The 230686-nt window shown below is 59.5% G+C and carries 198 protein-coding genes, 10 tRNA genes and 1 other RNA gene (1 of these 209 cut by a window edge); 84 read left to right on the plus strand and 125 right to left on the minus strand.

The genetic code is table 11. The features are described from left to right. A protein-coding gene (locus AB4P92_RS05080) for a terminase small subunit (protein WP_395598594.1) crosses the window boundary here: on the minus strand, positions 1-231 show its start. 417 nt of this gene lie to the left of the window's left edge; the window shows 231 of its 648 coding nt (coding positions 1-231); its start codon is at positions 229-231; its stop codon lies off the left edge, out of view. Between the two features lie 104 nt (positions 232-335). On the opposite strand from AB4P92_RS05080, the gene AB4P92_RS05085 reads away from it, so the two are divergent. Then, entirely contained in the window at positions 336-614 is a 279-nt protein-coding gene (locus AB4P92_RS05085; protein ID WP_395598593.1) for a hypothetical protein, read from the plus strand. Positions 615-655: 41 nt separating this feature from the next. Here AB4P92_RS05085 and AB4P92_RS05090 read toward each other — a convergent pair whose 3' ends face one another. From AB4P92_RS05090 to AB4P92_RS05175, 18 genes are all read right to left on the minus strand, one after another. Then, on the minus strand, positions 656-793 hold the full coding sequence (locus AB4P92_RS05090) for a hypothetical protein (RefSeq protein ID WP_016773998.1): 138 nt from the start codon (positions 791-793) through the stop codon (positions 656-658). 4 nt (positions 794-797) lie between these two features. After that, positions 798-1184: a hypothetical protein gene (locus AB4P92_RS05095; protein ID WP_395598592.1), complete on the minus strand. Its 387-nt coding sequence runs from the start codon at positions 1182-1184 to the stop codon at positions 798-800. After that, positions 1181-1504 (minus strand): phage holin, lambda family, encoded by a 324-nt coding sequence (locus AB4P92_RS05100; RefSeq protein WP_122597479.1) that lies wholly within the window; start codon positions 1502-1504, stop codon positions 1181-1183. The genes AB4P92_RS05095 and AB4P92_RS05100 overlap by 4 nt, the downstream gene beginning before the upstream one ends. Before the next feature lie 325 nt (positions 1505-1829). After that, on the minus strand, positions 1830-1994 hold the full coding sequence (locus AB4P92_RS05105; RefSeq protein ID WP_395598591.1) for a hypothetical protein: 165 nt from the start codon (positions 1992-1994) through the stop codon (positions 1830-1832). Positions 1995-2128: 134 nt separating this feature from the next. Then, positions 2129-2806: a hypothetical protein gene (locus AB4P92_RS05110; protein WP_395598590.1), complete on the minus strand. Its 678-nt coding sequence runs from the start codon at positions 2804-2806 to the stop codon at positions 2129-2131. Next, complete coding sequence (locus AB4P92_RS05115) at positions 2803-3417, minus strand: recombination protein NinG (protein WP_395598589.1); 615 nt, start codon at positions 3415-3417, stop codon at positions 2803-2805. Before AB4P92_RS05115 ends, AB4P92_RS05110 begins: the two co-directional genes overlap by 4 nt. Beyond that, a complete protein-coding gene (locus tag AB4P92_RS05120; RefSeq protein WP_395598588.1) occupies positions 3408-3995 on the minus strand; it encodes a hypothetical protein in 588 nt (195 codons plus the stop codon). Before AB4P92_RS05120 ends, AB4P92_RS05115 begins: the two co-directional genes overlap by 10 nt. Continuing rightward, entirely contained in the window at positions 3988-4392 is a 405-nt protein-coding gene (locus AB4P92_RS05125) for a recombination protein NinB (RefSeq protein ID WP_395598587.1), read from the minus strand. The genes AB4P92_RS05120 and AB4P92_RS05125 overlap by 8 nt, the downstream gene beginning before the upstream one ends. After that, positions 4389-4931, minus strand: coding sequence for a hypothetical protein (locus AB4P92_RS05130; RefSeq protein ID WP_395599031.1), 543 nt, complete (start codon positions 4929-4931; stop codon positions 4389-4391). The genes AB4P92_RS05125 and AB4P92_RS05130 overlap by 4 nt, the downstream gene beginning before the upstream one ends. After that, entirely contained in the window at positions 4928-5374 is a 447-nt protein-coding gene (locus AB4P92_RS05135; protein WP_395599032.1) for a hypothetical protein, read from the minus strand. Before AB4P92_RS05135 ends, AB4P92_RS05130 begins: the two co-directional genes overlap by 4 nt. Next, positions 5371-5625: a hypothetical protein gene (locus tag AB4P92_RS05140; protein ID WP_395599033.1), complete on the minus strand. Its 255-nt coding sequence runs from the start codon at positions 5623-5625 to the stop codon at positions 5371-5373. The genes AB4P92_RS05135 and AB4P92_RS05140 overlap by 4 nt, the downstream gene beginning before the upstream one ends. After that, positions 5622-5810, minus strand: a complete 189-nt coding sequence (locus tag AB4P92_RS05145; RefSeq protein ID WP_395599034.1) for a DUF1382 family protein — start codon at positions 5808-5810, stop codon at positions 5622-5624. The genes AB4P92_RS05140 and AB4P92_RS05145 overlap by 4 nt, the downstream gene beginning before the upstream one ends. Next, the gene (locus AB4P92_RS05150; protein WP_395599035.1) at positions 5810-6622 is read right to left on the minus strand and encodes an ATP-binding protein; all 813 of its coding nucleotides are present in this window, start codon (positions 6620-6622) and stop codon (positions 5810-5812) included. Before AB4P92_RS05150 ends, AB4P92_RS05145 begins: the two co-directional genes overlap by 1 nt. Then, positions 6612-7403, minus strand: coding sequence for a helix-turn-helix domain-containing protein (locus tag AB4P92_RS05155; protein ID WP_395599036.1), 792 nt, complete (start codon positions 7401-7403; stop codon positions 6612-6614). Before AB4P92_RS05155 ends, AB4P92_RS05150 begins: the two co-directional genes overlap by 11 nt. Beyond that, positions 7400-8203, minus strand: coding sequence for a phage antirepressor protein (locus AB4P92_RS05160; protein WP_395599037.1), 804 nt, complete (start codon positions 8201-8203; stop codon positions 7400-7402). The genes AB4P92_RS05155 and AB4P92_RS05160 overlap by 4 nt, the downstream gene beginning before the upstream one ends. 82 nt (positions 8204-8285) lie before the next feature. Next, entirely contained in the window at positions 8286-8498 is a 213-nt protein-coding gene (locus AB4P92_RS05165; RefSeq protein ID WP_395599038.1) for a hypothetical protein, read from the minus strand. A 19-nt stretch (positions 8499-8517) separates the two neighbouring features. Continuing rightward, positions 8518-8718 carry a hypothetical protein gene (locus AB4P92_RS05170; protein WP_039012569.1) on the minus strand — a complete coding sequence of 67 codons (201 nt, stop codon included), beginning with the start codon at positions 8716-8718 and terminating at the stop codon, positions 8518-8520. Positions 8719-8748: 30 nt separating this feature from the next. After that, entirely contained in the window at positions 8749-8958 is a 210-nt protein-coding gene (locus AB4P92_RS05175; RefSeq protein ID WP_395599039.1) for a transcriptional regulator, read from the minus strand. An 87-nt stretch (positions 8959-9045) separates the two neighbouring features. Between AB4P92_RS05175 and AB4P92_RS05180 the strand changes: the two genes are divergently transcribed. The 19 genes from AB4P92_RS05180 (at position 9046) to AB4P92_RS05270 (ending at position 19102) form a co-directional block, all read left to right on the plus strand. Beyond that, positions 9046-9717, plus strand: a complete 672-nt coding sequence (locus AB4P92_RS05180) for a LexA family transcriptional regulator (RefSeq protein ID WP_221729854.1) — start codon at positions 9046-9048, stop codon at positions 9715-9717. Between the two features lie 41 nt (positions 9718-9758). Then, positions 9759-9986, plus strand: a complete 228-nt coding sequence (locus AB4P92_RS05185) for a hypothetical protein (RefSeq protein ID WP_395599040.1) — start codon at positions 9759-9761, stop codon at positions 9984-9986. Positions 9987-10035: 49 nt separating this feature from the next. Beyond that, positions 10036-10236, plus strand: a complete 201-nt coding sequence (locus AB4P92_RS05190) for a hypothetical protein (RefSeq protein WP_395599041.1) — start codon at positions 10036-10038, stop codon at positions 10234-10236. Between the two features lie 33 nt (positions 10237-10269). Further along, complete coding sequence (locus tag AB4P92_RS05195; RefSeq protein WP_395599042.1) at positions 10270-10476, plus strand: hypothetical protein; 207 nt, start codon at positions 10270-10272, stop codon at positions 10474-10476. Then, entirely contained in the window at positions 10467-10694 is a 228-nt protein-coding gene (locus tag AB4P92_RS05200) for a hypothetical protein (RefSeq protein WP_395599043.1), read from the plus strand. The genes AB4P92_RS05195 and AB4P92_RS05200 overlap by 10 nt, the downstream gene beginning before the upstream one ends. A 46-nt stretch (positions 10695-10740) precedes the next feature. After that, positions 10741-11241 carry a hypothetical protein gene (locus AB4P92_RS05205; RefSeq protein ID WP_395599044.1) on the plus strand — a complete coding sequence of 167 codons (501 nt, stop codon included), beginning with the start codon at positions 10741-10743 and terminating at the stop codon, positions 11239-11241. After that, entirely contained in the window at positions 11238-12008 is a 771-nt protein-coding gene (locus AB4P92_RS05210) for a DUF1828 domain-containing protein (RefSeq protein ID WP_395599045.1), read from the plus strand. The genes AB4P92_RS05205 and AB4P92_RS05210 overlap by 4 nt, the downstream gene beginning before the upstream one ends. Before the next feature lie 131 nt (positions 12009-12139). After that, a complete protein-coding gene (locus AB4P92_RS05215; RefSeq protein WP_221729685.1) occupies positions 12140-12388 on the plus strand; it encodes a DUF1654 domain-containing protein in 249 nt (82 codons plus the stop codon). A 441-nt stretch (positions 12389-12829) separates the two neighbouring features. Then, on the plus strand, positions 12830-13027 hold the full coding sequence (locus tag AB4P92_RS05220) for a hypothetical protein (RefSeq protein WP_125926727.1): 198 nt from the start codon (positions 12830-12832) through the stop codon (positions 13025-13027). Positions 13028-13859: 832 nt separating this feature from the next. Beyond that, positions 13860-14111 carry a hypothetical protein gene (locus tag AB4P92_RS05225; protein ID WP_115148365.1) on the plus strand — a complete coding sequence of 84 codons (252 nt, stop codon included), beginning with the start codon at positions 13860-13862 and terminating at the stop codon, positions 14109-14111. 21 nt (positions 14112-14132) lie between these two features. Then, positions 14133-14411: a hypothetical protein gene (locus AB4P92_RS05230; protein WP_115148366.1), complete on the plus strand. Its 279-nt coding sequence runs from the start codon at positions 14133-14135 to the stop codon at positions 14409-14411. Then, on the plus strand, positions 14408-14836 hold the full coding sequence (locus AB4P92_RS05235) for a hypothetical protein (protein ID WP_395599046.1): 429 nt from the start codon (positions 14408-14410) through the stop codon (positions 14834-14836). The genes AB4P92_RS05230 and AB4P92_RS05235 overlap by 4 nt, the downstream gene beginning before the upstream one ends. Next, on the plus strand, positions 14833-15048 hold the full coding sequence (locus AB4P92_RS05240) for a hypothetical protein (protein ID WP_395598578.1): 216 nt from the start codon (positions 14833-14835) through the stop codon (positions 15046-15048). The genes AB4P92_RS05235 and AB4P92_RS05240 overlap by 4 nt, the downstream gene beginning before the upstream one ends. Further along, the gene (locus AB4P92_RS05245) at positions 15045-15215 is read left to right on the plus strand and encodes a hypothetical protein (protein ID WP_179294971.1); all 171 of its coding nucleotides are present in this window, start codon (positions 15045-15047) and stop codon (positions 15213-15215) included. The genes AB4P92_RS05240 and AB4P92_RS05245 overlap by 4 nt, the downstream gene beginning before the upstream one ends. Positions 15216-15505: 290 nt before the next feature. Continuing rightward, positions 15506-16312: a phage recombination protein Bet gene (gene bet, locus AB4P92_RS05250; protein ID WP_395598577.1), complete on the plus strand. Its 807-nt coding sequence runs from the start codon at positions 15506-15508 to the stop codon at positions 16310-16312. Next, on the plus strand, positions 16309-17931 hold the full coding sequence (locus AB4P92_RS05255) for a YqaJ viral recombinase family protein (protein WP_395599047.1): 1623 nt from the start codon (positions 16309-16311) through the stop codon (positions 17929-17931). Before bet ends, AB4P92_RS05255 begins: the two co-directional genes overlap by 4 nt. Next, positions 17928-18170, plus strand: coding sequence for a hypothetical protein (locus AB4P92_RS05260; RefSeq protein WP_395598575.1), 243 nt, complete (start codon positions 17928-17930; stop codon positions 18168-18170). The genes AB4P92_RS05255 and AB4P92_RS05260 overlap by 4 nt, the downstream gene beginning before the upstream one ends. Beyond that, complete coding sequence (locus AB4P92_RS05265) at positions 18167-18631, plus strand: hypothetical protein (protein ID WP_395598574.1); 465 nt, start codon at positions 18167-18169, stop codon at positions 18629-18631. The genes AB4P92_RS05260 and AB4P92_RS05265 overlap by 4 nt, the downstream gene beginning before the upstream one ends. 75 nt (positions 18632-18706) lie before the next feature. Next, positions 18707-19102, plus strand: a complete 396-nt coding sequence (locus AB4P92_RS05270; protein ID WP_395599048.1) for a hypothetical protein — start codon at positions 18707-18709, stop codon at positions 19100-19102. Here AB4P92_RS05270 and AB4P92_RS05275 read toward each other — a convergent pair. Beyond that, the gene (locus AB4P92_RS05275) at positions 19089-19580 is read right to left on the minus strand and encodes a hypothetical protein (protein WP_395599049.1); all 492 of its coding nucleotides are present in this window, start codon (positions 19578-19580) and stop codon (positions 19089-19091) included. The genes AB4P92_RS05270 and AB4P92_RS05275 overlap by 14 nt on opposite strands. Before the next feature lie 83 nt (positions 19581-19663). On the opposite strand from AB4P92_RS05275, the gene AB4P92_RS05280 reads away from it, so the two are divergent. Beyond that, positions 19664-20440: a hypothetical protein gene (locus AB4P92_RS05280; RefSeq protein ID WP_395599050.1), complete on the plus strand. Its 777-nt coding sequence runs from the start codon at positions 19664-19666 to the stop codon at positions 20438-20440. Here the strand turns inward: AB4P92_RS05280 and AB4P92_RS05285 are convergent. Both AB4P92_RS05285 and AB4P92_RS05290 read right to left on the minus strand, forming a co-directional pair. Then, on the minus strand, positions 20429-21106 hold the full coding sequence (locus AB4P92_RS05285; protein WP_395599051.1) for a hypothetical protein: 678 nt from the start codon (positions 21104-21106) through the stop codon (positions 20429-20431). The two genes, AB4P92_RS05280 and AB4P92_RS05285, sit on opposite strands and share 12 nt — an antisense overlap. Positions 21107-21167: 61 nt before the next feature. Continuing rightward, positions 21168-21401 carry a hypothetical protein gene (locus AB4P92_RS05290; protein ID WP_395599052.1) on the minus strand — a complete coding sequence of 78 codons (234 nt, stop codon included), beginning with the start codon at positions 21399-21401 and terminating at the stop codon, positions 21168-21170. Between the two features lie 70 nt (positions 21402-21471). Between AB4P92_RS05290 and AB4P92_RS05295 the strand changes: the two genes are divergently transcribed. Genes AB4P92_RS05295 through AB4P92_RS05305 form a run of 3 tightly spaced genes read left to right on the plus strand, consistent with a single transcriptional unit; the run spans position 21472 to position 23251 of the window. Further along, positions 21472-22113, plus strand: a complete 642-nt coding sequence (locus tag AB4P92_RS05295) for a hypothetical protein (RefSeq protein ID WP_395599053.1) — start codon at positions 21472-21474, stop codon at positions 22111-22113. Beyond that, positions 22110-22667 carry a hypothetical protein gene (locus AB4P92_RS05300; RefSeq protein ID WP_395599054.1) on the plus strand — a complete coding sequence of 186 codons (558 nt, stop codon included), beginning with the start codon at positions 22110-22112 and terminating at the stop codon, positions 22665-22667. Before AB4P92_RS05295 ends, AB4P92_RS05300 begins: the two co-directional genes overlap by 4 nt. Positions 22668-22681: 14 nt before the next feature. After that, on the plus strand, positions 22682-23251 hold the full coding sequence (locus AB4P92_RS05305; protein ID WP_395598568.1) for a hypothetical protein: 570 nt from the start codon (positions 22682-22684) through the stop codon (positions 23249-23251). Positions 23252-23341: 90 nt separating this feature from the next. Here the strand turns inward: AB4P92_RS05305 and AB4P92_RS05310 are convergent, their stop codons facing one another. Next, entirely contained in the window at positions 23342-23638 is a 297-nt protein-coding gene (locus AB4P92_RS05310) for a hypothetical protein (protein WP_395598567.1), read from the minus strand. Positions 23639-23805: 167 nt separating this feature from the next. Between AB4P92_RS05310 and AB4P92_RS05315 the strand changes: the two genes are divergently transcribed. From AB4P92_RS05315 to AB4P92_RS05335, 5 genes are all read left to right on the plus strand, one after another. Next, positions 23806-24117: a hypothetical protein gene (locus AB4P92_RS05315; RefSeq protein WP_395598566.1), complete on the plus strand. Its 312-nt coding sequence runs from the start codon at positions 23806-23808 to the stop codon at positions 24115-24117. A 78-nt stretch (positions 24118-24195) separates the two neighbouring features. Beyond that, a complete protein-coding gene (locus AB4P92_RS05320; RefSeq protein WP_395599055.1) occupies positions 24196-24630 on the plus strand; it encodes a hypothetical protein in 435 nt (144 codons plus the stop codon). 58 nt (positions 24631-24688) lie between these two features. After that, a complete protein-coding gene (locus AB4P92_RS05325; protein ID WP_395599056.1) occupies positions 24689-24925 on the plus strand; it encodes a hypothetical protein in 237 nt (78 codons plus the stop codon). Between the two features lie 43 nt (positions 24926-24968). Then, positions 24969-25370 (plus strand): hypothetical protein, encoded by a 402-nt coding sequence (locus AB4P92_RS05330; protein ID WP_395599057.1) that lies wholly within the window; start codon positions 24969-24971, stop codon positions 25368-25370. Next, on the plus strand, positions 25256-26437 hold the full coding sequence (locus AB4P92_RS05335; protein ID WP_395599655.1) for a tyrosine-type recombinase/integrase: 1182 nt from the start codon (positions 25256-25258) through the stop codon (positions 26435-26437). The genes AB4P92_RS05330 and AB4P92_RS05335 overlap by 115 nt, the downstream gene beginning before the upstream one ends. 69 nt (positions 26438-26506) lie before the next feature. On the opposite strand, the gene AB4P92_RS05340 is transcribed toward AB4P92_RS05335, so the two are convergent. The 9 genes from AB4P92_RS05340 to thrS form a co-directional block, all read right to left on the minus strand. Next, positions 26507-26583: transfer RNA gene (locus tag AB4P92_RS05340), tRNA-Pro, on the minus strand. Between the two features lie 89 nt (positions 26584-26672). Beyond that, positions 26673-27029 carry a MerR family transcriptional regulator gene (locus AB4P92_RS05345; protein ID WP_003179985.1) on the minus strand — a complete coding sequence of 119 codons (357 nt, stop codon included), beginning with the start codon at positions 27027-27029 and terminating at the stop codon, positions 26673-26675. Further along, positions 27010-27312 carry an integration host factor subunit alpha gene (gene ihfA / locus AB4P92_RS05350; RefSeq protein WP_002553164.1) on the minus strand — a complete coding sequence of 101 codons (303 nt, stop codon included), beginning with the start codon at positions 27310-27312 and terminating at the stop codon, positions 27010-27012. The genes AB4P92_RS05345 and ihfA overlap by 20 nt, the downstream gene beginning before the upstream one ends. Before the next feature lie 3 nt (positions 27313-27315). Then, complete coding sequence (pheT, locus tag AB4P92_RS05355) at positions 27316-29694, minus strand: phenylalanine--tRNA ligase subunit beta (protein WP_395599058.1); 2379 nt, start codon at positions 29692-29694, stop codon at positions 27316-27318. A gap of 26 nt (positions 29695-29720) precedes the next feature. Continuing rightward, on the minus strand, positions 29721-30737 hold the full coding sequence (gene pheS / locus AB4P92_RS05360) for a phenylalanine--tRNA ligase subunit alpha (RefSeq protein ID WP_003226365.1): 1017 nt from the start codon (positions 30735-30737) through the stop codon (positions 29721-29723). A 109-nt stretch (positions 30738-30846) separates the two neighbouring features. After that, positions 30847-31203 carry a 50S ribosomal protein L20 gene (rplT, locus tag AB4P92_RS05365; RefSeq protein WP_042558693.1) on the minus strand — a complete coding sequence of 119 codons (357 nt, stop codon included), beginning with the start codon at positions 31201-31203 and terminating at the stop codon, positions 30847-30849. Positions 31204-31231: 28 nt separating this feature from the next. Next, positions 31232-31426 (minus strand): 50S ribosomal protein L35, encoded by a 195-nt coding sequence (gene rpmI / locus AB4P92_RS05370; protein ID WP_002553160.1) that lies wholly within the window; start codon positions 31424-31426, stop codon positions 31232-31234. Between the two features lie 59 nt (positions 31427-31485). Next, positions 31486-32037: a translation initiation factor IF-3 gene (gene infC, locus AB4P92_RS05375; RefSeq protein ID WP_176469887.1), complete on the minus strand. Its 552-nt coding sequence runs from the start codon at positions 32035-32037 to the stop codon at positions 31486-31488. Next, positions 32037-33959, minus strand: a complete 1923-nt coding sequence (gene thrS, locus AB4P92_RS05380) for a threonine--tRNA ligase (protein WP_042558692.1) — start codon at positions 33957-33959, stop codon at positions 32037-32039. Before thrS ends, infC begins: the two co-directional genes overlap by 1 nt. A gap of 370 nt (positions 33960-34329) precedes the next feature. Here thrS and AB4P92_RS05385 point away from each other — a divergent pair, with 370 nt between their 5' ends. Both AB4P92_RS05385 and AB4P92_RS05390 read left to right on the plus strand, forming a co-directional pair. After that, entirely contained in the window at positions 34330-34632 is a 303-nt protein-coding gene (locus tag AB4P92_RS05385) for a hypothetical protein (RefSeq protein WP_042558691.1), read from the plus strand. Positions 34633-34919: 287 nt separating this feature from the next. Further along, positions 34920-35132, plus strand: a complete 213-nt coding sequence (locus tag AB4P92_RS05390; protein ID WP_003179963.1) for a cold-shock protein — start codon at positions 34920-34922, stop codon at positions 35130-35132. 72 nt (positions 35133-35204) lie between these two features. Here the strand turns inward: AB4P92_RS05390 and AB4P92_RS05395 are convergent, their stop codons facing one another. Together AB4P92_RS05395 and AB4P92_RS05400 are read right to left on the minus strand one after the other, a co-directional pair. Next, on the minus strand, positions 35205-35522 hold the full coding sequence (locus tag AB4P92_RS05395) for an I78 family peptidase inhibitor (RefSeq protein ID WP_042558690.1): 318 nt from the start codon (positions 35520-35522) through the stop codon (positions 35205-35207). Positions 35523-35687: 165 nt separating this feature from the next. Beyond that, a complete protein-coding gene (locus AB4P92_RS05400; RefSeq protein ID WP_395599656.1) occupies positions 35688-35993 on the minus strand; it encodes a hypothetical protein in 306 nt (101 codons plus the stop codon). A gap of 132 nt (positions 35994-36125) precedes the next feature. Between AB4P92_RS05400 and AB4P92_RS05405 the strand changes: the two genes are divergently transcribed. Beyond that, entirely contained in the window at positions 36126-36332 is a 207-nt protein-coding gene (locus tag AB4P92_RS05405) for a hypothetical protein (protein ID WP_042558689.1), read from the plus strand. A gap of 30 nt (positions 36333-36362) precedes the next feature. On the opposite strand, the gene AB4P92_RS05410 is transcribed toward AB4P92_RS05405, so the two are convergent. The 8 genes from AB4P92_RS05410 to AB4P92_RS05445 form a co-directional block, all read right to left on the minus strand. After that, positions 36363-37391, minus strand: a complete 1029-nt coding sequence (locus AB4P92_RS05410; protein WP_047300470.1) for a nucleoside hydrolase — start codon at positions 37389-37391, stop codon at positions 36363-36365. A gap of 31 nt (positions 37392-37422) precedes the next feature. Beyond that, positions 37423-37827 carry a D-ribose pyranase gene (gene rbsD, locus AB4P92_RS05415; RefSeq protein ID WP_042558687.1) on the minus strand — a complete coding sequence of 135 codons (405 nt, stop codon included), beginning with the start codon at positions 37825-37827 and terminating at the stop codon, positions 37423-37425. After that, entirely contained in the window at positions 37824-38741 is a 918-nt protein-coding gene (gene rbsK / locus AB4P92_RS05420; RefSeq protein ID WP_395599059.1) for a ribokinase, read from the minus strand. Before rbsK ends, rbsD begins: the two co-directional genes overlap by 4 nt. Before the next feature lie 24 nt (positions 38742-38765). Next, positions 38766-39785, minus strand: coding sequence for a LacI family DNA-binding transcriptional regulator (locus tag AB4P92_RS05425; RefSeq protein WP_042558685.1), 1020 nt, complete (start codon positions 39783-39785; stop codon positions 38766-38768). Between the two features lie 3 nt (positions 39786-39788). Continuing rightward, a complete protein-coding gene (locus tag AB4P92_RS05430; protein WP_042558684.1) occupies positions 39789-40766 on the minus strand; it encodes an ABC transporter permease in 978 nt (325 codons plus the stop codon). Then, entirely contained in the window at positions 40763-42316 is a 1554-nt protein-coding gene (locus AB4P92_RS05435) for a sugar ABC transporter ATP-binding protein (protein WP_042558683.1), read from the minus strand. The genes AB4P92_RS05430 and AB4P92_RS05435 overlap by 4 nt, the downstream gene beginning before the upstream one ends. 55 nt (positions 42317-42371) lie before the next feature. Then, complete coding sequence (locus AB4P92_RS05440) at positions 42372-43328, minus strand: sugar ABC transporter substrate-binding protein (RefSeq protein WP_042558682.1); 957 nt, start codon at positions 43326-43328, stop codon at positions 42372-42374. Between the two features lie 191 nt (positions 43329-43519). Next, positions 43520-43969: a hypothetical protein gene (locus AB4P92_RS05445; RefSeq protein ID WP_395599060.1), complete on the minus strand. Its 450-nt coding sequence runs from the start codon at positions 43967-43969 to the stop codon at positions 43520-43522. A gap of 348 nt (positions 43970-44317) precedes the next feature. On the opposite strand from AB4P92_RS05445, the gene AB4P92_RS05450 reads away from it, so the two are divergent. From AB4P92_RS05450 to AB4P92_RS05460, 3 genes are all read left to right on the plus strand, one after another. Next, positions 44318-45406: an asparaginase gene (locus tag AB4P92_RS05450; RefSeq protein WP_047300467.1), complete on the plus strand. Its 1089-nt coding sequence runs from the start codon at positions 44318-44320 to the stop codon at positions 45404-45406. Positions 45407-45605: 199 nt separating this feature from the next. Continuing rightward, positions 45606-45875 carry a DUF1654 domain-containing protein gene (locus AB4P92_RS05455; protein ID WP_395599657.1) on the plus strand — a complete coding sequence of 90 codons (270 nt, stop codon included), beginning with the start codon at positions 45606-45608 and terminating at the stop codon, positions 45873-45875. A gap of 4 nt (positions 45876-45879) precedes the next feature. Continuing rightward, positions 45880-46569, plus strand: a complete 690-nt coding sequence (locus AB4P92_RS05460; protein WP_042558679.1) for an endonuclease — start codon at positions 45880-45882, stop codon at positions 46567-46569. Between the two features lie 51 nt (positions 46570-46620). On the opposite strand, the gene AB4P92_RS05465 is transcribed toward AB4P92_RS05460, so the two are convergent. Both AB4P92_RS05465 and AB4P92_RS05470 read right to left on the minus strand, forming a co-directional pair. Then, positions 46621-47532 (minus strand): siderophore-interacting protein, encoded by a 912-nt coding sequence (locus tag AB4P92_RS05465; RefSeq protein WP_395599061.1) that lies wholly within the window; start codon positions 47530-47532, stop codon positions 46621-46623. Positions 47533-47617: 85 nt separating this feature from the next. Then, on the minus strand, positions 47618-47986 hold the full coding sequence (locus AB4P92_RS05470; RefSeq protein WP_042558677.1) for an SPOR domain-containing protein: 369 nt from the start codon (positions 47984-47986) through the stop codon (positions 47618-47620). Positions 47987-48236: 250 nt separating this feature from the next. Between AB4P92_RS05470 and csrA the strand changes: the two genes are divergently transcribed. After that, the gene (gene csrA, locus AB4P92_RS05475) at positions 48237-48431 is read left to right on the plus strand and encodes a carbon storage regulator CsrA (RefSeq protein ID WP_003179932.1); all 195 of its coding nucleotides are present in this window, start codon (positions 48237-48239) and stop codon (positions 48429-48431) included. Between the two features lie 222 nt (positions 48432-48653). Here csrA and AB4P92_RS05480 read toward each other — a convergent pair whose 3' ends face one another. Both AB4P92_RS05480 and AB4P92_RS05485 read right to left on the minus strand, forming a co-directional pair. Continuing rightward, complete coding sequence (locus AB4P92_RS05480) at positions 48654-49109, minus strand: DUF2214 family protein (RefSeq protein ID WP_261737069.1); 456 nt, start codon at positions 49107-49109, stop codon at positions 48654-48656. 537 nt (positions 49110-49646) lie between these two features. Then, positions 49647-49723 (minus strand) — tRNA-Val (locus AB4P92_RS05485). A 182-nt stretch (positions 49724-49905) separates the two neighbouring features. On the opposite strand from AB4P92_RS05485, the gene AB4P92_RS05490 reads away from it, so the two are divergent. Beyond that, complete coding sequence (locus tag AB4P92_RS05490; RefSeq protein WP_200614680.1) at positions 49906-51189, plus strand: FAD-binding oxidoreductase; 1284 nt, start codon at positions 49906-49908, stop codon at positions 51187-51189. 82 nt (positions 51190-51271) lie between these two features. On the opposite strand, the gene AB4P92_RS05495 is transcribed toward AB4P92_RS05490, so the two are convergent. The 23 genes from AB4P92_RS05495 to leuC form a co-directional block, all read right to left on the minus strand. Continuing rightward, entirely contained in the window at positions 51272-52243 is a 972-nt protein-coding gene (locus tag AB4P92_RS05495; RefSeq protein ID WP_047300463.1) for an XdhC family protein, read from the minus strand. Between the two features lies 1 nt (position 52244). Continuing rightward, positions 52245-53480 carry a c-type cytochrome gene (locus AB4P92_RS05500; protein ID WP_395599062.1) on the minus strand — a complete coding sequence of 412 codons (1236 nt, stop codon included), beginning with the start codon at positions 53478-53480 and terminating at the stop codon, positions 52245-52247. Positions 53481-53482: 2 nt separating this feature from the next. After that, the gene (locus tag AB4P92_RS05505; protein WP_042558620.1) at positions 53483-54022 is read right to left on the minus strand and encodes a (2Fe-2S)-binding protein; all 540 of its coding nucleotides are present in this window, start codon (positions 54020-54022) and stop codon (positions 53483-53485) included. Continuing rightward, on the minus strand, positions 54015-56846 hold the full coding sequence (locus AB4P92_RS05510) for a xanthine dehydrogenase family protein molybdopterin-binding subunit (protein ID WP_395599063.1): 2832 nt from the start codon (positions 56844-56846) through the stop codon (positions 54015-54017). The genes AB4P92_RS05505 and AB4P92_RS05510 overlap by 8 nt, the downstream gene beginning before the upstream one ends. Before the next feature lie 490 nt (positions 56847-57336). After that, positions 57337-57413, minus strand: a tRNA-Asp gene (locus tag AB4P92_RS05515). 94 nt (positions 57414-57507) lie between these two features. After that, positions 57508-57584 (minus strand) — tRNA-Asp (locus AB4P92_RS05520). A 55-nt stretch (positions 57585-57639) separates the two neighbouring features. Next, positions 57640-57715, minus strand: a tRNA-Val gene (locus tag AB4P92_RS05525). Positions 57716-57898: 183 nt separating this feature from the next. Further along, positions 57899-58675, minus strand: coding sequence for an SDR family oxidoreductase (locus AB4P92_RS05530; RefSeq protein WP_200614673.1), 777 nt, complete (start codon positions 58673-58675; stop codon positions 57899-57901). Then, positions 58672-59883: an O-succinylhomoserine sulfhydrylase gene (locus tag AB4P92_RS05535; RefSeq protein WP_395599064.1), complete on the minus strand. Its 1212-nt coding sequence runs from the start codon at positions 59881-59883 to the stop codon at positions 58672-58674. Before AB4P92_RS05535 ends, AB4P92_RS05530 begins: the two co-directional genes overlap by 4 nt. Positions 59884-59963: 80 nt before the next feature. Further along, entirely contained in the window at positions 59964-61469 is a 1506-nt protein-coding gene (purF, locus tag AB4P92_RS05540) for an amidophosphoribosyltransferase (RefSeq protein WP_042558616.1), read from the minus strand. A 41-nt stretch (positions 61470-61510) separates the two neighbouring features. Next, complete coding sequence (locus AB4P92_RS05545) at positions 61511-62071, minus strand: CvpA family protein (RefSeq protein WP_042558615.1); 561 nt, start codon at positions 62069-62071, stop codon at positions 61511-61513. A 98-nt stretch (positions 62072-62169) separates the two neighbouring features. Beyond that, the gene (locus AB4P92_RS05550) at positions 62170-62820 is read right to left on the minus strand and encodes an SPOR domain-containing protein (protein ID WP_047300458.1); all 651 of its coding nucleotides are present in this window, start codon (positions 62818-62820) and stop codon (positions 62170-62172) included. Beyond that, positions 62804-64111, minus strand: coding sequence for a bifunctional tetrahydrofolate synthase/dihydrofolate synthase (folC, locus tag AB4P92_RS05555; protein WP_395599065.1), 1308 nt, complete (start codon positions 64109-64111; stop codon positions 62804-62806). The genes AB4P92_RS05550 and folC overlap by 17 nt, the downstream gene beginning before the upstream one ends. Further along, on the minus strand, positions 64108-65028 hold the full coding sequence (gene accD, locus AB4P92_RS05560) for an acetyl-CoA carboxylase, carboxyltransferase subunit beta (RefSeq protein ID WP_042558612.1): 921 nt from the start codon (positions 65026-65028) through the stop codon (positions 64108-64110). Before accD ends, folC begins: the two co-directional genes overlap by 4 nt. A 200-nt stretch (positions 65029-65228) precedes the next feature. After that, a complete protein-coding gene (locus AB4P92_RS05565) occupies positions 65229-65849 on the minus strand; it encodes a phosphoribosylanthranilate isomerase (protein ID WP_042558611.1) in 621 nt (206 codons plus the stop codon). Positions 65850-65914: 65 nt separating this feature from the next. Then, a complete protein-coding gene (gene truA, locus AB4P92_RS05570; RefSeq protein ID WP_042558610.1) occupies positions 65915-66739 on the minus strand; it encodes a tRNA pseudouridine(38-40) synthase TruA in 825 nt (274 codons plus the stop codon). 226 nt (positions 66740-66965) lie between these two features. Next, on the minus strand, positions 66966-69617 hold the full coding sequence (locus AB4P92_RS05575; protein WP_395599066.1) for a FimV/HubP family polar landmark protein: 2652 nt from the start codon (positions 69615-69617) through the stop codon (positions 66966-66968). A gap of 209 nt (positions 69618-69826) precedes the next feature. Further along, positions 69827-70837: an aspartate-semialdehyde dehydrogenase gene (locus AB4P92_RS05580; protein WP_042558608.1), complete on the minus strand. Its 1011-nt coding sequence runs from the start codon at positions 70835-70837 to the stop codon at positions 69827-69829. Positions 70838-71085: 248 nt separating this feature from the next. Beyond that, positions 71086-72198, minus strand: coding sequence for an aspartate-semialdehyde dehydrogenase (gene asd, locus AB4P92_RS05585; RefSeq protein ID WP_042558607.1), 1113 nt, complete (start codon positions 72196-72198; stop codon positions 71086-71088). Positions 72199-72264: 66 nt separating this feature from the next. After that, positions 72265-73347, minus strand: coding sequence for a 3-isopropylmalate dehydrogenase (gene leuB / locus AB4P92_RS05590; RefSeq protein WP_042558606.1), 1083 nt, complete (start codon positions 73345-73347; stop codon positions 72265-72267). Positions 73348-73410: 63 nt separating this feature from the next. Further along, complete coding sequence (locus tag AB4P92_RS05595; RefSeq protein ID WP_261737075.1) at positions 73411-74184, minus strand: class I SAM-dependent methyltransferase; 774 nt, start codon at positions 74182-74184, stop codon at positions 73411-73413. A 146-nt stretch (positions 74185-74330) separates the two neighbouring features. Further along, positions 74331-74975 (minus strand): 3-isopropylmalate dehydratase small subunit, encoded by a 645-nt coding sequence (gene leuD, locus AB4P92_RS05600; protein WP_042558604.1) that lies wholly within the window; start codon positions 74973-74975, stop codon positions 74331-74333. A 10-nt stretch (positions 74976-74985) separates the two neighbouring features. Continuing rightward, positions 74986-76404, minus strand: coding sequence for a 3-isopropylmalate dehydratase large subunit (gene leuC / locus AB4P92_RS05605; RefSeq protein WP_200614656.1), 1419 nt, complete (start codon positions 76402-76404; stop codon positions 74986-74988). Positions 76405-76552: 148 nt separating this feature from the next. Between leuC and AB4P92_RS05610 the strand changes: the two genes are divergently transcribed. From AB4P92_RS05610 to AB4P92_RS05620, 3 genes are all read left to right on the plus strand, one after another. Next, on the plus strand, positions 76553-77443 hold the full coding sequence (locus tag AB4P92_RS05610; protein WP_047300450.1) for a LysR family transcriptional regulator: 891 nt from the start codon (positions 76553-76555) through the stop codon (positions 77441-77443). Between the two features lie 69 nt (positions 77444-77512). Further along, positions 77513-80791, plus strand: a complete 3279-nt coding sequence (locus tag AB4P92_RS05615) for a PAS domain S-box protein (RefSeq protein ID WP_395599067.1) — start codon at positions 77513-77515, stop codon at positions 80789-80791. A gap of 86 nt (positions 80792-80877) precedes the next feature. Further along, positions 80878-82569 carry a molecular chaperone HscC gene (locus tag AB4P92_RS05620; protein ID WP_115147580.1) on the plus strand — a complete coding sequence of 564 codons (1692 nt, stop codon included), beginning with the start codon at positions 80878-80880 and terminating at the stop codon, positions 82567-82569. Here AB4P92_RS05620 and AB4P92_RS05625 read toward each other — a convergent pair. The 13 genes from AB4P92_RS05625 to uvrB form a co-directional block, all read right to left on the minus strand. Next, a complete protein-coding gene (locus AB4P92_RS05625) occupies positions 82566-85271 on the minus strand; it encodes a DUF805 domain-containing protein (RefSeq protein ID WP_395599068.1) in 2706 nt (901 codons plus the stop codon). The genes AB4P92_RS05620 and AB4P92_RS05625 overlap by 4 nt on opposite strands. Further along, the gene (locus AB4P92_RS05630) at positions 85268-85963 is read right to left on the minus strand and encodes a DUF1266 domain-containing protein (RefSeq protein ID WP_042558598.1); all 696 of its coding nucleotides are present in this window, start codon (positions 85961-85963) and stop codon (positions 85268-85270) included. The genes AB4P92_RS05625 and AB4P92_RS05630 overlap by 4 nt, the downstream gene beginning before the upstream one ends. A 182-nt stretch (positions 85964-86145) precedes the next feature. Beyond that, positions 86146-86592, minus strand: coding sequence for an Hsp20 family protein (locus tag AB4P92_RS05635; protein WP_042558597.1), 447 nt, complete (start codon positions 86590-86592; stop codon positions 86146-86148). 121 nt (positions 86593-86713) lie between these two features. Beyond that, positions 86714-87673 (minus strand): tRNA-dihydrouridine synthase, encoded by a 960-nt coding sequence (locus tag AB4P92_RS05640; protein WP_042558596.1) that lies wholly within the window; start codon positions 87671-87673, stop codon positions 86714-86716. 79 nt (positions 87674-87752) lie between these two features. Beyond that, a complete protein-coding gene (locus tag AB4P92_RS05645) occupies positions 87753-88196 on the minus strand; it encodes a thioesterase family protein (protein WP_115147582.1) in 444 nt (147 codons plus the stop codon). 47 nt (positions 88197-88243) lie between these two features. Next, the gene (locus tag AB4P92_RS05650; RefSeq protein ID WP_042558594.1) at positions 88244-89077 is read right to left on the minus strand and encodes an alpha/beta fold hydrolase; all 834 of its coding nucleotides are present in this window, start codon (positions 89075-89077) and stop codon (positions 88244-88246) included. A 30-nt stretch (positions 89078-89107) separates the two neighbouring features. Continuing rightward, entirely contained in the window at positions 89108-89647 is a 540-nt protein-coding gene (locus AB4P92_RS05655; protein ID WP_395599069.1) for a TetR/AcrR family transcriptional regulator, read from the minus strand. Between the two features lie 181 nt (positions 89648-89828). Further along, positions 89829-89904, minus strand: a tRNA-Glu gene (locus AB4P92_RS05660). A gap of 81 nt (positions 89905-89985) precedes the next feature. Continuing rightward, positions 89986-90061, minus strand: a tRNA-Ala gene (locus AB4P92_RS05665). A gap of 53 nt (positions 90062-90114) precedes the next feature. Continuing rightward, positions 90115-90190: transfer RNA gene (locus tag AB4P92_RS05670), tRNA-Glu, on the minus strand. A gap of 79 nt (positions 90191-90269) precedes the next feature. Then, positions 90270-90345 (minus strand) — tRNA-Ala (locus AB4P92_RS05675). 249 nt (positions 90346-90594) lie between these two features. After that, positions 90595-92076, minus strand: a complete 1482-nt coding sequence (gene gltX, locus AB4P92_RS05680) for a glutamate--tRNA ligase (protein WP_042558592.1) — start codon at positions 92074-92076, stop codon at positions 90595-90597. A gap of 152 nt (positions 92077-92228) precedes the next feature. After that, the gene (gene uvrB, locus AB4P92_RS05685) at positions 92229-94244 is read right to left on the minus strand and encodes an excinuclease ABC subunit UvrB (RefSeq protein WP_115147583.1); all 2016 of its coding nucleotides are present in this window, start codon (positions 94242-94244) and stop codon (positions 92229-92231) included. Positions 94245-94580: 336 nt separating this feature from the next. Between uvrB and AB4P92_RS05690 the strand changes: the two genes are divergently transcribed. Further along, complete coding sequence (locus AB4P92_RS05690; protein ID WP_042558590.1) at positions 94581-95777, plus strand: amino acid aminotransferase; 1197 nt, start codon at positions 94581-94583, stop codon at positions 95775-95777. A gap of 221 nt (positions 95778-95998) precedes the next feature. Then, entirely contained in the window at positions 95999-96199 is a 201-nt protein-coding gene (locus tag AB4P92_RS05695; RefSeq protein ID WP_047300443.1) for a hypothetical protein, read from the plus strand. On the opposite strand, the gene AB4P92_RS05700 is transcribed toward AB4P92_RS05695, so the two are convergent. After that, positions 96196-96426 (minus strand): hypothetical protein, encoded by a 231-nt coding sequence (locus AB4P92_RS05700; RefSeq protein ID WP_042558588.1) that lies wholly within the window; start codon positions 96424-96426, stop codon positions 96196-96198. The genes AB4P92_RS05695 and AB4P92_RS05700 overlap by 4 nt on opposite strands. 219 nt (positions 96427-96645) lie before the next feature. Here AB4P92_RS05700 and AB4P92_RS05705 point away from each other — a divergent pair. Further along, a tRNA-Asn gene (locus tag AB4P92_RS05705) sits at positions 96646-96721 on the plus strand. Between the two features lie 205 nt (positions 96722-96926). Here AB4P92_RS05705 and AB4P92_RS05710 read toward each other — a convergent pair. Then, the gene (locus AB4P92_RS05710) at positions 96927-98453 is read right to left on the minus strand and encodes a nucleobase:cation symporter-2 family protein (protein ID WP_042558587.1); all 1527 of its coding nucleotides are present in this window, start codon (positions 98451-98453) and stop codon (positions 96927-96929) included. Between the two features lie 255 nt (positions 98454-98708). On the opposite strand from AB4P92_RS05710, the gene AB4P92_RS05715 reads away from it, so the two are divergent. Together AB4P92_RS05715 and AB4P92_RS05720 are read left to right on the plus strand one after the other, a co-directional pair. Continuing rightward, the gene (locus tag AB4P92_RS05715) at positions 98709-98993 is read left to right on the plus strand and encodes a BrnT family toxin (RefSeq protein WP_395599070.1); all 285 of its coding nucleotides are present in this window, start codon (positions 98709-98711) and stop codon (positions 98991-98993) included. A 3-nt stretch (positions 98994-98996) separates the two neighbouring features. Next, complete coding sequence (locus tag AB4P92_RS05720) at positions 98997-99332, plus strand: BrnA antitoxin family protein (protein WP_042558586.1); 336 nt, start codon at positions 98997-98999, stop codon at positions 99330-99332. Positions 99333-99335: 3 nt separating this feature from the next. Here AB4P92_RS05720 and AB4P92_RS05725 read toward each other — a convergent pair whose 3' ends face one another. The 4 genes from AB4P92_RS05725 to AB4P92_RS05740 all read right to left on the minus strand — a co-directional run bounded on the left by AB4P92_RS05725 (position 99336) and on the right by AB4P92_RS05740 (position 103665). Then, a complete protein-coding gene (locus AB4P92_RS05725) occupies positions 99336-100163 on the minus strand; it encodes an arylamine N-acetyltransferase (RefSeq protein ID WP_395599071.1) in 828 nt (275 codons plus the stop codon). 100 nt (positions 100164-100263) lie between these two features. Then, a complete protein-coding gene (gene xth / locus AB4P92_RS05730) occupies positions 100264-101058 on the minus strand; it encodes an exodeoxyribonuclease III (RefSeq protein ID WP_395599072.1) in 795 nt (264 codons plus the stop codon). Positions 101059-101163: 105 nt separating this feature from the next. Next, positions 101164-102606, minus strand: a complete 1443-nt coding sequence (locus AB4P92_RS05735) for a mechanosensitive ion channel domain-containing protein (RefSeq protein WP_395599073.1) — start codon at positions 102604-102606, stop codon at positions 101164-101166. A 192-nt stretch (positions 102607-102798) separates the two neighbouring features. Further along, positions 102799-103665, minus strand: coding sequence for a pirin family protein (locus AB4P92_RS05740; protein ID WP_047300438.1), 867 nt, complete (start codon positions 103663-103665; stop codon positions 102799-102801). A gap of 367 nt (positions 103666-104032) precedes the next feature. Between AB4P92_RS05740 and dkgB the strand changes: the two genes are divergently transcribed. Beyond that, positions 104033-104836 carry a 2,5-didehydrogluconate reductase DkgB gene (gene dkgB / locus AB4P92_RS05745; RefSeq protein ID WP_042558581.1) on the plus strand — a complete coding sequence of 268 codons (804 nt, stop codon included), beginning with the start codon at positions 104033-104035 and terminating at the stop codon, positions 104834-104836. A gap of 17 nt (positions 104837-104853) precedes the next feature. Here the strand turns inward: dkgB and AB4P92_RS05750 are convergent, their stop codons facing one another. The 9 genes from AB4P92_RS05750 to AB4P92_RS05790 all read right to left on the minus strand — a co-directional run bounded on the left by AB4P92_RS05750 (position 104854) and on the right by AB4P92_RS05790 (position 117375). After that, positions 104854-108072 (minus strand): transporter substrate-binding domain-containing protein, encoded by a 3219-nt coding sequence (locus AB4P92_RS05750; RefSeq protein ID WP_395599074.1) that lies wholly within the window; start codon positions 108070-108072, stop codon positions 104854-104856. Between the two features lie 10 nt (positions 108073-108082). Further along, a complete protein-coding gene (locus AB4P92_RS05755; RefSeq protein WP_395599075.1) occupies positions 108083-108709 on the minus strand; it encodes a response regulator in 627 nt (208 codons plus the stop codon). A 135-nt stretch (positions 108710-108844) separates the two neighbouring features. Further along, positions 108845-109267 (minus strand): chemotaxis protein CheY, encoded by a 423-nt coding sequence (locus AB4P92_RS05760; RefSeq protein ID WP_395599076.1) that lies wholly within the window; start codon positions 109265-109267, stop codon positions 108845-108847. An 85-nt stretch (positions 109268-109352) separates the two neighbouring features. Next, a complete protein-coding gene (locus tag AB4P92_RS05765) occupies positions 109353-110561 on the minus strand; it encodes an EAL domain-containing protein (RefSeq protein WP_261737088.1) in 1209 nt (402 codons plus the stop codon). Between the two features lie 94 nt (positions 110562-110655). Beyond that, positions 110656-111045: a hypothetical protein gene (locus tag AB4P92_RS05770; protein ID WP_395599077.1), complete on the minus strand. Its 390-nt coding sequence runs from the start codon at positions 111043-111045 to the stop codon at positions 110656-110658. 186 nt (positions 111046-111231) lie between these two features. Then, positions 111232-111948, minus strand: coding sequence for an MgtC/SapB family protein (locus AB4P92_RS05775; RefSeq protein WP_042558576.1), 717 nt, complete (start codon positions 111946-111948; stop codon positions 111232-111234). 54 nt (positions 111949-112002) lie between these two features. Continuing rightward, the gene (gene mgtA, locus AB4P92_RS05780) at positions 112003-114702 is read right to left on the minus strand and encodes a magnesium-translocating P-type ATPase (protein WP_395599078.1); all 2700 of its coding nucleotides are present in this window, start codon (positions 114700-114702) and stop codon (positions 112003-112005) included. Between the two features lie 723 nt (positions 114703-115425). Continuing rightward, positions 115426-116760, minus strand: a complete 1335-nt coding sequence (locus AB4P92_RS05785) for a lysine N(6)-hydroxylase/L-ornithine N(5)-oxygenase family protein (RefSeq protein ID WP_261735628.1) — start codon at positions 116758-116760, stop codon at positions 115426-115428. Between the two features lie 132 nt (positions 116761-116892). Further along, positions 116893-117375, minus strand: coding sequence for a sigma-70 family RNA polymerase sigma factor (locus tag AB4P92_RS05790; RefSeq protein WP_315903197.1), 483 nt, complete (start codon positions 117373-117375; stop codon positions 116893-116895). A gap of 319 nt (positions 117376-117694) precedes the next feature. On the opposite strand from AB4P92_RS05790, the gene AB4P92_RS05795 reads away from it, so the two are divergent. Genes AB4P92_RS05795 through AB4P92_RS05805 form a run of 3 tightly spaced genes read left to right on the plus strand, consistent with a single transcriptional unit; the run spans position 117695 to position 122243 of the window. After that, positions 117695-118867, plus strand: a complete 1173-nt coding sequence (locus AB4P92_RS05795) for an efflux RND transporter periplasmic adaptor subunit (RefSeq protein WP_395599079.1) — start codon at positions 117695-117697, stop codon at positions 118865-118867. Next, entirely contained in the window at positions 118868-120841 is a 1974-nt protein-coding gene (locus AB4P92_RS05800; RefSeq protein WP_395599080.1) for a MacB family efflux pump subunit, read from the plus strand. It begins immediately after the preceding gene. A gap of 7 nt (positions 120842-120848) precedes the next feature. Next, on the plus strand, positions 120849-122243 hold the full coding sequence (locus tag AB4P92_RS05805; RefSeq protein WP_395599081.1) for an efflux transporter outer membrane subunit: 1395 nt from the start codon (positions 120849-120851) through the stop codon (positions 122241-122243). A 123-nt stretch (positions 122244-122366) separates the two neighbouring features. Here the strand turns inward: AB4P92_RS05805 and AB4P92_RS05810 are convergent, their stop codons facing one another. Then, positions 122367-123986 (minus strand): PvdJ/PvdD/PvdP-like protein, encoded by a 1620-nt coding sequence (locus tag AB4P92_RS05810; RefSeq protein WP_395599082.1) that lies wholly within the window; start codon positions 123984-123986, stop codon positions 122367-122369. Positions 123987-124182: 196 nt separating this feature from the next. Between AB4P92_RS05810 and pvdM the strand changes: the two genes are divergently transcribed. The 5 genes from pvdM (at position 124183) to AB4P92_RS05835 (ending at position 133875) form a co-directional block, all read left to right on the plus strand. Further along, positions 124183-125553, plus strand: coding sequence for a pyoverdine-tailoring dipeptidase-like protein PvdM (pvdM, locus tag AB4P92_RS05815; RefSeq protein ID WP_395599083.1), 1371 nt, complete (start codon positions 124183-124185; stop codon positions 125551-125553). Continuing rightward, complete coding sequence (locus tag AB4P92_RS05820) at positions 125550-126830, plus strand: aminotransferase class V-fold PLP-dependent enzyme (RefSeq protein ID WP_395599084.1); 1281 nt, start codon at positions 125550-125552, stop codon at positions 126828-126830. The genes pvdM and AB4P92_RS05820 overlap by 4 nt, the downstream gene beginning before the upstream one ends. 33 nt (positions 126831-126863) lie before the next feature. Next, positions 126864-127772 (plus strand): formylglycine-generating enzyme family protein, encoded by a 909-nt coding sequence (locus AB4P92_RS05825; RefSeq protein ID WP_395599085.1) that lies wholly within the window; start codon positions 126864-126866, stop codon positions 127770-127772. 151 nt (positions 127773-127923) lie between these two features. Continuing rightward, a complete protein-coding gene (locus AB4P92_RS05830) occupies positions 127924-129585 on the plus strand; it encodes a cyclic peptide export ABC transporter (RefSeq protein WP_150596861.1) in 1662 nt (553 codons plus the stop codon). A 126-nt stretch (positions 129586-129711) separates the two neighbouring features. Continuing rightward, complete coding sequence (locus AB4P92_RS05835) at positions 129712-133875, plus strand: amino acid adenylation domain-containing protein (protein WP_395599658.1); 4164 nt, start codon at positions 129712-129714, stop codon at positions 133873-133875. A 170-nt stretch (positions 133876-134045) separates the two neighbouring features. Here the strand turns inward: AB4P92_RS05835 and AB4P92_RS05840 are convergent, their stop codons facing one another. From AB4P92_RS05840 to AB4P92_RS05860, 5 genes are all read right to left on the minus strand, one after another. Next, entirely contained in the window at positions 134046-136535 is a 2490-nt protein-coding gene (locus tag AB4P92_RS05840) for a TonB-dependent siderophore receptor (RefSeq protein ID WP_395599086.1), read from the minus strand. A gap of 338 nt (positions 136536-136873) precedes the next feature. Then, positions 136874-140104: an amino acid adenylation domain-containing protein gene (locus AB4P92_RS05845; RefSeq protein ID WP_395599087.1), complete on the minus strand. Its 3231-nt coding sequence runs from the start codon at positions 140102-140104 to the stop codon at positions 136874-136876. Further along, positions 140101-153618 carry a non-ribosomal peptide synthase/polyketide synthase gene (locus AB4P92_RS05850; RefSeq protein WP_395599088.1) on the minus strand — a complete coding sequence of 4506 codons (13518 nt, stop codon included), beginning with the start codon at positions 153616-153618 and terminating at the stop codon, positions 140101-140103. The genes AB4P92_RS05845 and AB4P92_RS05850 overlap by 4 nt, the downstream gene beginning before the upstream one ends. After that, entirely contained in the window at positions 153618-166031 is a 12414-nt protein-coding gene (locus AB4P92_RS05855; protein WP_395599089.1) for a non-ribosomal peptide synthase/polyketide synthase, read from the minus strand. Before AB4P92_RS05855 ends, AB4P92_RS05850 begins: the two co-directional genes overlap by 1 nt. 243 nt (positions 166032-166274) lie before the next feature. Beyond that, positions 166275-167012: a thioesterase II family protein gene (locus AB4P92_RS05860; protein WP_395599090.1), complete on the minus strand. Its 738-nt coding sequence runs from the start codon at positions 167010-167012 to the stop codon at positions 166275-166277. 129 nt (positions 167013-167141) lie between these two features. Between AB4P92_RS05860 and AB4P92_RS05865 the strand changes: the two genes are divergently transcribed. Further along, positions 167142-168275, plus strand: a complete 1134-nt coding sequence (locus AB4P92_RS05865) for a cupin-like domain-containing protein (RefSeq protein ID WP_395599091.1) — start codon at positions 167142-167144, stop codon at positions 168273-168275. Positions 168276-168321: 46 nt separating this feature from the next. On the opposite strand, the gene AB4P92_RS05870 is transcribed toward AB4P92_RS05865, so the two are convergent. Next, positions 168322-169494, minus strand: coding sequence for an MFS transporter (locus tag AB4P92_RS05870; RefSeq protein WP_261735641.1), 1173 nt, complete (start codon positions 169492-169494; stop codon positions 168322-168324). 242 nt (positions 169495-169736) lie between these two features. Here AB4P92_RS05870 and AB4P92_RS05875 point away from each other — a divergent pair, with 242 nt between their 5' ends. The 3 genes from AB4P92_RS05875 (at position 169737) to AB4P92_RS05885 (ending at position 172999) form a co-directional block, all read left to right on the plus strand. Then, entirely contained in the window at positions 169737-170537 is an 801-nt protein-coding gene (locus AB4P92_RS05875; RefSeq protein WP_261735642.1) for a glucose 1-dehydrogenase, read from the plus strand. Next, the gene (locus AB4P92_RS05880; protein ID WP_261735643.1) at positions 170530-172356 is read left to right on the plus strand and encodes a glycoside hydrolase family 15 protein; all 1827 of its coding nucleotides are present in this window, start codon (positions 170530-170532) and stop codon (positions 172354-172356) included. Before AB4P92_RS05875 ends, AB4P92_RS05880 begins: the two co-directional genes overlap by 8 nt. Before the next feature lie 253 nt (positions 172357-172609). Next, positions 172610-172999, plus strand: a complete 390-nt coding sequence (locus AB4P92_RS05885; RefSeq protein ID WP_261735644.1) for a hypothetical protein — start codon at positions 172610-172612, stop codon at positions 172997-172999. Positions 173000-173044: 45 nt separating this feature from the next. Here AB4P92_RS05885 and AB4P92_RS05890 read toward each other — a convergent pair whose 3' ends face one another. Further along, complete coding sequence (locus tag AB4P92_RS05890; RefSeq protein ID WP_395599092.1) at positions 173045-174034, minus strand: GlxA family transcriptional regulator; 990 nt, start codon at positions 174032-174034, stop codon at positions 173045-173047. Between the two features lie 89 nt (positions 174035-174123). Here AB4P92_RS05890 and inhA point away from each other — a divergent pair, with 89 nt between their 5' ends. From inhA to AB4P92_RS05905, 3 genes are all read left to right on the plus strand, one after another. Further along, a complete protein-coding gene (gene inhA, locus AB4P92_RS05895) occupies positions 174124-174810 on the plus strand; it encodes an isonitrile hydratase (protein ID WP_395599093.1) in 687 nt (228 codons plus the stop codon). A gap of 245 nt (positions 174811-175055) precedes the next feature. Beyond that, on the plus strand, positions 175056-175847 hold the full coding sequence (locus tag AB4P92_RS05900; protein WP_395599094.1) for a type II CAAX prenyl endopeptidase Rce1 family protein: 792 nt from the start codon (positions 175056-175058) through the stop codon (positions 175845-175847). 101 nt (positions 175848-175948) lie between these two features. After that, positions 175949-177514, plus strand: coding sequence for a PAS domain-containing methyl-accepting chemotaxis protein (locus tag AB4P92_RS05905; RefSeq protein WP_210622389.1), 1566 nt, complete (start codon positions 175949-175951; stop codon positions 177512-177514). A 273-nt stretch (positions 177515-177787) separates the two neighbouring features. On the opposite strand, the gene AB4P92_RS05910 is transcribed toward AB4P92_RS05905, so the two are convergent. The 3 genes from AB4P92_RS05910 to AB4P92_RS05920 form a co-directional block, all read right to left on the minus strand. Then, positions 177788-178153 (minus strand): DUF6124 family protein, encoded by a 366-nt coding sequence (locus tag AB4P92_RS05910; RefSeq protein WP_395599095.1) that lies wholly within the window; start codon positions 178151-178153, stop codon positions 177788-177790. Positions 178154-178832: 679 nt separating this feature from the next. Beyond that, positions 178833-179198: a DUF6124 family protein gene (locus AB4P92_RS05915; RefSeq protein WP_042558548.1), complete on the minus strand. Its 366-nt coding sequence runs from the start codon at positions 179196-179198 to the stop codon at positions 178833-178835. Between the two features lie 1528 nt (positions 179199-180726). Beyond that, positions 180727-181404: an alpha/beta family hydrolase gene (locus AB4P92_RS05920; RefSeq protein ID WP_395599096.1), complete on the minus strand. Its 678-nt coding sequence runs from the start codon at positions 181402-181404 to the stop codon at positions 180727-180729. 94 nt (positions 181405-181498) lie between these two features. Between AB4P92_RS05920 and ccoN (AB4P92_RS05925) the strand changes: the two genes are divergently transcribed. From ccoN (AB4P92_RS05925) to ccoP (AB4P92_RS05960), 8 genes are all read left to right on the plus strand, one after another. Further along, the gene (gene ccoN, locus AB4P92_RS05925; RefSeq protein ID WP_273877101.1) at positions 181499-182923 is read left to right on the plus strand and encodes a cytochrome-c oxidase, cbb3-type subunit I; all 1425 of its coding nucleotides are present in this window, start codon (positions 181499-181501) and stop codon (positions 182921-182923) included. Between the two features lie 10 nt (positions 182924-182933). Further along, positions 182934-183542, plus strand: a complete 609-nt coding sequence (gene ccoO / locus AB4P92_RS05930) for a cytochrome-c oxidase, cbb3-type subunit II (RefSeq protein ID WP_042558545.1) — start codon at positions 182934-182936, stop codon at positions 183540-183542. A 3-nt stretch (positions 183543-183545) separates the two neighbouring features. Beyond that, positions 183546-183743 (plus strand): cbb3-type cytochrome c oxidase subunit 3, encoded by a 198-nt coding sequence (locus tag AB4P92_RS05935; RefSeq protein ID WP_042558544.1) that lies wholly within the window; start codon positions 183546-183548, stop codon positions 183741-183743. Then, a complete protein-coding gene (gene ccoP / locus AB4P92_RS05940) occupies positions 183740-184690 on the plus strand; it encodes a cytochrome-c oxidase, cbb3-type subunit III (protein WP_042558543.1) in 951 nt (316 codons plus the stop codon). Before AB4P92_RS05935 ends, ccoP (AB4P92_RS05940) begins: the two co-directional genes overlap by 4 nt. Positions 184691-185173: 483 nt before the next feature. Beyond that, entirely contained in the window at positions 185174-186616 is a 1443-nt protein-coding gene (gene ccoN, locus AB4P92_RS05945; protein ID WP_395599097.1) for a cytochrome-c oxidase, cbb3-type subunit I, read from the plus strand. Continuing rightward, entirely contained in the window at positions 186616-187224 is a 609-nt protein-coding gene (gene ccoO, locus AB4P92_RS05950; RefSeq protein WP_042558541.1) for a cytochrome-c oxidase, cbb3-type subunit II, read from the plus strand. The genes ccoN (AB4P92_RS05945) and ccoO (AB4P92_RS05950) overlap by 1 nt, the downstream gene beginning before the upstream one ends. Before the next feature lie 5 nt (positions 187225-187229). Then, entirely contained in the window at positions 187230-187415 is a 186-nt protein-coding gene (locus AB4P92_RS05955; RefSeq protein ID WP_003175465.1) for a CcoQ/FixQ family Cbb3-type cytochrome c oxidase assembly chaperone, read from the plus strand. Beyond that, entirely contained in the window at positions 187412-188395 is a 984-nt protein-coding gene (gene ccoP, locus AB4P92_RS05960) for a cytochrome-c oxidase, cbb3-type subunit III (protein ID WP_042558540.1), read from the plus strand. The genes AB4P92_RS05955 and ccoP (AB4P92_RS05960) overlap by 4 nt, the downstream gene beginning before the upstream one ends. A 73-nt stretch (positions 188396-188468) precedes the next feature. On the opposite strand, the gene AB4P92_RS05965 is transcribed toward ccoP (AB4P92_RS05960), so the two are convergent. After that, complete coding sequence (locus tag AB4P92_RS05965; RefSeq protein ID WP_395599098.1) at positions 188469-188759, minus strand: hypothetical protein; 291 nt, start codon at positions 188757-188759, stop codon at positions 188469-188471. A gap of 66 nt (positions 188760-188825) precedes the next feature. Between AB4P92_RS05965 and ccoG the strand changes: the two genes are divergently transcribed. From ccoG to hemN, 6 genes are all read left to right on the plus strand, one after another. Further along, positions 188826-190241 (plus strand): cytochrome c oxidase accessory protein CcoG, encoded by a 1416-nt coding sequence (ccoG, locus tag AB4P92_RS05970; protein ID WP_395599099.1) that lies wholly within the window; start codon positions 188826-188828, stop codon positions 190239-190241. Positions 190242-190252: 11 nt separating this feature from the next. After that, positions 190253-190792: a FixH family protein gene (locus AB4P92_RS05975; RefSeq protein ID WP_042558537.1), complete on the plus strand. Its 540-nt coding sequence runs from the start codon at positions 190253-190255 to the stop codon at positions 190790-190792. Positions 190793-190921: 129 nt separating this feature from the next. Beyond that, complete coding sequence (locus tag AB4P92_RS05980) at positions 190922-193372, plus strand: heavy metal translocating P-type ATPase (protein ID WP_395599100.1); 2451 nt, start codon at positions 190922-190924, stop codon at positions 193370-193372. 22 nt (positions 193373-193394) lie between these two features. Continuing rightward, entirely contained in the window at positions 193395-193607 is a 213-nt protein-coding gene (gene ccoS, locus AB4P92_RS05985; protein WP_042558535.1) for a cbb3-type cytochrome oxidase assembly protein CcoS, read from the plus strand. Continuing rightward, positions 193600-194283, plus strand: a complete 684-nt coding sequence (locus tag AB4P92_RS05990) for a sulfite exporter TauE/SafE family protein (RefSeq protein ID WP_039770036.1) — start codon at positions 193600-193602, stop codon at positions 194281-194283. Before ccoS ends, AB4P92_RS05990 begins: the two co-directional genes overlap by 8 nt. Positions 194284-194480: 197 nt before the next feature. After that, positions 194481-195863 (plus strand): oxygen-independent coproporphyrinogen III oxidase, encoded by a 1383-nt coding sequence (hemN, locus tag AB4P92_RS05995; RefSeq protein ID WP_042558533.1) that lies wholly within the window; start codon positions 194481-194483, stop codon positions 195861-195863. Here hemN and AB4P92_RS06000 read toward each other — a convergent pair. Beyond that, positions 195860-196342, minus strand: a complete 483-nt coding sequence (locus AB4P92_RS06000) for a hypothetical protein (RefSeq protein WP_042558532.1) — start codon at positions 196340-196342, stop codon at positions 195860-195862. The two genes, hemN and AB4P92_RS06000, sit on opposite strands and share 4 nt — an antisense overlap. 154 nt (positions 196343-196496) lie before the next feature. Between AB4P92_RS06000 and fnr the strand changes: the two genes are divergently transcribed. Both fnr and AB4P92_RS06010 read left to right on the plus strand, forming a co-directional pair. Beyond that, positions 196497-197231, plus strand: coding sequence for a fumarate/nitrate reduction transcriptional regulator Fnr (fnr, locus tag AB4P92_RS06005; RefSeq protein ID WP_042558531.1), 735 nt, complete (start codon positions 196497-196499; stop codon positions 197229-197231). A 78-nt stretch (positions 197232-197309) separates the two neighbouring features. Continuing rightward, positions 197310-197858 (plus strand): adenine phosphoribosyltransferase, encoded by a 549-nt coding sequence (locus tag AB4P92_RS06010; protein WP_028621413.1) that lies wholly within the window; start codon positions 197310-197312, stop codon positions 197856-197858. A gap of 134 nt (positions 197859-197992) precedes the next feature. Here the strand turns inward: AB4P92_RS06010 and AB4P92_RS06015 are convergent, their stop codons facing one another. The 5 genes from AB4P92_RS06015 to dnaX all read right to left on the minus strand — a co-directional run bounded on the left by AB4P92_RS06015 (position 197993) and on the right by dnaX (position 203917). Next, the gene (locus AB4P92_RS06015; RefSeq protein WP_042558530.1) at positions 197993-199141 is read right to left on the minus strand and encodes an acyl-CoA dehydrogenase family protein; all 1149 of its coding nucleotides are present in this window, start codon (positions 199139-199141) and stop codon (positions 197993-197995) included. 280 nt (positions 199142-199421) lie between these two features. Further along, complete coding sequence (recR, locus tag AB4P92_RS06020) at positions 199422-200024, minus strand: recombination mediator RecR (RefSeq protein ID WP_042558529.1); 603 nt, start codon at positions 200022-200024, stop codon at positions 199422-199424. 66 nt (positions 200025-200090) lie between these two features. After that, positions 200091-201125: an NADP-dependent oxidoreductase gene (locus AB4P92_RS06025; RefSeq protein WP_047300411.1), complete on the minus strand. Its 1035-nt coding sequence runs from the start codon at positions 201123-201125 to the stop codon at positions 200091-200093. A gap of 291 nt (positions 201126-201416) precedes the next feature. Beyond that, positions 201417-201755, minus strand: a complete 339-nt coding sequence (locus AB4P92_RS06030) for a YbaB/EbfC family nucleoid-associated protein (RefSeq protein WP_042558527.1) — start codon at positions 201753-201755, stop codon at positions 201417-201419. Between the two features lie 68 nt (positions 201756-201823). Next, the gene (dnaX, locus tag AB4P92_RS06035) at positions 201824-203917 is read right to left on the minus strand and encodes a DNA polymerase III subunit gamma/tau (protein WP_395599101.1); all 2094 of its coding nucleotides are present in this window, start codon (positions 203915-203917) and stop codon (positions 201824-201826) included. Positions 203918-204062: 145 nt separating this feature from the next. Here dnaX and AB4P92_RS06040 point away from each other — a divergent pair, with 145 nt between their 5' ends. Next, positions 204063-204812, plus strand: coding sequence for a substrate-binding periplasmic protein (locus tag AB4P92_RS06040; protein ID WP_395599102.1), 750 nt, complete (start codon positions 204063-204065; stop codon positions 204810-204812). Positions 204813-205021: 209 nt separating this feature from the next. On the opposite strand, the gene ffs is transcribed toward AB4P92_RS06040, so the two are convergent. From ffs to AB4P92_RS06070, 6 genes are all read right to left on the minus strand, one after another. Then, positions 205022-205118: signal recognition particle sRNA small type (ffs, locus tag AB4P92_RS06045), an RNA gene on the minus strand. Positions 205119-205306: 188 nt separating this feature from the next. After that, on the minus strand, positions 205307-206473 hold the full coding sequence (locus tag AB4P92_RS06050) for a putative zinc-binding metallopeptidase (RefSeq protein ID WP_395599103.1): 1167 nt from the start codon (positions 206471-206473) through the stop codon (positions 205307-205309). 174 nt (positions 206474-206647) lie between these two features. Beyond that, positions 206648-209005 (minus strand): NAD-dependent DNA ligase LigA, encoded by a 2358-nt coding sequence (ligA, locus tag AB4P92_RS06055; protein WP_395599104.1) that lies wholly within the window; start codon positions 209003-209005, stop codon positions 206648-206650. A 164-nt stretch (positions 209006-209169) separates the two neighbouring features. Next, positions 209170-210030, minus strand: coding sequence for a cell division protein ZipA (zipA, locus tag AB4P92_RS06060; protein WP_042558522.1), 861 nt, complete (start codon positions 210028-210030; stop codon positions 209170-209172). A gap of 259 nt (positions 210031-210289) precedes the next feature. Then, entirely contained in the window at positions 210290-213778 is a 3489-nt protein-coding gene (smc, locus tag AB4P92_RS06065; RefSeq protein ID WP_395599105.1) for a chromosome segregation protein SMC, read from the minus strand. Positions 213779-213780: 2 nt separating this feature from the next. Beyond that, positions 213781-214440, minus strand: a complete 660-nt coding sequence (locus tag AB4P92_RS06070; protein WP_042558520.1) for a GntR family transcriptional regulator — start codon at positions 214438-214440, stop codon at positions 213781-213783. 267 nt (positions 214441-214707) lie between these two features. Between AB4P92_RS06070 and xdhA the strand changes: the two genes are divergently transcribed. The 4 genes from xdhA (at position 214708) to guaD (ending at position 220865) form a co-directional block, all read left to right on the plus strand. Further along, positions 214708-216162 (plus strand): xanthine dehydrogenase small subunit, encoded by a 1455-nt coding sequence (xdhA, locus tag AB4P92_RS06075; RefSeq protein ID WP_395599106.1) that lies wholly within the window; start codon positions 214708-214710, stop codon positions 216160-216162. Continuing rightward, positions 216155-218554 carry a xanthine dehydrogenase molybdopterin binding subunit gene (xdhB, locus tag AB4P92_RS06080; protein WP_261735658.1) on the plus strand — a complete coding sequence of 800 codons (2400 nt, stop codon included), beginning with the start codon at positions 216155-216157 and terminating at the stop codon, positions 218552-218554. The genes xdhA and xdhB overlap by 8 nt, the downstream gene beginning before the upstream one ends. Positions 218555-218689: 135 nt before the next feature. Then, positions 218690-219547 carry a xanthine dehydrogenase accessory protein XdhC gene (xdhC, locus tag AB4P92_RS06085; RefSeq protein ID WP_395599107.1) on the plus strand — a complete coding sequence of 286 codons (858 nt, stop codon included), beginning with the start codon at positions 218690-218692 and terminating at the stop codon, positions 219545-219547. 13 nt (positions 219548-219560) lie between these two features. Further along, a complete protein-coding gene (guaD, locus tag AB4P92_RS06090) occupies positions 219561-220865 on the plus strand; it encodes a guanine deaminase (RefSeq protein ID WP_042558516.1) in 1305 nt (434 codons plus the stop codon). 181 nt (positions 220866-221046) lie between these two features. On the opposite strand, the gene AB4P92_RS06095 is transcribed toward guaD, so the two are convergent. Next, positions 221047-221811: a GntR family transcriptional regulator gene (locus AB4P92_RS06095; RefSeq protein ID WP_042558515.1), complete on the minus strand. Its 765-nt coding sequence runs from the start codon at positions 221809-221811 to the stop codon at positions 221047-221049. A 357-nt stretch (positions 221812-222168) separates the two neighbouring features. Here AB4P92_RS06095 and AB4P92_RS06100 point away from each other — a divergent pair, with 357 nt between their 5' ends. Next, positions 222169-223359, plus strand: a complete 1191-nt coding sequence (locus AB4P92_RS06100) for a benzoate/H(+) symporter BenE family transporter (RefSeq protein WP_042558514.1) — start codon at positions 222169-222171, stop codon at positions 223357-223359. 128 nt (positions 223360-223487) lie between these two features. Here AB4P92_RS06100 and AB4P92_RS06105 read toward each other — a convergent pair whose 3' ends face one another. Beyond that, entirely contained in the window at positions 223488-223832 is a 345-nt protein-coding gene (locus tag AB4P92_RS06105; protein WP_042558513.1) for a YggL family protein, read from the minus strand. A gap of 234 nt (positions 223833-224066) precedes the next feature. Between AB4P92_RS06105 and dacB the strand changes: the two genes are divergently transcribed. Beyond that, complete coding sequence (gene dacB, locus AB4P92_RS06110; protein WP_395599108.1) at positions 224067-225527, plus strand: D-alanyl-D-alanine carboxypeptidase/D-alanyl-D-alanine-endopeptidase; 1461 nt, start codon at positions 224067-224069, stop codon at positions 225525-225527. Positions 225528-225666: 139 nt separating this feature from the next. Here dacB and AB4P92_RS06115 read toward each other — a convergent pair whose 3' ends face one another. Together AB4P92_RS06115 and rlmKL are read right to left on the minus strand one after the other, a co-directional pair. Then, the gene (locus AB4P92_RS06115) at positions 225667-228051 is read right to left on the minus strand and encodes a diguanylate cyclase (RefSeq protein WP_395599109.1); all 2385 of its coding nucleotides are present in this window, start codon (positions 228049-228051) and stop codon (positions 225667-225669) included. Positions 228052-228196: 145 nt separating this feature from the next. Next, positions 228197-230467 carry a bifunctional 23S rRNA (guanine(2069)-N(7))-methyltransferase RlmK/23S rRNA (guanine(2445)-N(2))-methyltransferase RlmL gene (gene rlmKL / locus AB4P92_RS06120; protein WP_395599110.1) on the minus strand — a complete coding sequence of 757 codons (2271 nt, stop codon included), beginning with the start codon at positions 230465-230467 and terminating at the stop codon, positions 228197-228199. Between the last annotated feature and the right edge of the window lie 219 nt (positions 230468-230686).

A 230686-nucleotide genomic window follows, 5' to 3' on the forward strand; every position in this document is an offset into this window, starting at 1 on the left:
GCCAATCTTGGCCAGTTCTTTAAGAACCATGTCCTGGGTGATCTCTACCCGGCTCGACCGCGCTTTCATCCCCTTTTCAATTGCTAACTGGATGTCAGGTTTTGTCAGGTTCTCGTTGCTGATGGATCTGGCTGTCCTTGCGCTGTATCCCGCACGAATAGCGGCTTGCGTGGCATTCAGGTCTATCAGGTACTCGTCGACGAAGCGCTGCTGTTTTGCTGTCAGCGCCATAGGGATTCCTTGAGACTGTGGTGCCTCGCTTGGGCAGTGCTTGAAATGTTTAGGGTTCGTCGGTTATTCCTAGCAATCGGAATCACTGAACGGCGGAGACATTAATGAGCAACCTCGACATAACCGACTCAGACCGCAACTACATGAATGAGATGCGAATGCTCGGCAAGGATCAGGATGGCAACGAAGTTATGGTCGGACTTACCCGAGAGGAAACGTTGCGAGTGCTCGAGCACAATCGTCGATTCTTGGCCAACGATCGTGACAGGAACAAGGACGTTCGCGCCGACTACCTTAAGCTGCACGAAAAGCATGAGCGCGTGCGCATGCAAATTCTCTCAGCGGAAAACGAGGCGAGGAACTTGAAGGGGCCTATGCACTAGTGTCGCGACACAATTTGCACTCTCGCGAAACGTGTCGCGACCTACTTGCTCTGACTGCGCTTGATCTGCGCGTCCACCTGGTCAGCGCAGGTGTCGAGCAGGTTGATGGCTTGGTTCTTCAGCTCCCAGAGCTGGCCGTTGTCGGCGAGGTCTTCATCAGCTACCCGCTCGCATGGCACCAGCTCAGGGGGCTCGACTCTTACTGCCGCTGTCTTTGTTACCACCGCCGGCTTTCCCGCGCAGGCCGTCAGGAAGAGGCTGAGCAGCCCAATCACGAACAGGCTTGCTGTTGCGCTTGAGTTCTTCAAAGTTCTTCTCCGCCTTTTTGGCTTTGGCCTGGCTGGCCTGTAACCGCTTGCTCAGGTCTTTCTGGTAATCGGCATTGCGCTGGGCTTCAGCGCGCAGCGTGGTGATCGTGGCCTGGCTTTCGAGGTTGGCGTCGACCGCCTTCTTCTTCTCGCTGGCTTCGAACGCCACCTCACCGCGAAGGGCGATGACGCGCGACTGCTGAATCCCAACGAGGAGCAGGCCGACCAAGGCAATGATGATTGCAGCAGCGAAGGCCTTCATGCGGCATCCGCCTTGCGACCGAGGAAACGGGTCACCAGCTCGCGAATGGCTGTCACGCCGAGGAACCCAATAGTCCCTCCAGCAGCAACCGACAGACTGGGCGGCCAGGTCATCCACTCGATCACGCTGGACGCAACGAGGCTCAGCGATCCACAGATCAGCGATTCGAAAAGGATCCGACGCTTACTGGTTTCCTTCGCGTCGTACATCACGCGAAGCAACGATACGGTGATGGCCATGATTGCGCCCTGCCAGAGCGGATTGCTCAACGCCAGCCAGATCTTGGCCCAGGTGTCTGGCTTATCAGGCATGGTAGGCATCCGAGTTGCCTCCCCCATGGGGAGATTGATAAATCCGGCGTCCGCTGCACTCCCAGCTCGGAGCAATGGGTGTGGGGAGCCGAAAACGAAAAGTCCCTGCAAATGCAGAGGCCCTGAATAGGTGCTCTCGTCTTTCCGAGCTGTCTGCCAAAGCCTTTCTCAACGTCGACGCCCCTTTGCATCGATCTCGCTGATCCAGTCTCGCGCCACCCCGAAAGCAAGTTTGAGGTCAGGGTGCACGGGCTGCCGGCGTTGATCCGTGCGTCGCACTATCCGGCTATAGACGTCCAGGCCTTCCCGAAGGCTGTCCTGGCTACAGGTAAAACTACAGATTCTTTTTGCGGATGCGCCAACCCATGGCGACACCGGGGTGCAGATACTCGCCGGTGCGCGGATGGCGCGAGAAGTCGCTCTCGCCAACTTGGCGTGCGACCGCCTCCCAAGCCTTTCTGGCGCGCTCCAGCAGATTGCTTTTGGCTTTCAGCTTCATGCGCATCTCCAGAAGGTTGATTTCGAGGCAATAAAAAACCCGGCGCAGTGGCCGGGCTTCGAAGTGGTCGTGCGCTGGAGGTAAGTTGCGCAGTGTGGGAAAAGTACATCAAATTCCCCACCATGGCAACACCTTTATGCCGCATCCTCTGATTTTTCTGCGTGAATAACCTGCCACACTGGCTGTTGTGCCTGAAAATCCACTTCCTCGATAGCCTTTCTCAGGAAATTCCAGATGTCGAGCCAATCGCGATCCCAGTGCTTGGGCTGAATAGCGATCCCGTACAGCTTCATCATGGCGTCAGACACTCGCGCCGGCCCCCACGCGTCACCACCGTTCGCCTCGGCCTTGTAGGACTGAAGCGCGCAGGTGATCAGGCAATGAACCTTCGCCGCCTTGGCATCGGTGAGCGCACTGAAGTCGGTATCCGACCAGATCAGCTTCTCGGCGTTGAGCATGTGAACGACCGTCATGCATGGGTGGTAGAGGTAGTGCCCCAACTGCTGCACCTGGAACGGCAATGACTCGATCGCCTTCTGAACCTTCCCCATGGTCACCAGGTGGGCAGCTCGATGTGTCGACCGACCAATTGGCGAACGGCGTGTTTCGGCAATGTGGATCTTCTGGCGCACAGCCATGATGCGCTCTTCCTTGTCCTCTCCCTGAGCGGCGAAGATGATCTCTCGCAGCGCGGCCTTCTCCTTCCGGACGACGGTTGCAGATTTTGCCCGGTCAGCCGCTGCTGCACTGATTGAGGCATTCGACTCATGTTGTGCGTCTGTCCACGCTTGACGTGCGTTGATCAATTTCATGCTGCCTGCCCCTTTTTCAGTTCTCGGGTCTTGGCCCGGTATTCGGCCTTGATGGTTTTGATTTCTTCAACGGTGTACTTGCGGGGCTCATGAGGCCCTTCGAGCCATGCCACGGTTTCGGCGCCGATGCGCTGCACCAACCGGATGCGGTACTCGACCGCGTTACCGGATAGGTTGCGGTTGCACTTCACGCACTGGCGGTGGATGTTCAGCGGCTCGAAACGCAGCTCAGGACAGGCACCGACAGATCGGTAGTGGCCAGCGTCCCAGCGGCTGCCCGTCATCAGGTCGTTGTCGTTCGGCATGGAGTCGCAGCTGATGCACGGAAGGTGCGCATCACGCAGGCGGACGTACTCGTTCACGGCCGCCTGGGCTTCTCGCAGGTGGTCAGCCCTGGTCTTCAGCTTTTCCTTGCGCACCTGGATCTCGCGGCGCCCAACCTGGGCCAACGCCTTGCCAGCCTTCGCCTGATTGACCTCCTTTATCGCCAGACCGCACTTGTAGCCACATACCGCCTGCCCGAGTCGCTGCGGAACGAATGAGTCCCCGCACGCTGGGTTCTTGCACTTCTTCGGCTTGGGCGCCTTCGATTCCTTGATGGCTACGCGCATGGTTGTTGCTCCATGGTTTCCAGTCCTTGAGCGCGATCACTGTCGATACCGTCCGCCCGCTTCAGCAGCGCATCGACAACCCGCACATCTACTCCAAGGGACGACTCGTAACTTGCGACCGCATTGCGTATTTCCTGGGCTTTTGCTTCCTGCCAAGCTGCATGAGCCTGTAATGGATCATCGAAATACCCTAGGTAGCGACGAACTCCGTTAATGCGAATTTTGGATGCGAATTTTCTGTCCCGGATGTTCCAGCTGACGCCAACCGGCCACGCTCCGCGCGCGCCGATACATGACGTGAGGATGGTGTTGATTCTCGCAGGCACAAAACAGCAGGCTTCTCTCGAATAGGCTTTGTTTCCAGCGATGATGATGTCCTTATCAAGCTGGTAGCTGTTTCCGTCGCCGTCGCGCATGTGGAAGCCGGGCTGCACATTTGCCCAGTCCGCAAAATCAGCAAGATCCTCAAAATCGCATGTAGATGATTTGTAGGTCGGCCATTTTTTAGACCGATCACCATCGGACTTACACCGTCGATTGATGTCCTTCCAAATTGTACGAATCCGTTTATCAATCATATCGGCCGCCCCATTTGTCGGACTCAGTCCAGCGCACGCCATGCTCGGCGCCGAACGCCCCCATCAGCTCGAACAAATCGCTGAACCACTTCTGGGACTGCTTTCGGGTCGAAACGCCCAGCACGACGTAGCCGCCATCAATCCCTGGCACGACGTCTTGCTTCTGGAGCGCGGAACTGAAGACGTGCTTCCAGTCCTCATCGGAGAGCTTTTTGCCGTACCACTCGACCTGGCTGGACACGTCTTTGAGCATCGCCCACATCTTCCGATTGCAGACTTCAGGGCGCTTCTCGTCCTTGATCACCACCGTCTTCGGCTTGGTGAAGTCGGATGCGTGAAGGAAGCCCATCAGCCGGTTGACGTCGCGCTGGTCGCGGATTGCGAACTCGGTGCTCATGACTGCGCCCCTTTGCTCATGGCGGCGAGCAAGTCGCGTATATCAGCCGCTTCGTTGTCCATATTCGACTCAGCCTTCCACATGGCGACCTCGGCGGCTTTCAGAGCATTGCGCAGCGCCTCGTTCTCAGCCTTGAGCCCCTGTACTACCTGCTCATAGGCTTCGTAGCCGGTTTTGAGGCCGGCGTTCGCGGCCTTGAGATGGTCGCGCTCGATTCGAAATTCCCGAGCCCTTCGGAATTGCTTGTCGTACTCGGCCTGAATCCGGTCAATTTCTGCCATGTCAGAATCAACACCGGCCTTGAGCCGCTCGTTCTCGGCGATCAGGGCCAGGACTGCGGCGGGATTCGCGGCGAGCACCAGATCCGCGTAATCCTTGTTCTGCGCCATGAACTCGGGGAATGACCGGTTCTGATGCACGTCAAAGACGATCCCGTTGTCGTTCCGGATGTACAACGCGCCGTGGCTGCGCATGAAGCGAAGCGGCTGATGCTGCTGGCACGCCTCGGCAATCGCTTTTAAATCGCGAGAGTCATTCATTCGGCGAACTCCTTGAGCAATTGACGTGCGCCCATGACGGCACCCTTGTCGCCGGATGTGCGGCTAATGTCCTGGAGCCACCCCAGCATTCGGGTGTTCTGTGCTTTCAGGTCGATGACCATGCCGAGCAACTCATCGCCGTCCGCGTCCATGTCGGACTTGAGCGCTTGGCCAATCGCGCCAAGGTCGCAAACGGCCGCCAGAAGCATCCGCTTGTGTGACTCGAGGTCTTTGATCAGCTCAAGGACTACGGCAGGATTGGCGGTAGCGATGAATTTCAGTGCGGCGTAATACGCCTCATCTTCCACGTCATGCCCTGCATCAGCATCCAGCAGATGCCGGGTGTAGCCATCATCCTTGAAGTAAAGGGAATCGTTTTCCGCAATCCATGGGCCGGCGGGCGCAGCCTCAGCCACCCGTTTCAGTTCTTCGTTCTGGCTCATGGTTTTCTCCCTGCGCAATCGTTACACCCTGGGCGGCAGATCCACTCAGGCTGTGGATCACCCTCAAAACGTTCGACATGCTCAACGGTGTCACCGCGCTTGATGTACTCAGCTACGCACTTGGCGGTGTCCTTCTTTTCCATGGCGTCATCCCAGCACGCGGCGGAGACCTTTCCACATGCTCGGCGGGCGAGATACATGAAACCCAGCGACTTGCGCTCGGCAGTCTTCACCTCTACGAAATCGTTCATGCCCGCTTCTCCTGCGCTTCCGCGATCAATGCCATGCGCTCCAGCCGTTCAGCGGCCTGGCCGGCAAGGTTCACGGCGTCCGCCTCGTCCACCACCGGCATGCACACGAAGTTGATCCCGTGCTTGACCAGGGTGTTGGCTACCTCAAGGGCTTGGCGTAGCTGTACTGGGGATGCTCGTTTCATCAAAACCCCTCCTTTCCGCGCTGTGATTCCCACTCGAACGGGATCACGATCACGCCGCCCTCTCTGAGGCGATCTGCGCAACGATCACCGATCGCGTTAGCCAGGGCCTTCGCGTCCAGGTTGGAAACGATGACGGTGGGGCGCAGCTCCTCGTACCGGCCATTGATGATTGCGAACAGGGTGGTCAGCTCGAAGTCGCTTGGCTTTTCCTTGCTCACCCCGATCTCGTCCAAGATCAGCAGTGATGGGCTGATGAGGCTCGACAGGATCTGGCTTTCGCTTTTCTCGCTGGTGTTGTCGTAGGTGGCGCGGATGGCCTGGAGCACGGAGCCGACCGTGCGGTACACGGCTGTCGCGGTGGTGGTCGCCATGATTTCGTTGGCGATCGCCACGGACAGATGGGTTTTCCCGGTACCGGGCTTGCCCAGCAGCAACAGGCACCGACCGCTCTCGGCGATGTCCACGAACTCGGCGGCGTACCGGCGGCAGGTATTCAGGGCCTTGCGCTGTTCGGCGGTCTTCGCGACGTACTGGTCGAAGGTCTTGCCGGCGAAACGCTTGGGGATCAGCGCCGAACCAAGCTTCTCGGCCATGCGGATGCGCAGCGCGGTTGATTCCTGGAGCTGACGGCGGGTTTCTTCTTCCTCGGCGCGGATGCGGCTGCATTCCGGGCAACCAGAGCGAAGATCCCGACCCAGGACCGAATAGACCTTTTGCTCGTACTCCCCGTGGGTTTCGCAGGTGGCTGGTTGGATGCGAGTCCCTGGCGGGTAGGCAGGCGCCTGGATGGCGACGACGTTTTCAGAAGCCATAGCTGCCATCCTCCCGCTTGATCAGGTCGGCGGTGTAGTCGCGGTCAGCGAAGCCGGTGTGACGGGATGCTGGGAACTGGTGGACGTTGCTGGTGGATTTCTCAGGGAATATGCCGGTCCATCCATTGGAGATCGAGATTGACAGCACTTGATCCGGCGAGTCGTGCCCCTCCAGCGCCTTGGCTTGCTGCTCACAGCTCTTGGCGGTCAGTGGCTTGCGGATTTCCTTGCGGTGCTGGCACCAGTCGGCCCAGGCCTTTTCGGATACGTTGGCTGGCTTGGCAGTCATTGGATCGAACTTTCCAGCCTTCACGGGAGCGCCAGCGACAGGCCCTTTCGGGTCATTGGTGGTTAATTGATGGTTATATGATGGATTGGGTGCAGCTGGTGCACCTCGTTCGGTCGCCATTTGCACCCCGTTGTGTTGTGAGCTGCACCCCGTTGCGTCTTCATTTGCACCCCGTCGAGAGCCGGGTGCAGGAGATGCACCCCGTTCTACGCACAGGTCGTAGACGACAGGTCGGCGGTCGTGACGGTCGATATAGGCCGCTGCAATAATCTGGTTGCCGAGGCGAATCGCCCCGATCTCCAGCAGGTGGTCCAGCTTGTAACGGACGGTACGGAGCGAGAGGCCGGTGTCAGCACTCAAGCTATTGGCAGAAGGAAAGGCGCCCTTCCCGTTCTTGTCGGCATAATTGGCCAGGCACAGCAGGACATGGCGAGCCGTAGCGTCGACAATGTCGTTCTGCTCGAGCGCCCAACTCATGGATTGAACGCTCACGCAGCACCTCTCAGAGCTTTGTCATGGGTGAACAGGCCGTCCCAGGTCTTCTTCATGGGTAGCTCGCCGGCCAGGTACAGGTCGTACAGCCTGGCGGCGCCCTTCTTCAGCAGAACGGACGTGTAGGAAATGAAGGCGTCTTTACCGTGCGGGGTGACTTCGTGCTGGTGCTCGGTCATGTACTTGTCGCGGGCGTAGGACGCCACACGGAAGCGCAGACCGGATTTGCTCTCGTTGTAGAGCCAGTTGCGACCTTCGAGGAACTTGCCCACCTGCATGACGTTGACCCCATTGAGGCCCTTGCAGAATTGGGTGTGCGTCATCCCTTCCTTGAACAGGTTCTCCATGGAATGGATTTTGGTGGCTTGGGCTTCGACCTGGATCGAAAGCTGGAGACGTTGCTGCTCGGCCTCGAACGCGATCTGAATGAGATCCATGCGGGACAGCTCGCGCGGTTGAGACAGAGCATTGATCTTGGCGACGACCGAGCGGCGAACTGCTTTCGATTCCCGCATCGAGATCAGAAGGCACTGATCCTTGGTCAGCATCAACGCCTCAGAGGCTGGTCCACGCTGATTCCTTACTACGAAAGTTTCGTAGTATTCGCCGTCCAGCTCGTCGCGGCACCGCGCGGTGAAATCATTGCGGCGAACTTCGCTTTCGCCGAATTCCTTGCGCGCCGCGTTTACCAGGTCGAGCAAGTCGAAGCTGCTCATTTTTTCACGCGACACGTTTTCACCGTTGCCAAATTGTGTCGCGACACTGGCCGGGGTATTGATCGTTTGGATTGATTGGTGCATGATTTGCTCCACAAGCGTTTTAAGAGAGCCAGGCCACGAACCTGGCTTTTTTTCGTCTCGGATTTGACAGAGGCCCTCTCGGTTACCCTGAAGAGTCCCTGCTGGAGGCCCTCATTGGGGTCACCAGATGAAGCACCTGTGCTTTCCTTCGTCCCACTACCGATAGCGCGCCGCTGGCAACCGCAGCCTCGAACATTTCGTTCATGGCCTGGTTGAAGCTCCAGCCGTTGGCGCGCATCAATTCCTCCACCCTCTTCCGCGTCTGCGGAGGCAGCCTTTCAAGCTCTACGGTCATTTGGCCCTCCAAAGGGGCTTCAGCCCGCGATATCTTCTTGTTTGTCCTGCATGAGTTCTTCGATCACGCCGTTGGCGACGGCCCACTCGATGATTTCGTAGAGGTAGGTCGCGTGCTGCATGCGGGTTTTTGTGGCGGCTTTGCGCAGAATCCGATCAAGCACCGGTTCGAATCGAACCTTCACCGGAATGGCGCGCTTTTGATTGGGGTCCATGTACATGCTTCGATGCTCCTGGCTGATGAATTGGTTTTAGGCTGCGGATTTGCGAGGCTGCGAGGCGCAAAGCTGGCGAGCAGTGATTGCTCCGCTGGTGAGCTCTTCAGCCAGGAATGCTTTGTTAGCGCCCATAACGTGGGTGCCGTTGAACCAGTAAGAGACGGCGGCCTGGGATACACCGAGTGCTGCGGCCGTTTTTGCTTGCCCGCCAAAGAACTCGACGAGCTTTTCAATGGGGGTCATAGCTAGAACTCCTGATAAGCGTGCTTATATCCTAAGCATAAGGACGCTTATTTGCAAGCCGATAAGGGAACTTATAAATTGCTGGTCATGACGACACTTGCCGAAAGAATGAAACTTGCCCGTGCGCACGCGAAAATCACCCAGAAAAAGCTGGCTGAAATAGCGGGCGTTGAGCAGCCAGCCATCTCTCAAATGGAGAGTGGGAAGACGCTGAAGTCAGCGCATTTGGTCCCCATAGCCAAGGCTTGCGGGGTTAGTGTGGAATGGCTCGCCAGTGGTACTGGCGGCATGACCGAGGAAACATCCGGCTTTGACGCCAACGTCGAGATGGCTCTTCAGCCTACCCGGTCGTTCATGTATCCCGAGATAAGCTGGGTTCAAGCAGGAAGCGCCAGGGAGGCGGTTGAAATGGTCAACGTATCTCTATGCCCTCAGCATTCCTCAGACGTTTGGGCTGGCGAGGATGCGTTCTGGCTCCGAGTGTCGGGCAATTCGATGACCTCGAATTCCGGCAATTCCTTCCCGGAAGGCTTCTTGATCCTGGTGGCTCCCGACATAGAGGCGCGCCAAGGTCAATTCGTTGTGGCTCGCATGATCGATTCAAATGAAGCGACGTTTAAGCAGCTCGTCCGTGACGCTGGAGAGCTATATCTGAAGCCGCTGAACCCCTCCTACCCAACAAAGCCAGTGGACGACACATGGGAGATCGTTGGCACCGTTGTCGATGGCAAGATGCCGAAGTCAGTTTTCATGATGTAGGTCTGGATTTCCGGCGCGACCGATATCTGCAGGAGTCAACCATGCCCCTCACCAAACCCAACCAACAGCTAAGCCGCGAACTCAAGGATCTAGGGCTTGACCTTGAGCAGGCCGCAAGTGAAGTGCTCAACATCACCAAGGACTGTCGGGACGTGGATGCGATAGCGGCTCTGAAGCTGATTGCGAAGATGTATGAGCATGCGGATCGGGTGGCGGCGCTGGCGGATGAGGTGAAGGTAGGGCAAATAACGCGAGCCAAGCCCGAGTAGGTATGACAGAAACTTGTAAAAACGGAGCTCCATGGTTCCAAGGATAGGTATGACGAACACGATGATATTTTTTGCGCTGGCCGTGCTTGCTGGCTGCAGCGCTCACAAGCCAGAACCCCCTCTGCTCCCGCAGGGCAACATGCCGATGACGGAGCAGGAGTACCAAGAAGCTCAGCTTTTGCTCCTTAAGAAGCAGGAACTGCCGCCTGATGAGTATCTGAGGCGGAGAAATCAGATTTTGGCGCGCTAGGAACTGCGTAGCGACAATTGACAGGAGGTTGCAATGGGTCACTCGGTGAAATTCCAGGCCGAAGTCGTGGTCGAGAATTTGGCGATCCAGGCGGAGAAGATGCTTGAGCAAGCATCAATTCTCAGGGCTGCGGGACAGTCAGATATAGCTGACCAAATTATGGCGCAGCGCAAGCGATTGCTCGAGGCCATTGCCGGCTTGCGAAGCGCGTTTAGCTTGGAACTCTCGACATGCCGCTAACCAAGCCGGAGAAAAACCTAAAGCGCAACCTAAATGGGATTGCCATGAGCCTTGAGGATATCTGCGTCGACCTTCGGCGCCTAGCATGCCAGCTCAGTGATGATGAATCGCTGGAGGTGACGAGCTGGATTGGCAGGCTCAGTGATGACGTGGGCCGGCTCAAGGCGTATGCGGGCGAGGTGAAGGCGGGAAGGATCGTTCGGGGGAAGGCTGAGTAGGTGGGGCGATGGGGATTTATAAAGCGTATACGGGAGGGATTCCAATTTGACACTTAGCGATGATTTGATTCAGCAGCTTTTGGTTGAGCCCAAGGTGGTCATCACGCCAAACGCAAGAAGCAAGATTCAGAAAAAATCTGAGCGCTTCAACTATCAAGTGGACGCCGTCGATGGCGCGCGGTCATTTGAGATGTACACAAGACAGAACCTAATGGACGGCAATGCTTATTCTTGCGGCCTTATCTATCATCCGCCGAGCGGAGAAAAGGTCACTTTAATACGCTACAACGGTAGCAATCACGTCCATGCGAACCCTCTGGAGGGTGGCGGGTTAATTGTGCACAAGTGCCACATTCATAGAGCGACTCAGCGCTATATGGAACTTGGTGATAAGGCCGAAAAATTCGCCGAGACAACTGATCGGTATTACGATCTCAGTGGCGCTATCAGGTGTATGCTCAACGATTGCAACATATCCGGACTCGACTACCATGACCCATATGACGGTAGTGACGACCCGGACGCCCAACTGAGTCTCGCGCTATGAACGATTTGGCCTCGATCAAAGAAACCTTATGTGCTGCATTCTGTGACGATGTTGCAGTGGCTGCTCGCGGGGATATTTTGACCGTTTCCTTGCCAATGAGCGCTCGGGATGGCGACTCCTTCACTACATATCTGAGCAGAACAACTGCTGGCTGGCGGATATCCGACGCCGCCAACACGATGATGAGGCTCAGCTACGAAAATGACCTATCCAAGCTTTTAACCGGCCCCAGGCTTAAGCTTTTCGAGACGATTCTTTCTGAGAGCGCGCTTCAGGAGGATGACGGGGAAATATTTCTAGAGGTTGCGGCAGACGGCTTGGTAAGGGGTTTATTCCAGCTTTCCCAGGGCCTCAGTCGCATTGAGGATATCGCGCTCTGGTCGCGCAATCGCATCGAATCGACGTTCTATCATGACCTCAAGCAGGCTATTACCTCCATCGTGCCTCCAGGCGCACTGGTTGAGGCTTACGAACCAGATGTATCTGGCGGGGAAGACTATGCCATTGACTATCAGATTCGAACCCAAGGACGCCCCATTTACCTTTTTGGAGTAAATGGCAAGGACAAGGCTCGCCTGACGACGATCACGCTGCTCCATTTGAAGCAGGTCGGCAATAAATTCGACTCCATAATCGTGTGCAGTGATATTGAGGAGCTCCCAAAAAAGGACCGCTCAAGGCTGATGGCTGCGGCGAACGATATCGTGCCAAATATCACCGACATCGACGCTCTTCGAGAAAAAGTACAGCACCGCATGACGCAATAACGCCCGGCCCGGCCCAGCGCCGGGCTTTTTATTGCCCGCAATCTCAAAGAGCACATCTGTACTCTTTTCGGCTTGCCCTATTCGGCCTGATAAAATACTGTATATCCATACACCTATGGAGCAGTAATCTGATGGCGAAAGCAAAGACAGCACCGAAAGCACCAACCACCTACGAGCTACTGGGCATGCGCATCCAGGCAGCCATCAATACACCGAAGGCCCAGCTGGCTAAGTCGGTCCTGCTCGAACCCTCGCCGAGTGACGACCCGGCTGACTGGGATCGCATCCTGGACGAGATCGCTGAAAACGAGAACGTAACCATCGCCCATCGCGACGACGGCCTTATTCAGCTGTTGTGGACTGTCACCAAAGAAGACTGACTCCAAGATCCCCTATGCCCGCCACTGTGCGGGCTTTTTTGTGCCTGCGTTAAAAAATATAAGCATGCTTATTGACTAGCTTGATAAGGAGGCTTATATTTCACCCATCGCAGCGACACACAGCCACTGCGAAGGGCCTCAACAGACCCGCCGCTCTTTAACAACCAGCGCCATGAACGACTACCCGGCCATTCCGGTTAGGTCACTCCCGGCTCCATCGGTGGGAGGTCAGTAAACCGATGAACAAAACCGCACTTGCCTCTACCGGCGACCGGCGATCCGACAGGCCCGAAAGCCTGCCAACGCGCAGCCCACTGCGACGGCGGACGAGGTGTTGACCGAACTGAGTGAATGACCTGGTAAGCGGGTGCGGAGAAAAACAGATTTCACTGGCTGGCCTTGGCGACAGGGCCAGACGGGAAATCAACTGAGGACAAGACGATGAACAAGGTAATCCACATCACGCTGCGCGGAGAGCTGCAGGTCTTCGCTGATGCCGACCTGAACGCCTGCATCCGAGAGGCGAACAGGCTCAACGCTGAGCGTGGACTCACCAGTGGCGTGCGCGTTGTTGAGTGCGAAGACGGCCATCGAATGACGGCGGCTGATTGCAAGGCTGCTGCCCGATCCTCTCTATGAGAGCGCATCGGGGTGTGATCTACAGCGGAGCAAGGCACCTGACTCGTAATCAGACCAGCCACTGAGCACCGTCGACAAAGCGCGGCGGCAGGCAAAGCCAGAGGTGACGACCTCGCGTAGATCACACCCCGATGCGGAAGCGGCGTGGAAAGATGGGTTCGATGCTGAGCCTCGCAGACACGCTATACACGGCATGACTCGATGGGGATCGCTCCTTGGGGATTGGAACCAAGGTGGGTAAGTGCACACCTTCTTGTATTGGTGGAAACAGGCCCCTGGATTCGGACGTACTGCAGCCTTGCCGAGCAATCGGGCGATACCGAACGCGCTGCGGCCATTACACAGAGCGTGAACGTTCCAGAGCCGGGGTAGCGTCCGGCCTTCTGCATCACTCGGCGAATAGCTCAACCCGCATTGCGCAGGGTCAGCGCCAACCCAGTATTGGCGAGCTACCTTGATCTGGCACAAGCGCCGTGACAGCCGGGAAAGACCGGCATCCCATTCCATAGGTGGCCACTGCCTGCCCAGTGAGCGAGCGATAGGAGATACCGACATGAAGCGCTAACCAGCCGTTGCCGAGCAACAGCCTACCCGGCCGCTACAGTGTCGGGCGCTTGGGCCGACGAGAGAATATCGGTTCCGGAGAGCGCGCCTTGTCAGCGCCCCGCAGCGGGTATAGCCCACGGATCTGCTGGTGACATCAGCGCCGGACAAGTAACCGGCATCCCTCCCCGACACCACCCGAATGCACTCACCTCCGCGCCCAACGGCAACCAGCGGAGCGGATGAGTGCATTGCGAGTTTTGTTGGATCAACCACAGAGGCATCAATTATGCGCCCCGTAATGACGCGAATCGGCAATCCCCACACAGGCTTTAAAGGCACTGGCGAAGCGCTTTTCCATCACTGGGGCGTTGAGACAGTTGAAGCGGAAACTGGGTTTGGAAATTTCACGGTAGCGGTCGTTGAGTTCCCTGACGGTCGCGTCGACACCTTTCTCCCTTCGAACATTCTGTTCATTGATGGCGAAGATCAGGCGCAGGCGGTTATCGACGCATTTAACGGCGATCCGAAAGCCGCCTAACCACAAACACTGGAGGTCGTCATGCACAACTGCACCGACACACAAGCAGTTTGCCGAGGTTGCGGGCTGAAGCTGCGCGGCTCGCCATCGTGGAAAGGCGGCCTCGCCTATCACCCCGAGCCGAAAGGTGAAGTCCACCGCTGCCATTACGGCGGCTGGGTTTGCTCGCGCCGCTGCGACATCCGTGCCTGCGTCGAGCTTGAAGGGACCATGCCGGGGTGCGGATCGGTAAACGGCTATGCGCGCCTGTCGCCGTACGCCAAAGAGAGCATTGAGCGCCATTGGCCGGAGGTCGCATGAACGCAGCACTGAAACTCTGTCAGGCCATGTACGACGCGCAGTTGCCTCCCGCGGTGAGCAAACCGGACGATCAGCGCGAATGGCTGGAAAGCGCCGCTGAACAGCTGGTGTGCGGCTCGGATGTGGAATGGAAGCGTCGGTTTGGCCCGGCGCAGAAAGTGACCTCAGCGCAGTATGCCGAACACCTGCAACTACACCTGAATCAGCGCCAGATCGACGGGCTGGATGATCGCGATTCGTTCGCCAACCTGGTGCTGGCTGTCGTGGTCGGCAGTCCGGCCGAGGCGCTGACACACGCCAAGCGCCTGCTAGGCACCGAAAGCCCGGTCACGGAGTTGGAAACGATCGCAACCGACCTCCTCCGTCCGCACGCCGCCGAAGCAGTGGCAGCTGAGCGCGAGGCTGTCGAGGACGACAAGTTATGAGCAATCAGGTAGCACTGGCCCGGCTGGGCTTTGAGATCGCCAAGATGAAGAAGACCTGCACTCCGGTGCCGGATCGCACCTTCGTCATGGGCATGATCGAAATGGCGGAGTTCGCCGAGATCATCGACACCCGCACCGCCAACCGTTATCGGGATGCGCTGGACGCCAAGTTCGTCGAGCGCAACGCGCATCTGAAAGGAGTTTCGGTATGACCACTGCACCGGTTAAAACGCTTCTTGATGAGCAACTGGAGGAGATTGAACGCAGCCTCGCGGTTATCGGTGCGGGCATCCCCCGCGAACTTCCTGTTTCGGCGCTCCCTCCTCCGCTGGTAGCTGCCATCAAACAAGGCCGCATCGCCGTGAGGGCTCGACCATGAATCTCGTCTACTGGATTCTCGTTGCGGTTCTGGTAGCCGGTGCAGGAGCCTATGGCGTCGTTCGCGATGGCCAGGGTACGTGCCAGGTGCCGAGATCCACCACCTACAACGTGTTCCGATGACCAGTCTTCAGCGGGCACGCCGCGTGCTGATTCGGCGCGGTTCGTTTCGAGTCCTCTCGATTTACACCTTCCTGATGCTGCTCAGCGCACTCGCCGACCGCATCACTCAATAAACCAAGCATTCAATCGCTGCGCTGGGCGCGGCAAGGAACTCCCGTGAGCGCAGTAATGAAGCAGGAAGACCAATTGCCTGCGATGTCTGAGGCGGCACTTGTTGAGGTGCTGAGCAACAGCCTCTACCCAGGCGCAGAAAAGAACTCGGTGGTGATGGTGTTGGCTTACTGCCAGGCCGCGCATCTGGACCCAATGCTGAAGCCTGTGCACATCGTGCCGATCTGGAACACCAAAGCGAAAAAGATGCAGGACACGGTAATGCCCGGCATTGGTCTTTATCGCATCCAGGCCGCGCGCACTGGGCAGTACGCAGGTATCAGCGATCCTGAATACGGACCGCCAATTACCGCAAAGCTGGGCGGCGTGGACGTCACCTATCCAGAGTGGTGCCGGGTGACCGTCAAACGCCAAATGTCGAACGGCCTCGTTGCCGAGTTCACCGCGAACGAGCGCTGGCTTGAGAACTACGCAACGGCCGGCAAGGACACGATTGCCCCAAACACCATGTGGAAGCGCCGCGCCTTCGCCCAGCTCGCCAAGTGCGCTGAGGCTCAGGCACTGCGCAAGGCTTTCCCTGAGGTCGGATCAGCGCCAACGGCCGACGAGATGGAAGGCAAAACATTCGAAGAGGCGCCGCGCGACGTGAGTCCGCAGCGGCAGCAAGAACCTGAGCCCGAGGCTCTTCCGCCCTACTCCGATGATCTCCTGAAAGAGAACATCGCCAAATGGCAGCCACTGGTTGATGCCAACCGAACCAGCCCAGAACACCTGATCGCGACCATCAGCAGCAAATACATGCTGAGCCCGGCCCAGATCGAAAAAATCCAGAACCTCAAAGCCATCGACGGAGACGCAGCATGAAAATTCACAACGTAGCTCAAGGCTCCGCCGAGTGGCACGCATTGCGCGCTCAGCACTTCACCGCCTCAGAGGCGCCCGCAATGATGGGCGCTTCGAAGTACCAGACCCGCACCGACCTGCTGACCATGAAGAAAACCGGAATTGCGCCGGAGGTCAATCAGGCGCAGCAGTACATCTTCGACAGAGGCCATGCAACTGAAGCGCTTGCCCGGCCACTGGTTGAAGTGATGATCGGCGAGGAGCTTTATCCAGTCGTAGGTACCGAAGGCAATCTGCTCGCCTCCATGGACGGCGCGACGATGCTGGGCGAGACCCTCTTCGAGCACAAGCTTTGGAACGAATCATTGGTCGCCCAGGTGAAGGCCGGCGAGCTGGATCCGCATTACTACTGGCAGCTTGAGCAGCAACTGCTGGTGAGCGGCGCCGAGCGCGTGATTTTCGTTTGCTCCGACGGCACTGCCGAAAACTTCGTGCACATGGAATACCGACCTGTCGCCGGCCGCGCCGCGCAGCTGGTCGAAGGCTGGAAACAGTTCGAGGCCGACCTGGCCAACTTCGAAATGGCAGAGGCTCCGTCGATTATCGTCGGCAAGGCCCCGGACGAGCTGCCAGCGCTACGCATCGAACTCACCGGTATGGTTACCGCGAGCAACCTCAAGGTGTTCGAGGATTCGGCTCTCGCTGTCATCGACTCTGTGAAAACCACCCTGCAGACCGACCAAGACTTTGCCGACGCCAAGAAGGCGGTCAAGTGGTGCGGTGATGTCGAAGAAGCGGTTGCGGTAGCGAAGAAACAAGCGCTCTCCCAAACCCAAAGCATTGACGAGCTTTTCTCGTCTCTTGATCGAATCAGCGCACATGCTCGCGAGACGCGTTTGAAAGTCGACAAGCTCGTTAAGGCTCAAGAGCTGCTGGTGAAGACCAGCATCAAGCAGAAGGCTGAGCAGGCGTTAGCGGATCACGTCGCGGCCATCAATAAAACACTGGGCCGGGTGACGCTGCCAGCGGTTGCTTCCGACTTCGCCGGCGCGATGAAGAACAAACGCACCATTGCCAGTCTGCAGGATGCCGTCGATACCGAGCTGGCTCGAGCAAAAATCGCCGCGAGCCAGTCAGCAGATGCCATTCGCTTGAATTTGACCAGCTTGGCCGAGCTCGCGCCTGACCATGCATTCTTGTTCAACGATATTCAACAACTCGTCCTCAAGGCCAACGATGACCTGGTCGCGCTGATCAAGGTGCGCATCTCTGAGCACCAGAAGGCTGAGGAGCAAAAAGCCGAAGCCCAGCGCGAGCAGATCCGTCAGGAGGAGCTGAAGCGAATCGAAGACGAGGCGAAAGCCAAGGCGCCGGTCGAACAGGTTCCAATTGCCAGCCCGGCACCAGTGAAAGCTGCGGCGCCGGTTCAGTCAGCCTCGAAACCATCGACTTCAACCGCGGCGCCGCTGAACCTGCAGGCCGAAGTGTTTGATCTGGAAGAGCTGATCAAAGCGGTTGCTTACGGCCAAGCGCCAATCTCGGTGCTGACCGTGAACTGGGAAAACCTCGACGCGCTGGTCGCCGATCAGGGCAACAAATTCAGCATGGCCGGCGTGAGGCTGATAAAGGTGGCAGCATGATCAGTCTCAACCTCAACGCAGTTCGGGCAAAACAGACTGAGTCGGATCGGATCGCCGCTGCGATGGCGGACTTCTGGGTGCGCCCCGGCAGCAACTATCAGGAGCTGCCAACCGCCCGAATGAAGCCAAAGCCGCCCCGCTCGAAGAAAATAGACCCTGAAACGGTCCTCAAGCGGCGCCCGAAGCCGATATCGGCCGCTGACCGCAGGGCTCTGCGCAAAATGGCGGACTCGATATGAAGTCGAAACGCAAACCCAACAACGGTTTCGCCCGGGCTGAACGCAGCTGCCGGGCGCTGCTGCGTACCAACCACGTCGCGGTCGTGAACATCGACCCCAGCGGCAGCCAGATCATGGCGAACTGGAAGAGCTGCCGGCAGATCCGCAGTCTGGCGATCGCCAATGCGATCTTCGATTTCTCGTATCGCTGGACGATCTACATCGCCGCCATGTGTCGAGACGAGCGCGGCGCCGAGTACATCAAGTCGGTGGAGATCTCGCCCGAGGGCATCTACAAGGTCGAGCACCTCACCGATGCGATTGAGCATTACTACCTGGAGCTGCGCAACAGCGCGAACCCTACCCATCTGGTCGCATCAGGCTGGATCGCCATTCCCGACGAGATATCGATGGACGAAGCCCAAGCTGCGAAGCTGTTCTACGCCGCCGGCGCCTGGCATCAGGTGAAGGTCGCAGCGTGAGACGTTTTCGCACCCAACAACGCAAACGACAAACCTGGCTGGACTTGCCGGCCAGCGGAATAGAAGAGGTAGGCCATGGCCGAAGAACAGCAGCTCCCGATGGAAGAGCCGCAGCCGACAGCGGAAGCCATCAAGCAGCGCAGGAAGCGCGAGAAGGCAGCAGCCAAGGACGCTGCATTGGGCGTCGAGAAGTTTACGGTTGAGGTGGCCGGAGTGTTCAAGCCCGACCTCAAGCGGGTCATGAAGGCCCACGGCATCAACAACCAGCAGGAGGTTTACCAGCTGCTGCTGATGAACCTAATCGCCGGCGACTTCGATACCCAGGCCAAGATGCTTTGCTGTGTCACGACACCTTTTGTTGTTACTGAAAAGGTGTCTCGACTCATTCGGGCTGCTGGCTTGAAACGGATTTCCGAAGATCCAGGTGAACCTGAGGATCAGATAATTGATCCTTGGGTCAGCGCATCATGACGTGCACTTCGTAACCTTTTCCGGTCGGCCAATCCTCCCGCACTACTTCTACTACGCCGCTCCCTACCTTCGCAGACCCATGCTCGCCGCGCTTGATCAGTGTCACAACGGAATCAGGCAGGCCTGCACCCAGTGCTCGCTCCGACAGTTTTTTTGAGGCGGCGATAAGCGCTGCGGTTGCTTTACTGGGTTGGCGAGGCTGGTTGTAGTTCAGGACCAACTTCACTTCCATCACATACTGGCTAACCCCGGTGACGTAATAGGCTAGGTTGTTCGCCAGATCATTGCTTGTTCCGATGTTCTTGTAATCACTCGCGCATCCAGCGGAGCCATCGCCGTAGTCGTCGACCCATTTTCGCCCTTTGAGTCCGGCGTCAGAAAGCAATGAACAAACTTTTGCAGGCACGGGATCGAGGATTTCCGCCGCCGCCGAATTTGCCAGAGTCACGGCAGCTATAAGTAACAGCAATTTTTTCAAAGGCTTCTCCCTGACCGGCTCCATGCCGGGCCGAACACAAATACCCCACTTCTAAGAATCACGCCAGCCGGCGAGGATCCCCTATGTCCGCACAACTACCAAGAATCGTTTGCCAGTTCAGTTGCGGCGCCGCCTCGGCGGTGGCTACCAGGCTGGCGCTGGCGCAATACGGCGCGACGCACGACGTGCAGATCATCAATGCGTTTCTGGCAAACGAGCATGAAGACAACCGGCGGTTCTTGCTGGACTGCCAGAAGTGGTTCGGTCAGGAAGTCGTGCAGCTGCGCGACGAAAAGTACGGCGCAGACATCATTCAAGTTTTCCGGCGCGAGCGTTTCATGAAGGGCCGCACCGGTGCTCCCTGCACCAAGTTACTGAAACGCCGTCTGCTAGATGCATGGAAACAACCGGGCGACATCATGGTGTTCGGCTACACCGCCGAAGAGGTTGACCGCCTGGATGACTTCCGGGATCGAAACCCTGATCGTCCTGTTATTGCCCCGCTGATTGATGCGGGTCTCGGTAAGGATGATTGCAAGGCGATGATCCTGCGCGCCGGGATAGAGCTACCCTATATGTACCTTAAGGGATATGACAACGCTAACTGCATCGGCTGCGTAAAGGGTGGCGAGGGCTATTACCGGGCGATTCGCGAGGACTTCCCTGAGCAGTTCGAAGAGCTTTGCAAGGTTCAAGACGAGCTTGGCCCAGGCAGCTACCTGCACCGTAACCGCAAAACGAACGAGCGGTTTTCGTTGCGCGACCTTGGCGATGGCCCTGTACGTCGCAACGAAAAACTTCCAGCCTGCTCTTTCTTTTGTGAGATTGCAGAATCGGAACTAAATCAGTCATTCGTCTAAACTATCGACCTCCTCACCATTACCATACTTTTCCTCGCCAGTTGGCATTGGAGCACCTCTATTAGAAGCCTTATGGCAAATTCGGCTGGCGACTATCAGCAAATCTCTAGCCTCGTCGATAGATGTGGCAATCTGCCCATGCCAGAACACCTTCTGCATCATCGGAACGTTCTCCCATCCAACTGAATTTATTCTATCCACCAAAACATCGATACTTTCAATACAGCTCAGAGCTCTCGCTATTCGATGAGCACAGTTCTGTTCCAGACATGCCATTCGCACAAGACTCTCATGCGCGATGCTGCTTGCTAGCCGACCAAGAAAAACTAATTTCTCTAGCAAGTCCACTTTGACGTCATGATTTTCCTTAAATAAAAACGTGGCCTGAATCGAGTCTAGTTCTCTAACAAGAGATTGGAGAAGCGGAGAGACCCGGGCGGCCTCCAATTCCGCTATTACAACATCAGATTTAATCATCCGATTTTCTGTTTTGTGAGAAATCAACATTGCAACGGCAACAGCGCCCACAGTTCCAACAGCTGAAAAAAAGCTCAGCATTAATGTAAGAAATTGGCTATCTAGTGCCTTATCAAAAATCTGGAAGAAAATTCCACCGGCAACAAATAGACCAAAGCAACCGCCAAAAACGACTCTGTCGATTTTCATAAATAACTCATCTATTTTCGCCGAACTATACCCGCGAGATATCCCTATGCCCACAGAAAACCTACAGGGCTGCGCCAGCAATCAGCGTTGACCCGACCTCACGCCCAGCAACTTGCGCCAGGCCACGGTCGACATAGGTTCGGTCACCCGCAACAACCGGCACCACCACTTCACCACCACGCTTTATCTCGACGTTGATACGCCAGGTCTCCCGGCCCTCATCGTCCTTGTCGCATTCCATGTAGTTCCAAACCTGAAAGCCTTCGATCTCATCGTAAATATCGTGCTTGGTCATGGTCCAGCCCATTTATAGGAAGGGGCCATCGTAGCACCACACCCCGGGCATGGCCCGGCAAGGACTCCCCATGCCTACAGAAAACAAAATCGCCGCACCGCTCATGGTCGAACGCTCGACAGTCACAAAGCTGGTCATCACCGGCGCGTCGCGGCTGGACCCGATCACCGTCTTCCTCGAGGACTTCGGCCGGCGCGACTGCCCGACCGAATCCGATCCGAACTACCAGACAGCCCAGGGCAAGATCACCATCAACTGCTGGGACAACAGTTGGAATGCGTACTGGGGTGGTATGGGCCCGCGCACCGTCGCCGAGTTCGTCACGAACTGCGGTTGGGACTATGTGCTGAATTGCCTGGATCGCGGGATCAGCCCCGCCGTGTTCAGCGGAGACGCGCTGCACGCCCTGGCCCAGAAGTGCATCGTCCAGCGCCGCCGGCAACAGACCGGGCGTCATGACTGGGAGCTGGGCGAGCTGAGCAAGGATGAGGCGCGCGAGCTTTGGCACGACATCGACTCATTGCGCAGTATCGAGAGCCCGAACGAATGCTGGCACCAGAGCAGATTGTTGACCGAGCTGTTCGGTGAGGAATGGCACTACCCGCTCGACGGCAAGGCTGTTGAAGAAAACCACAAGTTCACGTACCTGCGCCGCGTTGTTGAAGCGGTGCAGCATGCGCTACGCCAGGAACAAAAGCAGGAGGCAGCATGATCAATCTCTTCTGGCGAATCATCGCCAAGCTCTTGGCCCGCCCGGCCATTGCCGACTGGCTCATTGCCCGCGCCAAGCTCACCCCGTACCAGCACATCATGTCCGCCGACGGCACCGAGATGTACATGGGCCGCTGGTGGCTGTTCAACCCGTACAGCAGGGAGACGCATAAGCCGGCGCTATGGTGGTGCCCGTGGTCGTTCCGCATTCACCACATCATGCGTCCGGATGAAGATCGGGATCTGCACGATCACCCTTGGAACGCCCGGACGATCATCCTGCGCGGTTGTTACACGGAGCAGCGCCTGCTCAATCACGACGACCCGGCGCTGCTCGGACTAAATGTCCCGGCCAGCGCCCAAGCCACCGAATACATCGACCGCCAACCGGGTGACACCGCGCAACTGCTGCACGGCGAATACCACCGGATCGACAAGGTTTTCCACGAAGGCGTCGTCACCCTCTTCATCACCAGCAAGTGGCGCGGTGACTGGGGATTCCTCGTAAACGGCGTGAAGGTGCCTTGGCGCACCTACACCAATTCGGATAACTGACGGGAGCGCGCTGCATGAGCAGTCAATGGAAACTGGTGCCGGTTGAACCTACGCAATCGATTCTTGATGCGATGACGACCGAGCGGAAGAAAGGAAATGGGGTCTTGCAGATGTGGTTCGAGGCCATGGCCGCTGCTCCCGCGCCGCCGATTCCAGCCGACAGCGTCGACTTCGGGATCGATGAACGATCTGTTCGCGTTTCGCAGGAGGCTTACTCAATCTTCCTGGCGCGTGAAGCGGCGGGCCGGGAAAAGATCGAGGCCCTGCAGCAGCGCCTGAACGCAGCGGATCAGCGGATTGATGAGCTGTCGCAAGACAAGACCCGACTCGATGCACTCGAATCGAACTGCTGGGATGTTCGCTTCGACAGCAGCCCCAACGGTGATGCCGGCGACAGCAGCATCAACATCGAGATAGTCGGCCACTGGATGGATAAGCCGACTGAGCGTGTGATCGGTGAGGACTACAGCGAGAACCTTCGCGCCGCCATTGACCAGGCTATGACAGCTCTGGCTTACCCACCGGCCCGACCAGAGTACCCGGAGCTGGATGAAATGCTCGAGCGCGAACATCAGATCCAGTAGGAGAACATCTGTACTCCACACGAAAAATCTTCACTGCCCCCAGAAAATCCTGATTCCAGCCCCTCCCCCTCACTTTTCATTAACTCAAAGTCAGCCGCTACACGATCGAAGAGTACTCGCCCCTACGTCAGTCGCCAGCTTCCGAGCCCGACCTACGCCCCAAGCCATAACTCTTGTCATTGATTCTCGAGGGTGAGAATCGTCAGCCTCTTCATACAGCGCCATGCCATCGGCAGCGTAAATCCCGATGAACATCTCAGTGGTTCCGGCGCGCGAAAGCCTGACTTGCACGTCAATGTAAGTCCCATCACGGAGGATTTCATCGTGAGTTCTGCTGTGCAGCGCAGGATCTGCCCACTTCCAAAATACATCGCCTCGAAGCCTCATAAGTTCTCCCGCCCGCTTCTTGTGAATGTAAACAAACTCCCAAAATTAGACCCATTCGAACGAAGTTCAACTGTGCCGAAAAGGAATCGGACAACTGGTTTGAACAGCTGTACGAATTCAAATTTGATGTACAACTTTTCGCCGCTATAGCGGCAAAGGACGAAGTCATGACCCCTGAAAACCAAAACCCTATGTTCGAACTGGATGGCTCTCAACCTGCGCGTCCAGATCTGCGCTGCTTCAGCGTCGGCGATAACGATTGGGTTGCTGCTACCAGCGAAGAGGAAGCCCGCCGCCTCCTGGCAGAAATGAACGGTGATGACCCTGCCGAATACGCAGATTGGGATGTCGAGCTGACCAGCGAAACCATGCTTGATCGGCAGTGGACCGATGAAGACCCGCCGCACGCCGAATGCGGCTGTCTACGCGATTGGCTGGCTGAAGCAACTGAGCCCACCTACCTGATGGGTACGGAGTGACGCCATGATGCTAAAAGCCGCAGCCATGAGCGCCTGCCTCTGGGGCGCTCTCTACCTCTCTGTTGCAGCGGTGTACTCATGAACGAACAGATGCGTGAAGAGTTTGAGGCGTGGGTGCTGAGTGAATATCCCAACCAGCGCATGAGCAAGTTTGCTGATGGCGAGTACCACAGCACCACGATTCAGCACTGTTGGCTGTCATGGCAGGCGGCGCGCGCCACCCGAGAGATTCCGGCTTGCGACGCCGCCCTGGACCCGGTCGCCCTAGCGCTGATGCAAGACCTCGCATCGCACAAGCGCATGCTTCTGGCGGCCGTTTGCGACCTTGGCGCGATTGGCGAAGCGCTCAAGTCCGACATGGACGCCGACGGCGATGAGTTGCTTGGCATGGTCATCGACCTGAAAGCACAAAACACCCGGATGCTGGGGTGGCTCCAAGACATTAGCCGTACCTCCGGCGACAAAGGGGCGGTCATGGGTGCGCGCCAGCTGCTCAAGGAGTTCGGCCAATGATCATCCCAGTCTATGCCCTCGCCTACATGGCCTGGCTCATCTACTCGGGGCCACGGCGATGAGCGACTACATCTACGACGTACGCCAAGTCGCGCGCGATTCGGACCGATCCCTGATCTGCCGCTGCCCGCACTGCCAAGAGATCATTGGCATCGAAGGTGATGACCTCGAAGACGTACAAGGCGAGCAGTTTAAATGCCGCTGCAGCGGCTGGCTCCAAATCGATTACGACGCTATTCGCGTTCACCCGGACAAATTGGCGCCCAACAAAGGCGTTCCTGACGAAAACGAATAACCCATCACCACCTTCTGCCGCCACGCGCGGCATGGAGACAGCTATGTCAAATCGAAGCGCGGCCCAGGTCGCGCCCATCCTCCCGCGCTTCATTCGCGCCGGCGAGGCATACGGCTATCTCGGCATGTGCCGGGACGAATTCAACAAGACGGTCCGGCCCAACGTTCGGGAATTCCCGATCGGGAAACAGGGCGTCGGCTTCGACCGGATCGAGCTGGACCAGTGGGCAGACGCCTATGTCGAGTCCATGGCAATTGAAAAAGCGGCCAATCAGGACAACAATCAGCCCCGCAGTGGGCGCCAAGGAGTCAATAAATGGCGCGAAAAACAATCTCCGGCCTCTACGAGAGGAACGGGATTTGGCACATCGACAAAGTCGTCCGAGGTCAGCGACTTCAAGAAAGCACTGGATCAAGCGAGAGGGAAGAAGCCGAGCAGTACTTGATCCACCGCCTGGAAAAGCTCAGGCAGGAGAAAGTCTACGGAGTGCGCCAGGTTCGCACCTGGCGCGAGGCAGCGACTCGGTTCTTGGTGGAATTCAAGGATCAGGCATCTATCAGCTTGTCCGCATCGCACATTGAACAGCTGGACCCGTATATCGGTGATCTGCCGATCACTCATATAGACGACGGGACCTTGGCTGCATTTAAGCGAGACCGGCAGCAACCTACAACGACAAATAGCGGGAAGGTGAAGCCAGGCGTATCGAACCGGACGGTAAACATCGCCTTGCAGCGTGTCGTTCGGATCTTGAACCTGTGCCACAGGAAGTGGCGAGATGCAGAGAAGCGGCCGTGGCTGGATAGCGTGCCGATGATCTCGATGCTGGAGGAAAGGAAGTCGAGCAGAAAGCCCTACCCAATGTCGTGGGCAGAGCAGTCGACGCTGTTCTCTGAGATCCCCGATCACCTATTGAGGATGTCGCTTTACAAGGTGAATACAGGTTCGCGGGAACAGGAAGTTTGCAAGCTGCAATGGGATTGGGAGATTCGAGTTCCGGAGCTGGAAGCGAGTGTGTTCCTGATTCCCGCTGACTTCGGCGGGAGGAATGAAAAGTCCGGCGTGAAGAATGGTGACGAGAGGCTGGTGGTGCTGAACAAGGTGGCGATGTCGGTCATCGACGGACAGCGCGGTCTGCATCCGACCTACGTCTTCCCGTACGGGCAGACGGACGAGCGCGGACCAACCGCGATGCACCGGATGAATGACACAGCGTGGAAGAAGGCCAGGGTGAGAGCGGCGGCGAAATGGGAAGCGGAACACAAATCACCGGCTCACCCCGGATTCAGATCGATCAGAGTTCACGACCTTAAGCACACCTTTGGCAGAAGGCTTCGTGCGGCGGGCGTGACACTGGAAGATCGGAAGGCGCTCTTGGGGCACAAGAATGGTAGCGTTACGAGCCACTATTCTACAGCAGAGCTAGAGCAGCTGATTACAGAGGCGAACAAAGTGTCAGCTACCGATTCTCGCGGACCGGCATTGACCATCCTGAGGAGGAAAACTGCATGAACCCCCGCAAAAGTCCCTACGCATGAAAAAGGCCAATGCGCGAACATTGGCCTAAGTCATTGAAAAATATGGTCGGGACGGAGTGATTCGAACACTCGACCCCTAGCACCCCATGCTAGTGCGCTACCGGACTGCGCTACGCCCCGACTGGTTCTGCATCTCGTTCTTCACCTCGAAGAACGCTCAGGAATATATCGCAAGCATTTGAAAACTGGAAGTATTCAAACGCAGCTTTTTATTTCTTGAGTACCACCAGCACATCTTCGAGTTCGGCGATCATCTGGCGGATCATTTGCTTGTATTGGGTGGTGTCATCTTTGGCTTCATCGCCGGACAGACGCAAGCGTGCGCCGCCAATGGTGAACCCCTGATCGTAAAGGAGCGCGCGGATCTGCCGGATCATCAGCACGTCTTGTCGCTGATAATACCGGCGGTTTCCGCGGCGTTTGACGGGGTTGAGCTGAGGAAACTCCTGCTCCCAGTAGCGCAGCACGTGTGGCTTTACGGCACACAGCTCGCTGACTTCACCGATGGTGAAGTAGCGTTTGCCCGGGATGACGGGTAGTTCGTCGTTATGACTTGGTTCCAGCATAAGCCTCAACTCGGGCCTTCAACTTCTGCCCTGGACGAAAGGTGACCACACGGCGAGCCGTGATCGGGATTTCTTCCCCCGTTTTCGGGTTGCGGCCAGGCCGCTGGCGTTTGTCCCGAAGGTCGAAATTGCCGAAACCGGACAATTTGACCTGCTCGTTGTCTTCAAGAGCGTGCCTGATTTCCTCGAAAAACAGTTCCACCAATTCCTTGGCTTCCCGCTTGTTCAGGCCCAGCTCTTCATATAGACGTTCCGCCATCTCAGCTTTCGTCAAAGCCCCCATACGTCACTTCCTTAACGTGGCGTTCAACCTTTGTTCGAGCGAGGTGAGGATATTTTGCGTCGTCGAATTCACCTCATCGTCATTAAGAGTGCGCGATGGATGCTGCCAGGTCAAGCCAACTGCAAGGCTTTTTCTATCAGGATCAATACCTTTACCCTGATATACGTCAAACAGCCTGAGATCTGTGAGCCATTCGCCTGCATTTTCACGGATTACGTCCAGTACAGCCGAGGCTGCAACGTCTTTGTGCGCGATCAGTGCAAGGTCACGACGCACTTCAGGAAAGCGCGACAACTCGTGGAACTTCGGCATTTTACCGAGTGCCACTTCAGCCAGAACCAGTTCGAAAACGAAGACCGGACGGTCCAGACCCAGCGCTTTCGACAATTCCGGGTGGATGGCGCCGATGAAACCGACTTCACGCCCTTCCCGTTCAATGCGCGCGGTTTGACCCGGGTGCAGCGCCGGGTGTTTGCCCGGAGCGAAAGTGAACGAATCCAGTGCACCGGCGAAGCCCAGCACTGCTTCCACGTCAGCCTTGACGTCGAAGAAGTCGATGGTGTCGCGACCTTGCGCCCAGCCTTCCGGCAGACGGCTACCGCAGACAACACCGGACAGCATCGGCTCTTGCTTCAGACCTTCGAGCTGACCGACGAAGCGCAGGCCGCTTTCGAACAGCCGCACGCGATCTTGCTGGCGGTTCAGGTTGTGCTGCAGGGCCTTGACCAGACCTGGCCACAACGAAGAACGCATGGCAGCCATGTCGTTGGAGATCGGATTGGCCAGCAACAGCGGCTCGACGCCCGGGTTGAACAGTTCGAACTGCCTTGGATCGATGAAGCTGTAAGTGATTGCTTCCTGATAACCACGTGCGACCAGCAAGCGGCGCAGTTCCGGCAGATCGCTACGCGCTTCAGCCTTGGCTTGTGGCGCCAGACGCGCTTGCGGGTAACGAACCGGCAAACGGTTGTAACCGTACAGACGGGCCAGCTCTTCGATGAGATCAACTTCCAGGCTGATGTCGAAGCGATGGCTTGGCACTTCTACGCGCCACTGCCCTGCTCCATCAGCAGTAATGTTCAGCCCCAAGCCGCTGAGCAGACGTTCGACCTGTGCCGAATCCATTTCCATGCCGAGCATCTGGGTGATGCGCTGCGCACGCAAGGTGATCGGCGCGATCGACGGCAGATGCTGGTCGCTGACGGTCTCGATGATCGGGCCGGCTTCACCGCCAGTGATTTCCAGCAGCAGGCCAGTGGCACGCTCCATGGCTTCACGGGCCAGCTGCCAGTCGACGCCACGCTCGTAGCGATGCGACGCGTCGGTGTGCAGGCCGTATGAACGAGCCTTGCCAGCGACGGCGATCTGATCAAAGAACGCGGATTCAAGGAATACATCGCGAGTGGTCGAAGAGACACCGCTGTGTTCGCCACCCATCACACCGGCAATTGCCAGAGCACGCGTGTGGTCGGCGATCACCAGCGTATCGCTACGCAGGCTGACTTCCTGACCATCGAGCAGCACCAGCTTCTCGCCCTCTTCGGCCATGCGCACGCGGATGCCGCCATTGATCTCGGCGAGATCGAATGCGTGCAGCGGCTGGCCCAGCTCAAGCATTACGTAGTTGGTGATATCGACGGCGGCGTCGATGCTGCGCACGTCAGCGCGACGCAGACGTTCAACCATCCACAGCGGCGTTGGCTTGGACAGATCGACGTTACGAATCACACGCCCCAGATAACGCGGGCATGCGGCCGGCGCCAGCACTTCTACCGAACGCACTTCGTCGTGCACGGCAGGAACAGCAAGCACCGCTGGACGGGTGACCGGAGCGGCATACAGCGCGCCAACTTCACGGGCCAGACCAGCCAGGGACAGGCAGTCGCCACGGTTCGGGGTCAGATCGACCTCGATGCTGGCGTCTTCCAGATCCAGATACACACGGAAATCTTCACCCACCGGGGCATCAGCCGGCAGTTCCATCAGGCCGTCGTTGCCTTCACCGACTTGCAATTCGGCTTGCGAGCACAGCATGCCGTTGGACTCGACGCCACGCAGCTTGGCCTTCTTGATCTTGAAGTCGCCCGGCAGCTCGGCACCAATCATGGCGAACGGAATCTTCAGGCCCGGGCGCACGTTTGGCGCACCGCAAACAACCTGAAAGGTTTCCGCGCCGTTGCTGACCTGGCAAACGCGCAATTTGTCGGCATCAGGGTGTTGCTCGGTGCTCAACACCTCGCCCACGACCACGCCACTGAATACGCCGGCGGCCGGCGTAACGCTATCGACCTCAAGACCGGCCATCGACAGACGAGCAACCAGCTCGTCACGATCTACCTGCGGGCTAACCCAGCCACGCAGCCATTGTTCACTGAATTTCATCCTGCTCTCCTAAGAATTCGTTACGACTAGCGAAATTGCGCGAGGAACCGCAAGTCGTTGTCGAAGAACAGACGCAAGTCGTTCACGCCGTAACGGAGCATGGCCAGACGCTCGACGCCCATGCCGAAGGCAAAGCCGGAGAACTCTTCCGGGTCGATGCCGGACATACGCAACACGTTCGGATGAACCATGCCGCAGCCCATCACTTCCAGCCAGCCAGTCTGCTTGCAGACACGGCAGCCTTTACCGCTGCACATCACGCATTCCATGTCGACTTCAGCGGATGGCTCGGTGAACGGGAAGTACGAAGGACGGAAACGTACGGCCAGCTCTTTCTCGAAAAACACCCTCAGGAATTCTTCGATGGTGCCTTTGAGATCGGCAAAATTGATGTCGCGATCGACCAGCAGGCCTTCGACCTGGTGGAACATCGGCGAGTGGGTGATATCGGAGTCGCTACGGTACACACGGCCTGGGCAGACAATGCGGATCGGCGGCTGCTTCGATTCCATGGTGCGGACCTGTACCGGCGAGGTATGAGTGCGCAGCAACATGTTGGCGTTGAAATAGAAGGTGTCATGCATCGACCGGGCCGGGTGATGGCCTGGGATGTTGAGCGCTTCAAAGTTGTGGTAATCGTCTTCGACCTCAGGGCCTTCGGCAATGCCGTAGCCGATGCGAGTGAAGAACTGTTCAACACGTTCCAGAGTCCGGGTAACGGGATGCAGACCACCAGAGGTCTGGCCTCGGCCCGGCAGCGTCACGTCAATGGACTCGGCAGACAGCTTGGCAGCCAGTTCGGCTTCTTCAAACAGGGCCATGCGCGCATTGAGAACGCCTGTAACACGCTCCTTGGCAACGTTGATCAGGGCGCCGACTTGCGGACGCTCTTCTGCCGGCAAATTCCCCAGGGTCTTCATCACCTGAGTCAATTCACCCTTTTTGCCAAGGTATTGAACCCGGATTTGCTCCAGGGCATTGATATCTTCAGCGCTTTGCACAGCCTCTAGTGCTTGAGAGACCAGCGCATCCAGGTTTTCCATGTACAGACTCCAGATACAAAATAGGGGAAGAGCTTGAAGGCTCTTCCCCTATTTAAGACGTTTACCACCTGGCCCCACGAAAGTGAGGCCGGGTGATTGTCGGGGGTACTTAAGCCAAGGTGGCTTTAGCTTTCTCGACAATCGCAGCAAACACCGCTTTTTCGTTCACTGCCAGATCAGCCAGAACCTTACGGTCGATCTCGATGGACGCTTTTTTCAGGCCAGCGATGAAACGGCTGTAGGACAGACCGTTAACACGAGCACCAGCATTGATACGAGCGATCCACAGAGCGCGGAACTGACGTTTTTTCTGACGACGGTCACGGTAGGCGTATTGGCCAGCCTTGATAACCGCTTGCTTGGCAACACGGAATACGCGCGAACGTGCACCGTAGTAGCCTTTAGCAAGTTTCAGAATTTTCTTGTGGCGCTTACGCGCCATGACGCCACGCTTTACACGAGCCATGAGTTACTTCCTCTATTCTTGACTAAAATTAACGAAGGCGCAGCATGCGCTCGACTTTTGCGACGTCCGACGGATGCAGCAAGCTGCTACCGCGCAGTTGACGCTTACGCTTGGTCGACATTTTAGTCAGGATGTGGCTCTTGAAAGCGTGCTTGTGCTTGATACCGTTAGCAGTTTTCAGAAACCGCTTAGCAGCACCACTTTTAGTTTTCATCTTTGGCATGTTCGGTACTCCGCATTCAGTTGATAAACATAATCAGAAGGCCTGCCGTGCCCTATTGATTACTTCTTCTTTTTCGGGGCGATGACCATGATCAGTTGGCGTCCTTCCATCTTAGGATGCTGTTCGACCGAACCGTACTCGAGCAAGTCACCTTCAACTCGCTTGAGGAGTTCCATCCCCAGCTCCTGGTGGGCCATCTCACGGCCGCGGAATCGCAAGGATACCTTGGCCCTGTCCCCATCACTCAGGAAACGTACCAGGTTGCGCAGTTTTACCTGGTAATCCCCTTCCTCCGTCCCTGGACGAAACTTGATTTCTTTAACCTGAATCTGCTTCTGGTTTTTCTTGGCTGCGGCAACCTGCTTCTTCTTCTCGAAGATCGATTTGCCGTAGTCCATCAGTTTGCAAACAGGGGGTACTGCATCGGCGGAAATTTCCACCAAATCCAGTTTGGCCTCTTCAGCCTTAAGAAGCGCGTCTTCAATTGACACAATCCCAAGCTGTTCACCTTCAGCCCCAATTAACCGAACCTCGCGTGCCGAGATATTCTCGTTGATCGGGGCTTTCGGTGCAGCTCGTTTATCTTGTCTCATTTCACGCTTAATAGTAATTACTCCGAATCTGGGCGACCACGCCGGGAAACCGCTTGCGCGAGAAACTCAGCGAACTGGGCGACGGGCATCGAGCCCAGGTCAGCACCTTCACGAGTACGCACAGCGACAGTCTGCATCTCGACTTCCCGATCCCCAATAACCAAGAGATAGGGAACCTTGAGCAAAGTATGCTCACGGATTTTAAAGCCGATCTTTTCATTTCTCAAGTCAGACTTGGCACGAAAACCGCTTTCGTTGAGAGTTTTTTCAACCTCGGCGGCAAAATCGGCCTGTTTGTCAGTGATGTTCATGATCACTGCCTGGGTCGGAGCCAGCCACGCAGGGAATGCACCCTCGTAGTGCTCGATCAGGATTCCGACGAATCTTTCGAAGGATCCAAGGATCGCCCGGTGCAACATTACCGGGTGCTTGCGACTGTTGTCTTCGGAGACGTATTCGGCTCCCAGACGGATAGGCAGGTTAAAATCGAGCTGCAGAGTACCACACTGCCAGACACGGCCAAGGCAATCTTTGAGCGAGAACTCGATCTTCGGACCGTAGAACGCGCCCTCACCCGGCTGCAGATCGTACGCAAGACCCGCACTGTCAAGGGCTGCGGCCAATGCGGCTTCTGCGCGATCCCACAATTCGTCGGAGCCAACGCGTTTTTCCGGACGAGTGGACAGCTTCATTTCGACATCGGTGAAGCCGAAGTCGCGATAAACGTCCATGGTCAGCTTGATAAACGCAGCAGACTCGGCCTGCATTTGCTCTTCGGTGCAGAAGATGTGGGCATCGTCCTGAGTAAACGCACGCACACGCATGATGCCGTGCAGCGCACCCGATGGCTCGTTACGGTGGCAAGCACCGAATTCGGCCAGACGCATCGGCAGTTCGCGGTAGCTTTTCAGGCCTTGATTGAACACCTGCACGTGGCACGGGCAGTTCATCGGCTTGATGGCGTAGTCACGGTTTTCCGACTGAGTGGTGAACATGTTGTCGGCGTAGTTGGCCCAATGCCCGGATTTCTCCCACAGGCTGCGGTCAACGACTTGTGGCGTCTTGATCTCAAGATAGCCGTTGTCACGCTGCACCTTGCGCATGTACTGCTCGAGCACCTGGTACAGAGTCCAGCCGTTCGGGTGCCAGAACACCATGCCCGGGGACTCTTCCTGAGTGTGGAAAAGGCCCAAGCGCTTGCCGATCTTGCGGTGATCGCGCTTTTCGGCTTCCTCGATACGCTGGATGTAGGCTGCCAACTGCTTCTTGTCAGCCCAAGCAGTGCCGTAAACGCGCTGCAATTGCTCGTTTTTGGCATCGCCGCGCCAGTAAGCGCCGGACAGCTTGGTCAGTTTGAAGGACTTCAGAAAACGTGTGTTCGGCACGTGAGGGCCGCGACACATGTCGACGTATTCTTCGTGATAGTACAAACCCATGGCCTGCTCGTTCGGCATGTCTTCGACCAGGCGCAGCTTGTAGTCTTCGCCCCGAGCCTTGAACACTTCGATCACTTCAGCGCGCGGAGTGACTTTCTTGATGACGTCGTAATCTTTTTCGATCAACTGCTGCATGCGCTGCTCGATGGCAGCCATGTCGTCCGGAGTAAAAGGACGTTCGAAGGCGATGTCGTAATAGAAGCCTTCGTCAATAACCGGGCCGATGACCATTTTAGCCGTCGGATACAGCTGCTTGACCGCATGACCTACCAGGTGGGCGCAAGAGTGGCGAATGATCTCCAGCCCCTCTTCATCCTTTGGCGTGATGATTTGCAGCGTCGAATCGCTGTCGATGATGTCACTGGCGTCGACCAGTTGGCCATTGACCTTGCCGGCCACAGTGGCCTTGGCCAGACCAGCACCAATGGATGCGGCGACCTCGGCTACGGAAACCGGGTGATCGAATGAACGTTGACTGCCGTCGGGAAGAGTAATAGTTGGCATGGCGCCTCCTCTCCTAGTGGTGACCCCTACCAAAGGTCACGTGGGTTGGGATGAGCCAGTACAAGATCCGATCCAGGCCATTCAATGACGAACGCCTGCCTTACAGCGGCAGGAGCCTTGCGGCCAACCGGAAACCGAACCAGAGTGACTGGGATTCAAATCGGGATTTTCGTACGCTGCCGCTGCCGGGACTAGAGGTCATCCGGAGCCTGCAAACGCCCGAGTCGGGCATGCTAGCACAGATGAACGGTCGCCGATGTACTCTCGCCTTGCCGTGAGGCAAATCGTCCGTTTTATGCCAGAGTGCTGAACTTGATTGGCCATTCAGCCATCAGATAACAAGACATTGACCCACAAGGAGCATCCTCACATGCGTCTGAATACCCTGTTCGCGGTAGTCGCCCCTATTGTTCTGCTGCTGCCGTTGAGCGCTCACGCAGACTGGCCAAAGGGTGAACGTGATAAATACATGGCGCAATGCTCGCAGGCCGCAACGCCTCAGATCGGCGCTGCAGCGGCGAAGGCTCACTGCGCGTGCGGCGCTGATGCAATCAAGTCTTATCCCGCTAGCGACATTCAGGCTTTGATGGACAACAAGGCAACGCCTGAATTGCAACAGAAAGCACTGGGCCAGATTGCCAAATGCAAGGCCAACACCCCGGCGAAAAAGTGACAAAAAATTCATTTTGAGCAGGCTGAAACCTGAGAAATGGCTCTGGTTTTGAGCTTTTCTGACCGATTTATGCAGGTTTTACAGGTTTTTTTATAGTCTTTACTTTCGACTAAAAGCCTTTAAATCCGGGGCTTTGAGCCGAAACAGGCAGTAAAGAAAACGCGACTGGTAGGCAAACAGCACGTCCGGGGGGTTACAAAGCGAACATTTCGACTATGATATCCCGGTGTGCCCAGTTGGCCTGAGCAGCACAGTACTGAAAAATATATGTTTCTTGGAGATACACCATGTCTAATCGCCAAACCGGCACCGTTAAGTGGTTCAACGATGAAAAAGGCTTCGGCTTCATCACTCCTCAAGGTGGCGGTGACGACCTGTTCGTACACTTCAAAGCTATCGAAAGCGACGGTTTCAAAAGCCTGAAAGAAGGCCAGACCGTTTCCTTCGTGGCTGAGAAAGGCCAAAAGGGTATGCAAGCTGCACAGGTTCGCCCAGAGTAATTTCTCGGCGCACTAAAAAAACCCCGTCCATGTGACGGGGTTTTTTATGCCTGAAACAAAAGCTGCCGGCTATCAGCCGCAGTTGACGCGATTAACCACGAGACTGTTGTCGGTATTCAGGTTCAAGCGATCAGAGCGGTATTCCAGAGTGATCATGTCGTCTGGCTTGAGGAAGCGGGCGTTTTGCGCACCAGCCTTTGCACGAGCCTGCTCCAACAGGGCGGGCGAAGCTTTCTTGCCAATGGCGAACTCCGCTGCCGTTGCTTCACAGCGGCTATGGCCGGCTTCGGTCGCCACAGGATCCTTTGCCGACTCGCTGGAGGTTGTGCTGCAACCGGCCAACATGGCAACGGCCATTAGTGCACCCAGTGATGCGAACTTCAAAGGCATGAAGCCTCCTTGTTTTCAAATAGTTAGCTGAGATCGTGCGACCGCCGATCCGGCGTTTGGTTTCATGACAAATGCCATCACCCGGCCACACAATCGGAAAAACGCCGAGTGTGCCTGAGCGGCGCGGGCCACTCATCAATCAATCGTGACTGAATATTAACGAGCTCAGTAAACGTCGATGTAGTCATATGGCGGATTCGGCCAGTTGTCCTTGAGCGCGTTGAAAATCTGCATAACCCACACCTCGTCACTGGCCGCGACATTGCCAACGTAACCCGACCCCTTGGCCCAGGTTTCCAGGCGAAACAACAAGCCATCGATGTCCTGCCCGCCCGACACACCAGAAGAGATGTAAGCCATACCGCCCTTGGTCACTCGCAACTGCGTGTGTTCATCATCGCTGGCCGATGCCAGCAATCGACGCACAGCATCAAGCGTAAGGCCGTCAGGGGTATTCAAATCGATCTGCACAGCACTGTCCTTGGATTCGCCGGAAAAGACCAAGTGTCGCATAGCACTCCACTCATGCCTAAGTCGCAGTGCCAAATGTCCGACAAAATGGTTAACTCGGCACACAGACTTCCCGACTTTTCGAGCCTCATCATGACCAGTGTAAGCATCGACGCCGACATCAAAGCCAAATGGGCAGACGGACACAGCTCCTACAGCCCGGGGTCCACTGAAGAGTTGGCGCTTATTGGTATCGATCTATTGGTCAAAGAGCTGGGCACCGAAGCGGCCCAGCAATTCATCAAGCAGATTTTCGAACGGTACCCGATCGAACAGACCGAGCACGCGCTGGGGGGATAAACCCGCAGGCTGGCACCTGCGGGCGGGGTATTACTTCAGGCGTTTCAGGCGTTCGGTCAGCAGATCGAAGAACCCTTGAGCGTCGCCATTTTCCACCCAGAATGCATTCTTCGGAGCCTTGAGACCGTCATACCAATCGACGACGGTCTGACCGAAAGTCGGCCCCTCACGACTATCAACCACGACGTTTACCGAGCGACCGGTGAACAGTTCTGGCTTGAGCAGATAAGCCACGACAGTAGCGTCATGCACCGGGCCACCCGGAATGCCGTAATGCTCCATATCCCCCTTGATGTACTCGTTGAGGATATCGCCGACAATTTTGCTCGCGTTGTTGTTGAGCGCAGCAATCTGCTTCAAGCGCGCATCGCTGGTAAGAATCTTGTGGGTGACGTCCAGTGGCAGATAGGTCAGCTTCACACCGCTCTTGAGTACCACTTCAGCAGCTTGCGGATCGGCAAACAGGTTGAATTCCGCCACCGGGGTAATGTTGCCGCCGTTGAAGTGCGCGCCACCCATGATCACCACTTCCTTGATGCCCTGCACAATCTCGGGCTCCTGGATCAACGCCAGCGCAAGGTTGGTTTGCGGGCCAAGCATGGCGATGGTGATGCTGTGTGGCTTGGCCTGTTTGAGGGTATCGATCAGGTAATTGACCGCACTGCCTTCAGCCAGACCTTTTTTCGGTTCGTGCACAGTGACACCCGACAGGCCTTCCTTGCCATGGATGTTCTCGGCGTAGATCGGCGTGCGCATCAGCGGCTTCGGCGCGCCGGCGTAGACGGGTACATCCTCGCGCCCCGCCCATTCGCGAGCCAGGCGTGCGTTACGCGAAGTCTTGTCGAGGCGCACGTTGCCGGCCACGGTGGTCAGCGCACGGATGTTCAGCTCGTCTGGCGAGGCCAGCGCGAACAGCAAGGCGACCACGTCGTCGGCACCCGGATCGGTGTCGATAATCAGGTCGATTTTTTCCGCCGCGTGAGCGCCGGTTGCAGATATCAGGGACAAAAGCAGCAGACTCCGGAGCAGTTGGTGCATTTTTTGAGCATAGCGTTGCATGGCGCATTCCTTGTGCATGTGAAATCGAAAGTTAGAACGTTACACCAGCCACCAGAACGATGTTGCAGTACGGCTGACATTCGCCTGTACGAACAATCGCCCGTGCCTGTCGGCTAAGAACCTTGAATTGCTCATGACTGAGCAGATCGCGACGACCCAGTGCACCTTCTTCATTCAACTCGTCCAGCGCAGTCAACGCAGTCGGTTGCTTGTCGAAGATTTCCTTGGCCAGCGCATGGCTTTCTACCTGCATCTCGCTCAGCACGACTTTCAGGGTGCTGACAAAGTCCGGAACACCATGGGTCAGCGCCAGGTCGATCAGCTCGACACCCGGCGGCACCGGCAAGCCGGCATCACCAATCACCACCATGTCGCCATGGCCCAGAGATGCGATCAGTCGCGACAGCGCGACGTTCAGCAAAGGAGTCTTTTTCATGCGGGTTTAAAGGCCTGTACGTCGGACATGGTTGGAATGGAAGGCTGCGCGCCAGCGCGAGTAACCGAAAGAGCGGCGGCAATCTGCCCATAGCGGATCGCTTCGGCCTCGGACTTGCCAGCGGCCAGGGCAGCGGCAAAACCACCGACGAAGGTGTCCCCCGCTGCCGTGGTATCGACCGCCTTCACTTTCGGCGCCGGGAAATGCTCGAAACCTTTGCCGTTGGCGAACAACGAGCCCTCAGCACCAAGGGTGATAATGACCTTTCCTGCGCCCATCGCGGTCAGGTGACTTGCCGCGCTTTCTGCAGTTTCCAGCGAATCAACCGGCAATCCGCTCAAGGCAGCGGCTTCACTTTCGTTGGGAATCAGGTAATCGATGGCTGCGAACCAGTCTGCCGGCAATGGACGGCTGGCAGGGGCAGGATTGAGGATAACGGTCTTGCCCAGCACACGCGCACGCTTGAGCGCATGGCCCACGGTTGCATCCGGAATCTCAAGCTGGCAGATGATAACGTCGGCGGCCTGCAACACGGCATCGAAGCGGTCGATCACCGCCGGCGTCATGGCGCCGTTGGCACCGGCGACAATCACGATCGCGTTCTGACTGTTGTCATCGACCACGATCAGCGCCACGCCACTGGAGTCCTCGACAACGCTGACCGCCTGACAGTCAATCTGCTCGGCCAGCAACGCTTCGCGCAACTGCACGCCATAGTCATCGCTGCCTACACAGCCGACCATCGCCACTTGCGCACCAAGGCGCGCGGCAGCCACGGCCTGGTTGGCGCCCTTGCCACCAGAGACGGTGGCAAAGGAATGTCCGATCAGCGTTTCACCGCCACGGGGCAGCCGTGGCGCACGGGTGACCAGATCCATGTTCAGGCTGCCTATTACCACTACATTTGCTGGCATACATCACTACTCGTCAATTCGGTTTCAGCGGTACTCGGTGAACACGCCGGACAGCGGCGCAGTCGATTCGCGCAAGACAATACTCGGGGTCACGATCCGTTGATCAGTGACCAGGCCTGGGGTAGCAATCCTTCGCAGCAGTACTTCAGCCGCCATCTCGCCCAGCTGCAGGATCGACTGGCCGACGGTGGTCAGGGCCGGATACACATAGCGGCTCATCTGGATATCGTCGAAGCCGATCACCGACAGCTCGCTCGGCACTCGCACCTTGCGTTCAGCCGCCGCTCGCAGCACCCCGATGCCAATCATGTCGTTCCCGGCAAAAATCGCGCTCGGCGGGTCGCTCGCAAGCAGCGTCGTCGCTGCGTTGTAACCGCCGGTGCTTGTGAAATCGCTCTCGAGCATGCGCGCTGGCGACACTTCGATGCCCGCCTCTTTCAGCGCACGGCAAAAACCGGCCTGACGCATTTGCGCCACGCTGGTGCTCGCAGGGCCGCCAATGGTCGCGATATCGCGGTGGCCAAGCTCCAACAGATGACGGGTGGCGAGGTAAGCGCCGTACTCATGATCGATGCGCACCAGATCGGCATCCACGCCATCCAGTCCACGGTCGACAATCACCATTGGCGTCTTTACCCCGGCCAGCCCCTGCGCCAGACCACTGTCACCGCCGGCCGACGCGACGATCAAGCCGTCGACACGCTTTTCCAGCAGGACACGCAAGTAGCTGCGCTGCTTTTGCGGGTTGTCATCTGAGTTGCAGAGGATCACGCAGTAGCCATTACGCTCGCAGTAATCCTCGATGCCCCGCGCCAACTCGGCGAAGTACGGGTTGAGACTGTTGGGCACCAGCAAGCCAATGGTTGCAGTGGTTTTGGCCTTCAGCGAGCGCGCCACCGCGCTCGGCACGTAATCGAGGCTTTTGATGGCCGCCTCGACTTTCAACCGGACCTCCTTACTGACCGGTCGTGTGTTGTTCACCACGTGAGACACGGTCGTGTAGGAAATCCCCGCGAGCGCCGCCACATCCTTGATTGTCGCCATGTTTCAAGCCCGCCGACTGGCGCGTTGGCTGCGATAGGTATCGAGCACGACCGCGATCACAATCACCGCACCGGTGATGATGCGCTTGGTCGGTTCGCTGGCACCGATCTGCGCCAGACCGGCCGCCAGTACGGAAATGATCAGGACGCCGAAGAAAGTGCTGATGACCGAACCGCGCCCACCCATCAGGCTGGTGCCGCCGATCACCACCGCGGCAATCACTTGCAACTCCAGACCGGAGCCCGCATTCGGGTCCGCTGCTTCCAGTCGAGAAATCTGGAACAGCGCGGCAACACCGGCCAGCAGGCCCATCAGGCTGAACACCAGAATTTTGTAAGGTTTTGGATTGATCCCCGCCAGCCGCACCGCTTCCTCGTTGGTACCGATACCGATCAGGTAACGACCGAACACCGTGCGCGTCAAAACCGCCTGCGCAATAAAAATCACCAGCAAAGCAATGATAAACGACGGTGAAATACCGAAAGCAATCGGGTTCGACAACCAGGCGAACGAATCCCCAATATAAGCCGTGCGCGAGCCGGTCATCTGGTAAGCCAGACCACGGGCCATTTCCAGTACACCGAGAGAAACGATGAACGAAGGAATGCGCCAGGCCACGGTAATCGAACCCGTGACGGTGCCCGCCAATGCCGCGACCGCCATACCGAGCAACGCCGCCGGCAACACGCTCCAACCCCAACCGAGCATGGCCACGCTGACCGTTGATGCCGCGAGCGCCAGCACCGAGCCCACCGACAGATCGATACCGCCAATGATCAACACGAAGGTCATGCCGACGGCCAGCACCATCAGGTCGGGAATCTGGTTGGCCAACGTACTGAAAGTGTTATAGGACAGAAAGTGGCTGCTCAAGACCGAGAACAGCGCAATCATCGCCAGCAGTGCACCGGCCAGCCCCAGATAGGTGCCCAGTCCGTAAAAGTTGCCACTACGCTTGCTGGCAGGAGATGCAGTTTTCATGGGAGATCCCTAGGCGCCGCTTCGTTGAGCAACGCATCACGTTTTTGGTAGCCGGCGAACGCGGCAGCAAGCAAATCATCCTGGGTCCAGCTGTCGCGCTCAAAGGTGTCGATCAGACGCCCCGCCGACAACACACCGATCCGGTCGCAGATCAGCATTAATTCACGCAGGTCACTGGATACCACCACCAGCGCTTTGCCCTGGCGCGTCAGCTCACCGAGCAAGGCATAGATGTCGAACTTGGCACCGACGTCGATGCCACGAGTCGGTTCATCGAACAACAGCACCGAACAATCACGCTCCAGCCAGCGACCGATCACGACCTTTTGCTGGTTACCACCGGACAGTTCCGAAACCAACTGTGTCGGGCTTGAGCTGCGGATGCGCATCGCGTCGATTTGTCGTTGCGCCAGTGAGATTTCGTCGCCGTTGTTGACGAAACCGCCACTGGAAATTTCCGGCATGTTGCCCAAGGCAATGTTGGCGCTGATCGATTGGCTCAGCAGCAAGCCTTCGCCTTTGCGATCTTCGGTGATCAACGCAATGCCATTGCGCACGGCATCGACCGGCGAACGTACGCTCACCACTCGCGCTGGCGAGCCCAGTGCAATCGTGCCGCTGTCAGCGACGTCGGCCCCAAAAATCAGCCGCAGCAGTTCGGTGCGCCCTGCTCCGATCAGACCGGAAATCCCGTAGATCTCCCCGGCACGCACTTCGAACGAGACGTCGCGCACCTTGTCGGAACGAGTCAGACCTGTGACCGTCAACGCCGGGGCACCGATGTTGCGCGGGCCCATGTCGATGTGTTCGCCCAGTTCGCGCCCGACCATCAGCGTGACCAGTTGCTCGCTGTTGTAATTGGCCATTGGCTCGACGCACACCAGGTTGCCATCACGCAGCACAGCAATGCGTTGCGCCACGCGGGCCAACTCTTCGAGGCGATGGGATATGTAGATGATCGAGACGCCGCGCGCCTGTAGGCGAGTGATCTGCTCGAAAAGCATTTCGACTTCACGCGCCGTGAGCATCGCGGTCGGCTCGTCGAGAATCAGCACATGGCAATCGCCGATCAGGTTGCGGGCGATTTCGACCATCTGCTGATGCCCGATGCCCAATTCGCCGACCAGGGTGTCCGGATCGATCGCATCAAGCCCAACCTGCGCCATGGCTTCGATGGCTGCCTTACGCAATTGCTTGCGGCTGATCCAGCCGCCGTTGCTCGGCAGGTTGTCGAGAAACAGGTTTTCCGCCACCGACAATGTCGGCAAAAGATTGAGTTCTTGCATGACCATGCGCACGCCAAGATCTTCAGCCTGGGTACGGCTGCCCGGGCGATAGTCCTTGCCCTGGAACTGCATCTGGCCAGTGGTCGGGGTAACCAGACCACCAATGATCTTCGACAGGGTGCTTTTACCGGCGCCATTCTCGCCGGTCAGCGCCAGTACTTCACCGCGCATCAGCGTCAAATCGATGCCCGTGAGCACCGGTTGCGCATAGGTCTTACCGATACCGCTGACCGAGAGGACAGCGTTCGGAGCGGAAACTGACATAAAAATCTCCATGCGCTCACCCGGTCGGGCGAGCGCCGTTGTATCGCCAGAGGACTTACTTGGTGACCAGTTCGACCGGCGTTTCAATCACGCCATTGGTACCGCTGTCGACCTTCTCGCCTTTGATGATTTTCAGCGCGGTCTCGATACCGAACACCGCTTGTTTGGCGGCATACTGATCCGCAGTCGCCAGTACACGACCGTCCTTCAACATTGGCTTGATGGCATTGATGTTGTCGTAGCCGACAACCTGCACCTTGCCTGCCTTGCCCGCAGCACGCACGGCGGAAACGGCACCGACGGCCATGCTGTCATTACCAGCCAGCAACGCTTTGACATCCGGGTACTCACTGAGAATCGACGCGGCAACCTTGTTGCCTTTATCGATCTCCCAGTCACCGGACTGCAGGGAAACCACCTTGATCTGCGCCGCCTCCATCGCATCCTTGAAGCCAGCGGTACGCTGCTGAGCATTGGTCGTCGTGGACACGCCTTCAATGATGCCCACTTCGTCACCGGCCTTCAGCTGTTTGGCCAGATATTCGCCTACCAGACGTGCACCTTTGCGGTTGTCCGGGCCTACGAATGGCACGCTGATGTTTTTGCTTTTGACAATTTGCGGATCGAGCTGGTTGTCGATGTTGATCACGGTAATACCGGCATCGACGGCTTTCTTGATCACCGGCACCATGGCCTTGGAGTCAGAAGGCGCGATGACCAGGGCATTGACCTTGGCCAGAATCATTTGCTCGACGATGCGCGTCTGGCCTGCGGTGTCGGTCTCGTCCTTGATGCCATTGGAGATCAGGTCGAAATCGGCGGAGTGTTCTTTTTGGTAGGCTTTGGCGCCATCTTCCATGGTCAGGAAGAATTCGTTGGCCAGGGATTTCATGACCAGTGCGACTTTGGGTTTTTCCGGGGATTCGGCGAACGCCGAAGAGACGGGTAATGCAGCGGCTGTGGCAGCCAGCATAGCGACAGCAAGAAGACGTCCAGCAAATGGCAGCTTCATGGGTTCACTCCGATCTTATGATTATTTTGAGCAACGTTTGCGCTGGCGTAAGCTACGCCTTCTTCGAGCAAAGTATCAAGCGAGACGCGCAAACGTTTGCGTAGATCGAACTATGCGAATACCCCCGACGTTTGTCAACAATCAGAAATCGTCATTTTTGTAGGGCGACTCTTCTGACCGCCCCGCGATGCTTATGCGGTGGTATTGACCAGACCACCACTGCCGGAGCCCTTGGCCATCTCCTTGAACAATGCATTCATGGCTTCTGTTAACGCGTTTTGGGTGTCAGCGACCTGCCCCTGCATGGACATGACCACTTGCGCCTTGACTTCGGGTGTTGGATAGCTCGCCGTCTGTGCCGCAGCCAATTTCTGCTTCAGGTCCTGGAGTTGCCTCTGCAATTCCTGAATCCGCCTCCGCAGCAGTTTGCCCGCGATACTCAGGCTATCGTCGTTCTCGGCAGCCTTGCTTTCTTCCTGTGCGGGACCACCGGTTCTGACCTGATTGCTCTCTTCTTTCTCGACGCCCAGCGCCTCGGCAGAAGCGTCCGCTTCCGCTTTACTAATTGCATTGATCGTCGCAGCGGTTTTGCCGCCGATGGTGACAGCAGCGGGATTTGATAAACCAATCGTCAGTGACATGAGAACTCCCTAAATTTTAGTTTCCCTGAACACGCATCGGCCAACGCAAAGGTTTCTTTAGCACCTATTCCAGATACGGCAACCCGATTCGTTCGACAGAAGCCGTAGCCCTTTTCGGAGAGCCGAACATAAAGGCCCGCATTGTTCGGAAACCCGGATACCCGATGCGAGGCGCTCTTTCTAAAATCACAAAATACTGATGTAAATCATCAGGTTAAACATTTCTCTAACGCAAAGTACGGCTGGTACAGATCCTGCTCCCTACACCGCACCCCGGCATCCAGATCGGCTCGGGGCGCATCTAGATGAACTTGCATCAGCACCGTCTCACTACTAGAGAGAAAAATAATGAAATCTGCTTTCAACACCTTCGTCCCGGGCGCTTTGGCCCTCCTCCTGCTCCTGCCGACTGCTCTTCAGGCAAAAGAAGTCGAAACCCAGACCAAACTCGCCAACGTTGTGGTCCTCGCCACCGGCGGCACTATTGCCGGGGCTGGCGCCAGCGCCGCCAACAGCGCCACTTACCAGGCGGCCAAAGTCGGCGTCGAGCAACTGATTGCCGGCATTCCTGAATTGAGCAAACTGGCCAATGTGCGTGGCGAACAAGTCATGCAGATCGCCTCGGAAAGCATCACTAACGACAACTTGCTGCAATTGGGACGTCGCGTCGCCGAGCTGGCTGACAGCAAAGATGTCGACGGCATCGTCATCACCCACGGCACCGATACGCTGGAAGAAACCGCTTACTTTCTTAACCTGGTAGAGAAGACAGACAAGCCGATTATCGTCGTCGGCTCGATGCGTCCGGGTACCGCCATGTCCGCTGATGGCATGCTCAACCTGTACAACGCCGTCGCGGTGGCCAGCAGCAAAGAAGCTCGCGGCAAAGGCGTACTGGTGACCATGAACGATGAAATCCAGTCCGGTCGTGACGTGAGCAAAACGATCAACATCAAGACCGAGGCCTTTAAAAGTGCCTGGGGCCCAATGGGCATGGTCGTTGAAGGCAAATCCTACTGGTTCCGCTTGCCAGCCAAGCGTCACACCATGGATTCCGAGTTCGACATCAAAAACATCAAGAGCCTGCCTGACGTAGAAATCGCCTATTCCTACGGCAATGTGAGCGATACCGCCTACAAGGCACTCGCCCAATCCGGCGCCAAAGCCATCATCCACGCTGGCACTGGTAACGGCTCGGTGTCCTCGCGCGTAGTCCCTTCATTGCAAGCCCTGCGCAAAGATGGCGTGCAGATCATCCGTTCGTCCCACGTCAACGCTGGCGGCTTCGTTCTGCGCAATGCCGAACAACCTGACGACAAGTACGACTGGGTCGTCGCTCACGACCTGAACCCGCAAAAAGCCCGCATCCTGGCGATGGTCGCACTGACCAAAACCAATGACAGCAAAGAGCTGCAACGGATGTTCTGGGAATACTGATTGACCTTCGCCCGATCAACTCTTGATGGGGCAATTTTCTCACCACTCGCCTGATTGGCGGGTGGTGCGTCGCCTACGACCCCGCATGCATCTTCCCCACAAAAAATTCGACTCGCCCTACACCAAAATCGGAAAAGCGCTGTCAGAGGATTTTCTTGAATTTTAAGCAGTTGCGAAAATGCTTACAGTTAAATACTGTATGCACGTACAGCTTAATAAGGATAACCTCGTGGCCACCTCCCCTGATGCTCCTGACGCTTATGAACGCATGGGTATGCGCGTTCAAAAAATCATCAATTCCCCCGCCGCACAGAAAGCCAAAGCCGCACTGATCTTCCGCCTGCCGGACGAGCCGATGGATGACTGGGAGCGCCTGCTCGAGGAAATCGACGAGAACGACAACGTCACCCTCGCCTACCGCGACGATGGCGGCGTGCAGATTTTTTGGGTTGTGCCGAAGGAAGATTGATTCAATGATTGTCCGCTGTTTTGCTTTGTTCTTGCTGTTCATCGCCATGGGCGCCCAGGCGGGCGCACCTCGCACATTTTCCGAAGCCAAGAAGGTCGCCTGGAAGTTGTACGCACCGCAGTCCACCGAGTTCTATTGCGGCTGCAAATACACCGGCAACCGGGTTGATTTGAAAGCCTGTGGTTACGTACCGCGCAAAAATGCCAAGCGCGCGTCACGTATCGAATGGGAGCATATTGTGCCCGCCTGGCAGTTTGGCCATCAGCGCCAATGCTGGCAGGAAGGCGGACGCAAGAACTGCACACGCTACGACCCGATCTACCAGAAGGCCGAAGCCGACCTGCATAACCTGGTACCGAGCATTGGCGAGGTGAATGGCGATCGCAGCAATTTCAGCTATGGCTGGCTGCCAGTGCAATCCGGTCAGTACGGCTCTTGCCTGACCCAGGTCGACTTCAAGGCCAAGAAGGTCATGCCCCGCCCTTCAATTCGCGGCATGATTGCCCGCACTTATTTCTACATGAGCAAGCAATACGGCTTGCGTCTGTCGAAACAGGATCGGCAGTTATATGAGGCGTGGGACAAGACCTACCCGGTGCAAGACTGGGAACGCCAGCGCAATCAGAGCGTGGCGTGCGTGATGGGGCGCGGCAACGAATTTGTCGGCCCGGTGAGCATGAAAGCCTGCAGCTGATGGAAGCACAAAAAAGGCCTCGAACGTTATGTTCGAGGCCTTTTTTTGTGGCTAGCCGCCAGGCTTGTTGTGGCGCCAATATCCCATCAGGTTGAGCGATTCACGAGGGATCCCGCAGTCCTTGACAAGGTATTTGCGCAAACTCATGACGGCCGCACTTTCGCCAGCGACCCAGCCGTAAAATCCTTCTTGCGCCGTATTGGCGATTTCCCAAAGAATATCTTTATCAACATCGACCTCAGCGAGTTCGATGGCCTGGCTCGCTGACGAAGCATGAATGGGCAAGGTCGCCTGCCGCACCGCCTCAACCATCAACATCCCGGCGACTGTCGCATCTGCCTGCTCACGGATCAGCCATTGAACTGTAAGCCCCGGCCAGTCAGGCACTGAAAGCATGTCTTGTGCACTGTCGACTTCGAAGAAAGCTTGCGTCTGGGGTGGATCGGCAAGGGCAGCCAACTCATCAAGAATGCCCATGGCTGCCGGCAACGCCGTCGAGTCAGCAACCAGCAATACTTGCTTGAGAGCCTGCGGCGGCCGCCATTCGAACCCTCCGGCCTCCTTCGCAGAGAAACGGTTGTCAGGCGCAAGGATTTGCATCGACTCGCCCGACTGCGCTCGCAACGCCCAGCGCGAAGCAGGCCCCGTCTCACCGTGCAAAACGAAATCAATGTCGACCTCACCTTGCTCGGTACGCAGATGACGAATCGTGTAAGTACGCATCGCCGGACGGCGGCTCGCCAACATCGAACGGAAACGCGCGTACCAACCTTCCTCCTGCGCAAGATTTGCAGGAGAACCATCTGCGGCAGGGAAAAAAAGTTTGACCCGCTGATCGGGCGCCCAGGTGGCCATGCTGGCAATTTCAGGACCGGCAAAGGTGATCCGCATCAAGTGCGGGCTCAACCGGATTTTACGCTGCAGCACAGCACTGAAGAGCTTGTAGGGATTGGCGGAGGCCATGCGGAGCTCCTTCAAGAAATCGTAAGTGACTCGTATAAGACGAATCGCATCCGACACCCTTTAAGCTGCTCCGCTGAAAACAATGTTACGGCTGGATCGGATGTTCGATCACCACCGATTCGATATTCCGTTTTTTGGCCTTTGCCAATGCCGCATCGACCTGCACCTGCCGAGCTTCGGCTTCAGCCTTGGAGTTGAAAGGACCAATCAGAATTCGCACTTTGCCGCTGCTGTCCTTGATTACCGTCGGAACAAACGCATGCTCGATCAGCCAGCCGCTCAGATCACTGACAGCCTGAGGCGTTTCGCCGCGCACCTCGAGATCCCACTGTGGAGCAGAGGCGACCGCAGGAGCAGTCGCGACCGCCGTTTTCGGCTTTTGCGCGTCTACACTCTTGCCTTCACCACATCCTGCCAATGCCAGTGCCGCGACTATCCAGACCAATTTGCGCACAACGGTTTCCTCGGAAATCTCAAAGCGGCGATCTTACCATTCATAAATACTTCGCGAGCCCCGCAAAATGGGCACGAAACAACGAGATTGATGATTGCAGCCTCTGTATAGTTACGCCCTGGGAATTAATGCCGCATCTGCGCGTCAGAAAGAGGCACCCAAACTGTGAGACTTCGCACTAATCTATACGTACCACCGACCTCTGCACTGTCTGAATCAGGTGCCCTACAAAGCAATCAAGGAGAAGACCATGCTGATACTCACCCGCAAAGTCGGTGAAAGCATAAACATTGGTGATGACATCACCATCACCATCCTGGGCGTTAGCGGCCAGCAAGTACGAATTGGCATCAACGCTCCGAAGAACGTTGCGGTGCACCGTGAAGAGATCTACCAGCGCATTCAGGCTGGCCTGACCGCTCCGGACAAACCACAGACACCCTGAGCCGCATCGCAGTCAGTAGCCAGTTCGTTTGCCCAGCACAATGACTGGCTAGAGATATACGCGCCGTATTGCCACCCGCTCCCCACTCTGTTGGGCACGGCGCCTGACACACCAATCCCCTTCCGCTTCATTCTCCCTACCCCCTGTTACCGCTCGATCTTACCGGCCATTCCAAAGGCTGGCTGTCGGACGATTCCGATAGAGCGCAGGGAATTCGCCCTGCTAAGCGAATGTCACGCCACGCGCCATGCCAGTGGCGGCAACCACCATCAGCATCAGCAACAACGCTTCGACATGACTGATTCGCGCGTACAACTTTGCACGCCCGGTATCGAGTGCCGCACCGCGCGCTGACGCGATGCGCCATTTGACCAACGTGATCATCGGCGCGAGCTCCATCAGCAGAATGAGCACGAACAGTGTCATCTTCAGATGGAACAATGGCTGATGAAGGTAATAGTCAGTGCCCTTCTCATACCCGCCAAAGGCACGCATCCCGCCCGTCACCAACAGAATCAACGCAGAGATGCCCCACAGATTATCGGCGAGCAACACGCGCCTGACCTCCCCCGTGCCGGACGCCAAGCGACTGAACGCCGCTCCACGCGTCAGCACTGCCCAAAAGCCCAAGGCAAAAGCCAGTAAATGAATAGCCGCTAGAAACCACTGAGCCAGCACAGACACACTCCTTTATAAAAGAGTTGAAAATCGGCCAGTCAGTAGTAGTTCAAAAAGTGGGGACTTGCCCGGACCACATCGCCGGTGTGCAGCTGAGGAACGCGATAGAGAAGTGCTGCAAAAGCCAAATCGCAGGCAAAAAAAATCCCAAGCAGCTGATGGAAGCTTGGGATTAAAAATGCATAAACCGTGGTGGTGAACGCGGAGCGGATATTACTGATTAATCGCTTCAGCGACAATATTTTTTCGATAACCGGTCGGTTAAAAAAGCTCGTAACTCATTCAATATCCACACTATTTTTATGGAATGAGAATTTGACGCGGAGGAATGGCTGTCGTTATGCACCTGCTCTGAAGCCGTCTCATCAATGTGGAAAGAGAAGGTAATCATGAGGAAGGGAAGCGCACGTCGAGGTGATTGCCGAATTGATGTTCTGAAGCGAGGATTTCGCAAGAGGTCTGCAAACCCCCAGATAACAAAAAAGGGCCCACCTTTCGGTGAGCCCTTCTAGACCGCCCAGCAGAGCGGATTTTGTTTGGTAGGCGCGATTGGACTCGAACCAACGACCCCCACCATGTCAAGGTGGTGCTCTAACCAACTGAGCTACGTGCCTGCTGTGAGGCGGCATTCTACGGAATTCCGGAGGGGTGTCAACACCTTTTTTTCACCTAACCCTATGAATATGCAAAATATTTAATTTTCGCTCAGCAACGGAGATTTTCAGTGGCTGGCGGAGGTTTTTCAACTCGGGTAGGATCGGCGCACTCGTAAAATATATTAAACAGAGGCTGCAGGATGGCGAACACCCTTTACCCAGAGTCTTATTACGCTGCGTCGGCCAATGCCGTACCGGCTCGTCCGGCCTTGCAGGATGATGTGGAGACGGATGTCTGTGTGATTGGTGCCGGGTATACCGGATTGTCCTCCGCCCTGTTTCTGCTGGAGAGCGGTTTTCGCGTGACCGTGCTGGAAGCAGCCAAGGTCGGTTTCGGCGCATCGGGACGCAACGGCGGCCAGATTGTTAACAGCTATAGCCGCGACATCGATGTGATCGAACGCACCGTTGGCCCGAAGCAAGCGCAGCTGCTCGGCCACATGGCCTTCGAAGGCAGCCGGATCATTCGCGAGCGCGTCGCCAAGTACAACATACAGTGCGATCTGAAGGACGGCGGCGTGTTCGCGGCGCTGTCGGCCAAGCAGATGGGCCACCTGGAGTCGCAAAAGCGTCTGTGGGAACGCTTCGGCCATACGCAGCTTGAATTGCTTGATCAACGTCGTATTCGTGAGGTCGTGGCCTGCGATCAGTACGTCGGCGGCATGCTCGACATGAGTGGCGGCCACATTCACCCGCTAAACCTGGCGCTAGGCGAAGCCGCGGCAGTCGAATCGCTTGGCGGCGCTATCTATGAGCAATCGCCCGCTGTGCGTATCGAGCGCGGCGCCAATCCAGTGGTTCATACACCGCAGGGCAAGGTCAGGGCCAAGTTCATCATCGTCGCCGGTAACGCCTACCTCGGCAATCTGGTGCCGGAACTGGCGGCCAAATCGATGCCGTGCGGCACTCAGGTGATCACCACTGAACCGTTGGGCGATGAACTGGCGAAAAGCCTGCTGCCACAGGATTACTGTGTCGAAGACTGCAATTACCTTCTCGACTACTACCGCCTGACGGGCGACAAGCGCCTGATTTTCGGCGGCGGCGTGGTGTATGGCGCACGGGATCCGGCAAACATCGAAGCGATCATCCGCCCGAAAATGCTCAAGGCTTTCCCGCAGCTCAAGGACGTGAAGATTGATTACGCCTGGACCGGAAACTTCCTGCTGACCCTGTCGCGCCTGCCGCAGGTTGGACGCCTGGGCGACAACATCTATTACTCGCAGGGTTGCAGTGGTCATGGTGTGACGTACACGCATCTGGCCGGCAAAGTGTTGGCCGAGGCGTTGCGTGGTCAGGCGGAGCGTTTTGATGCGTTTGCTGATCTGCCGCACTATCCGTTCCCGGGCGGGCAACTGCTGCGCACGCCGTTTGCGGCGCTGGGGGCTTGGTATTACGGGTTGCGCGACAAATACGGTTTCTGATCAAACGCCCCGCTTCATTCTTCAGAAGCAACTGTGGCGAGGGAGCACGCTCTCTCGCCACAATTACATCTGCCACTCAGTATCAGAGCTGATCCCGAGCAATCCCACTGCGTATGCGCAAGATATCCGCCAGCACCGCCAACGCAATTTCCGCCGGCGTCTTGCTGCCAAGGTTAAGGCCGATCGGTGCATGTATCCGCGCCAACTCGCCCTCCCCCAGCCCGCCAATCCGACGCAAACGCTCGAAGCGTTTCTGCGAAGTCTGCAGCGAGCCCATCACGCCAATGTAGAACGCTTCGGTGCGCACCGCTTCCATCATCGCCAGATCGTCGATGCGCGGGTCATGGGTCAGCGCCACGACCGCGGTATCTCGATGGCAACCACCATCGGCAATGAACACCGACGGCAGTTGCCGACGAATCTCCACGCCACTGAGCACCACACCTTCGAGCACTTCATCGCGCGGATCGCAGAGGATCACTTCGAAACCGAGGCCGACCGCAAACTCGGCGCACGCCTGCGCCACGCTGGAATATCCGGCGAGCAACAGACGCTGCGCCGCACCGATGCGGATCCGCACCCGATCAATCTCCCGCTCGATACGCGCACCCTGCTCGCGATCAGCGAACAGACTGCGCGCACCGCTAGCCAGATCGACCTCGCGAATCAATCGACGCTGACCGAGCAGCGCCGACTCCAATTCGCGCAGATGCGCCTGGACGTCGCAGTCGGCGTCAAATTTCTCTACCAGCACATCGAGAATGCCACCACAGGGCAGGCTGACCCGCGAGCGCGGATCGTCGCCTTCACCGTAACGCACGACATTGACCGCATCGAGAAACGCACCTTCGGCGACGCGCTCGAGAAAATCTTCCTCGACGCAACCGCCGGACAGCGACCCGATCCACTGCCCACCTTCATTCACCGCCAGCAGCGAACCCGGCGCACGCGGTGCCGAGCCGTAGGTAGTCAGCACGGTGCAGAGCCAGATGCGCTGCCCCGCCACCGACCACTCCAGCGCGCGGCGCACCACTTGCAGATCGAGATGCTGCATATCAGTGCGCCTTGTGCTCGATGGTCGGAGCGTCGGCTTGCAGCTTCTGCACTTCGCTCACTGCCAGTTCAGCGGATTGACCACCCCAGCCTTGGCGCAGGTAGTTCAGCAGATCGGTCAACTGCTCAGGACTGAGCTTGTCGGCAAAACCCGGCATCGGTTGCATGTGCTCGAATCCGGAGAATTTCTGTTCGCCGATACCATCCTCGATCACCCGCAGCAAGTTGCGTGGATCTTCCAGACGCAGCGTGGTGTTGCCGCGCATGGCCACCGCGATATGCGGTTTGCCTTCTCCACCGACCGCGTGACATCCGGCGCAGACGTTCAAGTAATCCTGACGGCCGCGCTGGGCGCTAGCGCTGAGCTTGTCCACTGGCACTTCGACCAACGCTTTGGCTGCCGGCGGCTGATCACCGAGCAGGAACGTGGCCATCGCAGCCAGATCGGTATCAGTCAGGCCCTGAGTGCTGTTGTGGAACACCGGGAACATCTCGTTGAACATCGTGCCCTGCGCACTCATACCGTGCTTGAGGAACGTGCTCAGGTCCTGATGATTCCAGCCGCGAGCAGCCAGATCGGTCGCCAGTAGACTCGGCGCCAGATAACCGTTGAGGATGCCACCAGTCATGCGTTTGTCCATCTGCATCGCGCCCGGCAGGCCGCGCGGCGTATGGCATTCGCCGCAGTGGCCGAGAACGTCGACCACGTATTGGCCGCGCTTCCACGCTTGGCTTTTGCCTTCGCCCGAATCCAGCTTCACATCTTTGCCGTACATCATGTTCCAGCCCATCAGGCCCAGACGCACGTTGAACGGAAAGCTCAGACTGGTGACCGGTGCAGCACGCTCGATCGGCTCGACGGTTTTCAGATACGCATGAATCGCGTCGGAATCTTCCCGCGGCACCAGGTGATAGGAGGTGTACGGCATCGCCGGATACAGATTCGCACCGTCGCGGCGCTTGCCTTCGGTGAGCGCGGCAAAGAACTCCTCATCGCTGTACAAACCGATACCGTGTTCTTTACTCGGCGTGATGTTGGTGCCGTAGATCGTGCCGAACGGCGAGACGATCGGCAGGCCACCCGCATACGGCGCACCACCCGGTGCTGTGTGGCAGGCCACGCAGTCGGCAGCGCGGGCGAGATACTCGCCGCGCTTGACCTGATCATCAGCGTGCGCCAACAACAGCGGCGCAGTCAGCCCGACCGCCAGGGTCAGGCGGGTCAATAAAAGCTTCATGCTTAACCCTCCTTGACCAGGCCGAGATCGGTCAGCACGTTGCGGGTAGCGTTGTAGTAACGCACGTACCCGGTGCAACGACAGATGTGATGGCCGAGGCTGTCCTCGATAACTTGTTCCAGTTGGCTTTTGACGATCGGCTGGCGTTGCAGCTTTTCCACCAGCACTGTCGCGGCATTGACGAAGCCCGGGGCGCAGTAGCTGCACTGGAAGGCGAATTCGTCGACGAAACGCTGCTGGATCGGGTTCAGCTCAGTGACCTGACCATCCTCGTCACGCTTGGCATGGCTTTCGATGGTGCGAACCTTCTTGCCTTCGAAATAATGCGCGCCGGTGATGCAGGTGCGCACTTCTTCGCTGGTGCCGTCCGGATTGTCGACGATCACAACGCAGGCGTGGCAGATACCCTGACCACAGCCCAGGCGCGAGCCGGTGAGATTCTTGTATTCGTGCAGGTAGTCGATCATCGGCAGGTCATCAGGGATGTCCACCGGGCCGACGGATTGACCATTGAGGGTCAGTTGAAGCGGACGGTTAGCCATTGAGGGCCTCCTTGATGCGCGCAGCAGTGATTGGCAGATCGCGAACACGTTTACCGATGGCGTGCGCCACGGCGTTACCGATGGCACCGACTACCGGGATCATCACCACTTCGGCGATGCCTTTGGACGGATCGCTTGGCGACAGCGGCGGCAGAATTTCCGCCGTCTGTTTCCACACCGCAACGTGACGCGCCATTGGCAAGCGGTAACGGTTGAAGTTCCAGTCACCCTCCCCCGGCCCACCTTCGTACAGCGGCATTTCTTCCATCAATGCGTGGCCGATGCCCATGGCGATACCGCCCTCGAGCTGGCCCTTGACCAGTTCTTCGACCAGCACACGCCCGCACTCGACCCACGAATGGTGATTGAGCACTTCGACTTCCGCCGAGCCTTTGTTGACCTTCAACTCGACCAGCGTCGCGACCGGGCTGTAGTACGTCACGGCAGCGTTGTTCAGCTGGGTCACCGGGTAGTTGATGTTCTGGCGATCCAGCAGGTGGAAACCGGCAGTGCTCATCAACGCTTGCTTGGCCTTCGGTGCGCCGTCGCCATACTTCACCGCCAGACCATCGAGTGGCAGACGCTCTTTCACGCCGTCGATGCTGTACTCAGCCTCGGCCCAGCTCCAGCGGTTGAAACCGTGAACTGTCGCCGCAGTGACCAAGCCACGCTCGTGAGCGCGTTTGGCCAACTCTTCGAAGCTCAGCGGCTGCATGCCGTTGGCGGTCAGTTTGCCATCGACCCAATGCGCGTCTTCACGTCGCACCACGTAAGGGTTGGCCTGGCCGCCATAAGGACCCTGACGCCAGATCTCCAGCGCCGCCGGCCACAGACCGTGATTGAACAACACACGCGCCGCTTCACGGGTGGCATGACTGAAGTAGTAAGCGGAGTTGGTCGCGGACGACGCCGAGGCCAATTTGCCCACCCAGCGCGGGTTGCGCAGCAGGCTGTCCTGCTCGGCCTGGCTCATGGTGTAAGGGTTGCCGCTGGTGATCAGCTGCATTTCCTTCCATTCGGTTTCGCCAGTCTTCACTTCGTGCGCCGGGCTGCCGAGGAAATCGGCGACGACCAAAGCTTGCGACGTGGACATGCCGGTGCCGATTTCAATGCCAATGTGCCGCAAGGTAATGCGACCGTCGGCAGTGAATTCGATGCTGGCCATCGGCGCTTCGGAACCGGTGCCGAAGTCTTTCTGGCAAATGGCAAAACCAACGCCATACCAGTTATCCGGGTCTGCCGCTTCACGCTGTTTCTTGATCGCGTCGCGGTTTTTCCAGACCTCGTGTACTGAGGCCTTGTCGAGAATCTCGTGCAGTCGCAGCGCGCCGGCCGGAATCGCACCTTGGGTATTTTTCATGCCGGAACGCAGAGCGTTTTTGCGACGCAGGTCGATCGCGTCGACACCCAGGCGATTGGCGATTTCGTCGACCATCATTTCGGTCGCCGCCATGCTTTGCAGGGTGCCGTAGCCGCGCATCGAACCCGCCTCAACACCGCGCGAGTGATAGGCGGTAACTTGCAGGTCATTCTGCGGCATGTAGTAGATCGACTGCGCTGCCGTGGCACCCACTGCGGCTACCGACGGGCTGTAGTTGATCCGGCCACCACCGTCGACGCTCATTTCGGCGCGGAAAATCTTGAAGCTGTAATCGTTCTTGTCCACCGCCAATTGGTAACGGATGTCGAACGGGTGACGCTTGATACCGCTCTGGAACTGCTCGTAACGATCGTTGGCCAGACGCACAGGCACACCGGCGCCGTACAGCGCAGCGAGGGCCGCGTAGTAAACGAAGATGTTGTGGTCTTTGGAGCCGTAACCCACGGTGTAACCCGGATGCATGTTCAGGTTGGCCAGGCCAAAGCGCGAAGGCGCGATCATTTTCGCGGTATCGGTCGCCGTTTCCAGCGGGCACTGGGTCGCTACGACGAAGTGCAGGGTTTTGGTCTTCGGGTCATACCAGCCATTGCCGTTGTCCGGCTCCATGGCGGCCGGCTCGATCGACGGAGTCTTGTAGCGCTCATCGAACACCAGCCAGTTGTCCGGCGGCGTGTCGATCTCTTTCTTCATGCGATCGGCGTAGAACAGCCCGCGCTCGGTCAGGTTGCCATGCAGATTCGGCGATGCATCCCACACCGGACGACGGTTTTTCAGCATCGGGAACAGTATCGAATCCTTGAGGCTGGCGAATTCGTCTTCATCGGCCGAGGTCGGGCCACCTACACGCACATAGCGGAAGCTGCCGTAGGGGTCGCGTTCGTAGAACGGCACTTGAGCACCGTAACGAATCGCCTTGTCATTGAATTTGAGCTGGTTCTTGGCCTGACGGAAACGCTCGAAATCGTTCCATATCAAAATTGCCACCGGGTGCCCGATGAACATCGGCACTTTGCCTTCCGGCAGCAGCGGATCCGGAGCGTGTTCCTCCGGAAAGACGATGCCGTCCTTGTCCAGGTCAGTAGCGGTAACGATGCGATCCGGTTGCAAGTCTGCACCAAGCCACGACAGGTCGTAACCGGCATAGATGCGATCAGCCTTGATGGTTTTCAGCAGCATGGCGTGGCCCTGCTGCTCAGGCCAACCCGGCATGTCCTTGGATCGGATATCGCGGGCAAACACTTTGCTACCGCAGACCTTGGACAGTGCATCGTTACGCTGACGCGCCTTACCGTTGTTGCCGAGCCACTTCTCGGACGGCACGGTGACGCTGTTTTCCATCAAGGCAGCCAGCGCCTGACTGCTGAGCGGCGTGAGCGTGACGCTCACTCCCGCTACCAGCCCGCCCTGAAGGAATGAGCGCCGGGATATTTCACGGTTGGACATGGATCATCCTCTGGGCGGTTATATGTCCGCCCTTCTGGTTATCTACTGGGAATCTCGAGTCTTGCAGAAGCTCTTTCTGGCGTAGCAAAGAGCTGTGTTGACAGTGCAAAGCTGACCGAAAGGTTAACTTTAAAGGTTTCTTGGCTCGCAGCAAACAACCAGTTACATAATTCTGACTAAAGAATCAAAAAATCAATGCGACGTGGCACCGCAGTAAACCCGTAGAGATAACTGTGCATGTCTAGGCGCTCGCGAAAGCGTTCTTGCGGCGGATACAAATTTTGAATGTGCCGACGCCTTCGCGAGCAGGCTCGCTCCCACAGGGATTTGTATAGGGCACAGGATGGTGGAAGACAGGAAGAAAAGCGGAGGGTCAAATTTCAGACACAAAAAACCCCGGTCTTTCGACCAGGGTCTTTGCTATCGATTCCGAATCAGCCAATGGCTGCTTTCGGTGCTTCAAGGCGTTCAGTGGGCCTCGAAGCAGATATGGCGCAGCGGACGGGACTCGAACCCGCGACCCCCGGCGTGACAGGCCGGTATTCTAACCGACTGAACTACCGCTGCGTATCGCTTTGAGCTTGCGCTCAAGTAACTCGTTTTGATTGAAAGCTTCGGTGCTTTTCAATCGCGAACCAGACAATGTCTGACTCGTTAAATATGGCGCAGCGGACGGGACTCGAACCCGCGACCCCCGGCGTGACAGGCCGGTATTCTAACCGACTGAACTACCGCTGCGCGTCGGTGCAGGCACTTTCAGCCTACCCTCTTGCTTTCGCAAGTTACCCGGAAGTGGTGGGTGATGACGGGATCGAACCGCCGACATTCTGCTTGTAAGGCAGACGCTCTCCCAGCTGAGCTAATCACCCGTTTGCATCTCCGAGGCCGCGAAATTTACGCAGGTAGCGAACCTAAGTCAATAGCAGGATTGAAGTTTTTTTCAAAAACCGCTTTTAGCGACAAGTGTCGAGCAGCAAGCAAAAGCAAGAACACCTACAGCGGTCACTTCACTGTTGTGCTTTGACTGGCAGCTTGAAGCTCGAAGCTGCCCTTCACTGCTTGTAAATCATCTTCTTGGTCATGCCGCCGTCAACGACGAATTCCTGCCCGGTGACAAACCCGGCATTCCTCGACAGCAGCCACGCGACCATCGCCGCGACATCCTCAACCGTGCCCACCCTGCCCGCCGGATGCTGAGCGTGATCGGAATCGGTCAACGGCTCGGCACGGCGTGCAAACGGGTCCCGCGCATCAATCCAGCCCGGGCTGACGGCGTTGACCCGAATCTCCGGCCCGAGACTGATGGCCAACGCGTGAGTGAGGGCCAACAACCCACCCTTGCTCGCCGCATATGCCTCGGTATCAGGTTCGGACTGTCCGGCACGGGTCGACGCCAGATTGACGATCGAGCCATTGTGCGCCCGCAGATACGGCGCGCAATGCTTGGCCAGTAGCATCGGCCCGCTGAGATTCACTGCCAGCACCCGATTCCAGTAGGCCAGATCAAGGCTTTCCAGCGTGATGTTGTGGGGATCAGCCACCGCCGCGTTGCACACCAGCGCATCGAGCCGACCAAACTGCCCCAACACCTCGGCCACACCAAGCGCCACCTGACCTTCATCCGCAACGTCCATGGCGATGAACCAGGCGTGCTCGCCCAGCACCTTCGCCACTTTCGAACCGCGCGCACGATCGAGATCGGTCAGCACCACTTGCCAGCCTTCGCTGATCAGCCACGCGGCGATGCCCAGACCAATGCCGCGCGCGGCGCCCGTGACCAGCGCAACGCGGCCATGGGTGCCGGCTTTCGCAGTGGACAATTCGATCACAGCGCCGCCAGACCGCGCGCCAGGTCGGCTTGCAGATCGGCCACGTCTTCCAGACCCACTGCGACACGGATCAGGCTGTCACGAATACCCGCTGCTTCACGCTCCTGCGGCGCCAGACGGCCGTGGGAAGTGGTGCTCGGGTGGGTGATGGTGGTTTTGCTATCACCGAGGTTGGCGGTGATCGAAATCAACCGGGTGGCATCGATAAAGCGCCACGCGCCCTCTTTACCGCCCTTGACCTCAAAACTCACCACCGCACCAAAACCCTTCTGCTGACGCTGAGCAAGCTCATGCTGTGGATGGCTCTTGAGACCGGCGTAATGAACCTTCTCGATACCGTCCTGCTGCTCCAGCCATTCGGCCAGTTGCTGGGCGTTGGCACAGTGCGCCTTCATCCGCAGGCTCAGGGTTTCCAGACCTTTGAGGAAGATCCACGCGTTGAACGGGCTCAACGTTGGCCCGGCGGTACGCAGGAAACCGACGACTTCCTTCATCTGCTCGCTGCGACCGGCGACCACGCCGCCCATGCAACGGCCCTGGCCATCGATGAACTTGGTCGCCGAGTGCACGACGATGTCCGCACCGAGCTTCAGCGGCTGCTGCAACGCAGGCGTGCAGAAGCAGTTGTCGACCACCAGCATCGCGCCTTTGGCGTGAGCAATTTCCGCCAGGGCGGTGATGTCCACCAGCTCAGCCAGCGGATTGGATGGCGACTCGACGAAGAGCAGCTTGGTGTTTGGCTTGATCGCCGCATCCCACGCCGGCAGCTCTGCCAGCGGCACATAGTCGACTTCGATGCCGAAACGCTTGAAATACTTTTCGAACAGGCTGATGGTCGAACCGAACACGCTGCGCGAGACCAGCACGTGATCGCCGGCGCTGCACAGGCTCATTACCACCGCCATGATCGCGGCCATGCCGGTCGCCGTCGCGACAGCTTGCTCGGCGCTTTCCAGCGCAGCAATGCGTTCTTCGAACGCGCGCACGGTCGGGTTGGTGTAGCGCGAGTAAACGTTGCCCGGCACTTCGCCGGCAAACCGTGCTGCTGCGTCGGCGGCAGTGCGGAACACGTAGCTTGAGGTGAAGAACATCGGATCACCGTGTTCGCCTTCCGGCGTACGGTGCTGACCGGCACGTACGGCCAGGGTATCGAACGCTACGCCTTCGAGGTCGCTATCCAAACGACCGGCATCCCATTCCTGACTCATGCTGTCACTCCTTGCCTGTTCTCGATAAATAAAAAGTCTTTTGCCAGATACAAAACCGGCCCCTCAGGGCCGGTAGAAACTCAGTTGTTATACAGATCGATGATCGCACTGACCGCCTGGGTCTTGACCTTCGAGGCATCGTTACGTGCCTGTTCGATCTTGTCCAGATAAGCCTCGTCGACGTCGCCCGTCACGTACTTGCCGTCAAACACTGCGCAATCGAAGTTTTCGATCTTGATCTTGCCGCCGCCGACCGCTTCGATCAAGTCAGGCAAGTCCTGATAGATCAGCCAGTCAGCACCGATCAGATCAGCCACGTCCTGAGTCGAACGGTTGTGGGCGATCAGTTCATGGGCGCTTGGCATGTCGATGCCGTAGACGTTCGGGAAGCGCACCGCAGGGGCGGCCGAGCAGAAGTAGACGTTTTTCGCGCCGGCTTCACGGGCCATCTGGATGATCTGCTTGCAGGTGGTACCGCGAACGATCGAGTCGTCAACCAGCATCACGTTCTTGCCGCGGAACTCCAGCTCGATGGCGTTGAGCTTCTGGCGTACCGATTTCTTGCGGGCAGCCTGTCCCGGCATGATGAAGGTGCGACCGATGTAACGGTTCTTGACGAAACCTTCGCGGAATTTCACGCCCAAGTGATTAGCCAGCTCCAACGCAGCGGTGCGACTGGTGTCCGGAATCGGGATGACCACGTCGATATCGTGCTCAGGACGCTCACGCAGGATCTTCTCGGCGAGCTTCTCGCCCATGCGCAGGCGCGCCTTGTATACCGACACGCCGTCGATGATCGAGTCCGGACGCGCCAGATAGACGTGTTCGAAGATGCACGGCGTCAGGGACGGGCTGGTCGCGCACTGACGGGTGTGCAGCTTGCCCTCTTCAGTGATGTAGACCGCTTCGCCCGGCGCCAGATCGCGAATCAGGGTGAAACCGAGCACGTCCAGGGAAACACTTTCCGAGGCGATCATGTACTCGACGCCTTCGTCTGTGTGACGCTGACCGAACACGATCGGGCGGATGCCGTGCGGGTCACGGAAACCGACGATGCCGTAACCGGTCACCATGGCCACTACCGCGTAACCGCCGACGCAACGGTTGTGCACGTCGGTCACGGCAGCAAACACGTCTTCTTCGGTCGGTTGCAGCTTGCCGCGCTGGGCCAGCTCGTGGGCGAACACGTTGAGCAGCACTTCCGAGTCGGAACTGGTGTTGACGTGACGCAGATCGGATTCGTAGATTTCTTTGGCCAACTGTTCAACGTTGGTCAGGTTACCGTTATGCGCCAGCGTAATGCCGTAAGGCGAGTTGACATAAAACGGCTGGGCTTCGGCCGAAGTCGAGCTGCCCGCGGTTGGATAACGGACGTGGCCGATACCCATATGGCCGACCAGGCGTTGCATGTGACGCTGATGGAACACGTCACGCACCAGGCCATTGTCCTTGCGCAAGAACAACCGGCCATCATGGCTGGTCACGATACCGGCAGCGTCCTGGCCGCGGTGCTGGAGCACGGTTAGCGCGTCATACAGCGCCTGATTGACGTTCGACTTACCGACGATACCGACGATGCCACACATGCGACGCAACCCCTACTTAATGGATCTGAACTGAACAACACTCACTGCGGCGTTTTGGCCGACGGCAAGAGCTGTTCCTTGAACGGAATTTCAGCGGGTACGCTGATTCCGCTGGCAAGCCACTGACTGCTCCACCCAAGAATCAGGTTCTTGGACCAGTCGGCGACCAATAGAAATTTTGGCACGAGCTGTGACTCTTTCCACCACCCGTCCTGCTGTACCGGCCCCAGGCTCAACAGCCCGACTGCGACGACCACCAGCAACACGCCACGCGCCGCGCCGAAGGCCATTCCCAGAAAGCGGTCGGTCCCGGACAACCCGGTGACGCGAACCAACTCGCCGATAAGATAATTGATCATTGCGCCCACGATCAGCGTGGCGACAAACATGATGGCACAGCCCGCGATCACGCGAGCCGATGGGGTTTCGATGTATCCGGCGAGGTACTCGGACAATGAACCACCGAACATCCAGGCGACGACTCCTGCGATGATCCAGGTCACCAGCGATAATGCTTCTTTGACGAAGCCGCGGCTCAAACTGATCAATGCGGAGATGGCGATGATTGCAACGATCGCCCAGTCAACCCAGGTAAATGGCACAGTGCAGCCTACAGACGGATAAGGCGGCGCATTTTAGCAGAGCGCATGGCTGTCGGTAAGCTGCGATTTTCAGTGCATTTCAATCGAATCGATAGATCCTAGCCACGCTCAGGCTGGAAGCGTACGACAAAGCCCTTGAGCTTCTGCTGACGACTCAAAAGATCACGCAGACGATCGGCTTCGGCGCGCTCGATCAGCGGGCCGACGAACACCCGATTCTTGCCATCGGCGGAACGGATGTAAGCGTTGTAGCCCTGGCTGCGCAGAGTTTTCTGCAGACTCTCGGCGCTGGCGCGGCTCGACAGGCTGGCCAGTTGCACCGACCAGCTTACCGACAGACCATTGGCGTCGACACGGCTCTGAGTGGTGTCAGGCTTGGTCGTCGCTGAGGCAATCGGCTGGGCAGGCGCAGGAATCGGCTTGGACACCGGCGGCGGCGCGGCAGGCTTGGCGATCTGAGCCGGCACAACAGGTGCCGGGGCGATCGGCGCAGAAGGCGCGACTTGCTCGGCGATTTCGTCATCGCTTGGCACGGGCTCTTGCGGCAAGGTTTGCGGCTCGGGAACGGCGACCGGTTCCAACTGCACTTGCGGCACGGCAGGCGCAGACGGGGCAGCCGGGGCCTCGACGGTCACCTGACGCTGTTCGTCCTGACGGGAAAACAGCATCGGCAGGAAAATCACCGCCAGCGCCACCAGCACCAGGGCACCGACCATGCGCTGTTTGTACGCTTTATCCAGCAAAGCCATTTGCCGCTTCCTCCGTGGAGTGCCGGGCCAACCATTCAAGGGCCTCGGCGACACAATAAAATGATCCGAACAACAGAATCTCATCGTCGCTGGTTGCGACGGCGCACTGCCCTTCAAGTGCGGCGGCAACACTGTCGTAAGACGTGACCGACGCGCCAAGGTTCTGCAATGCCGTCTGCAATTGCGCAACAGGGCGCGCACGCGGTGAATCCAGCGGCGCTACTGCCCAGTGCTCGACACTAGCATTCAACTCGCTGACAACACCATCCAGATCCTTGTCCGCCAGCAAACCAAACACCGCCAGACGCTTGCCGACCGGTGCCCGCGTGGCCAGACGGCGAGCCAGATACTCCGCCGCGTGCGGGTTATGGCCAACATCCAGCAACAGATTCAGGCGCTTGCCATTCCATTCAAAGGAACGGCGATCCAGACGCCCGACAACACGCGTCGCCTGCAAGGCCGCCACAATCCGCTGTGCATTCCACGGCAAACCGAGCAGCAAATACGCCTGCAACGCCAGCGCGGCGTTTTCCATCGGCAGATCAAGCAGCGGCAAATCATGCAGCTCGACGACCTGGCCCTGCGCATCGGTACCGCGCCACTGCCAGTTATGGTCAGTGATGCCGAGATCGAAATCGCGCCCACGCAAGGAGAACGGGCACGCCAGTTCGCGCGCCTTGTCGAGCAACGGTTGCGGAGGATTGAGGTCGCCGCACAGCGCAGGCTTGCCCTGACGGAAGATCCCGGCCTTCTCGAAAGCCACGGATTCGCGAGTGTCACCCAGATAATCGGCGTGATCGACACCAATGCTGGTGACCAGCGCGATATCGGCGTCCACCACGTTGACCGTATCCAGACGCCCGCCAAGACCGACTTCCAGCACCACAGCGTCGAGCCCGGCCTGCTGAAACAGCCAGAACGCCGCCAGGGTGCCCATTTCGAAGTAAGTCAGGGAAGTTTCGCCGCGCCCGGCCTCGACCGCAGCGAAGGCTTCGCACAGCTGTGCGTCAGTGGCTTCGACGCCATTGAGCTGCACCCGCTCGTTGTAACGCAGCAGGTGCGGAGAATTGTAGACACCAACGCTCAGGCCCTGCGCCCGCAGCAACGAAGCCACGAAAGCGCAGGTCGAACCCTTGCCGTTGGTGCCGGTGACCGTGATCACCCGAGGCGCCGGCTGGCCCAGCCCCATTCGGGACGCTACCTGTTGCGAACGTTCCAGACCCATGTCGATGGCCGACGGATGCAACTGCTCAAGGTAGGCGAGCCACTCGCCAAGGGTGCGCTCGGTCATATGTTGGCTGGCACCGGCGGAACGACGATCGGCTCGATTGGCGCAGCAACGAATGTCGGCGTTGGCTTACCCGTCATTTGTGCCAGCAGGTTGCCCAGACGTGGACGCAGTTCCTGACGGTGGATGATCATGTCGATCGCACCGTGCTCCAGCAGGAATTCGCTGCGCTGGAAGCCTTCCGGAAGTTTCTCGCGCACGGTTTGCTCGATCACGCGCGGACCGGCGAAGCCGATCAGGGCTTTAGGCTCGCCAACAATCACGTCGCCGAGCATTGCCAGACTGGCGGAAACACCACCGTAAACCGGATCGGTCAGCACCGAGATGAACGGAATGCCTTCTTCACGCAGACGCGCCAGCACGGCAGAGGTCTTGGCCATCTGCATCAGCGAGATCAGAGCTTCCTGCATGCGCGCACCACCGGAAGCGGCGAAGCAGATCATCGGGCAGCGGTTTTCCAGCGCGTAGTTGGCAGCGCGTACGAAACGTTCGCCGACGATGGCACCCATGGAACCGCCCATGAAGCTGAATTCAAACGCCGAAACCACTACCGGCATGCCCAGCAGGGTGCCGCTGACGGAAATCAACGCGTCTTTTTCGCCGGTCTGCTTCTGCGCAGCGGTCAAGCGATCCTTGTACTTCTTGCCGTCACGGAATTTCAGACGGTCAACCGGCTCCAGATCGGCGCCCAGTTCGTTGCGACCTTCGGCATCAAGGAAGATGTCGATGCGCGCACGTGCGCCGATGCGCATGTGGTGGTTGCACTTCGGGCAAACGTCCAGGGTCTTTTCCAGCTCCGGACGATAAAGCACAGCCTCACAGGACGGGCATTTGTGCCACAGACCTTCAGGCACCGAGCTCTTCTTGACCTCCGAGCGCATGATCGAAGGGATCAGTTTGTCTACTAACCAGTTGCTCATGCTTTCTTTCTCCAGTACCGGCGGCCCGAACGCTCTGGTTCGCAGCCCCGTGTATGCCCTTGAGCTAAATTCATGTGTGGCGATGATCAAGGATGGCCGGGTCAGAAAAACTGACCTTCGTACAACCCAAAAACCCTCAGCCTCTTTTCTACCAAGCTGTGGACGGCGGCAGTGTGCCAGCCGTCACATCATGCACAGGCCTAAATGCCCCTGACGGCGCCGATGAACGCCTGAACTTTTGCGTGATCCTTGATGCCTTTGCTCGCCTCGACCCCACCGCTGACGTCGACTGCGTAGGGTTTTACCCGAGCCACGGCGCCTGCGACGTTTTCCGGTGTCAATCCACCCGCCAGAATCAGCGGCTTGCTCAGACCTTGCGGAATCAATGACCAGTCGAACGCCTCGCCGGTTCCGCCGGGCACGCCTTCGACGTAGGTATCGAGCAGTACGCCACTGGCACTTGGGTAAGCATCGACAGCCGCCGCAATGTCATCGCCGGCCTTGACCCGCAGCGCCTTGATGTAAGGACGATGCCAGCCTTCGCACTCTTCGGCGGTTTCGTCGCCATGGAACTGCAACAGATCAAGCGGCACGGCATCGAGGATTTCCCCCAACTCGCAACGGCTGGCATTGACGAAAAGGCCCACGGTGGTCACAAACGGCGGCAAGGCCTTGATGATTTCCCGTGCTTGCTGCACCGATACTGCGCGCGGACTTTTGGCGTAAAACACGAATCCGATCGCATCAGCCCCGGCTTCGACGGCGGCCAGCGCATCTTCTATGCGGGTAATGCCGCAGATCTTGCTGCGAACGGCTGACATATCGAGAAAAACTCCGAGGCAGAATCCGGGAAAGTCCCGGATGGTAACAAAAGCGTTCGAGGGCGTCAGCCGTCAAGTTCGGAGAAACCCGTAAGGAAATGAGGACCGATAAAACGCTCGGGCAGCGGAAATTCGTCGTGGTACTCGACTTGCACCAGATACAAGCCGTAAGGATGCGCTGTCACGCCGCCAGACCGGCGCTCGCGACTTTCCAGCACTTCCTTCATCCACTCGACCGGCCGCTCGCCAGCACCGATGGTCATCAGGACGCCGGCGATGTTGCGCACCATGTGGTGCAGGAATGCGTTGGCGCGGATGTCGAGCACGATCATCTTGCCGTGACGGGTCACGCGCAGGTGATGCATCTTCTTGATCGGCGATTTCGCCTGGCACTGGCCGGCACGGAACGCACTGAAATCGTGGGTGCCAATCAGATACTGCGCGGCTTCGGCCATGCGCTCAGCGTCCAGCGGACGGTGATTCCAGGTGATTTCTTCATTGAGATGGGCCGGGCGAATCTGATCGTTGTAGATCACATAACGATAGCGCCGGGCGATGGCCTTGAACCGCGCATGGAAATGCGCCGGCATCACCCGCGCCCAACTGACACTGATGTCGTGAGGCAGGTTGATGTTGGCGCCCATTACCCAGGCCTTCAGCGAGCGGTCGACCTGCGTGTCGAAATGCACCACTTGTCCGCAGGCATGCACACCCGCATCGGTACGCCCGGCGCACTGCAAGGAAACGGGCGCGTTGGCGACTTTCGACAAGGCTTTTTCAAGCGCTTCCTGCACCGTCGCCACTCCGGTTAACTGACGCTGCCAGCCACTGTAGCGCGAGCCTTTGTATTCAACGCCCAGCGCAACGCGGTAAAAGCCGTCGGGGGCCATTTCGGCGACCGGGTTATCTATGTTTGCCAAGGTGGGACAGCCTGCTGTTTTTGCAAAGGCCGGCATTATAAGGCCTCAAGATCAAAAGATCGCAGCCTTCGGCAGCTCCTACACAAGAATCGGCGTTTTCCTGTAGGAGCTGCCGAAGGCTGCGATCTCTTGATCCAGTGAGCCAAACAAAAACGGCAGCCTCTTGGGCTGCCGTTTTTGTTTACAACTGAAACTACTACAGGCTCGAGAGCATGTCCTTGGCTTCGCCGCGCTGCTTCTCGTCACCCTCGGTCAACACTTCGTTGAGGATGTCGCGCGCGCCGTCGCTGTCGCCCATGTCGATGTAGGCCTGGGCCAGATCAAGTTTGGTGGCTGCTTCGTCGGTGCCCGCGAGGAAGTCGAAATCGTCTTCACCCAAATCATCACCCAGCGCCGCATCGGCCTCGGTGAACGTCGGCTCGGCGATGCTCTGCGACAGGCGATCCAGCTCGGCGTTGACGTCATCCAGCTCGGCGGCAAATGCATCAGGCTCTCCCGCCGGGTTGGTGTCCATCTCGTCAGCCAGCGACAGGTCGAAATCGGCTGGCAGCTCCAGGTCATCCTGCGGCAAATCGGCGACGACCGGTGGCTCTACCGGCGACAAATCCTTCACGCCGTCATCCAGATCCAGCAGGAAGTCATCATCGGCCAACGGTGCTGGAGCAGGAGCCGGCTCTGCGCCAAGGTCCAGATCCAGGTCGAAATCCGACAGATCATCCAGATTCTCTTTGATGTCGGTCTGCTGTTGCAGCACCGATTCAAAGCTCAGATCGTCGTCCGACGGGAACTCGTCCAGTTCGACAGGCGCTTCGGGTTCAACGATTGGCGCCGGTTCCACCGGAGTGATGTTGTCGAGATCGTCCAGACTCAGGTCGAACGCGCTGTCCAGATCGTCCGTTGCTGGCGACGGCTCAGGCGTTTCGGGCTCATCCAGCAGCAATTCCTTGACGTACTGGGCGTCCAGCTCGGCTGCAATGGCGGCGGCGGCCAAACCACCGGCAACCGCTACTGCCATGGCCGGGAAACGGCTTTTCAGCTCTTCGACCTTGGCGAAGTTGTCGCCATTGGCCACCAACTGACGCTCCTGGCCTACGAAAGCATCGCGATCACCCTGCTGACCATAGACTTCCATCAGCTTCAGACGCAGATCACTGCGCTGCGACTCAAGGCTAATGCCCTCTTCCAGCAACGCAGCAGCCTGATTCAGACGCCCGGCGTTGATGTGCGATTGAGCCTTTTCGAGGACATCATCGGAGCGCTCGCCTGCCGGGGCAACCAGCGGCGCAGCGATTGGCTCGGCCATGACGATTGGTGCCACAATCGGGGCGACTACTGGCGCTGGTGCCGGAGCCGGAGCCGGAGTGTTGAGTTTGACGCTCGCGGCCGGGGTTTCCAGACCTTCGAAGCTGCTTTCCGGCAGATCCTGCTCGGCGGAGAACTCTTGTTCCTCAGCCAGGGCGCGGGCCATGCGCACATGCTTCTCGGCTTCCTGCTGGGCTTTGCGGCGACGGGCCAGCAGCAACAGCAACAACAGCAGGACCACGGCACCGCCACCGACCAGACCCAGCAAGATCGGATTGGTCAGCAGTTCGTTGAAGGTTTTTTCGTCATCGGCGACAGGTGTGGTTTCGACCACCGGCTCGACCACTGGCTCAACTGGCGTCTCGGCCGGCGGTGCAATGGCGGACTCTGGTGTCGGAGCTGCTTCTGCCGGTGTTGCTGGCGGTGTGGCGGCCAACTCGGCAGTGATCGCAGGCACCGCCGGATTAGCGTCTGGAGCAGCGCCCGCCCCTTCGGCCTGCATCTTCGCCAATTGATTGTTCTTCAACTCGATCAGACGTTGCAGCTTGTCCAGCTGACTTTGCAGATCGGTCATGCGGCTTTTCAGTTCCTCGTTGTCACGAAGGGTCGTGTCGAGGTTTTCCTGAGTGACCGCGAGCTTGTCGCTCAGGGCCGTGGCGTCGCCCGCCGGACCTTTGCCGCGCGCCTTGGCGCTTTCAGCAGAAACCAGGCTCAGGTTGTCTTGCGCGTCAGGCGCAGCGCCCGTATTGCCGCGACCACGGTTGGTCGCATCAAGTTGCTGCTGACCGGTGCCAGGTTTGGCCACATAACGACGACCCTGACGCCAGGCTTCGTTTTGTGCTGCGACTTCAGCGATGGCCGCCGACTGTGGCAGCGCAGTGCTTTGCACCGAATCCGGAAGACGCAGGACCTGGCCGACTTTCAGGCGGTTGATGTTGCCGCCGATAAACGCATCCGGGTTCAACGCCTGAATGGCCAGCATCGTCTGCTGCACCGAACCGCCGTTACGGGCCTTCGCCGCAATTTCCCACAAGGTGTCACGCGGGGTGGTGGTGTATTGCGTCGGGTGTGTGGCGCCGGTGGTCGGTGCAGTGATGGTTTGCGACGGCGCCGGTTGCGCAGCGGCGTCAGCGGTCTGCGGCGAAAACTTCGACGGATCCAGCAGTACGCTGTAATCGCGCAACAAACGGCCATTTGGCCACATCACCTGGACGAGGAATTTCACCATCGGTTCCGACAGTGGCTTGCTCGAGGTCACGCGCAGCACGCTTTTGCCGCTGGCGTTGAGTACGGGGGTGAACGTCAGATCATTGAGGAAGGCCTGGCGATCGACGCCGGCCTTGGCAAAGTCTTCCGGCGAGGCCAGGCTCGGCACCACTTCGGCAGCGGTGAGATCCTTGACGTCGAGCAGCTCGATTTCAGCCACCAGCGGCTGGTTCAGGGTCGACTTCAGGGTCAGCTCCCCGAGCCCGAGGGCATGCGCCATACCGGAGGACAGCGCCGAGGCGGCCGCTATTGCTAACACCAGTTTGCGAACTTGAACCATAGCCTCATCCTTTGTTTGAACGTTCCTCGGCCAGCGAGAAGATGTTGAATATCGCTGCCGTAAGGCATTGCGCGCGACGACGACAGACTGCCGCGCGCGATCATTTCTTTGATGCCCCGGAAAGTCCCGGAGGGTGACACGTTATCAACTGCTTCGGCCAAGCATAGCGCCCAGCTAGAATCAGTCGACAAATTGTTGCCAAGTATCTTTTACAGCAGGTCTTTTATCAACAACTCGGCAACCTGCACAGCATTGAGTGCTGCGCCTTTGCGCACGTTATCTGACGTCAGCCACAGATTAAGTTCCGCCGGGTCATCGACACCACTGCGAACACGACCGACATAGACCACGTCCTGCCCCACCGCGTCTCCGACTGCCGTCGGGTAATCACCCGCATCGACCAGTTCAATGCCCGACGCAGCTTCCAGCGCAGCATTGACCTTTTTCAGGTCGACGGCCTGCGCTGACTGCAAGGTCACGCTAAGGCTATCGCCAAAAAACACCGGGGCTTGAACGCAACTTGCGGAAATCTTTAATAAAGGCTGCGCCAGCACCTGACGCAACTCACGCACCAGGCGTTTTTCCAGCAGCGTATGGCCCTGCGCGTCAGGCGTGCCGACCTGCGCCAGCAGGTTGAACGCCATCTGCCGATCAAAAAACTTGGGCTCCAACGGGCGCATGTTCAGCAGCTCGGCGGTCTGGCGTGCCAGCTCGGCGACGGCTTCACGCCCCTGGGCGGAAACGGCCAGGTTGGCGGTGACGTTGACGTATTGCAGATCGATCAGATCGAGCAACGGCGCGAGCACCACGGCAAGCGTGGTCGCCGACGGGCTCGGGCTGCTGACCTGGAATGGCGCTTTCAAGCCGGCGAGCACATCAGCATTGGCTTCCGGCACCACTTGCGGCGCCTGATCGGCCGGCAAGGCGCCGGACAGGTCGATCAGCGAGCAACCAGCGGCGTGGGCGCGGGCGGCGTAGCTCAGGGTGATGGCTGGACCGGCGGCGAAGAACACCAGTTTGACCTTGCTGAAATCGAATTCGTCGACCTCACGTACGCGCACGTTCTTGTTACGGAACAGCACCGAGCTGCCGGCGGATTCGCTGCTGGCCAGCAGGTGCAGGTTGCCGATCGGGAAATTACGCTCTTCAAGAATCTGTACGAGGGTTTCGCCGACAGTACCGGTGGCGCCGATCACGGCAATATCAAGGGTCTGGGTCATGGTGCGGCCTCTGGCGAAACGGGGGGAGCGGCACTTTACCGGGTGACTGGCGCACAGGCAATTTCTGCCGGGGATTTGTGGCGCCTATAACGCCCCCTTCGCGAGCAGGCTCGCTCCCACAGGTGAATGCATTCCAAAGGTGGGAGCGAGCCTGCTCGCGAAGGCGCCAAATCAGGCAATCGAGAACCTTGAAGCATAAAAAAACCCGCGCCTCTCGCAAGGCGCGGGTTTTTCATTGCTTCAAACGATCAACGCTCAAGCAAAATCCGCAGCATGCGACGCAGCGGTTCGGCCGCGCCCCACAGCAGTTGGTCGCCGACGGTGAAGGCGCCCAGATACTGGGTGCCCATGTTCAGCTTGCGCAGACGACCGACCGGAACATTCAGGGTGCCGGTGACCTTGGTCGGGCTCAGCTCCTGCATGCTGATCTCGCGCTGATTCGGTACCAGTTTGACCCAAGGGTTGTGCTGGCTGATCAGCCCTTCGATGTCGGCGATCGGTACGTCTTTGTTTAGCTTGATGGTCAGCGCCTGGCTGTGGCAACGCATGGCGCCGATGCGCACGCAGATGCCATCGACCGGGATCGGGCTCTTGAAGCGACCGAGAATCTTGTTGGTCTCGGCCTGGGCCTTCCACTCTTCGCGGCTCTGGCCGTTCGGCAGTTCCTTGTCGATCCATGGGATCAGGCTGCCGGCCAACGGTACGCCGAAGTTTTCGGTCGGGTAGGCTTCGCTGCGCATGGCGTCGGCTACACGACGGTCGATGTCGAGGATCGCGCTGGCAGGATCGGCCAGTTGCTCGGCAACAGCGGCGTGGGTCGCGCCCATTTGCTTGATCAGTTCACGCATGTTCTGCGCGCCGGCACCGGAGGCCGCCTGATACGTCATGGCGCTCATCCACTCGACCAGCCCGGCCTCGAACAGACCGCCCAGGCCCATCAGCATCAGGCTGACGGTGCAATTGCCGCCGATGTAGTTCTTGGTGCCCGCATCCAGCTGCTGGTCGATGACCTTGCGGTTGACCGGATCAAGAATGATGACCGCGTCATCGTTCATGCGCAGGCTGGAAGCTGCGTCGATCCAGTAACCCTGCCAGCCGGCTTCGCGCAGCTTGGGGAACACTTCGCTGGTGTAGTCGCCGCCCTGGCAGGTCAGGATCACGTCGAGGGTCTTCAGCTCTTCAATGCTGTAAGCGTCCTTGAGCGGAGCAATGTCCTTGCCCACGGACGGGCCTTGGCCACCGACATTGGAAGTGGTGAAAAACACCGGCTCGATAAGATCGAAATCCTGCTCTTCCAGCATCCGCTGCATGAGCACGGAACCGACCATACCGCGCCAACCGATCAGACCTACACGTTTCATCGCAACTACACCTTCTTGAAAAGTGGGCCGCTGCTTTGTATTGAATTTCGCAGCGGGCCCGAGAGATTACAGATTCCGCAGCGCGGCGACTACTGCGTCGCCCATTTCCTGCGTACCGACTTTGGTGCAACCGGCCGAATAGATGTCGCCGGTGCGCAGGCCCTGATCCAGAACCACGCTGACGGCTTTCTCGATGGCATCGGCCGCGTCATGCAGATTGAAGCTGTAACGCAGCATCATCGACACCGACAAAATGGTCGCCAACGGGTTGGCAATGCCCTTGCCGGCAATGTCCGGCGCCGAACCGTGGCAAGGCTCGTACATGCCCTTGTTGTTGGAGTCGAGCGAGGCCGACGGCAGCATGCCGATGGAACCGGTAAGCATCGACGCTTCGTCGGAGAGGATGTCGCCGAACAGGTTGTCGGTGACGATCACGTCGAACTGCTTCGGTGCGCGCACCAGTTGCATGGCGGCGTTGTCGACGTACATGTGGCTCAGTTCGACTTCCGGGTAATCCTTGGCGACCTGCTCGACCACTTCACGCCACAGTTGGCTGGAGGCCAGCACGTTGGCCTTGTCCACCGAGCACAGCTTCTTGCCACGCACCATGGCCATGTCGAAACCGACACGGGCGATGCGACGGATCTCGCTTTCGCTGTATGGCAGGGTGTCGTAGGCCTGACGCTCGCCGTTTTCCAGCGTGCGGGTGCCGCGCGGCGCGCCGAAGTAGATGCCGCCGGTCAGCTCACGGACGATCAGGATGTCCAGGCCGGCAACGATTTCCGGCTTCAGGCTCGAAGCATCGGCCAGTTGCGGGTACAGGATCGCCGGACGCAGATTGCCGAACAGGCCCAGTTGCGCACGGATTTTCAGCAGACCGCGCTCAGGGCGGATGTCACGCTCGATGGTGTCCCATTTCGGGCCACCGACAGCGCCAAGCAGCACTGCATCGGCAGCGCGGGCACGGTCGAGGGTTTCGTCGGCCAGTGGCACGCCGTGCTTGTCGATGGCCGCGCCACCGATCACGTCATGGCTCAGCTCGAAACCCAGGCTGTACTTGTCGTTGGCCAATTCCAGCACCTTGACCGCTTCGGCCATGATTTCCGGACCAATACCGTCGCCTGGGAGAATCAGAATCTGCTTGCTCATGCTTTCCTCGTGTCTTCAGTCGGTGCGCCATCAACGGACGCGCCCGGAAAAATTCTTGTCGTTCTAGAACTGTTTTTCAGCCCAGAGCACGATCACATCTGTACTGAACGAGCCATCGGCTTCGATCTCGAAATATTCGCGTACTTCTTTGCCCATCGACTGCTGCAACTGGCGGATCGCGGCGCGCATCACTTCAGGTGTGCGCATGCGCTCGACCCAACTGCTGTACTCCAGACGCAGACGTTGGCGCGCAGTGCTACGCGTATGCAAACCCGCCTCGCTGACCTGCCGCAACCATTCGCCGGCAGAATAATCGCGCACATGGCTGGTGTCGCGCAGCACTTCGACGCTTTGCAGGTAAGTGTCGAACAACGGGCTGCCCGGCGACAACACATCGATGAACGCCGCCACACCACCCGGCTTCAGCACCCGGCGTACTTCGCGCAGGGCCACACCAAGATCGCTCCAGTGATGCGCCGAATAACGGCTGAACACGAAATCGAATTCGCCATCGGCAAACGGCAGACGCTCGGCCGCCCCGTTGACCGTGGCGATATTGCTCATGCCGCGATCGACGGCAGCAGCAGCCACGACGTCGAGCATCTGCTGCGACAAGTCATAGGCGACCACTTCCCTGACCAGTGGCGCCACGTGAAAACTCACATGGCCGGCGCCACACCCCAGGTCCAGCAACCGGGCGTCGCCCTGCCCTGCCAGTTCAGCTTGTAGCAGTGCGAATTCGGTACCTTGCGCGTGAACGGCGCTGCTCAGGTAGGCGGCGGCCTGTTCACCGAATTGCTTTTGTACAACCTGACTGTGCTGGGCGGTGCTGGTCATGGGGACTTTCCTTGAATCTTGTGGTGCTTGTTCCGGCCTCATCGCTGGCAAGCCAGCTCCCACAGTAATTTGCGGTGTTCACAAAACCTGTGGGAGCTGGCTTGCCAGCGATGGGGCCGGCCCTGACTACATCAATCTCGAATCAATCACGCGTCGCGGAACAACCACGGCTGGCTCACGCGATGCTTCGCTTCAAACGTCGCAATCGCTTCGTGGTCTTGCAAGGTCAGGCCGATATCGTCCAGACCGTTGAGCAGGCAATGCTTGCGGAACGCATCGATCTCAAAGCGGTAAACCTTGCCATCCGGACGCGTCACGGTTTGTGCTTGCAGGTCGACCTGCAATTGATAGCCCGGCTCAGCTTCAACCTGCTTGAACAGTTCATCGACTTCAGCGTCGCTCAAGATGATCGGCAGCAAGCCGTTCTTGAAGCTGTTGTTGAAGAAGATGTCGGCGTAGCTCGGCGCGATGATGCTGCGAAAACCGTACTCTTCCAGCGCCCATGGCGCGTGTTCACGGCTGGAGCCGCAACCGAAGTTCTCGCGGGCCAGCAACACGCTGGCGCCTTGGTAACGCTCGGCGTTGAGCACGAAATCCTTGTTCAACGGGCGCTTGGAGTTGTCCTGATACGGTTGCCCGACATCGAGGTAGCGCCATTCATCGAACAGGTTCGGGCCGAAACCGGTGCGTTTGATCGACTTCAAGAACTGCTTGGGAATGATCTGGTCGGTGTCGACATTGGCACGATCCAAAGGCGCGACAAGGCCAGTGTGCTGGGTAAAAGCTTTCATGCTGCGCTCCTTAAATCAATTCACGAACGTCGATGAAACGACCGTTCACCGCCGCAGCCGCCGCCATCGCCGGGCTGACGAGGTGTGTGCGGCCACCGGCGCCCTGACGGCCTTCGAAGTTGCGGTTGGACGTCGAGGCGCAATGCTCGCCGGACTCCAAACGGTCCGGGTTCATCGCCAGACACATTGAGCAACCGGGTTCACGCCATTCAAAACCGGCTTCGAGGAAAATCTTGTCCAGACCTTCAGACTCGGCCTGCGCCTTCACCAGACCCGAGCCCGGCACGACGATGGCTTGCTTGATGGTCGAAGCCACCTTGCGGCCCTTGGCAATGACAGCGGCGGCACGCAAATCTTCGATCCGCGAGTTGGTGCAGGAACCGATGAATACGCGATCGAGTTGAATGTCGGTGATCGCCTGATTGGCGGTCAAACCCATGTATTTCAGGGCGCGGACGATCGAGTCGCGTTTGACCAGATCCATTTCCTTGTCCGGGTCCGGCACGTTCTGATCAACGGCCAAGACCATTTCCGGCGAAGTGCCCCAGCTGACTTGCGGCTTGATCTGCGCGGCGTCGAGTTCGACCACGGTGTCGAATTTGGCGTCGGCGTCGGACACAAGATCTTTCCAGGACTCGACGGCCATCTCCCACTCGGCGCCCTTCGGTGCGAACGGACGGCCCTTGACGTAATCGACAGTTTTTTGATCCGCCGCCACCAGACCCACGCGGGCGCCGGCTTCGATGGACATGTTGCAGATGGTCATGCGGCCTTCGACGGACAAATCGCGAATCGCGCTGCCGGCGAATTCGATGGCATGGCCGTTACCGCCGGCGGTGCCGATCTTGCCGATCACGGCGAGGACGATGTCCTTGGCGGTCACGCCGAACGGCAATTGGCCTTCGACGGATACCAGCATGTTTTTCATTTTCTTGGCGACCAGGCACTGAGTGGCGAGCACATGCTCGACCTCGGAAGTGCCGATACCGTGAGCCAGAGCGCCGAACGCGCCGTGGGTCGAGGTGTGCGAGTCGCCGCAGACCACGGTCATGCCCGGCAAGGTCGCGCCCTGCTCCGGGCTGATCACGTGGACGATGCCTTGGCGGACGTCGTTCATCTTGAACTCGACGATGCCGTATTCATCACAGTTGTCATCGAGGGTCTGAACCTGCAAACGCGAGACCTGGTCGGCGATGGCTTCGATGCCACCCTTGCGCTCCGGGGTCGTCGGTACGTTGTGGTCCGGGGTCGCGATGTTGGCATCGATGCGCCAAGGCTTGCGCCCGGCCAGACGCAGACCTTCAAAGGCTTGCGGCGAAGTCACTTCGTGAATGATGTGACGATCGATGTAGATCAACGCAGAGCCATCGTCGCGCTGCTTGACCAAATGCGAATCCCAGAGTTTGTCGTAGAGCGTTTTGCCGGCCATCAGACGGTTCCTCATCAGCTTGTTTCTATGCCCTGGGTATTTGAGAGATTCAATAACCCTTTGGCTTGTGAGGTCGATCCTATGGGGTTAGATTAAATAACTCAAATTCATATTTTTTATGCTTTGGATAACCAACTGGAATACAACCATGGATCTGGCCAACCTCAACGCTTTTATCGCCATTGCCGAGACCGGCAGTTTCTCCGGCGCCGGTGAGCGGCTGCACCTGACACAACCGGCTATCAGCAAGCGTATCGCCGGTCTGGAGCAGCAACTCAAGGTGCGCCTGTTTGATCGACTGGGTCGCGAAGTCGGCCTGACCGAAGCTGGTCGCGCCCTGCTGCCACGGGCTTATCAGATTCTCAATGTGCTGGACGACACCCGTCGCGCACTGACCAACCTGACCGGCGAAGTCAGCGGCCGCCTTACATTGGCCACCAGTCATCACATTGGCCTGCACCGCTTGCCGCCGCTATTGAGGGAGTTCACCCGCTGCTACCCACAGGTCGCGCTGGATATTCAGTTTCTCGATTCGGAAGTGGCCTACGAAGAAATACTCCACGGCCGCGCGGAACTGGCGGTCATCACCCTTGCCCCCGAGCCGCACACGCTGGTCAAAGCCACACCGGTGTGGGATGACCCGCTGGACTTCGTAGTCGCCCCGGAGCATTCATTGATCAGTAATGGCGCCGTCAGTCTGGCGGACATCGCCGGCCATCCGGCGGTTTTCCCCGGCGGCAACACATTTACGCACCATATTGTCCAACGTTTGTTCGAGGCCCAGGGGCTGACACCGAACATCGCGATGAGCACCAACTACCTGGAAACCATCAAAATGATGGTCTCCATTGGCCTGGCATGGAGCGTGCTGCCGCGCACCATGCTCGATGAACAGGTGGCAAGCATCGCATTGCCGGGCATACAGCTCAGTCGCCAGCTAGGCTATATCGTGCACACCGAACGGACGCTATCGAATGCAGCAAGAGCTTTTATGGCCTTGCTGGATGCACAAATCGATCTGCCAGGGACTCAGGGCTAACTTGTGCTAATCCTATAGAGCCGCTGCCCCTGTGCCTAAACGCCACCACCCGCTCAAGGCCTGTCGATAATGCCGAAATCTGTTGACCGAATTCCGCCGATGCCGCGCATTCAAGCGATTGACCCGCGACATTCCGAGCAGAGCTGGGAGAGCGCGCCGCAATTGCTCGCAGCGCTGAACGGTGCGCGGCTCGGCGCCTGGTATTGGGATATCGAGCGCGGTCAGATCAGTTGGTCGCGTGGCACGCAGGCATTGTTCGGCTTCGATCCGCGCCAGCCGCTGCCGGAAGATCTCGAATACCTGGATTTGCTACCACCCGAAGACCGGGCAAAAACCGTGCGCGCCTTCCACGCGGTAATTGCCGGCGCCCCGCTGGAACAGGCGATGCATCACCGCATCCGCTGGCCCGACGGCAGCCTGCATTGGCTGGAGATCAACGGCAGCCTGCTGCCAGACAAAAACGGCCGCCCCCGAATGATTGGGGTGATTCGCGAAATCACGCACCAGCGGCAACGCGAACAAGCCCTGAGCAGTTCAGAGAAACGTTTCGCCACGCTGTTTCATCTGTGCCCGAATATGGTGCTGCTGACCCGCCAGGAAGACGGTTTGATCAGCGAAGCCAACCAGTATTTCGAAAGCCTGTTCGGCTGGCCGGTGCAAAGCGCGATTGGCCGCACCACCCTGGAACTGGGCCTGTGGGTGCACCCTGAGCAGCGCGGCGAACTGGTCAAGAAGACCAAGGCCAAGGGCGAACTGATCAGCATGGAAGTGCAGTTTCGCGCCAGCAACGGGCAGATCCATGACGGCATTCTCAGTGCGCAAAAGGTCGAACTCGAAGGCCAGCCTTATCTGCTGAGCACGTTCCTCGACACCACCGAGCGCAAAGCTGCGGAACACGCCTTGAAAGACAGCCAGGAACGCCTCGACCTGGCGCTCGACTCGGCGCAGCTCGGCACCTGGGACTGGCACATTCCCAGCGGCATGCTCTATGGCTCGGCACGCGCGGCGCAATTGCACGGACTGGACCCGAAACCGTTCCATGAATCGTTCGACGAGTTTTTCGAAGGTGTGCCCGGCGAGGAGCGCGACAGCATGCGCGACGCCTATCGCAGCCTGCGCGAAGGCCCGGCGGGCAATTACCAACTGACGTATCGCGTGCAATTGCCGGACGGCAGCTCACGTTATCTGGAAAGCCGCGCCCGCCTCTATCGCAACGACAATGGCGCGCCATTGCGCATGGCCGGCACTTTGCTCGACATCACCGATCAGGTCGAACGCGAACAACGCCTGGTGGCCTCGGAAGAGAAATTCGCCACGCTGTTCCAGGTCAGCCCCGACCCGATCTGCGTCACCCGTCAGGACAGCGGCGAGTTCATCGAAATCAACAACAGTTTCACCCAGACCTTTGGCTGGAGCGCCGCCGACGTAATCGGCCGCACCGCCGAAGACATCGGCCTGTGGGACGCATCGGCGAAAAGTCTGCAGCGCATCGAACGGGTGATCCGCGAACAAGGCCTGAGCAATGTCGCGATCATCGTCCAGCACAAGGACGGCCAGTCGTTGACCTGCGTGATTTCCAGTCGGCAGATCAGCGTTGGCGATCAACCGTGCATCGTCACCACATTGCGCGATATCACCCAGCAGCAACGTTCGGAAGCGGCACTCAAGGCCAGTGAAGAGAAGTTCGCCAAGGCGTTTCACTCCAGCCCCGACGCCATCACCATCACCGAGCGCGACACCGGGCGCTATCTGGAGGTCAACGACGGTTTCTGTCGCCTCACCGGATATCGCGCCGATGAAGTGGTGGGTAAAACCGTGTATCAGGTCGGGATCTGGGCCGAGGAGAAACAACGTTCGGCCCTGCTCGCCGAATTGCAGATCAAGGGCCGCGTGCACCATCAGGAAATGCTCGGGCGCAACAAGCGCGGGGAAATTCTCACGGTGGAAGTCTCGGTGGAGCCGATCACCCTGAATGAAACGGCTTGCCTGCTGCTGACGGCCCGAGACGTCAGCCTGTTGAAAAATGCTGAAGCACAAATCCGCCATCTGGCGTACCACGATCCGCTGACCAACCTGCCCAACCGTGCGTTGTTGATGGATCGGCTGAGCCAGCAGATCGCCCTGCTCAAACGCCACAATCTGCGCGGCGCCTTGCTGTTTCTCGATCTCGATCACTTCAAACACATCAATGACTCACTCGGCCATCCGGTCGGCGACACGGTGCTGAAGATCATCACGGCGCGGCTCGAAGCCAGTGTGCGCATGGAGGATACGGTGGCGCGCCTGGGCGGCGATGAATTCGTGGTGCTGCTCAGCGGCCTGGAGGGCACGCGCAATGAAGTCAGCTTGCAGGTACGCGAACTGGCCGACACCCTTCGTGAACTGCTCTCGGAACCGATGTTCCTCGACGGCCAGCGCCTGCAAGTCACACCAAGCATCGGCGTGGCACTGATTCCGGATCACGGCTCTACCCCGACCGACCTGCTCAAGCGTGCCGACATTGCCTTGTACCGAGCCAAGGATTCCGGGCGCAACACCACGCAGATGTATCACAACACCATGCAGAAAGCGGCCAGCGAACGTCTGCGCATGGAGACCGACTTGCGCCTGGCGCTGTCGCGCGGCGAGTTCCGGGTGCATTTCCAGCCGCAAATCGACGCGCAGAACAACCGCATCATCGGCGCCGAAGCCCTGGTGCGCTGGAACCACCCGAAACTCGGCGCACAGTCACCGACCGAGTTCATCAAGGTTCTGGAAGACAGCGGTCTGATTCTGGAAGTCGGCACATGGATACTTGATGAAGCCTGCTCGGCGTTCAAACAACTGATCGCCCTGAAACTGGTCGACCCGCTCAATTTCAGCTTGTGCGTCAACATCAGCCCGCGCCAGTTCCGCCAGAACGACTTCGTCGAGCGTATCGAACAAAGCATGGTCAGCCACGGCCTGCCGTGCTCGCTGCTGAAACTGGAGATCACCGAAGGCATCGTCATCCAGAACCTGGAGGACACCATCAGCAAGATGCGCCGCCTGAAAAAGCTCGGTGTGAGTTTCGCCATGGACGACTTTGGCACCGGTTATTCATCGCTGACTTATCTCAAGCGCTTGCCGGTGGACACATTGAAAATCGACCAGTCGTTTATCCTCGATGCGACCACTGACCCGAACGACGCGGAGATCATCCGCGCCATCGTCGCCATGGCCCGCAGCCTGAAACTCGAAGTGATCGCCGAAGGCGTGGAAACCCCGGAGCAGCTTGAGTTTTTGCAGGGCCTGGGTTGCCATTTGTACCAAGGGTATCTGCACAGTCGGCCATTGCCGCTGGAGGACTTGAAAAAGCTGCTGACATAACGCGCTCAGCTTGCACCCGGCCAACAATTGCCAGTGTTGGCGGCAACCTGTAGGGTCGCGTTTTTTGCGCCGTTTCGAGATCAATCATGCAGGATGCAACCCTCCCACGCCCGGCCCTGCTGGGCATCGACCTTGGCACCACCAACAGTCTTATCGCCGTCTGGCAGGACGGTCAGGCCCGGTTGATTCCCAACGCCCTCGGCGACGTGCTGACCCCGTCGGTGATCAGCCTCGATGAGGACGACACGATTCTGGTCGGCAAAGCTGCGCGCGCCCGACTGACTACGCATCCGGAGCGCAGCGCCGCGGCTTTCAAGCGCTTCATGGGCAGCGACAAGCAGATTGAACTGGGCAGTCGTCAGTTCAGCCCCGAAGAATTGTCGGCACTGGTGCTCGGCTCACTCAAGCAGGACGCCGAAGCCTTTCTCGGCCACCCGGTATCCGAAGCAGTGATTTCCGTACCGGCGTATTTCAGTGACGAGCAACGCAAACGCACGCTGTTTGCCGCCGAACTGGCTGGTTTGTCCGTGACGCGCCTGATCAACGAGCCGACCGCTGCCGCGATGGCCTATGGGCTGCACGAGCAGAAATTCGAACGCACGCTGATTTTCGATCTGGGCGGCGGCACCTTCGATGTCACGGTGCTGGAATATGCGCTGCCGCTGATTGAAGTGCATGCGTCCACCGGCGACAACTTCCTCGGCGGCGAAGACTTCACCGCCGCGCTGTTGCAGGCCTGCCTCAAGGCCTGGCAATTGACCCCGTCAATGGTCGATGCACAAGGCATGGCCAGCCTGGGTGATGCGCTGGAGCAGCTCAAGTGCAAACTCGGTGAAGGCACGCAGCATTTGAGCTGGCGCCATGCCGACAAGACATTTGAATGGTCGCTGGATGAAGCCGCTGCGGTGAAGATCTGGGAACCACTGCTCGGCCGCTTGCGCGCACCGATCGAACAAGCCCTGCGCGATGCCCGGCTCAAGCCCCGTGATCTCGACAGCCTGGTATTGGTGGGCGGTGCCACGCGAATGCCGGCGGTGCAGCAGATGGTCGCCACGCTGTTCGGGCGCCTGCCTTATCGTCATCTGGATCCCGACACCCTTGTCGCGCTCGGCGCGGCGACGCAAGCGGCGTGCAAGGCGCGCGACGGTGCGGTGGAAGAGCTGATCCTGACGGACGTCTGCCCTTACACACTGGGCATCGAGACCATGCGCGGCAAGGGTATCGAAGGCGCCTTCTCGCCCATCATCGAGCGCAACACCATCATTCCAACGTCTCGGGTGGAGCGCTATTACACGACGCATCCACGGCAGGAAAAAATCCGCATTGCGGTGTATCAGGGCGAACGTCCATGGGTACGCGACAACATTCTTATCGACGCTTTCGATGTCACGCTGATGCCCACCGAGCACATGCAGCAACTGGATGTGCGTTTCAGCTACGACATCAATGGCTTGCTCGAAGTTGACGTCACGCTGCTGGAAACAGGTGCACGGTACAGTCACAGCATCGACCGCAGCCCCACCGGACTCGATGAACAGGCCCGACAAAACAGTCATGACCGGCTCGCCGCGCTCAAGGTTCACCCGCGCGATGCACTACCCAACCGCACGCTGCTGGCACGTCTGGAGCGCGCATGGATGCAGAGCCTGGGGACGGAGCGCGAGCGCATTGCCGAATGGCTGCACAGTTTCACCACCGTGCTCGGCGGCCAGCAATCGTCAGAGATCGCCAGCCACCGCGCACAGCTCAACAGCGCGCTGGATGAGTTGCGCCTCTAGCCAATGAGCCGGCGCAACGCTGCCTGCAATCCACCGGACAATGGATCCTCACGGAAACTCTCCGGTGGCACGCCGTAGCGATTGGGCAGCTTCTCGCCAGGAAAACCGAACAGCACCAGCGGCAGAACCGGCAAAACCGGCGTCAGCCCCGCGAGTACCAGAAAGGTCGCGACGCCTCGGCCCATGTCGTGCAGGCGCCGCAGCATGGCACTGAGCAACAGCAGCAGCGCCACGGCCAACACAACGAAGGCCGAAGTCATTGAGCCACTGAACAATGCCAACAGCGGCGTCAGCAATACGATTCCGATCACCTGCCCGACAAATGCCTCACGCCCCAACCGTGTGCCCAGGCGCCAGGACGCTGTGGCGGCGACCGGACGTGTGTCGGCCTTGGCCAACAACAAGCGTTCGGACCACGACAGCAATGCGCTGAAGGCAAACCGTAAACCGAGCCCGTTCTGCGTATCGTCCTTGGCGCGTTGCAGGCGCATCAGGGTTTTCTGGCGTGGCACGCCGGCATTGCCGTAAAGCACCAGGTCCTTGAGCACGTCGAGCGCCAGGTAAAACGCGTCGATGTCGTTAACGCCTTCGTCTTCCAGAGCCTCGCGTGGTGGGCGCGCCGGCTCGCCTTTGATCAGACTGTGGCGGAAACCGTCGAACCAATCCTGGGGATTGACGATTTCGGTAATTCTGTCGAGCAGAAAGCGCCGCTGCTTGGCGTCAAACAGTCCGCAGTGATAGAGCACTGCCGTCAGGAGCATTCGTCCCAGCAGATCATCGTCAAATGCACTCAGATCGCTGCGCATGCATTCGAACAGGCGGTCGTTGCTCAACAGTCGCAGGCTGGCGAGCGCTTCCTGCACACCGCACATTTGTCGGGCCAGCAGCGCATGCACCGGGTCCGCCGTTTGCAGCAGGCCGAGCAAGCCCTCGCAGTTACCCTGTTCACGCAGTAAGCGTTGCAGCAACGGCTGCAACCGGCTGAGCGGATGGGCCGGGTTAAAAGGCAGCTGCTCCAGCCATCGCGCATCGATCAATGGCAACCAACGCTCGGTTTGCCCCAGCAATGCCAACAGGAACAGCGTTTGAGCGTGCCATTGCCATAGCGCCTCTGCCTCCCCCGGCGGCGGCAACTGCACATCGCCCTGGCTCAGTTGCAGCAGCAGCGCCAGCTCTGACAAATCGAGGGTGGCGTGCGCATCGTTCAGTTTGAAATCTTCGGCAATGCGCTCGAGCGCGGTGCGGCTGTAAGGACGCAATCTGCGTAACCAGAGTCGGCAGAGGCTGTGCGCAAAACCTTCCTTCAGGGCTTCGGGCAGTTGGGGCGAATCCGCGTTCGCATCGGTGTAGGCGCTCATCGCCAACGGAATCGGTGCTTGCGTCAACCAACGCACATGCTGCTCAGCCTGTTGCTTGAATCCGCTCAGCACCAACGCCTCAAGGGCATCCACCGGCAACGGTTCGTCGAGCATTTGCTGTAACAGCGGCACGTCACCGCGATGCAGTGCCCAGGCATGTCGATAGAGTCGCTGTAACCTTGGGTCGCCATGATTGCCAAGCAACAGTGCCAGCAATGGCAGCTCATCGTCGCTCATGCGCCAGTCGACGAAGGCCTTGGCCAGACCCTGAAGTTCGAGACTGCCAATGCCCATCCATCGCGCCAGGGTTTCCGGTCTTTGTGAAGGACTGCCATATTGCTGACTGACATGGTCGAGGTCGCGGGACCAGTCACTGAAAACCTGCGCTCGATCAAATGCCTGAATCAGCAGCGGCAGAAAGTCCGGCTGACGTTCTGCGCACATTGCCATCAAGTGGCTTTCGGCCGTCGGATGACGATAGTCCTGCCAGAGCCGGATCCAGCACGGCCACGCCTGATCGTCCAAGCCCAGTAGAGTGCTTTGACAGGCGAGCAGGTAGAGCCAATCGACATCCTCAGGGTTTTTGCCCTGCTGCTCTTCGCAACATTGCAGCAGCCCTGCCCCACCCATGCCCGCCTGAGTGAACTGCGTCACGAGCCGTTTGATGTACATTTCATCGTTCGGCAACGGCAGGCAGGTGTGCCGACTGGCAAAGTCGACGAATTCATGGAGCGGACGGTGGGCGAAGATAAAATCGAGACTGCGCGCGTACCACAGGGATTCGGTCTGCGCGGCTTCTGACCAGGCGCTCATCAGATCCGTATCGAACGGATCACCCGCCTTGATCCGTTGCAGAAATGCTTCAACACGCTGAGCGTCGTCAAACGACAGATCCAGCAACTGTTGGTCCCAGGCCATGCGCTCGGCCAACAGGTTTGCGCAACGATAGGACAGCGGCCCGGCGTCAGCCAGCCGATGGTACAAGCCCCAACTGAGGTCATCGAGAGACTCGAGAGGTAGTTGATCCAGCCCTCGGATAAACGACTGCCAGGCTGCGAAATCGAAGCGCCGTACAGGGTCGTCAAGCAACTCGCAGAAATCCACGAAGGCCTGCGGCACCTCGATGATTGTCTGTTCCGGCTCTTCGTATTCCTCGAATTCTTCTGGTTCTTCTTCATCGCCTTCGCGTGCCAGACGAAGCGCTTTTTCGTAGGCCATGCGCAGCGCCTGAAAACCTTCGGGATCGGTCTCCGGGTGATGTTCCGGCAGGCGCGTGCGATAGGCGTTGCGAATGAGGGTTTCGTCGGTGGTGGGTTCGATGCCCAAGCGGATCCAGCAACTCATGACCAGTCGAACTCCTTGAGCGATTCGGGACGTTGCGACAGATCAAGCGCCATCTGCCAAGGCAAGTCCGCGAGGAACTGCGGGATGTTCCGGTCGAGCCCACGGGCAATCAGCAGGTTATGCGAACTCTGCCCTTGTCGATCCAGTTCAAACGCCAGCTCATCGTCACTTTTACTTAAGCAACACCAGAAGGAACGGCCGACAAGGAAACCATTGAAGTAAGCCATCCAGCTGCCGTAATGGTATTGCGCTCTGACGGCCAGACGACCATGCAACCAATTGCTTTCTACCAGATCGATCCACTGGTTGCGCACGGCGCAACGCAAGAGAAACCCCATCCGCCCGTAGTCCCAGGACAAGATCCCACCCGGCCCGCAACTGCCAAACGTGCGACTGGCAAACTCATGCAGGATGCGCTCTCGCGGTTCGAGGCGCTCAAGCAATGCCTGCCACTCACCCGGCAGACAACGCTGCCACGCCCGATAAGCCGCTTCGAGGTGCGTGGCATGGCCGTCATCGGCCATGCGCTCGATCATGTCGAACAGCTGCTGCCGGTTGTCGATGCCCCAGCTGTCTTTAAGATCGATGTAGTTGTCGTCGCAGAAAGCCGGATCGTCGTACCCGGCTCCAGGATTGAGCGCCGCCATCGGTGCAGACAGGGCACACAGCCAACGCTGTTGAATCTCATCCATGAAAAAGGCTCCAGGCCGACCGAGTGAGTAATAGGAGGTCGGCAAAACTGCGGCGGATTGTAGAGAAACCGCCGCCGGGCGGCAAAGCCGGTTTTCAGCGCGCACAAAAAAGGCCCCGACGTATCGGGGCCTTCGTTCAGCGGCTCATCGCTTGTTCAGACGATTGTGTGTCTTCGCGTGAATCAGTGCTGCAGAACCGGTTTTTGCGTCCCGTTGATCGGGATGCGCTTGGCCTTCGCCTCTTCCGGGATCACTCGCAACAGGTCGATGCTCAGCAGACCGTTGCTCAGATCGGCAGCCTTGATCTCGATGTGATCGGCCAGACGGAAGGACAGTTTGAAAGCACGCTGGGCGATGCCCTGGTGCAGGAAGGTCACGTCTTCGTTGGCGTCACGCTTGCCGCCACTGATGGTCAACACGCCCTTCTCGACTTGCAGCTCCAGGTCTTCTTCCTGGAAACCAGCGGCGGCTACGACGATGCGGTATTGATCGTCACCGTGTTTTTCCACGTTGTAGGGTGGATAGCTGCTGCCTGGTTCGTTGCGCAGGGCCGTTTCGAACAGGTCGTTGAAGCGGTCGAAACCTACCGAGGAACGGAACAGTGGCGCGAGGGAAAATGCAGTACTCATGGTTCAAATCTCCTGAAAACAATCAGCAAGGTTTTTTATCTCCGCGACCCGAATTCGGCATCGCGTAACCCTTAGATAGGGACCGCTGATTTGATTTCAAGAGAGTATTTGCAGATTTTTTTCAGGCCACTTCGGCGACCGGCAGACCGAGTAAACGCGAGACGTGATCCAGTTCCGTCTCACGGCGCAGCACGGTAAACAGCTCGGTGGCTTCAGGGTAATTGCGGGTCAACATGGCCAGCCACTGCTTCAAACGGCCCGGCGATTGACGTGCGGTCATCTGCGCTTTGGCTTGCAGCCAGAAATCCTGGATCAGTGGCAGCAGCTCGGCCCAGGTCATCTCGACCACTTCCTCGCCGGCGCGTGCAGCGGCGATTTGCCTGGCCAGATCCGGCCGCGAAACCAGACCACGGCCGAGCATGATGTCTTCCACGCCGCTGATTTCGCGGCAACGACGCCAGTCCTCAACGCTCCAGATATCACCATTGGCGAACACCGGCACCTTGACCACTTCCTGCACGCGCGGGATCCATTCCCAGTGCGCGGGCGGTTTGTAACCGTCCATTTTGGTCCGGGCGTGCACCACGATGTGCTCGGCGCCGCCTTCGGCCAGTGCCGTGGCACAGACGAGCGAGCCATCCGGGCTGTCGAAGCCCAGCCGCATCTTGGCCGTGACGGGAATGTGCGCAGGCACGGCGCGACGCACGTGCTCGACGATCTGGTTGAGCAGTTCGGGCTCTTTGAGCAGCACCGCACCGCCACGGGATTTATTGACTGTTTTGGCCGGGCAGCCGAAGTTGAGGTCGATCACTTCAGAGCCGAGTTCGCAGGCCAACGCAGCGTTTTCCGCCAGACACACCGGATCAGAGCCCAATAGCTGCACACGCAACGGCACACCCGACGCGGTGCGGGCACCGTTGAGCAGTTCCGGGCCGAACTTGTGGAAGTAGGCTGGGGTGAGCAACTGGTCATTGACGCGAATAAATTCGGTCACGCACCAGTCGATGCCGCCAACGCGGGTCAGCACGTCGCGAAGGATGTCGTCGACCAACCCCTCCATGGGCGCCAGAGCAATTTGCATGGGGAAAACACTACTTGAGGAAAAACGTGCGGCAGTTTACTGGATTGCGCAGGTTAAACCCACGACCACCTACAGGGGATTACGCTGACTCTGGAGCCTGGATCGCCGGGCCGTAGCCTTCGATGAACTCCGCCGGCATGCGCTTGGGCTTGCCGGTGGACAGTTCGATGCAGACGAACGTGGTCTGGGCGCGCAGCAGCGTCGCGTGGTCGCTTGGGCGGATCAGCTGGAAATGCCGGGTCATTTTCAGACGTTGATCCCAATCGACGATCCAGGTCGCCAATTGCAGCTCGTCGCCTTCATAGGCCGCCGCCAGGTAATCGATCTCGTGGCGCACCACGGCCATTGCACGATCCAGCCGCCGGTACTCGACCAGATCCAGCCCCAGACGCTGCGAGTGGCGCCAGGCGCAACGTTCAAGCCAGGTCACGTACACCGCGTTGTTGGCGTGCCCCAGCCCGTCGATGTCCTCGGCGCCCACTTGCAGATCAATGGTAAACGGCGTCGCCCGATCCCAGCTCATGCCCCACTCCCGGTCAGATTATTCAACCGGGGCAGTGTAACGGATGCTCACGCCGATTGGCGCGCCTGAAGGCTGCGACCGGTCAGCAGTGATAACACGCCATCAATCACCCGAGGGTCGGCCAGCACGCGTTGATGACCACCGCTTTCGAGGCGCAACAAGCGGCTGTCGAACCAGGATTCGTGGATCAATTGCGATTCCTTGACCGAGACAAAATTGTCGTCCTCGGCATGCACGATCAGCCCGGGCATATCCAGTTGATAGTGCGCGACGTCGAGGGTGGCGGCGCGCATGCCGACATCTTGCTCGACCTGGCGAATGAATGCGGAACGCGCTCGGGGCGGCATCCCCACGTAGCGGGCAAATCCGCGCAGCACGCCAAGAATGCGGGCGGGAGCGGCAATGCTGACGAGGGTTTCGGTGCGCAGGCCCAATTGCACGGCGAGCATCGCACTGGCGCCGCCCATGGAGTGACCGATAACAGCTTGCAGGGGCGGCAGCTCGGCAGCAGCTTCAAGCATGGCGCGGGCAAACAACACAACGTTGGCCTCACGCCCCGGCGACCGACCATGGGCCGGGCCGTCGAGTGCAACCACCGTGTAACCGGCGTCGACCAGAGCGGTGATCAGCGCAGCAAATTGAGTGGGTCGCCCTTCCCAACCGTGCATCAGCAGCACCGTCGGACCGTGCCCCCAACGCAGTGCGGAGAGGCCGAAGCGCAAAGTGATCCGTTCTGAGTTGGCCAGCAGCGGCAACTCCCAATCGCGCAAGGGCAACGCGCGCGGCGTCATGAACGCCAGGCGCATTTTGCTCGCCACCCGTTGCGGTGCAATCCAGCCCAAGGTGCCATTTACGCCACGAACCCACTTCAACGTGTTCATCGCTCTCTCCTCAGGCGTGCTGCCTTCAGGTCAACGCACCGCCGACTTGGCGGCGCGCAGCAATCGATCGGATAAGTCTCCCGGGCCGAGCGCTCTTGCGAGTGCCAGACCACCCACCATCAAGGCCACGTCGGCCAAGGCTTTGTCGGTGTCCTCAGGGCTGGACGCCAACTGCGCAATCATCAATTCCAGGTGCTCGTTCAGCGCTGTGCGGAACGACTCCGGCAAACGACCCAGTTCGCCAATGGAGGCAGGAATCGGACAGGCCGATTCGCTGGAATCGCGATGCTTGCGCGACAGGTAGAACGCAGCGACCAGCGCGCGGCGCTCTTCGCCAGTCAATTCGGTGTCCATGTCGGCAATCAGGTCGCGACGCCGGCCCAGCAACTGCTTGAACGCTTCGAGCATCATCGCGTCCTTGCTTTCGAAGTGCGCATAGAAGCCACCGACCGTCAGGCCGACTGCGCCCATCACTTCGCCCACGCTTGGGTCTGCCGGGCCGCGCTGGATCAGTGCGGCGCTGGCAGCCTTGAGGATGCGTTCGCGGGTTTGAGCTTTTTTATCGTTCATCGTCGCCTCCGAATATTACGACTAGAATATTATTCTCATAATAATATTCTGCAAGTCAAGGATATGACCGCTGGTCTGAAGCACAGTGTAAGGAAAAAGGAGAGTTGGCCAAACGCCAGACAAACAAAAGGGCCATTCAATAATTGAATGACCCTTATAAATCCCGCAGAGCGGGTAATCGTGGCGTCCCCTAGGGGACTCGAACCCCTGTTACCGCCGTGAAAGGGCGGTGTCCTAGGCCACTAGACGAAGGGGACACAAACCCTTCTATACAACTGATCAGTGCTGAGAGCTGATCGATTCAAGGCCGGTGTGGCCAGACCTTGAACTTGTAAAATTGGTGGAGCTTAGCGGGATCGAACCGCTGACCTCCTGCATGCCATGCAGGCGCTCTCCCAGCTGAGCTAAAGCCCCGGATTTTTCGCCTCGCGGCGGAGTGACATCTTGCAACATCACTTCTGTAAAACTGGCGTCCCCTAGGGGACTCGAACCCCTGTTACCGCCGTGAAAGGGCGGTGTCCTAGGCCACTAGACGAAGGGGACGCAAACCCTTCTATACAACTGATCAACGCTGAGTGTTGATCGCTTCAAGGCCGGTGTGGCCAGACCTTGAAGTGTAAATTGGTGGAGCTAAGCGGGATCGAACCGCTGACCTCCTGCATGCCATGCAGGCGCTCTCCCAGCTGAGCTATAGCCCCTCATCGTTGATGTCATCGCTGAGGACGGGGCGAATCTTAATGGCGCTTCGGAGGGCTGTCAAACTTATTTTTAAAAAAAATCAAAGTTTTTTGCCGACATAACAATCACTTACCGCCCTCCCCCCGTAAATTCGGGAGGTTTACAACCTGCGCAGAACGGTAGGAGCTGCCGAAGGCTGCGATCTTTTGATCCTGTTTTTAAAAACCAACGTCAAAAGATCGCAGTGTGCCGCAGCGCCAACAGGGGAATCAGGCGATGGCGCCCAGCAGTTTTTCCCACTCTTTGTTTTCTTTCTTCGACACGCCGCCCAGCAGGTCGATCGCCTGACGCAGACGGAAGCGGGTCAGGTCCGGCCCGAGGATTTCCATCGCATCGAGCACCGACACCGAACTCGCCTGCCCGGTGATTGCCGCGAACATCAACGGCATCGCATCACGCAGTTTCAGCTCCAGCGACTCAACCACCGCCTGAATCGTCGCTGTGATGCTGTCCTTCTCCCACTGACGCAGGCTTTCCAGCTTCCACAGAATCAACTGCATCAACTGCCGAACCTGATCGCCCGAGAGCTTTTTCGATTCAAACAGCTTGGCATCCGGATTAACGCCGCCGGCGAAGAAGAACCCGGCCAACGGTGCGACCTGGCTGAAGGTTTCAACACGGCCCTGCACATGCGGCGCGATCTTCATCATGTATTCCGGGTTCAGCGCCCATGTCTGCAAACGGCTGGCGAACTCTTCGACCGGCAGATCACGCAGCCACTGGCCGTTGAGCCACGACAGTTTCTCGATGTCGAAGATCGGTCCGCCGAGGGACACACGCTTGAGGTCGAAGTTGTCGACCATTTCCTGAAGCGAGAACTTCTCGCGCTCGTCCGGCATCGACCAGCCCATGCGGCCCAGGTAGTTGAGCATCGCTTCCGGCATGAAGCCCATGCGCTCGTAGAACGTCACCGACGTCGGGTTCTTGCGCTTGGACAGCTTGCTCTTGTCCGGGTTACGCAGGAGCGGCATGTAGCACAGCTCTGGTTGTTCCCAGCCGAAGTACTCGTAAAGCAGGATCAGTTTTGGCGCCGACGGCAGCCATTCTTCGCCGCGCAGTACGTGGGTGATGCCCATCAAGTGATCGTCGACCACGTTGGCGAGGAAGTACGTCGGCAGGCCGTCGGTCTTCATCAGCACTTGCATGTCCATGCGGTCCCACGGGATCTCGACATCACCACGCAGCATATCCGGCACCACGCAGACGCCTTCGCTCGGCACTTTCATGCGGATCACGTGAGGCTCGCCAGCGGCCAGGCGAGAAGCGACTTCTTCTTTGGACAGCAGCAGCGCGCGGCCGTCGTAACGTGGAGTTTCGCCACGCGCCTGTTGCTCGGCGCGCATCTGGTCCAGCTCTTCTGCCGTGCAGAAGCACGGGAAAGCGTGACCCAGCTCAACCAGTTGCTGGCAATATTTCTGGTAGATATCGCCGCGCTCGCTCTGGCGATACGGGCCGTGCGGGCCGCCGACGTCCGGGCCTTCGCTCCACTCGATGCCGAGCCAGCGCAGGGCGTCGAAGATCTGCTGTTCGGACTCGCGGGTCGAACGCAACTGATCGGTGTCTTCGATCCGCAGGATGAACTCACCGCCATGCTGCTTGGCAAAGCAGTAGTTGAACAATGCGATGTAAGCGGTACCTACATGGGGATCCCCGGTAGGCGATGGCGCGATGCGAGTGCGGACGGTGGTCATGGCATGTCTCGAAAAGAATGAAAAGCAAAGATCAATAAGCGGCGAATGGTAACAGGCGACACCCGCCCCGCTCCAGCGGGCAGGGTATTTAAGCCAGGTTTGTGTCCGTCAGGTCGGTTGGCCGCGATGAGGGCGGATAGCTCACCGCACAATTACACAGCCAAAAGACGCTCGCGCAGCTTGGCAATTTCATCACGCATCTGCGCCGCCGCTTCAAACTCCAGGTCCCGAGCAAGCTGATACATCTTCTCTTCCAGCGCCCGAATCCGCTTGGTGATCTCGCTTGGCGAGCGCAATTCGGCCTCGTACTTGGCGTTTTCTTCGGCGGCCTTGGCCATGCCCTTGCGCTTCTTGCTGCGCGAGCCGGGTACCGTGGCGCCTTCCATGATGTCGGCAACGTCCTTGAACACACCCTTAGGCGTGATGCCATTGGCCAAGTTGAAAGCGATCTGCTTGTCGCGACGGCGTTCGGTTTCGCCAATCGCGCGTTCCATCGAACCGGTAATGCGATCGGCGTAGAGAATCGCCCGGCCATTGAGATTACGCGCCGCACGGCCGATGGTCTGGATCAGCGAGCGCTCGGAGCGCAGGAAGCCTTCCTTGTCCGCATCGAGGATCGCTACCAGCGACACCTCCGGCATGTCCAGGCCTTCACGCAACAGGTTGATCCCGACCAGTACATCAAAGGTGCCGAGGCGCAGGTCACGGATGATTTCAACCCGCTCGACGGTGTCGATATCCGAGTGCAGATAACGCACACGCACGCCGTGGTCGGCGAGGTAATCGGTCAAATCCTCCGACATGCGCTTGGTCAGCGTGGTGACCAACACGCGCTCTTCCAGCGCCACACGCTTGGTGATTTCCGAGAGCAGATCATCAACCTGAGTCAACGCCGGACGGATTTCGATTTGCGGGTCCACCAGACCGGTCGGACGCACCAGTTGCTCGACAACGCGACCGGCGTGCTCCGCCTCGTAATTGCCCGGCGTGGCCGAGACAAAAATCGTTTGCGGGCTGATGCCTTCGAATTCGTCGAAACGCATAGGCCGGTTGTCCAGCGCCGATGGCAGACGAAAACCGTACTCCACCAGGGTTTCTTTACGCGAGCGGTCGCCTTTATACATCGCGCCGACCTGCGGCACGCTGACGTGGGATTCGTCGATCACCAGCAAGGCGTCGGCCGGCAGGTAGTCGAACAAGGTCGGCGGCGCCTGACCGGAGTCGCGACCCGAGAGGTAACGTGAGTAGTTTTCGATGCCGTTGCAGTAGCCCAGCTCAAGAATCATCTCCAGATCGAAACGAGTGCGCTGCTCCAGACGCTGGGCTTCCACCAGTTTGTTGTTGCTGCGCAGGTATTCGAGACGCTCCTGCAACTCGACCTTGATGCCCTCGATGGCGCCAAGCAGGGTTTCGCGCGGCGTCACGTAGTGGCTTTTCGGGTAAAACGTGAAGCGCGGCATCTTGCGGATGACTTCGCCGGTCAGCGGATCGAACGCGGAAATACTCTCGACCTCGTCATCGAACAGCTCGATGCGGATGGCTTCCAGATCCGATTCCGCCGGGTAGATGTCGATCACATCGCCGCGTACGCGAAAGGTCGCGCGGGCAAAATCCATGTCATTGCGGGTGTATTGCAGATCGGCCAGACGCCGCAGCAGCGCACGCTGATCAAGTTTGTCGCCGCGATCGACGTGCAACACCATCTTCAAATAGGTTTCCGGGCTACCCAGACCATAGATGCAAGACACCGTGGTAACGATGATCGAGTCCTTGCGCTCCAGCAGCGCTTTGGTCGCGGAAAGGCGCATCTGTTCAATGTGGTCGTTGATCGACGCATCCTTCTCGATGAAGGTGTCGGACGACGGCACATACGCTTCGGGCTGGTAGTAGTCGTAGTAGGAAACAAAGTACTCGACCGAGTTGTTCGGGAAAAACGCCTTGAACTCGCCGTACAGCTGCGCGGCCAAGGTCTTGTTCGGCGCCAGCACCAGAGTCGGGCGCTGAATTTGCGCGATGACATTGGCGATGCTGAAGGTCTTGCCCGAGCCGGTCACACCGAGCAGCGTCTGGTGCGCCAACCCGGCCTCGATGCCCTCAACCAACTGGCGGATGGCTTCCGGCTGATCGCCGGCGGGCTCAAAGCGGGTGACTAGCTGGAATTCGGACATACACACCTCTGGGATCGCGGGGTTCCGAGTAAAGCGGAACACCACGGGGACGACCGCAAACGACCGATGTCGCGCAAGAAAAATCTGGATTGTGCTGAATGTGGTGGCGATTGCCTTGGCTTTCAAGGCAAACGTCCTACATCCGGTAAAAACTCTGACACGTTCAATCGACTAACGGTCAAGAAATAATCGGAAAAACTTACCCTAAAAGCCGAATCGCCTGTCGCCATTGCTCGGTGATGGCCTCTATACTAGCTCCCCGTTTGTGCACCGCTCTAGTGCATCCGGCTGGAGCGCGACACGTCCCTCCACTCTCCATTCAGAGCCGCCGCAAAAATGAGCCTGTTCTCCGCTGTCGAAATGGCACCCCGCGATCCAATCCTGGGCCTCAACGAAGCATTCAACGCCGATACCCGGACCACGAAGGTCAACCTGGGCGTAGGTGTTTACTGCAACGAAGAGGGGCGAATTCCACTTCTGCGCGCCGTTATCGAAGCCGAAACGATCCGCGTCGCTCAACACGCTTCGCGCGGTTACCTGCCGATCGATGGTATCGCTGCCTACGACCAGGCCGTGCAAAAGCTGCTGTTCGGTAATGATTCGCCGCTGATCAGCGCCGGTCGCGTCATCACCACTCAGGCCGTCGGCGGGACCGGCGCACTGAAAATCGGTGCCGACTTCCTCAAGCAACTGCTGCCGAACGCGGTTGTGGCGATCAGCGACCCGAGCTGGGAAAACCACCGCGCGCTGTTCGAAACCGCCGGTTTCCCGGTGCAGAACTACCGTTACTACGATGCTGCCACCCACGACGTGAACCGTACTGGCATGCTCGAGGACCTCAACGCCCTGCCAAACGGCTCGATCGTTATCCTGCACGCATGCTGCCACAACCCGACCGGTGTCGACCTGACCCCGGCGGACTGGAACAACGTGCTGGAAGTGGTCAAGGCCAAAGGTCACGTGCCGTTCCTCGACATGGCTTACCAGGGCTTCGGTGACGGCATCGACGAAGACGCCGCGGCTGTGCGCCTGTTCGCAGAATCGGGCCTGACCTTCTTCGTTTCGAGTTCGTTCTCCAAGTCGTTCTCGCTGTATGGCGAGCGCGTAGGTGCACTGTCGATCATCAGCGAGTCGAAAGAAGAAAGCGCGCGCGTGCTGTCGCAAGTCAAACGCGTGATCCGCACCAACTACTCCAACCCGCCGACCCACGGTGCAAGCATCGTCGCCGCCGTGTTGAACAGCCCGGAACTGCGCGCGCAGTGGGAAGCCGAACTGGCGGAAATGCGCCTGCGTATTCGCGGCATGCGCGAGCAAATGGTCAGCCTGCTGGCAGAAAAAGCACCGCAGCGCGACTTCAGCTTCGTCGGCCGTCAGCGTGGCATGTTCTCCTACTCCGGCCTGACCACTGAACAGGTTCATCGCCTGCGCAACGAGTTCGGCATCTATGCCCTGGACACCGGCCGCATCTGCGTGGCGGCTCTGAACCAGAGCAACATCAAGGCTGTAACCGATGCGATTGTTCAGGTCATCTGATTTCGCATTGTGATGAAAAACGGGAAGCCTTCTGGCTTCCCGTTTTTATTTGTCCCGGTAAACAGTCCACACCCTCTAAACTGCACACAGATTTAACTGTGGGAGCGAGCCTGCTCGCGAAAGCGCTGTGTCATTCAACTTATTGTCGACTGACACAAAGCCTTCGAGCAGGCTCGCTCCCACAGGGTATGAGTCAACCCGAGAATTCTGCGAGAGCCAACATGAAAAACGACAACCTGCGCGCCGACCGTGACGAAATGGATGATTTCATCCCGCGCGCCCCGACCAAACGCGAAAAAAGCCTGGTGCTGCAAGTGGCGACCGGGGTGTTTCTCGGCGGCCTGGTCTTGTGGCTGGTGCAACTGGCGACCACCGCGGCTTACGCCAAGTTGATGATGGGCACCATCACCTTCGGCAGTTAAGCCAGTTCGCTCGCACGCTGGCTGGCGGCATCGTCATAGACAACGTACAGCGATTCGGCAATCTGGCTTTTGATGGCCTTGGCAGTTTCCAGGCCGAGGACAAAACCCTCAGCCTTGCCGCCAGCGCGGTTCAATTCTTCAGCGGTGCTGGCCTGAGTGATTGCATCGAAGAGTTTTTCGGCGTGCGGGCCGACGCCTTTTGGCAGGCTGATTTGAGCGGTGGTCATGCGAGCACCTCGATGTACAGTGATGTGTGATTCATGGCGCGTACCTTTTCGGCGAATGGCCGGCAGCGCGTGTGACCACTTCCGGGCGGCCATGGTAGACCCCTGAGGCGATTCTGGTAACCGCCAATTGCCGGTAAACCACCGTCTGTCCTGACGAATTGCACAATTCAACAACAGATGCTTGACTTCTCTTTTTGAATCAGTAACATACGCACCAATTCCGCAATAGCTCAGTTGGTAGAGCAAGTGACTGTTAATCACTGGGTCCCTGGTTCGAGTCCAGGTTGTGGAGCCAAATAGCAAAGCCCCTGAATCGAAAGGTTCAGGGGCTTTTTTGTGGGCGCTCGGAAAGATCAAAAAATCGCAGCCTGCGGCAGCTCCTACAATTTGAAATGCATTCCCCCTGATGGAGCTCCCGAAGGCTGCGATCTTTTGATCTCCACGAAAACGAAAAGGCCGATCTGTCTTCCAACAGATCGGCCTTTTTATTCGATCAGCGATCAAACATGCTCGCTGCTTTTCATCTGCACCTTCGGCGCACCGTGACCATGGTCGTGATCCGTGTCCACTTCGATCACCGGCACTTCCTTGCCATCGCAGTCATGCAGTTTGCCGTCGCTGAAGTAGTCACCCTCACGCAGCGCCGCCAGATCGCGATAACGCAGAGTTCTCTCCTCCGCCACCGCAAACACCGACTGCTGGTCAGAGTTGCCGGTAGTGAAGTGGTTGAACGCCAGATTAAGCAGGATCGCCATGATCGCCGACGAGCTGATGCCCGAGTGGAAAATGGTCGCGAACCAGCTCGGGAATTGATCGTAGAAGCTCGGCGCAGCAATCGGGATCATGCCGAAACCAATCGAGGTCGCAACGATGATCAGATTGACGTTGTTACGGTAGTCAACCTTCGACAACGTACGGATACCACTCGCGGCCACGGTGCCAAACAACACAATACCTGCGCCGCCGAGTACCGAGGTCGGCACTGCCGCGATCACTCGGCCCATGAATGGCAGCAGGCCAAGGACTACCAGAAACAGACCACCGGTGGCGACCACAAAACGACTCTTGATCCCGGTCACCGCCACCAGCCCGACGTTCTGGGCGAAAGCGCTCTGGGTGAACGAGCCGAAGATCGGCGCAAACATGCTCGACAGCATGTCCGCGCGCAGTCCATTGCCCAGACGTTTGGAATCGACCTTGGTGCCGATGATTTCACCCACCGCGAGAATGTCCGCCGAGGTTTCCACAAGCGTCACCATGACCACGATGCACATCGACAGAATCGCTGCGAAGTGGAAAGTCGGCATGCCGAAATGGAACGGCGTCGGGAAGCCGAACATCGGGCCGGTGGTGACGCCAGAGAAGTCGGCCATGCCAAGGAACACGGCCAGCACCGTGCCGATCACCATAGCCAACAGGATCGACAAGCGCGAGATGGTCGAGCTGCCGACCTTGCTCAGCAGTAACACCAGCACCAGCGTGACCGCCGCCAGACCAATGTTCTGCATGCTGCCGAAGTCCGGCGCCTGGCTATTGCCGCCCATGGCCCAGCGCGCGGCCACCGGCATCAGCGTGAGGCCGATGGTGGTGATCACAATGCCGGTCACCAGCGGCGGGAAGAACTTGGTAATGCGCGAGAACACCGGGGTAATCAACAGACCGATCAGCGACGCGGCAATCACCGCGCCAAGCACCGACTGGAAGCCACCCTCCCCGCCGCTGCTGACGATCGCGACCATGGTCGCAACGCCGGAAAACGACACACCCTGTACCAGCGGCAACTGACAGCCGAAAAACGGTAGACCCAGGGTTTGCAGCAGCGTCGCCAGCCCCCCCGCAAACAATGAAGCAGCAATCAACAAACCAATGTCTGCGGGCGACAGCCCGGCCGCCTGACCGATGATCAGTGGCACCGCGACGATACCGCCATACATGGTCAGAACATGTTGCAGGCCGTAAGCCATATTCGCGCCGACCCCGAGGTTTTCGTCCTCGGGCCGTTGGTGTGAAACATGGGGCGTTTTCATGGTGGGGGGGTTCCCTGGTTTTTGTTATGCGCACACTGTATTCAATACTCGTGACAAATGTCCATAGAGTTGTATACAACTTATCAGTCAGATAATGGATAGGTAGCCACCCAAGCTTCTATCCCGCGGCTTCCATCCCCCACAAATCCGGCAACACATCCCCTCCTGCCCCTGCTCTATCTACCACTAGGCTGAAGTGTCCATGGCGACCGACGGTGCGGTCGCGCCCTTTTTTATACATATAAAGTATGCATAATGAAGTCATTCGACATTCAGTACGACAAAAGCAAGAACGCAGCCAATAAACTCAAGCACAGGGGTATCAGCCTTGCAGAGACTGAAGCGGTTTTTCACGATGAACGCGCACTGACCATTGAGGACAACGACCATGACGAACAACGCTGGATCACCCTCGGCCTCGATGCCAGGGGACGTTTATTGGTCGTTGCGTACAGTTACCGCGAAGCGAATGTCGTACGCGTTATTTCTGCACGTTTCGCCACCCCGAGCGAACGTTGCGAGTATTTTCTGGAGGCTTGACCGATGAAAGATGAATATGACTTCTCTCAGGGCAAACGTGGCGCAGCGGTGTCCACCAAGGGCAAAACCCGCATCACCATCATGCTCGACGATGCCGTTATAGACGCCGCGCGCACGGTGGCGGAAAACGAGGGGTTTGGTTATCAGACAGTGATCAACAACACCCTGCGCCATGCGCTGCTCGACAGCGCTGGCGATAAGGGCCAAGCCGATGACTCGGCCCATTCCGGGCAGTTCAAGAAGGGCATCACGGCTGCCGACCTCAAGAGCCTTGAGAAGAAACTGTCGGCAGCGGTAGGGGAAATTCGCCGGGTATTGGAGCCGGATGCGAAGCCATAGGCCTCAGCCCGGGACAATCAACCGCGCCAAGGTGTCGCGCACATGCGGCCGCTCAGGCAAATGTAGATCGAACTCCTGCAGCAGCAACTCAATCAGTTCATCGACGTCGATGACATCACGCCGCTCGCTCTCGGCACCGATGCGGTGGATCGCGAAACTGCCATTGTTCAATGTGCGCCGCCAGCCATCGCCAGTACGCGCAACCATCAGGCGATTGGCAAACGGTGATTGCGGATGCGTCGAGACGTACCAGTTGCCGATGGTGAAATCGATGTCTTCCTGGCGTTGCAGATCGAACAGGTACATCGGCCGCCATTCGCCCCCGACATTGGCGCGCAGCATGTAGCCATCGGGTTGTTTTTCGATGCGATAAGGTTCGTGCGGTGTGGCTTGCTCGGCCTCGGTATCCAGCATCAGCGGTGCGGTCGGCACCATGCCGCCGAAGCCGACATCGGTGACGTAGCGCACGCCGTCCAGGGTGACCAGACTCAAGCGGTGGGTGCGCGCGGCCCAGGTGCCTTCGGGCTGATTCATGACCACTCGCCCGCTGATGGCACGAACGTCGAAGCCCAACTCAAGCAACAGGGCAAAAAACAGATGATTGAGTTCGTAGCAGTAACCGCCGCGCCCACTGTGCAAGACTTTCTGCTCGATCGAGGCAAGATCGATCAATACCGGGGCGCCGGTGACCGTTGCGAGATTTTCAAAGGTGAAAGCGCCGGTATGGCGCCATTGCAACTCGCGCAGGGTTTCCAGGGTCGGCGGCGGTGGCGCCTCGAAACCCAGGCGTTGCAGGTATTGTTTCAGATTCGTCAGACGTGGCTCACTCATTGCTCAGTCCTTATGCATGGGGCCGCAAGTCACTGCGTTGATGGTCGCCATGTATACGGTATGGGGCATCGAATTCGACAATTGATTTCACCAATCGCCTTTAACGTTTTTTCCGTGAACCGATGCGAATCCATGTCGGTGCATGGTCGCTGGCGTGCGGTTCATTGCGCACCCAGGCATCTACGCCGGCCTCATGCAGGTAAGGACTCAGCACCGGATTGAGTAACAGATGATCGATGCGCAGGCCGGAGTTGCTCTGCCAGTGCTGGCGGAAATAATCCCAGAAGGTATAGAGCCGCTCTTCGGGGTACAGATGCCGCAGCGAATCGGTCCAGCCCTGATCCAGCAATCGCTGATAACACTCGCGGCTTTCGGGTTGCAGCAACGCATCCTTCAGCCATGACCGAGTGTTGTAGATGTCCATGTCGGTGGGCACGACGTTGTAGTCGCCGGCCAGCACCACGGGGTGATCACTGCTTTGCAGGTCTTTCGCATAGGCGATCAACCGTTCGAACCATGCCAGTTTGTAATCGAATTTCGGCCCCGGCTGCGGGTTGCCGTTGGGCAGGTACAGGCAACCGACCAACACGCCGTGCACCGCTGCTTCCAGATAGCGGCTGTGCTTGTCCTCGGGATCACCAGGCAAGCCGCGCCGACTCTCCAGTGGTTGCGCATCGCGGGCGAGGATCGCCACTCCGTTCCATGCCGCCTGACCGTGCCAGATCGCGCCGTAACCGGCCGCTTCCAGTTCGGTGGCGGGGAACGCGCTGTCGAGCGATTTGAGTTCTTGCAGACAAACGATGTCCGGCTGCTCGCGCTTGAGCCACTCCAGCAGATTGGGCAGCCGCGCGCGCAGGCCGTTGACGTTGAAGGTGGCGATCCGCAGGTTTTTCATCGTCCGGGGCTCGTGTCAGAGGTTGTGAAAAATCTGACCTGATCGCCCCCGCACTGGTTGCATTGAATCGTTCCGCGACGGCGTGCGACAACAGCGCTCAAAGGCTCAGGCGCGACTGCGCAGCCACTGCAAAAATCCTCTCTTTGGCGCCACCACCGGCGCTTCCTCGGTCAGCGATTGCGCCTTGTGCAGACGGTAATCAAACAGCGCCGTCATTGCATCGTTGATGTCGCGCCGCGCATCGAGACACGGCTTGAGATAGGACTTCTCGATGCGATACAGGGCGCAAAAGGTTTTTGCCGTGAAATCCGCCGGCAACGACGTATCGGCGAGAATTCCGGCCTCGCCGATCACTTCCCCCGGGCCCATGCGCCCGGACTCGAACGGTGTGCCGTTACGTTTCAATGTCACCGAGACCACCCCCGACTCGACAATGAACAAGTGATCGCTGACCTCCCCGCCCGCCAGAATCACCTCACCGGCGCGGAAAGTTTGCAGGACCATGTTCTGGCTGAAGGTGTCCTTTTCTTCCTGGCGCAACGTCGAAAAGATCGGTGAGCTGTCGAGCAACGCACGCGGTCGCGACGAATGGGTCGGTGCGTCACCTTCATTGCTCGACAGCAGATTGACCCCGGATGCCTGCAAGTGCCGATACGCCAGATCAAACAGCTGATTGCGTACCAACCGCTTCTCGCTCATCGAGGCAACGAAACCGCTGATCTCGTATTCGGCGCCACTGCTGCCAGAGCTTTTCAACGCCACGCTCGGTGCGGGCGTGTCGAGCAGTTGCCGACAGCCCTGCATCGCCCGCTCCAGCGCGTCGATCACCGAATGGGGACGCGCATTGGGGCTGACCTGCACGCTGACCGATACGCCGAACATATTGCTCGGCCGACTGAAGTTGATGATCTTGGCCTTGGCCGCCAACGAATTGGGAATCACCGCCATGCTTCCCTGACTGGTTTGCAGACGCGTGGCACGCCAGTCGATATCAGTGACGCGGCCTTCGGTGCCGTCGATGGAAATCCAGTCATCCAGCTGATACGGCTTGGTGGTGTTGAGGACGATGCCGGAAAACACGTCGCTCAGCGTGCTCTGCAAGGCCAGACCGACGATGATCGCCAGTGCGCCGGACGTCGCCAGCACTCCTTTGACCGGCAGATCCAGCACGTACGCCAATGCCGCGATGATTGCGATCAGGAAAATCACCGCGCCGAGCAAATCCTGGAGCAGCCGCCCGGTGTGCCCGACCCGCTGCATCATGACCGCACCGATCAACACCGTTAGCGTGCGCGCGCCGAATAACCACCAGCCGATCTGCAACCCGGTCGCCGCCAGGTGCAGAGGAACGTTGTCGGCCCATGGCGCAGGCTCCATCGGATTGAGCCCTTCGTTGAACAGCAGAAGGCTGAACACCGCGAAAATCAGCACCCGCACCAGCAGTTTCCATTCACTGCCATGGGAGCTGATCAGACGCCAGAGTCCGAGATCGAGCAGGATCAGGATAAACGCGCAAAACAACGGATGTTCAGTCAGCAGAGACAGCATCAAACAACTCCGACGAAGGCTAATCGCGCGAAGATCGCACAGATTGGGGACAGTGTAGGAGTAATTGATTTCAACCCCCGCAACAAAAAAACTGTAGGAGCTGCCGCAGGCTGCGATCTTTTGATCTTTAAAAACCAGATCAAAAGATCGCAGCCTGCGTCAGCTCCTACGGGGGGTGTGGTGTGGTTGGAATTACCCGTGCATTCGGCCAAAACGCCCGGACTGGAAGTCGGCGAAGGCCTGGTGGATTTCCTGCTCGGTGTTCATCACGAACGGGCCGTGGCCGACGATCGGTTCGTCGATCGGCTCGCCGCTCAGCAGCAACACCACGGCGTCGGTTGCAGCTTTGAGAGCCAGTTGACGGCCGTCGCGCTCGAACAACACCAGTTGCCCCTGCTCCGCCGATTCTTGTTCATTGATCTGCACCGAACCTTTCAACACCACCAGCGCAGTATTGCGTCCTTCGTGCAGATCCAGCGCCAGCAACTTGCCAGCGTTCAGGCGCAGATCCCAGACATCAATTGGCGTGAAGGTACGCGACGGACCTGTATGGCCGTCGAACTCACCGGCGATCAAACGCAGGCTGCCGGCATTGTCCTTGAGCGCAATGCGCGGGATGTCACGATCGAGAATTGTCTGGTAACCCGGCGCAGCCATCTTGTCCTTGGCGGGCAGATTGACCCACAGCTGAACCATTTCCAGCTTGCCACCGGTTTTGGCGAAGTTTTCCGAGTGGAACTCTTCGTGGAGTATTCCGGAAGCGGCGGTCATCCATTGCACATCGCCCGGGCCGATGGTGCCACCGCTGCCCGTGGAGTCGCGGTGCTGCACCTCACCGTCGTAAACAATCGTCACGGTTTCAAAACCTCGGTGCGGATGCTGACCCACGCCGCGCTGCTCGGTGGTCGGCGTAAATTCGGCAGGCCCCGCGTGATCGAGCAACAGGAACGGGCTGATGTGTTGGCCGAGGTTGTCGTAGGAAAACAGTGTGCGAACCGGAAAACCATCGCCGACCCAATGGCCGCGAGGGCTGGTGTAAATACCGATGATGTTTTTCATGATTGGCTCCAAAGGTGTGGATGACGCAATGGATTAAGCTTAATTGCATGACGATGATTGCACTAGACGGCAAAAATCAGCTTCAGCGTTCTATCTGGAGGACAGTGAACTTCTGCAGCCTCAAGACCGAGTCGCGGCGATCGCAGGCAAGCCAGCTCCCAGAAGTTTTCGGGATGTAAATACAATTCAGCACCAACACAATTCCCTGTGGGAGCGAGCTTGCTCGCGAAGAGGCCAGCCCAGACAACAGAAATCTCGGAATTGATTCATGATTTCTGATCAACAATGCTTTGCGCTACCAACGGTTTTTCCCACAAAAGCAAACGCGGATACTCCCCCCATTCCCACTGCAACCCCTGGAGTCTTCATGTCTGTTCCCGCTTTCGGCCTTGGTACGTTCCGCCTGCAAGGCCAGGTGGTCATCGATTCAGTGAGCACCGCCCTCGAACTCGGCTATCGGGTCATCGACACTGCACAGATCTATGAGAACGAAGCCGACGTCGGCCAGGCCATCGCCGCTAGCGGCATCCCGCGGGAAGAGCTGTTTATCACCAGCAAGATCTGGGTTGCCAACTTCGCCAAAGAGCGCCTGATCGACAGCCTCAAAGAGAGCCTGCAAAAACTGCAGACCGACTACCTCGACCTGACGTTGATCCACTGGCCATCGCCGGACGATCAAGTGCCCGTCGAAGAGTTCATGACGGCCCTGCTGGAAGCCAAGCGTTTGGGCCTGACCCGGCAGATCGGTATTTCCAACTTCACCATCGACCTGATGAAACAGGCGATTGCTGCCGTCGGTGCCGACAACATCGCGACCCATCAGATCGAGCTGCATCCGTACCTGCAAAACCGCAAAGTAGCCGGGTTCGCCCAGAGTCAGGGCATCCACATCACCTCATACATGACCCTCGCCTATGGCGAAGTGCTGAAAGACCCTCTGATCCAGCAGATCGCCGAACGCCTGCACGCCACCCCGGCGCAAGTCACTCTGGCCTGGGCCATGCAGTCGGGTTATGCGGTGATTCCGTCATCGACCAAACGCGCCAACCTGCAAAGCAATCTCGGCGCCACAACCCTGACGTTGAGCGATGCCGACATGGCGCAAATCGCCACGCTGGATCGCGGCCATCGCCTTACCAGCCCCAAAGGCATTGCGCCTGACTGGGATTAATCAGCGCGATTGAATGCTCAGCCCTGAAGACGCTGCGCGAGACCATTCATGGCCTCGCGCAGCGTATGGATCGCCATAACCACGGTATCGGCGTCGGCCTCGATACACGCCTGTTCAAGACCCGCGCAAGCTGCCACCACACGCGCTGCCCCCACCATCTGCGCGCCGCCCTTGATGTGATGGGCCAGTTCGTGCAACCCGTCGCTGTCATGCTCGTGGTTCAACTCTTCGAGGCGTTGCAAATCGTTATGCAGGCTGCGCAAAACTTCTTCACGCAGGTGATCAATCATCGAGTGATCATCGCCGGCCATCTGCTCCAGCGCGCTCAGGTCGATTTCTGTCAGGGCCATGTCTTCGACCGGTTCGACACCACTGTCGCAATGGCTGGCCCCCGTCAACGCCTGCTGCAAATCGTGCAAGCGAATCGGTTTGAACAGGCATTCGTCCATGCCGGCATCGAGGCAACGAACCGTCTCCTCGACCTGAGCATTGGCGGTGAACCCGATCAACAGACAAGGCGCGCGGCCGCTCGCGGCTTCTTCGTCACGGATGGCCCGCGCCAGTTCATAGCCGTTGCGCCGCGGCATGTTGCAGTCGGTGATGACCACGTCGAAAGGCTGTGTCCGCCAACGTTCCAGTCCTTCATAGCCATCTTCGGCGGCAATCGTTCGATGGCCCAGCTCACTCAACTGCCAGCACAGCAACAAACGGTTCACCGGATGATCATCCACCACCAGAACGCTCAGTGGGCACACAGGCATATCCTGCGTCAGCGGTGTTGCCGGGGCATGCGCGATACCGGCCAGCAGCGGCAGTTCGAGGTTGACCTGCACTTGCGTACCGCGACCCGGCTCGCTGTCGAGGTGCAACCAGCCGCCCATCATTTCGCAGAGGCTGCGACTGATCACCAAGCCCAATCCGGAACCACCGCGCGCCGATTGAGCGTTATTGCTCGCCTGTACGAAAGGGCTGAACAACCGTTGCCGATCCTGCGCACTGATGCCAATCCCGCTGTCTTTGATGACCACTTTCACGGCCAGTCGCTCCGCCGACACCGCTGTCACTTTCAGCCACAGGCTCACCTCGCCGTCTTCAGTGAACTTGATCGCGTTGCTGAGCAAGTTCGACAACACTTGTTTGAAGCGCGTCGGGTCAATCAATACATCGACGTCACTGTGCTCACCTAACTCGACGTGCCACAACAGGCTCTTCTGTCGCGCCAGCCCTTCAAACACCCGGCACACCGACACCACCAGTTCCCGCAGGTTGGCCCGCTCGGGAGCCAGGGACAAATGCCCGGTTTCAATGCGCGCGATGTCGAGGATGTCGCCGATCAGTGCCAGCAACTGTTGCCCGGCATTGGATGCCACCTGAATGGCCAGGCGATCGGTCACGCCCTCATCGGCGCGTTTGAGCGCCAGCTCGAGCATCCCGATCAATGCATTCATCGGCGTACGAATTTCATGGCTCATAGTCGCCAGAAACGTGGTTTTGGCCCGATTGGCGTCGTCCGCGGCGTCCTTGGCCTGCTGCAATTTTTGTAACCACTGCTGACGCTGACGGATCTGTCTGCGCTGAAAACCGATCCAGATCAGCGCCGCCAACAGCAGGCTCGCCGCCCCGGCAAAACCCAGCAGAATCTCACGGCGATGTCGTAGCCAATAGCTCTCTTCCACCACCACATCATGACTCCAGCGTGCAACCAGTTCGTCCATCTGTTGCGGAGCGATGCTCAGCAATGCCTTGTTCAGGATCGAATGAAGCATCGAAGATTGTGGCGCGGTGGCCAAGGCAATACGGGCCGGTTGATCGCCAATGGTGCTGGCAATACGCAGACGCTCGCGATGCTGACGGGCAATCACAAATCGCGCCACCAGCAACGAACTGACGGTGGCGTCAGCCTGCCCCTTGGCAATCAACGCTATGCCTTCGGCGGGGCTTTTGACTTCGACAAAACGTAATGCCGAGACCCGTTCCTGCAAATAGCCGCGCAACGGGTGGCCGCGATAAATCGCCAGCCGTTTACCCACCAACTCATCGAGGTTGCGCGGGCTTGCCTCGGTTGTCGCACTGACCAGCACAAACGGATTGCTCATGTAGGCCCGAGTGAATCGCAGTTCGTTTTCACGCTCGCTGCTGGGCGTCACCACGGGTAACACGTCAAGCTCACCGACCTGCAGTTGCTCGATCTGTCGATCCAGCGACTGCCCGCGCACGACCTCGAAATTCAGCCCGCTGCGCTGACTGATCAGGCTCAACAGTTGCGCCGCCAGCCCACTGAAACGCCCATCTGCGTCAAAAAAACTCAGCGGGGCAAAATCTTCGATACCGCCAACCCGCACCACCGGATGTTGATCCAGCCACTGCTGTTCTGCGGCACTGAGCTGCACCCGTGTTTGTTCAGCCATCTCGGCAAGACCGACGCTCCAGCGTTGTTCGATACGTTGCCGATGCTCCATGGGAATCGCCGCCAACGCGTTGTCGACGAGACGTTTGAGGCGCACATCGCTGCGCATCAGCGCAAAGCCGAACGGGTTGGCATCAAGTCCCGCGGGCCCTGCCAATTGCAGGTCATTTCGATAATTGGTGTTGATCAAGTAACTGGCACTGATGAAATCGCCCAGATAAACATCATCCGCACCGAACGCCACGGCTCCCAGTGCATCCATTGCCGAGGCGTAAAGTTGCACGCTCGCCTCAGGGTAGAACGCCTGCACCGTCGCCAGCCGCATGTAATCCTCGACCATGGCGACACGCTTGCCCGAGAGATCCATCGGCATGGACTCTTCGAGCCGGGTAACCAGCATTGGCTGATCTTCGGCATAAGGTCGGGACAGAACGATCGCAGGGTCGGCGATCTCAAAACTGTTGGATGTCCCCAATACATCGAGATCGCCACGTTTGAGTGCCGCCATCACCGCATCCCGGTTGGTAAACCGCCGGACTTCGATTCTGAGGCCCAGCAGTTGCGCCAGCAGGTCGGCGTAATCGGCTGTGAGCCCTTCCAGTTCATGCTGATTGCGGGTGATCTCGAACGGTGGGTAATCGCGACCTGAAATGCCCATCCGCAACACCGGATGCTGACGCAACCATTGGCGGTCTTGTTCGTCCAGACGGATCTGGACATTATCCAGCCCGGAGCGAGTCAACACCTCAAGAACCTGCGGCGCTTCACTCGCCCAGCAAGAGGTAACAAGGCTAAGCCACAGCCAACAGACACGCCCTCCCTGGCTCATGTTCGGTTACTCAGATCAAATGATTGCGCTTGGCGAAATCGCGCAAGTGCACCGCTGTACCCATCCCGAGCTTCTTCATCAGTCGGGTTTTATATGTACTGACCGTTTTATGGCTGAGGTGCATGTCCTCGGCAATTGTCTTGTTGGGCTTGCCCTGCGCCAGTTGCACGAAAATGCTCAACTCTCGATCGGAGAGCTGATCGATCATCTGTTTTTCCGTGGTTTGCACTGCATTCAACACGCTGACGTTGTCCGGCATCGCGGAAAAATAGGTGTAGCCCGCCATCACTGCCTGAATGGCTTTGTGCAGCTGTTGCAGTTGATTGGTCTTGGTGACGTAAGCCATCGCCCCAGCGCGCAGACACCGCTCCTGGAAAAACAAGGCTTCGTGAGTACTGAACACCAGAAGTTTGCACTTAAGGTCGTTGGCCTTGATTCGAGCCATGACGTCCAGCCCGTCGAGTGCTGGCAGACCCAAGTCAAGCACGACCAACCGGGGCTGGTGCTCGCGGATCATTTGCAGCACCTCGTTGCCACTGGACGCCTCGTGAATCTCCTTGAAACCCTCGGATTGCAGCACGATTCGGATGGCGGCGCGCACCACTGGGTGGTCGTCGACGATCAGCGCTGACTTCATTTCCACTCCCACTAAAAAATCTGGCAATAAGATCACCGGGATCGGCTGATCCAGACTCAATGGCTGCGCAGCGACTGTTGCACGCAATGGAATGGAAATCACCTGTCAGATCTGACAGTTGCGGCGCGAGTATTTTTATGCATAGGCCCGACGCTGCTCAACCACGGCCTGTTTCCACTGGGGTGCGTCGACCAACGCCATCAAGTGCCTGATTGCCTGTTCATTGGGCAGCGCCGCATGACTGATCTGCACGTTCTCCTGCGCGAAACCTGATTTCACCTGCAACGGCGCCGAAGGTTCGTTGTAGATCAGCGCATGCCGCACCTGGGGGTTGTCGAGGAAAAACCCCAGCAGATCCAGCGACCCCTTCGCCAGTTCAGCGTTGATAACCACCACGTCGAACGGTTCGCAGCCGTAGTCCACCAGCGTCAACAGCTCGGCGATACTCTGCACCGGGGCAACGCGGTAGTAGTTGAGGCCGTTGAACAGACGCTCGACTTTCATCCGGTGAAAATGCTGCGGATCGGCGATAAGGATACGCAGGGCTTTATTGATCATGGTCAATCTCCCGGTGATCAGGTTTTTCAGTGCGGCAAGACTACGCAACCTCAACGGCAGGTTCTGTAGGACATTTCCTAAAAAGTCATTCGCCCGAGATCTGCCGATAACTGCGCCGTTGCAGCCAGTTCAGCAAATCGGTTCCGGCCATCGGTCTTGCGTACCAATACCCCTGCCCTTGCGTGCATCCCAGTGCCAGCAGCTCGCGGCGCTGCGCATCGGTCTCGATGCCCTCGATCACCACGGTCATGCCGAGGGTTTCGCCAAGCGCCAAGGTGCTGCTGATTGCTGCCCGGCAACGGGGTTCACGCTCAAGGTTACGAATGAAATCAGCGTCAAGCTTGATCTCGTTGAAGGGCAACTGACACAAGCGTTGCAGCGAGGAAAACCCGGCCCCGAAGTCGTCGATCGACAAGCGACACCCCATCATCCGCAACCGCACCAGGCTTTCCAGGCTGGTAGCCGGCGCTTCCAGCAAACCGCTCTCGGTCAGTTCAAAGGTCAGGCCCGCGCCTTGAGCGGCGTGGCGCGCCAAAATGCCTTTGAGGGAGGCGGTCAGCTCAGCGTTGGCCAACTGCACGGCTTGCAGGTTGAACGCCAGATTCAGGACGAAACCCTGCTCCCGGGCGCTTCGCTGAATATCCAAAGCCTGATCGAGCTGAGAGAACAGCAATGCGTCGAGCAGGCCACAGCGTTCCAGCACCGGCATGAACAGCGCGGGCGAAATAATGCCGCGGGTTGGATGCAGCCAGCGACAGAGCACTTCTACACCGCAGACTTCACCGCTGCGCAGATTGAATTTTGGCTGATACCAGGCGTGCAACTGCCCATCGGCCAGTGCCCGCCGCACGGACACTTCACTCGCCAGAGTGACGAACGCAGGCGCAGCGTCGAGAAGGCTAGGCCGCTCAACATATTTGTCCAGCAGATCACCCAGCACCTGGACATGCAGTGGTTTGCCGACATCGCCCAGCAGGTCCAGACCGAGCAGCGTCACCATTTGATGCACCGCACGGCGCAGATCGGCCGACAACGAGCTGCTGATGATGACCGACTTTACCTGCCCGGACGCGCCTACGCGTTGCAAGAACTGCAGGCCGTCCATGCCCTCCATTTGCAAGTCGCACAGGGCAATGTCTACGCAGCCGATGTCCTTCAACAGGGCCAGTGCCTGCGCGCCGTCACTGGCTTCGTAAATCTGCCGGCACCCCAGGCTTTGCAAGATGCTGACCGCAACCGAGCGTTGGAACGCGTGATCCTCGAGCACCAGAATTCGAAGCGGCTGAAGTGACATGATCGTTGCCTCGTTGATGGTGGTATTGGCACAAGTGTCCGGCGTTTCTGCGTAGAACTCGTTAGGAAAAGTCTCAAATCTCATGGGACTTTTCCTAAATATCGAGGTGTTCAAGGAGTGCAGCCAGGGTTTGCCGGTCCGGCGTACGGATCAGCGTCAACTGGCGTCGCTGGTTGGCATAAATCGTTTCTGCCTGTGCCTGGCCACGACGTGCGTCATAAATCACACCGTGACGAATCTGCGAGTTGCTCTGGAAAAACCGCACCGGATCAATCCCGGCGGCAGCGATCAGCTCACCGTTGATGGCCAGCAGATCAAAGTGCTCGAACGGTTCGAACGAGTAATGGGTAACGCCCAGCAGTTCACGAAACGAACGCACCGGTGTGAGCGTGCGATATCCCAGTTCGTTGAGGGACTTGCAGATTCGGTTGCGCTCGATGAGTTGCTCTTCAGCAACGAGAATTCGCCAGTGTTTGTAGGACATTGATTTCGCCGGCCGTAGGAAATGTTTCCAATCAGCGGAACACTCTAATCAATGCACGCAGCAAAACATGTAGGACAAGTCTGATAAACGAGCGGGATTTCTGGAGGCGAACCAAGAAGAAAGCCACACCGCAATCACCGGCGTGGCTTACTTGATTGATCAAAGGCAGTGGGTGTCCTAGGAACGTCATTCAGTCGTACTCGGACTCCAGAATGCCTGCACCACGAGCGCCGACGTCGAGATCCGCGCGATCAGTGCATCCAGCTCATCGCCGTCCACCGAAGTGGTCGCCAGCGTCGCTTCGATCTCGACTTCGTCGGCGCCAAAGGCGTGCACATCGACGTCGCTGGCCGGATAGTTGCTGCGTTCCAGCTCGGCTTCGAGTAAGGCGAGCACAGCTTTTTGCTGTGAACGTCGGGCGATCACGTAGACGATATTGGTGACTTCGGCCGAGACCACGTCCAGTGGCTGGCGGTTGATGTTATTGACGATCGGCCGCAGCAACGTATTGGCGGCGAGGATGAACAGCGTGCCCAGCACGGCTTCGGCCAGCAGGTCGGCACCGGCGCAGGCACCCACTGCAGCGGAGGTCCACAAGGTGGCGGCGGTGTTGAGGCCACGCACGTTGCCTTCCTCACGCATGATCACCCCGGCACCGAGAAAACCGATGCCGGAGACAACGTAGGCCACCACGCGCACCGCGCCCTCAGCCCCGGCGAGACGGTTGGCCATGTCGACAAAAATCGCCGCGCCGACCGCCACCAGCACGTTGGTCCGCAGGCCGGCGGTGCGTTGCCGGTACTGTCGCTCGAAGCCGATCAGGCCGCCGAGAAGGAACGCGGCACTGAGGCTGATCAGGGTGTCGAGCAGCGAGGTGAGGTTGAGGTTGTTGATGGCTTGCATAGTCTTGTCCTTGAAAACATACCAATCCCCTGGGGGAGCAGCGTTGTACTGCTGTTACTGCCAGCCAAACCGGCGGATGTAGAAACCTTTCACTGCCTGAGTCAGCGCCATGTACGCCAGCAGAATCACCGGCAGGAACACGAAGTACATCGACGGCAACGCCTGCAATTTGAAGTAGTGCGCCAGCGGCCCCATCGGCAGGAAGATGCCGACCGCCATGATGATTCCGGTCATCACCAGCAGCGGCAGGGCTGCACGGCTTTGCACGAACGGAATCTTCGGCGTGCGGATCATGTGCACGATCAGCGTCTGGGTCAGCAGGCCCACCACGAACCAGCCGGACTGGAACAGCGTCTGGTGATCCGGGGTGTTGGCATCAAATACGTACCACATCAAGGCGAACGTTGTGATGTCGAAAATCGAACTGATCGGCCCGAAAAACAGCATGAAGCGCCCGACATCGCCCGGCTGCCAGCGTTGCGGTTTCTTCAGCATCTCCTCATCGACGTTGTCGAACGGAATGGCAATCTGCGAAATGTCGTAGAGCAGGTTTTGCACCAGCAGGTGCATCGGCAGCATCGGCAGAAACGGAATAAACGCACTGGCAACCAGCACCGAGAACACGTTGCCGAAGTTGGAACTGGCGGTCATCTTGATGTACTTGAGCATGTTGGCGAAGGTGCGACGCCCTTCGAGTACGCCCTCCTCCAGCACCATCAGGCTCTTTTCCAGCAGGATGATGTCTGCCGCTTCCTTGGCGATGTCCACCGCGCTGTCCACTGAAATACCGATGTCGGCGGTGCGCAACGCCGGTGCGTCGTTGATGCCATCCCCCATGAAGCCGACTACATGGCCGTTACCCTTGAGGATGCGCACGATGCGCTCCTTGTGCGACGGCGTCAGCTTGGCAAAAACGTTAGTGTTTTCCACCGCCACGGCCAGTTCGGCGTCGCTCATGCGCTCGATGTCGTTGCCCATCAGCAGGCCTTGCTGAGCGAGGCCGACTTCGCGGCAGATCTTCGCCGTGACCAACTCGTTGTCACCGGTCAGCACTTTCACCGCCACGCCATGTTCGGCCAAAGCCTTGAGCGCCGGCGCGGTGCTTTCCTTCGGTGGATCGAGAAACGCCACGTAACCGATCAGCGTCAGTTCCTGCTCATCAGCCAAGCTGTAGGTGTCGCGCCCCTCAGGCATCGAGCGGGCCGCTACTGCCACCACGCGTAAGCCTTCAGCGTTGAATGCTGCGGTGACCTGACGAATCCGGTTCAGCAATTCATCGCTCAAGGCTTCATCGACGTCGCCGTGACGCACACGGCTGCACACCGCCAGCACTTCTTCCACCGCGCCTTTGCAGATCAGTTGATGCGCCTGGCCGCGCCCTTCTACCACGACCGACATGCGCCGGCGATTGAAGTCGAACGGGATCTCATCGACCTTGCGAAACGCTGTGCCGACCTTCAGCTCACGGTGGACTTCCACATGTTCCAGCACGGCCACGTCCAGCAGGTTTTTCAGGCCGGTCTGGTAGTAGCTGTTCAGGTAAGCCATTTCCAATACGTCGTCAGAATCCTCGCCCCAGACATCAACGTTGCGTGCAAGGAAGATCTTGTCCTGGGTCAGCGTGCCGGTCTTGTCGGTGCACAGCACGTCCATGGCGCCGAAGTTCTGGATCGCGTCGAGGCGTTTGACGATGACTTTTTTGCGTGACAGAAATACCGCGCCTTTGGCCAGTGTCGAGGTGACGATCATCGGCAGCATTTCCGGGGTCAGCCCGACCGCAACGGACAGCGCAAACAGCAGTGCTTCGGTCCAGTCGCCCTTGGTGAAACCATTGATGAACAGCACCAGCGGCGCCATGACGAACATGAAGCGGATCAGCAACCAGCTGACTTTATTGACGCCTTGCTGGAACGAAGTGACCGCACGATCAGTAGCGCCGACACGCTGCGCCAGCGCACCGAAATAGGTGCTGTTGCCAGTGGTGAGAATCACCGCCACCGCAGTGCCAGACAAAACGTTGGTGCCCATGAACAGAATGTTGTCCAGCTCCAGCGGATTGCGTGTATCGCGATCAGCCTGACGCGGGAATTTCTCCACCGGCATCGATTCACCGGTCATCGCCGCTTGGCTGACGAACAGGTCTTTGGCGCTGAGCACCCGGCAATCGGCGGGAATCATGTCGCCGGCCGACAACACGATCAGATCGCCTGGCACCAATTGTTTGATCGGCAACTCGCTGCGCGGCGCATCACGTCGCATCACTGTAGCGGTGTTGCTGACCATCGCTTTAAGCGCGTCGGCAGCCAGGTTGGATTTGCTTTCCTGCCAGAAGCGCAGCAGCGTCGACAGCACCACCATGGAGAAAATCACCACGGCGGCTTTCATGTCTTCGGTCAGCCACGAGATCACTGCAAGCAGCGTCAGCAGCAGGTTGAACGGGTTTTTGTAGCAGTGCCACAGGTGGGTCCACCACGGCAGCGGCTGCTCGTGTTCGACTTCATTGAGGCCGTATTGCGCACGCAGTGCATCGACTTCGAAATCGGTAAGGCCATCGGAGTACGTGCCCAGTGAAGAGAGCAATGCTGAGCTGTCGCTGTGCGCGGCATCGACCAGAGTGTTGGCCAGAGTTGGCGGGACTTCACGGCTGACCGTGGTGTCGTTGATGGTTTCCAGCAACGCCAGGCGACGGAAGTGCCGGGCGATGTGGCGGGTACGCAGAAAACCTGCGAAAAATTCCTTGAGCGTAAATTTCATGGCTGTTGCCCCTGTGGTCAGCCGGGAAACCGTCAAGCAGGTACGACCGCGCCTCGTCCGCCGGAAAAACCGGCACGGCAAGGCATGGCGCGCCGGTCAGAAAAGACAGGCGTGTCGATAGGGCTGCGATGGCGACTTTAAATTCGACATCACGCTCTGTTCAGCGTCGATGAGAAGGACATCAAGACATGACCAAGGACTGGTCATGTAGGGGATGCCGCTGCTCGCTTTTACGGCGAGACAACGGCAAAAAAAATGCGCGTTATCTTGCCGAGAATCTGCCGGTTACCGAGACCGGCCGACAACTGTCACTCGAACAAGTACCCACTGTGGGTCTCCGCTATTGATGAAAACGCGCGAAGCTTACGCCTCGATGTCTGGAGAGTAAACCCGTGAAAAGCAGTGTGGCGGGGAATGTGCCGGATCTTCAGGAAGCGTTCAGGAAGGACTTTTTGCTGTTCTTGAGGGCCCCTTCGCGAGCAGGCTCGCTCCCACAGGGGATCTCCAGCGAACACGGTTTTTGTATTCATCGAAGATCCAAATGTGGGTGCGAGCCTGCTCGCGAAGGCGGTGGCTCATCAACGGTGATGGTGCCTGATCTGCCGCCATCGCTGGCAAGCCAGCTCCCACAGGGATCAGTGTTGTGTAAGCAATAGCTGACATCACACAAAATACTGTGGGAGCTGGCTTGCCAGCGATGGCGGTGTATCAGGCGGCGCAGATTCAGCTGGCAGTCGCCAACAGCAAATCCGCCATCGAACGGTGCCCACGATGCTTGCCATGTTCATACAGCGAGCCCGCAATCTCATCGGCACGAATCGGCAGCACCGATAACAATGTGTCGCTCAAACCATGACTGGCCTGGCAGAAGCCCTGCATGTAAATGCCAGCCTTGCAGCGCTCATCGGTGATCAGTTTGTAGTTGCGATCAACCTCGAACTCGCCCAGATATTCTTCCAGCGGCGCCAGCAATTTACGGTGCATCTGACGCTCGTAACCGGTGGCCAGTACCACGGCGTCGTACAGGCGCACGCTGACTTCGCCAGTGGCGTTGTTGCGTACCGCCAACTCGATGCCGTGTTCGGTGGCGGTAGCACTCTCAACGGTGGTCAGGGTGCGGAACGCATGACGGGCAATTCCGGAAACCTTCTGGCGATAGAAGATGCCGTAGATGCGCTCGATCAGGTCAATGTCGACCACCGAGTAGTTAGTGTTGTGGTACTCGTTGACCAGACGCTCACGCTCGGCACTGTTCTGCTGGAACACCAAGTCAGTGAACTCCGGCGAGAACACTTCGTTGACGAACGGGCTATCGTCCGCCGGCTTGAGGGCCGAGCCGCGCAGGATCATGTCGACCTGCACCGACGGGAACGAATCGTTCAGGTCGATGAACGCTTCCGCCGCGCTCTGCCCGCCACCGATGATCGCGATGCTCATCGGCTGATTGTTGACGCACGGCTGCCTGGCCATCTGCGACAGGTATTGCGAATGATGGAACACACGGTTGTCGCCCTTCAGCGCCTTGAACGCCTCGGGAATACGCGGCGTGCCACCGGCACTGACCACCACCGAACGGGTAGTCCGCACATGTTGTTGCCCCTGGCTGTCGCGGGAAATGACGCGCAGCGCTTCAACCTGATGGTTGTGCAGCACCGGCTCAATGGTCAGCACTTCTTCGCCATAACGGCTCTGCTCGGTGAACTGCCCGGCGACCCAGCGCAGGTAATCGTTGTACTCCATGCGGCACGGATAGAAGGTGCCCAAGTTGATGAAATCCACCAGGCGACCGTGGTACTTGAGGTAATTGACGAACGAGTACGGGCTGGTCGGATTGCGCAGGGTCACCAGATCCTTGAGGAAGGAAATCTGCAACTCGCTCTGGGTCGACAGGGTGTTGCCGTGCCAGCTGTAGTTGGCCTGTTTGTCGAGGAACAGCACATCCAGTTCACCCTGCGTCGGCCCGCGCTCTTGCAGCGCGATGGCCAACGCCAGGTTCGAAGGGCCGAAACCGACGCCGATCAGATCGTGAACGATGGGCGATGCAATTGCCTGTGTCATTTCCAGTGTCCTCTGGATGAACCCCTCAACCGTGGGGCTAAAGCCTGGGTGACCTGACCGGCCCGAAGCAGGACAGCAGATCGTCTGTTGAGTAGGAACGAGGACGGTGAAAAAAAATTTAACGAGGAAAGATCAATGGACATCCCATTGTTTGATCCGCAGGCGGCAATGTTTCATGGCATTGACGATGTGTTTTTCCACCAGCGCTTTGGAAATACCGAGGCTCTCGGCAATTTCGTTGTGGGACAGGCCTTCAATCTTGCGCAGCAGAAAACTGTCACGACACAGCTGTGGTAATTCCGCCAGCGCCCGCTGGAGCATCTCCAGGCGTTGGCCATGATCGAGCGTGCCGTGGGGGGACGGGGTGAAATAGCGCTCTTCATGGTCGAGCACTTCCAGCGGCTCGACCTGACGCAAGGCATTGCGCCGATGATCGTCGATCACCAGATTCAGCGCGGTGCGATAAAGAAACGCCCGAGGTTGCTCGATCGGCGTTTCACTGGAGCGTTCCAGCACCCGCAGATAAGCGTCATGCACCACATCCTCGGCCACCTGACGGTTGCCCAGCTTGGCGTTCAGGAAACACACCAGCTCGCGATAGTAGTTTTCCAACATGACTCCCGGCCGCAGCGATGCGGTTTCGATCCTTGAGCCAGCTCCGCTACGGTCAAAACGACAGTGGCAGGATGGTGGCAATTTCAGATGCGTAATTTATAGTAATTCTCATATAGATTTAAAGACTTGTTTCGATTTGCCCGACAAATTGTTAGGGGCTATACCTGTTAGCGCATTTTTCAGCGCTTAAATTTACCGCCCCTTTCCTCGTTTAAAGGACAGCTCCCCGTGTCTGTCGCGTTCTGCGCCAGCGTTCGGTCGTGACCCGCGTGCGGTGCCGACTGAATGACGGGTCGATTTCCACTGGCCGGAACCCTGCATGAAACGTCCCCGCCCCGCCCGACGCGCCCTGCTCGTAGCCCTTTGTCTGATTCCCGTAGTCGCCGTTGCTGCCTGGCAGATTTTGCCGCCCAGCCGGGACAAGTTCGCCACCGTGCAAGTGAGCCGCGGCGACATCGAAAGCAGCGTCACTGCGCTGGGAACCCTCCAGCCACGGCGCTACGTGGACGTCGGCGCACAGGCGTCCGGGCAGATCCGCAAAATCCATGTCGAAGTTGGCGACGTGGTCAAGGAGGGTCAGTTGCTGGTGGAAATCGACCCCGCCACGCAAAAGGCCAAACTCGACGCCAGCCAGTTTTCCATCGAAAACCTCAAGGCACAGTTGCAGGAACAACAGGCCCAACATGAACTGGCGCGGCAGAAATACCAGCGCCAGCAGAATCTGGCCGCGGGCGGCGCCACCCGTGAAGAAGACGTGCAGACCGCCCGCGCCGAGCTCAAGGCGACGCAGGCGCGCATCGACATGTTCCGCGCGCAGATCCGCCAGGCTGAAGCCAGTTTGCGCAGCGATCAGGCCGAACTCGGCTACACGCGCATTTATGCGCCGATGGCAGGCACCGTGGTTGCGCTCGACGCTCGGGAAGGCCAGACCCTCAACGCGCAACAGCAGACACCGCTGATTTTGCGCATCGCCAAACTCTCGCCGATGACTGTATGGGCCGAGGTATCCGAAGCGGATATCGGCCACGTCAAACCCGGCATGTCCGCGTACTTCACCACCCTAAGCGGCGGTAACCGGCGCTGGAACAGTACCGTGCGGCAAATCCTGCCGGTCCCCCCCAAACCGCTCGATCAGACCAGTCAGGGCGGCGGCAGCCCGTCCAGTTCGAGCAAAAGCGGCAGCGCCCGAGTGGTGCTGTACACCGTGCTGCTTGACGTTGATAACGCCGATAACGCCTTGATGGCCGAGATGACCACCCAAGTGTTCTTCGTAGCCAACCAGGCGAAAGACGTGCTGACCGCGCCGGTCGCCGCCCTGCAAGGCAGCGCCCAAGCTGACCGCCAGACCGCCCGGGTGATCGCCGCCAATGGCGAAGTTCAATCCCGCGAGGTACAGACCGGTATCAGCGACCGCTTGAAAGTGCAGATCCTCAATGGCCTGAACGAAGGCGACCACTTGCTGATCGGCCCGGCTGACGGCAGCGGAGGTTGAATGCAAACGCCTCTGATCGACCTGCAGGACATCCGCAAATCCTACGGTGGCGGCGACGCGCCGCAAGTTCACGTACTGCGTGGCATCGACCTGTCGATCCATGCCGGCGAATTTGTGGCCATTGTCGGCGCGTCGGGCTCGGGCAAGTCGACGCTGATGAACATCCTCGGCTGTCTCGACCGCCCCACTGCCGGGGAATACCGCTTTGCCGGGGAAAACGTTGCCGGCCTGGACAGCGATGAGCTGGCCTGGCTTCGCCGCGAAGCCTTTGGTTTCGTGTTCCAGGGCTATCACCTGATTCCGTCCGGCTCGGCCCAGGAAAACGTCGAAATGCCGGCCATCTACGCCGGTATTCCCGCCGCCGAACGCCACGCGCGCGCCGCCGCCCTGCTCGACCGCCTCGGCCTCGCTGAACGCACCGGCAACCGTCCGCATCAGCTCTCCGGCGGTCAGCAACAACGGGTGTCGATCGCCCGCGCCCTGATGAACGGCGGCCACATCATTCTGGCCGACGAACCGACTGGCGCCCTCGACAGTCACAGCGGCAAGGAAGTCATGGCGCTGCTCGACGAGCTGGCGAGCCAGGGACACGTGGTGATCCTCATCACCCACGACCGCGAAGTCGCGGCCCGCGCCAAACGCATCATCGAAATCAGCGACGGCCTGATCATCAGCGACAGCGCCAGGGACAATCCCGAAGCGCAAACCAGCGCCAATCCCGGCGCCTTGCAAGCAGTCGATCTGCGCAAGCGTCTGAGCGAAGGGGCCGAAGCCACCGGTGCCTGGAAAGGCGAACTGATCGATGCACTGCACGCCGCGTGGCGCGTGATGTGGATCAATCGCTTCCGCACGGCGTTGACCTTGCTGGGGATCATCATTGGCGTGGCGTCGGTGGTGGTGATGCTCGCAGTGGGCGAAGGCAGCAAGCGTCAGGTCATGGCGCAAATGGGCGCGTTCGGCTCGAACATCATTTATCTCAGTGGCTCGGCACCCAATCCGCGGACGCCGCCGGGAGTCGTCACTCTCGACGATGTCCATGCGCTGGCGAGCCTGCCGCAGGTACAGCGGATCATGCCGGTCAACGGCTCCGAGGCCGGTGTGCGTTTCGGCAATGCCGATCACTTGAGTTATGTCGGCGGCAACGACACCAATTTCCCGGCGATTTTCAACTGGCCGGTGGTTCAGGGCAGTTACTTCACCGAGGCCGATGAGCAGAACGCGGCAGCCGTCGCGGTGATCGGCCACAAGGTGCGCACCAAACTGCTCAAGGATGTGGCCAACCCGATCGGCCAATACATCCTGATCGAGAACGTGCCTTTCCAGGTGGTTGGCGTGCTCGCGGAAAAAGGCGCCAGCTCCGGCGACTCGGACAGCGACAATCGCATCGCCGTGCCCTACTCCGCCGCCAGCGTGCGCCTGTTCGGCACACGCGACCCCGAGTATGTGGCCATCGCCGCCGCAGACGCGCGCAAGGTCAAGGACACCGAACTGGCCATCGAACAATTGATGTTGCGCCTGCATAACGGCAAAAAGGATTTCGAGCTGACCAACAATGCCGCAATGATCCAGGCCGAAGCCCGCACGCAAAATACCCTGTCGCTAATGCTCGGTTCGATTGCTGCCATCTCGCTGCTGGTCGGTGGCATTGGCGTGATGAACATCATGCTCATGACCGTGCGTGAGCGCACTCGCGAGATCGGGATCCGCATGGCTACCGGCGCCCGCCAGCGCGACATCCTGCGCCAGTTCCTCACTGAAGCGGTGATGCTCTCGGTGGTCGGCGGCATCGCCGGGATCGCGCTGGCGCTGATGGTCGGTGGTGTGCTGATTCTCAGCGAGGTCGCCGTCGCCTTTTCTTTGATGGCCGTGTTGGGCGCTTTTGGCTGCGCCTTGGTAACCGGTGTTGTCTTCGGCTTCATGCCGGCCCGCAAAGCTGCCCGGCTCGACCCGGTCACGGCCCTTACCAGTGAATGATCGATCTATGAAACCGCGCCTCAGCCTGTTGACCGTATGCCTGATCCTCAGTGCCTGCGCCAGTCCCGTCCAACGCCCGGACAGCGGCATAGCGCCGCCCGCCACCTGGCAGTCACCTCACAGCGCCAATGCCGAGCGCAATGACTTGCGTTGGTGGACACGATTCGCCAGCCCGCAACTCAACCAACTGATCGAACAGGCCCAGGTCGGCAGTTACGACCTCGCCGCGGCCATTGCGCGCGTGCGTCAGGCGCGTGCCGGGACGGTGATCGCCGGTGGATCGCAACTGCCGGAAATACAGGGCACCGGCAACGCCAATCGGCAGAAACTGCTCCGCGGCAGTGGCTACCGTCAACTCGATGCCGACAGCACCAACAAGGCGGTGGACTACTTCGATGTCGGCTTGAGTGCCAGTTACGAAATCGACTTCTGGGGCGGCAAGCGCGCCTCGCGCGACAGTGCGCAATTCAGCCTGCAAGCCAGCGAGTTCGACCGCGCCACCGTCGAGCTGACGCTGCTCAGTGGCGTCGCCAACAGCTATGCGCAGCTCCTGTCCTTGCAGGAGCAGAGCCGCATCGCCGAACTCAATCTGGCCAACGCGCAAAACGTCCTGCAGTTAGTGCAAACCCGCTACAACGCAGGCTCCGCCACCGCGCTTGAGCTCGCTCAGCAAAAAAGCCTGGTGGCCGCGCAGCAGCGCCAGTTGCCAGCCGTCCAGCAACAGGCCGGGGAGGCACAGATCAGTCTGGCCGCGCTGCTCGGCCGACCGGTGCAAGACGTGTCGCTCAGCCAGGAATCCTTCGATCAGTTGCAATGGCCGCCGATATCCGCCGGCCTTCCCAGCGAGTTGCTGACCCGCCGCCCGGACATCGCCCGCGCCGAAGCACAACTGGCGGCAGCCCAGGCAGATGTCACCGTAGCGCGCGCGGCCATGCTGCCCAAACTCACCTTGACCGCCAGCCTCGGCACCGGCGCCAATCAGGCAGACGATCTGTGGCGCAGCCCGTTCTACAACCTCACCGCCGGGCTGGTCGCACCGATTTTCAACAATGGTCGGCTCGGCGCCGAGCGCGACAAGGCCACGGCTCGCCAGGAAGAACTGCTGCAAACCTATCGCGGCGCAATCATCAATGGCTTTGCCGATGTGGAAAAAGCGCTGAACAGCATTCGCGGCCTCGATGACCAGCGTCAGTGGCAGAGCGAAGAACTTAGTCAGGCGCAGACCGCGTTCAACATCGCGCAGAGCCGCTATCAGGCCGGCGCCGAGGACTTGCTGACCGTACTGGAAACGCAGCGCACGTTATATGCAGCGCAGGATCAGAATGTGCAGCTGCGATTGTCGCGGATGCAGGCAAGCATTGCGTTGTACAAGGCACTCGGGGGTGGTTGGCAGACGATGTAACCGGATCAGCTGTCAGCCCGCTTTCGCGAGCAGGCTCGCTCCCACACTGGATCTCATTCCTGTTGAAGGACCGCGGTCGAATGTGGGAGCGAGCCTGCTCGCGAATAAGCGATAACGCGATCCCTAAGCCTGGTTGGTCTTGGCTTTCAGATTACGCGCATACCAAGGTCGCTTCGGCACTCGCCGGAACAAGCCTTCGAGCTTCTTCTCATCTGCGCCGAACACGATGCGCAGCGCCAGCTTCATGGTTTCCGGATCCATTTCCACGGATTTGCCAACCTGCAAGCCGGGGACGGTGCTGCAACCGTGCGTGGTCGGCCCCAGCCACGGATCAGTAACCTCGACCCAGCGCCCCGGGGCAAACCACTTTACGCCGTTGACTTCAAGACGAGTCACTTGCCCCGGATGAAACCGTTCGTGGGCACGGAACCAGTCTTCCACGCGGTCGTCGATCCAGCCGTGGAAAGCCCAGAACACCGGGCTCACATGCGATGAAAACGGGTCGCCGAGGAAGTCGTTCTCCGGCGCGAACCAGCGTGCGGCGAAATCATCCAGATCACGGGCCAGCGGCACTGGCTGACCATTGGATGGATCGCGCGGCACCGAGGCCCAGCGCATGTGCAGCCAGTCATGCAGGCCCAGCTCCACTTCGGAACCGAACTGGCCGAGGGTCAGCTTCGACAGGTACTGCGGGTCGCGGTACTGCGACTCCCAGACTTCGAAGTTGCTCTGATAGGTTTCGGCGGTCTTGATATCGCTGACCCATTGGCTGAATTCGTCGTCGCCCTCGGCGAGCCATGTCGGCGGCAGCGCCGTGCCGTCATGGTTGTCGAAATATCGGGCAAAGCCCTGACGATCGCGTACCAGCTCTGGCTGCGGCAGCGGGAAGAATTCCCACGACGGCAGATCCTGCAGGGAGCGCGCCGTACCGAGCATGTGCCGATGCATGAAGAAGAAATCGACGCCCGAACCGTTGCGATCCTTACGTGGGCCACGAGCGTCGCGCTCCTGATCACGCGGGCCGGGCTGCCAGCCGAGACCGCGCAATGCGTTGCGCTTGTCTTCGGACAGGGTGTGCCACTTGTCGCGCGAGGCGTGCCATACCTGATGGAACAGTCGATGTTCGGGCGACACCAGCCAGGCCAGCAATGGCGGATTCAGCGGTGTGCGTTGACGCGCTTCCGGGAACAGACACTTGACCGCTATGAAACGGTGATCCTGCGCCGGCAATGCCAACGCGCGATCAAGACGCTGCACGCTGCCACTGAGCGTGCCGCTGCCGGCATTACCGAAATCGGCCCAGACTTCGTCGAGGACCATACTCAGTTCGTAGTCGACGCTGCCGCCAGTGCCGAGCAACCGCCAGCTAAGTTTCGAAGACTCGGCCCCGGCCAGATCGCCGAGTATTCGGTAACGCGGTGTTTCGGCAGAGCGCAGACGCTGCGGCGTGTCGAGAAAGCCGCACACACCTCGACCTTTCTGACCGATGTCGATAAACACTTCCAGGCCCTGAGCTGGCAACCCATCGAGGCCGGCGTCACGCCCCGTGAAACGGATCTTCCAGACCCCGCGCAGTGCGTTCGCCAGGCGTTGCCCGGCCACGTCGGCGACGTCGAACGACGCCTCACCGGGAGTGATTGTCGGGTGAGGCTTCGTCCATTCGCGATGCCCGAAATAAGCTGCAGGCACGGCAGCGCCGGTCAGCGCCAGGCCTGCCATGAACCATCGTCGAGAAATCCTCATTGCCCTACCTGTGTCAGCCCTGAAGCAGGCTTTATCCAAGCTAGAACGTTTACTGCCCCGGCAAATTTAAGCCCGACAACACGGATCACCTCAGCACAGGTTGGCGGGGCTAAATTTCGCCGTCGCCCACTCGTTCTTCCCAGATAGCAAAGGCCTCTGTGCCTGCACCTCGACGGCGAACCTGACTGAGATGGCAATGACAAAACCACGTTCGAAAAAGGCTTTTTACATTGGCCTGCCGCTGGCTCTGGCAATCAGCGCCGGGGCCGGATTCGCGGTCTGGGATATCTGGTTCAAGGACAATCCCGGCTATCCACGCAAAGTCATGCAGCAAGCCGAAGAACTGCACGAACACATGCTCTCGTTCGACAGCCACATCACCATCACCCAGAACTTCGGCACCACCGGCAATGAAGTCGACAAGGACGGCAGCGAGCAGTTCGACCTGGTCAAGGCTAACCGCGGACGCCTGTCGGGCGCGGCACTGACGATCTTTGGCTGGCCGGAAATCTGGAACGGCGCCAACGCCCCGCACAGACCAACCGCAGGCTTTGTCGACGAGGCGCGCAACCAGCAGGAAGTGCGATACAAAATCATTTCCGGCATGGTCCGCGACTTCCCCAATCAGGTTGGCATTGCCTATACCCCGGCCGATTTCCGCCGCCTGCACGGCGAAGGCAAGTTCGCGATCTTCATCAGCATGCTCAACGCCTATCCACTGGGCCATGACTTGAACCTGCTGGATATGTGGACGGCGCGCGGCATGCGCATGTTCGGCTTCAGCTACATCGGCAACAACGACTGGGCTGACTCGTCGCGCCCGCTGCCGTTTTTCAATGATTCAACGGACGCCCTCGATGGCCTTTCCGATCTGGGCAAACAAGCGGTGAAACGCCTGAACGACCTGGGCGTGATCATCGACGTGTCGCAGATGTCGACCAAGGCCCTGGAGCAAGTGGCGCAGCTGAGCCGTACGCCACTGGTGGCTTCGCACTCGGCACCTCGGGCGATGGTGGATATCCCGCGCAATCTCAGCGACAAGGAAATGCAGCTGATCAAGAACAGCGGTGGCGTGGTGCAGGTCGTCGGTTTCTCGCAATACCTGCGACCGCTCACCCAAGAGACCCAGGACAGGCTCAACGAGTTACGCAAACGCTACGACCTGCCGCCATTGCCGAACCTGGCCATGGCTTTGATGCCCGGCGATCCGATCATCTCGGCGTGGTCAGAACGGAAGTTCGGCGAGTACGCCGGCCAGCTCTACGCAATCCTTGAGGGCGAGCCAAAGGCCAGCCTCAAAGACCTCGGCGATGCCATCGATTACACGGTCAGAAAGATCGGCATCGACCACGTCGGCATCAGCTCGGACTTCAACGAGGGCGGCGGCGTCAAAGGCTGGGAAAACGTCGGCGAGATTCGCAACGTCACCGCCGAACTGCTGTCGCGTGGCTACACCGAAGCCGACATCGCCAAGCTCTGGGGCGGCAACTTCCTGCGCGTCTGGGATCAGGTGGAAAAATCCGCCAAACCGGCGCTGGCCACAGCGCAGGGAGCCGCCAAGCCATGAGCAATCGTCGTGACTTTCTGAAGCAGGCGGGGATTCTTGCTGCCGCGTTGCCATTGGGCGCGAGTCTGCCGAGCATCGCCAGTGTTTCGCCCGCTGCGCCACTGCCGCGCAATAAGTGGACGCAATTGCAGCAACTGTTCGATCAGGACCCGGACTACCTGCACTTCTCCAACTTCCTGATCACCTCGCACCCCAGACCTGTGCGCGAAGCGATCGAACAGCATCGCGCCGCCCTCGATAAAAATCCCGGTCTGGCCATGGATTGGGACCTGGGCGTGATCGAGGAGCGCGAAGAAAACGTGCGGGTCTGGGCGGGTAAATACCTGCAAGCCAATGCCAGACAGATCGCCCTGACCGGCAGCACCACCGAAGGTCTGGCGACGATTTATGGCGGCGTGCATGTGCGCCCTGATCAGGAAATCCTCACGACCGCCCACGAACACTATGCCGTTCACACCATCCTCGCTCTGCGCAAGGAACGTGATGGCACCCAGGTGCGCAAGATCCGTCTGTTCAAGGACCCGCAAACCGCGACAAAAACCGAAATCCTCGCCGCCATCGACAGCGCCATTCGCCCCGAAACCCGCGTATTGGGTATGTGCTGGGTGCATTCAGGCAGCGGCGTGAAGCTGCCGATCGGTGACATCGGCGCCCTCGTCGACAAGCACAACCGCGGACGTAGCGATGCCGACCGGATCATTTACGTGGTGGATGGCGTTCACGGGTTTGGCGTGGACAACCTGAGCTTTGCGCAGATGAACTGCGATTTTTTCGTCGCCGGCACCCACAAATGGATGTTCGGTCCGCGTGGCACCGGGATCATTTGCAGCCGCTTCGAAGACGTCCGATACGTCACGCCGATCATTCCGACGTTCTCTGAAGCGACAACGTTTGCCACCACGATGACGCCCGGCGGCTATCACGCGTTCGAGCATCGGTGGGCGCTGGATGAAGCCTTCAAATTGCACCTGCAACTGGGCAAGGCCGAAGTCGAGGCGCGCATTCACGCACTCAACAGCTACCTGAAAAAACACCTGCAACAGCGCCCGCAAATCGAACTGGTCACGCCACTGAGCCCCGAACTGTCCGCAGGGTTCACCTTCTTCCGGGTAAAGGGCAAGGACAGCGACAAGATCGCGGCGTATCTGATGACCAACAAAGTGGTAGCCGATGCCGTAGAGCGTGATGTCGGGCCGGTAATCCGTACCGCGCCGGGGCTGCTCAACGACGAAGCGCAAATCGACCGCCTGCTCGCGATTCTGGATAAGGCGTTATGAGCCCGAACTTTTTTTCTTTTGACGAGACTCGAAATGAACAGTGAATTGCCTCGTTTTGCCGTGAAGAGCCTGTCGGCGCTGATGCTGACCGCCCTCGCCGCCTGCCTGTTGCCGACCGCTGCCCAGGCCGCCACCGCTCCCGCACCGGGCAAGGTGTTCAAGGACTGCAAGGACTGCCCGGAAATGGTCGTGCTGCCAACCGGCACGTTCACCATGGGCACCCCTGAAGACGAAGTCGGTCGCGAACCGGACGAAGGCCCGATGCACCCGGTGACATTCGCCAAGCCTCTGGCGATCAGCCGCTTCCAGGTCCTCAAGGGCGAGTGGTTCGCCTACCTCAAGGACACCGGTTACGTCATGCCGGATGGCGATCCCCGCCCGGGACGCGCGTGCAAGGCCGGGATCCCGGACTATGCCGGCAGCGACCCGCGCAAGCAGTACACCGACAAGCATCCGGCGGTGTGCATGAACTTCGCCGAGGCCAACGCCTACGTGACCTGGCTGTCGAAGAAAACCGGCAAGCAGTACCGACTGGTCAGCGAGTCTCTGCGCGAATACGCCGCCCGTGGCGGCACCAGCGGCCCCTTCCCTTTTCCGTTCGATGAGGGCAAGGAATACAGCATCGCCAAGCACGCCAACACCTACGGTGCGGCCGACGGCTACAACTTCACCGCGCCGGCCGGCAGCTTCGCAGCCAACGCCTTTGGTGTGTACGACATGCACGGCAACGTCTACGAATGGACCGCCGATTGCTACAACGAAAACTACGAAGGCGCACCGAGCGACGGCAGCGCGTGGCAAACCGGCAAGTGCCAGTTCAAGCGTATTCGCGGCAACGACTGGGGTGAAGCGCCGGTGTTCTCCCGCTCCGGCAACCGCAATGCGCTGGCTCCCGAAGAGCGCGGCGACTGGATCGGCTTTCGCGTGGCGCGCGACCTCTAACGCCGAGCGCTACTGCGGCGCCGGCCGCTCACTCGTCGCCTGAGTCCTCGATAAACCCGCGGGCGGCTAAATCGCTGCTCGCGGGTTTCGTCTTTTAACCAGCCCAACCTTTGAACCAATGCCTTGACCGGCACTAAAAGCGGAAACCTCCATGACCACAAAATCGCGCGGAGCCATCAGTGAAGTCCTCGGCCTGCTCAAGCCTTACCGGGTCGTCGTGGCGCTGTCGATCCTGCTCGGCATGCTCGGTGGCGTTAGCGTCACCGCCCTGCTGGCGACCATCAACAAAGCCCTGAACGGCTCAGGCAGTCCATCGCCCACGGTGCTGGCGACGTTTGCCGGGCTCTGCGCGTTTGCCCTGTTGACCTCGATTCTGTCGGACATCGGCACCAACCATGTCGGCCAGCACATCATTGCCGGGTTGCGTAAATCCCTGGGGGAAAAGGTTCTGCTGGCACCCATCGAACAGATTGAACGGTTCCGCAGCCACCGCTTGATTCCGGTGCTGACCCACGACGTCGACACGGTCAGTGACTTTGCCTTTTCCTTCGCGCCGCTGGCCATCGCCTTTACCGTGACCCTCGGTTGCCTGGGATATCTGGCGTTTCTGTCGTTGCCGATGTTTATCCTGTTACTGGTAGCCCTGGTGATTGGCATTGCGGTGCAATACGTCGCCCGCAACAAAGGCATCAAAGGTTTCGAAACGGCTCGTGAAGCCGAAGATGAATTGCAAAAGCACTACAGCGCCATTGCCGCCGGCGCCAAAGAGTTGCGTATTCACCGGCCTCGCCGCCAGCGCATGTTCAGCCAGCGCATCGAAGGCACCGCTGATTTCATCTGCAAAACCCACATCCGCTCGGTCAACATTTTCGTCATGGCGAAAACGTTCGGTTCGATGCTGTTCTTCGTCGTCATCGGCCTCGTACTGGCGCTCCAGTCATTGTGGCTTGGCACTGACAAAGCCGTGCTCAGCGGTTTTGTACTGGTGTTGCTGTACATGAAGGGCCCGCTGGAATACCTGATCACCACGTTGCCGGTGATCAGCCGCGCGAACATCGCCTTCAAACGCATCAATGATCTGGCCGAACAGTTTTCCTCGCCGGAACCTCACCTGCTGCTGAGCGAATCGGCGCCGGCAAGTAAAGCCCCCGTCCAGCACCTGCAAATGCACAACGTGCATTACGCATTTCCAGCCGTCAAAGGCAGTGCTGCCTTCGAGTTGGGCCCGGTCAATCTAAACATCGCTCAGGGTGACATCGTGTTTATCGTCGGCGAAAACGGCGGCGGTAAAACCACACTGATCAAACTGTTGCTGGGTTTGTACGCGCCACAACGCGGCGAAGTATTGCTCAACGGCCAGGTGGTTGATGCCCGCGCCCGTGATGACTACCGCCAACTGTTCACGACCATTTTTGCCGACTACTACCTGTTCGACGAACTGGTACAGGGCGATCAACAGGTACCCGCCGACGCCAGCCGTTATCTGGAGCGCCTGGAAATAGCACACAAGGTGAGCATTGAGAACGGCGTCTTCAGCACCACCGATCTGTCCACCGGCCAGCGCAAGCGCCTGGCCTTGATCAACGCCTGGCTGGAGGAGCGTCCGGTGCTGGTGTTCGACGAGTGGGCTGCCGACCAGGACCCGGCCTTCCGGCGGATTTTCTATACCGAACTGCTGCCGGAGCTGAAACAGATGGGCAAGACCATCATCGTGATCTCCCACGACGACCGCTATTTTGACGTCGCCGATCAACTGGTGCGCATGGAAGGTGGCCGGGTCGTCACCCATAAAAAGCCCCTCGAAACCGCCTGAGCGATTGCGTCATGTCTGCCGACGGCACGTCCGTGCTGTCGGCCTTGAACCTGAATGTTTATCGCCGTGAACCCGGCTGCCGGCAACGCCGTCAGCGACCACGGCGCTGCCAACCACGAGAGACCGATGAACGACTTACTCGATGATGAGGTGCTGGCGCTGTTGATAGCCGATGCCGGCGTGCAACTCCAAAGCATCCCCGCCCGCCCCCACCTGGCCCCGGCGCCACTCTCGTTCGCGCAGCAGCGCTTGTGGTTCGTGCAACAGCTGAACCCCGACAGCGCCGCGTACAATCTTCCGCGTGCCGTGCGCCTGAAAGGCACGCTGAAAGCCCGGCATCTGGAAGCGGCATTGAACAAAGTCATCGATCGCCACGATGTCCTTCGCAGTGCGATTGTCGAGATCGACGGCGTGGCGATGCAAGTCGTCGATCAGCTCGCGACACTGAAACTTGCCTTCGAGGATCTGCGCAACCTGAGCACCGAAGTTCGCGAAGCACAGCTTGCCCAGCGCATGTACAGCGAAGCCGGCAAGCCCTTCGACCTGACGCAGGCGCCGCTGATGCGGGCGACGCTGCTACAGATTGCCGATGATGAACACCTGCTGCTGATGAACATGCACCACATCGCTTCCGATGCCTGGTCCAATGCCATTTTGATGCAGGATTTGATGCAAGCGTATGCACAGGTCGGGGCTGGCAACCCTTCACCGTTGCGGCGACCCGCAATTCAATACGCCGACTACGCCAACTGGCAGCGTGGCGAATACCTCAACAGTGCAGCGTGCGCAGCCAGCGCCGACTATTGGCGCGACTACCTCGGACACACCCTGCCGCCGCTGGACCTGCCGACCGACTTCCCGCGCCACGAACAAAACACCCATCCGGCAGGCAAATACGATTTCAGCCTGTCTGCGGCGCTGACGCGAAACTTGAACCGGTTCTGCCAGCAGTCTGGACTGACGCCATTTGTGGTGGCTCTCGGCGCCTGGCAGCTGTTGTTGAGCCGCTACAGCAACCAGCATGACTTCACGGTCGGCGTGCCGAACGCGAGCCGCAATCGCAGCGAAACCCAGGAGCTGGTGGGCTTTTTCGTCAGCGCTCAGGTCTATCGCGTACGGATAGATCCGCAGCTGCCGTGCAAGGACTTTTTCCAGCGCCTGCGCCGCGAAACTCTCGCCGCACTGGATCATGCCGACTACCCGTTGGAGTTGAGCTTCGACGCCATGCAGTTGCAGTCGAACAGACAAGCCAATCCGTTATTCCAGGTGCTGTTCAACTGGCGTACGCAAGCGCCTGGCGACAGTCCGCTGATGCTGGGCGACCTGGTGCTGGACTTTCTGCAGGCGGGGACAACCCAGGCCAAATTCGACCTGTCGCTGGACGTCGGTTACTCGCTCGACGGCATGGACGCCAGCCTTGAATACAGTCGCGACTTGTTCACCCCCGCGACCCTCCAGCGTCTTGCCGGTCACTGGCAAAACCTGTTGCAGGCCATCACCGAGGATTCGGACTGCGCGCTGAGCGAGCTGCCACTACTGAGTCTTGAGGAACGCCGAGTCCAACTGAAGGAATGGAACCCGCCCGCCTCGGCCTTGCCCGACGCAAGCGTGCATCAGTTATTCGAGCGTCAGGCACGGGCAACACCCAACGCGCTCGCGCTGATCGTTGGCGACCTGCAACTGAGCTATGCGCAGCTCAACGCATCGGCCAACCAACTGGCGAGAACCCTGATCGAATGTGCCGTCGGCCCTGAAGTCCGAGTGGGTATCGCCGTAGAGCGTTCGGCGCACATGATCATCAGCCTGCTGGCCGTGCTCAAGGCTGGAGGCGTCTATGTTCCGCTCGACCCCGACTACCCACAGGAACGCCTGACCTGGATGATTGAAGACAGCGGTCTGGGCGTCCTGCTGACGCAACATTCGCTGCTTGAACGTCTGCCATCCACACCGTCGGTCAACGTTGTATGTGTGGATGCCATCGACCCTCTCGATGACAGTCATACCGACAATCCGCCCTGCCACACCGTCGGCAACAATCTGGCGTACGTGATGTTCACCTCGGGCTCCACCGGTCGCCCGAAAGGTGTGGGTATCACTCACTCGGCACTGACCCGTCACGCACAAATCGGCCTGGAGTTCCACGGTCTGACGCCGGCCGACCGCCTGCTGCAATATGGCACCTTCAATTTCGATGCGTTTGTCGATCAGCTTTACCCGGCCCTGATCTGCGGTGCTTCGGTGGTGCTGCGCGGGCAGGCTATCTGGGACAGCGAGACCTGGTATCAGCAGTTGCTGGAGAAAAAAATCACCGTCAGTGAACTGACCACGACGTACTGGAACATGCTGGCCAAGGACTTCGCTGCCGCCGGCCCGCGTGATTACGGATCACTTCGCCAAATGGTTGTCGGCGGCGAAGCGATGCCACCGCAAACAGTCGCTGCCTGGGGCCAGGCCGGTCTTGGCCACGTGCGCCTGCTCAATGTCTACGGCCCGACCGAAGCCACAGTCGACTCGACACTGCAAGATTGCACCGACTACGTCAGCGGTCGCACGCCGTTGCCCAAAACCATCCCGATCGGCCGACCGCTGGCCGGCCGCGCGGTGTATCTGCTCGATGCCGGTGGCCAACCCGTACCCGTCGGTACCGTGGGCGAACTGATGATTGCCGGTGACCAGCTCGCGCGTGGTTACTTCAATCGACCAGATCTGACCGCCGAGCGCTTCATGCCGGACCCGTTCAGCCTCAAGGGCGGACGCCTCTATCGCACCGGCGACCTGGCTCGCTACAACGCCGACGGCGTCATCGAGTACGTCGGGCGCCTCGACCATCAAGTAAAAATTCGCGGTTTCCGCATCGAGCTTGGTGAAATCGAGTCGTGCCTGCTGCAAATGCCAGCCGTGCGTGAGGCCGTGGTGATCGCTCACGAAGCGGTGACCGGCACACAATTGATCGCCTATGTGGTCGCCTCTTCGGGCGAGCAGCAACAACGCCTACTGCGCGAGACCCTCAAGGCTGAGCTCACACGCCAGTTGCCGAGCTACATGGTGCCTGGCCATCTGATGGTGCTGAACGCCCTGCCACTGAGCCCGAACGGCAAACTGGATCGCAAGGCGCTGCCCTTGCCCGAGATCCATCAGACCCACGCCACGTTTCGTGCGCCGCAAACTCCGCTCGAAACAGCACTGGCCGAGCTATGGCAGGAGGCGCTGCACGTCGAGCGGGTAAGTCTGGACGACAATTTTTTCGAACTGGGCGGGCATTCGATTCTGGCCATTCAGTTCATCGCTGCCTTGAACGCCCGACTGGGGATCAAACTGGCCCTGCAGCAAATGCTCGCGCACCCCACGGTCGAAGTGCTGGCCCGGTTTATCGCCATGGAGCATCAACAGCAGGTGCAATGCGTGGTCGAGCTCAGCGGCACGACTTCATCGGCTCCCCCGCTGTTCTGCATGCACCCCAGTGGCGGTATCGTCTTCTGTTATCAGCCGCTGGCCAAGCGATTGAGCAAGCACACCCGCACCTTCGGCATCATGCATAAAGGCTTCGCCGACAAGGATGCCAGCACCCAGACCTGGCCGCAGATGATTGCCGAATACACCGAGCAGATTGTCGACAAGTGTCCCAACGGACCCTATCGCCTGATGGGCTGGTCACTGGGCGGCGCGATCGCCATGGACGTGGCCGCCGAATTGGAGCGCCAAGGCAAACAGGTAACGTTCCTGGGCCTGGTCGATACCACGCTGCCGGAAAGCATCTTCCCTGCGGATCTGCCACGAAAACCCCGGGAAGAAGACAATCCCGATTTTTTCAGTGCAGAAAACGAACTGTCCGTCGCCGTGGAAATGTTCAGTCTGATGTTCGCCCATCTGGAGGAGCCGGCGGCGCGCTACATCGCCGAGAACCCGACGACCGATCTCAAGGCTTTCTATCGATGGGCCAGCCAGCAAGCCGCCACTGACGAACACGCGATGATCACGACGCTGGAGGCCATCAAGCAGGAAATCATGAATGCCCAGGCGTTCGACATCCACGAACGACTGGTCAAAAGCTTCGACGCGTTTTCGCTGCCGCTGCTCAACGTCAGAGCCAGTTGCTGGTGGTCGCTGTCGCACAAGACTCTGGAGCAAGTGCTGCACTCGGAGCAGGTATTGCGCCAACACAACGTCAGTGGGCAGTTGCAAGGCTCGGTCCACTCGCCATTGCCGCATCGCAGCATGATTTACGGCGAAACACTGTTGGATTCCTTTGAAACCGTACTCCTGGATTGTGAGGCGACGGCGCGCGACTGATCGTTCAGAGCCTGTTAACGAAAAACGCAGAAGCTTTGGTTTCTGCGTTTTTTATGCCTGCAATTGTGTGCTGCCGTCGACCTGGCGAAAGAAATCCAGGCACAAAAAAACCGGCCCACGCCCTCCTTCAAGGAGCGTGGGCCGGTTCGCTTCAGCGACTCGTCAGAGCATCAGAACTCTGGGGTGTACTTCACGGAGAACATCACGTTACGTGGATCACCGAAGTTGTTATTGCCGCTGAGCTGGTTGTACGCCGACGTAATGTACTGCTTGTCGAACAGGTTGTTGGCGTTGACCGCCAGACCGATCTCCGGCGTCAGCTGGTAGGCGACACGCGCGTTCCACACGGTGTAACCCGCCACCTCGTAGTTGCCCTCGTAGCCCAAGGTGTGGTTCTGCGTGGTGAAACCCAGACCTGTGCTGAGACGGTTCAAGTCACCGGTGAACTGGTAGTTGCCCCACACGCGCAGCATGTGTTTCGGCGTCCAGGTGCTGAAGGTGCGACCTTCCATTTCCGGGTCGTCGAGGTACTTGGTGGTGTTGTAGGTGTAACCGGCAAACAGCTGCAGGTTGTCCGTTACCGCACCACTGATTTCGGCATCCAGGCCCTGGCTACGCACTTTGCCCGCAGCGGTCGAGCAGTACCAGCCGTCACATTCCATACCGCCGGAAATATCATCGACGGCGCGGTTTTCCTGGTCATACCGGAACAGGGCCAGGGAGGTGTTGACCCGACCGTCCATCAGCTCGCCCTTGAGGCCGATTTCATAGTTGGTGCCGACGATCGGCTTGAGTATCGAGCCACCGGCATCACGGTTCGTCTGTGGCTGGAACACGTCGGTGTAGCTGGCGTACACCGCCCACTCGCGGCTCAGGTCGTAAACGATACCGGCATAAGGGGTGACTTCACCGCTTTCGTTCGAAGTGCTAGGCGTATCGGCGACAAACGTGTCAGTGAATGCAGCCTGGTTCTTGGCCTTGTAGCTGAAGTCATACCAGCTGACACGCGAGCCCAACACCAGAGTCAGGTCGTCGACCGGTTTGACACGCCAGGTACCGTACAGACCTTTCTGGCGGATATCGTATTTGCTTTTGATCCCACGCCCGCCCGGCGTATTGAGCAAGCTGTCGTAGCTGATGTCCGGGCGATTGTTGTTGATGTTGAAGATCGTGTCGGTGGCACTGTTGTTGAAGGTCCGGGCGAGCAGATCATCCGTTTCCAGTTGGGAGTAGTTGCCACCCAGCATGACTTCCTGCTGCATCGACAAGGCTTCGAACTTGCCGTTCAGGTTCATGTCGAGACCAACCTTGGTGGAATCGAAGTCGGTGACGAAGTCGGCATATTGCAGGCCGCTGCCATCAGGCTTGAGACCGGCACCGGAGCTTTGCAGGCGCTGGCTTTTCGAGGTGTTGGTCTCGGTCATTTGCACAGCACCGGCCTTGAACGCCCAATCGTCGTTGAAACGATGCTCGAGATCGGCGTAGAGGGTCGTGACATCGATCTGCGAGTGGTTCCACTTGGCACCGCCATAGGTCGAACGGCCGATGTTCGGCATCGAACCGTCGGCGTAACGTGGCAGGCCACGGATCATTGGGCGCGATTCGCCTTCAGTGCGGCTGACCGCCAGGCCCAGAGTGGTGTCATCACTCAGATCGAAGTCCAGCGAGCCATACAGCGAGTGGGTCTTGCTCCACTCGCTGTCGACGAAGGAATTGCTCTGATCTTCGTCGGCAACGATACGACCACGAATGTTGCCGGCCTGATTCAGCGGGCCGCCAGCGTCAACTTGCAGACCATAGTGATCCCATGAGCCGGCCTTGCCGGTGATGGCCACAGTCGGAGCAGACTGGCCGCGCTTGCGTACCAGGTTGATCGCGCCGCCAGGGCTACCGGTGCCCTGCAACAGCCCGGATGCACCGCGCAGGATTTCCAGACGATCAAAGAAGATCAGGTCCTGGGTAGCCCAGTTGCCCAGCGAATAGGTGTTACGCGGGATCGGCACACCGTCGTACTGCCAGTCATCGATCTGGAAACCACGGGAAGAAATGATCAAACCCTTGCCGACACCTTGCAGGCCGACGATGCCGGTGGTCTGGTTGAGCGCATCCTTGAGGTCGACCAGGTCCTGATCGTCCATTTGCTTGCGGGTCATCACAGTGATGGACTGCGGAATTTCCTTGAGGGTGTGGGTGCCCTTGCCGATCGTCACGGCGTTGGAGGTGTACGAGTTGCTGCCTTCGGTCGTCGCGCCAACCTGTTGCGCGCTGATAGTGGTCGCGCCCAGTTCCAGGCCTTCGGTGGCAGTGCTGCGCACCAGCATCAGGGTATTGCCCTCGACGCTGTAGCGTACGCCAGTGCCCTTGAGCAGTTCGGCGACGGCCGCTTGCGGACTCATCTTGCCGCTGACCGCGTGGCTCTTGAGGCCCGCCATGTCGTCAGCGTTGTAGATCACTTGTTGATTGGTCTGCTGACCGAAGGCTTGCAGCGCTTGCGGCAACGACTGAGCAGGAATGTTGATGCTGACGTCTTCAGCCATCACCTGGGCGCTGAGTGGCATAACGCAGACCAGCCCCAGACCGGTCAATACGCGACGCGAACGCAGGCCGCGGGACATGACGAGTGCCTTGAACAGAGGTTTCAACTCATGAATTGCTGACATCGTGCTCTCTATTATTGGTAGAAGTGGAAGTCCATTGGGCCGAGGGGCCCGCCGTTGTCGGCACAAGGGAGCCACGCACTGTCAACGGCCCACGGGGCGACATCTCAGTACATGGCCGACCGGCCCCTCCCCGGGCGCGGTCATCTGGCTGGACAACGACGAAATCTTTCTGCTGAACAAATCCGGTGTTTGGGGCTGCCCTGCCCGACCTGATTTGCCCACATACCTAAGTAAGACGCAGCACCTGCAAAAAACCGGAATGAGTTTATTTATCATTTACGAGAAAAGTTAAAAAAAAGGCCGTCGCTGTGGGCGACGGCCTTTTGTTTCTTGCTATGTCAGCTTGTTTGCGCAGCCTTGGCGGCTTGTAGCTGGCGAGCCTGCTCGGCCAGACGAGCCTTTTCCTCGGGACTCATCGCATCCATGCGCAGGCGCACCTGGGCGATCTTCTCCAACTGCCCCGGAGCGCTTTCCACGGCCCGCAAGGCCAACGCCAAAGACGCCACGGTCGGATGATCGAAAACCAGCCCCGGATGAACTTCGCACTGCAACAATTTGCGAATCCCGGCCACCAGTTTGATCACCAGCAACGAATGGCCACCGGCGGCAAAAAAGTCGCGGTCGATGCCCAGGCGTTCAAGCCCGAGCAACTGCGCCATGCGGGTTGCAAGCAATTGCTCCAGTGCGTCGCGCGGTGCGGCATATTCGTCATCTGCCGCCGCTCCCGCCAATTGCTGCAACGACTTGCGGTCAATCTTGCCGTTGGCCAATCGTGGGAAACGCTCGATCAATTGCAGGTGCTGCGGCACCATCACACTCGGCAGACGCGCACCCAGTTCTGCTCGCGCGGCGTCCAGCAAGCCCGCCGACATTCCCTGCTGCGCCACGACGAAGGCCAACAATCCCTGCTCCGCCGAGGCGGCCGGCAGCACCAAGGCTTCGGCAACCTGCGGCAGGCGCAGAAGCTCAGCTTCAATCTCCGTCAGCTCAATGCGGAAACCGCGCACTTTGACTTGCTGATCACGTCGACCGTGCAACTGGATCGCGCCGTCTGCGCGATAACGCGCGAGGTCGCCAGAGCGGTACAGACGTTGTGCCGGATCAAACGGGCTCTGGATAAACGTCTGCTCATCCGCCTCGACATTCAAATAGCCACGGCACAGCTGCGCGCCGCCCAGATACAACTCGCCCAGCACACCTGCCGGCGCCAGACGCAACTCAGCGTCCAGCACGTAAACCTGGTTATTGCCCAGCACTTGCGTCAACGCCGAACTATCGATGGCCGAGCCATGCAGATCCAACGGATGAATCATGACGCCGACCGTGGCCTCGGTCGGGCCGTAGTGGTTGAACACGCGGCAGTCGTTGCGCAAGCGCGCAATGCGTTCGATCAGCGTCGGCGCAATCGGCTCGCCACCCAGCACCAGCGTGCGAGGCAGGCTCGACCGCTCGCTGTCGAGCAGCGCGGCGAGGTGCGACGGCACGATCTTCAGGCAATCGATCTGCCGTTGTTGCAGATACTCGGCGAACAACGCGCCGTCCTGCATCTGCTCGTCGCTGGCGACATGCAGGGTTGCACCGTTGAACAACGCACCGAACAACGCCGTGTTGCCCAGATCCGCTGCCACCGTTGAACTGAAACCGACGTTTTTGCACTGATCCAGCCCCAGCGCCTGACTGGCTTGAGCCGTATAGTTGAGCAGTTGCCGGTGTTCGATCACCACGCCTTTTGGCATGCCCGTGGAGCCTGAAGTAAACAGCACATACGCGATGTCGTTGCCGCTGGTGGCAATTGCCGGCAACGGTGCAGCCGACTGACCGACTTCAGCCAGCGTCAGCGCCTTGTGCACTTGATTCTGCCAGGCCGGCAGGTGCGTTGCATCGGTCAGCAGCAGAGCAGCGCCGGCCTGTTCCAGCATCAATGCCTGACGTGCCTGCGGCCAGTGCACGTCCAGCGGCAGATAAGCCGCACCGATGCGCCAGCTCGCCAACATGGCAATCACCAGATCCGCCGAGCGCGGAAACGCCAGCGCGACAATCGAACCCTCACCCAGCCCTAGTGCCTTGAGGCCCTGCGCGACGTTGTCGACCCGAACTTGCAACTGACCGTAGCTCAACTGCTCTCGCGTGTCAGTCAACGCAACTGCATCGGGTGTGCGGGTCGCCCAATCAGCGATGCGCTGCGGCAGGTAACGGCTGTCAGCCAAGGTCTGCATCGACGGATTGATTGCCAGCAACCGCTGCTCTTCGGCGCGACCGAGCAGGCTGAGCTGCGCCAAGGCGGTGTCCGGTGCGGCAATGATCGAGTCGAGCAACTCGCCGAACTGTTCCCGCACGACGCTGGCCGTCGCCGGTGAATAACGCGAGCTGGCGTAGAGCAACTCCACCGCGGCCAGTTGCTGCGCATCGTTCAGTTGCACCTGTAACAGCAACTCGAAGGCATCCGGCTGCACAGGTACAGCTGCGGATGGCGACCAGCGCAAACCGCCGCGGCTGTCGATCCGGCCAACCTGAGCCAGGGAAAACCCGTAAGCCGGGCGCGCCGCGTCGGGTGCAAGCTCCGCTGTCCAGTACTCTTGCCAGGTACGCTGTTCGTCAAGACGCGCCGCCAGTTCTACCAGCCAATCGCTGAACCGGGCGCTGGCAGGCAACGCCACAGACAGCGGCAAGGTTTTCTCGAACACACCCACGGCATTCGCGAAGTATTCATAGTCGATGCGACTGTCATGGCGCACACCGACCAATACCTGTTCAAGTCCGCTCAACCGTCCCAGCAACAGCCACCACGCGCCTTGCAGCAGCGTGGCAACGGGCTGACCGAGTTGTTCGGCCAAGGCCTTCAGGGCTTGGAGCTGCGTCGGTTGCAGCGATAACGACAGGTGCGTGTCGGCCGCGGTCCTTTCAACACTTGTGCTGCGTGCGGCCAGCCATGGCGTGGCGATGTCCGCCTGCACACCTTGCAACTGCTGCTGCCAATACGCACGGGCAGTGCCGGCGTCTTCATCGAGCACCACTTCACTGCGCCATTCCAGGTACTGCGCAAACTCGCCCGGCGCCTCGTCGTCCTCAGTCTGGTCGCCGGTGTACGCATGCTGTACTTGCTCAATCAGCAGATTCAGCGATAACGCATCGGCGCTGTAACGCGCGACACCCAGCAACAGCTGCCATTGCTGCGGCGCCAGCCGATAAAGCACAGCCTCGACGCTTGCCGATTCGCCAATGACAAACGCGCGGCCCATCGACTCACCGATCTGCGCCTGGATTTCCTCGGCACGCTGCTCGCCCGCCCGAATCGTCAACGGAAAGCGTCCGACGCCCGAGGCAGCTTGGCGCAAGCCATGGAAACCGGCGACTTTACCCAGCCGCGCCAGCAGCATCGGCTGTTGCGCCAGCAGCGAATCGAACGCGGCCTGCAAGCGCTGCGGATCGAGGTCGCCCTCGATGATCACGCTCAACCAACGCAACGCCTCGCCACAGGTCGCCGTGTTCGACAGCTGCTCCAGCAGCGCCTGTTGCTCAGGCGTCAGGGCGAAACCCGGATCCTGTGCATCCATCATGACCTCGTTCATGCTCCGCTTTCCTCGGTGTTCAATGCGCCGCGCACGGTTTGCCCGGGCTTCAGGCTGCTGTGGTCATACATGTCGCCCATGGCCACGACAATTTTGCGCGGGCCCTCGAACGGATCACGAGCGTGAGCCACCAGCATGTTGTCGAGCAGAATCGCATCGCCTTTTTGCCAGTCGAAACGCACGGCGCACGCTTCGTATAAATCGCCGATGCGCTGCATCACCTCGTCTTCAATCGGTGTGCCGTCGCCGTAATACACGTGACGCGGCATGCGTTCGGCGCCGAACATCGACAACAGGTCTTCACGCACATCCGGCTCCAGCCAGTAGATGTGGTGCAACTGCACCTGATTGAAGAACGACTTGGCGCCGGTGATCGGGTGACGGATCACGGCCGGCCCCGGGGTGCGGGTTTGCAGTTCGTTGTTGTCGAGCCAGCGCCACTCGATACCGCCAGCCCGGCAACGGGCCTCGACTTCAGCACGGTCTTCGGTCTTGAAGAAGTGCTGCCACGACACGTCGAGGTTGTCGGTGAAGGTGCGCACGTAAAGCAGGCCCTTAGCCTCAAATTTGTCACGCAGGTCCGCCGGCATTTTTTCGTACATCAGACGGCAGTCCACCACCGGCGTCGCGCCGCCCACCGGCGCGGCCTGCTCGCAATAAAACATCTGCTTGCGCGGCCAGCGATCCTGATGGGAGCTCTCGTTGTGGAACAGAATCATCTTGCGTTCCGGGTACGGCGTAGAGCGGTAGGTGTTCTTGCCGCCCTCCTTCTTCGGCAGGTCGCCGTACTGGCCGTACAGGCCCGGTTGAATCGCTTCGGCGAACGCCTCAAAACCCTGAATGCCGTCGAGCTCAAAACCGCGGAACAAAATGCCGGCGTGAGTAGCAAGCTTCTCTTCGATCAGCGGGCGGTTGTTCTTGATCCACTCGATCAAGTCCAGTTGCGGCTCGTTCGGCTCCATCAGCAGCGGAAACGGCTGCGGCGCGGCGATCAGCGATTCACGGACCGGCGCCGGGCGAACCTTGGCCACCGGCGCGGCGCCGCGTTTGAGAAACTTGCCGAGCTTATCGGCCTTGGGCCCGGGCGCAGCCGGCCTGGCGGCCACGGCTAAGTTGTCGACTGGCATGCTGATAGCTCCCAATTGAATGTCCTGATCAGCGACGATCTGTTCCAACAGAGCTATCCAGGCCTTCACCAGGTACTGAATGCGCTCGTGTCCGAACAAGGTTGTGGCGAATTGCCAATTGCCCAGCAATTGCCCTTCTTCTTCGTCAACGAACAATGCCATGTCGAATTTAGAATGGGTCTGCAATGCCGCCAGCGGCTCGACGCTCAAACCACCCATGGACTGAGTGCGGCCCGGCAGGTTGTTCATCACGAACAACACCTGCACCAGCGGGTTCATGCCCTTGTGCCGTGGCACGCCCGAGGTGTCGATGATCATGTCCAGCGGCAGGTCCTGATGCTCCAGCGCGCCGAGCAGATTGTCCTGGGTGCGGGTGAGGAACGTGGCAAACGTCGCCGCCGCGTCGAAGCGTGAACGCAGCGGCAGCACGTTGACGAAGAACCCGATCAACCGCTCCAGCTCCGATTGCTCGCGCCCGGCTACGTCGGCACCGACCACCACATCGGCGCCATTGCCGAAGCGGTGCAGCAACACCTGGAACGACGCCAGCAGCGTGCTGTACAACGTCACGCCGGCCTCGGTGGAGAGCTTGCGCAAAGCCTGGCTCAAAGCCCCCGGCAGATGGAACTGCACGGCGTCACCGTCGTATGAGGCAACTGCCCCGCGCGGCGTGTCCAGTGGCAGGTTGAGCTGCCCGCTGTAACCGTCGAGCGCGTCTTTCCAGTAAGCCGCCTGCTGACCAAGAATCCCTTTGCGCTCCAGTTCCTGTTGCCACAAGGCGAAGTCGGAATACTGCACTTCCAGCGCCGGCAACGGCGTGGCATCCCCCGCCTTGCTCAACTCATAGATCTGCACCAACTCATTGACCAGCACGCCCATCGACCAACCGTCAGAGATGATGTGATGCATCGAGAACAGCAACACATGCTCGGTGGCCGACAGATGCAGAATGCGCCCACGCCACAACGGCGCCTGTTGCAGATCGATCGGTGTGCGTGCGTTATCCAGCGCCGCTTGCGCGACGTGTTCTTCCTGGGCACTGCGCGACAAAACGGACAAATCAAGTACCGGGAAGTCGACCTCTACCTGCGCGCAGATTAATGCGATCGGATCACCTTCATCGTCCTGGGAATATGCCGTGCGCAGCACTTCATGGCGGCGCACCACTTCGGCGAAGCTGCTGACGAAGCGTTCAACCGACAGCTCACCACGCAAGCGCAAGGCCAGCGGCATGCCATACGCGGAACTGCCACCGGACAACTGCTCAGCGACCCACAAGCGGCGTTGCACCAACGACAACGGCGCCGTCGACTTGCTACCCCAGGCCTTTAGCGGAACGGACTGACTGACCGAACCGTCCTCGGTCGGCGTTTGCTCCTGAGCCATCCACGCTGCCAGATCCTTGAGGCGCGGATGATTGAACAGGTCACGCAGCCCCAACGTCCCGCTGGTCAGTTTGCGCAGGCGCGACACCGCTTGCGTGGCGAGCAGCGAGTGCCCGCCCAACTCGAAGAAGTGGTCCTCGCGACTGACCTGATCGAGTGCCAGCACGCCCTGCCAGATCGCTGCAATTTGTTGTTCCAGCGCACCGACCGGGGCGACAAAATCCTCCGACGAGACCAAGGCGTCGACGCTCGGCAAGGCCTTGCGATCAACTTTGCCGTTCGGTGTCAGCGGCAGACTGGCGAGGAACAGCACGTGCGCCGGGATCATGTAATCCGGCAGGTGCTCCTTGAGTCGCGACTTCAGCGCATCCGCGCTTGCTGCTGCCGCCTCATCGACCACCACGTACGCCACAAGCTGATGACTGGAGGCGATCGGTTGCGCCACCACCAGTGCCTGACTCACGCTCGGGATCTGCAACAGGCGGGTTTCGATTTCGCCCAGTTCGATACGGAATCCGCGCACCTTGACCTGATGATCGATACGCCCGACGTACTGCAAGGCGCCGTCCGCCCGATAACGGGTCAGGTCGCCGGTGCGGTACATGCGCTCGCCATTGCCAGCGAACGGGTTGGGCACGAATTTCTCGGCGGTCATCGCCGCCCGGCCCAGATAGCCACGGCTGAGGCCGGCACCGGCGAGGTACAACTCGGCCGACACGCCCAACGGCGCCGGTTGCAGATCGCCGCCCAGCACATAGCTGGCGGTGCGGATCATCGGCCGACCGATATTCGCCGTGCCGCCGGCTTCTCGACGGGTCCAGGTCGAGTAAACGGTGTCTTCCGACGGGCCGTACAGATCGATGACATCGACAATGGTTTCCTGCCGGTACAGCGCGTCCACCAGGTTCTGCTTCAGCGCTTCACCGCACAGGTTGACGATCCTTACACCGTCAGGAATGTCGCCGGCGTCCTGTAATGCATTGATCGCCGATGGCACGGTATTGATCAGGCGCACCTGGTTGCGCGCCGGCAACTGTGGGAGTTCGAGCGCATTACGCGCAATGATCAATGAGCCGCCATTGGCCAGGGTGACAAACAGCTCCCACACCGACAGGTCGAAACACACCGAGGTCGAAGCGAGGACGCCTTGAATGTCTTCGCGACTGTAGACGTTCTTCGACCAGTCGCTCAGCGCCATCACGTTGCGATGGGTGATCGATACGCCCTTGGGTTTGCCGGTGGAACCGGAGGTGTAAATCACGTAGGCAAGATTGTTCATTCCCACATCGGTAACAGGCGCAACCGCGCTATAGGCCGACAGCTCCAGTTGATCCACAAGCAACACTTGCGTATCGCGGCTGATCGTCAAGGTGGCGGCGACGTCGGTCTCTGTCAGCAGCACGCGGGCGCGGCTGTCTTCGAGCATATAGGCGACCCGGTCCGCCGGGTAATCCGGGTCCAGAGGCACGTAGGTGCCGCCGGCCTTGAGCACCGCCAACAGAGCCACCAACAGGCTGTCGGAACGTTGCATGGCAACGCCGACCCGCATTTCCGCGGCAACGCCGCAACCGATCAAACGGTGAGCCAGGCGATTGGCCCGGGTATCGATCTCGGCATAGGTAAATGCCTGATGACCGAACGTCACCGCCCACGCGTCCGGCTGGGCTGCGACCTGACGCTCGATCGCCTGATGAATGCACACCGCCTCAAGGGCGTTGTCGGCGACGGGATTCCAGTCACGCAGGATGGTTTGCTCGTCAGCCGCACTCAGCAGCTTCCATTCACCCACACAACGATCAGCACTGGCGCTCATATCGGTCAGGAGTTGTTGCAACTGCGTCGACAGTTTGATCACCGTGTCGGCGGCGAAGCTTGCGTGCTGATAGCTGAAGTGCACGGTCAACTGCTCATCCAGGTTGACCATCAACGTCAGCGCATAGTTGGTCTGCTCATGACGCTCGACATCGCCAAAGCGCAGGTCGTCCGACGCGGCTTGCTGCAAGGCTTCGGCAATCGGGTAGTTCTCGAACACCAGAATGTTGTCGAACAACGCCTCCCCGCTCTGCCCGGCCCAGCGTTGAATGTCGAACAGCGGTGTGTGTTCCTGCTCGCGCAGCAACAGGTTTTGCGCCTGCACCTGTTGCAACCATTGCGGCAACAACTGCTCGGCGCGCGGGCTGGCGATGATCGGCAAGGTGTTGATGAACAGACCGATCTGGCCTTCGACCCCACTCAACTGCGCCGGACGACCCGATACGGTGGCACCGAACGCAACGGTGTCTTGCCCGGTGTAGCGCTGCAACAGCAACAGCCACGCGGCTTGCACCAGGGTGTTGACCGTGACTTTTTGCGCACGGGCGAAGCGGTTGAGTTCGGCGGTCACATCGCTGTCCAGTGTGAGCAAATGCTCGCCCTGTCCTGCGACCGTGGCGTCAGCGCTGAGTGCCACGGAATCGGCCAGATAGGTCGGTGTCTCGAAGTCGGCCAACTGGCCTTTCCAGAAGTTTTCGGTGACCTGCGCATCCTGCCGCGCCAGCCATTCGATGTAATCGCGATAACGCCCGGCCCCCATCACCGGCGCTTGACCGTGGTAGCGCTGCAAGACTTCGCCGAGCAACTGCGAGTTGCTCCAGCCATCCATCAAAATATGGTGAGAGGTGTAAATCAGCTGATAACGCTCGGCCGCCACTCGCACCACCACCAAACGCAGCAACGGTGCCGCGTGCAGGTCAAAACCCTGCTGGCGCTGTGCAAGTTCCAGATCCGTCAGGGCCTGGGGCAAATCACCGCGATCACGCCAGTCGAGCACGCTGAACGGCACCTGCAATCCCTTGTGAATCACTTGCAGCGGGCACGGCAGATCACCCTCCCAGACGAAACCGCTGCGCAGCACTTCATGGCTGTCCATCGCCGCTTGCCAGGCCTCGCGGAATCGCTCGACCTGCAAGCCATCCACGGCAACACACATCTGGTTGATGTAATCGCCCGACTGTTGCGCATAGAGGGTGTGGAACAAAATGCCCTGCTGCATCGGTGACAACGGATAGATGTCATCGACCAGATGTGGCGAAGTCGGCAAGCCGTCGAGCTGAGCCTGAGTCAGCCGCGCCAGCGGGAAGTCCGACGGTGTCAGCCCTTCCACCCCCGGCGTCAGGCAATGCCCGATCAACGCCGCAAGTTCCTGGGCGTAATCTTCGGCCAGCGCTTCAATCACCGCGCTGTCGAAGCGTTCGCTACTGAAGGTCCAGCCAATGCTCAGTTCGCCGCCATACACCTGACCGTTAAGGGTCAGCCAGTTGCCCAACGGCGCGTCCGGGCTCTGATCGAGGCCGGCGTTATCCGGCGACGGGACGAACAGCGCGCCATCGTCGCTTTCGAAACTGCCGTCGAACTGACCCAGGTAGTTGAAGGTAATGCGTGGAGTCGGCAAGGCGCGCAAGCTGTCTTGCGCCTGGGCATCACCGAAGTGACGCAACGCGCCGAAGCCAATGCCCTTGTTCGGGATCGAGCGCAGTTGTTCCTTGATCTGTTTGATCGAATCGCCCGGCAGTGCCGCAGGGGTCAGGCGCACCGGGAACAGGCTGGTGAACCAGCCGACGGTACGGGTCAGGTCGACACCGTCGAACAGTTCTTCGCGACCATGGCCTTCAAGCTGAATCAGCGTCGAAGCCTGCCCGCTCCAGCGGCCAATGACGCGGGCCAGTGCCGTCAGCAACAGGTCGTTGACCTGAGTGCGATAAGCCGCCGGCGCTTCTTGCAGCAGTTGTCGGGTCAGCTCAGGACTCAAACGAGTCTGGACGGTCTGCGCCAGTCGATTTTGCTCGCTGGCGTCGGCGCGCTTGCACGGCAGATCAGCGCTGACATGGCTCAGGCAGGCCTGCCAATAAGCCAGTTCGGCCTGCAACGCCGGGCTGTTGGCGTAACCCTGCAATTGCTCGCTCCAGTCCTTGAAGGCGCTGGTTTTCGACGGCAGGTTGAGTGGCTGATCGTTGAGCAATTGCTGATAAGCATTTTGCAGATCTTCGAGCAGAATCCGCCACGACACCCCGTCCACCACCAAGTGATGGATCACCAACTGCAAACGCTGAGAGCCATCGGCCAGCGTCGCCAACACCGCACGCAGCAATGGCCCGTTTTGCAGGTCGAGGCTGCGCTGGGCGCGGTTGCCCAACGCTTCCAGCGCCGCGGCATCGGCGACGTCCTCTTGCCAAAGCAGATTGTGCGGCGGGTCTTCAACCGCGCGATGCCTGGCCTGCCACAGGCCGTCGTGCGCAACGAAGCTCAGGCGCAAGGCGTCGTGATGCCCCACCAGCGCGCGCAGTACTTGCTCGACCTTGGCGGCGTCCAGCGTCTGACGCGGTTTGAGCAGCACTGACTGGTTCCAGTGGTGACGTTCCGGGATCTGGTCTTCGAAAAACTGCTGCTGAATCGGCAATAGCTGTGCTACGCCAGTCACCGCTCGCTGATCGATCGTCGACTCCTCAATGCCCAATTGTGCGACCAGCGCCAGACGCTGCACGGTCTGGTGCTGGAACAGGTCTTTGGGATTGAGGCGAATACCTGCCTGACGTGCACGGCTGACCACTTGAATCGAAATGATCGAGTCGCCGCCCAGCTCAAAGAAGTTGTCGTTCAAACCGACTTGCGGCAGTTTCAGCACGTCTTGCCAGATGGCGGCCAGACGTTGTTCCAGTTCGCTTCGCGGCGCCTGATAAGCCTGCTGCGCCTGACTCGCATCCGGCGACGGCAATGCGCTGCGGTTGAGTTTGCCGTTGCCGGTCAGCGGCAGTTGCGCCAGCAGCAACAGGTGCGCCGGGATCATGTGATCCGGCAGGTTTTCCTTGAGTTGAGCACGCACCTTGTCGCGCCACTGCGACTGTTCGGCAGGGCTGGCTTCAAGCAATGTAACGTCGTCCGGCACCAGCCAGGCGACCAGTTGCTGACCGCTAAGGCCAGGTTGCGCCAGCACCACAGCCTGACGCACGGCGGCTTGTTGGAGCAATTGCGCTTCGATTTCGCCCAACTCGATACGGAAGCCACGGATCTTCACCTGATGGTCGATTCGACCGACGTATTCGATCACGCCATCGGCGCGATAACGCGCCAGGTCTCCCGTGCGATACAGACGCCCGCCATCCGCGGCGAATGGATCAGCAATGAAGCGCAACGCGGTCAGGTCAGGACGGTTAAGATACCCCCGCGCCAGACCGGCACGCCCGACGTACAACTCACCGATGCAACCCTTGGCCACCGGGTTCAGATCGCCGTCGAGCAGATACCACGACAGGTCCGGAATCGGCTCGCCGATCGGGCTGCTGGCGTCACGGTACAGATCAGCCATCGACAACGGACGGTAGGTCACGTGCACAGTGGTTTCGGTGATGCCGTACATGTTGATCAGTTGCGGGGCCTGATCGCCAAAACGCTCGAACCAGGGGCGCAGGCTTTTGACTTCCAGCGCCTCGCCGCCGAACACCACGTAACGCAGGGACGATTGCGCTGCCGCGTGTTCCGGGGCGCAGGCCACTTGCATCAGTTGCTTGAACGCCGACGGCGTCTGGTTGAGCACGGTGATGCCTTCGCGGCACAACAACCCATGGAAATCTTCTGGCGAGCGGCTGACCTCGTAAGGCACCACCACCAGTTTGCCGCCGTACAGCAGCGCACCGAAAATCTCCCACACCGAGAAGTCGAACGCGTAGGAATGGAACAGACTCCAGACATCCTGCGGGCCGAAATCGAACCAGGAATCGGTCCCTTCAAACAAGCGCAAGACGTTGCGGTGGGCGAGCAAAGTACCTTTCGGTTGACCGGTCGAGCCGGAGGTGTAAATCACGTAAGCCAGGTTGTCCGCGCTCATGCACACTTGCGGGTTGTTGTCGCTGTAGCTTTCGAGGCCGTCATGCTCCTGATCGAGCATCAGGCTGCGGACGCAATCGGGTACCGGCAGATGTTCCAGCAGATGACTTTGCGTCAACAGTAATTCGATGCCGCTGTCGCCGATCATGTAGCTCAGACGATCTTGCGGATAGCTCGGATCGAGCGGTACATAGGCGCCGCCAGCCTTGAGAATGGCCAGTAGACCCACCAGCATTTCCAGACTGCGCTCCACCGCCAGACCGACGCGCACGTCAGGGCCAACACCGCTGGCGATCAGCTTGTGGGCCAATTGGTTGGCGCGACAGTTGAGTTCGCCATAGTTCAGCGTCTGCTCGGCAAAGGTCACGGCAATCGCTTGCGGGGTGCGCTCGGCTTGCGCTTCGATCAGTTGATGCAGGCACGCTTCGCTCGGGAAGTCGGCCACGGCCGGGTTCCATTGCAACAGAGTGGTTTGACGCTCGGCGTTGTCGTGCAGCGGCAACTCGGCAATGCGCCGGGAGCAATCGGCAACGATGCCGTGCAACAGATTCGTCCAGTGCTGCGCCAGGCGTTGCAAGGTGGTGGCGTCGAACAGGTCAGTGGCGTAAGTCAGTTCGGCCCAGACGTTATCGGATGATTCGAACGTGTCCAGCGTCAGGTCGAATTGCGCCGTGTGCGAGGTCCAGTTCAGGCCCTCGATAGTGATCTGCGGCAGACGTGTCGCACCGCTACCCTGTCGCGCCTGACTCTGGTGGTTATGCAGCACCTGGAACAAGGGGCTGTGGCTCAGACTGCGTTCCGGCTGCAAGGCGTCGACCAATTGCTCGAATGGCAGGTCCTGATGAGCCTGAGCGTCGAGCACAGTGCGCTTCACTTGTTGCAGCAGGCTGCGGAACGTCTGTTGGCTGTCGAATTCGGCCTTGAGCACCTGAGTGTTGACGAAGAAGCCAATCAGACCTTCGGTCTCGACCCTATTGCGGTTGGCCACCGGCACGCCGACCCGGATGTCGGCCTGACCGCTGTAGCGATGCAGCAAGGTCTGGAAAGAGGCCAGCAACAGCGCAAACAGGGTGACGTTCTCGCGTTGTGCAACGTGCTTGAGACCCGCGGCCAGTTCCGCGCTGAGCGCAATGTCCTGGCGCGCACCGCGATAGCTCTGCTCCGACGGGCGCGGACGGTCGGTCGGCAATTCGAGCAACGGCTGTTCGCCGTCGCCCAGTTGCGCCGTCCAGTAGTTCAGTTGACGCTCGCGTTCACCCGCATCCATCCACTGCCGTTGCCACACGGCGTAGTCGGCGTACTGCACCGGCAATGCCGGCAACTGTGCAGTTTTATCCGCGCTGTAGGCGGCATACAACGCCACCAGTTCATCGACCATGATGCCCATCGACCAGCCATCGGAAACGATGTGGTGCAAGGTAATGATCAGTGCGTGGTCATCAGCAGCCATTCGCAACAGCTTGACCCGCAGCAACGGGCCTTTGTGCAGGTCGAACAGGTGCAGGGTTTCGGCGGCGACCAACGCTTGCAGCGCGCAATCGTCCAGCTCGCCAGCAATGTCTTCGACGGCAAGTTCCAGCGTCGCCTGAGCCTGGATCACTTGCAGGGTCTGGCCCTGCTCTTCGACAAAACAGGTGCGCAGTGATTCGTGACGGGCGATCAACGCATCGAAGCTGCGCTGCAATGCCGGCAAGTCCAGTTCGCCACGCAGGCGCAAGGCAGCCGGTACGTGATAGGCAGTGCTGGTAGGTTCCAGTTGCCAGAGAAACCATTGGCGTTCCTGGGCGTAGGACAATGTCAGCGGTTGCGAGCGCGGCAGCGCGACGATCGGCGGCTCCTGATGCGCCTGCTCGATCCCGAGGGCAGCGACGAAATCTGCCAGCGTGCTGTGTTCGAAGAGCGTGCGCAGCGGCACTTGCACATTGAGAGCCTGACGTACCCGCGATATGACCTGAGTTACCAGCAGCGAATGGCCACCGAGTTCGAAGAAGTTGTCGCCCAGCCCCACTTGCTCCAGTTTCAACACCGTTTGCCAGATCTCGGCGACGGTGTGCTGGGTGGCGGTCTGCGGCGCAATGTAGGTCGTTTGCAACTGGCTGGCGTCGGGCGCCGGCAACGCCTTGCGGTCGACTTTGCCGTTGGGGGTCAATGGCAGTTGTGCGAGAAACAGCAGATGTGCCGGCACCATGTATTCCGGCAACCCGGCCTTGAGGCTGGCCTTGAGCGCCGCGCGCAAATCGGCTTCGCCTTCAGCGTTCAGCGCAGCGCTGGACGACGGCACAACATAGCCCACCAGTTGCGCGCCGGTCGGGCCATCCTGAGCGACGACGACGGTTTCGCGCACGCTGTCGAGCGCCAGCAGGCGCGCTTCAATCTCGCCCAATTCGATCCGGAAACCACGGATTTTGACTTGATGGTCGATGCGCCCGATGTACTCGATCACCCCTTCAGCGCGGTAACGGGTCAGGTCACCGGTGCGATATACGCGTTCGCCGGTGCGCGAGAACGGGTCAGGCACAAAACGCTCGGCCGTCAGCCCAGGACGCTGGAAGTAACCCCGGGCCAGGCCATCGCCACCGATCAGCAATTCACCCGGTGCGCCGAGCGGATTGAGTTCCAGGTCACTGCCGAGGATATACAGTGCGGTGTTGTCGATAGGCTTGCCGAGAAACGGACGGCTATTGTCCACACTCAGCGGATGCAGCGCCGACCAGATGGTGGTTTCGGTCGGGCCATAGAGATTCCAGACCTTCGGCGAGCGCGCGAGCATGCGTTGCGCGAGCTCCTGTGGCAGCGCTTCACCGCCACACAGAAAGGTGCGGCCGTTGAGGGCAGCGGCGTGTTCGTTGTCCAGCAGCATGCGCCAGGTCGAAGGCGTGGCTTGCAGCATGCTCACGGCGTGGCGGGCGATCAGTTCGAGCACCGCTTGCGGGTCCTGATGCACGTCTTTGCCAGTCAAGACCACGGCGGCACCGGCCAGCAGCGGGCCGTAGATTTCCAGACCGAAAATATCAAACGAGAACGTGGTCAGCGAAAGCATGCGATCAGTCGCGACGATGCCAGGTTGCTCGACCATGCTCGCGACAAAATTGCTCAGGGCCGTATGACGCACCATTACGCCTTTCGGCTTGCCGGTCGAACCGGAGGTGTAGATCGTGTAGGCAAGGTGTTCGCCGGTCACCGCCACATTCGGGGCGCTGGTCGGATAGGCCGCCAGCCAGTTCTGCGGTTGGTCCAGCAACAGGGTTTGCAGTCCCTTAGGAATTGGCAACTGCGTCTGCAAATGCGATTGGGTCAGCAGCAATTGCAGGCCACTGTCCTCGATCATGTAGGCAAGGCGATCTTGCGGATAGGCCGGGTCCAGCGGTACATAAGTGCCGCCAGCCTTGAGGATCGCCAGCAGGCCCACGATCATTTCCACACTGCGCTCGACGGCGATACCGACCAGTCGGTCCGGGCCGACGCCAAGCTCGATCAATTTGTGTGCAAGCGGGTTGGCGCGAGTCTCCAGTTGAGCGTAGGTCAGCACCTCCTCGCCGACGATCAGTGCCGTGGCCTCAGGCGTTTGTTGTGCCTGCAAGGCGATGCGTTGATGTACACACGGCGCGGGCGCGGCCTGATCGACTACGCGGCGCCAATCCTGCAACAGCCCTTGATGTTCGGTGTTTTCCAGCAGTGGCAATTCACCAATGCGCTGGTGCGGCGCGGTGACAATGCCCTGCAGCAGATTGAGCCAGTGGCGAGCCAGACGCTCGATGGTTCCGGGCTTGAACAGGTCGGTGGCGTAAGTCAGTTCCGCCGCCACCCCTTCACTGGATTCGTAGGTGCCCAGCGTCAGGTCAAACTGCGCAGTACGGCCCTCCCAGACGATGTCCTCGACACTCAGTTGCGGCAGTTGCACCTGGCTCTGACGCTGGGTCTGGTCGTTGACCGCCTGATGGTTGTACATCACCTGAAACACCGGGCTGTGGCTCAGGCTTCGCTCGGGCTGCAGGGCTTCGATCAGTTGTTCGAACGGCAGATCCTGATGGGCCTGCGCGGCCATGGCCGATTGCTTGACTTGCGCCAGCAACTGGTTGAACGGCAGTTGCCCGTGAACCTCGGCATTCAGCACCTGGGTGTTGACGAAGAAGCCGATCAGGCCTTCGGTTTCGACCCGGTTGCGGTTGGCCGTCGGCACACCAACGCGAATCTGCGACTGGCCGCTGTAGCGGTGCAGCAAGGCCTGGAACGAAGCCAGCAGCACCATGAACAGGCTGGCGCCTTCGCGCTGGGCCAGTTGTTTGAGGGCATCACCCAGGGCCGATGGCATTTGCAGATCGAGGCGCGCGCCGCGAAAGCTTTGCACCGCCGGGCGCGGATGATCGATCGGCAACTCCAGCACCGGATGCTCACCGCCGAGGGTGTCGATCCAGTACGCCAATTGTCGCTCGCGCTCGCCCGCCTCCAGCCAGTGGCGCTGCCAGATCGCATAATCGGCGTACTGCACAGGCAGCGGCGGCAGGCTCAACGTCTGACCGCTGGTGTCGGCGGCATAATGCTTGATCAGCTCGCCGACCAGCACTTGCATCGACCAGCCATCGGAGATGATGTGGTGCTGGATCAGCGCCAGCACGTGGTCATCTTCCGCAACTTTGAGCAAAGAAACGCGCAGCAGCGGGCCCTGTTGCAGATTGAACGGTCGGGTCGTTTCGTTTTCGACGAAAGCCTTGATCGCGGCGTCCGTGCCAGCGGCGTCGAGGCCCGACTGCAACGGTGCCAACGAGATGCTCAGCGGCAGTTGTGGATGAATCACCTGGCAGAAGGTTTCGCCCTGCTCGGCGAAGGTGGTGCGCAAGCTTTCGTGCCGTGCGACCAGCGCATTGAAACTGCGCTCAAGCGCGGCGATATCGAGTTTGCCCTTGAGGCGCAAGGCGCTGGGGATGTGATACGCGGTGCTGTGCGGGTCCATTTGCCAAAGGAACAACTGGCGTTCCTGGGCGTAGGACAGCGGAATCGCTTCAAAGCTTGAGCGAGTATCTGGAATCGGCAGGTTGGCCGGAGAGACGCCCTCTTCGAGCATCTTTTCCAGGTACAGCTTACGTTTGTCCAGCGGCAGAGTGATAAAGCGCTTGGCAATCCTCAAAGCAACACTCGTGTCCATCAGACTTCCTCCATATCGTCAAGCAGGGCTTCCAGCTTGCTCAGTTTCTGTTCGTTGATTGCCCCGCCTCCTGTATTGAGGTGAGCGACAAACTCGCTCAGGACGGGGTGCTGGAATAACAGTTGCGGGGTCAGCGTCAGGCCCAGTTCAAGGGCCATGCGCGACACCACGTTGACCGCCAGCAGCGAGTGCCCGCCCAGTTCGAAGAAGTGATCGTTGAGACCGATGCGTTCGACGTCGAGCACTTGCTGCCAGATCTCCGCGACCTGCTGCTCAAGCTCACTGTGCGGCGCGACATACGCGGCCTGCATCTGGCTGGCATCCACCGCTGGTAGCGCCTTGCGGTCGAGTTTGCCGTTGGGCGTCAGCGGCAACTGCTCAAGAAACAGCAGGTGCGCGGGAATCATGTAGTCAGGTAACGAAGACTTGAGGCCAGTCTTTAGTCCGTCGCGCAGCACTCGCTGCGCCTGGTCGTCGTACAGATCCAGTGGCGAGGCGACCACATAGGCCACCAGTTGCGCGCCGCTCGCACTTTCGACGGCCAGCACCGCCGCTTCGGTGACCGCAGGTTGGGCCAGCAATCGCGCCTCGATCTCCCCCAGTTCGATGCGCAATCCACGAATTTTCACCTGATGGTCGATGCGTCCCATGTACTCCAGTTCGCCGCCCTCGCGCTGGCGAATGAGGTCGCCGGTGCGATACATGCGCTCACCATTGGCGACGAACGGGTCAGGCACAAACCGCTCGGCGGTCATCGCCGCACGCCCCAGATAACCGCGAGTGATGCCGGCACCGGACAGGTACAGCTCAGCCGAAACGCCTTGTGGCACCGCGTGCAGATCGGCATCGAGCAAATGGCTGGCGCTGTGACCGAGAACCCGACCGATGCGAGCCTGGCCACCGGCACGGCGGCGGGTCCAGGTCGAATAGGTGGTGTCTTCCGATGGACCGTACAGGTCGTAAACATGCTCGACGCCGCTCTGCTGATACAGCGCTTCCACCAGGCTTTGTTTCAGCGGCTCACCGGCCAGGTTGATGATGCGGACGCTCGGCGGAATCTGACCGGCGCGTTGCAGCGCGGCGATCGCCGACGGCACGCTGTTGATCAGGCGCACCTGATCGCGGGCCGGCAGTTGCGGCAGTTCCAAAGCGTTGCGGGCGATGATCAGCGAGCCGCCATTGGCCAGGGTCACAAACAGCTCCCACACCGACAGGTCGAAACACACCGAGGTCGAGGCCAGCACGCCTTGAATATCTTCGCGGCTGTAGACCTGCGCCGACCAGTCGATCAACGCCATGACGTTGCGATGAGCAATCGCCACACCTTTTGGCATGCCGGTGGAGCCGGAGGTGTAGATCACGTAAGCGAGGTTGTCCGGTGCCACCGAGGTCTGTGGCGCTTGGGCCGGATAACCTTCCAGTACAACCTGATCGAGCAGCAGGACCTGGGTTTGGGCCGGCACATTCAGCGTCGCCGCCAACCGTTGCTCGGTAAGCAGAACCCGCGCACGACTGTCTTCGAGCATGTAGGCCACACGATCGGCCGGGTAATCCGGGTCCAGCGGCACATAGGCGCCACCGGCCTTGAGCACTGCCAGCAGCGCAACCAGCAATTGCTCGGAACGTGGCATCGCCACACCCACGCGTACTTCCGGGCCGACGCCGAGCTCAACCAGTTTGTGCGCCAGACGATTGGCCTGTGCGTCCAGTTCGGCATAGCTCAGTTGCGTGCTGGCGAAGGTCACGGCCAGCGCGTCTGGCATGGCCGCCACCTGACGGGCAATGCTCTGGTGGATACACAGATCGGTGACGAAATCAGCGACAACGCACGGCGAGCTCTCGATCAGTTTCAGTTCGCTGAGTGAACGCTCGCCTCCATTGATCATCTGACTGAGCAGACGTTGCAGATGCGCGCCCAACTGCGTGACCTCGGTCGCCGCAAAGCTGTCGCGCTGATAGCTGAAGTGCACCGACAATTCAGCGCCCATGTGCACCAACAGCGTCATCGGATAGTTGGTCTGCTCGTGATTGACCACCGGGCCGAAGCGCAGACCTTCTGGCGCGCCCTGCTCCAGCGCCTCGGCAATCGGGTAGTTCTCGAACACCATCAGGCTGTCGAACAGCGCATCACCACCCTGCCCGGCCCAGCGCTGAATTTGCGCCAGCGGCGTATGCTCGAATTCGCGCAGTGCCAGGTTTTGCGCCTGCACGCCTTGCAACCAACTGGCCAGGCTCTGCTGCGCACGCGGGGCGGCGATGACCGGCAAGGTATTGATGAACAGGCCGATCTGCTGTTCAGCCCCCGGCAGATCCGCCGGACGCCCGGCGACAGTGGCGCCGAACGCCACACAGTCTTTGCCGGCGTAGCGCTGCAGCAGCAACAGCCACGCGGCTTGCACCAGGGTGTTGACGGTGACTTTCGAGGCCCGGGCGAACTCACTCAGACGCTCCGTCAGAGCGGCGTCCAGCACCTGGAAATGATCGCCGTAACCCGTGCTCGGCAAAGCGCTGCCCGGCCGTGCGATGGCGTCGGCCAGTCGAGTCGGTTCCTCAAGTTTATTCAGCGCGGCCTGCCAGTAAGCCTCGGCGGCCGCCGCGTCCTGACGCTGCAACCAGCCGATGTAATCGCGATAACGACCGCTCGGACGCTGCACCACTCCGCCGCTGTAATGCTGCAATACCTCGCCGAGCAACTGCGCACTGCTCCAGCCATCCATCAGGATGTGATGGTTGGTGTAGATCAAGTGATGGCGGTCGACGGCGGTACGCACCAGCACCAGTCGCAGCAAGGGTGCGCGGGTCAGGTCCAGCCCCTGGGCGCGCTCCTCGTCTGCCAGGGTTTGCAATGCGGCGTCCAGATCAGTCCGGCCGCACCAGTCGAGGACGCGGAACGGCACCTCGAGATGGCGCTGCACCACTTGCAGAGGCTGCTCCAGATCACCCTGCCAGACGAATCCGGTACGCAGGATGTCATGGGCATCGACCACCGATTGCCACGCCGCGCGAAAACGCTGTGGATCTACACCATCGACGTCCAGACGCATCTGGTTGATGTAGTCGCCGCCGCCGTGTTCGAGCAGGGTGTGGAACAGCATGCCCTGCTGCATCGGCGACAGCGGATAGATGTCGTCGATGGCCTGCGGTTGCGGCACCAGCAGGTCAAGTTGTGCCTGGCTGAGTTTCGCCAGCGGGAAGTCCGACGGGGTCACCCCACGGTTGGCACTGTCGCAGCAATGGGCGATCAGCGCAGTCAGCTCCTGAAGGTAGTCGTCGGCCAGACGCTGGATAGTCGTCGGGTTGAACATTTCACGGCTGAAGGTCCAGCTCAGGTCCAGTTCGCCACCGAACACTTTACCGTCGAGGGCAAGCGGGCTGCCCAAAGGCCCCTGCATGTTGACCTCTTCGCCCCCGGACTCACTGGTCGGGACGAACAAGGCATCGTCGCCAGCATCGAAACTGCCGTCGAACTGGCCGAGGTAGTTGAAGGTCAGGCGCGGTTTCGGCAGGGCTTGCAGCGCTTGTCGGGCAGACTCGTCGCCCAGATGCGCCAGCGCACCGAAGCCGATGCCTTTATTGGGGATCGCGCGCAGCTGTTCCTTGATCTGTTTCAGCGATGCACCGAGATCGGCCACCGGCGACAATCTGGCCGGGAAAACACTGGTGAACCAGCCGACGGTGCGCGTCAGATCGACGTTGTCGAACACGTCTTCGCGGCCGTGGCCTTCAAGTTGTACCAACACGCTGTCGTCGCCGGTCCAGCGCACCATCACCCGGGCCAATGCGGTCAGCAGCAAGTCGTTGACCTGCGTGCGATAGGCTGCCGGGGCTTCCTGCAACAGTTGACGGGTCAGGTTTTTGTCCAGTTGCGTGCGGATTGCCTGAGCCTGATTGTGTTGCTGGCCGCCCTGCGGGTTATCGCACGGCAACTCGGTCGTGGCGCCTTGCAGTTGTTGCTGCCAGAAGCCCAGTTCAGCCTGCAACAGCGCGCTGGCTGCGTAGTCTTGTAATGCCTCGGTCCAGGCCTTGACGGCACTGGTCTTGGCCGGCAGTTGCACGGCCGCACCGGACAGAATCTGCCGGTAAGCACTTTGCAGGTCCTCGAACAGAATCCGCCACGACACGCCATCCACCACCAGGTGATGCAACACCAGCAACAGGCGTTGAGTGCCGTCAGCGAGGTTCGCCAGCACCGCGCGGATCAACCATCCGTCGCTCAGTTGCAGGCTGCGTTGCGCCTTGTTACCCAGTGCTTCCAGCGCCGCCAGATCAGCCGCCTCGACTTGCCACAGGATGGTTTCACCCGCTTGCGTCGCGACATCGCGGTACTGCGCCGTCCAGCCTTGCGCTTGCTCGACAAAGTCCAGGCGCAGGCTGTCGTGATGCACCACCAGTGCATCCAGTGCCTGCTCCAGCGCCTGTGCATCCAGCGGCTGCGCAGGTTTGAGCATCACCGACTGATTCCAGTGGTGACGGTCGGGAATCGCGTGCGTGAAGAACCACTGGTGAATCGGCAGCAGCGCGGTTGCGCCCGTTACCGGTTGCTGGTCGATCACTTGCAACGGCTCGCCGGTTTGCACCACGGCGGCCAGCGCTTGAATGGTCTGGTGTTGGAACAGGTCTTTCGGCGTAAACCGCAGGCCGGCTTGTCGGGCACGGCTGACGACTTGAATCGAGATGATCGAATCACCGCCGAGCTCGAAGAAGTTATCGCTCAGGCCCACGCGTTCCAGCTTCAGCACGTCTTGCCAGATAGTTGCCAGTTGCTGCTCCAGCACACTTTGCGGCGCTACATAGAGTTGCTGCAATTGGCTGACATCAGGTTTGGGCAGGTTCTTGCGATCAAGCTTGCCGTTCGGCGTCAGCGGCATGCGCTCAAGACGCAGCACGTAGGCCGGAACCATGTGCGACGGCAGCGTCGCCTTGAGTTGCGCACGCAATTGCTCAGCGTAATCATCGCTCGACGAGTCACCGACCACGTAAGCAACCAAGCGTTTACTGCCGGCACTTTCCTGCGCCACGACCACGGCTTCACGCACGCCATCCAGGGCCTGCAGGCTCGCTTCGATTTCGCCCAACTCAATGCGGAAACCACGGATCTTCACCTGGTTATCAATGCGCTCCAGGTAGTCGAATGTGCCGTCGGCGCGCTGGCGTACCAGGTCGCCGGTGCGATACAACACGCCACCGCTGCGGCTGAACGGGTCAGCGACAAAACGCTCGGAAGTCAGTGCCGCACGGTTCAGATAACCGCGAGCGACGCCACTGCCGCCCAGGTACAGCTCACCGGCCATGCCTTGCGGCAACAGGTTCAAATCAGCATCGAGCACGTAGGCGCTGCGATCGCCTATACGGCTGCCGATTGGCGCATACGCCGCACCACAGGGCTCGTCGCGACCGGCCTTCCAGATCAACGGGGTGACCACCGTTTCGGTCGGCCCGTAGCCGTTGATGATGTACTCGGGATTGAGTGCACGCTTGACCCGTTCAAAACTGGCGTTCGGCACGGCATCGCCGCCGAAGCAGTAAATCCGCACCGGTGGCGGGTTGCCGACGCGCTCGGCGTGTTCGGCCAGTTGTTGCAGGTACACCGGCGGGAACGCAACCACGGTCACGCCATGCTCGATCATGGCGTTGTAGGTCTGCTCAGGCGTCCACAGGCTGTCGTCGCGAATCAACAGCGAGCCGCCGTGGGTCAGGCTGGTCAACCAGCGTTCATGGGCACCGTCGAAAGCGAACGACATAAAGTGGAATTCACAATCGCTGTCGCGCATTTCATAGCGCTCGCCAATTGCCAGGCAATGCATGGCGAGCGGCCCGTGGGTGACGCTGACGCCTTTCGGATTGCCGGTGGAACCTGAGGTGTAGATCACGTAGGCGAGGTTGTCCGGATCCAGCGCGACTACCGGTGCCTGCACGGAATGCGCGCTGAGGTCGAGGTGATCCAGCTCCAGCACGGTCAGTGCATCACCGATCGGCAATTGCGCCGACACCCGCGAATCGCTCAGCAGCAGCGCCAGACCGGAGTCTTCCATCAGGTACGCCAGACGCTCGCGTGGGTAACTGGTGTCCAGCGGGACATACGCACCACCGGCCTTGAGTACGGCCAGCAGCGCAACGATCAGGCCTTCGCTGCGCGGCAACGCCACGCCGACGCGCACTTCCGCCCGCACCCCGCGGGCCACCAGCTCATGCGCGAGACGGTTGGCGCGGGCGTCCAGTTCGCCGTAGCTGAAATGCTGTCCGTCGAAAATCACGGCGGTGCGCTCAGGCTGTTGCGCCGCCAGCCGGGCGTAGCGCTGATGCACGGGGATGTCCTGCGGATAGGCTTGCGGCTGGTTTTGCGCCAGTTGTCGCGCGTGCTCTTGAGCCGTCGCCAAGGCGATTTCGCCGAGAGGACGTTCGGCGGATTCGGCGAATTGCTCCAGCAGGTGCAGCAGTTGCGCGCTCAGACGCTCGATGGTGGCGGGGCTGAAATGCGCCCGATCAAAACTCATGTGCAGCGCCAAAGTGTCGCCTAGCGTCACGCCGAGGGTCAGCGGGTAGTGCGTCTGATCCTGGTTGGCCACTTCGCCGAATACCACGCCTTGCGCGGTGCCGTGTTGCAATGCTTCAGAAATCGGGAAATTCTCGAATACCAGCAGCGTGTCGAACAGCGACTCGCCGCCCTGCCCGGCCCAGCGCTGGATATTCGCCAGCGGTGTGTGTTCAAACTCGCGCAGGCTGAGGTTTTGCGCCTGCACAGCGGCCAGCCACGCGGCCACGGTTTGATCCGGACGCGAGCCGGCGATTACCGGTAACGTGTTGATGAACAGTCCGACTTGCTGCTCGATACCGACCAGCTCCGCCGGACGCCCGGCCACGGTGGTGCCGAACACGACGCAAGTGCTGCCGGTGTAACGCTGCAACAACAGCAGCCACGCGGCTTGCACCAGGGTGTTGGCGGTTATTTTCTGTTCTCGGGCAAACTCGTTCAGACGGCGAGTCCGCAGCGCATCCAGTTGGTAATGCTTGAGCACATGCCCCTTGTCGGCACGCACCTCGCCACCGCCCGCCGCGGCTTGCGCCAGCACGGTCGGCTCGTGGAAGTCCGCCAGTTGCGCCAACCAGAATGCTTCGCTGACGGCGGCGTCCTGACGTTGCAGCCACTGGATGTAATCGGCGTAGCGGCTCAACGGACGCGGCGGTTGCTGGCCGGCATAACGCTGCAAGACTTCGCCAAGCATCTGCGCGCTGCTCCAACCGTCCATCAAGATATGGTGGTTGGTGAAGATCAGGTGATGACGCTGCTCAGCCACACGAATCAACGTGACGCGCAGCAGCCCGGCCTCGGTCAGGTCGAAGCCCTGCGCCAGGTCGGCAGCCGTGAAATCTTCCAGGGCCCGGGTGATGTCATCGCGCTCACGCCAATCGAGCAGCGTGTACGGCAACTCGAGTCGGCGATGGATGATCTGCAGCTGTTCCTGCAATTCGCCCTGCCAGATGAAGCCGCTGCGCAGGATGTCATGGGCGTCCATGGTGGCTTGCCACGCGGCGCGAAAACGCTCGGGATCGAGGCCGTCGACATCGACACTCAGCTGGTTGATATAGGTGCCATTACCCTGTTCGTACAAGGTATGGAACAACATGCCTTGCTGCATCGGCGACAGCGGATAAATGTCTTCGATGCCGGCGGCCGGTACCGTGATCGCATCCAGTTGCGCCTGGCCGATGCGCGCCAGCGGGAAGTCCGAGGGCGTAGTGCCCATTGATTCCGGCAGGCAGCAATGGGTGATCAGCGCTTGCAGCTCGCGGGTGAAATCGTCGGCCAGACGGGAAATGGTTGCCTCGTTGAACTGCTCGCGGCTGAAGGTCCAGCGCAGGTCCAGTTCGCCTTCGTAGACCTGGCCTTCGACGCCCAGCCAGTTGTCCAGCGGTGCGTCCAGGCTTTGCTCAAGCCCGGCACGCTCACCGGCCGGGCTGAACAGTGCGCCTTCCTCGGCATCGAAGCTGCCGTCGAACTGTCCCAGGTAGTTGAAGGTGATGCGCGGCACCGGCAGTGCCTTGAGTGAAGCTTGCACCTGCTCGTCACCGAGGTGACGCAGCACGCCGAAACCAAGCCCCTTGTTCGGGATCGCGCGCAGTTGCTCCTTGATCTGCTTGATCGCGCTCGCCAGCGAATCCGCCGGGGTCAGGCGCACCGGGAACACGCTGGTGAACCAGCCGACGGTGCGGGTCAGGTCGATGTCATCAAACAGGTCTTCGCGACCGTGACCTTCGAGCTGAATCAGCGTATCGGGATACCCGGTCCAACGGCAGATGACCCGCGCCAGCGCGGTCAGCAGCAAATCGTTGACCTGAGTGCGATACGCTGCGGGTGCCTGTTGTAGCAGTTGTTGAGTAAAGGTCTCGTCGAGTCGGCTGTGCAGCACTTGCGCGTGACGACTTTGCAGGCTGCCCTGCGGGTTGTCGCACGGCAGATCCAGTGCCGCGCCCTCAAGCTGCTGTTGCCAGAAACCCAGTTCTGCCTGCACCGCGTCGGTTGCAGCAAAGGATTGCAGATGCTCGCCCCAGGCCTTGTACGAACTGGTTTTGGCCGGCAATTTGATGCTCGAACCTTGCAGCGCTTGCTGATACGCCAGTTGCAGGTCCTCTAGCAAAATCCGCCATGACACACCGTCCACCGCCAGGTGATGCACCGCGAGCAACAGACGCTGACTGCCATCGGCCACAGTGGCCAGCACCGCGCGCAGTAACGGCCCTTTTTGCAGGTCGAGACTGCGTTGGGCGTTGGCGTACAGCGCTTGCAGCTCGGCGTCAGCAAGGTTGCCTGCGGTCCACAGCAGTTCCGGCTCATTCACGACTGGCGCCACAGCGGCACGCCAACCGTCGGCACTTTCGACGAAGCGCGAACGCAACGCGTCATGTTGGACCAGCAGCGCATTCAATGCCTGCAACAACGCCTCGGCACGCAGGGTTTCATGACTGCGCAGCAGCACGGCCTGGTTCCAGTGATGACGCTGGGGAATGTCATCTGCGAAAAAGACTTGCTGGATCGGCAGCAGCGGCAACGCACCCGTCACCGGTCCTTGATCGACCGTCACGCCAGCGGTGCCTTGTCGAGCCACGCTGGCCAAGCCTTGCACGGTCTGGTGCTGGAACAGGTCGCGCGGGCTGAAGTGAATCCCGGCCTGACGCGAACGGCTGACCACTTGAATGGAGATGATCGAATCACCGCCCAGCTCGAAGAAATTGTCGGTCAGGCCGACCTGTTCGAGCTTGAGCACGTCCTGCCAGATCGCGGCGATCTTCTGTTCCATTTCGCTGCGCGGCGCAACAAAGGCTTGTTGCATCTGGCTGGCGTCCGGCGACGGCAAGGCCTTGCGATCCAGTTTGCCATTCGGGCTCAGCGGCAATGCGCCGAGGAACAGCACTTGGGTCGGCACCATGTAATCCGGCAGGCTGTTTTTGAGTTGCGCCTTGATCGCGTCGCGCGCCGCGCCTTGCGTATCGGCCGCCGACGAAACCACGTCGGCTTGCTTCGGCACCACGTACGCTACCAGTTGCAGGCTGCTACCGCCCTGCACCGCCAGCACCACCGCTTCGCTGACGGCATCGAGTTCGAGCAGACGCGCCTCGACTTCGCCCAGCTCAATCCTGAAACCACGGATTTTCACCTGGTGGTCAACCCGGCCGACGTATTCGATCTGGCCCTTGGCGTTGAAGCGCGCAAGGTCGCCGGTGCGGTACAACCGAGCACCGCTAGCGGAAAACGGATCGGGAATAAACCGCTCGGCGGTCAGATCCGCACGCTGGAAATAACCACGCGCCAGCAGCTCTCCGCCAATCAACAGTTCACCGACCACGCCTACCGGCGTCGGTTGACCGTCGGCATCCAGCAAATAGGTATGCCGCCCCGGCAGCGGCTGCCCGATCGGCATTGTCAGCGGTAATGGCTGACGACCGGCCACGTAATCGCTGCAATCAAGCGTGGTCGCGGTGATGGTGGCTTCAGTCGGGCCGTAGGTGTTGAGCAATTTCACGTGCTCAAGCCCCGCCACGCGCCAGGCCTGCACGCCTTCCGGGGGCATTGCTTCACCGCCGCTGTGTACCTGACGCAGCGCGGCATAGTCACGCGGGCCGGCAGCAGCGAATTCCTTGGCGATCATGTTCCAGTAAGCGGTGGTCAAGTCCATGACCGTGATGCCTTGCTCGACGATGTGGCGATACAGGGTTTCGCTGTCCCAGACCTCGTTGCCGCGCAACACCACCGAGGCGCCGCAGGTCAGCGGGCCGAAGAGTTGCTCACCGAAGGCATCAAAGTTGAACGTGGCGAATTGCAGCGCGCAATCGGCGGCACTCAGGCCGTAATAATGCTGCGAGGCGAAGGCGTGCTTGCTCAGCGCACCGTGGCTGATGCCGACCCCTTTCGGGCGACCGGTGGAGCCGGAAGTGAACATCACGTAGGCGAGGTTATCGGCCCACACCGCACACTGTGGATTGCTTTCGTCTGAGTTTGTCCAGATTTGGGGCTGATCCAGACACAGGCACCGCACGTTCTGCGGCACCGGCAGCCGTTCGAGCAAATGGCTTTGCGTCAGCAACAAGTGGCTGGCGCTGTCTTCGATCATGCACAGCAGGCGATCACGCGGGTATTGCGGGTCCAACGGCACGTACGCCCCCCCCGCCTTGAGTACCGCGAGGATGGCAACAATCAGTTCATGACCACGGTCGACGGCGACCCCCACCAGCACTTCCGGGCCGACATCCTGCGCCAGCAACGTGCGGGCCAGACGATTGGCTCGGGCATTGAGCTGGGCGTAGGTCAGTTGCTGCCCCTCGAAAATCAGCGCGACGGCATCCGGAGCCTGTGCAACTTGCGCCTCGAACAACTCATGCACCGGGCGCTCGCTCGACCAGGTCGCGTCATGCCGCCCCCAGTCCTGGGTCATCTGCTGATATTCCTGCGCCTGCAACAGCCCGATCTCGCTGACCCTTTGTTGCGGATCGTTGACGATACTGTGCAACAGGTGTGTCCAGTGCCTCGCCATGCGCTCGATGGTTTCACCGTCGAACAGGTCGCTGGCGTAAGTAAACGCGGCGTGCAGCTGACCGCCCTTCTCATACGTGTCAAGGCTCAGGTCGAACTGCGTGCTGCGGCTTTCCCACTCGATCACCCCCAGCTCCAGGCCGCTGCCGACCTTGAGCGTGGTGACATCGGCGACTTCCGGCTGATGGTTGTACATCACCTGGAACAACGGGTTGTAGCTCAGGCTGCGCTCAAGTTTGAGTGCTTCTACCAGCCGTTCAAACGGCAGATCCTGATGTGCCTGGGCGCCGAGCGCGGTTTCCTTGAGTGCGCTCAGCAAGTCGCCGAATCGGGCCTGACCGTCCAGTTGCACGCGCAAAACCTGGGTGTTGACGAAGAAGCCGATCAAACCTTCGATTTCTCGGCGGTTGCGGTTGGCAATCGGCACACCGACGCGCAGATCGTTCTGGCCGGTGTAGCGGTGCAGCAGAATATTGAAGGTGCCCAACAGCAGCATGAACAACGTGACGCCATGCTGACGCGCAACACCGCGCAGTTGCTCGACCAGCGCCGCCTCCACTGTCTGCTCGTGACGACGACCGCGGTAGCTCGGCAGTACCGGGCGCGGACGATCGACGGGCAGCTCCAGCACCGGGTGCTCGTCGCCCAATTGCGCCAACCAGTAATCGAGTTGACGCTGTTGCTCGCCAGCCTCCAGCCAACGCCGTTGCCACAGCGCGTAATCGCTGTACTGCACCGCCAGTGCGGGCAGTTCGGCAACCAGCCCCTGATCATGGGCGTCATAAAAACGGCAGAACTCGTCGATCAACACGTTCATCGACCAGCCATCGGAAACGATGTGATGCAACGTCAGCAACAGCACATGCTCCTGCTCGGCCAGTTGCTGCAGACGCACGCGCAATAGTGGCCCGTGGGCCAGATCGAACGGCAGCAGCGACTGCTCTTCTGCCGCTGCCGCCACGCGCACCTCGCGCTCGGCGGCCGCCAAGGCACTGAGGTCGACGCGCTGAATGTCCAACGGTTGTTGCAGCGGCACTTGCAGCAGGCTGTTGTCAGACTGTTGCTGGAACACTGTGCGCAGGGTTTCGTGGCGTTCGATCAGGCTGGCGAAGGCTTGCTCAAGCGCCTGCTGATTCAGGCGACCGGTCAGGCGCACCGCCGCTGGCAGATTGTATGCGCCGCTCTGCGGATCCAGATGCCAGAGAAACCACATGCGTTGCTGAGCGTAAGACAGCGCCTGCCGATCCTCGGCATCGACCCCGGCCGGAATCGGAAACCGGGAAAAATCCACCCCTTCCCTCTGCAGCGCATTCAGGAACATCTGGCGCTTTTCCAGGGGCAACCCGATAAACCGGCGAGCGAGTTTCAAGGAGTCTTCAGCATTCATTTCTTGTCATCCGGATCAGTAGGCAGGCAGCACAAAGGCACGTCGTCCCTATAAAACGAATGCACACCGGAAAAATTAGCGAATGAGAAGAACTATCAGGCGGGAGACTGGCGGGGTTTTTCAGACAGGCAGGAAACATTGTGGGAGCGAGTCTGCTCGCGAAAGAGGCACGTCAGGCGACGTTGATGTCGACTGAAACACCCTTTCGCGAGCAGGTTCGCTCCCACATGAAATTCCTGGTGCTCAGGCAGTGGCGAGCATTGAGTGCCGGCGGTGATGAACTTCGAGCTGATCCTTGATGACTTTCAGCACTTTGGCTTCGTGTTCATGAATGAAGAAATGGCCTCCCGCCAGCATGTCTACGGAGAAACTGCCTAAGGTTTCCTTGCTCCAGCCGATCAATTGTTCGGTGGTGGCCTTGTCAGATTTGCCGCCCAGCACGTGCACCGGGCAGTTGAGCAAGGGTCGCTGGGCCGGCTCGAATTTGCCGCACAGCAGAAAGTCGGCGCGCAGGATCGGCAGCGTCAGGCTCATGAGCTCTTCATTGGCCAGCACTTCCTCGCTCGTACCGTTGAGCTTGCGCAATTGATCAATCAACTCGGCGTCGGTTTTCGGCTCGGCAAAACCGCGATCGTAATCGGCGCGCATCGTCGGCGCCGCGGTGCCTGAGGCAAACAACGCCACCGGCTCCGAACACCCCAGCGCGCGCAACGCGTGGGCGATTTCGCACGCCATCAACGCGCCGAGGCTATGGCCGAACAGCGCGTACGGGGTCTTGAGTGTCGGGCGCAATTCCTTGGCCAGTTGCATCGCCAGCGTGCGCATGTCGGTTTGCAGCGGTTCATCGAACCGGGCGCCGCGCCCCGGCAGCTCAACTGGTTGCAGTTGCAGCCATTGCGGCAACTTCGGCCGCCAGCGGCTGTAGACCATCGCGCTGGCACCTGAATACGGCAGGCACAGCAAAGTCAGCTTGGTCACCACGCGTCCCTCAAAAAAATCGTCTGTAGAGAGAAACGGATCACGGCGCCGGCAAATTAGTCGACACCTGCTAAATCCCACGTACAGGCACTCGTTAATTGTTCAGACCAAAATCAATAATGAGGAATCGCCGTGGACATGCAGAGCATCTTGGGCAAACTGTTCATCAATGCCGGCGCCGTCGGCATCGAAGGCGTTTTCCAATTCGTGTTTGGCCCGCAACAGGCCTACTGGTCCGAGGTCAAGGCCAGCACCCGCACTGAAGCGGGCCACCATGCCAGCCCCGACGTCACCATTGAAGTCGCAGAGCGGGATTTTCTCGGCATCATGGGCGGCACGGCCAACGTTGAAGAACTCTTCGCCAGCGGTCGCTTGAAGATTGGCGGCAACATGGGCCTGGCGACGCTGCTGCCACAGATCATCGACCACGCCCGCCACGGCGGTGCGGTAGTGCAAAAGGTCGACATGAACAAGCGTTACCCGACCCCGCCGCGCTTCAGTGAACAACTCACCGCCGGCCTGCCGACTCAACAGGAGATCGAGCGTCGTCCGCGCAGCGAGCTGTCGGTGGCCGAGTTCGAGAAGCGTTACTTGCCCCACGGCATTCCTGTAGTGATCAGCAATGCCCTGCACGACTGGCCGTTGTTCAAGTTGAGCCGGGAAGAGTCGCTGGTGCATTTCGCCGAACTGCAAGGCATCACTCGCCATGGCGATTACGTGAAAAAAACCTTTTCCACCGAGCGGGATTTTCGTTCCACATCGATGGCTGATTTCATCGCCTCGCTGGACAGCCCGGCGGCCAAAGGTGAGGAAGGCGAACCACCGGCCTACATGGGTAATAACATCCTGCCGGCCGCATTGATGCCGCAGATTCAGTACCCGGCCTACTTCGATGCCTCGCTGTTCATCCCGCCGCGTATCTGGATCGGCCCCAAAGGTACGCTGACGCCACTGCATCGCGATGACACCGACAATCTGTTTGCGCAGGTCTGGGGGCAGAAGACATTCACCCTCGCCGCGCCGCATCATCGCGAAGCGCTGGGCACCTGGTCGACTGCGCCCGAGGGTGGGCTCGATGGCTGCGATTTCAATCCGGATGCGCCGGACTATGAACGCTTCCCGTCGGCGCGGGATGTTATGTTCTTGCGCGTGACACTGGAGGCTGGGGATCTGTTGTTTCTGCCAGAGGGCTGGTTCCATCAGGTGGAATCGGTATCGACGTCGTTGTCGGTGAATTTCTGGGTGAACTCGGGACGGGGCTGGTAACTCAGACTCCTGTAGGCGCAGCGTGCCGCAGCGCCTACAGATGTATTTATTTCAGGTGCCGGTAACTCTGTATCGCCGAGCCTAGCACCACCGCTCCCGCCGCAATCGCCAGCCAGAATCCACTCCGAGCGCCGTAGGCATCCACTAGCCAACCGGACCCGGCGGCGCCCACCGCCACGCCAATACTCAAACCAGTCACCAGCCAGGTCAGCCCTTCGGTGAGTTTGGCCGGTGGCACGATGCGCTCGACCAGCGCCATCGCCACAATCAGCGTCGGCGCAAAGAACAGCCCGGCGATAAACACAGCGACCGACAAGCCAAAAATATTGCTCGCCAACAACAGCGGCAAGGTCGTCACCGCCGTCGCCACGCCGCCGTATAAAAACAACCGAGGCAATGGCAGTTTCGAGCGCATGGCGCCAAAGGCGATACCGGCCAGGCACGAGCCGATGGCATACACCGACAGCACAATGCTCGCCGCCGCTGGTTGTCCCTGATGCTGAGCAAACGCGACGCTGACCACATCAATCACGCCGACGATGATGCCCATGGCAATCATCAGCGCCAGCAGCAATTGAATGTCCGTAGAACCAATGATCGAACCTTGATGGTCGGACGCGTGCGGGTGCACCGGTGGCTCGGTGCTGCGCTGAGCGACGAATGCGGTGACACCAATCGCCAGCGCCAACAGTGCCGCCAACGGTCCGGCCTCGGGAAATACTGCAACGCACAACCCCACCGACAACGGCGGGCCGACAATAAAACAGACTTCATCAAGCACCGACTCCAGCGCATACGCCGTCTGCAATTGCGGCTGGCCGCGATAGATTTCGGTCCAGCGCGCCCGCACCATCGCCGACATGCTCGGCATGCACCCGGCCAGTGCAGCGAAAATGAACAGCGTCCAGGTCGGTGCCTGCAGCCGTGTGCACAGCAGCAACATCAGCAGCGCCCCGCCGCCGATCAATGCCGAAATCGGCAGGACTTTGCCCTGGCCAAACCGATCGACCAGCCGTGAAACCTGCGGCGCGCAGAACGCCGTGGCCAGGGCAAACGTCGCCGCCACCGCACCGGCCAACGCATACCCGCCGTACAACTGCGAAAGCATGGTGATCACGCCGATACCGGTCATGGAGATCGGCATGCGCGCGATCATCCCGGCCAGCACAAAATTTCGCGCGCCGGGGGCGTTGAACAATTCGCGGTAGGGGTTTGCCATCAGTCACAGCCTCGTCAGGGGCGGCCAAGTTGCCATATGGATGAGGGGTGTGGAAGCGGGGAATTGTTGGTGGAATGTGAAGGGCCTAAAGATCAAAAGATCGCAGCGTGCCGCAGCTCCTACAGGTGAATGTGGTCATCTGTAGGAGCTGCGGCACGCTGCGATCTTTTGATCTTCTGGCTGAACTCTCAAGGCTGGCCGTCGGTCAGCTAAATAGGTCCTCACTCAAGGCGAAAATTCGCATGCAGATTTCCCTCGCCCGCCAGGTCGCACTCATCACCGGCGCCAGCTCCGGCATTGGCCACGCGGCCGCCAAAGCCCTGGCCGCCGCTGGCGCTTCAGTGGTCATCAACTACAACCGTCAGGCCGAACCCGCCGAAGCCCTCGCCCGACAAATCATCGCCGACGGTGGTCAGGCGCTGGCCATCGGCGCCGATGTATCGAAGGAAGATGAGGTCGAACGGCTATTCGCCCAGACCCTCGAAGCCTTTGGTTCGCTGGACATTCTGGTGGCCAATTCCGGACTGCAAAAAGACGCCGCAGCGGTGGACATGACGCTGGATGACTGGAACGCAGTGATCGGCGTCAACCTCACCGGCCAGTTCCTCTGCGCCCGCGCTGCACTGCGGATTTTCAATCGTCAGGGCGTTCGCGAAGGCGTGTCCCGCGCCGCTGGCAAGATCATTCACATGAGCTCTGTGCACCAACGCATTCCGTGGGCCGGGCATGTCAATTACGCCGCGTCCAAGGGCGGTGTTGATCAGTTGATGCAGACCCTGGCTCAGGAAGTCAGCCATCAGCGCATTCGCATCAACGGCATTGCGCCGGGGGCGATTCGTACGGCCATTAATGAAGAAGCCACCGAAGGTGCAGCGGGTGAAAAGCTGCTTGAGCTGATTCCCTATGGGCGTATCGGCGACGTCGATGACGTCGCCAACGCCGTGGTTTTCCTCGCCTCCGACGCCGCCGATTACATCGTCGGCACAACCCTGTTCATCGACGGCGGCATGAGCCTCTATCCGGAGTTTCGCGGCAATGGCTGAGCATCATCAAGAACAACAAAGCCCGATCGACGCCCACGGCATCATCGGCGACATGCGCAGTGCAGCGCTGGTCAACGACAAGGGCAGCGTGGATTTTTTCTGCTGGCCGGAGTTCGACAGTCCATCGATTTTCTGTTCGTTGCTGGACACACCCGACGCGGGAATTTTCCAGCTTGCGCCGGACTTGCCCGATGCGCGACGTGAGCAGATTTACCTGCCGGACACCAACGTTCTGCAAACCCGCTGGCTCAGCGAATTTGCCGTGGTGGAAATTACCGACATGCTGCCAGTGGGCGATAGCGAAGATGACCTGCCGCTGCTGATGCGCCGCGTGCGCGTGGTCAGCGGCGAAGCAACGTTCCATATGCGCTGCGCCGTGCGCCACGACTACGCCCGCGCCGACACGCGCGGGCAGGCCGATCAGAAGGACGTGCTGTTCAGCGCAACCGGCCAACCGACACTGCGTCTGGCGTCGGATCAGCCGATGCAGGTTGACGCAAATGCAGCCGTCGCCCACTTCACGCTGACACAGAACCAGACCGCCGCTTTCATGCTCGGCGCGACCGACGACCCGCGTTTCATCGAGGGCGCCGGCGATTTCTGCATGGAGCGCACGCTGAAGTTCTGGCGTGACTGGATCGGCCAGTCGACTTACCGCGGACGCTGGCGCGAAATGGTCAACCGCTCGGCGCTTGCGCTCAAGCTGCTGACCTCACGCAAACACGGCGCGATCCTCGCCGCCGCCACTTTCGGCCTGCCGGAAACCCCGGGCGGTGAACGCAACTGGGATTACCGCTACACCTGGATCCGCGACGCCTCGTTTACCGTTTACGCATTCATGCGCCTGGGGTTCGTCAGCGAAGCCAACGCCTACATGCGCTGGCTGCGCGGACGGGTCAGCGATTGCAACTGCCAGCCGATGAAACTGAACATTCTGTATGCCATCGACGGCCGCCAGGAACTGCCGGAAACCGAGCTTGCGCATCTGTCGGGGCACGGCGGCGCGAAACCGGTGCGCATCGGCAACGGTGCGTATGACCAGATTCAGCTGGATATCTTCGGCGAATTGATGGACGCGGTGTATCTGGTCAACAAGTACGGCGACGCCATTTCCCACGAAGGCTGGAAACATGTGCGCGAAGTTGTCGATCAGGTGTGTGAGACATGGCAGACCAAGGATGTAGGCATTTGGGAAATGCGCGGTGAGCAGCATCACTTTTTGCACTCACGGCTGATGTGCTGGGTGGCGCTGGACCGAGCGATTCGCCTCGCCTCGAAACGTTCATTGCCAGCGCCGTTTGCCCAATGGGACCAGACCCGCCAGGCGATCTACGCCGACATCTGGGACAACTTCTGGGATGAAGAACGCGGGCATTTCGTCCAGTACAAGGGCGGCACCGCACTCGACGGTTCCATGCTGTTGATGCCGCTGGTGCGTTTCGTCAGCGCCAAGGATCCACGCTGGCTATCGACACTTGAGGCCATCGAAAAGAGTTTGGTGCGCGACGGCATGGTTTATCGCTATCGCAACGAAGAGGCAGGCATTGATGGTCTGGCCGGGACCGAAGGCGCATTTGCCGCGTGTTCGTTCTGGTACGTCGAATGCCTGGCCCGCGCCGGCCAGGTGGAAAAGGCCCATCTGGAATTCGAACAGTTGCTGCGATACGCCAATCCGCTGGGGCTGTACGCCGAAGAATTCGACAGCCATGGACGGCATCTGGGCAATACACCGCAAGCGCTGACACATCTGGCATTGATCAGTGCGGCGAGTTTTCTCGATCGACGTTTGAGTGGGGAAAAGAGTGAATGGCAACCGTAAAAGTCGCCGGAGTCTGTCGGAAACTTCCCTGAAAAAACCTTCGCTGTAGGACGCAAGCCTGCGCCTGAAGCAGCAAACCCCTGTCCCTCCAGCGAGGGACTACAAACTCGTAACAATTGTTGACCCCTCCCTCCCCCGCCACTCGCACTTACACCCCGAAATACCTTGTTGCCAGCTGTTACATCCGCCCCTACCATCCACCGCAACGGGCACAGCGGAGCTGTCCAACAAAACCCGAATTCAAGGAAGCAGAATGTCCCAGCACGTCCAGCGCAACATCGACAGCGCCCTGCGCACCGGCCTGAGCCGCACCCAGCTCTGGGAAGCCGCCGACAAAGGCCTGATCAAATGCTGGGAAATCGGCCGCCAGCGCGCCGCCCGTTTCCCCGACCTCGCCCAACGCTGCATCGCCAATGAACTGCCCGTCCTCGGCTGGAAAGGTGGCGTTAGCCGCAGCCTGAAGAAGAACGAAAAATACGGCTCACTGAAATACCTCGCGCAGTGGCAAGGCTTGCGTGGGGAGGATCTGGATATCGATTTGGCTGAGGAGCGTTCGCTGACGTGTTCGCGGACGAAAATGGTGGTGACGTTCACGCCGGATCGGACGAAGTATTTTAATCAGGTGGCGGAAGCCGAGGCCTGAATCATTTGCGGCGAGGAAGCTCGCTCCCTCGCCGCAGGTTCAGCTTCACGCGACCACTTCAGTGTTGATTGTTGCAGCGTTAACCGAAAACCGCTCCCGATACGCCTGCGGCGTCACCCCAATCGCCCGCAGAAAACTACGACGCAAGGTCTCCTCACTGCCAAACCCGCAATTTGCCGCGATGCGTTTTACAGGGAGCCCGGTATCGCAAAGCAAACGCCGAGCCGTTTCGACGCGGATCAGTTCGATCGCACGCGCCGGGGTCTGGCCGGTGTCGGCGCGGTAGTGGCGGACGAAGCTGCGTTCGCTCATGCCGGCCTGTTCGGCGAGGGTCGGCACACCGAGGTCGCAGGTGAGGTTTTCGGCAATCCATGCGTGCAGGTCATCGAAACGGTTGCCTTGGTTCTGCAGTGATAGCGTCACGCTGAACTGTGACTGCCCGCCCGGGCGTTTGAGGAACACCACCAAGTGCCGGGCGACATCCAGTGCGATGTCGCTGCCGAGGTCTTGCTCGACCATCGCCAGTGCCAGATCGATGCCGGCGGTAACCCCCGCCGAGGTCCAGACCGGGCCGTCGTTGATGAAGATCGGATTGGCCTCGACCTGCAACTTCGGATGCTGCTGCGCCAGTTGCTCGCAACGCGTCCAGTGAGTGACGACGCGCCGACCATCGAGCCAGCCGCTGGCCGCCAACAGAAACGCGCCGGTACACACCGAAGCCACGCGCCGGCATTTCGCCGCGTGTTTGCGCACCCAATCCACCAGCGGCCTATCCTCCGCCGCCGGATAAATGCCCCAGCCACCGGCGATGATCAGCGTGTCGCTGGCCTCCAACGGCAGCGGTTCGGCGAGCACCGCCAGCCCCGCCGACGACATCACCGCCCCGCCCTCGCTGGCAATGACCGTCGGCGCATATGGAACAGGCAGGCCGCGTTGCCGACAAAGGTCATTGGCCGAAGCAAACACCTGCAACGGGCCGGTGACGTCGAGGATCTGCATGTTGGCAAACGCGAGTACGTGAATGGCTTTGGGCATTTGGCGTAATTCGTGGGGTTATTGGCGTATGCGCCAGAACGTACGCGCCTACAGTGAAGCCGTCCACCCTCTTAATGGAGAAAAACACCATGACGTTGCAGATCGGTTTTCTGTTGTTTCCGCAGGTACAGCAACTCGACCTGACCGGCCCATATGACGTGCTCGCCTCGCTGCCGGGCGTGAAGGTGCACCTGATCTGGAAAGACCTGATGCCGATCACCGCCAGCACCGGTCTGCTGCTGAAACCGACCACCATATTCGAGGACTGTCCGGATCTGGATGTGATCTGTGTGCCCGGTGGCGCTGGCGTCGGGCCGTTGATGGAGGATGAGCAGACGCTGTCCTTCATCAAACGCCAGGCCGCGCAAGCGCGTTACGTGACCTCGGTGTGCACCGGCTCGCTGGTGCTCGGCGCGGCGGGTCTGCTACGAGGCAAACGCGCGACGACACACTGGGCTTATCACGATTTGCTGCCGACGCTGGGGGCGATTGCCGTGAAGGATCGGGTAGTGCGTGACGGCAATCTGTTCACCGGCGGCGGGATTACGGCCGGGATTGATTTTGCCTTGGTGCTGGCGGCTGAACTGGTTGATGCCGAGACGGCGCAGTTGGTGCAACTGCAGCTTGAGTATGCTCCGGCGCCGCCATTTAACTCGGGGTCGCCGGATTCAGCGCCGAGTGTAATCGTCGACGAGGCCCGGTTGCGTGCGGCGCCATCGTTGAAATTGCGCACGGAAATTACCGCGCGTGCTGCGGCGAAACTCAACCTGCGCTGAACCTTCAGCCAAGTCCTGATGGAATAAAAATCCCCTGTGGGAGCGAGCCTGCTCGCGAATGCGGTGTATCAGTCGATACATCTATTGCCTGTCACACCGCATTCGCGAGCAGGCTCGCTCCCACATTGGGATTTGTGTTTGGCCACCGATATTGGTGTTGTACCGACTTCCCGCCTCACCTTTACTTGTCCCCCGCCGCCCACCCGTGTAGAAAGCCCTTCCACCCACTTTTACAGGGACTTTCGATGAAGGCTTTGCCTTGGCTTTATCTGGCGCTGCTCAGCCTCGGCTACGGAATGGCGCTCAGCTACGGCCAACTCGGCTGGCTGGCACTGATTTCCGTTGGCCTGCTGCTGTTTGCCGGGTACGCGGTACGCCAGCAAGAAGTGCCGTTCGCACGCTATCTCGGCCACGGCCTGTTCATTGTAATGACCTTGGCGTTGGCGATGCATTGGTTGCCGGGTTTTTACAACGGTCGCGCTATTGATCCGCAGCGTTTCACTGATAACGCTGCGCGCTTTTCGATGTACCTGAATCAGGACAAACCACTGGTCGGCTTCTGGCTGTTGCTGGTCTGCCCATGGATTGTCGCGCGGCGCTCGTTGCGCCTGACGGTGTATGCCACCGCCATGGGCCTGACGTTAAGCGCGGTCCTGGCGCTCGGTGGTGCGGTGTTGCTTGGCGTTATCGCCTGGGCGCCGAAATGGCCGGATCAGGCGTGGTTGTGGGTGCTGAACAACTTGCTGCTGGTGACGCTGGTCGAGGAAGCGTTGTTTCGCGGCTATATACAAGGTGGCTTGAGCCGGCGCTTCAAGCATCTGCCGTATGGAGAAAACCTTGCCCTGCTGCTGGCGTCTTCACTGTTCGCACTGGCGCATGTCGGCGCTGGCTGGACTTGGGTATTACTGGCGGGCCTGGCGGGTGTCGGCTATGGTCTGGCCTACCGTTTCGGCGGACTCGGGGCGGCGATCGCCACACACTTCGGGCTGAATGTGCTGCATTTTGGCTTGTTCACCTATCCGATGCTTGCCGGTTGATGCAAGCCGCGTTTTGCGACGCCGTGCTGATTACTGAAAGAAAAATTCAATAATTTCCTGACAGCGCCGACAACCTTTCAAAGCCTTGCGGATTGAAAAACATGCGTAACAACCAGCCCATTACACAACGCGAACGGACCTTCCCGGCTCAGCAACGGTTGATTTCCACAACCGACGCCAAGGGCATGATCACCTACTGCAACGACGCTTTCGTCGAGATCAGCGGGTTTTCGCGTGAGGAACTGATCCGTGCGCCGCACAACCTGGTTCGTCACCCCGACGTCCCGGCTGCGGTGTTTTCGCACATGTGGGGCACACTGAAACAAGGCTTGCCATGGATGGGCATCGTCAAGAATCGCTGCAAGAGCGGTGACCATTACTGGGTTAACGCCTATGTAACACCGGTGTTCGACGGCAATCAGGTGATCGGTTACGAGTCGGTGCGGATCAAACCCACCGCCGAACAGATCCGCCGCGCCGAAGCGCTTTACCAACGCATCAATCAGGGCAAGTCGGCGATTCCTTCCAGCGATAAATGGCTGCCGGTGCTGCAGGACTGGCTGCCGTTCATTCTGGTCAGCCAACTGAGCTTCATGATCGGTGCCACGCTGACTTCACAGTGGGGCTTTGCCCTGGCGGCCGCTCTGTCGGTGCCACTGGGCCTGATGGGCCTGCAATGGCAGCAACGCGGGCTCAAGCGCCTGTTGCGTCTGGCCGAGCAGACCACCTCCGACCCGCTGATCGCGCAGATGTACACCGACAGCCGTGGCGCGCAAGCACGTCTGGAAATGTCGATCCTCAGTCAGGAAGCCCGTCTCAAAACCTGTCTGACCCGTCTGCAGGACACTGCCGAGCACCTGACCGATCAAGCCAGGCAGTCCGATGCTCTGGCACACAGCAGCTCGACCGGCCTGGAACGTCAGCGCGTGGAAACCGAACAAGTCGCCACCGCCGTCAACCAGATGGCCGCGACCACGCAAGAAGTGGCCAGCCACGTACAGCGCACCGCCGACGCCACGCAGGAAGCCAATCGCCTGACAGGTCGCGGACGCGACATCGCCGGCGAAACCCGCGAAGCCATTCAGCGCTTGTCGGTTGTTGTGGGTGAAACCGGCCTGACCGTCACCCAACTGGCGAAAGACAGCGACGAAATTGGTGGCGTTGTCGATGTGATCAAAGGCATCGCCGACCAGACCAACCTGCTCGCGCTCAACGCCGCCATCGAAGCGGCCCGTGCCGGCGAGATGGGTCGCGGTTTTGCCGTGGTAGCGGATGAAGTTCGTCAACTGGCGCAACGCACCAGCGAATCCACCGGGCAGATCCATGCCCTGATCGCCAAGCTGCAGCAGACTGCTTCGAGCGCTGTGCAAACCATGGAAGCCGGGCATCGCCAGGCCGAAGAAGGTGTCGCGCGGGTGCTGGAAGCGGACCAGGCGCTGGTCGGTATCAGCGAAGCGGTGGCCAACATCACCGACATGACCACCCAGATCGCCGCCGCGACCGAAGAGCAAAGTGCTGTGGCCGAAGAAATCAGCCGCAACATCAGCAACATTTCGGAACTGGCAGACCAGACCTCGGAACAGGCGCACAACTCGGCGCTGCTGAGCGAAGAGCTGACCAAGACTGCCAATACGCAGTACTCGTTGGTGGAGCGGTTTAACCGCTAAAAGCAAAAGATCGCAGCCTGCGGCAGCTCCTACAGGAACATGCATTCCAATGTAGGAGCTGCCGAAGGCTGCGATCTTTTGATCTTCAAAGCCCGGACGGCGAAAGCTTCCGGGTTTTTTGTTGCTTGTCTGAAAGTGATAGTGCTTGGCAGAGCGCTTTCGCGAGCAGGCTCGCTCCCACTTTGGAACGTAGTGGGATCACAGATTTGTGTCCAACGACAATCCCTTGTAGGAGTGAGCCTGCTCGCGATGAGGCCATAACAGCCAGCGAATTTACTGAGGCAACTTCAGCTTATCCAGCAGTCGATTGACCAACAGTTCGTTGAGCATGATCACCTGTTGCAGCGCCAGCAGCGGTTTGCGCTCCGGGCCGCCGATTGAGTGGGCGATGTTACCGGCCATGGCATGGGCGTAAGACAGCGACTCGCAGGCTTCGACGAGCAGGGTTTCGTCATCCAGGGTGGGGTCGACGAGAAAGACGGGGCGAAACTTGGGCGAGGTTGGCGGGGCCGCGAGGTCTTCGGGTTTGAGGTAGTAGTCAAGGGCGCGGTCGGTCGCTTCTTTGATCTTTTGCGGGCTAAGCGCTGGGCCGTGGGGGATTGGGTCTGTGGCTGGTGGGTTTGGTGTGATTTTGAACATAGGTGTAACTCCAGTTTCGAATATTAGGAGCCATCACCCTCGCTACCAAACGAGTGGGTGGTGGCCATACGTGGGTTGGTAGACCGGTCGAAACGGGAAACCCGGCGCTCACGAATGAGCCCCACGCATGTCCACCATAAAAATCTGAGCCCCCAAAAAGGGACTGCGTACGGTGACACCATACGGTTTCGAAGCGGGCTACCAAACCCGATCACTGTTTTCCAGTGACAGGGAAACGATACAACCCACCTCATAGCCGCGTAAGCAGGCGGATTCTGGCGTACGCGTAGGTAACGGCGCAAGGAGTTGTAGGCCCGATGGCGTAACGGGTTGTGTGGTTTAAACGTGCTTGCAGGATTGCGTTTACTGATAGAGAAAACTGGAAATTCCCCTATTGTATTGATGTTGTTTCTTAGGCCGCTTTCGCGAGCAGGCTCGCTCTTACAGTTGGACCGGGTGCGTCACTTAGAGATTGGTCGGCTGTCAGGCCGCCATCGCTGGCAAGCCAGCTCCCACATTGGATGGAGTGTGTTCAGTTAGAAATTGGTTGGATGTCAGACCGTTTTCGCGAGCAGGCTCGCTCCCACTTTGGAACGTAGTGGGATCACAGATTTGTGTCCAACGACAATCCCTCGTAGGAGTGAGCCTGCTCGCGATGAGGCCATAACAGCCAGCGAAATTACTGAGGCAACTTCAGCTTATCCAGCAGTCGATTGACCAACAGTTCGTTGAGCATGATCACCTGTTGCAGCGCCAGCAGCGGTTTGCGCTCCGGGCCGCCGATTGAGTGGGCGATGTTACCGGCCATGGCATGGGCGTAAGACAGCGACTCGCAGGCTTCGACGAGCAGGGTTTCGTCATCCAGGGTGGGGTCGACGAGAAAGACGGGGCGAAACTTGGGCGAGGTTGGCGGGGCCGCCAGGTCTTCGGGTTTGAGGTAGTAGTCGAGGGCGCGGTCGGTTGCTTCTTTGATCTTTTGCGGGCTAAGCGCTGGGTCGTGGGGGATTGGATCAGTGGCTGGTGGGTTTGGTGTGATTTTGAACATGGATGAAACTCCTATCGCAGTTTAAGGAGCCATCACTCTCGCTACCAAACGAGTGGGTGGTGGCCATACGCGGGTTGGTAGACCGGCTGCAATAGGAACCCGGCGCTCACGAGTGAGCCCCACGCATGACCACCATAAAACCGATCCCCAAAAAAGAGACGGTGTACGGTGTTGCCACACAGCTATTACAGACGGGCTACCAAACCCGATCACTGATTTGCAGTGACGGGGAAACGATATAGCCCGGCCTATAGCCACGTAAGCCGGCGGATTCTGGCGTACGCGTAGGTAACGACGCAAGGTGTTGTAGGCCTCATGGCGTAACGCTTTGTGTGGTTTAAACGCGCTCGCAGGATCGCGTTTACTGACAGAAAAAGCTGGAAATTGCCCTGTTCATTTATGTTGTCTGTCAGATCGCTTTCGCGAACAGGCTCGCTCCTACAGTTGGACCGGGTGCGTCAGTAAGGGATTGGTCGGCTGTCAGGCCGCCATCGCTGGCAAGCCAGCTCCCACATTGGATGGAGTGTGTTCAGTTAGAGATTGGTCGGCTGTCAGGCCGCCATCGCTGGCAAGCCAGCTCCCACATTGGATGGAGTGTGTTCAGTTAGAGATTGGTTGGATGTCAGACCGCTTTCGCGAGCAGGCTCGCTCCCATAGTTGGACCGGGTGCGTCACTTAGAGATTGGTCGGCTGTCAGGCCGCCATCGCTGGCAAGCCAGCTCCCACATTGGATGGAGTGTGTCCAGTTAGAGATTGGTTGGATGTCAGACCGTTTTCGCGAGCAGGCTCGCTCCCACAGTTGGACAGGGTGCGTCAGTTAGAGATTGGTCGGCTGTCAGGCCGCCATCGCTGGCAAGCCAGCTCCCACATTGGATGGAGTGTGTTCAGTTAGAGATTGGTTGGATATCAGACCGTTTTCGCGAGCAGGCTCGCTCCTACAGTTGGACCGGGAGCGTCACTTAGAGATTGGTCGGCTGTCAGGCCGCCATCGCTGGCAAGCCAGCTCCCACAAGGGATCGAGTGTGTCCAGTTAGAGAATGCTCGGCTGTCAGACCGTTTTCGCGAGCAGGCTCGCTCCTACAGTTGGACAGGGTGCGTCACTTAGAGATTGGTCGGCTGTCAGGCCGCCATCGCTGGCAAGCCAGCTCCCAAAGAAAAGCAAAAGCAGAACGCGCACCGCTTCTGCTCTTCACCACTCAACAGGATGAGCGTTAGCTCGGCTGCCGCTCTTGATCTTGATCTTGATCCACGGGCGACGTCGGAAGGCTGAGTGGAGGGATTGATCCGGGGGTGGGAGCGCAGCGACCGTTTGGCGAAGCCAAACACAGCGAGAGGAGGTGCAGCGCAGCAAACCGGAGACGCTGCGCCCGGATCGATCCCGCAGCGAAGGAACCCCGAGCCCCAGCGAGCGGGCCGAACGCAGGAGCAAGCCTTTTTGGTTACTTTTTCGGCGTCTGGAAAAAGTGACCCGCCGTAAGGGCGGAACCACAATCAGCCATCACCGCAGCAACGGATATTCACCCAGACATTACCGAAGAAACGAAGCTACTTTCTGCACAGCGCAAGCCAAATGCTGCTCATGGGTAAAACCGGAAACCTTCAACGGCTTCAAATCATGATCCCCGGCCGCTAGCCACGCCACCTCAATACTCGGTGACAAGGTGTAAGCCACGACAGCTTCACGATTGCCAAGCGCATCCCGCTCCCCCTGCACAATCAACGTCCGCGTCTTCAAACCAGCCAAATGCTCAACCCGAGGCTTCTCCGGCTTGCCCACCGCATAAAACGGATACCCCAAACACACCAACGCATCGGCAGCCAATTCGTCAGCCAAAAGACTCGCCATCCGCCCGCCCATCGACTTACCTCCAATGGCCAAAGCCCCAGCGACATGACGTCGCACCTCAGCGAACACCTCACGCCAACATTCCAGCAGTTTCGGCGCAGGATTCGGCGGCCGCTTCACCCCATCAACCCGCCGCTGCGCCATATACGGAAACTCAAACCGCAACACATTGACCCCAAGTGCAGCAAGGCGCCCAGCCATATCCGTCATCCAGTCACTGTCCATCGGCGCCCCCGCCCCATGCGCCAGGATCAACGTCGCCGAAGCCTCGCCACTGGCGGCGTTCCAAAGCCACCCATGATCACGTACGCACTGCGCCCATTGATCCCCGTCAATACTGGCCTTGTGCTGTTTGTTCATGCTTGCCTCGCTTTTAGTCTGCCTATAACTCCAGGCGAAGGATTTGCGGCTCTTTTGCGCGCGGTCACTTCGGCTGAACCGTGGATGGGGAACCATGAACACTTCTATCAGTACCGCCTACAACTACAAGGTGGTCCGCCAATTCGCCATTATGACGGTGGTGTGGGGCATCGTCGGCATGGGGCTCGGGGTTTTTCTCGCGGCCCAATTGGTCTGGCCCGAGCTCAACTTCGATTTACCCTGGACCAGTTTCGGCCGTCTACGCCCTCTGCACACCAACGCGGTGATCTTCGCGTTCGGCGGCTGCGCGCTGTTCGCCAGTTCGTTCTACTCGGTACAACGCACCTGCCAGACCCAACTGTTTGCGCCAAGGATTGCCGCATTCTGCTTCTGGGGCTGGCAACTGGTGATCCTGTTGGCGGCGATCAGCCTGCCATTGGGTTACACCAGCTCCAAGGAATACGCCGAGCTGGAGTGGCCGATCGACATCCTGATCACCATCGTCTGGGTCGCCTACGCGGTCGTGTTCTTCGGCACGATCATGCAGCGCAAGACCAAACACATTTATGTGGGCAACTGGTTCTTCGGCGCGTTCATCATCACCGTGGCGATTTTGCACATCGTCAACAACCTGGAAGTTCCGGTCAGTTTTACCAAGTCCTACTCGCTGTACTCCGGCGCGACAGACGCGATGGTGCAATGGTGGTACGGCCACAACGCCGTAGGCTTTTTCCTCACCGCCGGTTTCCTCGGGATGATGTACTACTTCGTGCCGAAACAGGCCGAGCGTCCGGTGTATTCGTATCGCCTGTCGATCGTGCACTTCTGGGCACTGATCACCCTGTATATCTGGGCCGGCCCGCACCACTTGCACTACACCGCGCTGCCAGACTGGGCACAGTCGCTGGGCATGGTGATGTCGCTGATTCTGCTGGCACCGAGCTGGGGCGGCATGATCAACGGCATGATGACCCTCTCGGGCGCGTGGCATAAGTTGCGCAGTGACCCGATCCTGCGCTTCCTCGTGGTCTCGCTGGCGTTCTACGGCATGTCGACCTTCGAAGGTCCGATGATGGCGATCAAGACCGTCAACGCCCTCTCCCACTACACCGACTGGACCATCGGCCACGTTCACGCCGGCGCTCTGGGCTGGGTAGCGATGATTTCCATCGGCGCGCTGTATCACATGATCCCGAAAATCTTCGGCAAGGCGCAGATGCACAGCGTCGGCCTGATCAACGCGCACTTCTGGCTCGCCACCATCGGTACCGTGCTCTACATCGCCTCGATGTGGGTCAACGGCATCGCCCAGGGCCTGATGTGGCGCGCGGTCAACGAGGACGGCACGCTCACCTACTCCTTCGTCGAAACCCTGGTGGCCAGCCACCCAGGCTTTGTCGTGCGGCTGGTTGGCGGGGCGATCTTCCTCAGCGGCATGTTCCTGATGGCTTACAACACCTGGCGCACGGTGCGGGCCTCGCAGCCTGCTGACGTCGTTGCCGCCGCGCAGATGGCCTGAGGAGTCCGCCATGAAACACGAAACGATTGAAAAGAACGTCGGCCTGCTGATGCTGTTGATGGTGTTCGCCGTGAGCATCGGCGGCCTGACCCAGATCGTCCCGCTGTTCTTCCAGGACGTCACCAACAAACCGGTGGAAGGCATGAAGCCCTACACCGCGCTGCAACTGGAAGGTCGCGACATTTACATCCGCGAAGGCTGCGTCCAGTGCCATTCACAGATGATCCGGCCGTTCCGCGCTGAAACCGAGCGCTACGGGCACTACTCGGTGGCCGGGGAAAGCGTTTGGGATCACCCGTTCCTGTGGGGCTCGAAACGCACCGGGCCGGATCTGGCACGGGTCGGCGCACGTTACTCGGATGACTGGCACCGCGCGCATTTGTACAACCCGCGCAACGTCGTACCGGAATCGAAAATGCCGGCCTACCCATGGCTGGTCACGCAAGCGGTCGACAGCAGCCACACCGAAACCAAGCTCAAGACCATGCGCACCCTCGGCGTGCCGTACACCGACGACGACATCAGCGGCGCGGTGGCCAGCCTCAAGGACAAGACCGAAATGGACGCACTCATCTCCTACCTGCAAGTGCTCGGCACTGCAATCAAGAGCAAGAGGTGAGCCATGGTCTTTGAAATGAGTGCAGGACTGATTCGTGGCTTAGGCACCGTTGTGGTGTTCGTCGCCTTCGTTGGCTTGACCCTGTGGGTGTTCAACCGCAAGCGCAATCCGGAATTCGCCGAAGCGCGTCTGCTGCCGTTCGCCGACGAACCGCAACCCGACACTACCCCAGCATCTGAAACAAGGAGTACCCGGCCATGACCACCTTCTGGAGTACGTGGATCTGCGTACTGACCATCGGCAGCCTGATCGGCCTGACGTGGCTGCTGATCGGCACCCGCCGGGGCGAAACCAAGGGCAGCGTCGACCAGACCATGGGCCACAGCTTTGACGGCATCGAGGAGTACGACAACCCGCTGCCGCAGTGGTGGTTCATGCTGTTCGCCGGCACACTGGTGTTTTCTGTGGGCTACCTGATCCTTTATCCGGGTCTGGGCAACTGGAAAGGCGTCCTGCCGGGTTACGAGGACGGCTGGACCGGCGTGCACGAGTGGGAAAAGGAAATGAACAAGGCTGACGCCAAGTTCGGGCCGATCTTCGCCAAGTTCGCCGCCATGCCGGTGGAAGAAGTGGCAAAGGATCCGCAGGCGCTGAAAATGGGTGGCCGTCTGTTCGCTTCCAACTGCTCGGTGTGCCACGGCTCCGACGCCAAAGGCGCGTTCGGCTTCCCTAACCTCGCCGACAGCGATTGGCGCTGGGGCGGCAATGCCGACACCATCAAGACCACCATCATGGGTGGCCGGGTGGCAGCAATGCCGGCCTGGGGCGAAGTGCTGGGCGAAGCGGGCGTGAAGAACGTCGCGGCGTACGTGCGTCACGAACTGGCCGGCCTGCCGTTGCCTGCCGACAGCAAGGCTGATCTGCAAGCCGGACAGCAAGCCTTCAACACCACTTGCGTGGCGTGTCACGGGGCAACCGGCAAAGGCACTGAAGCCATGGGCGCGCCGAATCTGACGCACCCGGCCGGGTTTATCTATGGCACCAGCCTTACTCAGCTTGAACAAACCATTCGCCACGGTCGTCAGGGCCATATGCCCGCGCAAAACGAACTGCTGGGTAACGACAAGGTGCAATTGCTCGCAGCTTATGTATACAGCCTGAGCCATGGATTGAGCACAGAAAAACTTATAACTGAAGACAATAAATAGATAACATTGCCTACACCTATGCCGCACCGATTAAGGTGCGGCAGTTTCCTGCCCCTTTGCGACGCATTGTCGCACCCTTCACTCCCTCGCCTTTCGGTTCCCCTGATTCGGGTCTACGCTTGCTCGATGAGGACTGGCTCGTGCCGGTTCCAGGTCGACGCTAACCGCTGTGTTCTGCGAAATGGCTGACTGATGTGGCCGCAAACGCCGGTAGATACCGGCTGTCGAGCCGATTGCCGTCCGTCAGCCGAACGGACCGTTTGAACACACCTCGTTACACGCGACCTGAACCCCTCGCTTTTTTCTTCGGCTGCGACATTTTGTCCGAGGCCGATTTTGTCCTTACGCGGCGCATGGAAAGGCCGCAGAATCAGCGTTGGAAAGCATTGACCTAGGTCATGGCGCGTTGCAATGACCCCCTGCTTTCCCCATACTTGCGGCCGAATTAATCCTAATAAAATACCCAAACCGTGGAACCTTAGAATGAGCACAGCAATCAGTCCGACTGCTTATAACTATAAGGTAGTCCGCCAGTTCGCCATCATGACGGTGGTCTGGGGGATCCTTGGCATGGGGCTCGGTGTTTTCATCGCCTCGCAACTGGTCTGGCCGGAATTGAACTTCGGTCTGCCGTGGACGAGCTTTGGACGCCTGCGCCCGTTGCACACAAACCTGGTGATTTTCGCCTTCGGTGGTTGTGCACTGTTTGCCACTTCCTACTATGTCGTGCAGCGAACCTGCCAGACGCGACTGATTTCCGACAGCCTCGCCGCCTTCACCTTCTGGGGCTGGCAAGCGGTAATCGTCGGCGCGATCATTACCTTGCCGCTGGGTTACACCACCACCAAGGAATACGCGGAACTGGAATGGCCGATCGCCATTTCGCTGGCCATTGTCTGGGTGACCTACGGGCTGGTGTTCTTCGGCACCATCACCAAGCGCAAAACCAAACACATCTATGTCGGTAACTGGTTCTACGGTGCGTTCATCGTCGTGACCGCAATGCTGCACATCGTCAACCATGCCTCCCTGCCGGTGAATCTGTTCAAGTCTTACTCCGCCTACTCGGGCGCGACCGACGCGATGATCCAGTGGTGGTACGGCCACAACGCCGTGGGTTTCTTCCTGACCACCGGCTTCCTGGGGATGATGTATTACTTCGTGCCGAAACAGGCCGAACGTCCGATCTACTCCTATCGCCTGTCGATCGTGCACTTCTGGGCACTGATCACCCTGTACATCTGGGCCGGCCCGCACCACTTGCACTACACCGCGCTGCCGGATTGGGCACAATCGCTAGGCATGGCGATGTCGATCATCCTGCTGGCGCCAAGCTGGGGCGGCATGATCAACGGCATGATGACCCTCTCGGGCGCCTGGCATAAGCTGCGCACCGACCCGATCCTGCGCTTCCTCGTGGTATCGCTGGCGTTCTACGGCATGTCGACCTTCGAAGGGCCGATGATGGCGATCAAGACCGTCAACTCGCTGTCGCACTACACCGACTGGACCATCGGCCACGTACACGCCGGCGCTCTGGGCTGGGTGGCAATGATCTCGATCGGCGCGATCTACCACATGATCCCGAAACTGTTCGGTCGTGCGCAGATGCACAGTGTCGGCCTGATCAACGCGCACTTCTGGCTCGCGACTATCGGTACCGTGCTCTACATCGCGTCGATGTGGGTCAACGGCATCACCCAGGGTCTGATGTGGCGTGCAATCAACGATGACGGCACCCTCACCTACTCGTTCGTCGAAGCGCTGCAAGCCAGTCACCCGGGCTTTATCGTCCGTGCCCTGGGCGGTGCGTTCTTCGCCAGCGGCATGCTGCTGATGGCTTACAACGTCTGGCGCACCGTGCGCGCCTCGAACCCGGCTGAAGCCGAAGCCGCTGCCCAGATCGCTGTCGTTGGAGCTCACTGATGAAGCATGAAGCTGTCGAGAAGAATATTGGCCTGCTGGCCTTCTTCATGGTCATCGCCGTCAGCGTCGGTGGCCTGACCCAGATCGTACCGCTGTTTTTCCAGGACGTTACCAACAAGCCGGTCGAAGGCATGAAGCCGCGTACCGCCCTTGAACTGGAAGGCCGCGACGTTTACATCGCCAACGGCTGTGTCGGCTGCCACTCGCAGATGATCCGTCCGTTCCGTGCCGAAACCGAACGCTACGGCCACTACTCGGTCGCTGGTGAAAGCGTCTGGGACCACCCGTTCCTGTGGGGTTCCAAGCGTACCGGTCCGGACCTGGCCCGTGTCGGCGGTCGTTACTCCGATGACTGGCAACGTGCGCACTTGTACAACCCGCGCAACGTGGTGCCTGAGTCGAAAATGCCGGCTTACCCGTTCCTCGTGGAAAACAAGCTCGACGGCAAGGAAACTGCCAAGAAAATGGAGGTCCTGCGTACGCTCGGCGTTCCTTACACCGATGAAGACATCGCCGGTGCTCAGGATGCCGTGAAGGGCAAAACCGAAATGGACGCGCTGGTGGCCTATCTGCAAGGCCTGGGCACCATCATCAAAAGCAAACGGTGATTTAGATGGATATCGGGATGATTCGTGGCCTGGGCACCGTTGTTGTGATGGTGGCCTTTATCGGTCTGGCGTTGTGGGTGTTCAGCCCCAAGCGCAAGTCGGAGTTTGAAGACGCGACCTTGCTGCCTTTTGCGGATGATCCCGAAGCCATCAAGCACGTCGAGCAAGCTTCTAGGAGTAACAAAGAATGACTACATTCTGGAGTCTGTACGTCACAGTCCTCAGTCTTGGCACCATCTTCGCCCTGACCTGGCTGTTGCTGTCGACCCGCAAGGGCCAGCGCTCCGAGCAGACGGACGAGACGGTCGGCCACTCGTTCGACGGGATCGAGGAGTACGACAACCCGCTGCCGAAATGGTGGTTCATGCTGTTCGTGGGCACCATCATCTTTGCGCTGGGTTATCTGGTGCTGTACCCGGGCCTGGGTAACTGGAAAGGCCTGCTGCCAGGCTACAACTACCTCGATACCGAGAAGCAGACTGCGTTCGCCAACGGCCAGACCGGCTGGACTGGCGTGCACGAGTGGGAAAAGGAAATGGCTCGCTCGGACGCCAAGTTCGGTCCGATCTTCGCCAAGTTCGCTGCCATGCCAATCGAAGAAGTAGCCAAGGACCCGCAAGCGCTGAAGATGGGTGGTCGCCTGTTCGCTTCCAACTGCTCGGTCTGCCACGGTTCCGACGCCAAGGGTGCCTATGGCTTCCCTAACCTGACCGACGCCGACTGGCGCTGGGGCGGTGAAGCGGAAACCATCAAGACCACCATCATGGGCGGCCGTCACGCGGTTATGCCGGCGTGGGCTGAAGTGATTGGCGAGCAAGGCGTGGCCGATGTCGCTGCGTTCGTGGTCACCAACCTCGATGGTCGCAAGCTGCCGGAAGGCGCCAAGGCAGACGTCGCCAATGGCCAGAAACTGTTCGCCGCCAACTGCGTGGCCTGCCACGGCCCGGCGGGCAAAGGCACGCCAGCGATGGGCGCACCTGACCTGACCCACCCAGGCGCATTCATCTACGGTTCGAGCTTTGCGCAACTGCAGCAGACCATCCGTTACGGCCGCCAGGGCCAGATGCCTGCACAAGAACAGCTGCAAGGCAACGACAAGGTTCACCTGCTGGCGGCTTATGTTTACAGCCTGTCCCACGGTGAAAAAGCACCGGAAGCGAACGCTGAGTAAGGCCAACGCTTGAAGCAAAAAAAACGGCCCCGTCATTTGACGGGGCCGTTTTCGTTTCAGTCCATGGTGACTGTCAGCGCACCGCAACAGTGGCGATCACCTTGCGTGATGGCCAGTTATTGTCAGACACCTGATGCACATTGAACGACTTTCGATCAGTAGCGAAGCTTGCTATCAAGTAGCGCAGCATCTCTCGCTGCGCTTCGGTTGCGACGGTAGTTAGCGGCACGGAGGATTCGTCTATAGTCAATTGACCTGCATCATGCTTTGTTACATTCGCTACACCATTCAGGATTTTTCCCCAACGCGACCAAAGGTCGCACCCGTTCATCGGCGTTACAGGCGTATCATTGCGCCACTGCAACGCCCCTTCTGACCCCGGTTGGCACGTATCGACCGAGGCATTTTTCCACTGCCGTGGGATGCAATGATGAGTAACCAGATTCCGGTACACGACGTCACGCCACCGAGTAAAAACGCGAACAACAGCGTCGACCTTTACGCCTCTCGAGAAAAAATCTACACCCGTGCTTTCACCGGCCTGTTCCGCAATCTGCGGATGATGGGCGGTGCCGGCCTGTTCCTGCTGTATTTCGGGACGGTGTGGCTGAACTGGGGCGGCCATCAGGCCGTGTGGTGGAACCTGCCGGAACGCAAGTTCTTCATTTTCGGCGCGACCTTCTGGCCGCAGGATTTCATCCTGCTGTCGGGGATCCTGATCGTCGCCGCGTTCGGACTGTTTTTCATCACCGTTTATGCCGGGCGCATCTGGTGTGGCTACACCTGTCCGCAAAGTGTGTGGACGTGGATTTTCATGTGGTGCGAAAAAGTCACCGAAGGCGACCGCAACCAACGCATCAAGCTCGACAAAGCGCCGATGAGCGGCAACAAGTTCCTGCGCAAGCTCGCCAAACACACGCTGTGGTTGCTGATCGGCTTTGTCACCGGTATGACCTTTGTCGGTTACTTCTCGCCGATCCGCGAACTGGTGTTTGAGTTCTTCACAGGGCAAGCCGATGGCTGGTCGTATTTCTGGGTTGGTTTCTTCACCCTCGCCACCTATGGCAACGCCGGTTGGCTGCGCGAGCAGGTGTGCATTTACATGTGCCCGTACGCACGCTTCCAGAGCGTGATGTTCGACAAAGACACGCTGATCGTTTCCTACGACCCGCGCCGTGGTGAAAGCCGTGGCCCGCGCAAGAAAGGCGTCGATTACAAGGCCATGGGCCTGGGCGATTGCATCGATTGCACTATGTGCGTCCAGGTCTGCCCGACCGGCATCGACATCCGTGACGGGCTGCAGATCGAGTGCATCGGCTGCGCCGCCTGCATCGACGCCTGTGACAGCATCATGGACAAGATGGATTACCCGCGCGGCCTGATCAGCTATACGACCGAACACAACCTGTCCGGCCAGAAAACCCATAAACTGCGACCACGCCTGATCGGCTATGCCGTGGTGTTGCTGGCGATGATCAGCCTGTTGGCTGCGGCGTTTTTCATGCGCTCGCTGGTGGGTTTCGACGTCAGCAAGGACCGCGTGCTGTACCGCGAAAACGCCGAAGGCCGGATCGAAAACGTCTACAGCCTGAAGATCATGAACAAGGATCAGCGCGACCACACCTATCTGCTGCAAGCCAGTGGTCTGCCGGACCTGCGCCTGCAAGGCAAGCGCGAGATCAAGGTCGCCGCCGGGGATATCTTTACCATGCCGGTCGAACTGTCGAGCGCGGCGGAACAACTGCCGTCGAGCACCAACGAGGTGAAATTCATCCTCAAGGATGCCGATGACGACAGCGTCCACGTTGAAGCCAAGAGCCGATTCATCGGCCCACAAATTCGTTGAGAGAACTGAACATGCCCGCAGCAAACGCCGCAAGCCCTTGGTACAAACACCTCTGGCCATGGATCATCATCGCGATACTGGCCTGTTCGGTGACGCTGACCCTGTCCATGGTGACCATCGCGGTGAACAATCCGGACAATCTGGTCAACGACAACTATTACGAGGCTGGCAAAGGCATCAACCGTTCGCTGGATCGCGAGTTGCTGGCGCAAACCCTGAAGATGCGCGCGGCGGTGTTTCTGGATGACGTGACCGGCGAAGTCAACCTGCGATTGAGCGGCGACAGCCAACCGAAAACTCTCGAGCTGAATCTGATCTCGCCGACTCAGCCGGAGAAGGATCGCAAGATCGTCCTGACCCGCAGCGAAACTGAATCGGGGCGCTACATCGGCCAGTTGAACGATAAAGTCGAAGGTCGCCGCTTTGTGGAGTTGCTGGGCACGCAGGACGAGCACATCTGGCGGATGTTCGAAGAAGAACTGGTCAGCCATGACAAGGATCTGCTGCTGGGTGATGAACCGCTGCAAGGCGCGGAAGACCTGAAAAAGTAAACCGCTCCCTGTAAGAGCTGCCGCAGGCTGCGATCTTTTGACTTTGCTTTAAAAACAAAATCAAAAGATCGCAGCCTGCGGCAGCCCCTACAGAGGCGGTATTGATTCAGCAGTATTAGTGAATATCCGATGACCACCCCACTCCCCTGCTACCACTGCGCCCTGCCCGTCCCGTCCGGCAGCCGCTTTACCGCCGTCGTACTCGGGGAGCCGCGCGAGTTCTGCTGCCCTGGCTGTCAGGCTGTGGCTGAAGCCATCGTGGCCGGCGGGCTCGAGAGCTACTATCAGCATCGCAGCGAAGCCTCGGCCAACCCCGAGGCGCTGCCGGTGCAACTGGTCGACGAACTGGCGTTGTACGACCGTGCCGACGTGCAAAAACCTTTCGTCCGCCACGAAGGCAATCTGGCCGAAACCACTCTGTTGATGGAAGGCATCAGTTGCGCCGCCTGTGGCTGGCTGATCGAGAAACACCTGCGCACGCTGCCCGCCGTGGCCGAGGCGCGATTGAACCTGTCCAACCACCGCCTGCATGTGAGCTGGGCCGATGGGCAATTGCCACTCAGCCAGATCCTCGCCGAACTGCGCCACATCGGTTACGCCGCGCACCCGTATCAGGCTGACCGCGCCAGCGAGCAACTGGCCAGCGAAAACCGTCTGGCCCTGCGCCAACTCGGCGTGGCCGGATTGCTGTGGTTTCAGGCGATGATGGCGACCATGGCCACCTGGCCAGAATTCAACATCGACCTCAGCCCCGAACTGCACACCATCCTGCGCTGGGTCGCGCTGTTCCTGACCACGCCGATCGTTTTCTACAGTTGCGCACCGTTTTTCAAGGGCGCCATGCGCGATTTGCGCACGCGGCATCTCACCATGGATGTCTCGGTTTCACTGGCGATCGGTAGCGCCTATATCGCCGGAATCTGGACCTCGATCACCGGCGTCGGCGAGTTGTATTTCGATGCGGTCGGCATGTTCGCGCTGTTCCTGCTCGCTGGACGTTATCTGGAACGTCGCGCCCGGGAGCGCACTGCGGCCGCCACCGCACAGCTTGTCAATCTGCTGCCAGCCTCGTGCCTGCGTCTCGATGAGACCGGCCAGAGCGAGCGCATCCTCCTCAGCGAGTTGCGGGTGGGCGAGCGAATTCTGGTGCAACCCGGGTCGATCCTGCCGGCGGACGGCAAGATTCTCGACGGCCAGTCGAGCATCGACGAATCACTGTTGACGGGCGAGTACCTGCCGCAACCGCGGGCAGCGGGTGATGCGGTCACTGCCGGAACGCTGAATGTCGAAGGCGCGCTGACCGTGCAGGTACTGGCCCTGGGGCAAGACACCCGGCTGTCAGCCATCGTTCGTTTGCTGGATCGCGCTCAGGCCGAAAAACCGCGACTGGCGGAAATCGCCGACCGCGCCGCGCAATGGTTTTTGCTGTTGTCACTGATCGCTGCGGCCGCCATCGGCCTGTTGTGGTGGGAGCTGGATTCGTCGCGGGCGTTCTGGATCGTCCTCGCCATGCTGGTCGCCACCTGCCCCTGCGCGCTGTCACTGGCGACACCCACTGCACTCACCGCTGCCACCGGCACCCTGCACAAACTCGGTCTGCTGCTGACGCGCGGCCATGTGCTGGAGGGTTTGAATCAGATCGACACGGTGATCTTCGACAAGACTGGCACGCTCACCGAAGGTCGCCTGGTGCTGCGCTCGATTCGTCCTCTGGGCGCACTGAACAGTGACCAATGCCTGAGCCTCGCCGCCGCGCTGGAAAACCGTTCGGAACACCCGATTGCCCGCGCGTTTGGCCGGGCACCGTTGGCCGCCGAAGACGTCCACAGCACGCCGGGGCTTGGCCTGGAAGGCATTGTCGGCGAGCAACGTTTGCGCATCGGCCAGGCTGATTTTGTCTGCGCCCTCAGTGCCGCCGCAGCCCCGGCGATGCCGGATGAGCCAGGCCAATGGCTGCTGCTCGGTGATGGTTCGGGACCGCTGGCGTGGTTCGTGCTCGACGATCGCCTGCGCGACGATGCGCCCGCCCTGCTCGCCGCGTGCAAGGCGCGTGGCTGGCGCACATTACTGCTGTCCGGCGACAGTTCGCCGATGGTCGCCAGTGTCGCCGCCGAATTAGGCATTGATGAGGCCCGTGGTGGCTTGCGTCCGGATGACAAGCTGCAAGTGTTGCAACAGCTGCACAAGGAAGGTCGCAAAGTGCTGATGCTCGGCGACGGCGTCAACGATGTGCCGGTGCTGGCTGCCGCCGACATCAGCGTGGCCATGGGATCGGCCACCGATCTGGCCAAGACCAGCGCCGATGCGGTGCTGCTGTCCAATCGCCTCGATGCGTTGGTGCAAGCGTTCACGCTGGCGCGGCGCACCCGTAGGGTAATCATCGAGAACCTGCTGTGGGCCGCGCTGTACAATGGCCTCATGCTGCCGTTCGCCGCCCTCGGCTGGATCACCCCGGTGTGGGCCGCGGTCGGCATGTCGATCAGTTCGTTGACCGTGGTGCTCAACGCCCTGCGCCTGACTCGCCTGCCGAGTTCGCCGCAAGCCTGCGCCCGATCAGAAACCCGTCCGCTGCCGGCCTGAGCCGCGCGGGCATGGAGTACAGATGCCAGCTCTCTACGTGATGATCCCGGCCGCCCTGCTGATCGTGGCCATCGCCGTGTACATCTTCTTCTGGGCGGTGGACAGCGGCCAGTACGACGACCTCGACGGTCCGGCCCACAGTATCCTGTTCGATGATCAGGATCCGAACCACACCGCTGCGGTGGACGAAGCCCGCGCGCAGAAACCGGACGACAAGGCCCCTCCTCATGCTTGAACTGGCACCACTGCTGGTGTCGGCGCTGATCCTCGGACTGCTCGGTGGTGGCCATTGCCTGGGGATGTGCGGCGGCTTGATGGGCGCGCTGACCCTGGCGATCCCCAAGGAACAACGCAGTCGACGCTTTCGCTTGCTGCTGGCGTATAACCTGGGACGCATCCTCAGCTATGCCACGGCCGGATTGCTGATCGGCCTCGCCGGGTGGGCGGTGGCCAACAGCCCGGCCGCGTTGTTCATGCGTGTACTGGCCGGGTTGCTGCTGATTGCCATGGGCCTGTACCTGGCAGGCTGGTGGAGCGGTCTGACCCGTATCGAAAGCCTCGGTCGCGGTTTGTGGCGCTACATTCAGCCCGTGGCCAATCGTTTATTGCCCGTGTCGAGCTTGCCCCGTGCTTTGCTGCTTGGCGCACTATGGGGCTGGTTGCCGTGCGGACTGGTTTACAGCACGCTGCTGTGGTCAGCGAGCCAGGGCAATGCGCTGGATAGTGCGTTGCTGATGCTCGCCTTCGGGCTCGGCACGTGGCCGGTATTGCTGGCCACCGGCCTCGCCGCCGAACGGGTGACGGCGCTATTGCGCAAGCGCAGCGTGCGAATGGCCGGCGGTTTGCTGGTGATTCTGTTCGGGATCTGGACATTGCCCGGCCCGCATCAGCACTGGTTGATGGGCCATTAAACTGAGGCGCGGCCTTCGCGAGCAGGCCCGCGCCGACACGGTTCCTGTGCAAACCACACACCTCCTGTGGGAGCAAGCCTGCTCGCGAAGAATCCCTCAATGCTCCTACCAATGCACCCCGTTGATGCAAATCAAGACACCCCGCCGCGCCCGCCCCTAGACTCGCCACACTGCCAGCCTATCCGGGGAATGCCCGCATGCTCGACGCCATTCGTTGGGACACCGATTTGATCCGCCGCTACGATCTGGCGGGGCCGCGTTACACCTCATATCCGACGGCCGTGCAATTCAACAGTCAGGTCGGCACGTTCGATCTGTTCCATGCCCTGCGCGACAGCCGTAAAGCCCAGCGCCCGCTATCGCTGTACGTTCATGTGCCGTTCTGCGCGAACATTTGCTACTACTGCGCCTGCAACAAGGTCATCACCAAGGATCGCGGCCGCGCCCTGCCGTATCTGCAACGGCTCGAGCAGGAGATCCAGCTGATCGCCTGCCACCTGGACCCGGCGCAAAAGGTCGAGCAACTGCACTTTGGCGGCGGTACGCCGACCTTTCTCAGCCACGACGAACTGCGCCAATTGATGGCGCATCTGCGCAAGCACTTTAATCTTCTGGACGATGACTCCGGCGATTACGGCATCGAAATCGACCCGCGTGAAGCCGACTGGTCGACCATGGGCCTGCTCCGCGAACTGGGCTTCAACCGCGTCAGCATTGGTCTGCAAGACCTTGACCCTGCGGTGCAGCGCGCGGTCAATCGCCTGCAAAGCCTGGAAGAAACCCGCGCGGTGATCGACGCTGCACGCACGCTGCAATTTCGCTCGATCAACATCGATCTGATTTACGGCCTGCCCAAACAGACCCCGGAGAACTTCGCCCGCACGGTGGAAGAAGTCATCAGCCTGCAACCGGATCGGCTCTCGGTGTTTAACTACGCGCACTTGCCGGAACGCTTCATGCCACAGCGGCGGATCAACAGTCAGGAACTGCCGAGCCCCGCGCAAAAACTGGAAATGCTCCAGCGCACCATCGAACAACTGACCGCCGCCGGTTACCGCTACATCGGCATGGACCACTTCGCCCTGCCCGACGACGAACTGGCGATCGCTCAGGAAGAACAAACCTTGCAGCGCAACTTCCAGGGCTACACCACCCACGGTCATTGCGATCTGGTGGGGCTGGGCGTGTCGGCGATCAGCCAGATTGGCGATCTCTACTGCCAGAACAGCAGCGACCTCAACGAATACCAGAACACCCTAGCCTCAGCGCAATTGGCGACCAGCCGCGGCTTGGTGTGTAACGCCGACGACCGACTGCGGCGGGAAGTGATTCAACAGTTGATCTGCAATTTCAGCCTGGACTTCGCCGAGATCGAGCAACAGTTCAACATCGATTTTCAAGGTTACTTCGGCGCTTTGTGGCCTCAACTGCAAGAGATGGCCAAGGATGGCTTGATTACCCTTGATCGCGAGCGAATCGAAGTGTTGCCGGCCGGACGACTGCTGGTGCGCTCGGTGTGCATGGTGTTCGACGCTTACCTCGAACAGCAGAATCGCCAGCGCTTCTCGCGGGTAATCTAGTTTTTCATCAACAACGAACCCACTTTCATGTTCTGATCAGAGGTCAGACCCGACTGCCCCACCACTTTGGACAAAGCCAGATTGGCGGTAATGAGACCAGTGTTCAACGCGGCAATGGCGCCGCGCAGAGCGGCAACCTTGATGATCTTTTCTTCGTTGGAAAGACGCTTGTCGGCCATGATCTTTTCGATGAGCGCCTTTTTCTCGGCGATCTCTTTTTGCAATTTACGGATCATCTTCAGCAGTTGCTGGATGTTCTCGGGCAAGCCGCTCTCTTCGATGTCGCGATTATCGCCACCGGAACCTGCCGATCTCTCGATTGAAGCACCGGACAGCGACACTTTGACGCCTTCGACCAAGGTCGGGGTTGCCTGTGTAGTCGATTCGGCGTCGCGGCCTTTGTCGTCGGCATTTTTAAACGGGTCCGACAGTGCCTCAACACCGCTGCTAGCGTGGCCCAGCGTACCAATGGCAGCCATTGAATCGGTTCCTTCCAAAGCTCTGATAACAGTTTATCGGCCAGTGGCCCTGCGGCTTTACGCCCGCGGGACAAACTCGCCATTGACTGGCCTGAATGTCCTCCCGTGAGTTACCCTTACGGCTTATGTGTGTTTTCCCACAAGGATTGAAGAAATGTCCGAGCCAGTCAAACTGCGCGCTCACAACCAGGCCCATTGCAAGGATTGCAGCCTGGCACCTCTCTGCCTGCCACTTTCTCTGAATCTGGAAGACATGGATGCGCTGGACGAAATCGTGAAACGCGGCCGCCCGTTGAAAAAGGGTGAGTTCCTGTTCCGCCAGGGCGACACGTTTGATTCCGTTTATGCAGTACGCTCCGGCGCCCTGAAAACCTTCAGCCTGAGCGATTCCGGCGAAGAACAACTCACCGGCTTCCACCTGCCGAGCGAACTGGTCGGCCTGTCCGGCATGGACACCGAGAAACACCCGGTCTCGGCCCAGGCACTGGAAACCACTTCGGTTTGCGAAATCCCTTTCGAACGCCTCGACGAACTGGCCCTGCAACTGCCGCAGCTGCGCCGTCAGTTGATGCGCGTGATGAGCCGCGAGATCCGCGACGACCAGCAAATGATGCTGCTGCTGTCGAAGAAAACCGCCGACGAGCGTATCGCAACCTTCCTGGTCAACCTGTCAGCACGCTTCCGCGCTCGCGGGTTCTCGGCCAATCAGTTCCGCCTGAGCATGTCGCGCAATGAAATTGGCAATTACCTGGGCCTGGCGGTGGAAACCGTGTCCCGCGTATTCACCCGCTTCCAGCAAAACCAACTGATTGCTGCCGAAGGCAAAGAGATCCACATTCTCGATCCGATCCAGCTCTGCGCCCTGGCTGGCGGCTCGCTGGAAGGCTGATCTCGACCCGCGGCCGAGCGAACCGATTCAGCCGCGGGTATACTGCGCCGTTTGCAGCCCTGCCAGGACACCTCGACGATGGTCTTCGACTCCTTCGACATCAAATCCCTGATCCGCCCCGTGATCGACTTCCCGAAACCGGGCGTGATCTTTCGCGACATCACCCCGCTGTTCCAGTCGCCAACGGCCCTGCGCCTGGTGATGGACAGCTTCGCTCACCGCTACGTCGAAGCCGACTTCACGCACATCGGCGCGATGGATGCTCGCGGTTTTCTGATCGGTTCGGTACTGGCCTATCAGTTGAACAAGCCGCTGGTGCTGTTCCGCAAGCAGGGCAAACTGCCGGCCGACGTATTGGCTGAAGGTTACGCGACCGAGTACGGCGAAGCCTTCCTGGAAGTGCACGCCGACAGCCTTTGCGAAGGCGACTCGGTGGTGATGTTTGATGATTTGATCGCCACCGGCGGCACGCTGATTGCGGCAGCCAACCTGATTCGGCGCATGGGCGCACGGGTACATGAGGCGGCGGCGATTATTGATCTGCCGGAGCTGAACGGTTCGCAGCGTCTACAGGATATGGGGATTCCGACCTTCTGCCTGACGCAGTTTGCCTTGACCGATAAGTAAGCGGCGCCTGTACTGACGCTGTCGCAGGCAGCCAGCTCCCACAGTGATTTCGGTCGTTCACAAATATTGTGTATGCCCCAAAAACCTGTGGGAGCTGGCTTGCCAGCGATGAGGCCAGCAGCCTCACCCAAGATTCAAAGCCCCATTTGCTTGGCGATGATCTCGTTCATCACCTCCCGCGTCCCGCCGCCAATCGACAAGATGCGGTTATCCCGATACAGCCGCTCCACCAGACTTTCACGCATGTAACCCAACCCGCCGAGTATCTGCACTGCCTCCGTGGTGATGCGGTCCGAGGTGTCCGTAGCAAAGTTCTTGGCCATGGAAATCTCCTTGATCACACTCTGCCCCGCCGCCATTTTCGCCGCTTGCCGGTAAGTGAACTCACGCGACACCTCCAGCGCCGTGGCCATTTCGGCGAGACGATGCTTGATCACTTGAAACTTGCCGATCGGCTTGCCAAACGCTTCACGCTCGCGTGCCCACTTCAGGCTCTCCTCGAGCGCAAGCTGCGCGGTCATGTTGGCCATCAGTGCCAACGCCAGCCGTTCGCTCTGGAAGTTGCCCATGATGCAGGCGAAGCCCATGTTCTCAGCGCCGATCAGGTTTCCTACAGGCACCCGGCAATCGTCGAAGAATAATTCAGCCGTGTCCGACGCCCACCAGCCCATTTTCTTCAACTGTCGGCCAACGGTGAAACCCGGCGTGCCCTTCTCGATCAGCAGCAGGCTGATGCCGCCAAAACCCGGCGCACCAGTGCGCACCGCGACAGTGTAGAAGTCGGCGCGAACGCCACTGGTGATAAAGGTCTTGCTGCCGCTGACGCGGTAGAAGTCGCCGTCGCGCACGGCGCGGGTTTGCAGATTGGCGACATCGGAGCCGCCGCCGGGCTCGGTGACGGCCAGTGCGCTGATCTTGTGGCCGCTGAGCACTTGCGGCACAACGCGATCGCGCACTTCAGGTCGCGCCCATTTGACGATGGGCGGCAGGCCGATATCCAGCGAACCCAGCCCGGCTACCAAGCCGCCAGAGCCGCAGCGCATCAGCTCTTCACTGGCGGCAACCTTGGCGAACAGATCGCCTTCATGGCTGCCGCCCAGTGCTTCGGGGTAGCCAATGCCGAGGATGCCGGCGGCACCCGCTTTCAGGTACAGCTCTCGGGGGAAGCTTTCGGCTTCTTCCCACGCATCAATATCCGGCAGGACCTCGCGCTCGACGAAACGTCTGACGCTGTCGCGGACCATCTGGTGGCTGGGGTCGAAGTATTCCTGAAAGGCAGGCATGGGCGAGCTCCATCGAAGAGTTCGCCGACGTTAACCGAGCGCTTGCTTGGTTTTCAACAATATTGTGTGAATCTGATAGACCGAGGCGCCTGCATCGCTGGCAAGCCAGCTCCCACAGGGGCAGAGGTCGTTCACAAACTTTGTGATAAACCTCAAATTCCTGTGGCAACAATATAGCCAGCTCAAACAGGGTTCGATGTTGCTCACATATTTTGTGATCAACCCAAATCACTGTGGGAGCTGGCTTGCCAGCGATGAGGCCAGAACAGGCAATAAGGATTTAGAGAGCGATCGGTTTACGCCCGGCAAACGAATGCGCCAGCGTCCCGCCGTCCACCAGTTCCAGCTCACCACCCAGCGGTACCCCGTGGGCAATCCGCGAAGCGATCAGGCCTTTGTTGTTGAGCAACTGAGCGATGTAATGCGCCGTCGCCTCGCCCTCAACCGTCGGGTTGGTGGCGAGGATGACTTCGGTAAACGTGCCCGCTTCTTCAATCCGCGCGATCAATTGCGGAATGCCGATGGCCTCAGGCCCGAGGCCGTCCAGCGGTGACAAATGCCCTTTCAGCACGAAGTAACGCCCACGGAATCCGGTTTGCTCGACCGCATAAACATCCATCGGCCCTTCCACCACGCACAGCAACGTGTCGTCGCGGCGGGTATCGGCGCACTGCGGACACAGATCGTCTTCGGTCAACGTGCGGCACTGGCGGCAATGCCCCACCCCTTCCATGGCCTGGCTCAGCGCCTGGGCCAGGCGCGCACCGCCGCTGCGGTCACGTTCGAGCAACTGCAGCGCCATGCGCTGGGCAGTTTTCTGACCCACACCCGGCAGAATTCGCAGGGAGTCGATCAGTTGGCGAATCAAAGGGCTGAAGCTCATGGGTAAAAAGTCCGACAAAACAACGAGACGCGGTTTATACCCGCGCCTCTGGCCAGCGTCAAATACTCAGTCCTGGGCAACCCGCACGACCAGTTTGCCGAAGTTGCGTCCTTCCAGCAGACCGATAAACGCCTCGGGCGCCTGCTCCAGGCCTTCCACCACGTCTTCACGGAATTTGACCTTGCCGTCGCGCACCCACGGCACCATGTGGCTGATGAACTCCGGCTGACGATCGCCGTAGTCATCGAACACGATGAAGCCTTGAATCCGCACACGCTTGGTCAGCAACGTGCGTTGCAGCATCGGCAAACGATCCGGGCCTTGCGGCGCTTCGTGGGCGTTGTACCCGGCAATCAGGCCGCACAGCGGAATGCGCGCCTTGGGATTTAGCAGCGGGACGACGGCGTCAAAGACATGCCCGCCAACGTTTTCGTAGTAGATGTCGATGCCATCGGGACAGGCCTTGGCCAGTTGCTCGGCGAAATCGGCAGCCTTGTGATCGATGCAAGCGTCGAAGCCCAATTCCTCGACCACGTATTTGCACTTCTCGGCGCCACCCGCCACGCCGACCGTGCGCAGACCTTTGATCTTCGCCACCTGCCCGACCACCGAGCCTACAGCGCCGGATGCGGCAGCCACCACCAGGGTTTCGCCTTGTTTCGGCTGCCCGATGTCCATCAGGCCCATGTACGCGGTCATACCGGGCATGCCCAGCACCCCAAGGGCCATCGACGGGCTCGGCAGGCCGGAAGGGATCGGCATGATGTCGCGCCCGTCGCTGATGCTGTGGCTTTGCCACCCGGTGGCACCGACGACCAGATCACCTTCATGGAATTTCGGATGACGCGAACGCTCGACTCGGCTGACAGCCCCACCGGTCATCACTTCGCCTATTTGTACCGGGGCGGCGTAGGACGGTGCGTCACTCATGCGCCCGCGCATGTAGGGATCGAGCGACAGGTACAGGGTCTTCAGCAGCACCTGGCCGTCTTCAAGATCCGGCAGGGCTTCGCGCTCCAGGCGAAAGTTCTCGGGGGTCGGCGCGCCAACCGGGCGCGAGGCCAGCACAAAGCGCTGGTTGAGGGTCAGAGGGTCGGACATGTCAGCGTCTCCTGTGAATGATGAATTCGGCGGTATAGGGAGCAGACCACTGTGGCCGTGACGGGTTCGATGTTTCGTCGCTGCACACTATCCATGCAGGAGCTGCGGCACGCTGCGATCTTTTGATTTTATAAGTCCGAATCAAAAGATCGCAGCCTCGCTTCACTCGACAGCTCCTACAGGAGCCTGGCCTGGCAAAGATTTGTGACAGACGCTGAAATCAGCCAGAAACAAAAATGCCAGGCGCAATGCCTGGCATTTTGTGTAGCTCATCTGCCGCCGAATGGCGAATCAGAATGGCAGTTTCATACCCGCTGGCAGGTTCATGCCGGCAGTCATGCCGCCCATTTTTTCCTGGCTGTTGGCTTCGATCTTGCGCACGGCGTCGTTGACGGCGGCGGCAACAACGGCCTCGAGCATTTCCTTGTCGTCTTCGCTCAGGCCTTCAACCAGACTTGGGTCGATGCTCACGCTTTTCACGTCGTGACGACCGGTCATCACCACGGTGACCATATCGCCACCGGCCTTACCGGTGACTTCGGCGTTGGCCAGTTCTTCCTGCATCTTGGCCATTTTTTCCTGCATCTGCTGCGCCTGCTTCATCAGGCCGGCCATGCCACCTTTCATCATGGGAATCACCTCAAAAGTACTTGGATCAAAAACAGCGCCCGGCAATTAACACCGAACGCCTTCAGTTATTAGCCCTGAGTGACCAGAGCGTCGACAGGTTCAATAGTATCGCTTCGCACGACCGCGCCGAACTGCTGAACCATCTGCTGGATGAACGGATCACCGTGGATCGATTCTTCAGCTTCGCGCTGACGGTTGATGCGCCGACGCGAGGCAGCCTGTGCCGGGGTTTCCTGCTCAGGCTTGATCAGTTCGATGGTCAGGCCCAGCGTGCGGCCATGGTACTGGTTCAACGCATCGTTTAGACGACGCTGTTGAGTGGCGTTGAACAAGGCGCTGTGCGCCGGGTCCAGGTGCAGCAACCAATGGTCGCCATCGACCGCGATCAATGTGCAGTTGGCGGCGATGCTGCCGGTCATGCCGGAGATCGGCAATTTAGGGAACAACTCCAGCCACTGCAACGCCAAACCTGTGGCCGGCATCGCGGCGGGCTCAGGCTCGGGTTCCGGGGCCGGCTCTGCGGCGTGTTCGCTGGCCAGTTCGTCGAGGTAACTGTAGGCCGAATCGATGTCCGGCTCGATGTAATCCTCGTCCATCGGCGGCTCATCGTCCGCGTCCATGCCCGGTGTGGCTGCATCGACTTCGGCAACACTCGGCTCAGGGATCGGCGCCGCGGCCCACTCTGGCGCATCCGGAACGACGCTGTCCGGGGTCGGTAGCGGCATCGGCGGCAGGTCAGGCTGCTCGGCGGCGGTTTCCAGCATGGGCTCGACGGCAGGTTGCTGCACCGACTCGGGCTCAGGTTCTACCGGATCGTTCCAGGGCAGGTCGATGACAGCTTCGACAGCGACTGGCTCGGATTCAGGTTCCGGCGCAGGTTCCGGCTCAACGGCAACCACAGGCTCGGGAGCCGGGGCGGAGACTGGCGCAGGTGCAGGTGCAGCCACTGGCGTTGGCGCAACAGCCGCAGCGACCACCGGCGCAGGTTTAGGCGCGGCAGCCACGGAGTTTGCGGAATCAACTGTGGCCTGGCTGATCCCCACTGGCTTTAGCGGTTGCCTCGGGGCGTCCGCAGTGTCTGCGGGCCTGAAGGCCAGCATTCGCAGCAAGACCATTTCGAAGCCGCCACGCGGGTCGGGTGCCAGCGGCAAATCGCGGCGCCCGATCAGGCCCATCTGGTAATAAAACTGCAAGTCTTCGGCCGGTAACGCCTGCGCCAATGCCAACACCCGATCACGGTCGCCATGACCGTTGTCGACACCGTCCGGCAACGCCTGAGCGATGGCCACACGGTGCAGCACATTGAGAATTTCCGAGAGCACGCCGTTCCAGTCCGGGCCCTGCTCGGCCAGGTGACGAACAGCTTCGAGCAACGCCTTGGCATCGCCTTCGATCAACGAGTGCAGCACGTCGTAGACCTGGCCGTGATCCAGCGTGCCGAGCATCGCCCGCACGTCGGTGGCCATGACCTTGCCTTCGCCGAACGCGATGGCTTGGTCGGTCAGGCTCATGGCATCACGCATCGAGCCGTCAGCGGCACGACCCAGCAACCACAGCGCGTCGTCTTCGAACGGCACGTTTTCGGCGCTGAGCACGTGGGTCAAATGCTCGACCACGCGCTCAGGCGTCATGTTCTTCAGCGAGAACTGCAGGCAGCGCGAAAGAATCGTTGCCGGAAGTTTCTGCGGGTCGGTGGTCGCCAGGATGAACTTGACGTACGGCGGCGGTTCTTCGAGGGTTTTGAGCAGCGCATTGAAGGAATGGCTGGAGAGCATGTGCACTTCGTCGATCAGGTAGACCTTGAAGCGCCCACGGCTCGGCGCGTACTGCACGTTGTCGAGCAGCTCGCGGGTGTCTTCGACCTTGGTGCGGCTGGCGGCGTCGATCTCGATCAGGTCGACAAAACGGCCTTCATCGATTTCGCGGCACACTGAACATTCGCCACACGGGCTGGAAGTGATACCTGTCTCACAGTTCAGGCATTTGGCAATGATCCGCGCAATCGTGGTTTTACCCACCCCGCGCGTACCGGTAAACAGGTACGCGTGGTGCAGCCGCTGGCTGTCCAAGGCATTGATCAGAGCCTTGAGCACATGGGTCTGGCCGACCATTTCGCGGAACGAGCGCGGACGCCATTTACGTGCAAGAACCTGATAACTCATCGAAAACCGTCGCAACGAAGGAAGCTGAAGCGGCTAATGCTAGCGGAGCAAGGGCAAAATTGCATCCGGTGTCCTTCTCTAATATGGCTAAGCTGCATGAGCAGAGGCTTTTATAGGCTCGGGATCGGGAATTACCGGAGCGTTTATGCGTTGGGCCGTGGGGGCAATGCTAGGGGTGAGCCTGAGCGTCACGGCAGCGGAAACACCGCTGCGTTTCGTCGTGCCCGACAGCTGGGCGATGCCCATTGTGCAACTGGAACGCGGCCGCCCGACTCAGGGCATCCTTTACGACATCATGCTCAGCCTGGCCACCCAGGTCGGCGGGTCAGCGCAGTTTGTCGTCCTGCCGCGCACGCGGGTGCAGAGCTCGATGGAACACGGCGAGATTGATGTGCGCTGCTATGCCGCACAGTCGTGGCTGCCGAATCAGTCCGGCGATTACATCTGGAGCCTGCCGCTGCTGTTTCAGCGTGATTTGCTGATCAGCCGCCAGGGTTTGCCGAACAAACTCGACCCGGCTGACCTGCCCCGCCAATCGATCGGCACCGTACTCGGTTACACCTACCCCACCCTGCAACCGCTGTTCGATGCCAATCAACTGCAACGTGAAGATGCACGCAATCAGGAACAGGTGCTGGAGAAACTGCTGGCCGGGCGTTATCGCTACGCCGTAAGCAATCAGTGGACGCTGGACTGGTTCAACCAGCGCCTGGCGCCTGAACAGCAACTGCACGGCGTGGCGGTGCTGCAGGAGCAGCATGTCGGCTGCTATGTGAGGAATGATCCGAACGTGCCAGTGCAGAGGATATTACGCACGCTGCTGCGGATGAAAATGTCGGGGGAGATTGATGAGATTATTCGGCTCTACACCGGCCACTCCGACAACACCCCATAACCTTGTGGGAGCTGGCTTGCCAGCGATTGCGGATTTTCAGTGAAATAGATGAACCTGACCCACCGCTATCGCTGGCAAGCCAGCTCCCAAAGGGTCATCGTCAACATTGAAATTAGTGCTGATTTGACAAATCGCAGGCACAAAAAAACCGCAGTGGGCGAAACCCATGCAGTTCGGTTGAAGCGTTCTATTGTTCGTTAAGGTGGTAACCCCACCAGCCACACCCCGGCACACAATGTTCCCGCTGTGGCTGCTGCCTTCCGGCTCTGACCAGGTTCACGGGTAATCGTTGCGGGGGGACCGATGGGGTCACCATAACGACGCTTGCCTATCGGCGAGCCGCGCCATTGTACCTATCTGAGACGAAGTTACAACCGTTCGGGCGGATAAAAAAATATGAGTCTGTTCAAGGACATAAAGATCGCAGCCTTCGGCAGCTCCTACATGAGGCGCATACCCCTGCAAGAGCTGCCGAAGGCTGCGATCTTTTGACTTTATTGCGCCTGAAGAACGTCGTCCGCCCTGCCGCCCGCCTGCTGAATGACCAGATGAATGAAATGCAGCTTGGCAATCGCCGGCGCCGGCAGCACGAACGGATAGAAATCCGGCTGACCCATGCTGCGTGACAGCTCATTGAGCATGCCTGCCAGTTCGATCCACGCGTTGACGAATGACAGGAACGCCTCCCCACCCGGATGTCCCGGGTCGTACAACGTACTGGTCGGAAAAGGCTGATAGTCGAAGTCCATCTCACGCGCGCTCATGCCGAAACCCAGCGCGGTATCGACCGCGTCCATCATGTGCAGGTAATGCGCCCAGGTTTCCGCCCAGTCTTCCCATGGGTGCATGGTCGCGTAGGCGCTGACGTAGTGCTGCGGCCAGTCCAGCGGCGCGCCCTGCTGATAGTGGCGGTCGAGTGCCTCGGCGTAGCTGGCGCGCTCGTCGCCGAACAGGTTGCGAAAAGAGTCGAGCCACGGGCCGTTGGCGATCAGCCTATCCCAGTAATAGTGTCCGACCTCATGACGAAAGTGCCCGAGCAGCGTGCGATACGGCTCGTGCATCTGCGCCCTCACCTGCTCGCGGTGGGCGTCGTCGGCTTCTTTGATGTCGAGGGTGATCAGGCCGTTGGCGTGGCCGGTCATGGGCGCGTTGCCTTCGAGGTCGACGCCGATGAAGTCGAAGGCCAGCCCGGCGTCTTCATCCACGGTTTTCGGGATGACCTGCAGACCGAGGGTGATCAGTTGCGCGACCAAGCGACGTTTGGCGATTTCGACCTTGCGCCAGCGCTCCGGGTTTTCCGGAACGGACAGGTCGGGGATGGTGCGATTGAGGCTGCAGGCAACGCACAGGGTGTCGTGATCGCTGGCCGCCAGCAACCAGTTGCACGCGGCGGGCGTGTCGAGATTGGCGCAACGACGGAACAGGCCGGCTTCGGGGTCGGCATCGAGCGCCCAGGTGCCCTCGTACGGGCCCGGTTGCAGCGAGGTCAGGCGACTTTCTTCGGGTTGATAACCGAGCAAGGCGTTGCAGGCCAGACACTGGCTGTTGCGAAAGAACAGCGACTGACCGCAGCGGCACGGCCAGACTTTGCTGTTGCGTGAGGACTCGGCCATGAACGGCGCGACGATGCGAGAACTGAGCTGCTCGAAAAAGCGGTACATGGCGATCTCTCCCTGGGGCTTGCCAAGACTAGATCATTCCCATGACAACATCGTTCCGCGCTTCTGTTGGGGCACGTCAAAAGATCGCAGACTTCGGCAGCTCCTACAGGGGATCAGTGTACGGTCAGATAGGCGTAGCGAAACACTGACCCCGCAGGCTGCGATGCTTTGATCTTAAACGTTCAAGCCATGGGTTTTGAGGAAGGCGATAAACGCCTCTTCATCCATCACCTTCACACCCAGCTCATTGGCCTTGGTCAGCTTCGAACCGGCACCCGGCCCCGCAACCACGCAGTGGGTTTTCGCCGACACGGAGCCAGCCACTTTCGCGCCCAGGCTTTCGAGGTGATCTTTAGCGACATCGCGACTCATCAACTCGACCTTGCCGGTCAGCACCCAGGTCTCGCCGGACAGTGGCAAGCCTTCGACGACTTTCTTCTCGCTCTCCCAATGCATGCCGAAATCACGCAGCTGTTTCTCGGCGTCCAAGGCAAGCTGACGATGCTGCGGCACGGCGAAAAACTCGCGAACCGAATTCGCCTGCTTCTCCGGCAACGCCTGGCGCATGTCCAGCCAGTCGGCGTTCATCACCGCTTCCAGCGAACCGAACTTGTCCGCCAGTTTTTGCGCCCCGCCCGGGCCGACCGAGGGGATGTGCAGCTTGTCGAGAAAGCCACCGAGCGTGGTACTGGCGGCAAACTCGGCGCCCAACTCGCCCTGATCCTGAATCTGCAAACCATGGCCCAGCAATTCGCTGATCACCTGCTGGTTATGCGCGTCCTCAAAGAAGCTGTGAATCTCGTGTGCCACTTCCAGACCAACATCCGGCAGGTAGGTCAACACTTGCGGCAAAGCCTGCTGCACGCGCTCCAGCGAACCGAGCGAGCGCGCGAGCACCTTGGCGGTCTCTTCGCCGACATCGGGAATGCCCAGCGCATAGATGAAGCGCGCCAGCCCCGGCTGCTTGCTGTCGGCAATGGCTGTGAGCAATTTGTTGCTGGAGACCTCGGCGAAGCCTTCCAGATCAACGATGTCATCGAACTTCAGTGCGTAAAGATCCGCTGGCGAACTGACCAGACCTTCGTCGACCAATTGCTCGACGCTCTTGTCGCCCAGGCCTTCGATGTCCATCGCACGACGCGAGACGAAGTGGATGATCGCCTGCTTCAGTTGCGCGCCACAGGCCAGTCGCCCGACGCAGCGATACACCGCGCCCTCGCTGACGGTTTCCTTGCCTTTGCTGCGCTTGATCAGTTGCGTGCGCTCGACGTGTGAACCACAGACCGGGCAGTTTTCCGGGATTGCTACCGGCCGCGCATTTTCCGGACGGCGTTCGGTGACCACTTGCACCACTTGCGGAATCACGTCACCGGCGCGACGGATGATCACGGTGTCGCCGATCATCAGGCCCAGTCGTGCGACTTCATCCATGTTGTGCAGCGTGGCATTGGCCACGGTGACGCCGGCAACCTTGACTGGCTTTAAACGTGCGACCGGGGTGACGGCACCGGTGCGGCCAACCTGGAATTCCACGTCGAGCAACTCGGTGAGCTCTTCCATTGCCGGGAATTTATGCGCGATCGCCCAACGTGGTTCGCGAGCGCGGAAGCCCAGTTCACGCTGATCGGCAATGCTGTTGACCTTGAACACCACGCCGTCGATTTCGTAGGTCAGCGAGTTACGCCGTGCGCCGATGTCGCGGTAGTAATCCAGGCACTCGCCAATGCCCTTGGCCAGTTTCAGTTCATGACTGATCGGCATGCCCCACTTCTGCAACTGCTTGAGGTTGCCGATGTGCGTGTCGGAAATATCGTGAGAGACCTGACCGATGCCGTAGCAGCAGAATTCCAGCGGACGGTTGGCGGTGATCTTTGAGTCGAGCTGACGCAGACTGCCGGCCGCCGCGTTACGCGGGTTGGCGAAGGTCTTGCCGCCGACTTCCAGTTGCGAGGCGTTGAGGCGCTCGAAACCGGCCTTGGACATGAACACCTCACCACGCACTTCCAGGGTCGCCGGCCAGCCTTCGCCGTGCAGCTTCAGTGGAATATTGCGCACCGTGCGCACGTTGACGCTGATGTCTTCGCCAGTGGCGCCGTCACCGCGCGTGGCGCCGCGCACCAGAACGCCATTTTGATACAGCAGGCTGACCGCCAGGCCATCGAGCTTCGGCTCGCAGCTGTATTCCACCACCGAGCTGCCGCCGAACAGATCACCGGCAGGCAGGTCCAGACCCTCGGTCACCCGACGGTCGAACTCGCGCATATCGGTTTCTTCAAACGCGTTGCCGAGGCTGAGCATCGGCACTTCGTGACGTACCTGCGTGAACGCGGTGAGCGCCACGCTGCCGACGCGCTGGGTGGGTGAATCGCTGGTGATCAGGTCGGGGTTGGCCGCTTCCAGCGCCTTGAGCTCGTGAAACAACCGGTCGTACTCGGCGTCCGGGATGCTCGGCTCGTCGAGGACGTGATAACGGTAGTTGTGCTGATCGAGTTCAGCGCGCAGCTCTAGAATGCGGTTTTTGGCGGCGGTCATGGGTGTTCTCTCATAAAGCAAAAGAGCAGCCGAGGCTGCTCCATTTCAATACATCATTGGCAGCAGAATCAAAAGATCGCAGCCTTCGGCAGCTCCTACAGAAATCAAAAACCCTGTAGGAGCTGTCGAGTGAAACGAGGCTGCGATCTTTTGACCTTTGAGCCTTAACGCTTGTGGGTCAGGGCGCGGCGCTCGAATTCGACGATGCGCTGACGGTAGTGCTCAATGGTCTGCGCGGTCAGAACGCTGCGCTGGTCATCTTTCAGCTCGCCGTTCAATTCCTGCGACAGCTTGCGGGCTGCGGCCACCATCACGTCGAAGGCTTGCTTCGGGTGACGCGGACCTGGCAGGCCAAGGAAGAAGCTCACCGCCGGGGTGCTGAAATGGTCGATGTCGTCAAGATCAAAGATGCCCGGCTTGACCGCATTGGCCATGGAGAACAGCACTTCACCATTGCCGGCCATGCTTTCGTGGCGGTGGAAAATATCCATCTCGCCAAAACGCAGCCCGCTTTCCAGAATGTTCTGCAACAGCGCCGGGCCTTTGAAGCCGGCAGCGTCGCGGCAGATCACACTGATCACCAGGACTTCTTCAGCTTGCGGTTGATCCTTTTCGACCGCTGCAGGCGCTGGTTTGGCGTCTTCTACGAAGTCGTCACGGCTGCTGAAGCTCGGGCCGCCGTCCAGATCCAGATCGAGGTTCAGGTCGCCCTGGGCCGGACCGTTGCTGCCGCGCTTGCCACGTTTGGCACCGGATTCGCGAGGCTCGCGTGCTTCGCGGGCCGGCATGCTCACCGACGGCAGATCGTGCTCGTCCAGTTGAGGTTCCTTGTGTGTGTCCAATACGCGGGCCGGGCCCAACAGCTCAGGGCTGGTGTCCTCGTCCGGCAGGTTGGACAAACTTCGATCAAGACGGAATTTCAGTTTTCCCTTGCCGCCGCGCATACGGCGCCAGCCATCGAAAAGAATACCGGCTATCACAATGATGCCGATGACGATCAGCCACTCGCGCAGACCGATTTCCATGTAATCCCGTGCCTCTATAAAAAATGCTGAAAAATAAGGGGTTTACACTGTGCAAACCGCTTTAAAACGTGGCGCCAACTCTATGTTCTGACAGGCGTTTTGCCCACGTATACGAAAAATTGACATTAAACTAGCACGACCATAGACAACTTTACACCGTCTGTCTCATCGGCTTGCGCGAATATGTCGATTGGCCAGCAAGTCGAGTCCGGTAATAAAGTCCTACAAACCCCTAATACCTTTCCCACAAGATACCGAATCAGGCATCCACCATCGCCATCGCCTCCTCGACATCCACCGCTACCAGTCGCGAGCAACCCGGTTCATGCATCGTTACGCCCATCAACTGTTCGGCCATTTCCATGGCGATCTTGTTGTGGGTGATATAGATGAACTGCACGGTCTGCGACATCTCTTTGACCAAGCGTGCGTAGCGTCCAACGTTAGCGTCATCCAGCGGCGCGTCAACCTCATCGAGCATGCAGAACGGCGCCGGGTTCAACTTGAAGATCGCAAAAACCAGTGCCAGCGCGGTCAGGGCTTTTTCCCCGCCGGAGAGCAAATGGATGGTGCTGTTCTTCTTCCCTGGCGGCTGCGCCATGATCGTTACCCCTGTATCGAGTAGATCTTCGCCCGTCAGTTCCAAATACGCGCGCCCACCACCGAAAACTTTCGGGAAAAGCGCCTGTAATCCGCCATTGATCTGATCAAAGGTATCTTTGAAACGGTTACGGGTTTCCTTGTCGATCTTGCGGATGACGTTTTCCAGAGTTTCCAGCGCTTCGACCAGATCGGCGTCCTGCGCATCCAGATAACGTTTACGCTCGGATTGTTGCGTGTATTCGTCGATGGCCGCGAGGTTGATCGCGCCCAGACGCTGAATCCGCGCATTGATCCGTTCGAGTTCTTCTTCGGCTTCGCGTTCACTGGCTTGCGCAGTCAATGTGGCGAGCACGCCGTTGAGATCGTAGCCGTCTTCGAGCAGTTGATCCTGCAGGGCCTTGCGGCGCACGGTCAGGGCCTGCCACTCCATGCGCTGCTGTTCGAGCTGGCCACGGATCAGTTGCGATTGCTGCTCGGCCTGCGTGCGGCGTTTTTCTGCGTCGCGCAGTTCGCGGTCGGCATCTTCGAGCGCGATCTGCGCAGTCTTGAGTTCCTCATCGACGGTCATGCGCTTGTCGAGCAGCTCTTCGAGTTTCAGGCGCAGTTCTTCCAGCGGTGCTTCGCCCTCCTCCAGATTCAGACTCAACTGTTCACGCTTTTCGGTCAGACGCTCGGACTGCATTTCCAGACGTTCCAACGCCTGGCGCGTGGAGTCGTGCTGCGCGCGCAGCGAGCCGAGACGCACGGCCAGTTGGTGCGCATGATCCTTGTGCTGCCGTGCTTCCTGACGCACGCGGTCGAGGCGTTCTCGCAGGCTGTCGCGCTGGGCCAGCAGCAACTCGCGCTGCTCGGTGTCCAGCGCCATCGCGTCGAGGGCTTCCTGCAAGTGCATGCGCGCTTCGCCGATGTGTTCGTGCTCCAGCGCACGTTGTTCACCGAGTTCGACCAGCTCTTCATCCAGACGAGTACGACGCAATGTCAGCTGTTCGGCCTTGGCTTTACCGGCGGACAATTGCGCTTTCAGCTCACCTTGCTGACGCGCTTCGTCTTGCAGCAAACGACGCAGATGCTCACGACCGTTTTCCTGCTGACGCTGCTGCGCGCGCAGGGTTTGCAAACGGTTTTCCATGGCTTCGACCGTGGCTTCACGCTCTTCGCGTTCAAGATGCAACGCTTCGATTTCCTGGCCACGGGCGAGCATGCCGCTTTCCGCTTCACTGGCCCGTCGTACGCGCAGAAAGTGCCGGCCGACCCAATAGCCGTCGCGGCTGATCACGCTCTGCCCGGCGCCCAACTGGCCGCGCAGGGCCAATGCCTGCTCCAGACTGTCGACCGGTTTGACCTGACCGAGCCACGGCGACAGATCGATCTGCGCCTCAACTTTATCCAGCAGACTGCCCGCCACCCGCACGCCGTCGGTGCCAGGGCTGAGCAGGCGCAAATCGCCCTGTGTAAAACCGGACAGATCGAAGCCGCTGAAATCATCGACCAGCACCGCTTGCAGATCGGCGCCGAGCACGGTTTCTACCGCCAGCTCCCAACCGGCCTCGACCTTCAGGCCTTCAGCCAGACGCGGACGCTCGGCGAGGTTGTGCTCCTTGAGCCATTCAGCGGTGCCGGTGCCCGGATCGAGCGCGGCTTGCTGCAAGGCTTCAAGGGAGGCCAGGCGACCATTGAGGCGCTGCAAATCGCCCTGCGCCTGTTGCTGCGCGGCCAGCGCTTGCTGTAGTTCCTGACGCAGTTGCTCAAGCTTTTCGACTTGGGCTTCTTCGCTGGTCTGCAAATCTTCAAGGGTCGCTTCGGACTCGGCGAGCTGCTCGTTGAGCTCCATGATCGCCGCGTCTTCGGGGTCCGCCGAGAGCAATGCACGCTCTTCGCCGAGGCGCTTTTGGCGATCGGCCAAGCGTTCCATGCTGGTTTCGAGCTGCTGAATGCGCGACTGCTGCACTTCGGCCTGACGCCGCGGTTCGGCAGCAGTGAGGTTGAAGGCGTCCCACTGCTCCTGCCAGCCGTGCATCACGCTTTCGGAATCTTCGAGTGCAGCGGCGGCTTCTTCGGCGGCAGCGCTGGTGATTTCCTGCTCGGGGGTGAGCATGTCCAGCTCTTCGCCGAGGGTCAGCAGCAACGTGCGGTCGTGGCCCAGATGCGACTCGGTCTCCAGTCGCGCGCGCTCGGCTTCTTTCAAGTCGTCCTGCAACTGACGCAAACGCTGCTGGCCGTGCTGGATGCTCTGCTCGACCCGGGCGATGTCGCCGCCGACCGAATAGAAGCGGCCCTGCACCAGATTGAAGCGCTCGGACAGGTCGTGATGCCCGTCGCGCAAGCGTTCAATCGCCGCATCGGCGTTACGTTGTTCGGCGACCAGCGCTTCGAAACTGATTTCCTGAGTGCCGATGATCGACTCGCGCTGGCCGACCTGATCGTTCAGATCCTGCCAGCGCAGGGCCGACAGTTGCGCCTTGAGCTGACGCTCCTCGGCTTTGAATTCCTGATACTTCTTGGCGGCCTCGGCCTGACGGTGCAAGCGTTCGAGCTGACGTTCGAGCTCATCGCGCAGGTCGGTCAGGCGGGCGAGGTTTTCATGGGTGCGGCGGATGCGGTTTTCAGTCTCGCGCCGGCGCTCCTTGTACTTGGAGATGCCCGCCGCTTCTTCGATGAAGTTACGCAGGTCTTCAGGCTTGGACTCGATCAGCTTGGAGATCATCCCCTGCTCGATGATCGAGTAGCTGCGCGGGCCCAGACCGGTGCCGAGGAAGATATCGGTGATGTCACGGCGACGGCATTTGGTGCCGTTGAGGTAATAAGTGGTCTGGCTGTCGCGGGTCACTTTGCGGCGAATGGAAATCTCCGCGTACGCCGCGTATTCGCCCAGCAGCGTGCCGTCGGAGTTGTCGAACACCAGTTCGATACTCGCCTGGCTCACCGGCTTGCGGCTGGTCGAACCGTTGAATATGACGTCGGTCATCGACTCGCCACGCAGGTTTTTCGCCGAACTTTCGCCCATCACCCAGCGTACGGCGTCGATGATGTTCGACTTGCCGCAACCGTTCGGCCCGACGACCGCCGCCATGTTACTGGGGAAGTTCACCGTGGTCGGGTCGACGAAGGATTTGAATCCCGCCAGTTTGATGCACTTGAGCCGCACGCTTAGGCAACCGTCAGGGCAGACACCACCAGATCGCAGCTGCGCTGGGCGTAAGCCGTCAGCACGATGCGGATCTGCGGCAGGTCACGGGCGAGCACGGCAGCCAGCAAGCGCTCGAACAGTTCGAGGAATTCGCTCATTTCGGCCTTGCGCTGTTCGAGGGCGAGGAAGTACGCGCGGCTCATGGCCGGCTGCAGGTTCTCGACAGTTTCTTGCAGGTACGGGTTGTTGGCGAACGGATACGCGGCGCGCATGACGTTGAAACTGTCATCGACGAACGTGCGAATGTCCTGACGCTCGTAGCTGGCGGTCAGGCGCTGCTGGATCTGCACGAACGGCGCCATGTCCGACTGGACCTGCCAGCCATTGGCCACCGAATTGCCGAGCAGAATGTACAGCTCGCTCATCAGCGTGCACAGGCTCTGCACCTTGTGCGCCGTCAGTTCGGTGACATGCGCGCCACGGCGCGGCAGGATCGCGATCAGGTGGCGACGCTCGAGGATCAGCAAGGCTTCGCGGACCGAACCGCGGCTGACGTTGAGCGCCAGCGTGACCTTCTGTTCCTGGATGCGCTCTCCCGGCTTCATTTCGCCACGAATGATGCGTTCGGCGAGGTGGTGAGCGATTTGCTCGGCGAGGCTGTCCGGGGCCTTGAACGTCATGGTGTCCTTCAAATTCTATCGATCTGCACAAGCGGCGCAGTGTAGCGCAAATGCAAGGTCATGGCGGAGTGCCCACTCAGCGGTTTTTGGCACGATTCCCGCAAAAAGGCAGGGGACTCGATGAGGGTCAATACTGAATAGACAGGTTGTTGATCGACGAAATGCATTTTCTTGACCTTTAAGTCAGAAAACCATTGACCGAAAAGTCAGAGCTGCTAAATTCGGCTCAAGTCGCTTAACAACAATAATGAGTCTGCGAGGCCTTCCGTGATCCAGTTTTTACTTAACCAGGAACTCCGTAGCGAGCACGCCCTGGACCCGAATCTGACCGTGCTCAATTACCTGCGTGAACACGTCGGCAAATCCGGCACCAAAGAAGGTTGCGCCAGCGGTGACTGCGGCGCCTGCACCGTAGTGGTCGGCGAGTTGCAGACGGATGACGATGGTCGCGAACATATTCGCTATCGCAGCCTCAATTCGTGCCTGACGTTCGTGTCGTCCTTGCACGGCAAGCAACTGATCAGCGTTGAAGACCTCAAGCACAAAGGCGAACTGCACAGCGTGCAGAAAGCCATGGTCGAGTGCCACGGTTCGCAGTGCGGTTTCTGCACCCCCGGTTTCGTCATGTCGCTGTTCGCTCTGCAAAAGAACAGCGATGCGCCTGATAACGCCAAGGCCCACGAAGCGCTGGCCGGCAACCTCTGCCGTTGCACCGGCTACCGGCCGATTCTGGCCGCTGCCGAGCAGTCGTGCTGCGCCAAGCAACCGGATCAGTTCGACGCCCGCGAAGCTGACACCATCGCCCGACTCAAAGCCATTGCCCCCACCGATATCGGCGAACTCAACAGCGGCGACAAGCGCTGCCTGGTGCCGCTGACCGTCGCCGATCTGGCCGATCTCTACGATGCTTACCCACAAGCACGCCTGCTGGCGGGCGGCACCGATCTGGCGCTGGAAGTCACCCAGTTCCACCGCACGCTGCCGGTGATGATCTACGTCGGCAACGTCGCCGAAATGAAGCGCATCGACAGTTTCGATGACCGCATCGAAATCGGCGCCGCCACCAGCCTCTCCGACTGCTACGAAGCGCTGAACGCCGAGTACCCGGATTTCGGCGAGTTGCTGCACCGCTTCGCTTCACTGCAAATCCGCAACCAGGGCACCCTCGGCGGCAACATTGGCAACGCTTCGCCCATCGGTGACTCGCCGCCCCTGCTGATCGCCCTCGGCGCGCAGATCGTGCTGTGCAAAGGCGAAACCCGGCGCGCCCTGAACCTGGAAGACTACTTCATCGATTACCGCGTCACTGCCCGCCAGGAAAGCGAATTCATCGAGAAGATCATCGTCCCGCGTGCCAGCGCCGAGCAGTTGTTCCGCGCCTATAAAGTCTCGAAGCGTCTGGACGACGACATCTCCGCCGTCTGCGCCGCGTTCAATCTGCGCATCGAAAACGGTGTGATCAGCGATGCCCGCGTCGCCTTCGGCGGCATGGCCGCGATCCCCAAACGCGCCGCCGCTTGCGAAGCCGCGCTGATCGGCCAACCGTTCAACAATGCCGTGATCGAACGCGCCTGCGCTGCCCTGGCCGAAGACTTCACGCCGCTCTCGGACTTCCGCGCCAGCAAGGAATATCGCCTGCTCAGCGCGCAGAACCTGCTGCGCAAATACTTCATCGAACTGCAAACACCGCACATCGAGACTCGGGTGACCGCTTATGTCTAACCATCACGCCGTAGAGAAGACCCAGGCTGAACTGGCCGAATTGTTCGCCCAGGACCTGACCACCGGTGTCGGCCGCAGCGTCAAGCACGACAGCGCCGCCAAACATGTGTCCGGTGAAGCGCAGTACATCGATGATCGCCTGGAATTTCCGAATCAGTTGCACCTGTACGCACGTCTGTCGGACCGCGCCCACGCGAAGATCATCAGCATTGATACAAGTCCTTGCTATGCCTTCGAAGGCGTACGCATCGCCATCACCCACGAAGACGTCCCGGGCCTGAAAGACATCGGCCCGCTGATGCCGGGCGACCCGTTGCTGGCCATCGATGATGTGCAATTTGTCGGGCAACCGGTGCTCGCCGTGGCGGCGAAGGATCTGGAAACCGCACGCAAGGCAGCGATGGCCGCGATCATCGAATACGAAGACCTCGAGCCGGTGCTGGATGTGGTCGAAGCGCTGCGCAAGCGCCATTTCGTCCTCGACAGCCACACCCATCAGCGTGGCGATTCGGTCTCCGCACTGGCGACGGCCGATCATCGCATTCAAGGCACGCTGCACATTGGCGGTCAGGAACACTTCTACCTGGAGACGCAAATCTCCTCGGTCATGCCCACCGAAGACGGCGGCATGATTGTTTATTGCTCGACGCAGAACCCGACCGAAGTGCAGAAACTGGTCGCTGAAGTGCTCGACGTGTCGATGAACAAAATCGTCGTCGACATGCGCCGCATGGGCGGTGGTTTCGGTGGCAAGGAAACTCAGGCGGCAAGCCCCGCGTGCCTGTGCGCAGTGGTTGCGCATCTCACCGGTCAGCCGACCAAAATGCGCCTGCCGCGCGTCGAAGACATGCTCATGACTGGCAAGCGTCACCCGTTCTACGTCGAGTACGACGTCGGCTTCGACAGCACCGGGCGCCTGCACGGGATCAACATGGAACTGGCCGGTAACTGCGGTTGCTCACCAGACTTGTCGGCGTCGATTGTCGACCGCGCAATGTTCCACTCGGACAACTCGTATTACCTGGGCGATGCGACCATCAACGGTCATCGCTGCAAGACCAACACCGCCTCGAACACCGCCTACCGGGGTTTCGGCGGCCCGCAAGGGATGGTCGCGATCGAAGAAGTGATGGACGCGATTGCCCGTCACCTGAACCTCGACCCACTCGCGGTGCGCAAGGCCAACTACTACGGCAAGACCGAGCGCAACGTTACCCACTACTACCAGACCGTCGAGCACAACATGCTCGAGGAAATGACCGCGGAACTGGAAGAAAGCAGCCAGTATTACGAGCGCCGCGAAGCGATCCGTCGCTACAACGCCAACAGCCCGATCCTGAAAAAAGGCCTGGCGCTGACCCCGGTGAAATTCGGCATTTCCTTCACCGCCAGCTTCTTGAACCAGGCCGGTGCGCTGATTCATATCTACACCGACGGCAGCATCCACCTGAACCATGGCGGCACCGAAATGGGCCAGGGCCTGAACACCAAAGTCGCGCAGGTCGTGGCCGAGGTGTTCCAGGTCGAAATCGATCGCGTGCAGATCACCGCGACCAATACCGACAAGGTGCCAAACACCTCGCCAACCGCTGCTTCCAGCGGCGCCGACCTCAACGGTAAAGCCGCCCAGAATGCCGCCGAGATCATCAAGCAACGCTTGGTTGAGTTCGCCGCACGGCACTTCAAAGTCAGCGAGGAAGACGTCGAATTCCATAACGGCCATGTACGCGTTCGTGATCACATCCTGACCTTTGAATCGCTGATCCAGCAGGCGTATTTCAATCAGGTCTCGCTGTCGAGCACCGGGTTCTACAAAACCCCGAAAATCTACTACGACCGCAGCCAGGCCCGTGGCCGTCCGTTCTATTATTTCGCCTTCGGCGCGGCGTGCTGCGAAGTCATCGTCGACACCCTGACCGGCGAATACAAGATGCTGCGTACCGACATTCTCCACGACGTCGGCGCCTCGCTGAACCCGTCCATCGACATCGGTCAGGTTGAAGGTGGTTTCGTCCAGGGCATGGGCTGGCTGACCATGGAAGAGCTGGTCTGGAACAACAAGGGCAAGCTGATGACCAACGGCCCGGCCAGCTACAAGATCCCGGCAGTGGCGGACATGCCGCTGGATCTGCGAGTGAAACTGGTAGAAAACCGCAAGAACCCGGAAGACACCGTGTTCCACTCCAAGGCCGTTGGTGAGCCGCCGTTCATGCTCGGCATTGCCGCGTGGTGTGCGATCAAGGACGCTGTGGCAAGCCTCGGTGACTACAAGCATCAGCCGAAGATCGACGCCCCGGCGACCCCGGAGCGGGTGTTGTGGGGCTGTGAGCAGATGCGTCAGCTTAAAGCGGTGAAGGCCGTCGAAGCTGAAACCGAGCTGGCTTCGCTTTAAGACCGAGGCGCGGCCATCGCTGGCAAGCCAGCTCCCACAGGAATTTGTACTGACCGTTGGACTGTGCAATTCCAATGTGGGAGCGAGCCTGCTCGCGAAGAGGCCCGAACAGACAACAAAGATGTCGAGGTGAATATGTACAACTGGATCGACGCCCTCGCCGACCTGCAGAACCAGGGCGAGCCCTGTGTGCTGGTGGCGATCATCGAAGAGCTCGGCTCGACGCCACGCAATGCCGGCTCGAAAATGGTCGTCAGTGCTCGCCAGATCTTCGACACCATCGGTGGCGGGCACCTGGAATACAAAGCCATGCAGATCGCTCGCGAGATGCTTGCCAGCGGCAAGCAGGACACTCATCTGGAGCGCTTCAGCCTCGGTGCCAGTCTGGGCCAGTGCTGCGGCGGCGCCACGGTGTTGCTGTTCGAACCGATGGGCCAGGTGCAAGCGCAGATCGCCGTGTTCGGCGCCGGCCACGTCGGTCGCGCCCTGGTGCCGCTGCTCGCCAGCCTGCCCTGCCGGGTGCGCTGGATCGATTCCCGGGAAGAAGAATTCCCCGCACAGATTCCCCACGGCGTCCGTAAAATCGTCGCCGAAGAGCCTGTGGATGAAATCGATGACCTGCCCGCCGGCAGCTATTGCATCGTCATGACCCACAATCATCAGCTGGATCTGGAACTCACCGCCGCGATCCTCAAGCGCAACGATTTCACCTGGTTCGGCCTGATCGGCTCGAAGACCAAACGCGCCAAGTTCGAACACCGTCTGCGTGACCGCGGCTTCGACGCCAGCGTCGTGCAACGCATGCGCTGCCCGATGGGTATCGGCGAAGTCAAAGGCAAGTTGCCTGTGGAAATCGCCATCTCCATCGCCGGCGAAATCATCGCTACTTATAACGCCAATTTCGGCCAGCACACTGCCAGCGCCGAACCGATTGCCAAACTGCTGCCGCTTTCACGCCGCAGTCAGGCCGCCAAACTCAAAGCCTCAAATTGATTAGAGAAACCTCATGCCTCTGACTCGCAAAGCCTACCGCGCCGCCATCCTGCACAGCATTGCCGACCCCGCCGAAGTCGGTATCGAAGCCTCCTACGAATATTTCGAGGACGGCCTGCTGGTGGTCGATGGCGGCAAGATCAGCGCCGTCGGCCACGCCAGCGACTTGCTGCCGACGCTGCCGGCAGACATCGAAATCAACCACTATCAGGATGCCTTGATCACCCCGGGCTTTATCGACACCCACATTCACCTGCCACAAACCGGCATGGTCGGCGCCTATGGCGAGCAACTGCTCGACTGGCTCAACACTTACACCTTCCCGTGCGAAAGCCAGTTCGGCGACAAGGCGCACGCCGATGAAGTCGCTGACATTTTCGTCAAGGAACTGCTGCGCAACGGCACCACCACGGCGCTGGTGTTCGGCAGCGTTCACCCGCAGTCGGTGAACTCGTTCTTTGAAGCGGCCGAGAAACTCGATCTGCGGATGATCGCGGGTAAAGTGATGATGGACCGCAACGCGCCGGACTACCTCACCGACACCGCCGAATCCAGCTACGTCGAGAGCAAGGCGCTGATCGAGCGCTGGCACGGCAAAGGTCGCCTGCACTATGCGGTCACCCCGCGTTTCGCGCCGACCAGCACCCCGGAGCAATTGACCCTCGCCGGGCAATTGCTGACTGAATATCCGGATCTGTACATGCAGACCCACATCAGCGAGAACCTCAAGGAAATCGAGTGGGTCAAGGAACTGTTCCCGGAGCGCAAAGGCTACCTGGACGTTTACGATCACTACCAGCTGCTCGGCGAGCGCTCGGTATTCGCCCACGGCGTGCACCTGTGCGACGACGAATGTGCGCGACTGGCGCAAACTGGCTCCGCCGTTTCGTTCTGCCCGACGTCGAACCTCTTCCTGGGCAGCGGTTTGTTTAATCTGCCAATGGCCGAGAAGCACAAGTTGAACGTGGGGCTGGGCACTGACGTGGGTGGCGGCACCAGTTTCTCGTTGCTGCAAACACTGAACGAAGCCTACAAAGTGATGCAGTTGCAGGGCGCGCGTTTGAGTCCGTTCAAGTCGTTGTATCTGGCGACTTTGGGTGGCGCGCGGGCGCTGCGTCTGGAAGACAAGATCGGCAACCTGCAACCGGGCAGCGACGCTGACTTCCTGGTGCTGGATTACAACGCCACGCCGTTGCTGAGCTATCGCTTGAAACAGGCGAATAACATTGCCGAGACCTTGTTTGTGTTGATGACGCTGGGCGATGACCGGACCGTGCAGCAGACTTATGCGGCGGGTGCGCTGGTGCATCAGCGCTAAGTTTTCACAGGCAAAAAAATCCCCCGGTGGTGTTCAGCCCCGGGGGATTTTTTGTTGCCTGTCAGATTGCATCGCTGGCAAGCCAGCTCCCACAGGTTTCTCGGTGAATCGCAGATTTGCTAACCCCACAAAATCCTGTGGGAGCTGGCTTGCCAGCGATTAGGGTCGACTCGGTATCAGCTCAAAGCTTGGCCGCAGGACGCCCCGGCTTCTTGGTCTGCAACAAATGCGAGAACACCGCATGCAGATCATCCGACGCGCCTTCCTCATCGAGGTTGAGCTTGCTGTCGATGTGATCCATGTGATGCATCATCAGATCCACCGCCAACTCACCGTTACGCGCTTCAATGGCGTCGATCAGTTGGGTGTGCTCGTCGTAGGAACAGTGCGAGCGGTTGCCGCTTTCATATTGGGCAATGATCAGCGAGGTCTGCGAGACCAGGCTGCGCTGGAAGCTGACCAGCGGTGCATTTTTCGCCGCTTCCGCCAGTTTCAGATGGAACTCGCCCGACAGACGAATACCGGCGCCGCGATCACCGCGCGAGAAGCTGTCGCGCTCGTCGTTGACCATTTGGCGCAATTCGGCGATCTGTTCGGCGGTGGCGTGCAGCACGGCCAGTTCAGTGATCGCGCGTTCGACCAGACGGCGGGCCATGAACACCTGACGCGCTTCTTCCACGCTCGGACTGGCAACGACGGCGCCACGGTTCGGCCGCAACAGCACCACACCTTCATGGGCCAGACGCGACAGCGCGCGGCGAATGATGGTGCGACTGACCCCAAATATTTCCCCCAGCGCTTCTTCGCTCAACTTGGTGCCGGGCGCCAGACGCTGTTCGAGGATGGCCTCGAAGATGTGCGCGTAGACAATATCGTCCTGGGTTCCGCTGCGGCCGGCTTTGCCTGCTCGCGGTTGTTTCTTGAGGGGTTGCAACTGTTCGTTCATGGGCACTCGAGTCGGGAGAACTGCGGCGAATAGACCGTGACTGTAATACGGCACAGTAGGTCGCTGGCAAGTATCGCGTAAAAAACAGCGCGATTGTACACAATGGATGGTGGCAACACGACTGTATGGCTGTTTGTGACCACGGCTGTATTGCAACGGTTCGTTACGATTGAGTTTAGGCTTGATCGCAGAATCCGCTGGTCGACCACAATCCCCTGTGGGAGCGAGCCTGCTCGCGAAAGCCGTTTCACATTCAAAATGAATGTTGACTGACACACCGCTTTCGCGAGCAGGCTCGCTCCCACAGGGGTTTGGCGTACAGGGGACATCTTCATTGGTATAAGGAACACCGTTGTCATGAACGACGCCACGCACACTCAACTGCGCCCTCTGGCCGACACATCGCCCTCGGCCATCGTCGCCGGTTTCATTGCGATGATGACCGGTTACACCAGCTCCCTGGTCCTGATGTTCCAGGCCGGGCAAGCGGCGGGCCTGACCAGCGGGCAGATTTCTTCGTGGATCTGGGCAATTTCGATTGGCATGGCGGTGTGCTCGATCGGCCTGTCGCTGCGCTATCGCACGCCCATCACCATTGCGTGGTCGACACCCGGCGCGGCGCTGTTGATCACCAGTCTTGGCGGCGTGAGTTACGGCGAAGCCATCGGCGCCTACATCACCTGCGCGGTGCTGGTGACGATCTGCGGGCTGACCGGTAGTTTTGAACGGCTGATGAAGAAGATCCCGGCATCGCTGGCGGCAGCCTTGCTGGCTGGGATTTTGTTCAAGATCGGCAGCGAAATTTTCGTCGCCGCGCAACACCGCACCGGCCTGGTATTGGGCATGTTCTTCACCTATTTATTGGTCAAACGCCTGTCGCCCCGCTATGCCGTGCTCGCCGCACTGCTGATCGGCACCGCGCTGTCGGGCTTCATGGGGCTTCTGGACTTCAGCGGTTTTCATCTGGAAGTGGCCACGCCGGTGTGGACCACGCCGCACTTTTCTTTGGCGGCAACCATCAGCATCGGCATTCCACTGTTCGTCGTGGCCATGACCTCGCAGAACATGCCCGGCATCGCCGTGCTGCGCGCCGACGGCTACACCGTCCCGGCCTCGCCGCTGATCACCACTACCGGCATCGCTTCGTTGTTACTGGCGCCGTTCGGTTCACACGGCATCAACCTCGCCGCCATCAGCGCGGCCATCTGCACCGGGCCGCATGCCCACGAAGATCGCAACAAACGCTACACCGCAGCAGTGTGGTGCGGGATTTTCTACGGGATCGCCGGGGTGTTCGGCGCAACGTTGGCGGCGCTATTTGCCGCGCTGCCGAAGGAACTGGTGCTGTCAATTGCGGCGCTTGCGCTGTTTGGCTCGATCATCAACGGCTTGAGCATCGCAATGACCGAAGTGAAGGAACGCGAAGCTGCGCTGATCACGTTTATGGTGACGGCGTCGGGGTTGACGCTGTTCTCCATCGGATCGGCGTTTTGGGGGATTGTTGCGGGGGTTGTGACGCTGGTGATTTTGAATTGGCGTAAAGCGTAAGATCAAAAGATCGCAGCCTTCGGCAGCTCCTACAGGGAATACGCGTAGATCCTGTGAGCTGCCGAAGGCTACGATCTTTTGATCCACGAAAAAAAACGGCGACCCTCAGGTCGCCGTTTTTTTCAGTATCACTTAGCCGCGTTGATCGGCTTTTCCGGATACCAAACGTCCAGCAGCGGGCTGACGGTTGCACCGGTCAGTTCGCTACGGGTTTTCAGCCAGGCTTCAACAGCAGCGCGCTGCTCTTCGTTGACCGAGCCACGCTTCTGCAGGCATACCAGACCGAAGTCGTCGCCGCCAACATAACCCAGACCATTGGCTTCCATGGCTTCTTTGATGAAGGCTTCGAGGAAAGCGTCAATGGCTTCTTCGGACAAGTCTTCTTTGAAGTCCAGGTTCAGCTCGAAACCCAGCTCTTGAAATTCATCAACGCACAGTTTTTTGCGCAGACGCTGGGAACGGTTAGTCGCCATTGGAACAATCCTCTTAAGTAATAACGGCCGGCACTTTACCAGTTTAAGACGTCATTTGCCCGACTCTCTGGACACTGCGGCCGACCGCCTGTAAAAAAATCACTGATTAGCCACCCCGGGGACGGCACAAGCGGTTACACCTTGGGGCATAATGCCGACACTTTCGTGACCACTGAGGGCTTTTTCATCCATGTCCTCGTTTTTCTCCCCCTCTTTTGCAGGGTTTTATTTCACATGATCAAATCGTTGCGTCCACTTTTTTTCGCCGGCCTTTTTCTTCCTCTGGCCCTGCCTGCCTCTGCTGCCCCTATCAATACTGCCCTGACCCCAAATGTCGAAAAAGCCCTCAAGGCGAGCAAACTGCAGCCTAACGCCCTGTCGCTGGTGATGGTGCCGCTCGATGGCCCAGGCACAGCCACCGTGTTCAACGCCGATGTGTCGGTCAACCCGGCCTCGACCATGAAACTGGTTACCACCTACGCGGCGCTGGAAATGCTCGGCCCCAACCACCAGTGGAAAACCGAGTTCTACACCGATGGCACTCTGAGCGGCGGTATCCTCAACGGTAACCTCTATCTCAAGGGTGGCGGCGATCCGAAGCTGAACATGGAAAAACTCTGGCTGTTGATGCGCGATCTGCGCGCCAACGGCGTCACGCAGATCACCGGTGATCTGGTGCTGGACCGCAATTTCTTCGTGCAGCCACAGCTGCCGGAATTCAACGATGACGGCAATGACGAGAACAAGCCGTTTCTGGTCAAACCCGACTCGCTGCTGGTCAACCTCAAGGCCCTGCGCTTCGTCGCCCGCAATGACGGTGGCCGGGTGCTGATCTCGGTGGAACCGCCGATCGCCAGCATCCACATCGAAAATACCGTTAAAGCGCTCCCCTCCAAGCAATGCACCGGCGGTGTGCGCTACAACCCGGTGCCACAGCCCGATGGCAGCGTGACCGTGACGGTGGGCGGCCAGTTGGGTGAAGGTTGCAGCTCGCAGACCTACCTGTCGCTGCTCGACCACGCGACCTACACCGCGGGCGCCGTTCGTGCGATCTGGAAGGAGTTGGGTGGCAGCATTCAGGGCAGGGATCGTCTCGCGCCGACCCCGAGCAACGCCAAATTGCTGGCTCGCGCATTCTCGCCGGATCTGGCGGAAATCATCCGCGACATCAACAAATACAGTAACAACACTATGGCTCAGCAGCTGTTCCTGAGCCTGGGCCAGAGGTTCCGCAACGACGCCGACGGTGACGACGCCAGGGCAGCGCAGCGCGTAGTTCGTCAGTGGCTGGCGAAAAAAGGCATTACCGCACCGCACCTGGTGATGGAGAACGGTTCCGGCCTGTCCCGTGCCGAACGGGTCAGCGCCCGTGAGATGGCGAACATGCTGCAAGCCGCCTGGCACAGCCCGTATGCCGCCGAGTACATCAGCTCGTTGCCGATTGCCGGCACCGACGGCACCATGCGCAAACGCCTGAAGACCACCGCCATGCGCGGCGAAGCCCACGTCAAGACCGGCACCCTGAACACCGTGCGAGCGATTGCCGGTTTCAGCCGCGACGTCAACGGCAACACTTGGGCGGTGGTGGCGATCCTCAACGACAAAGCGCCGTTTGGTGCATCGTCGGTGCTGGATCAGGTGCTGCTGGATCTGTATCGCCAGCCGAAGCTGCCGCAGACGGCTTCCGTCTTGTAACCCAGTCCCGCCAACACCCTAAAACCCTGTGGGAGCTGGCTTGCCAGCGATAGCGTCAGGTCAGTCACCAAAGATTCTGACTGAACTGACGCCATCGCGGGCAAGCCCGGCTCCCACAGAGTTTGTGCTGTGTTCAATATCAATTCATCTGCCGCTCGACCCGATCCCGCCCGCCCTGCTTCGCCGCGTACACCCCGTAGTCCGCGCGCAGCAACAGCGAATCAGCGCCCTCCCCCGGTCGCCAACTGGCGATACCGAAACTTGCGGTCACCACGCCGACCACATCAACCGGTGCACTGCGCAACCCCTGCCACAACTCCACAGCGAGCATGTACGCGTGTTCGCCGTCGATGTCCGGGCAGAGCACCATGAATTCCTCGCCACCCAAGCGACAGAACACATCCGTGCGACGCAAGCGATGGCCGATGCGCTCGCACACGGCTTGCAGCACCCGGTCGCCCACGGCATGACCGTGCTGGTCGTTGATCCGTTTGAAATGGTCGATGTCGAGCATGATCACCGACAGTTCACCGCCACCGCGCTCGACCCGGGCCATTTCGGTGGTCAGGCGTTCCTGGAAATAGCGACGGTTGTGGATACCGGTCAACGAATCAGTGATCGACAGCGCCCGAAGTTCCTCCTCCACGCGCTTCAAATCTGAAATGTCCGAGATATAGCCATGCCACAGCACGCCACCGCCGGGCAGCTCCTCGGGCGTCGCCTCGCCGCGCACCCAGCGCAGACCGCGTACGGGCAACTGCACGCGATATTCCTCGCGCCAAGGGCTGAGGTTTTGCGCTGATGCCCGAATCGAGGTGCGCACGCGGATCACGTCCTGCGGATAGATACGGGAGAAAATGGCCTCGGCATCGAGCAGCAGCACATCCGGTTCGAGTTCGTAGATCTCGCGGATGCCGTCGCTGGCGTAAATCACACTGAAGCGACCGTCGAATTCCATCTTGAACTGGTAAATGCCGCCGGGCACGTGAGCGCTGAGCTTTTTCAGCAGCACATCACGCGCCGCCAGCGCCTCGTGCACACGCTTGCGCTCAGTGATGTCGATGCAGATCGCCAGATGCCCGACCCACAGGCCTTGCTCATCCAGCACAGGGGTAGCGAGCATGTTCACCGGCAGGTGACTGCCGTCCTGGCAGATGAGGGTCCACTCGCGCGCTTCGTGCCCGCCGACTTCGCCGCCCTCGACCAGCATCGCCTGACAGGTCGGGATCGCCTTGCCGTAACGCGCACTCAATTCCGCCGCGCGGGCCATCAGTTCGCGCGGAAAGTGCAGGTTCTCCAGGGTCATGCGGCCGACCACCTCATCGCTGCGGTAGCCAAGCATCTGTTCGGCGCCGGGATTGAAGGTGCTGATCACCCCGCGTAGATCGGTGGCGATGATTGCCACCTGCGTTGCGGCATTCAGCACGCCGCGCAACTGGCCGTGAGTGCCGCGCAGTTCCTGTTCGCTGTCGTGCAACTCTTGCGTGCGCTGCTCGACCAGATGCAAGGCTCGCTGGCGCTGGCTGACCAGCACATATAACAACGCACTCAGTAGCAGACTGAGTAATCCACCGAGAATCAGCACACTCCCCACTGAGGAGTCGTTGGCTTGCACGAAAGCGTCGCTCGGCAGGATATCCACCTGATAGTCGTGATCGGCCATGCGTACCAGCCGGGTGGTGGCCAGAGCACTGGGTGCCGGATCGTTAGCCGATTCGTAGAGCACCTCGTGCTGCTCAGGGATCGACAGGTCGAGAATGCGCACCGAAAGGTAGTCATGGAACGCGTCCGGCAAACCATCCGCCAGCAACTGGCGCATGCTGATCACGGCCATCACATAGCCGAAAGGCTTTTGCTGCCCCTCTCGAATGACTGGCGCCACCAGCAAGACCCCGCGGGCATAGGCTTGCTCGACACTGATCAGATTCATCGGTTGCGAAACGACCAGATTACGCAGCTCATCGGCGCGCTGCAGGACATCGCGGCGCAGCGGTTGCGCGAGCAAATCGTAGCCCAGCGGCGAGCCCAGACGGCTTTGGGTCTGGCTGTATAACACCGGCACGTATTCATCTCGGGCGCCCGCCAGTTGCAACTCGCGCTGTTCATTAAGTTCGCGAATCGTAAACGTGCTCAGGCCTTCCGCACGCACGCGCTGCTCAAATTCGGCGCGCTCGGCAGCACTGACCCTGAGGGCAAACGAATAGGCCTGGGTGCGCAGTAATAAGGGTTGGGTATAACCATCGAACTCGGCGCGAGACACCGATTGGGAATTGGTGAAGAAGCGGCGCAGGCCGTCGAGGCGTTGCTCCTGGTCCTGAAATCGCTCTTCGATGCGGCTGTAACGCTCATTGGCCAGCAACTGAAAGCGCTGACGCAGTTGTTGTTCAAACTGGCTGAAAGTAGCCCAGGCGAGCAGCCCCGTGAGTATCCCGCCGGCGAGCAATACCAGCATCGCGACCAGCCAGGCCGAGACGTCTTCGCTGATGAAACCCAGAATCTTCGGGCGCACGGGGTGCAACGACATAAGGGCAACTCACTACGCCAGCATTGCGGGGGAACCCCCATTGGCCATGAGTGAGTTTATAGCTATTAGCCATCAATTTGGCTAGCGTTGATCAGATCCAAGAGCCTTTAAAATCAAGGCTCTGTGGATCCAATCCTTTGCAGCGTCAACGAGCCGTGATTTTCCAGGCACGGTGAATCTTGGTGTTACGCGCGAAATCCGGATCAATGGTCTGCGCGCTGATTTCCTCAATCGCGTAACGCTCGGCCAGGTTCTCTTCCAACTGGAACTTGCGGAAGTTGTTGGAGAAATACAACACGCCGCCCGGCGCCAGGCGCGCCATGGCCAGGTCGATCAACTGCACCTGATCACGCTGCACGTCGAAAATGCCTTCCATGCGCTTGGAGTTGGAGAAGGTCGGCGGATCGATGAAGATCAGGTCGTACTCTTCGCGGCAACTTTCCAGCCACGCCATCACGTCGCCCTGCTCCAGACGGTTCTTGTCCGAGAAGCCGTTCAGCGACAGGTTGCGGCGCGCCCAGTCGAGGTAGGTTTTCGACAGGTCGACGCTGGTGGTGCTGCGCGCACCGCCCTTGGCCGCGTGCACGCTGGCGGTCGCGGTGTAGCAATACAGATTGAGGAAGCGCTTGCCGGCGGCTTCTTTCTGAATGCGCAGGCGCATCGCCCGGTGATCCAGGAACAGCCCGGTGTCGAGGTAGTCGGTGAGGTTGACCAGCAACTTGACGCCGCCCTCGGTCACCTCATTGAACTTGCCCTGCGCAGCCTGACGTTCGTACTGCTTGGTGCCACTCTGGCGCTCGCGGCGTTTGACCACCACGCGGCTCTTGTCGATGTTCAGCGCCTGCGGAATCGCTGCCAATGCATCGAACATGCGGATCGAAGCCTTTTGCGGGTCGATCGATTTCGGCGCGGCGTATTCCTGAACGTGCACCCAGTCGTGGTACAGGTCGATGGCCATCGCGTATTCCGGCATGTCCGCGTCGTACACGCGGTAGCAATCGATGCCTTCGCGCTTGACCCACTTGCCCAGTGCCTTGAGGTTTTTCTGCAGACGATTGGCAAACATCTGCCCGCCTTCGCTCAAGCGCGCCTGCTCGACCACCGGAGCCGGGGCTGGCTCAGGTTTGATCGGGTTGCCGTTCTTGTTGAACTTGCGCTCTTGTGGCTCGTCCGGCGTCTGATCGTAAGCCGCTTGCTCACGCTCGACCTGACGCTGTTCCGGGGTGCGACGCTCGCCAGTGACGAACTGATCCGGAGTGACTTTGATCAGCAGCAGCTTGCACGGCAGTGCGCCGTTCCAGAACGAATACTGTTTGTGGCTGCGGATGCCCATGCGCTTGCCCAGATCCGGCGCACCAGTGAACACCGCCGCTTCCCAGTTCAGGCAGGCCTGACGCAGACGCTCGCCGAGGTTCTGGTAGAGATAAAGCAGGCTGGCTTCGTCACCCAGACGCTCGCCGTACGGCGGGTTGCAGATCACCAGACCTTTCTGGTTCTGATCCGGACGCGGCTCGAACGTCGCCACTTCGCCCTGGTAGATCTTGATCCACTCGCTCAGGCCGGCACGTTCAACGTTGTTGCGGCCCGGCTGAATAAGGCGTGGGTCAGCTTCGTAACCACGAATCCACAGCGGCGGCTTGGCCAGACCGGCGACGGCACGTTCGGTCGCTTCTTCGTGAAGTTTTTTCCACAGCGCCGGCACGTGGCCCAGCCATGCGGTGAAGCCCCACTGCTCACGACGCAGGTTCGGTGCCATGTCGGCGGCGATCATCCCCGCTTCGACCAGGAACGTACCGACACCGCACATCGGGTCAGCCAGCGCGCCGCCATCGGCAGCAATGCGCGGCCAGCCGGAACGGATCAGGATTGCTGCCGCGAGGTTTTCCTTCAGCGGCGCTGCACCTTGCTGCAAGCGGTAGCCGCGCTGGTGCAGGCTGTGGCCGGATAGGTCGAGGGAGAGAATCGCTTCGCCGCGATCCAGACGCAGGTGAATGCGCAGATCCGGGTTGAGCTTGTCGATCGACGGACGGTCGCCCTGCGGGGTACGCAGTTTGTCGACGATGGCGTCCTTGACCTTCAAGGCGCCGAAGTGAGTGTTGTCGATGCCCGAGCCGTGGCCGCTGAATTCAACGGCCAGGGTGCCATCGCTGAGCATGTGGTCTTGCCACTCGACGTCGAGCACGCCGTGGTACAGGTCTTCAGCGTCCTTCATCGGGAAACGCTTGAGCACCAGCAACACGCGGTTGGCCAGGCGCGACCACAGGCACAGACGATAGGCGGTTTCCATGGTTGCCATGCCACGCACGGCGGAGGTGTGCTCGCGGGCTTCTTCAAGGCCAAGCCCGACGGCTTCCTCGATAAGCAGGCCTTCAAGACCTTTGGGGCAAGTGAGGAAGAGTTCGAATTGGTCGGACATGGTATTTCCAGAGCCTTTGGCTATGTGAACCGACAACGCATTGCCGGTCCGGTTTTCAATCAGGCGCTTTTCTAAAAGAACGCCCGCGTGGCACGAAGGTGTGCCGTCCCATCCCTGCTGCTCGGGTTAAAAGAGCTTAGATGCAAGGACAGAGAAAAAAGTTGAAGCAACAAAATGACTCAAAACAACCCTTCGTCGAATAGTACCCCAGTGCAACCG

Source organism: Pseudomonas sp. A0308 (genome assembly GCF_044218815.1).
Classification (GTDB): domain Bacteria; phylum Pseudomonadota; class Gammaproteobacteria; order Pseudomonadales; family Pseudomonadaceae; genus Aquipseudomonas; species Aquipseudomonas iridis.

What these genes read in the sequence shown, in the direction of transcription:
- AB4P92_RS05320 (WP_395599055.1), top strand. Translation starts at nt 24,196, where the DNA reads ATGAACGAACAGATGCGTGAAGAGTTTGAGGCGTGGGTGCTGAGTGAA.
- AB4P92_RS05810 (WP_395599082.1), bottom strand. Translation starts at nt 123,986, where the DNA reads ATGAGGATTTCTCGACGATGGTTCATGGCAGGCCTGGCGCTGACCGGC.
- AB4P92_RS05695 (WP_047300443.1), top strand. Translation starts at nt 95,999, where the DNA reads ATGAAAAACGACAACCTGCGCGCCGACCGTGACGAAATGGATGATTTC.
- AB4P92_RS05845 (WP_395599087.1), bottom strand. Translation starts at nt 140,104, where the DNA reads ATGAACGAGGTCATGATGGATGCACAGGATCCGGGTTTCGCCCTGACG.
- AB4P92_RS05490 (WP_200614680.1), top strand. Translation starts at nt 49,906, where the DNA reads ATGGCGAACACCCTTTACCCAGAGTCTTATTACGCTGCGTCGGCCAAT.
- AB4P92_RS06070 (WP_042558520.1), bottom strand. Translation starts at nt 214,440, where the DNA reads ATGACGTTCAAGGCCCCGGACAGCCTCGCCGAGCAAATCGCTCACCAC.
- AB4P92_RS05640 (WP_042558596.1), bottom strand. Translation starts at nt 87,673, where the DNA reads ATGCAAATTGCTCTGGCGCCCATGGAGGGGTTGGTCGACGACATCCTT.
- AB4P92_RS05440 (WP_042558682.1), bottom strand. Translation starts at nt 43,328, where the DNA reads ATGAAGCTGCCATTTGCTGGACGTCTTCTTGCTGTCGCTATGCTGGCT.
- AB4P92_RS05125 (WP_395598587.1), bottom strand. Translation starts at nt 4,392, where the DNA reads ATGAGCACCGAGTTCGCAATCCGCGACCAGCGCGACGTCAACCGGCTG.
- ccoO (WP_042558545.1), top strand. Translation starts at nt 182,934, where the DNA reads ATGAAACACGAAACGATTGAAAAGAACGTCGGCCTGCTGATGCTGTTG.
- rplT (WP_042558693.1), bottom strand. Translation starts at nt 31,203, where the DNA reads ATGGCTCGTGTAAAGCGTGGCGTCATGGCGCGTAAGCGCCACAAGAAA.
- AB4P92_RS05310 (WP_395598567.1), bottom strand. Translation starts at nt 23,638, where the DNA reads ATGAGGCTTCGAGGCGATGTATTTTGGAAGTGGGCAGATCCTGCGCTG.
- AB4P92_RS06040 (WP_395599102.1), top strand. Translation starts at nt 204,063, where the DNA reads ATGCGTTGGGCCGTGGGGGCAATGCTAGGGGTGAGCCTGAGCGTCACG.
- thrS (WP_042558692.1), bottom strand. Translation starts at nt 33,959, where the DNA reads ATGCCAACTATTACTCTTCCCGACGGCAGTCAACGTTCATTCGATCAC.
- AB4P92_RS05735 (WP_395599073.1), bottom strand. Translation starts at nt 102,606, where the DNA reads ATGCTGTCTCTGCTGACTGAACATCCGTTGTTTTGCGCGTTTATCCTG.
- AB4P92_RS05880 (WP_261735643.1), top strand. Translation starts at nt 170,530, where the DNA reads ATGGCTGAGCATCATCAAGAACAACAAAGCCCGATCGACGCCCACGGC.
- AB4P92_RS05220 (WP_125926727.1), top strand. Translation starts at nt 12,830, where the DNA reads ATGAACAAGGTAATCCACATCACGCTGCGCGGAGAGCTGCAGGTCTTC.
- AB4P92_RS05445 (WP_395599060.1), bottom strand. Translation starts at nt 43,969, where the DNA reads ATGTCACTGACGATTGGTTTATCAAATCCCGCTGCTGTCACCATCGGC.
- AB4P92_RS05170 (WP_039012569.1), bottom strand. Translation starts at nt 8,718, where the DNA reads ATGTACATGGACCCCAATCAAAAGCGCGCCATTCCGGTGAAGGTTCGA.
- recR (WP_042558529.1), bottom strand. Translation starts at nt 200,024, where the DNA reads ATGAGCTTCAGCCCTTTGATTCGCCAACTGATCGACTCCCTGCGAATT.
- fnr (WP_042558531.1), top strand. Translation starts at nt 196,497, where the DNA reads ATGTCCGAGCCAGTCAAACTGCGCGCTCACAACCAGGCCCATTGCAAG.
- leuB (WP_042558606.1), bottom strand. Translation starts at nt 73,347, where the DNA reads ATGAGCAAGCAGATTCTGATTCTCCCAGGCGACGGTATTGGTCCGGAA.
- AB4P92_RS05565 (WP_042558611.1), bottom strand. Translation starts at nt 65,849, where the DNA reads ATGTCAGCCGTTCGCAGCAAGATCTGCGGCATTACCCGCATAGAAGAT.
- AB4P92_RS05820 (WP_395599084.1), top strand. Translation starts at nt 125,550, where the DNA reads ATGAGCAATCGTCGTGACTTTCTGAAGCAGGCGGGGATTCTTGCTGCC.
- AB4P92_RS05855 (WP_395599089.1), bottom strand. Translation starts at nt 166,031, where the DNA reads ATGAATGCTGAAGACTCCTTGAAACTCGCTCGCCGGTTTATCGGGTTG.
- AB4P92_RS06025 (WP_047300411.1), bottom strand. Translation starts at nt 201,125, where the DNA reads ATGTCCGACCCTCTGACCCTCAACCAGCGCTTTGTGCTGGCCTCGCGC.
- AB4P92_RS05455 (WP_395599657.1), top strand. Translation starts at nt 45,606, where the DNA reads ATGCACGTACAGCTTAATAAGGATAACCTCGTGGCCACCTCCCCTGAT.
- AB4P92_RS05280 (WP_395599050.1), top strand. Translation starts at nt 19,664, where the DNA reads ATGTCCGCACAACTACCAAGAATCGTTTGCCAGTTCAGTTGCGGCGCC.
- AB4P92_RS05240 (WP_395598578.1), top strand. Translation starts at nt 14,833, where the DNA reads ATGAGCAATCAGGTAGCACTGGCCCGGCTGGGCTTTGAGATCGCCAAG.
- AB4P92_RS05635 (WP_042558597.1), bottom strand. Translation starts at nt 86,592, where the DNA reads ATGAGTACTGCATTTTCCCTCGCGCCACTGTTCCGTTCCTCGGTAGGT.
- AB4P92_RS05500 (WP_395599062.1), bottom strand. Translation starts at nt 53,480, where the DNA reads ATGAAGCTTTTATTGACCCGCCTGACCCTGGCGGTCGGGCTGACTGCG.
- AB4P92_RS06105 (WP_042558513.1), bottom strand. Translation starts at nt 223,832, where the DNA reads ATGGCGACTAACCGTTCCCAGCGTCTGCGCAAAAAACTGTGCGTTGAT.
- AB4P92_RS05770 (WP_395599077.1), bottom strand. Translation starts at nt 111,045, where the DNA reads ATGTCCTACAAACACTGGCGAATTCTCGTTGCTGAAGAGCAACTCATC.
- AB4P92_RS05915 (WP_042558548.1), bottom strand. Translation starts at nt 179,198, where the DNA reads ATGTTCAAAATCACACCAAACCCACCAGCCACTGATCCAATCCCCCAC.
- AB4P92_RS05785 (WP_261735628.1), bottom strand. Translation starts at nt 116,760, where the DNA reads ATGACACAGGCAATTGCATCGCCCATCGTTCACGATCTGATCGGCGTC.
- AB4P92_RS05435 (WP_042558683.1), bottom strand. Translation starts at nt 42,316, where the DNA reads ATGTCAGTTTCCGCTCCGAACGCTGTCCTCTCGGTCAGCGGTATCGGT.
- AB4P92_RS05575 (WP_395599066.1), bottom strand. Translation starts at nt 69,617, where the DNA reads ATGGTTCAAGTTCGCAAACTGGTGTTAGCAATAGCGGCCGCCTCGGCG.
- AB4P92_RS05115 (WP_395598589.1), bottom strand. Translation starts at nt 3,417, where the DNA reads ATGCGCGTAGCCATCAAGGAATCGAAGGCGCCCAAGCCGAAGAAGTGC.
- AB4P92_RS05980 (WP_395599100.1), top strand. Translation starts at nt 190,922, where the DNA reads ATGACCACCCCACTCCCCTGCTACCACTGCGCCCTGCCCGTCCCGTCC.
- AB4P92_RS05550 (WP_047300458.1), bottom strand. Translation starts at nt 62,820, where the DNA reads ATGGCTTTGCTGGATAAAGCGTACAAACAGCGCATGGTCGGTGCCCTG.
- AB4P92_RS05185 (WP_395599040.1), top strand. Translation starts at nt 9,759, where the DNA reads ATGCCCCTCACCAAACCCAACCAACAGCTAAGCCGCGAACTCAAGGAT.
- AB4P92_RS05800 (WP_395599080.1), top strand. Translation starts at nt 118,868, where the DNA reads ATGCAAACGCCTCTGATCGACCTGCAGGACATCCGCAAATCCTACGGT.
- AB4P92_RS05625 (WP_395599068.1), bottom strand. Translation starts at nt 85,271, where the DNA reads ATGAGTTGCTGGATCCGCTTGGGCATCGAACCCACCACCGACGAAACC.
- AB4P92_RS05265 (WP_395598574.1), top strand. Translation starts at nt 18,167, where the DNA reads ATGAAGTCGAAACGCAAACCCAACAACGGTTTCGCCCGGGCTGAACGC.
- AB4P92_RS05150 (WP_395599035.1), bottom strand. Translation starts at nt 6,622, where the DNA reads ATGGCTTCTGAAAACGTCGTCGCCATCCAGGCGCCTGCCTACCCGCCA.
- accD (WP_042558612.1), bottom strand. Translation starts at nt 65,028, where the DNA reads ATGAGCAACTGGTTAGTAGACAAACTGATCCCTTCGATCATGCGCTCG.
- csrA (WP_003179932.1), top strand. Translation starts at nt 48,237, where the DNA reads ATGCTGATACTCACCCGCAAAGTCGGTGAAAGCATAAACATTGGTGAT.
- leuC (WP_200614656.1), bottom strand. Translation starts at nt 76,404, where the DNA reads ATGGCCGGCAAAACGCTCTACGACAAACTCTGGGATTCGCATTTGGTC.
- rpmI (WP_002553160.1), bottom strand. Translation starts at nt 31,426, where the DNA reads ATGCCAAAGATGAAAACTAAAAGTGGTGCTGCTAAGCGGTTTCTGAAA.
- AB4P92_RS05835 (WP_395599658.1), top strand. Translation starts at nt 129,712, where the DNA reads ATGAACGACTTACTCGATGATGAGGTGCTGGCGCTGTTGATAGCCGAT.
- AB4P92_RS05085 (WP_395598593.1), top strand. Translation starts at nt 336, where the DNA reads ATGAGCAACCTCGACATAACCGACTCAGACCGCAACTACATGAATGAG.
- zipA (WP_042558522.1), bottom strand. Translation starts at nt 210,030, where the DNA reads ATGGAAATCGGTCTGCGCGAGTGGCTGATCGTCATCGGCATCATTGTG.
- AB4P92_RS05990 (WP_039770036.1), top strand. Translation starts at nt 193,600, where the DNA reads ATGCTTGAACTGGCACCACTGCTGGTGTCGGCGCTGATCCTCGGACTG.
- AB4P92_RS05120 (WP_395598588.1), bottom strand. Translation starts at nt 3,995, where the DNA reads ATGATTGATAAACGGATTCGTACAATTTGGAAGGACATCAATCGACGG.
- AB4P92_RS05180 (WP_221729854.1), top strand. Translation starts at nt 9,046, where the DNA reads ATGACGACACTTGCCGAAAGAATGAAACTTGCCCGTGCGCACGCGAAA.
- AB4P92_RS05135 (WP_395599032.1), bottom strand. Translation starts at nt 5,374, where the DNA reads ATGAGCCAGAACGAAGAACTGAAACGGGTGGCTGAGGCTGCGCCCGCC.
- AB4P92_RS05535 (WP_395599064.1), bottom strand. Translation starts at nt 59,883, where the DNA reads ATGAGTCAGGAATGGGATGCCGGTCGTTTGGATAGCGACCTCGAAGGC.
- rbsK (WP_395599059.1), bottom strand. Translation starts at nt 38,741, where the DNA reads ATGCCAGCAAATGTAGTGGTAATAGGCAGCCTGAACATGGATCTGGTC.
- uvrB (WP_115147583.1), bottom strand. Translation starts at nt 94,244, where the DNA reads ATGTCCGAATTCCAGCTAGTCACCCGCTTTGAGCCCGCCGGCGATCAG.
- AB4P92_RS05975 (WP_042558537.1), top strand. Translation starts at nt 190,253, where the DNA reads ATGCCCGCAGCAAACGCCGCAAGCCCTTGGTACAAACACCTCTGGCCA.
- AB4P92_RS05325 (WP_395599056.1), top strand. Translation starts at nt 24,689, where the DNA reads ATGAGCGACTACATCTACGACGTACGCCAAGTCGCGCGCGATTCGGAC.
- pvdM (WP_395599083.1), top strand. Translation starts at nt 124,183, where the DNA reads ATGACAAAACCACGTTCGAAAAAGGCTTTTTACATTGGCCTGCCGCTG.
- AB4P92_RS06115 (WP_395599109.1), bottom strand. Translation starts at nt 228,051, where the DNA reads ATGTCGTTGCACCCCGTGCGCCCGAAGATTCTGGGTTTCATCAGCGAA.
- AB4P92_RS05900 (WP_395599094.1), top strand. Translation starts at nt 175,056, where the DNA reads ATGAAGGCTTTGCCTTGGCTTTATCTGGCGCTGCTCAGCCTCGGCTAC.
- pheT (WP_395599058.1), bottom strand. Translation starts at nt 29,694, where the DNA reads ATGAAATTCAGTGAACAATGGCTGCGTGGCTGGGTTAGCCCGCAGGTA.
- AB4P92_RS05105 (WP_395598591.1), bottom strand. Translation starts at nt 1,994, where the DNA reads ATGAAGCTGAAAGCCAAAAGCAATCTGCTGGAGCGCGCCAGAAAGGCT.
- AB4P92_RS05460 (WP_042558679.1), top strand. Translation starts at nt 45,880, where the DNA reads ATGATTGTCCGCTGTTTTGCTTTGTTCTTGCTGTTCATCGCCATGGGC.
- AB4P92_RS05765 (WP_261737088.1), bottom strand. Translation starts at nt 110,561, where the DNA reads ATGTCACTTCAGCCGCTTCGAATTCTGGTGCTCGAGGATCACGCGTTC.
- AB4P92_RS06050 (WP_395599103.1), bottom strand. Translation starts at nt 206,473, where the DNA reads ATGTACCGCTTTTTCGAGCAGCTCAGTTCTCGCATCGTCGCGCCGTTC.
- AB4P92_RS05905 (WP_210622389.1), top strand. Translation starts at nt 175,949, where the DNA reads ATGCGTAACAACCAGCCCATTACACAACGCGAACGGACCTTCCCGGCT.
- AB4P92_RS05830 (WP_150596861.1), top strand. Translation starts at nt 127,924, where the DNA reads ATGACCACAAAATCGCGCGGAGCCATCAGTGAAGTCCTCGGCCTGCTC.
- AB4P92_RS05755 (WP_395599075.1), bottom strand. Translation starts at nt 108,709, where the DNA reads ATGAAGTCAGCGCTGATCGTCGACGACCACCCAGTGGTGCGCGCCGCC.
- AB4P92_RS05580 (WP_042558608.1), bottom strand. Translation starts at nt 70,837, where the DNA reads ATGACCCAGACCCTTGATATTGCCGTGATCGGCGCCACCGGTACTGTC.
- AB4P92_RS06000 (WP_042558532.1), bottom strand. Translation starts at nt 196,342, where the DNA reads ATGGCTGCCATTGGTACGCTGGGCCACGCTAGCAGCGGTGTTGAGGCA.
- AB4P92_RS05225 (WP_115148365.1), top strand. Translation starts at nt 13,860, where the DNA reads ATGCGCCCCGTAATGACGCGAATCGGCAATCCCCACACAGGCTTTAAA.
- AB4P92_RS05430 (WP_042558684.1), bottom strand. Translation starts at nt 40,766, where the DNA reads ATGAAAACTGCATCTCCTGCCAGCAAGCGTAGTGGCAACTTTTACGGA.
- asd (WP_042558607.1), bottom strand. Translation starts at nt 72,198, where the DNA reads ATGAAACGTGTAGGTCTGATCGGTTGGCGCGGTATGGTCGGTTCCGTG.
- AB4P92_RS05425 (WP_042558685.1), bottom strand. Translation starts at nt 39,785, where the DNA reads ATGGCGACAATCAAGGATGTGGCGGCGCTCGCGGGGATTTCCTACACG.
- AB4P92_RS05495 (WP_047300463.1), bottom strand. Translation starts at nt 52,243, where the DNA reads ATGCAGCATCTCGATCTGCAAGTGGTGCGCCGCGCGCTGGAGTGGTCG.
- AB4P92_RS05255 (WP_395599047.1), top strand. Translation starts at nt 16,309, where the DNA reads ATGAAAATTCACAACGTAGCTCAAGGCTCCGCCGAGTGGCACGCATTG.
- AB4P92_RS06030 (WP_042558527.1), bottom strand. Translation starts at nt 201,755, where the DNA reads ATGATGAAAGGTGGCATGGCCGGCCTGATGAAGCAGGCGCAGCAGATG.
- AB4P92_RS05385 (WP_042558691.1), top strand. Translation starts at nt 34,330, where the DNA reads ATGCGTCTGAATACCCTGTTCGCGGTAGTCGCCCCTATTGTTCTGCTG.
- AB4P92_RS05775 (WP_042558576.1), bottom strand. Translation starts at nt 111,948, where the DNA reads ATGCAAGCCATCAACAACCTCAACCTCACCTCGCTGCTCGACACCCTG.
- AB4P92_RS05750 (WP_395599074.1), bottom strand. Translation starts at nt 108,072, where the DNA reads ATGAGCCAGGGAGGGCGTGTCTGTTGGCTGTGGCTTAGCCTTGTTACC.
- AB4P92_RS05210 (WP_395599045.1), top strand. Translation starts at nt 11,238, where the DNA reads ATGAACGATTTGGCCTCGATCAAAGAAACCTTATGTGCTGCATTCTGT.
- AB4P92_RS05285 (WP_395599051.1), bottom strand. Translation starts at nt 21,106, where the DNA reads ATGAAAATCGACAGAGTCGTTTTTGGCGGTTGCTTTGGTCTATTTGTT.
- AB4P92_RS05645 (WP_115147582.1), bottom strand. Translation starts at nt 88,196, where the DNA reads ATGAGCTGGGATCGGGCGACGCCGTTTACCATTGATCTGCAAGTGGGC.
- purF (WP_042558616.1), bottom strand. Translation starts at nt 61,469, where the DNA reads ATGTGTGGCATCGTCGGTATCGTCGGTAAGTCGAACGTCAATCAGGCG.
- bet (WP_395598577.1), top strand. Translation starts at nt 15,506, where the DNA reads ATGAAGCAGGAAGACCAATTGCCTGCGATGTCTGAGGCGGCACTTGTT.
- AB4P92_RS06095 (WP_042558515.1), bottom strand. Translation starts at nt 221,811, where the DNA reads ATGAACGAACAGTTGCAACCCCTCAAGAAACAACCGCGAGCAGGCAAA.
- AB4P92_RS05720 (WP_042558586.1), top strand. Translation starts at nt 98,997, where the DNA reads ATGAAAGATGAATATGACTTCTCTCAGGGCAAACGTGGCGCAGCGGTG.
- inhA (WP_395599093.1), top strand. Translation starts at nt 174,124, where the DNA reads ATGACGTTGCAGATCGGTTTTCTGTTGTTTCCGCAGGTACAGCAACTC.
- AB4P92_RS05805 (WP_395599081.1), top strand. Translation starts at nt 120,849, where the DNA reads ATGAAACCGCGCCTCAGCCTGTTGACCGTATGCCTGATCCTCAGTGCC.
- AB4P92_RS05410 (WP_047300470.1), bottom strand. Translation starts at nt 37,391, where the DNA reads ATGCAACGCTATGCTCAAAAAATGCACCAACTGCTCCGGAGTCTGCTG.
- AB4P92_RS06010 (WP_028621413.1), top strand. Translation starts at nt 197,310, where the DNA reads ATGGTCTTCGACTCCTTCGACATCAAATCCCTGATCCGCCCCGTGATC.
- AB4P92_RS05305 (WP_395598568.1), top strand. Translation starts at nt 22,682, where the DNA reads ATGAGCAGTCAATGGAAACTGGTGCCGGTTGAACCTACGCAATCGATT.
- AB4P92_RS05870 (WP_261735641.1), bottom strand. Translation starts at nt 169,494, where the DNA reads ATGGCAAACCCCTACCGCGAATTGTTCAACGCCCCCGGCGCGCGAAAT.
- AB4P92_RS05885 (WP_261735644.1), top strand. Translation starts at nt 172,610, where the DNA reads ATGTCCCAGCACGTCCAGCGCAACATCGACAGCGCCCTGCGCACCGGC.
- ccoN (WP_395599097.1), top strand. Translation starts at nt 185,174, where the DNA reads ATGAGCACAGCAATCAGTCCGACTGCTTATAACTATAAGGTAGTCCGC.
- AB4P92_RS05295 (WP_395599053.1), top strand. Translation starts at nt 21,472, where the DNA reads ATGCCTACAGAAAACAAAATCGCCGCACCGCTCATGGTCGAACGCTCG.
- leuD (WP_042558604.1), bottom strand. Translation starts at nt 74,975, where the DNA reads ATGAAAGCTTTTACCCAGCACACTGGCCTTGTCGCGCCTTTGGATCGT.
- ccoG (WP_395599099.1), top strand. Translation starts at nt 188,826, where the DNA reads ATGAGTAACCAGATTCCGGTACACGACGTCACGCCACCGAGTAAAAAC.
- AB4P92_RS05190 (WP_395599041.1), top strand. Translation starts at nt 10,036, where the DNA reads ATGACGAACACGATGATATTTTTTGCGCTGGCCGTGCTTGCTGGCTGC.
- AB4P92_RS05315 (WP_395598566.1), top strand. Translation starts at nt 23,806, where the DNA reads ATGACCCCTGAAAACCAAAACCCTATGTTCGAACTGGATGGCTCTCAA.
- rlmKL (WP_395599110.1), bottom strand. Translation starts at nt 230,467, where the DNA reads ATGTCCGACCAATTCGAACTCTTCCTCACTTGCCCCAAAGGTCTTGAA.
- AB4P92_RS05795 (WP_395599079.1), top strand. Translation starts at nt 117,695, where the DNA reads ATGAAACGTCCCCGCCCCGCCCGACGCGCCCTGCTCGTAGCCCTTTGT.
- AB4P92_RS05510 (WP_395599063.1), bottom strand. Translation starts at nt 56,846, where the DNA reads ATGTCCAACCGTGAAATATCCCGGCGCTCATTCCTTCAGGGCGGGCTG.
- AB4P92_RS05215 (WP_221729685.1), top strand. Translation starts at nt 12,140, where the DNA reads ATGGCGAAAGCAAAGACAGCACCGAAAGCACCAACCACCTACGAGCTA.
- AB4P92_RS05450 (WP_047300467.1), top strand. Translation starts at nt 44,318, where the DNA reads ATGAAATCTGCTTTCAACACCTTCGTCCCGGGCGCTTTGGCCCTCCTC.
- AB4P92_RS05300 (WP_395599054.1), top strand. Translation starts at nt 22,110, where the DNA reads ATGATCAATCTCTTCTGGCGAATCATCGCCAAGCTCTTGGCCCGCCCG.
- AB4P92_RS05655 (WP_395599069.1), bottom strand. Translation starts at nt 89,647, where the DNA reads ATGAACGATAAAAAAGCTCAAACCCGCGAACGCATCCTCAAGGCTGCC.
- AB4P92_RS05160 (WP_395599037.1), bottom strand. Translation starts at nt 8,203, where the DNA reads ATGCACCAATCAATCCAAACGATCAATACCCCGGCCAGTGTCGCGACA.
- xdhC (WP_395599107.1), top strand. Translation starts at nt 218,690, where the DNA reads ATGTACAACTGGATCGACGCCCTCGCCGACCTGCAGAACCAGGGCGAG.
- AB4P92_RS05610 (WP_047300450.1), top strand. Translation starts at nt 76,553, where the DNA reads ATGGATCTGGCCAACCTCAACGCTTTTATCGCCATTGCCGAGACCGGC.
- AB4P92_RS05100 (WP_122597479.1), bottom strand. Translation starts at nt 1,504, where the DNA reads ATGCCTACCATGCCTGATAAGCCAGACACCTGGGCCAAGATCTGGCTG.
- AB4P92_RS05110 (WP_395598590.1), bottom strand. Translation starts at nt 2,806, where the DNA reads ATGAAATTGATCAACGCACGTCAAGCGTGGACAGACGCACAACATGAG.
- AB4P92_RS05165 (WP_395599038.1), bottom strand. Translation starts at nt 8,498, where the DNA reads ATGACCGTAGAGCTTGAAAGGCTGCCTCCGCAGACGCGGAAGAGGGTG.
- dnaX (WP_395599101.1), bottom strand. Translation starts at nt 203,917, where the DNA reads ATGAGTTATCAGGTTCTTGCACGTAAATGGCGTCCGCGCTCGTTCCGC.
- AB4P92_RS05875 (WP_261735642.1), top strand. Translation starts at nt 169,737, where the DNA reads ATGCAGATTTCCCTCGCCCGCCAGGTCGCACTCATCACCGGCGCCAGC.
- AB4P92_RS05615 (WP_395599067.1), top strand. Translation starts at nt 77,513, where the DNA reads ATGCCGAAATCTGTTGACCGAATTCCGCCGATGCCGCGCATTCAAGCG.
- AB4P92_RS05465 (WP_395599061.1), bottom strand. Translation starts at nt 47,532, where the DNA reads ATGGCCTCCGCCAATCCCTACAAGCTCTTCAGTGCTGTGCTGCAGCGT.
- ligA (WP_395599104.1), bottom strand. Translation starts at nt 209,005, where the DNA reads ATGACCGCCGCCAAAAACCGCATTCTAGAGCTGCGCGCTGAACTCGAT.
- AB4P92_RS05935 (WP_042558544.1), top strand. Translation starts at nt 183,546, where the DNA reads ATGGTCTTTGAAATGAGTGCAGGACTGATTCGTGGCTTAGGCACCGTT.
- AB4P92_RS05095 (WP_395598592.1), bottom strand. Translation starts at nt 1,184, where the DNA reads ATGAAGGCCTTCGCTGCTGCAATCATCATTGCCTTGGTCGGCCTGCTC.
- dkgB (WP_042558581.1), top strand. Translation starts at nt 104,033, where the DNA reads ATGTCTGTTCCCGCTTTCGGCCTTGGTACGTTCCGCCTGCAAGGCCAG.
- AB4P92_RS05725 (WP_395599071.1), bottom strand. Translation starts at nt 100,163, where the DNA reads ATGAGTGAGCCACGTCTGACGAATCTGAAACAATACCTGCAACGCCTG.
- ccoP (WP_042558543.1), top strand. Translation starts at nt 183,740, where the DNA reads ATGACCACCTTCTGGAGTACGTGGATCTGCGTACTGACCATCGGCAGC.
- AB4P92_RS05175 (WP_395599039.1), bottom strand. Translation starts at nt 8,958, where the DNA reads ATGACCCCCATTGAAAAGCTCGTCGAGTTCTTTGGCGGGCAAGCAAAA.
- AB4P92_RS05130 (WP_395599031.1), bottom strand. Translation starts at nt 4,931, where the DNA reads ATGAATGACTCTCGCGATTTAAAAGCGATTGCCGAGGCGTGCCAGCAG.
- AB4P92_RS05710 (WP_042558587.1), bottom strand. Translation starts at nt 98,453, where the DNA reads ATGAAAACGCCCCATGTTTCACACCAACGGCCCGAGGACGAAAACCTC.
- AB4P92_RS05790 (WP_315903197.1), bottom strand. Translation starts at nt 117,375, where the DNA reads ATGTTGGAAAACTACTATCGCGAGCTGGTGTGTTTCCTGAACGCCAAG.
- AB4P92_RS05825 (WP_395599085.1), top strand. Translation starts at nt 126,864, where the DNA reads ATGAACAGTGAATTGCCTCGTTTTGCCGTGAAGAGCCTGTCGGCGCTG.
- AB4P92_RS05270 (WP_395599048.1), top strand. Translation starts at nt 18,707, where the DNA reads ATGGCCGAAGAACAGCAGCTCCCGATGGAAGAGCCGCAGCCGACAGCG.
- ccoO (WP_042558541.1), top strand. Translation starts at nt 186,616, where the DNA reads ATGAAGCATGAAGCTGTCGAGAAGAATATTGGCCTGCTGGCCTTCTTC.
- hemN (WP_042558533.1), top strand. Translation starts at nt 194,481, where the DNA reads ATGCTCGACGCCATTCGTTGGGACACCGATTTGATCCGCCGCTACGAT.
- gltX (WP_042558592.1), bottom strand. Translation starts at nt 92,076, where the DNA reads ATGACCACCGTCCGCACTCGCATCGCGCCATCGCCTACCGGGGATCCC.
- AB4P92_RS05390 (WP_003179963.1), top strand. Translation starts at nt 34,920, where the DNA reads ATGTCTAATCGCCAAACCGGCACCGTTAAGTGGTTCAACGATGAAAAA.
- AB4P92_RS06100 (WP_042558514.1), top strand. Translation starts at nt 222,169, where the DNA reads ATGAACGACGCCACGCACACTCAACTGCGCCCTCTGGCCGACACATCG.
- AB4P92_RS05955 (WP_003175465.1), top strand. Translation starts at nt 187,230, where the DNA reads ATGGATATCGGGATGATTCGTGGCCTGGGCACCGTTGTTGTGATGGTG.
- AB4P92_RS05595 (WP_261737075.1), bottom strand. Translation starts at nt 74,184, where the DNA reads ATGACCAGCACCGCCCAGCACAGTCAGGTTGTACAAAAGCAATTCGGT.
- AB4P92_RS05630 (WP_042558598.1), bottom strand. Translation starts at nt 85,963, where the DNA reads ATGGATGAGATTCAACAGCGTTGGCTGTGTGCCCTGTCTGCACCGATG.
- AB4P92_RS05395 (WP_042558690.1), bottom strand. Translation starts at nt 35,522, where the DNA reads ATGCCTTTGAAGTTCGCATCACTGGGTGCACTAATGGCCGTTGCCATG.
- AB4P92_RS05920 (WP_395599096.1), bottom strand. Translation starts at nt 181,404, where the DNA reads ATGAACAAACAGCACAAGGCCAGTATTGACGGGGATCAATGGGCGCAG.
- AB4P92_RS05405 (WP_042558689.1), top strand. Translation starts at nt 36,126, where the DNA reads ATGACCAGTGTAAGCATCGACGCCGACATCAAAGCCAAATGGGCAGAC.
- AB4P92_RS05245 (WP_179294971.1), top strand. Translation starts at nt 15,045, where the DNA reads ATGACCACTGCACCGGTTAAAACGCTTCTTGATGAGCAACTGGAGGAG.
- guaD (WP_042558516.1), top strand. Translation starts at nt 219,561, where the DNA reads ATGCCTCTGACTCGCAAAGCCTACCGCGCCGCCATCCTGCACAGCATT.
- AB4P92_RS05235 (WP_395599046.1), top strand. Translation starts at nt 14,408, where the DNA reads ATGAACGCAGCACTGAAACTCTGTCAGGCCATGTACGACGCGCAGTTG.
- folC (WP_395599065.1), bottom strand. Translation starts at nt 64,111, where the DNA reads ATGACCGAGCGCACCCTTGGCGAGTGGCTCGCCTACCTTGAGCAGTTG.
- AB4P92_RS05505 (WP_042558620.1), bottom strand. Translation starts at nt 54,022, where the DNA reads ATGGCTAACCGTCCGCTTCAACTGACCCTCAATGGTCAATCCGTCGGC.
- dacB (WP_395599108.1), top strand. Translation starts at nt 224,067, where the DNA reads ATGATCAAATCGTTGCGTCCACTTTTTTTCGCCGGCCTTTTTCTTCCT.
- AB4P92_RS05140 (WP_395599033.1), bottom strand. Translation starts at nt 5,625, where the DNA reads ATGAACGATTTCGTAGAGGTGAAGACTGCCGAGCGCAAGTCGCTGGGT.
- AB4P92_RS05620 (WP_115147580.1), top strand. Translation starts at nt 80,878, where the DNA reads ATGCAGGATGCAACCCTCCCACGCCCGGCCCTGCTGGGCATCGACCTT.
- AB4P92_RS05260 (WP_395598575.1), top strand. Translation starts at nt 17,928, where the DNA reads ATGATCAGTCTCAACCTCAACGCAGTTCGGGCAAAACAGACTGAGTCG.
- xth (WP_395599072.1), bottom strand. Translation starts at nt 101,058, where the DNA reads ATGAAAAACCTGCGGATCGCCACCTTCAACGTCAACGGCCTGCGCGCG.
- AB4P92_RS05910 (WP_395599095.1), bottom strand. Translation starts at nt 178,153, where the DNA reads ATGTTCAAAATCACACCAAACCCACCAGCCACAGACCCAATCCCCCAC.
- ccoN (WP_273877101.1), top strand. Translation starts at nt 181,499, where the DNA reads ATGAACACTTCTATCAGTACCGCCTACAACTACAAGGTGGTCCGCCAA.
- AB4P92_RS05850 (WP_395599088.1), bottom strand. Translation starts at nt 153,618, where the DNA reads ATGGACACGAGTGTTGCTTTGAGGATTGCCAAGCGCTTTATCACTCTG.
- AB4P92_RS05195 (WP_395599042.1), top strand. Translation starts at nt 10,270, where the DNA reads ATGGGTCACTCGGTGAAATTCCAGGCCGAAGTCGTGGTCGAGAATTTG.
- AB4P92_RS06015 (WP_042558530.1), bottom strand. Translation starts at nt 199,141, where the DNA reads ATGCCTGCCTTTCAGGAATACTTCGACCCCAGCCACCAGATGGTCCGC.
- AB4P92_RS05345 (WP_003179985.1), bottom strand. Translation starts at nt 27,029, where the DNA reads ATGCTGGAACCAAGTCATAACGACGAACTACCCGTCATCCCGGGCAAA.
- AB4P92_RS05890 (WP_395599092.1), bottom strand. Translation starts at nt 174,034, where the DNA reads ATGCCCAAAGCCATTCACGTACTCGCGTTTGCCAACATGCAGATCCTC.
- AB4P92_RS05740 (WP_047300438.1), bottom strand. Translation starts at nt 103,665, where the DNA reads ATGAAAAACATCATCGGTATTTACACCAGCCCTCGCGGCCATTGGGTC.
- AB4P92_RS05650 (WP_042558594.1), bottom strand. Translation starts at nt 89,077, where the DNA reads ATGAACACGTTGAAGTGGGTTCGTGGCGTAAATGGCACCTTGGGCTGG.
- AB4P92_RS05230 (WP_115148366.1), top strand. Translation starts at nt 14,133, where the DNA reads ATGCACAACTGCACCGACACACAAGCAGTTTGCCGAGGTTGCGGGCTG.
- AB4P92_RS05200 (WP_395599043.1), top strand. Translation starts at nt 10,467, where the DNA reads ATGCCGCTAACCAAGCCGGAGAAAAACCTAAAGCGCAACCTAAATGGG.
- AB4P92_RS05760 (WP_395599076.1), bottom strand. Translation starts at nt 109,267, where the DNA reads ATGATCAATAAAGCCCTGCGTATCCTTATCGCCGATCCGCAGCATTTT.
- mgtA (WP_395599078.1), bottom strand. Translation starts at nt 114,702, where the DNA reads ATGAAATTTACGCTCAAGGAATTTTTCGCAGGTTTTCTGCGTACCCGC.
- ccoP (WP_042558540.1), top strand. Translation starts at nt 187,412, where the DNA reads ATGACTACATTCTGGAGTCTGTACGTCACAGTCCTCAGTCTTGGCACC.
- rbsD (WP_042558687.1), bottom strand. Translation starts at nt 37,827, where the DNA reads ATGAAAAAGACTCCTTTGCTGAACGTCGCGCTGTCGCGACTGATCGCA.
- ihfA (WP_002553164.1), bottom strand. Translation starts at nt 27,312, where the DNA reads ATGGGGGCTTTGACGAAAGCTGAGATGGCGGAACGTCTATATGAAGAG.
- xdhB (WP_261735658.1), top strand. Translation starts at nt 216,155, where the DNA reads ATGTCTAACCATCACGCCGTAGAGAAGACCCAGGCTGAACTGGCCGAA.
- ccoS (WP_042558535.1), top strand. Translation starts at nt 193,395, where the DNA reads ATGCCAGCTCTCTACGTGATGATCCCGGCCGCCCTGCTGATCGTGGCC.
- AB4P92_RS05145 (WP_395599034.1), bottom strand. Translation starts at nt 5,810, where the DNA reads ATGAAACGAGCATCCCCAGTACAGCTACGCCAAGCCCTTGAGGTAGCC.
- AB4P92_RS05700 (WP_042558588.1), bottom strand. Translation starts at nt 96,426, where the DNA reads ATGACCACCGCTCAAATCAGCCTGCCAAAAGGCGTCGGCCCGCACGCC.
- AB4P92_RS05715 (WP_395599070.1), top strand. Translation starts at nt 98,709, where the DNA reads ATGAAGTCATTCGACATTCAGTACGACAAAAGCAAGAACGCAGCCAAT.
- truA (WP_042558610.1), bottom strand. Translation starts at nt 66,739, where the DNA reads ATGGCCCCCGACGGCTTTTACCGCGTTGCGCTGGGCGTTGAATACAAA.
- AB4P92_RS05290 (WP_395599052.1), bottom strand. Translation starts at nt 21,401, where the DNA reads ATGACCAAGCACGATATTTACGATGAGATCGAAGGCTTTCAGGTTTGG.
- AB4P92_RS05690 (WP_042558590.1), top strand. Translation starts at nt 94,581, where the DNA reads ATGAGCCTGTTCTCCGCTGTCGAAATGGCACCCCGCGATCCAATCCTG.
- AB4P92_RS05840 (WP_395599086.1), bottom strand. Translation starts at nt 136,535, where the DNA reads ATGTCAGCAATTCATGAGTTGAAACCTCTGTTCAAGGCACTCGTCATG.
- pheS (WP_003226365.1), bottom strand. Translation starts at nt 30,737, where the DNA reads ATGGAAAACCTGGATGCGCTGGTCTCTCAAGCACTAGAGGCTGTGCAA.
- AB4P92_RS05330 (WP_395599057.1), top strand. Translation starts at nt 24,969, where the DNA reads ATGTCAAATCGAAGCGCGGCCCAGGTCGCGCCCATCCTCCCGCGCTTC.